The following is a 181,235-nucleotide window of genomic DNA, read 5'->3' as shown; positions in this document are numbered from 1 at the left end:
ACTATGTTTTGGAAATCGGCACAACCATATAACCGTCTGTGATGAAACTATTTTTGTTTCATCGATGACATTGTACCAGCAGGGCATTCGTCTATACAAATGCTATTTTGCTTTGCAAAAATGCTTGTTGGGCTATGCCCAAACCCCATTTGTTCTGCATCGTGCCGATGCAGGCGGCGCGTTTGTTCCAAACACTTTTATAACAAAAAAGATAGCCTAGGGCTCTTCCACGAGGGAAGAATTCTAGGCTACGATGCAAGAGTTTGTCATTTCAACATGGACACCGGATGCGTGGAGCTTCTGCTCCTGAACGGGAGAAAAATTTCCATCGACTGCACCGGGGTCGAGGATGCGTTGGATGCGACCATGGCGCAGAGGTCGGAGTTAGACTACCTCATCTACAATGATCCGCTGGGCTACGCGAATTTGATTCTGGATAGCGAGCCGGAAGAATATTTGAAGAATGCGGCCGGGAGCCATGGGTTAGAAATCTGAATGAATGCTGGATATTACTGTTTTTTTTAACTGGTGATGTCCAGCATTTGTTATTTGGTGTTGCCCGATCAATTTTAATGGAATCTTTATACTTCTACAATTTTCTTTACGACTCTTTTATCTATTCCATGCTAATCTTTATGCACACGGATAGGTAAAGGAGCTTTTATGATTCAATATCCTCGTTACAGGCAGCACCGTTTTTCTTCTTTTCAGGTCATTATTGCAGGGTTTGCGGCAGTTGATCTGGTGGGCGCATTGCTTCTGATGCTCCCGATCGCTGCACAGCAGCGGTGCGTTACACCGTTCCATGAGGCGCTGTTTACTTCCACCTCTGCCCTTTGTGTGACCGGACTGGTGGTACAGGATACCGGCAGCTACTGGTCGGCATTCGGGCAGAGTGTGATCCTTCTTCTGATCCAGATCGGAGGATTGGGCGTCATTACGGTGGGTGCTGCCTTTGCGCTGCTTTCCGGGCGAAAGATCTCCCTCAAGCAGCGTAGCACGATGCAGGAAGCCACCGCTGCCCCACAGATGGGCGGCATCGTGCGGCTGACAGGCTTTATTCTGCGGATCACCGCCCTGTTTGAATTGGCCGGTGCTGCACTGCTGCTGCCGACATTTTGCGCCGATTATGGTTTGCGCGGGATCTGGTATGCACTGTTTCATTCCATTTCGGCGTTCTGCAATGCCGGCTTTGACCTGCTGGGAACAGAGGATGCAAAATTTGTTTCGCTGACACGGTATGCAGGTGACCCATTGCTTACCACAGTGATCGCGGCCCTGATCGTCTTTGGCGGCCTTGGCTTTCTGACATGGGAGGACATTTGTACATACCGCCTTGATTTTCACCGTTATCGGATGCAGAGCAAGGTGATCCTTGTCACAACGGCGTTTCTTCTGGTACTGCCGTCGCTGTACTTTTATTGCTTCGAGTTCACGGCCGGCTCTGCCCGGCAGCGCATTTTATTGTCGATGTTCCAATCCGTTACCCCTCGTACTGCCGGCTTTAACACCGCCGATCTTGCTGCGATGGGCAGCACTTCACAGGCATTGATGGTGGTTCTGATGCTGTTGGGCGGTTCGCCCGGCTCCACGGCAGGCGGCATGAAAACCACAACATTTGCCGTTCTGCTGGCCAATATGTGGGCGACCTTCCGCCGCAGAGAAGATGCGGAATTTTTCGGGCGGCGCATAGATAGTTCTGCGGTCAAGAATGCTGCCACGATTGCAGGGATGTATTTGACGCTGTTTTTCCTCGGAGCCTTTGTCATTGCTACGGCAGAGCAGCTGCCGATGTCGGTCTGTTTGTATGAGACTGCTTCGGCTGTGGCAACGGTAGGTCTGACATTGGGCATCACGCCGCAGTTGGGCATCCTTTCGCAGGGGGTGCTGATCGCACTGATGTTTTTAGGACGTGTTGGCGGATTGACGTTGATCTATGCGGCATTTGGCAGCAGCCCTGCCCACTCTCGTCTGCCGCAGGAGAAAATCGCAATCGGATAAAGGAGACAAGTATGAAATCGATTCTTTTGATCGGGCTTGGCCGTTTTGGCCGCCATATTGCGCAGGAACTGAATGAGCTGGGTCATCAGGTCATGGCGATCGACAGCAACGAAGACCGTGTGAACGCTGTGCTTTCCTATGTGACGAATGCACAGATCGGTGACAGTACCAGCGAATACTTTCTGCGTTCCCTTGGCGTTGGCAATTTTGATGTGTGTATCGTAACCATCGGCGGCAATTTTCAGAGTTCGTTGGAAACAACATCACTGCTCAAGGAGCTGGGCGCAAAGCTTGTGGTCTCGCGTGCAGAGCGGGATGTACAAGCCAAGTTTCTGCTGCGCAACGGTGCGGATGAAGTGGTCTACCCGGAAAAGCAGCTGGCAAAGTGGGCAGCGATCCGATATAGCTCCGAACACATTCTGGATTATATCGAGCTGCAGGACGACCACGCCATCATGGAAGTGACTATTCCGCCGGAATGGATGAATCGCACGATCGGCGAGATCAATATTCGAAAAAAGTATAACATCAACATTCTTGCACTGAAAAAAGACGGAAAGCTCGATATGAGCATTACGCCGGATACGCAGCTGTGCCGGGATGAAAGTATGCTGGTTTTGGGGAAATACGCATCGATCCAGAAGTGTTTCCGGCTCTAAAAAGATAGGACGGATCGTATGGATGTCGCTTTGTTATTGATGGTTCTTGGAGTCATGTTGAGTGGTTTCCGGGCAGCAGATGCGCTGGATCACATACGACGGGAAATCCTTCGACAGGAAGGAAAAAGACGTGGCTGGTGGTCGTGACCATCAAATTGTGCTATACTGTGGGCAAGGCAGGTGATCTTTATGAATCAGAACGACCAACCCACTGAACATATTCTGGCGTGTCTGTCGTCCTCTCCCTCCAATGCAAAGATCGTGCGGACGGCAGCAACGATGGCAAAGGCGTTTGGCGGGACCTTTACAGCTCTGTATGTCCGGACGCCTGACTCGGATCAGATGGGAAAAGAAGACTGTCGGCGCTTGCAGCAGCACATTCGTATGGCAGAGCAGGCAGGTGCCGACATTTCTACGATCTACGGGGATGACATTCCGCAGCAGATCGCAGAGTTTGCCCGCATCTCCGGCATTACAAAAATCGTACTGGGGCGCTCCAGCGTACATCGCCGCCATTTCTGGAGTGGACCGTCACTGACTGAAAAATTGACGCTGACTGCGCCTAATCTGGATATTTATATCATCCCGGATGCTTCTGCAGAGAACGGCTACGGCTCAGGAAAAAAGCTGTTCACCCGTCCGCTTCTGCCGTCTGTCCGTGATCTGCTGATCACCGCAGGCATCCTGAGCTGCATCACGCTCATCGGCTTCATTTTCTTGCAACTGGACTTTGCGCGCTATAATATTATTATGCTCTATATGCTGGGGGTGCTGTTCACCGCATTGTCTACCAGCGGCTACACCTGCGGTGTGCTGGGGTCCGTTGCCAGTGTAGCATTGTACAATTTCTTCATGACCGAGCCATACCTGACATTCCATGCGTATGATCCCGGTTATCAGGTTACATTTGCCCTGATGCTGACCTCTGCAATCATTACCTGCGCCCTGACAACGCGGCTGAAGGATCATGCAAAAATGTCTGCGCAGGCAGCGTTCCGTACAAAAATACTGTTTGATACAAATCAGCTTTTACAGAGAGCAAAAAGCGAGGAAGAAATCCTCTCTCAGACAGCGTCCCAGTTGATGAAGCTGCTGAACCGGAGCTTGATCGTTTACCCGGAACAAAACGGAGATCTTGGGTCAGAACAGGTTTTTGAGATTGATGGGGAAGTGCCGTGTAACATCTTTTCTGCACCGGAAGAACGTGATGCAGCAAACTGGACGTTTGCCAACAAAAAGCGTTCCGGCGCAGGCACGGATAGCTACCCGGATGCAAAGGGGCTTTATCTTGCGCTTCGGACCGGAGGCGGCGTGTTTGGAGTGATCGGGATCGATCTGTCCGAAAAACCGCTGGATGCCTTTGAAAACAGTGTGCTGCTTTCCATTCTGGGCGAAGGTGCGCTGGCCATCGAAAACCGCAGAAACGCGCTGGAAAAAGAGCAAGCTGCATTGCAGGCAAGGAATGAAGAGCTGCGGGCAAACCTGCTGCGCACGATCTCCCATGACCTGCGCACCCCGCTGACCTCCATTTCCGGCAATGCCAGCAATCTGCTTTCCAACGGAGAAACGCTGGATACAGAGACCCGGAACAAGATCTGCACCGATATTTTTGACGATGCGCAATGGCTGATCGGTCTGGTGGAAAATCTGCTTTCCATCACCCGCATTGAGGATGGGCGGATGAATCTGCAGATCTCGCCGCAGCTGATGGACGAAATGATCGAAGAAGCTCTGCATCATGTCAACCGGAAAAGCTGCGAACATACCATCACAACACAGTATGGGGACGAGATCCTCCTGGTCAATGTGGATGCACGGCTGATCATGCAGGTCGTTGTCAATCTGGTGGATAACGCCATCAAATACACCCCCGTAGGCTCGGTTATTCAGATTTCGGCTTACCGGAAAGACCATCAGGTCGTAGTGGACGTTGCAGATAACGGTCCCGGCATTCCGAATCGCGCAAAAGCACAGGTGTTCGAGATGTTTTATACCGGGCAGAGCCGCATCGCAGACAGCCACCGTAGCCTTGGACTGGGCTTGCCCCTCTGCCGTGCGATCCTGACGGCTCACGGCGGAACATTGACCCTGCGTGACAACATTCCCAATGGCAGTGTCTTTTCCTTTGCATTGCCGCAAAGCGAGGTGAACATTCATGAATAAGCCGTCCATTCTGGTCGTAGAGGATGATGTTCCTGTACGGTGTCTGATCACAACGACCCTGAAAGCCCACGGCTATAAATATCTGACTGCTTCCAATGGGGAAACGGCGATCATGATGACTACCAGCCACAACCCGGACATCATGCTGCTGGATCTTGGGCTGCCCGATATAGACGGCATCGAGGTCATCCGCAGCGTCCGCACATGGTCGAACCTGCCCATCATCGTCCTGAGTGCCCGGAGCGAAGATTCTGATAAGATCGAGGCACTGGACAACGGCGCAGACGATTATCTGACAAAGCCGTTTTCCGTGGATGAGCTGCTGGCAAGACTGCGTGTAACGCAGCGCCGATTGAATCTGCTGGCTTCTGACGGCATAAATAGTCCGGTTTTTGTCAATGGTCCTTTGAAGATCGACTTCTCGGCAGGCTGCGTCTGGCTGAGCGAGAATGAATTGCATTTGACCCCCATCGAGTACAAGCTGCTGTGTGTGTTGGCGCATAATGTGGGCAAAGTGCTGACGCATACCTCCCTCACGCAGAAAGTATGGGGCAGTACGCAGGAAAATGACATTGCTTCCTTGCGAGTTTACATGGCATCCCTGCGCAAAAAATTGGAACGATACCCGGATGCGCCGCATCTGATCCAGACCCATGTTGGTGTCGGATACCGGATGCTGCGCGCAGAAAATGATGAAGCATAGTAAAAAAATAGGGTGCGCCCCTGAATAGGATGCACCCTGCCAAAAGCCACAGACAATAGCGATAAGCTGTAAAAAGAAGCATAGACGCCCCCGAAAAGGAGAGCGTCCATGCTTCTTGCTGTATCCGAATGGAGGAGATTGCGAAATCAGTGATTGTCCGGGCAGACGATTTCCAGCATCTGATCGAAAACCTCTTCCATCTGCCGCACCAGTGTGAACTGGGTGCGGGCACGGTCGAGGTTGTGATCCGGGCGAGCAATATGGAAATAATGGTCGCCCTCCAGATAGTCAGTCAGAAAACGGATGCCGCATTCCAGCGTCATGAGCCTTGCACCCCATGCAAGGCTCTTTTTTTCTGCCATGCTCATGGATGCCCCGGCAGTGGAGAGATACCCTTTGGCGAACACTTCGTACAGATGCAGGTCAAAATGGACTTTGCTCTGGTCAGGTTCGTCCTCAGCGCAGTCGTTGGCACCGGTGCGGATGGAATCGCCGAAGTCGTAGGCCGAAAGTCCCGGCATCACGGTGTCGAGGTCAATGACACAGATGCCTTTTCCGGTAGCGGCATCGATAAGGACATTGTTGATCTTGGTGTCATTGTGGGTGACGCGCAGAGGAATTTCGCCAGCTGCCAGCTGATCCAGCAGGACATGGCAGTCCTGCTCCCTCGCATGGATAAATTCGATTTCCGACGTGATATTTTTTGCCCGGCCCAGTGCATCAGCGGCGAGGGCTTTTTCAAAATTGGCATAGCGGTTGGGCGTGTCGTGGAAGCGGGCGATGGTTTCGTGGAGGGTGGAGGCCGGGTAATCCTCCAGCTGGTTCTGGAATTTGCCCAGTGTCTCGGCCACGGTGCGGAAGTCGGTTTCGCTGCCGACCTGCTGCAAACAGATGGTATCTTCTACAAAGTCGTAGGCACGCCATGCGCCGCCGTCTGCATCCAGATAGCAAGTCGACCCCGACAAAGTTGGGACGACATTCAGCGTTTCCCGTGCTGGGTCGCCGCCCTCGGCAAGAATTTTCGCCCGCAGATGCCGGGTCACGCCGCAGACATTCTCCATCAGGCCCACCGGGTTAGTAAAGGTATCTGTGTTGATGCGCTGCAAAATAAAGCGTTTGGAATGATCTTCCCGCCAGACCACAAAGGTGTCGTTGATATGCCCCTCACCATAGTGGTGAGCATCGCAGAGCACAGGCCCGCCAAAATCAAAGGCATTTGCAGCAGACTGGAGCAGAGAAAGGGTAACGGATTTCATCATAAATTCCTCGTTTTCGTTATACTTCATGCCGTTTTGTCGGGGCGGGGCGTTTTCCCTGCCGCGTCTGACGGCGGTATTCGTTGGGGGTCATGCCCTCCGCCTTGCGGAAGCACTGGGAGAAATAGCTGGGGGAGGAAAAGCCCATCAACTCGCTGATCTGCGCCAGACTGTAACCGGTGTTGCCCAGCATATGCTTGCTCTCCTCAATGCGGCGGCGGTTCAGGTAAGTAATGGGGGAAATGCCGTACTCCCGCTGGAAGGTGTGGGCCAGATAGTATTTGTTCAGGTGGGCAAGCTCTGCCAGCAGGTCCAGCGAGATATCCTCGCGGTAGTTGGTGTCCAGATACCGCTTGATCTCGGCGCACTCCCGGTTCTCGGTCGGGGCAGCCTCCTCCAGCTGCAGCGAAATGGTGGTGCAGCGCACCAGCCAGATCAGCAGTACCTCCAGCAGGTCCTGACAAACGGTCTCGCAGCCGTCTAAGCTGCGGTCGGCCTCGGCCAGCAGCATGTGCAGCAACGTGACCATCCGCTCCCGGTTCTCCCGGCAATTGAAGATGGCGTAGTTCGTATCCGCCTTGCTGAACAAAAACTCCATGCTGGCAACGCCCAGCACGATATACTCCAAGGGCGAGGCGTTCAGGCTAAGCTCGGTATGCTCCACCTGCGGGTTCACAATGACCATATCGTCCGGCTTTACCGGGAACAGCTGCCCGGCAAGGTAGAACTGTCCCTCGCCGCTGAGGCAGTAGAACAGCTCTGTGCAGGAGTGGGTGTGGGTGGTACTGTTCCAATCGCCGCCAAATTTGCTTTTGCTGATGTACAGCAGCCGGAAGGATTCCCGTGGAGCGGGAGCATGACGGATATCAAATCGCTCGGTACTCATAAATGGCTCCTTTTGAGGCGAAGAACAAAAAACATAAAAATAAAAACAAGATACTAAAAATACAAGCCTAAAAACGATGCGTTGCTTCGTATGTTTTTTCTTATTATAGAGGCAATGAAGAAAAAATGCAAGCCCTGATTTTAGGCTAATTTTTATATTTTTGTTTCTCAGGTCTCTTCGGAATATGTCAAAATAGTTACAGGTTGGGGATTATGCTGAAACTTTTAAAAGATATTTAGCACTTTTGCTGAAAGAATTTTTCAGAAAGCAATATCTATAAAAAATGAAACAACAAACCTCTTGAGCAAGGTAGCGAAAGAATTTATATTGGAGGCAGAAAAACACACAGTCCTTCGGGCAAAGCCTGTTTGCCCGGCTGTGTTTGAACGGAACAAAATGATGGAGGCAACACAGTATGAATCGTATTTCTCGTCGTAATTTCCTGAAGGCGGCCGGCGTTGGCGCCGCTGCACTGGGTCTGGCTGCCTGTGGCGGCTCTTCCAGCTCCACCGCATCCAGCGTGGCATCCTCCACCGCCGCTTCTTCCGCAGCGGCGGCTGCAGACGTTACCATCAAGGTAGCCGCCATCGAGACCGGCTACGGCGCTGATATGTGGAAGAAGGTCGCCGAGGCCTTTACCGCCCAGACCGGCATCAAGGTAGACCTGACCACTGACAAGAAGCTGGAGGACGTCATCGGCCCCTCCATGCAGGGCGGCGACTACCCCGACGTGGTCCATCTGGCCACCGGCCGTGAAGCTGCCCTGACCGAGCAGTTCATCAAGGGCAACCTGATCGCCGACATCACCGATGTGCTGAGCATGACCGTGCCCGGCGAGAGCAAGAAGGTGAGCGAGAAGATCGCCGGCGGCTTTACCGACACCTCCCTGACCAACCCCTACGGCGACGGCAAAACCTATCTGGCTCCCATGTTCTACAGCCCCTGCGGCCTGTTCTACAACGCCGGTTTCCTGAAGGAAAAGGGCTGGGACGTGCCCAAGACCTGGGACGAGATGTGGGCACTGGGCGACAAGGCTGCCGCTGAGGGCACCTACCTGTTCACCTACCCCACCACCGGCTACTTCGACGCCTTCTTCTATGCGCTGATGTACGCTGCCGGCGGCCCGGAGTTCTTCAACAAGGCTACCCACTACGAAGAAGGCATCTGGGACACCCCCGAGGCAAAGACCTGCTTTGATATCGTGACAAAGCTGGCTTCCTACACCAACCCCATCACCCCCGCACAGGCCAACGATCAGGACTTTACCCAGAACCAGCAGCTGGTGCTGGACAACAAGGCCCTGTTTATGCCCAACGGCACCTGGATCGTGGGCGAGATGGCCGAAGCACCCCGTGCAGACGGCTTTGAGTGGGGCATGACCGCCCTGCCCGCTGTCAAGGCTGGCGGCGACAGCTACAGCTACACCTGGTTCGAGCAGGCATGGATCCCGGCGGGTGCTGAGCATCTGGATGCAGCCAAGCAGTTCGTGGCGTACCTGTATAGTGACGAAGCCTGCAAGCTGTTCGCCGAGAGCGGTGCGATCCAGCCTGTGCTGGGCATTGCCGATGATCTGGACGGCGACAACAAGATGTTCTACTCCATCTATGATAACGGCGCAAAGGCAGCTATGGGCAACTTTGCAGCCTTCAGCGCCATCCCCGGCGTGGAAGTCCGCACCGTGTTCTTCGATCCCGTCAACTCGCTGGTCTCCGGCAGCATGACCGAGCAGCAGTGGATCGATGGCATCAAGTCCGCCAGCGACCAGATGCGCGCTAACATCATTGAGTAATTGAGCCCTGCCCAGCGGGGGCGGTTTTGACCGCCTCCGCTTTTTGTGGTTTCGGGATCCCAATAGAAAGGAGCGGTTTGTCTATGAAATCTGACAAGAGCCGCAAACGGTTTGTGTTTCTCTGCGTGGCACCGGCCACCATCCTGTTTTTCATCTTTATGATCCTGCCCACCCTCAATGTGTTCCGCATGAGCTTGTATGAGCGGGGTGCCTATTCTCCCAACGAGACCTTTGTGGGGCTTAAAAACTTCCAGCATCTGCTGCGGGACGCCCAGTTCATCCGCTCTATGCAGAATATGATCCTGCTGGTGGTAACGGTCACCCTGATCACCTTCGCCTTTGCACTGGTATTTGCCGCCATCCTCACCCGGGAGAAGATCAAAGGGCAGAACTTTTTCCGCATCATCTTCTACATCCCCAACATTCTTTCCGTGGTCGTCATCTCCGGTATTTTCTCGGCCATCTACAAGCCGGAAAATGGTATGCTGAACAGCATCATTGGTCTGTTCCGGGATATGACCGACCCCATCCTGTGGAAGGGTGAAAAACTGGTCATCCCCTCCATCATCATTGCGATGGTGTGGCAGGCTGTGGGCTATTACATGGTCATGTATATGGCCTCCATGTCTGCCGTGCCCATCAGCCTGTACGAGAGTGCCAATCTGGACGGTGCCGGGCGGCTGACCCAGTTCTTCCAGATCACCATCCCGCTCATCTGGACGAACATCCGCACCACCCTGACCTTCTTCATTATCTCCACCATCAACATGGCGTTCCTGTTTGTCAAGGCCATGACCAGCGGCGGGCCGAACGGCGCATCGGATGTGGCGCTGAGCTATATGTACAGCCAGAAGGACGCTGGCCTGTATGGCTATAGTATGGCCATCGGCGTCGTCATTTTCCTGTTCTCGTTTGCGCTGTCCGCCTGTGTCAACAAGGCCACCAGCCGTGACCCGCTGGAATTTTAAGGAGGGAAGAAGATGCAGAATACCACCGAAAAATCTTCCCGCTCTGCGGAAGGTCTGTACAAGTTTTTCATCTATTTTGTGCTGGTTCTGCTGGCCGTTACCATCATCGTGCCGGTGGCATGGGTGTTCATGGCCTCCATCAAGCAGAATGCAGAGTTCTACGGCAACCCGTGGGCACTGCCCGCCGGGTTCTACTGGCAGAACTTCGTCAACGCATGGAACGGTGCCAAAATGGGCGAATATATGCTCAACTCGGTCATCGTCACCGCGCTGGCGCTGGCACTGCTGCTGGTCGTTGCCCTGCCCGCCGCCTACTGCCTGTCCCGCTTCCACTTCAAGGGGTGCAAGGTACTGAACACCCTGTTCATGGCGGGCCTGTTCATCAACGTGAACTACATCGTGGTGCCCATCTTTTTGATGCTGCGAGACAGCGATGTGTGGCTGAAAGGCCATTTCGGCAGCGGCTTTCTGCTGAACAATCTGGTGGTGCTGGCGGTGGTATACGCCGCCACCGCGCTGCCCTTTACCATCTACCTGCTGTCGGGCTACTTTGCCACCCTGCCCCACGATTTTGAGGAGGCCGCCTATATCGACGGTGCAAGCTATTTTTCCACCATGACCCGCATCATCTTCCCCATGGCAAAGCCCTCCATCATCACCATTATCCTGTTCAACTTCCTGTCCTTCTGGAACGAGTATATCATCTCCATGACCCTGATGAGCTCCACCAAGGCACCCCGCACCCTGCCGGTAGGTCTTTTGAACCTGATGCAGGCGCAGCAGAGCGCCGCCCAGTACGGCACGATGTATGCAGGTCTTGTGCTGGTGATGCTGCCCACCCTGATTTTGTACATCTGCGTGCAGCGGCAGCTGACGCAGGGCATGACCGTGGGCGGCCTGAAAGGTTAAGGTGACAGACGATGAAAGCATACTGGAAAAACCATCCCGCCCTGCGCATGATCCTGATGCTGGTGCTGTTCGTACTGGCACTGGTGCTGGTGGTGTCCGGCTGGAAAATGACCGGGCAGCTGGCAGGGCTTGGCATCATGCTGGTGGGCGTAGCGCTGCTGCTGGCTGTGCTGGCCATCTACAATGCGACCTATCAGGATTGAGGATAAGAGAGAGGTAAAGGAGAATCCCTATGGATGAAACAAGAAAGTCCGGGCGCGTGACCATCCCCACCGACTTGGACGTGGTGCCCGAAACGCTGGAAATTCTGAAAAAGTGGGGTGCAGACGCCATCCGCGACTGCGACGGCACCGACTTCCCGCAGCAGCTCAAGGATGCGGACGCCAAGATCTACTCCACCTACTATACCACCCGCAAGGACAACGCATGGGCAAAGGCAAACCCGGATGAGGTACAGCAGTGCTACATCATGACCGGCTTTTACACCGCCCCCGGCGACACCGTGACCATCCCGCTGATGAAGGGCATCAGCCCGGAGCTGATGCAGGTGAACACCAACGACGACATCACCCGCTGGTGGGAGGTCATGGATCGAACTACCGGTCAGCCCGTGCCGCCGGAGCAGTGGAGCTACGCCGACGGCAGTGTGACCGTACAGGCCGTACCGTTCCATGAGTATACCGTCAGTTTTCTGGCTTACCTCATCTGGGACCCGGTGCATATGTACAACGCTACCACCAACGGCTGGACGAATTTTGAGCACCAGATCACCTTTGACGTGCGTCAGCCCAAGACCCACAAGTATTCCATGGAGCGCCTGCGCAAGTTCATCGCAGAGCACCCCTATGTCAACGTCATCCGCTACACCACCTTCTTCCACCAGTTCACCCTGATCTTCGACGAGCTGAAGCGGGAGAAGTTCGTGGACTGGTATGGATACTCTGCTTCGGTCAGCCCCTACATCCTCAACCAGTTTGAGCAGGAAGTGGGCTACAAGTTCCGCCCGGAGTACATCATCGATCAGGGCTACTATAACAACCAGTACCGGGTGCCCAGCAAGGAATTCCGGGATTTTCAGGCCTTCCAGCGCCGCGAGGTGGCAAAGCTTGCCAAGGAGATGGTGGACATCACCCATGCGTGCGGGTGCGAAGCCATGATGTTCCTCGGCGATCACTGGATCGGCACCGAACCTTTCATGCCGGAGTTCAAGACCATCGGACTGGATGCCGTAGTGGGCAGCGTGGGCAACGGCTCCACCCTGCGCCTGATCTCTGACATTGAGGGCGTGAAGTACACCGAGGGCCGTTTCCTGCCGTACTTCTTCCCCGACACCTTCCACGAGGGCGGCGACCCGGTGCGGGAAGCCAAGGAGAACTGGGTTACAGCCCGCCGCGCTATCCTGCGCAAGCCCATCGACCGCATCGGCTATGGCGGCTATCTGAAACTGGCCTTGCAGTTCCCGGAGTTCGTGGACTACGTGGAGAGCGTCTGCAACGAGTTCCGCGAACTGTACGAGAACATCAAGGGCACCACACCCTACTGTGTCAAGCGAGTGGCCGTGCTGAACTGTTGGGGTAAAATGCGGGCTTGGGGCTGTCACATGGTGCATCACGCCCTCTATTACAAGCAGAACTATAGCTATGCCGGTGTCATTGAGATGCTGTCCGGTGCGCCCTTTGATGTGAAGTTTATCAGCTTTGAGGATATCAAGAACGACCCGCATCTGCTGGATTCGTTGGATGTCATTATCAATGTCGGCGATGCCGACACCGCACACACCGGCGGCATCTGGTGGGAAGACCCGGAGATCTCCTCCGCTATCCGCAAGTTCGTCTGGAACGGCGGCGGCTTTATCGGCGTGGGTGAGCCTTCCGGTCACCCGTATCAGGGCCACATTCTCCAGCTTGCCAGCGTGCTGGGCGTGGAGGAAGAAAACGGCTTCACCCTCAACTACGACAAGTACAACTGGGAGGAGCACCCCGACCACTTTATCTTGCAGGACGCCGACCAACCCGTGGACTTTGGCGAGGGCAAAAAGAACATCTACGCCCTTGAGGGCACCGAGGTGCTGGTGCAGCGAAACAAAGAAGTGCAGATGGCGGCACACGACTTCGGAAAGGGTCGTGCCGTGTACATCAGCGGTGTGCCTTACAGTTTTGCCAACAGCCGCACCCTTTATCGCGCTATCCTGTGGAGTGCCCACAGCGAGGAGGAACTGCATACATGGTTCAGCTCCAATTATAATGTAGAAGTTCACGCCTACGTCAAGAACGGCAAGTATTGTGTAGTGAACAACACGTACGAGCCGCAGGACACCACCGTTTACACTACAGACGGCAGCAGCTTTGCTCTGCATCTGGATGCCAACGAGATCAAGTGGTATGAGATCTAAGTTCTCCTTTTCATAAACGAACACAACGGGCAGCTCTGTTACCAGAGCTGCCCGTTGTGTTTGCTGTATTTGCCGATAACTCAACCTGTGTCAATCGAACGCTGCAATGGAGATGGCTGGAAACGCAGAAATTCAGTAATGCGAGCGTAATAGACCTGCAGAAAAAAGAAACTGCCCGTGCGAGTATGCGTAAGATGGTGAAACACTTACTGAAAAATTTAAGTATCCACCGGTGGCATATGATAAAATTTGTATACTTCAATACGTTAAAGAAAGTTTGGAGAACCATTCAAAGAAATGCTCTAAACAAAAGCGGAATACGATTATTTTGACATAGCAACGCTACTTATATAGAGCGAAGCACTACTTATAAATAGTGGTGTCAGGAATTGAGATTTTGTGATACCAAAAAAGACACCCTCGCTTTTGATAGGAATCTCATGCAGGGATGTCCTTATCTCAACGCGAAGGTGTCTTAATAACGAGGGTCAGATGCCACGGAACGTAAAGGTGAACTCCACAGGCTTAGTCACATCAGGAATATACTCCGGGTGGACATTGGCACCCCAGCTGTCATCACCGCCGACGCCCATCTGCTCGCCGATGGCACGAATCACCGTGTAATGGACCGGGGGCAGCTCGTAGGGGTGCTTGGCACTCTCCATTTCATGGGGAGTGTAGGGCAGCGCAGAGAAGAACATGGGCTTTGCGGCATCTGCGGTAAACAGCAGCCCGCGACCCTTGCGGTCCACTACCTTTGCCCAGCGCACAGCGGTCTTTGCACCGCACTCCTGCGGCACAAGGTACTGCGCCATGTTGTCTGCGACCTTGTTCTGGTAAATGCCCAGCTTTGCACCATGCTGACGATCCCAGTAGGTCTCCGCAGGGCCGTTTCCGTACCACTCCACCGTGTCGTAGTCAGCGTCGATCTTGAACAGTACGCCGAACTCCGGCATTGCTGCAAGTCCTTCCACCGGGTCATAGTGCAGGGTGGTCTGGATGCGGCCATCACCGAACACACGGTACTGCAGGCTGCACTCTGCTGCGGGGCTGGTCTGGAGGTTATAGAGATAGGTCACGACCACGCTGTCGGCTTCCACCTCGCAGGTGGGGTTCTGGAGGATAGTGCCGCCATGAACAGACGGGATCTCCTTGCCGATGCCCTTGACGGTAGCGTACAGGCTTGCCAGCTTCCACTGACCGCGAACGCCGCCCATGTTGTTGCCGCAGTCGTTGTCGGTGGGAGCGCGCCAGAAGTTGGGACGGGGGATCTCCTGAATCATCTCTTTTCCGGCATAGCGGTAGGAAGTCAGGCCGCCTTCTTTCAGATCGGAGAACAAAACATCGAAATTCTCACCCCGGACGCCGATGTTGTGTGTACCGTGCGTAACGGTAAACGGCGTGACCTTCTTGCTGGGAATGGAACGGACCACAGCGATCACACCCTGTCCAAAGGCGACTTCATGGCCTTTCTTTGCCCAGCTGGTGTCCTCCTTCAAACGGAAGCTGATGGTCACTGCATATTCACCGGGGAGCGCAGGGACCATAAACGGCAGCGGGAAGCTGGAACGCTCTTCGGGAGCAACATCAATATTGGTCAGTTCCTGTTGCTGATACAACTTTCCATCACGATGCAGCAGAGCAACGCAGTCGAAAGCATCCGTAGAGGTGAACAGGTTCTTGTTCCAGACTTCAAAGCCAGTGTTGTCGATGGAAACGGCGATGTTCTGATAGCAGAACTTGACCTCCTGCATCTTGGGAGAAGGAGCACGGTCACCACCGTAGGCAATGCCGTTTCCGCTGAAATTATAGTCGGTAGGACGCTCACCGAAGTCGCCGCCGTAGGCTTGGAACCACTTGCCGTAGCGGTCTTTTTTCCAGATGGACTGGTCGATGTAATCCCAGATAAAGCCGCCCTGATAGCCGCAGTCCTTCTGGTCGGCAAGTTCCGTGTACTTGTGCAAAGCACCGTTGGAGTTGCCCATAGCATGAGAGTATTCGCACTCGATATAAGGCCGCTTATCGCCCTGTGCCAGATACTCTTTAATGTCCTTCACAGTGCTGTACATATGGCTCTCGATATCGGTGGTTTCGAGGAAGCGGGGATCATTGACCACACCTTCGTAATGCACCAGACGGGTGTCATCAAAGCGGCGGACCATCTCTGCCATCTGGAGCAGGGTCTCACCGCCAAACGATTCGTTGCCCAGAGACCAGATCAGAACAGCAGGATGGTTTTTGTCACGCTGGTAAGTGGAATTCATGCGGTCGAACAAGACAGCTTTCCACTCCGGCTTATCATTGGGCAAAACGCCCTCAATGCCGCGAATGCCAGCCTGATGAATGTCCCATGTGCCATGGGATTCCAGATTGTTCTCTGCGATCAGATACAGACCATACTCGTCGCACAGGTCGTACAGTGCATCCTGATTCTGGTAATGGCTGGTGCGGATGGCATTGATGTTGTTCTGCTTCATGGTGATAATATCCCGAAGCAGTTCCTCATGGGTGTGTACGCCCACAGCACGACCCGTAATGGAGCTGAAATCATGACGGTTGGCACCCTTGAACACGATGCGCTTGCCGTTGAGCAGCATCCGATTGTTCTTCAACTCGAACTTGCGGAAACCGATTTTCTGCCCGGTCACCTCTACCAGATGGCCTGCATCGTCCAGCAGCTCGATTTCCAGTTCATACAGAGCCGGGTCCTCTGCACTCCACAGGTGGGGGTTCTCCACCGCATGGCTGAACAGCGCAGAGCCGCCGTTCAGTGCGATTTTTTCGGAGAACACTTCCTGTTCACTGCGGCGCAGGGTCAGACGGGCTGCGCCCTTACCCTCCGCCTGCAATGCAACTTCCAGCGTGGAATGAGTAAAATCATCCCCGGCGAACAGCGTTTTGACGGATACATCTTCCAGATGCACGGTGGGGATGGCATACAGCCACACACTGCGGAAGATGCCGGAGAAGCGGAAGAAGTCCTGATCTTCGCACCAGCTGGAGGAAGTCCACTTGAACACCTGCACAGCAAGTTTGTTCACGCCCGGCTGGAGATAGGGAGTCAGATCGAATGCGTGTGCGGAGAAGCTGTCCTCGGTGTAACCCACATAAGACCCGTTCAGCCAAAGAGCCATGCCGCTTTCCACACCCTCGAACTCGATGTGGACGGGCTTGCCCTGCATGGATTCCGGCAGCTCGAAGTATTTTACATAGCTTGCCACCGGATTGAACCACTGCGGGATCTCGCCCGGCTGTACTTCTTCACGGCCATCCCACGGATACTGAACATTCGCGTACTGGGGAATGTCGTAGCCCTCCATCTGGATGTGTGCCGGAACATGAATGTCATCCCAGCCGCTGCAATCGTAATCCGTCTTTTCAAAGCCGGGGATGGCACTGGTGTAGTTCTTTGCGTAGGCGAATTTCCAGATACCGTCCAGCTTCAGCGCAAGCGAAGATTCTCCTGCCAGATATTCTTCGCGGGAAGCGTAAGTACGGAAACTTGCATGAGCATTCAGCACGTTTTCCTTGAAAAAAGTGGGGTCTTTTACTTTTGCAAAATCAAATGCAGCCATAGTATTTCCTCATTTACCTTTTATAATTTTATAATATTTCTCCAGCCTCCCCGGAGGAATCGCTGGATTCCTCCGGGGAACAGCAGATGAAGGAGAAATGATAATGGCTTGTTATCAGACTGCTGCACGCAGTTTTTCATTTGCTTCTTCGACCTTCATACGAGAGAGAAGGAAGGTGATGATGGCATCCAGAGCGAACGGGATCACAAGATACATGATCTTCAGCATATTGATGCAGGAATCCGGCTGAACGGTCAGAGCGCTGTCAAAATGGCTTGCTGCCAGCAGCCAGCCGGTGATGGCAGTACCCAGACCGCCGCCCAGCTTCACACCGAGAGAAGTGCAGGAGTACATCGTGCCATCCACGCGCTTATGCTTCGTCAGCCAAGTATATTCAGAGCAAGCAGCAATCGCAGCGTTCATATCGCCCTGCCAAGGACCCTGACCAAGAGCTGCGATTGCAGTAAAGAGCAGCATCAAGGTCACATTGCCGCTGCCCATGTAACCAGCTACAGCAACCAGTGCACGAGAAATCGTTGCCAGAGTATAGCTCATTACATTCAGCTTATACATTCCATTCCACTTTGCAACCAAGGTCGGGGTGAACACCAGTGCGATGATCAGAGGAATGTTGATTGCCCAAGAGAATACACCGAACAGATTCTGGTTGCCAAGGATGTAGGTTGCATAGTAGGTGCCCATGCTGATCATGGCACCGTAGATCTGCTGCAAAATGTAGGTGACGCAAATCATCATATAATATTTATTACCAGCCAGCAGCTTTGCAGCCTGAACCAGATTGTACTTTTCGTCCTGCTCGATTTCCTTTTTGTCGGTGGTATCCACCAATTCGCCTTCCGGCAGTTCCTTCACGGAGAAAACGGAGAGGGTGTTGACAAGCAGACCGATGATGGCGTAGATGATTGCAACAGTGCGCCAACCGGCAGCACCACCGCCTAATGCCGTAACAGCACCCAGCGTGATGGACTGGATGAGCAGGCTGGTGGCAAAGGCGAACATGAAACGCCAAGAACCCATCTCGACCTGTTCGGCACTGTTCTTCGTGATGAGAGCAGTCAGTGCAGAGTAAGCAATGTTGTTGGCAGTGTAGAATACAGCGTTCAGCAGAGTATATGCGATCAGAAACCATGCGTACTGTGCAAACTGTCCCAGATTGGTCGGGATGGCGAAAATTGCCACCAGCGTAATGGCACAGCCAATGTAGCCGTACAGCATCCAAGGACGGGCTTTGCCCATCTTAGAATGCGTTTTGTCAATCAAAGAACCAAAGAAAATGTCCGTCACACCGTCCAGAAGTTTGGAAACTGCAATCAGAGTGCCGACAATACCGGGGTTCAGGCCAACGGTGTTGGTCAGATAGATCATGACGAAGGAGGACAGGAATGCATACACCACGTTGCCTGCAATATCGCCTGAACCATAGCCGACTTTATTATACCACTTTAGATAACGTTTCTCAGTCATTGTGCTTTCTCCCATCTTGCTTGTTTTGTGTGGGCGTGACCAATCTGCTGCGCACTTCAGACTGGAATTCTCATTACGCAAGTTACCCAAATCTCTTGCGTTTCGTCTGAAAATATTATAGAATCTAATGGAACGAAAAGATATAGACAAGATGGAACAAAATATGCACAAAATCAAAGAGTTTGTAATTTTTTGATAGAACATTTCTCAAATCACTGTAAAATCTCTGAAGATGAGGAGGACGCAGGGATGTATTTTAACTCAGGATATTTGAACAACTCCCGTTTGGATTTCAAAGATTACTCAAAGCCGCTGGTCGTAGGCAGCTGCGGCACTTATCGCTTGAAAAAACGCCCTAAGCTACCTACTTTTTGGGCAAAGGGTCGCAGAGACTATCAAATCCTCTATGTGGCATCTGGTAAAGCACACTTCTGGTTCGATGGTGTTGAGGAAGTGGTGACTTCTGGACACATGGTGCTTTATCAGCCGACAGAAATCCAGAAGTATGTCTACTATGTAGAAGATCACCCAGAGGTGTTCTGGATTCACTTTACAGGATATGATGTCAAAAACATCCTGAACTATCACGGAATACCCTTGGACAAGCACGTTTTTTACAGCGGCACACTGCCGGACTACAAAATGCTGTTCCGAAAGATCATCCGGGAACTGCAACAATGTGAATATGGCTATGAAGACTATATTGCTTCTCTCTTCAACATCATTCTGCTTTTAGTAAGCAGGCAACAGCAGGAAAGCGAGAAAACAACTACAAGCATCCCCGAAGAAATCGAAGCCGCCGCTGCCTACTTTAACGAGAATTATAATACAAAGGTCAGTGTGGACGATTACGCAGAATCGCTGCATATCAGTACGAACTGGTTTATCCGTAATTTTAAGCTGTACATGAAAATAAGCCCTGCACAATACATCCTGTCCCTTCGGATGGTAAATGCACAAAGCTTATTGGAGAACACCGAATACAATATTGGAGAAATTGCAGAGATCGTAGGGTATGATAACCCACTCTATTTTAGCCGGGTATTCAAGAAAGAGTATGGTGTCAGTCCGGCACAGTACCGAAAGAATCTGGAAGAATCTACTGAAAAATGAGAAAGATTCCTTATAAATAAGGAGAGTAGAACCATGCCGATAAAAAATGCGATCCACAGCCAACAAGTCTACGACCCAACGGATGAATCCATCATGGCAGAGCAGGAACTTTGCATGGAGCGGCTGTATGCTTATAATCATACCCGCCCTTCCGAACACGCAAAACGGGCGAAGCTTTTGAAAGAAATGCTTGCAGAGTGCGGCGCAGGCTGCTGGATCGAGCCGCCGTTTCACGCCAATTGGGGCGGAAAGCACGTTCACTTGAGCGATTATGTCTATGCCAACTTCGGGTTGACCTGCGTGGATGATACCCATATCTACATCGGGGAGCATACCATGATCGGCCCGAACTGTGTCCTTGCGACCGCAAACCACCCGATCCTGCCGGAACTGCGTGAGAAAGCATACCAGTACAATCTGCCCATCCGCATTGGACGCAACTGCTGGCTGGGTGCTGGCGTGATCGTGGTGCCGGGTGTTACAATTGGGGATAATACGGTGATCGGTACGGGAAGCGTTGTGACAAAGGACATCCCTGCTAATGTAGTGGCGGTAGGAAACCCATGCCGTGTACTGCGCTCCATCAGCGAACGCGACAAAGAGTATTTCTATCGGGATCGAAAAATCAACTGGGGAAACTTGTGATTTTAACGAACGATTCATTTTAGGCTGCAATAAACCGCAAACTAAAAAGGTGTCGATGACTTTTATGAGATATAAAGTCATCGACATCTTTTTTGTGAGCTGACCTCATTTGGCTTTGACCACAATGCAGGCGATTTTATGTTGCGATAAAAAAGCGGGCAGCCGTTTTGTAGCTGCCCGCCGGGGGATATAGAATGCATTATTTGTCCTGAAACCAAGAAGCCGAGTTACAGAATATACTCCATCTGCCGTTCCTTGGTTTTCATGCCCATTTTTTCATAAAAGTGCTCTGCCGAAGTGTTCCCCGCCCAGACGTTCAGGGTCACCTCGTAGCAACCCAGCGCTTTTGCCTGCTGCTTTACATATTCAAACAGGCTTTCCCCGATGTGTTGCCCGCGCGCCTGCTTGTCAATGCAAAGGTCATCAATGAACAGTGACTTGAAGGGCACCATATTGGTGGAAAAAGGCTGCTCCTTCAGCTGACAGAAGGCATAGCCCATGCACACATCCTCCTCGTTCACGGCAACGTAGATGGGCTTGTCCTCCTGCTTCAAAAGCTCTGCTAACTCGCAGACAGTGTATTTTGTGGTACCGGGAATAAAAATATCCGGGCGTATCTCTGCGTGGATCTGCAGCACCTGTCCCAGCAGTGCAAGCAGTCTGGAAATGTCTTTTTCTTCGGCTTTACGAATGTTCATTTGTACTTTGCTCCTTTTCATTTTTGCCTCTACATTTCCAGTATACCACACCGGGCGGCACCGGAAAAGAGAAAATGCAACCCGTTGATTGCAAAAACGTGAGCGGTCGTTCTGGCCACTCGCGTTTTTATATGTTGGACAGGCTGCTTACACGAGATACGGGTCCAGCAGAGCGTCCACTTCTTTTTTGCGCTTAGGGGAGGGCTTTTTCACGGCACAGCCACGGCAGACCACCAGTTCCAGATGTTGCAAAGCCCGCAGATCCTCCAGCGGGTTTTCGCGCGTTACGATAAAGTCTGCGCTTTTGCCGGGCGCGATAGAGCCAGTCACATCGCCGATGCCCGCCAGCTGCGCGTTGCGCAGGGTGGCCGTGTAGAGGGCAAAACGGTTGCTCACACCGCAGTATTTGTGGAAGTAGCACAACTCCCGCCAGAAATCGTACTGAGTAATGTAGGGGCAGCCTACATCGTTGCCCAAGCCCACCGGGATGCCGTTTGCCAGCGCGGTCTTGGCGCTCTCGACTACGCCGTCAAAGACGATCTTTCCGTTGTACTGGTCTTTTTCTGATGCGCCCGAAACGGCGGTGTCAAACAGCGCATAGGGCAGTGCGGGGGAGATGGTCGTGCACAGAAATGCGCCCCGCTCCTTGTACAGACGAACCGTCTCCTCGTCCATTTTTGCGCCGTGCTCAATGGAGTCCACGCCGTTTTCCAGCGCAGCCTTCACGCCCGCAAGGGATTCGGTGTGGGCGGCAACAGTGTAGCCCAGCTTGTGGGCTGCATCGCAGACGGCTTTGATCATCTCCGGCGGCATCTTCATCTCGCCGGGTGTGCCCTTTTCGGTGGCGTCCAGCACGCCGCCGGTGATCATCAGCTTGACAAGGTCTACCTTCTGTTCGCTGGCCTTTTTCAGCTGTGCCAGAGCCTCGGCGTTGTTGTGTGCCGCTACCGCCACCGAGCCTGCCATGTGCCCGCCCGGCACCGAGATGCCCTCGTTGGCGGCCAGAATGCGGGGTGCCAGCACCTTTCCGGCGGCGCTGTCGTCCCGGCAGCGGGTGTCAAAGTCCGCAATGCCGCCCACGGTGCGCACGGTGGTCACGCCGCCCAGCAGTTCCAGCTTGGCATAGCTGCATACCAGCCGGTATGCGATGGCGCGGGTCAGCCTGTTGCTCAGGATCTTGCGTACCAGCGCCGCATTGTCCCGGGGCTTTGCGCTGGGTTTGCCGTTGCCCGCCAGATGGACGTGCAGGTTGATGAGTCCCGGGCACAGATACCCGCCGTGCAGGTCGATGACCTCGTAGCCGTCAAGGCTTACACTCGCATCTGCAATGGCGGTGATCTTATCGTTCTCGGTCAGCAGCACCTTGCCCCGTACCGGCTCCATCTGCTCGGTGCCGTCCAGAAGGATGCCGTTTGTGTATGCGCGCTTCATGTGTTCCATCCTCTTTCCGTTGTATTTTTAGAGTGCAGACTGCCTTATCCGTCCAATTTCTCCTGCGCCCGGTATTGCAGCGCCTCCAGCAGAGAATCCTCGTCCAGCAGGGTCTTGCCCGCAAGGTCAGCCACGGTGCGGGCGACCCGCAAAATGCGGTCATGCGCCCGAGCGGAAAGTCCCAGTGCATCGTAGGAACTGCGCAGCAGCTGCTCGGCACCGGGGGTCATGCGGCAGATGCGCCGCACCTGTCCGGCGTTCAGCTGGGCGTTGCAGTGCACTCCCTTAAAGCCCGGCGCAGCATAGCGCTTGGCCTGAATGGCGCGGGCGGCCAGCACCTGTTTGCGTAACTCGGCGCTGCTCTCGGAGGGCGCGGCGGTGTGCAGCTCGTCAAAGGCGATGGGGTCCATCTCCACGCACAGGTCGATGCGGTCCAAAAGCGGGCCGGACACCCGGCTGCGGTACTGCCGCACCGCACTGGGCGAGCAGGTGCAGGCGCGGGTGGGGTGGCCGTAGTAGCCGCATTTGCAGGGGTTCATGGCGGCTACCAACTGAAAGTGGCTGGGGTAGGTGGCGCTTCCGGCGGCGCGGCTCACGGTAATCTGGCCGTCCTCCAGCGGCTGGCGCAGCACCTCTAAGCTCTCGCGGGAAAACTCCGGCAGTTCGTCCAAAAACAGCACGCCGCAGTTGGCCAGACTGCACTCGCCCGGGCGGAATTGCGCTCCGCCGCCGGCAAGGGCGGCAGCGCTGGCCGAGTGGTGCGGGCTGCGGAAGGGGCGGGCAGAGATCAGCCCGCGTCCCTGCGGCAGCTGCCCGGCAATGGAGTAGATCTTGGTCGTCTCCACCGCCTCCTCCCGGGTCAGGGGCGGCAGGATGCCCGGCAGGCGCTTTGCCAGCATGGATTTGCCGGTGCCGGGCGCACCCGTTAAAAGTACGTTGTGCCCGCCTGCGGCTGCAATGACCATGGCACGCCGCGCCAGCGACTGCCCCATCACGTCCGCAAAATCCGGCACCTGCTGCCATGCGTCCTCCGGGTCAAAGGGGACGGCGGCGGCAGGGGAGAGGGGACGGATACCCTTCAGCGCCTCCACAACCTCCCGGGCGGTGTGGGCGGGATAGACGGTCATGGTGTCGGCACAGGCCTCGGCTGCCTCGGCGGCGTTCTCTGCCGGGACGTACAGCGCCCGGATGCCGTGCTCGGCAGCGGCAAGCGCCATGGGCAGCACGCCGGACACCGGGCGCAGACTGCCGTCCAGTGCAAGCTCGCCCAGAAAGGCAGCATCGGCAGGTACTTCTTCCAGCTGTCCGCTGGCGGTCAGCAGCGCCAGAAGCAGCGGCAGGTCGTACACCGGGCCGGTTTTGCGCACATCGGCGGGGGCAAGGTTGATGGTGATGCGCCGGTCCGGAAAGCGGAAGCCAAGGTTTTTGATGGCGGCGCGCACCCGGTCGGCGCTTTCCCGCACGGCAGAGTCCGGCAGGCCGACGATGGAAAACGCGGGCAGCCCGCCGGAAACATCGGCTTCCACCGCAACGGCAAAGCCGCGCAGCCCGTTCAGGCCAAAGCTGTTGGTCACAGAATACATGGTGTCCCTCCCTGCATGGCGCATGGTTTGTCAAAAATGCTAAAAGTGGAAAATAATGGATATATTTGCCATGTTTCGACAGTTTTTTCTGTTTGAAATCATTATAGTAAAGTACAGGAAAGTTGTCAATGCAGCAGAAAGGAGAACGAGAGATCATGACAAATGGGGAATGTTGCCGCTATATCCGTACCTATTCAGAACTGGAGGGCTTGCAGCACGCCTGTACGCTGGTGTACTGCGCCGCTGCCACCCCGCAGGGGGTGCTGGCACAGTTGCGCCGGGAGCAGGGCGGCAAGGTGCGCAGCAGCACGGTGCTTGCCCCGGCGGACAGCTTTGGCCGGGTGATGCGGCTGCTGCGCTACCTGTGTGAAAACGGCGTGGGGCCGGAGCAGTGGCTGGAGGTGCTGGAGGATGTACACCAGCCCTACCAGCTGCTGGATACTTCGAAAAACGCAATAAATATAGCAGAAGAACCGGTTTTTTGTGGCATTTGTCGGTTTTAAGGGCACAAACTTCGGCCATTTTACGCAATTGACATAAGCGGAGCAAGAGTTTATAGTATAAGTAGGTTTATACAAACCATTTCGATCCGGGGAAAAAGATTTTAAACAAAGGTAAGGTGTACAAGATGTATCTGGATGAATATAAGCGCTGGCTGGCAGCGGATCTGGAAGATGCAGACCTGAAGCCGGAGCTGGCAAAGGTCGAAGGCGATGACGATGAGATCAAGGATCGCTTTGCTGTGGCGCTGAAGTTTGGTACCGCAGGTCTGCGCGGCGTGCTGGGTGCCGGTACCAACCGCATGAACATCTACGTTGTCCGTCAGGCAACGCAGGGTCTGGCAAACTGGGTGCTGACCCAGGGCGGTACCCAGACCGTGGCGATTAGCTACGACAGCCGCCTGAAGAGCGATGTCTTTGCCAAGACCGCCGCAGGCGTTCTGGCAGCCAACGGCATCAAAGTGCGCATCTATGATGCCCTGATGCCTGTGCCTGCCCTGAGTTTTGCTACCCGTTACTATAACTGCAACGCCGGTATCATGGTCACCGCTTCCCACAACCCTGCCAAGTACAACGGCTACAAGGCCTACGGCCCGGACGGCTGCCAGATGACCGATGACGCCGCCGCCATCGTCTACGACGAGATCCAGAAGACCGATGTGCTCACCGGCGCAAAGTACATCTCCTTCGCCGAGGGCGTGGAGAACGGCATGATCCGCTTTGTGGGCGATGACTGCAAAAAGGCTCTGTACGATGCCATTGAAGCACGTCAGGTGCGCCCGGGTCTGTGCAAGACTGCCGGTCTGAAGCTGGTGTACAGCCCGCTGAACGGCTCCGGCCTTGTGCCCGTGACCCATGTGCTCAATGATATGGGCATCACTGATATCACCATCGTGCCCGAGCAGGAGTACCCCAACGGCTACTTCACCACCTGCTCCTACCCCAACCCCGAGATCTTCGAGGCTTTGAAGCTGGGTCTGGAGCTGGCCACCAAGACCGGTGCCGACCTGATGCTGGCTACCGACCCCGACGCCGACCGCGTGGGTATCGCCATGAAGTGCCCGGACGGCAGCTATGAGCTGGTGTCCGGCAACGAGATGGGCGTTCTGCTGCTGGATTACATCTGCGCAGGCCGTATCGAGAAGGGCACCATGCCCAAGAACCCCGTGGCAGTCAAGTCCATCGTGTCCACCCCGCTGGCAGACGCTGTGGCAAAGCATTACGGCGTGGAGATGCGCAATGTGCTGACCGGCTTCAAGTGGATCGGTGACCAGATTGCCAACCTCGAGGCTGCCGGTGAGGTCGACCGCTTCATCTTCGGCTTTGAGGAGAGCTACGGCTATCTGGCTGGCCCCTACGTCCGCGATAAGGACGCCGTCATCGGCTCCATGCTCATCTGCGAGATGGCTGCTTACTACCGCAGCATCGGTTCCTCCATCAAGCAGCGTCTGGAAGAGATCTACGCCCAGTACGGCCGCTACCTGAACAAGGTGGACAGCTTCGAGTTCCCCGGCCTGACCGGCATGGAGAAGATGGCTTCTATCATGCAGAAGCTGCGCGACCAGCCCCCTGTGGAGCTGGCTGGCCATAAGGTGGTCAAGGTGACCGACTACAAGAAGCCGGAAGAGACCGGCCTGCCCGCTGCCAACGTGCTGATCTACACGCTGGAAAACGGCGCTACCGTGGTGGTGCGTCCCTCCGGCACCGAGCCGAAAATCAAGACCTACTTCACCACGCTGGGCAAGGATCTGGCCGAGGCGCAGGCACAGAAGGATGCTCTGGCTGCCGCCATTGAGCCCATCCTGAAGTAAAAACATTTCAAAGCATCTGTGGGGCTGCTGCACGTTTTGTGCAGCAGCCCTTTTTTGCGTTCAGCAGATAGTTGACCGGAGCAAAAGCCTTATGGAGGTGTACCGTCACCGCGAAAAGCCGTCCCCTTGGGGAAGGTGGCTGCGAACGTAGTGAGCAGACGGAAGGGGTCAGCGCCTGAGGGGGCGAAAGCGCACACTCTGGGTGACTGTCCTTTCAGGACAGACCGCAGGGCTTTATGCAGCAAGGATGCACTTTTGCTGTGTAAAATCGGTTGAAGTTTGCGCTGTGATACGCTATAATAAAACATGGTTTATTATAAGCAGCTGTGGGCGTACAGCGCGGCACAGCGGCAGGGTAGGTGGAAGAGATGGAAAAAACTGTATCGGCAGTACTGGTGGCGGCGGGCAGCTCGACCCGCATGGGTTTTGATAAGCTCAGCTTTGATCTGGGAGGCGAAACGGTGCTGCACCGCAGTATTCGCGCCTTTGCCCAGTGTCCGCAGATCACCGAGCTTGTGCTGGTGGCGGGCAAAAATCGGGAGTTTGTGGCGCAGCAGGCGGCGGACTGCCCGAAGCCTGTGCTGATCGTAGCGGGCGGGGCTACCCGCGCCGAGAGCGCAAAAAACGGCGTGCTGGCTGCGCACGGAGAGCTGGTGGCAGTGCACGATGCTGCCCGCCCCTTTGTGAGTGCAGTGGTCATTACAGCGGCGCTGGAAGCTGCCGCCCGGTGCGGCGCAGCAGCCCCCGCGGTGCCGGTGAAGGATACCATCAAGGCCGCTGCCCGTGGCGATGGCAAAACCGTGCCCCCGGACTGCGCGGTATGCGCCACCCCGGACCGCAGCACCCTGTATGCGGTGCAGACCCCACAGTGTTTTGACCGTGCAGCGTACCTTGCAGCGCTGGAAGAACTGGACGAGACCCGCGCCCGCCTTGTTACCGATGATTGCAGCCTGTTTGAGCTGACCGGACGCCCGGTGCAGCTGACGCAGGGCGACTATGCAAACCTGAAGATCACCACCCGGGAGGATCTGCCCCGCCCGGCACAGAGGAAGGAAACGGAAATGCGTATTGGACACGGCTATGATGTACATCGTTTGGTAGAGCAGCGCAAGCTGATCCTTGGCGGGGTGGAGATCCCCTTTGAAAAAGGCCTGCTGGGGCATTCGGATGCAGACGTGCTGACCCATGCGGTGATGGATGCCGTGCTGGGCGCAGCGGCGCTGGGGGATATCGGCCAGCATTTCCCGGACAATGACCCGGAGTACGCCGGTGCCGACAGTCTGAAGCTGGCCCGCCGCGTGGCGCAAATCCTCAAGGAGCATGGCTGGCGCATTGAGAACATCGATGCCACCCTGCTGTGCCAGCGCCCCAAGCTTGCACCCCATATCCCGGCCATGCGTGCCAATCTGGCGGCGGCTTTCGGCCTGCCGGTAGAGGCGGTAAGCGTAAAGGCCACCACGGAGGAGCATCTGGGCTTTACCGGCGAGGGACTGGGCATTGCTGCCCACGCCGTCGCCCTGATCGAAGCTGTGTAAGGGGGCACACACGCATGACACTGAATGCGATCATCGCCAATTTTCAGACCTTCAAGATCGTTGATCTGCTGGATATCATCATCATCGCGTTCCTGATCTACCAGCTGCTGGGCATCATCAACCGCACCCGCGCCGGGCAGCTGGCCAAGGGTGCGCTGCTGGTCATGGTCGTGTATCTGGTAGCCAACACCCTGAATATGCGCACCGTTACCTGGCTGCTCAACTCTCTGCTGCAGGTCGGTCTGCTCACCCTTGTGGTGCTGTTCCAGCCCGAAATCCGCCGCGCACTGGAGCGCATGGGTCAGACCGACCAATGGGCTTCCAAGCTGTTCAACGTAAAGGGACGCTACAACGACCCCAGTCTCAAGGGCGCATGGCGCAGCGCCATCATTGCCATCTGCGATGCAGCCGAGCGCTTTTCTGAGACCAAGACCGGTGCCCTCATCGTGCTGGAGCGTCACACCAACCTTTCCGAGATCGTGCGCACCGGCACCCCGGTGAACAGCGCGGTCAATCTGGAGGTGCTGGGCACCATCTTCTACGAGGGCACCCCCCTGCATGACGGTGCCGCTATCATCGAAAACGGCCGCATCAAGGCGGCGGGCTGCGTGCTGCCCCTTTCCAACAATCTGGATCTGGGCAAGGATATGGGCACCCGCCACCGCGCCTGTCTTGGTATTGCGGAAAACTCCGACGCTATCGCCATTGTGGTCAGCGAGGAGACCGGCATCATCTCCATGGCCAAAAATGGTGTGCTGATCCGTCATTTTGATCGCCAGAGCCTGTATACCCGCCTCATCGACGAGATGATCCCCAAGGAGTCTACGGTGGAAAAGAACACCGCCGACAGCTGGGTGGAGCAGGCGAAAAAGCTGTGGAACTGGATCAGCCAGAAGGGGGAGGACGAGCAGCAATGAGCAACCAGCCGAACAAGACGAATGGCGCAAAGCCTGCCGTCCGCAAAAAGAAAAATCTTCTGGATGACCGCCGCGTCCGGCTGGCACTGTCCGTGCTGGGTGCCATCGTTGCATGGATGGTGGTCACCATCATCGTTCAACCCGGCACCACCAACACCATTTATAATGTGCCGGTGGATTACACCTACGATTCCGCCGCCTATACCTCTCGGGGCCTGAGCATCGTCAGCGCCGAGGACAAGACCGTGAACCTGAAGCTTTCCGGCGATGGCTACACCATTGGCGGGCTCAGCGCCTCGGACTTTGTGGTCTACCCGGACTGGTCTAGCGTGCGCGACAGTGGCGAAAAGACCCTGCGGCTGCTGGTGCGCGGTGCAAACGGCCTGCTCAACGGCGTGACCGTGACCATGGAAGGCAACGACAACACGGTGGATGTGGTGTTTGACGTGGTGGAGGAAAAGACCCTGCCCGTTACCGCTACCACCAACTATCTGCGCATTGCAGACGGCTATATCCTTTACAGCACCGAGGTCTCCAAGGAGACCGTCACCCTGTCCGGCCCCAGCAGCGAGCTGAGCAAGGTGGCTACCTGCACCGCCGAGGCATCTTACAGCAGCGAACTGACCGAGTCGGTCACGCTGAACACCCCTCTGCGCTTCTACACCAGCGGCGGCAAAGAGGTCAAGTTCCAGTACACCACGCTGGAAGAAAGCAATGTGGACGTGACGCTGCAAGTGTACAAGACGGCGACCCTGCCGGTGAAGGTGAATTTTATCAACGCGCCGCGCGGGTTCGATAACTCGGTGCTGAGCTATGCCCTCAGCTGCAAGCAGCTCAAGGTAGCGGGCCCGGCAGAAAAGATCGATGCACTATCCACCTTGTCCATCGGCACCATCGACCTTTCCACATTCAGTCTGAACAAGGTGTACGAGATGCCCATCGAGCTGCCGACAGATATCTATCTGCTGGACAATATCTCCACCATCACGGTCAGCTTTGACTGCTCCGGGCTGGAGACCAAGACCATGAACCTGCCCTCCAGCTGTGTGCAGGTGGTCAATCTGCCCGCCACCTATCAGCTGACGGTGGAGACCGAGCGGCTGATGAACGTGATCCTCTGCGGCCCCAAGGGTGCTATGGAGACTTTGACCCCCGAGCAGGTGGTCATTGAGATCGACGCCGAGGACTTTGCCGTGGCTACCGGCCAGCAGAACATTGCCTGCCGGCTGTATGTACCCTCCAACGGCAAGATCTTTGCACTGGGCAGCTATGTGCTGCAATGCCGCATTGAAAGCAACTAAATTTAAAGGAAAACACAACAAATGATTCTGGTTCGCAACATCCGTCTGCCCCTCTCTGCCGCAGAGCCGCAGGCATTTGAAAAGGCGCTGCACACCCTGCGGGTGCCCCGCAGCAAGGTAGAGCACACCGGCGTGGCAAAGCTTTCGGTGGATGCCCGCCACGGCCAGCCCAAGCTGGTATATACCGTGGCGGTCACCCTCAAGCAGCCCGGAGAAGAGGCCGCCCTTGCAGCCCGCTGCCCGGACGCTGTCCTGCACCGCCGGGTAGACTTTACCCTGCACGTTGGCACCCAGCCGCTTGTGCACCGCCCTGTGGTGTGCGGACTGGGCCCGGCGGGGCTGTTTGCGGCCCTGCTGCTGGCACGGCAGGGCTACCGCCCCATCGTGCTGGAGCGCGGCCCTGCGCTGGATGCCCGTGTGCAGGCGGTGGAGCACTTTTCCGCCACCGGTCAGCTGGACCCCAACGCCAACATCCAGTTCGGCGAGGGCGGCGCGGGCACCTTCTCGGATGGCAAGCTGACCACCCGCATCGGGGATGAACTGTGTGATTTTGTCACCGAGGTGTTTTTGCAGCACGGTGCCCCGGCAGAGATCGCATGGAAGCAAAAGCCCCATGTGGGCACCGACCTGCTGCGCGGCGTCATCACCTCCATCCGCAGGGAGATCGAGTCTCTGGGCGGCGAGGTGCACTTCAACACCGCGCTCACCGGGCTGGAGCGCAAAAACGGCCGGCTTGTGGGCATCACTACTACAAATGGCAGCTTTGCCTGCGAGACGCTGGTGTTTGCAGTGGGACACTCGGCACGGGATACCTTCAGTATGCTGATGGACAGCGGCCTTGTGCTGGAGTGCAAGCCTTTCAGCGTGGGTTTCCGCGCCGAGCACCTGCAAACCGAGATCGAAAAAAGCCTTTACCACGAAGCCGCCGGGCATCCGGCGCTGCCCCGGGGCGAGTACCAGCTCTCCCAGCACGTTGGCGAGAGGTGCGTATACACCTTCTGTATGTGCCCCGGCGGTCAGGTGGTGGCTTCCGCCAGTGAGGAAGAGCGCGTTGTGACCAACGGCATGAGCTACCATGCCCGCAGCGGCAAAAACGCCAACGCGGCGGTGGTAGTCAGCGTAGGCGGGGCGGATTTTGCCAACGACCCCCGCCGCGCCATCGCTTTTCAGCGGGAGCTGGAAGCAAAAGCCTACGCCGCTGGCCGTGCCGCCGGGGCTTACGCCGCCCCGGCAGAGAATGTGCAAAGCTTTCTGGAAGGGCGCGGGCAGCTGCGCATCGGCAGCGTGCAGCCTACCTACGACCGCGGCGTGACTGCCGCAGACCTGGGCGCACTGCTGCCCGGGGAGCTGGCGGACACCCTGCGGGCGGGTCTGCGCGCCTACGAGCGCAAGATCGCGGGCTACACCGCGCCGGACGCCATCCTCACCGGCCTTGAGACCCGCACCAGCAGCCCGGTACGGCTCAAGCGGGAAGAGGACTTTGTGTGCACCCAGCTGGCAGGGCTTTACCCCTGCGGCGAGGGTGCGGGATATGCGGGCGGCATTATGAGCGCCGCCGTGGATGGCCTGCGGGTGGCACGCGCCATCATCAGCCGGTATGCACCGGCAGAAGGGTGAGAAAATTTAAATGTACGATCGTGAAAACGATAACCGAAATAACGAAGGCCGGCAGGTACAGCAGGAGCTGGAAGACCAGCTGCGCGCCTTTGGCGACACCATGACCGATGCCTTTGCCCACGGCTTTGAGGGCAGGGGCATGGACATCGGCGACCGGGCGTGGGATGTGGGCAAGGCAGCCGTCCATGCAGCCAACTACGGCATCGGGGAGGCGGCAAAAGCTTTCCGGCAGGGACGCAGAGGCTATCCCTACGGGGATGCAAAACAGCCTTTCCGCGAAGGTGCTGCGGATGCCGACCCCGCCGGGATGCCCGGCTGGTTCCGGCAGATTTTTGCAAAGCCGGAGCCGACCCCGGTGGAAAGTATCCGTATCAGCGCAAAAAAACGCCATAGCGCAGGCTACACCCTGCTGGCTGTGGGCATCGCCTTTGCGGTGATCTTCGGGCTGGGGACGCTGGGCTGCCTCATCGGGCTGGGCACTATTTCGCCGGCTGCTTTGGGTGACGTTGTAGTGTCGGCTACTGAGGGCGGCGGCATCCTGATGACGGGCACGGACTACGTTATGAACACCGCCTACAACGTGCTGGGCATCGTCAGCAGCGTGCTGGGCCTTGCCACGGCGGGCTTTGGCTGGATGACGGCCTGTGGTGCAGCCCGGATGAAGGCGGGCAGACAGATGGGCCAGTTTGCCGACTACGCCGACAGCGTGGACTACCATAAGGGCCTGCCTGTTTCGATGCTGGCCGACCTGACCCACCAGAAACCGAAAAAAGTGCACAAGCGGCTGCAAAAATACATCCACAAAGGCTGGCTGAATGCATGGCTGGACGATGAGACCGAGACGCTCTACCTGACGGCAGAGGACTACCGCGCCGCCAAGGAGAAAGCCGCCGCTGCCGCCGTGCCGCCGCAGCCGGAACAGCCAGAGAGCGGCGCTGTTCCGCTCAGTCTGGATACCGCCCGCCGCTTTGCCGCTGTGCTGGAAAAAGAGCAGCAGCTCATGCAGGATGCGCAGGCACGGGAAGAGCTGGTGGCGATGCACAAGACCACTACCGCCATCTGCGACTGGCTGGAAGCACACCCGGAAAGCCAGCCCAAGACCCGCCGCTTTGCGGAATATTATATCCCCACCACCCTCAAGCTGCTGCACACCTATAACGACGTGCAGGGGCAGCAGGGCGAAAACGCCGAGACCATCCGCCGGGATATCGCAGGCATCCTGCATACCTTGAATCAGGCGTATGAGAACCTGTACAACAATCTGCTTTCGGACGTAGCCATGGATATTTCTTCCGAGATCGCCGCTTTGCAGGGAATGCTGGCCAACGACGGCCTGACCGGGAGGGAATTTGAATGACCTACCGCGCTTGGGAACAAAAACCGCTGGACCGCACCGCTGTGCGGGAACTGACCGCCGCCATTGCCGAGCAGGCAGCGGCACAGCTGGAAGAGCAGGCCATGGACGAAGCGCCGTGGTCAGACGAAAAATATAAGGCCGTGCTGGCTGCCCAGCAGAAGGAAAACGCCCTGCTGGCGGGCATCCTTGCCGCCCGGGGCATCACCGATCCCGCCGAAGCGCTGACCTTGCTGGCAGGGGAGGAGGAGCTTTCCGACCCCGCGCTGCTGACCGATATGGACGCCGCCTGTCAGCGCATCTGGCAGGCCATCGACAACGGCGAGACCATTGCAGTGTTCGGCGATTACGATGTGGACGGCGTGACCGCCACCGCCCTGCTGTACCAGCACCTCAAGGGCATGGGCGCAACTGTCAAGTGTATGCTGCCCAGCCGCGAGGGGGACGGCTACGGCCTTTCTAAAAACGCCATCCAGTCCATGCACAACAAGGGCTGCACCCTCATCGTGACGGTGGATAACGGCATCTCTGCCGTGGAGGAAGCCGACTTTGCGGCTTCGCTGGGCATGGATCTGATCATCACCGACCACCATCTGCCGCCGGAGACTTTGCCTAAGGCGGTGGCCGTGGTGGACCCCCGCCGGGAGGACGACCACAGCCCCTTCAAGGGTCTGTGCGGTGCGGGCGTAGCCTTCAAGCTCTGCGCCGCGCTGGACGGCTGTCCGCCGGAGGAAATGCTGGATTACTGCGGCGACCTTGCCGCTGTGGGCACGGTGGCGGACGTGATGCCGCTGGTAGGGGAGAACCGCACTCTAGTCAAAGCCGGTCTGCGGCAGCTGCAGCAGACCGACCGCCCCGGCTTTGGGGCACTTTTAGAGGAAGTCGGCCTTGCGGGCAAGCCCATCACCGCCGAGAACATCAGCTACGCCATCGCGCCCCGCATCAACGCGGCAGGCCGCATGGATAACGCCGTTACCGCTTTGCAGCTGGTGCTCTGCGAGGACCCGGACAGAGCCGAGGAGCTGGCGCACAAACTGAACGAGATCAATGCCCACCGGCAGGAGACCGAGCAGCAGATCTTCAAAGCTGCCGAAGAGCTGCTGGAACAGCAGCCCGAGCGGCTGGACGACCGCATCATGCTGCTGTGGGGACGGGACTGGCATCCCGGCGTCATCGGCATCGTGGCGTCCCGGCTGGTGGAACGCACCGGACGCCCGGTCATCGTGGTCACCATCGACGAGCACGGCGAGGGCAAGGGCAGCGGGCGCAGTGTGCAGGGCTTTAACCTGCACGCCTGCATCGGCTCCTGTGCCGACCTTCTGGTGCGCTACGGCGGTCACGCCATGGCGGCGGGACTTTCCGTCCGGGAAGAAAACCTGCCCCAGCTGCGCCGCCGCCTGAACGAGTGGGCTGCCCGGGAGTGCCCGGTGCTGCACACCCCGCCGCTTACCTGTGATGTGACCATCCATCTGGATCGTATCACGGTGGAATGCGTGCGGCATCTGGACCAGCTGGCACCCTACGGGGCGGAGAACCCCACCCCGGTGTTCCTGCTGCAAAGCGCCGTGGTGGACGGCGTATACCCGGTATCGGAGGGGCGGCACAGCCGCCTGCGGCTGCGGCAGGGCAATAGCTGCCTGTACGCCGTCTGGTTCGGGATGCCCGCCGAGCAGCTGCCCTACGCGCTGGGCGATGTGGTGGACGCAGCGCTGAACCTTTCGGTCTACGAGTCCGCCCGGGGCGCACAACTTTCCGGCCGCATCATCGACCTGCACCCGGCAGGGCTGGGCGCAGAGCTGGCGCGGCAGGCTGCACTGGTGCAGGCACTGCGCCGGGGCACCCCCCTGACCGATGAACAAAAGAAACAGATCGCCCCCGCACGCACGGATATCATTGCCGTGTACCGGGAATTGCAGTCCCGCCGCTGGCACGCCGAGGATCTGCAGCCCCTGTGCGCAAAGCTGGGCGAGGAGCAGACCGGCAAAACGCTGGTGGCAGTTGCCGCCTTGGAACAGGTGGGGCTGATCACCGCAGCGGAAAAAGGCGGGGCAAAGTTCTGGGAGCTGGTGCCGACAGCAGGCAAAAAGAACCTTGGCGATGCCCCCATCCTGAAATGTCTGGAGGAACTATAAATGCCTGAGGGAAAGAAAAATACTGCCCCGGTCCCGGCTCCGGTACGGGACGAGGACGGCTACTCTGCCAAGACCCATCTGCACCAGCCGGTGCAGGAGACCGCCACCGTAGCCGCTACGGCACTGCTGGCAGACGCACCGGAGGGGGCGCTGCCCTCTGAGGTGCGCCCGGAGATCGTAACGTGGAAAAAGCTGTGCGAGGCCATTCAGGCCAGCGGCAAAGCCTACAATATGGAGATGATCCAAAAGGCCTACGAACTGGCCAACAACGCCCACAACGGCGTGTGCCGCCGCAGCGGCGAGCCCTATATCTGCCATCCGCTGGCAGTCGCCCGGCTGGTGCTGGATCTGGGCATGGACTCCGAGAGCATCGCCGCCGCCCTACTGCATGACGTAGTGGAGGATACCCCCACCACGCTGGACGACCTGAAAGCCGCCTTTGGCGAGGAAGTGGCCCTGCTGGTGGACGGCGTGACCAAGCTGACCAAGATCCAGTTCTCCAATATTGAAGAATTGCAGGCCGAGAACCTGCGCAAGATGCTGCTGGCTATGAGCCGGGACGTGCGCGTGATGATCATCAAGCTGTGCGACCGGCTGCACAATATGCGCACCGGCGATGCATGGCCGGAGCAGAAGCGCCGCGATAAGGCTCGCGAAACCATGGAGGTGTACGCCCCCATCGCCAACCGCCTTGGCATTTTGAACGTCAAGGAGGAGCTGGAGGATCGCAGCCTGCATTATCTGGACCCTGTGGGCTATTCCGAGATCAGCCGAATGCTCAGCGAGCGCGCCGGTGAGGAGTTTTTGATCAAGGTGTCCGGCGTCATTGAGCGCCGTCTGGTGGAAAGCGGCATCGAGGGTGCCACCATCAAGCGCCGGGTCAAGAGCATTTACGGCATCTACCGCAAGACCATCATGCAGAATAAGTCCTTCGACGAGATCTACGATATCTATGCGGTCCGGGTCATTCTGGATTCTCTGGCCGAGTGTTACAGCACCCTTGGCCTCATCCATGATATGTACCACCCGCTGCCCAACCGCTTTAAGGACTATATCTCCACCCCCAAGCCCAACGGCTACCAGAGCCTGCACACCACCGTCATCGGGCACGAGGGCATTCCCTTTGAGGTGCAGATCCGCACCCGCAAAATGGACGAGCAGGCCGAGTACGGCGTTGCCGCCCACTGGAAGTACAAGGAGGGCCGCGAAGGCCACGATAAGCTGGACGACCGTCTGGCATGGGTCAGCCAGCTGCTGGAAAACCAGCGCCTGAGCGAGGATTCCGGCAACCTGCTCCACGATCTGAAGAGCGACCTTTTGCCGGAAGAGGTGTTCGCCTTTACCCCCAAGGGTGATGTCATCAACCTGCCCACCGGTGCTACCTGCATCGACTTTGCCTACGCCATCCATTCGGCGGTGGGTAACCGCATGGTGGGCTGCAAGGTGAATAACCGTATGGTGCCCATCGACCATGTGGTGGCTACCGGCGAGATCATTGAGGTGCTGCTGGGCCCGGCAGATAAGGGCCCAAGCCGCGACTGGCTCAAGATCGTGCGCACCAGCGAAGCCAAGAGCAAGATCCGCAACTGGTTCAAGAAGATGCGCCGGGAAGAGAATATCCAGCAGGGACGGGACGCCTTGTCCAAGGAGCTGCGCCGGGAGATGATCATCATCCCGGACGACCAGCTGGATGCCTTTATCGACGGTTGCTCCCGCCGGATGCGCCAGAACAACGCGGAGGAGCTGTACGCCGCCATCGGCTACGGCGGCATGACCATTGCCAACTGCCTGCCCAAACTCAAGGAAGAGTGGCAGAAGCTCAAGGCTGCCGAGGCCGAGGAGAATAAGTCGGTGGAGGATCTGCCCAAGGTAGACCTGAGCCGCGTGCACGCCACCGACGGCGTGGTGGTGGAGGGCTTTGATAACACCCCCATCAAGTTTGCCAAGTGCTGCAGCCCGCTGCCCGGCGACCCCATCGTGGGCTTTATCACCCGCGGCTTCGGCGTTTCCATCCACAAGCAGACCTGTGCCAACGTCGTTGCCAGCATGAAAGACCCCTCCAACGCTCCCCGCTGGGTCAAGGCCTACTGGGCAGACAGCGTCAAGGACAGCTACAAGGCCGGGCTGGAGATCATTGCCCTGAACCGCAACGAGCTGCTGCAGGACGTGCTCAGCGCACTGGCCGATATCCGGGTGCCCATCTATGCCATGAACGCCCGTCAGGTAGAAAACAACTGCGCCGTGGTCAGCCTGACCATCGGCATCAACAATACCGAGCACCTCAACCGTGTGGTGGCGCGCCTTTCCAAGGTGCGGGACGTGCTCAAGGTGACAAGGAGTTAACGCAATGCGAGCAGTTATTCAGGCCGTATCCTCCGCCAGTGTGCGGGTGGAAGGCGGCGAACCCCGCGCTATCGGGCCGGGAATCATGATCCTGCTGGGGGTCAAGGATACCGACACGCTGGACATCGTGCCAAAGCTTGCCGATAAATGCGCGGGTCTGCGCATTTTCCCGGATGCCGAGGGCAAGCTGAACCTGAGTGCCCGGGATCTGGGCTATTCCGCGCTGGTGGTCAGCCAGTTCACCCTTTACGGCGATACCAAAAAGGGCTACCGTCCCAGCTTTATCAAGGCAGCAAAACCGCCCCTCTCGGTGGATGCCTATGAGCTGTTCCTTGCCGAGATGGCGAAGCACGGCCTCAAGGACGTGCAGCACGGCGAGTTCGGTGCCCATATGCAGGTGTCGCTGGTGAACGAGGGCCCCTGCACCATCATCATTGATACCGACGAGTGGAAAAAGAAGGAGTAACGATGCAAGGTTTTCACATTCCTGCGGCACCGCCGCTGTATACCAACACCTTTCTGCTCATCTCCGATGCAGGCCATGCCGTGGTCATCGACCCGGCGGCAGAGGTGCACAGCTACGACGAAATTTTAAAGCAGCACAACGCCACCCTTACCACTATCCTGTGCACCCACGGCCACTACGACCATGTGGGCAGCGCTGCTGCGCTGAAGGCAGAGTGGAACGCCACCCTCTACTGTGAAAAGGCAGACCTTGCCGGCGACCGGATGTATCCGCTTTCCGCTGCGGACTGCAGCTATACAGAAGGGGAGCAGATCGCGGTGGACGAGCTGCGCTTTACCGCGTGGCACACCCCCGGCCACACCCCCGGCAGCGTGGTGCTGCTGTGCGGTGAGCATCTGTTCTGCGGCGATACGCTGTTTGCAGGCAGCATCGGCCGCACCGACCTTGAGGGCGGCAGCAGCGCACAGATGGCAGACAGCCTGCGCAAGCTGGCACAGCTGCCCATCCCCCGCGAAACACAGGTGCTGCCCGGCCACGGCGAATTTTCTACCTTTGGCGCGGAGCTGGACAACAACTACTATATCCGCAGCGCCCTGCGCGGCGGCAACGACATTTTTTAAAGAGAGAACGACATGAAGATCTATATCACTGGGCTGCCCTCCGGGTACGAGGTGGAGCATCTTGCCCGCCTGTTTTACCCCATGGCACCCTTGACCCTGACCCCGCCGGAGCCTGCTGAGGACTGCCTGTGGGCAGAAAAGACCAATACCGGTCTGCGGGTGCTGGTGCGGCAGGGCGAAAAGAGCAAAATGCTGGAAGCCCCGCTGCCGCTGCCGGTGGAGCAGGGCGGCGAAACCCCGGAGTTTGCCCTTGCCAGCCTGACTTATGACCTGCTGCGCCAGTGGACGGGCATCCGCCCGCCTTGGGGCAAGATGACCGGTGTGCGCCCGGTGCGGCTGATCCACGATAAACGCGCCGCCGGGTGGAGCGCAGAACAGATCGACCGCTTCTTCTTGCAGCGGTTCGACTGCTCGAAGCAAAAATACGAAATGGCAAAGGAAATTGCCGACTTGCAGGAGCCGATCCTGCGGCTGGGCAGCGCCCCCAAGACGTATAGCCTGTATATCGGCATCCCGTTCTGTCCCTCCCGGTGCAGCTATTGCAGCTTTGTCAGCTGCAATCTGGACCGCGACCGCAAGCTGGTGCAGCCCTATGTGGACTGCCTGTGCAAGGAGGTTGCAGAGATCCGGGCGCAGGCTGAGCGTGCAGGGCTGACCTTGTGCAGCATCTACATCGGCGGCGGCACCCCCACCAGCCTTTCCGCCGCCCAGCTGCGGCAGCTCATGGGCACTGTGCGGGAGAATTTTGACCTGGGCAAGGTCGTAGAATATACCGTGGAGGCAGGTCGCCCGGATTGCACCGACGCCGAAAAGCTGGCGGTCATCAAGGAATACGGCGCTACCCGCATCTCCATCAACCCCCAGACCTTCTCGGACGCGGTGCTGGCAAACATTGGCCGCAAGCACTCGGCACAGGACATTCTGGATTGCTATGCCGATGCCCGCCGCGCCGGACACGAGGACATCAACATGGACCTCATTGCCGGTCTGCCCGGGGATACGGTGGAGGGCTTTGAGCACAGCCTGCGGCAGGCCATTGCCTTGCAGCCGGAGAATATCACCGTCCACACCCTTACCCTCAAGCGGGCGTCCCGCATCGTCATCGAGGACCAGAAGGAAAACGACTACGCAGACGTAGCCGCCATGCTGGAAAAATGCCATCTGCTGGCCGAGGCGGGTTACCGCCCCTATTACCTCTACCGGCAGAAGAATACGCTGCAAAATCTGGAAAACGTGGGCTGGTGCAAGCCGGGTCACGAGGGTTACTATAATATCTATATCATGGAGGAAGTCCAGACCATCCTTTCGGCCGGTGCGGGCGGCAGCACCAAACTGGTGGCCGATGGAGGCAAACGGATGCAGCGCATCTTCAATTTTAAGTATCCGAACGAGTATATCCAGCGCTTTGCGGAGGTACTGGAACGGAAAAAAGGAGTGGCTGAGTTTTATGATCACAATCTGGGTACCGAAACGACTGGTTGAAGTAGACCTGTATAACGTAGCAGCCCGCAGTCCGCAGGCGCTGGCACAGCTGAGCGAGAACAGCTACGCCCGGCGGGTGCAGTATGCTGCCCAGAAGGTACGAGGCTCCGGGGCAAAGATCGTTATGCTGACCGGCCCCTCGGCCAGCGGTAAGACCACCAGCGCCCACTGTCTGGCAAAGGCGCTGGTGCAGCAGGGCACCCCGGCACAGGTAGTCAGTCTGGACAACTTTTTTAAAGGTGCTGCCTACTACCCCAAAATGCCGGACGGCACGCTGGACTACGAAAACCTTGAAACGCTGGATCTGCCCCTCATCAAGCAGTGTCTGCGCCAGCTCAGCGAGACCGGCAAGACCGAACTGCCCATCTACGATTTTGCCACCGAGCAGCGCTCTGCCGAGGTGGAGCCCATCGATCTGCAGGGCGGTGTGTGCATCGTGGAGGGTATCCATGCCCTCAACCCGGAGCTGACCGGCCTTGTGCCGGACGACCAGATCTACCGCATCTACGCCGGGCTGCGGGAGGAATACTGCATCGACGGGCGCCGGGTCATCAATACGCAGGATATCCGCCTGTGCCGCCGCACCCTGCGGGACGCCGCAGCCCGCGGCCGCAGCCCCGCCAAGACCCTTTCCATGTGGGACAGGGTGCTGGACGGCGAAACGCGGTATATCAAGGGCTTCAAGACCACCGCAGACTTTTTGCTGGACACCTCCTTTACCTACGAGCTGGGACTGATCTCCCGGCTGCTGGGCGAGGTGCGCCGTCAGTTCACGCTGGAGGGCCATAACGCTGAGCTGTGGGACGAGACCGCCCGCCGCTTTGAGCAGGTGGATCCGCTGCCGCTGGAACTGCTGCCCGCCGACAGTATGCTGCGCGAGTTCTACGGCAGCCGCACCTGACAAGTGAAAAATGCGTAAAATTTGTTTCCAAACCGGCACCAAACTGTAAAAATTGCGGTGCATTCGTTGCAATTGCCATAACGCTGCGCTATAATGGGAATACGACTCCGGTATGGCGCACTGTGCGCCGCAGTCTGCAGAGAATGCTGCCAGAATAAGAGAGGTGTCTTTTATGGATTTTAACAAGATCAAAGCGATAGGTCTGGAATATGCCGAAAAGGGCAAGAACGCTGCCATGGATCTGGCTGAAAAGGGCAAGACGCAGGCGCTGCTGGTCAACGAGCAGGGCAAGCTGCTCAAGGCACAGCGTCAGCTGGGTGCACTGGTGTACAGTCTTGCCAAGGGCAAGGAGGAGAACCAGCCGCTGGTAGATAAATACATCGAGATGATCGATACCATTGAGCAGGAGATCACCCGCCTGAAGGCTACTCTGACCCCGGCCGAGGCCGCCGAGGTGGACTACGAAGCCCCCATGGAGGAGGCAGAAGAAGCTGCCCCGGAACAGCCCGCCCAGCCTGCCCGCAAGACCTGCCCGCAGTGCGGCGCGCCCGTCTCGGACGATGCACTGTTCTGCAATAAGTGCGGCGCACAGCTGTAAGCCGGTAACCGGAAAAAGCTGCAACAGGGCGGTATCCCCCACAGGACACCGTCCTGTTTTTGTGAAAAGCGCAGAAAACCATGAAAAATGCTGGAAAATTGCGGATTTTTGCTTGAAAAACCGCAACAGCTGCGGTACAATTTACAGTATCTTTTCAAAAGGAGATGGAACGTGTGCTGGACTGGAACCCACAGCCGCCCTATACGGCGGAGCAGCTGCTGCAGGTGATTCGCATCCTGCGGGACCCGGAAAACGGCTGCCCGTGGGATAAGGTGCAGACCCATGCGTCCATCCGCAAAAACTTTCTGGAAGAGACCTGCGAGGCGCTGGAGGCCATTGATGCAGATGACGCCGTTCTGCTCCGGGAGGAACTGGGAGACGTGCTGATGCAGGTGGTGTTCCACGCCGCCATGGAGGAAGAGCGGGGACGCTTTACCTTTGAGGACGTGTGCCGCAACGTCTGCGAAAAGCTGGTGTTCCGGCACCCCAACATCTTTGCGTCCTCCGCAGCGGAAAACGCCGGTATAAATGGCTGGGATGCGCTCAAAAATAAGGAAAAGGGGCGCACTACCCTTGCGGACGAGCTGGCCACCGTGCCCGCTACGCTGCCCGCGCTCATGCGGGCGCAGAAGCTGCAAAAGCGCGCCGCCGGGCACGGCCTTGGGCAGCAGGATGCAGCCGCAGCGCAGCACCGGCTGGAGGCTGCCGTGCAGGCTTTTGGCAAGGCAGAGGACACTGCAAAGCAGGAAGCCGCAGGCCAGCTGCTGTTTGCAGCGGTGAACGCTGCCCGGCTTGCAGGGGTGGATGCAGAGGAAGCGCTGACCTTTGCATCCAAGCGCTTTGCACAGCAGTGTCTGGAACAGGAACAAAGCGGTACTCAGGTCGAATGACCTGCTCCGATAGAACGAGAGAATTTAAGACAAATCAGATGGAGGCAAATAATATGACCAAGACCGACTTGATCGCACAGGTTGCGGCAAACACCGAAATGAGCAAGAAGAGCGCAGAGCAGGCTGTCAGCGCTGTTTTTGAGGCACTGGGCAAGGCAATGACCGAGGGTGAAAAGATCACCATTTCCGGCTTCGGCACCTTTGAGGTGCGCGAGCGCGCCGAGCGTCAGGGCATCAACCCCCGCACTCGCGAGCCCATCACCATCGCTGCTTCCCGCAGCATCGTGTTCAAGCCCGGCAAGTCCCTGAAGGACACCCTGTAATCGGTTCTGTCACGCCGCCGCTGCCTGCACAAGGTGCGGCGGCTTTTTTGCTGAAAGGAAAGGAACGACTCTAAATGCGTCTGGATAAGTATCTCAAGGTCTCCCGCCTCATCAAACGCCGCACCGTGGCAAACGAGGTGGCGGATGCAGGCCGCATCCTCATCAACGGCAAGGTGGCCAAGGCCAGTCAGGCCGTCAACGCCGGGGACATCATCGAGGTCACCTTTGGCAACCGGCCCATCAAGGTGCGGGTGCTCTCGGATGTGGAGCCCCGCACGAAAGACGTTGCCCGCGAGATGTACGAGGTGATCGCGGAATAACAGCCCTGCCTGCCCGCATACACTGCTGGCAGAGGGGGACTGCCTATGGAAAAAGCTGCCGCAAAGCCGCCGCTGCCCCATGACCTAATCTTGGAGAGCCGCAGCAGGCTGACCGTCACCGGGGTGCAGCGGGTGCTGCATTGCAGCGCCGAAAGTGCCGCGTTAGAGACCGGCAAGGGCATTCTGCACCTGTCCGGCGCGCAGATCAGTATGCAGACACTGGATCTGGAAGCCGGGGAAGCAAAGCTGACCGGGCGGTTCGATGGGCTGGAATATACCGCCGCCCGCACAGCCGGCAGCTTCTGGCACCGGCTGTTGCGCTGATGGTGCAGGTGCTGCTGCCCGCCCGGCTCTTGCAGGAAGCCGCCGCCTGTGCTATGCTGGGCGCTGCCCTTGGCGCGGTGCGGGCGTTTCTGCCGGCGCGGGGCAGGGCGGCTTTTGTGCCGGACGTGCTGCTTTCCGGCGCGGTGCTGCTGGCGTGCCAGAGCTATGCCGCCGGGTACAGCAAAGCGGGCGTGCTGCGGTGGTACATGGTGCTGGCAGCCTTTGCAGCCGCCCTTTGCACCGCCGGGGTGCTGGGCATCCCGTTGCGGGCGCTGGGGCGGGGGATAGGCGCTGCTTTGCGCCTGCCTGGCCGTATTTTGCACCGTTTTGCGGTGCAGCCCCTGTGCCGCCGCCGCGCTGCGGCTAAAACTGCCCGCAAATTACGCCGGAACGCGGAAAGAACCGCAAAAAAATCCAAAAAGAACTTGCCAAACCAGCGGGCATTGTTGTATAATTCAAACGTATCAAAGTAAGAGAACAGACGCAGAAGGTCTGCTGTTCAGACAGGAGCGTAAGGCAATGACGAATACGGGACGCAAAAAGCGCAGAAAAAATGCAGTGGTCACCATGGCGTTCCGCCTGTTTTTCGTGCTGCTTTTGCTGAGTATGCTGGCGGCTTATATCTCCAATCAGGTCACCATCAGCTCCAAGCGGGCAGAACTGGAAACACTGAACGAACAGGTGGCGCAGCAACAGACGGAAAATCAGGAACTGCAGCGCGTACTGAGCGGCGATGCCGACCAGATCACCGAATGGGTCGCACGCGACTCTTACAACTACGCCGCACCCAATGAGCGCATCTTTGTGGATGTGACCGGTAACTGACCGCGCGGCAGGTCGAGAGTATTTGGAAAGCAAGGAGTATTGAGTTTTGGCAATTGAGGTAGGGAACGTATTCGAAGGCCGCGTGACCGGTGTAAAGCCCTTTGGCGCATTTGTTGCGCTGCCGGAGGGGCGTGTCGGCATGGTCCACATTTCCGAGGTATCCAACGAGTTCGTGCAGGATATCAACACCGTGCTGCACGATGGCGATGCAGTAAAGGTGCAGGTCATCAACATTGCACCGGACGGCAAGATCGCGCTGTCCATCAAGCGGCTGCTGCCCCCGGTTCCGCGTCAGCCCCGGGAGGGCCGCCCCGCAGGCCCCCGTCCGGGCGGCTTCCGCGGCGGGCAGGAGGGCGGACGCTCTGGCGGCCGCGGCGCAGGTCGTGCCCCCCGTGAGGGCGGCAGAGGCCCTGCCCGGGAGGCTGCGCCTCGTGTGTGGCAGCCCAAGGCACCCGCCCGCTCCGACAACCTGAGCTTTGAGGACATGATGAGCCGCTTCAAGAGCCAGAGCGAGGAAAAAATGGCGGACCTCGATCACGAGACCAACAACCGCCGGGGCGGCGGTTATGCGCCCCGCTGCCGCCGTGGCCGCTGAGCCATCGTATCAGCTGGGATCACAAGGAACACAGGCAGGCCTGTCCCCGGTCGGACAGGTCTGTTTTTTCGGTACAGAACAGAAAGGAACTACCATGCCCGCAAAATTTGAACTGATCGCCCCCTGCTTTTTTGGGTGCGAATCCACCGCTAAATTTGAGCTGACCCGCATCGGCGCAGAGAACATCCGGGTGGAGGATGGCCGTCTGAGCTTCTGCGGTGGGGCTGAGATGATCGCCGCCGCAAACCTCAACCTACGCACCGTGGAGCGCGTGATGCTGCTGCTGGCACGCTACAAGGCCACCACCTTCGACGAGCTGTTCGATGGCGTGTATTCCATCCCGTGGGAGGAGTTTCTGCCTGCGGACGCTGCTTTCCCGGTCACCGGTTCCTCCCTGAACAGCCAGCTGACCAGCATCCCCGCCTGCCAGAGCGTCATTAAAAAGGCGGTGGTCAAGCGCCTGATGAAGGGTCACCGCACCACCGTGTTGCCCGAGAGCGGCGTGGAGTACAAGGTGCGCTTTATGCTGCGCAAAAATGTGTGCGAGATCATGCTGGACACCACCGGCGAGGGTCTGCACAAGCGCGGCTACCGCCGCAACGCCATGGAAGCCCCCCTGCGCGAGACGCTGGCGGCTACTATCGCTGACCTTGGCCGTGTGCGCCGCGACAGCCTGGTGGAGGATCCCTTCTGCGGCAGCGGCACGTTGCTGATTGAGGCCGCACAGAAGGCCATGAACATCGCCCCGGGCCTGAAGCGCCGCTTTGCCGCCGAGCGTTACAGCTTTGTGCCCGCTGCCCTGTGGGCAGAGCAGCGCCAGAAGGCACTGGCAGAGTCCAAGCTGGACGTGGGCTTTGAGGCCTTCGGCTACGATATCGACCCCGCCGCCGTGGCACAGGCCAACGTCAACGCCAAGCTGGCCGGTGTGGAAAACCGCTGCCACTTTGAGGTGGCCGATGTTGCCACCTTTGCCGCAAAGCCGGAGGCCATCGTGCTGACGAACCCTCCGTATGGTGAGCGTCTGGGCACTATTGAGGGCGCTGCCAAGCTGGCGCGCACGCTGGGACAGCAGATGGAAGCCAGCCCCTGCGCCGGTCTGTACGCCATTACCGCCGATATGGACTTTGAACTGCACTATGGCAAGCGCGCCAACAAGCGCCGCAAGATGTACAACGGCATGATCCCCTGCCAGCTGTATATGTACTATAACGCCCCCAAGACCGAAAAGATGGCAAAGCCCATGCCCAAATCCGGCTTTGACGGCAAGCGCACCCATTTTGAAAAGAAGTAAGGGCATTTAAGCCCCGCTCCCGGCAGACATTGCACTGAAAAAGTGTGTCTTTTTTCGGGAAAATCCGGCACAAACACCCGCAGATCATCTTTTGCTGAAAAGAGACGGTCTGCGGGTGTTTTTAATAGAAAAATAGATTTCACAAAATTCGGCATAATGACAAATTACGGCAGTTTTTGCATCCGGTAGTTGCGCTGGCGCATAAAAAGGATTATACTAACCTTATTGACCGCAGGATGCAAAAACTGTACAGAAAGGATGGCTGGCTCTTATGAAGGGACGGATGCGGCCCTATCTGCCGGAACTGACGATCCGGGACTACAATACCTATATGCGTTACCTCCGCGGGGTGCGGCGGCAGATGTATAAGTCTTACGGCTTCTACGCCTGCCATCTGCTGCGCACCAACGGGGTACTGTTTGCCATCCTATCCGACAGTCTGGCAGGACGTATGCCTACCTGCAAACGGCAGCGGGTGCCCGGTACGCTTTTTCGGCGCAGCATGATGTGCCAGACGCTGGGCATCCGGCAGGCGGCGCAGACGGAGATCCTGATGGGCTGGCATAACCTACAGGACCGCAAGTACAGCGAGCTGCGCCCGGCGAAGCGTGTGCGCCGCGCAGTGGACAAGCTGCTGCTGCGCCGCGCCTACGACAAAGCACGGCAGGAGAACCCGGCACTGGAGCGGCTGTTTGCGCAGGAGCGGGAGCAGGCGGTGGTGCAGATGAACCTGAGCGCCAAAAACTACGCCCTTGCCGCCGAGCCTATGAGCAACGTTTACGGCGCTTTGTACTCCACGCTGGCTACGGATGACCCCAACCAGCGCAAGAGTATGCGGTACATCGGCAGCTGCATCGGCCGCATCTTCTATCTGCTGGACAAGGCCGAGCGCTTTGAAGCCGACCGCCGCAATGGCCAGTACAACGTGTTCGTGGTCAATGAGCTCAACGGACAGGCTGCCGCCATAGAGAACGCCCGGCGGCAGGCGCTGGCAGCGGTCAACGACCTGATGCGGGCGTACAAGATGCTGGATCTCAAGCTGAACGACACCCTGCTGAACAATATCATGATCCTGGGCCTGCAGCACGCGGTCTACCCGCTGGAGCAGGACGCCGATACCGAAAAATGGGAGATCCCATGAAGAAACGAAAAAGCAAAAGCTGGTCCATGGCCTACTGCGGCATGGCAGCGGCACTGTGCGTGGCACTGATGCTGCTGGGCACCATCATCCCCATTGCCATGTTCATCGCGCCTGCGGTGGCCAGCTTTCTCATTGCAACGGTGTGCATGGAGTGCGGCATCACCATGGCGTGGACGGCCTACGCCGCCGTCAGCCTGCTGGGGCTGCTCTTTGTGCCGGATAAAGAGATCGCCCTGATCTTCACCGTGCTGCTGGGCTATTACCCGCTGGTAAAGCCCCGGTTTGACCGCATCCGTCCCCGGGCATTGCAGCTGGTGTGTAAGCTGCTGCTGTGCAACGCGGCGGTGCTTGCCATGTACGGTCTGCTGCTTGTGCTGGTACCGGCGGGCAGCGTCTCGCAGGAGCTGCGCACCACCGCACTGGCAATGTCCCTGCTCACACTGGGCATGGGCAACGTGGCCTTTGTCCTGTACGACCGCGCACTGTGCAATATGCTGCTGCTGTACAAGCTGAAGTGGCAGCCCAAGCTGCATAAAATGCTGGGGATGCACTGAACCACAAAACATTGAAAGAAGGAATGTGTACCACAAGCTGACGTAAAGCGCCGGGCCACACGGGTGACAGCCGTGAGGGTGACGAGGAGAGGAATCATCGAAAGATTCGGCGGGTGTTTCTCCGGCTGAGGGCTATACCAGCCGCAGAACAGGGCAAAAACCGGCAGCAATACCGAAACAGAACCCTGCAAAGAAAGCCATACAAGAACATAGACTTTGATAGAGGAAACTGACTGTGCAGCAGCGCATTTCGGCGCGCCGCAGTCGGTCTGGAGGTATTTTGTATGTGTGGCATTGTAGGTTATGTCGGGATGCGCAGCGCCCAGCAGGTGCTGCTGGACGGTTTGGAAAAACTGGAGTACCGCGGGTACGATTCTGCCGGTGTGGCGCTTACCCAGAGGGACGGTATCCGCGTGGTCAAAAGCAAGGGGCGGCTTTCCACCCTGCGCAGTAAGCTGGAAGAGCTGGCGCTGCCCCAGAGCAGCTGTGGCATCGGTCATACCCGCTGGGCGACCCACGGCGAGCCCAGCGACGTGAACAGCCACCCGCACTCCACACCCCGGGTCAGCATCGTGCACAACGGCATTATTGAAAACTACGGCGCTTTAAAGGAGCGTCTGATTGCTAAAGGCTACACCTTTGCCAGCGAGACCGACACCGAGGTGCTGGTAAAGCTCATCGACAGCTGCTATCAGGGCGAGCCTTTACAGGCTTTGCAGGCTGCGCTTGCCAAGGTGCGGGGCAGCTATGCGCTGGCGGTGCTGTTCAAGGACTACCCGGACACCATCTTTGCGGTCAAGCGGGAAAGCCCGCTCATCGTGGGCTGGGGTGAGGGCGAAAACTTTGTGGCCTCGGATATCCCGGCGCTGCTCAAGTACACCCGCAGCTACAGCGTACTGGAGGAAGGGGACATGGCCGTGTGCACGGCACAGGGTATCCGCTTCTATAACGAGTTCGGCGAGGCAGTGGAGCGCGAAAAGCTGACCGCAGACTGGGATATGGAAGCCGCGGAAAAGGGCGGCTACCCCCACTTTATGCTCAAGGAGATCAACGAGCAGCCCGCCGCCATCACGGCAACGGTCAGCCCCCGGGTGGAGAATGGCCTGCCGGAGCTGCGCATCCCGGAATTGACGGATGAAAAGCTGCGCAGCATAGGCACAGTGCATCTGGTGGGCTGCGGCACGGCCATGCACGCCGGCATGGTGGGCAAGACCGCCATTGAGGCGCTGGCGCGGGTGCCCGCACAGGTGGATATCGCCAGCGAGTTCCGCTACCGCGACCCCATCTTGAAGCCGGAGGATCTGGTCATCATCATCAGCCAGTCCGGCGAGACCAGCGATACGCTGGCCGCCCTCAAGCTGGCCAAGAGCCGGGGCGTGCCGGTGCTGGCCATTGTAAACGTGGTGGGCAGCAGCATTGCCCGGGCAGCGGATTACGTCATGTACACCTACGCAGGGCCGGAGATCGCGGTAGCGTCCACCAAGGCCTATATGGTGCAGCTGTGCGTGCTGTACCTGTTTGCCCTGCGTCTGGCCTACGCGCGGGGGCAGCTGACCGAGGAAAAGACAAAGTATTACACCGCCCAGCTGCTGCACGCGCCAGAGGTCATCAAGCCCCGCCTTGCGGACTGCGAGCAGATCAAGTACCTTGCCAGCCGCTATGTGAACACCCAGAGCTGCTTTTTCATCGGGCGCGGGTTCGACTATGCCCTCTCGCTGGAGGGCAGCCTGAAGCTGAAGGAGATCAGCTATGTGCACTCGGATGCCTACGCAGCAGGGGAGTTGAAGCACGGTACCATCAGCCTGATCACGGACGGTGTGCCGGTGATTGCGCTGGCTACCCAGAAAAACGTCTACGAAAAGACCATCTCCAACGCCAAGGAGACCCGCAGCCGCGGGGCACGGGTGCTGCTGTTCACCACCAAGGACGCGGAGGTGCCGGAGGGCGTTGCCACCGAGGTCATCCGCTTGGACGAGTATGACGACATTCTGATGCCGTTGCAGCTCATCGTGCCGCTGCAATTGTTTGCTTACTATATGGCCGTTCTGCGCGGCTGCGATGTGGATAAGCCCCGCAACCTTGCCAAGAGTGTAACGGTGGAGTAACAGGGGAGAATAGAACACAAAACCGCCCGTTGCACGAAATGCTGTGCAGCGGGCGGTCGTATATGCAGGGGAAGAGGAGCTTACCAGAACCAGTAGCGCTTCTTGAGCACGATGTAGGCAATGGCGATGAGGATCACTACCACGCCGCCTGCGATGAAGAAGGTCCAGTTGATATCACCGAACCGCAGGTTCTGGTTGGTCAGCAGGTAGCGGCCGGCAGTGTCGGCGGTGATGACGCCGTCCTTGTAGCTGTTCAGGAACTGCCACTTGTTGCTGATGGTGTTGTACAGGTACAGGCGGGAGTAGGTGCTCACGTCCAGTTCCAGCTGCACCGCGCAGGGAAGGGTACGGCCGTTATCCAGCTCAAACTCCAGCCCCTCTTCGCTCTCGGTGAAGGTGATGGCGGTGTCGATCTCGCTGGTGGTACTCTTCACGTCCTTACCGGAAACATTCAGAGTGTAGCCATCGCCCACAACGCACAGGGTCTTGCCGGTGGTGCGCAGGGCGTTCAGGATCTCGCCGGTCACGATGGGAACCTCAGACTGGGCGAACACCACCTGATCCTCGGTGCTGTCCTGAATGGTCTGCACCACAGGGTCCAGCGGGATAGTGGTGTTGTCGTCCGGGGTGTTCGTGCCGTCATTGCTGCTGTCGCTGCCGGAGGCGGCATCTGCCGAGCGGTTCACGATGACGGTGACCATGGCAGTAGCCTTGCCGTTGGAGATGGTAATGGAGGTAGAACCGGTGCCTACCGCCGTGACCACGCCCGTGGGGCTGACCGTGGCAATGCTGCTGTTGCCGGACTTGAAGGTGAAGGACTGGGATGCACTGGCAGGGGTGGCCTTGGCCGTAATGGTGCGGGTGGCACCGGGCTTGAGCACGATGTAGTTGGTGTTGGGGGTGATCACCTGTCCGCTGTTGTTGGAGGTGGTGCCGCTTGTGCCGGTGGAGGAATCCGTGGGCAGGGCAAGCACCGTAACAGTGGTGGTGGCTACCACCGAGCCGCAGGTTGCGGTAATGGTGGCTTTGCCGGGAGCTACGCCGGTCACACGGCCAAAGCTGTTCACCGTAGCAATCTTCTCGTTAGAGGAGGTCAGGGTGACAGTGGCGTAGTTGGAAGCAGAGCTGGGGCGCACCTGCAGCGAAGCCGACACCGAGTTGCCCACATAGATGGTATTGGAGGAGAGGGAAAGATCCATCTCGGTCACGATCATGGAGGAGTCCATGGATACCACGATGGTGTAGGCGCAGATCTGGTTGCCGGCTGCTGCCGTAACGGTGGCAGTACCAACGCCCACAGCCTGTACCACGCCGCTGCTGCTTACGGTCAGCACGCTGCTGTCATCGGTCAAAAAGACCACAGAGTCGGTGCTGTAACTGGGGCTGACCACGGGGGACAGCTGCTGAGAAGCACCCAGCAGCATATTGGCAGAGTAGCTGCCGGTGGCAATGCTCTCGGCGGGCACGTCCTTGAGCCATGGCAGTGAAACGCCGTTCTGCTCTTCAACGGGCAGACTGGCTGCGGCAGCGCTCAGTGCGGTGCCGCATACCAGCACACCCAGCATCAGCACACAGGCGGCCAGTTTCTTTGCGGTTCGAATCATGTTGTTTGTACCTCTTTGGGGTGGTGTAGAAGGGGGCATCCTGCCGTGCTGCATAATCCGCTTTTAGCGGAACAGCACGCCCAGAGCCTCCATAGCATACTCAAAATAGGTGACCTGATCGTATTCCACGCGGGCGGTCACGCTCATACCGTTGGAAAGATCTACCTTGTCGCCGCTACGGCTCACCACATAGGTGGCGTCGGGCTTGATGGTCATCTTGTAGTAGGAGCCGTTGTTGCTGGAGGTCACATCGCTATCAATGGAGGTGACCGTGCCGGTCAGCGTGCCGTAGGAATACTCCGACAGGCCGGTGATGGCGATCTTGCAGGGGTCGCCGACATGCAGCAGGGGGCGGTCGTTCACCGTCACCATGGCCATGATCTCCAGATCATCGTTCTCGCTGGCAACGGTAGCCAGTGCGGAACCGGCGCTCAGCACCATGCCCTCCTTGTAGGGGGTGTCCATGTGGATCACGCCGGAGGTGGGCGCGTAGATGAAGTAATCGTTGGCACCAGTGTTCAAGGAATCCAGCTGCGCCTGCAGGTTATCCACGTTGACCTGTGCACTGGTAATGCTCTGGGAGATGGACTGCATGGTAGAGTAGTACAAAGACTCCAGCTCGCTCTGGTTCTGCTCCATCAAAGCCTTGATCTGGGTGTCGGAGTAACCGGCAGCCTGATAGGTGGTGGCGTCAAAGGTCTTTTGCGCTACCTGACTTTTGTAGGTCTGGTACTGGTAGTAGTAGGGCTGGTCCTCGGCATTCGTCTCGTCGAAGTAGTTGGTGTCGTCCTGAATGCACTTGAGCAGCTTGTTGTACTGATCCAGCTGCTTCTGGTAGATATCCAGCTGGCTTTGCAGGTTATCCTTCTGCATATCCAGATCGGTGCTCTTCAGCCGGGCGATTAGGTCGCCCTCATTCACATAGCTACCCTCAGAGACATACAGCTCGGTGATGGAGCCGGAGTAGCTGGACATGATGTAGGTCTTGTTGGCGGCCTGCACCACACCGCTGTTCTGGCTGACATAGATGCGGTTGGTCTGGGTGCTCCAGATCACCAGAAAAATCATGAACAGACCGGTCAGAATGACAAAGGCGTACCCGTAAGGGGGCAGCTTTTTGTCCATCATGATCCGGCGGTCCTGCAGATCCGAAAGGTTCTGAATGGTTGTCGTCATAATTATTTGGTCTCCATAAATACGTCGATCACGGCATCGTCATCGTCCTGATTGACATAGATGGTATAGTTGTCGCCGGTCAGCTTGATGTCGTTTTCAAAGGCCATGATCTGCAGCTTGGCGGTAGCCAGCTGGTTGTGGCTCATCGGACCAGTGTAGTGGGCGTACAGACAGTTCTTCACCCGCAGCACAGCGTCCATGTGGTAGCCGGGCTCCATCTGGGGGATCATCTGGGTAGCCTGCTGCATCATGTACAGTTCCGGCACATGATCCGGGCCGGTACCCATCTTTACCGCCTGCACCAGCGGGCCGATAGGCTGTGCGCCGTTGCTCTTCATAAAGTTCTGCATCTGGGTCAGGATGACCGGCAGATTGCCCAGTTCCTCAGGGCGCACGAGGCGGGAGAGGACATTGGTCAGCTTGAGGGTCTTGTTTTCAGCAACTTTGATCTCATTCATGATAAATTACCCCTAATCCTGTTATATTTTTAATGTGAACCGAAACAAAAAGGTGCCCGGAAGCGTCTGCCTCCGGGCACACCATAACGAGGCATTTTTTGGTTTCCCAGCGGGAAAGCGCTTATGCTGCATCCGGGCAAAGGCTGCGGATGCGGTGCGGTCAGTAGGTGATGGACTCGCCGTCGTCGTCCTCTTCCACCACAGCAGAAGGTACCTGCGGAGCGGGCTCGGACTTGCGCTTGCGGAAGATGCCCTGCTGCATATTCCACAGCTCGGCATAGCGACCATTCTTTGCCATCAGTTCCTCATGGTTGCCGCGCTCCACGATCTTGCCGTGATCCATCACAAGGATCAGGTCGCAGTCACGGATGGTAGAAAGGCGGTGCGCCACGATCAGCATGGAGCGGTCTGCCAGTTGCTCGTAGATCATGTTGAAGATCAGCGTCTCGGTGGCAAAGTCCAGATTACTGGTAGACTCGTCCAGAATGTAGAGGTTAGAGTCCTTCAGGAAGGCGCGTGCCAGTGCGATACGCTGCTTCTCACCGCCGGACAGGCCGTTGCCGGCTTCCTCCAGATAGGTGTTGTACTGCAGCGGCAGGTGACGGATAAACTCGTGGGCATCGGCCTTCTTGGCAGCTTCCTTCACCTCGTCCAGCGTGGCATCCATGCGGGAGATGCGGATGTTGTCGTAGATGGTCTTACTAAACAGCTCGATGTTCTGGGGCACATAGGCAATGGCACGGCGCACCGAACTGTTGGTGTACTCGGCCAGATTTGCGCCGTTTATGTCGATTTCGCCGTCCTCGGGGTCGTAGTACTTCAGCAGCAGTTTGGTGATGGTGGATTTGCCGCTGCCGCTGCCGCCCACCAGCGCCACCTTTTTACCGGCGGGAATGGTGAAGCTGATGTGATCCAGCGCGGGAGCGCGGTTGCCGTAGCGGAAGGTAACGTCCTTGAACTCGATGTCGCCCTCCACCTTGTCCAGCTCGCTCTGCTCCACACCCTCGGCGGTCTCGTACTCAGAGGGGTAATCCATGATCTCGGTCAGACGCTTCATGGAGATGCTGGCTTCCTGGATCTGCATCTGCAGACCGATCAGGTTGCTCAGGGGGGAGGTGAAGTAGCCGGACAGGGTGCTGAAGGCCATAAAGCCGCCCAGCGTCATCTCGCCGTTTAGCACCTGCGTGATGCCCACGTAGGTGGTAAGCATACTGAAACCGGTGGAGATGAAGGAAGAGATCAGGCCCTGCGTGGTGCTGATGCGGCTGGAGCGCAGGCTGATCTTCAGGCTCTTCATGTACTCGCGTTCCAGATTATCCAGCTCGGTCTGCTCGTTGGCATTGCACTTGACGGTCTCGATGCCGCGCAGGCTCTCGATCATCTGGCTGTTCAGCGCAGCAGACTGTGCCATGCTCTCTTCGTTGATCTTTTTATAAGGCTGTTTGTACACCAGCACCAGAAGGATGCTGACCAGCGCCATGAACAGCGAGATGGAGAACAGCATGGCGTTCATGCGGAACAGAATGATGCCGGTGATGACAGCCATGGAAATATCCATCACAAGGCTCAGCGCGATGCTGGTAAAGATAGATTTGATGGTGTTTGCGTCCGAGTAACGGGTGGTGATATCACCGGTCTTGCGGGTGGCAAAGAACTTCATGGGCAGGTTGAAGATGTGCCCGAAGTAACCCAGCATCAGCGGGATATCGATCTTGATGGACAGATGGATCAGCACCCATTGGCGCACAAAGCCGATCAGCGTGCTGGTAATGCTGACCACACTGAACACCAGGATCAATGTGACCAGCAGGCTGTTCAACCCGTAGGGCAGCACCTCGTCCATCAGGATCTTATTAAACATGGAGGACGCGATGCCCAGAATGGTGGTGATGATCGAACTGAGGATGGCGTAGAAGAACAGCTTTTTCTGGGGCAGCAGCAGGTTGATATACCGCTTCATCATGCCGCCCTTTTCAATCTTGCCGCCCTTGAACTCCGAGGTGGGGTTCAAAAGCAGCAGAACGCCGGTAAAGTTCTTGTAGAACTCGTCCAGACTGATCTTTTTCAGTTCCGTGCCGGGATCGCCGATGATAACGTAATCCTTGCACTTATGCTTTTTGCCCTTTTTCTCTTCTTCCTTGCGGGTCTCGGCGTCCTGCAGCATATGCTTGCGGCGTGCGCCATCATCCTTGATGGTGGTCTTTTTGAACACCACAACAAAGTGAGCCAGACCCTGATCGGTGATGACCTGTGCAATACAGGGAAGCGAGAAATCGCTCAGAAAGTTTTCGCGGTCCACGCGGACTGCGGCGGTGGTAAAACCAAGTTCATTGGCGGCTTTTTGCAGGCCTACAAGGTTGGTGCCTTTCAGGTCGGTGCCCATCATATCCCGCAGGCGGGTAATGGTAACTTCCTTTTTGTAGTGCAGGCACACCATGGCCAGACAGGCAGCCGCACAGTCGGTGGTATCGTGCTGCCGGACGTAGGTATAACGCATAGATGTTTCCTTTTACTCTCAAGATTTATTCAAACGACACCAAGCCGCCCTGCCGCCCTGCGTTTGCCGCACAAGACCACCGGCTTGCCTGCTGATTTGACCAACGAAAAAACTGCGCTCCTGCACGGCAGTCTTCTGACCGGGGAGCGCCTGTCTGTGGGTAGAAAAGACTGTGCAGCCTGCACAGTACCTTTTTCACGCCTATAAACTTATAAAAGTATACCACAACCACTAGGGTTCTTCAAGGCGATATTTTTTAAGAACCGTAAAGAAAGGGCGAAAAAGATGCAGATAAACAAAAAAGCGATGGAAGAATATCCATCGCTTGCTGGCGCCTCTTGCCTGACTCGAACAGGCGACACCCTGATTAACAGTCAGGTGCTCTAACCGACTGAGCTAAAGAGGCATATCAGTGACTGCGAAAAATATTATACCGCAGTCACCGCACTTTTGCAAGCCCTTTTTGCAAAAAATGCTGAGTAATTTGTCAGTTATGAAAAAAGCAGCGCAAAAACGCCCGTAGGTGCTTCTGCGCTGCTATAATAAGGATGCTTTTGTAAAATTACTTCAGCTTGCTCTTGGCCTTCATGCGCTGGTCGTGGTTCAGGATCTGCTTGCGGATGCGCAGATTCTCCGGGGTGACCTCCAGCAGCTCGTCCTGTGCCAAGAACTCCAGGCAGCCCTCCAGGCTCAGCTTGCTGATGGGAATCAGGCGCAGAGCGTCGTCGGAGCCGGAAGAACGGGTGTTGGTCAGGTGCTTGGTCTTGCAGACGTTCACGTCCACATCCTCGCCGGAAGCGGTGTAGCCGATGACCATGCCCTCGTACACCTTCTCGCCGGGGCCCACCAGCAGGGTGCCGCGCTGCTGAGCGTTGAACAGGCCGTAGGTGACGGCTTCGCCGGTCTCAAAGCTGACCAGAGAACCGGTGGAGCGGTTGGCGATCATGCCAGCCCAGACATCGTAGCCGTCAAAGATCTGGTTGATGATGCCCTCGCCGTGGGTATCGGTCAGGAACTGGTTGCGGTAGCCGAACAGGCCGCGGCTGGGCATCCGGAACTCCAGACGCACACGGTCAGAGCCCAGGGACTCCATCTGCTGCAGGATGGCCTTGCGCTGGCCCAGACCGGTCATGACGGCACCCTGATACTGGGTGGGCACGTCGATGACGACATGCTCCATGGGCTCGTAAGTCTTGCCATCGATCACCTTGGTCAGAACGTGCGGGGGAGAGACCTGCAGCTCATAGCCTTCACGGCGCATGGTCTCGATGAGGATGGACAGGTGCATCTCACCACGGCCCATGACACGGAAGGAATCAGTGGTGGCGGAGTCCTCCACCTTCAGGGCCACGTCCTTCAGCAGTTCCTTCTGCAGACGGTCGCGGATCTGACGGCTGGTGACGAACTTGCCCTCGCGGCCGGCCAGCGGGCTGTCGTTGACCGAGAAGGTCATCTCCACGGTGGGGTCGTTGATCTTGACGAAGGGCAGCGGCTCCACGTTGGAGGGGCTGCACAGGGTGTTGCCGATGGTCACGTCCGGCAGACCGGAGAATGCCACGATATCACCTGCGGTGATGTTGTCGCACGGCTGACGGCCGTTGGCCTGGAAGTCGTACAGCTTGGTCAGACGGCCGCGCATCTTCAGGTCGGGGTTGTGCCAGTCGCAAACGACCACTTCCTCGCCCACCTTGGCGACGCCGTTCTGGATGCGGCCGATGCCGATACGGCCCACGAACTCGTTGTAGTCCACAGAGGAGACCAGCATCTGGAAGGGAGCTTCAGGGTCGCCCTCGGGCGGCTTGATGGTGCTCAGCAGGGTGTCGAACAGGGGGATCAGGTCGGTGCCGGGCACATCCGGGTCCAGGCTGGCGGTGCCGTCACGGCCGCAGCAGAACAGGATGGGGCAGTCCAGCTGTTCGTCGGTAGCGCCCAGGTCCATCAGCAGGTACAGCACCTCGTCGATGACTTCCTTGATGCGGGCATCGGGACGGTCGATCTTGTTGATGGCAACCACCAGGCTCAGGTTCTGCTGCAAAGCCTTCTGCAGCACAAAGCGGGTCTGGGGCATGCAGCCCTCGGCAGCGTCCACCAGCAGCAGCACGCCGTTGACCATCTTCAGCACGCGCTCCACCTCGCCGCCAAAGTCGGCGTGGCCCGGGGTGTCGACGATGTTGATCTTGACGCCCTTGTAGGTGCAGGAGCAGTTCTTGGCCAGAATAGTGATGCCGCGCTCACGCTCGATATCGCCGCTGTCCATCACGCGCTCGGCCACGGCCTGATTGTCGCGGAAAGCGCCGCTCTGACGCAGCAGGGCATCCACCAGCGTGGTCTTGCCGTGGTCAACGTGAGCGATAATGGCAACGTTGCGCAAATCGTTACGAACCATAAATTTCTACCTCTCTATTTAAAAAGACTCATAAAATACGAACGAACGTCATACAATCCTAAGTTTATAACAGAACAGGGTGGTTTGTCAAGATTGTATAAAAATTTTTTCTGCAATTCAGCATTATGCCCGTAAACTTCCCGCAGATTTGTGCGGCGTGTACCTTAAAAATATGCTATACTAAAACCATAAAACGAACCGGAGGTGTTTTGCATTGAAGCTGACATTTTTAGGCGCGAACCACGAGGTGACCGGCAGCTGCACCATGCTGGAAGCGGCAGGGCAGCGTTTCCTCATCGACTACGGCATGGAGCAGGGCAAGAATGTGTACGAAAACCAGCCCTTGCCCGTAGCCCCCGGCGAGATCGACTTTGTGCTCATCACCCATGCCCATATCGACCATACCGGTCTTTTGCCGCTGCTGGCGCACAACGGCTTCCGGGGCAGGATCTACGCCACCATCCCCACCGTGGAGCTGTGCGGTATCATGCTGCGGGACTCGGCGCATATTCAGGAGTTTGAAGCCGAGTGGAAAAACCGCAAGGGCAAGCGCTCCGGCGCAGAGCCGGTGGAGCCCATGTACACTGTGCAGGATGCCGAGGCCGCCTGCCGCCTGTTCCGGGGTGTGGAGTACGGCAAGCGTATCGAGCTTGCCCCGGGCATCGAGGCACGGTTCGTGGACGTGGGGCACCTGCTGGGCTCTGCCAGCATCGAACTGTGGATCACCGAGGGCAGCACCACCACAAAGCTGGTGTTCTCCGGCGATATCGGCAATCTGGAGCAGCCCATCATAAAGGACCCTACCTACATCCAACAGGCAGACTATGTGTTCATGGAGTCCACCTACGGCGACCGCAACCACGACCCCCGGCCGGACTATGTGGCAGAGCTGGCAAAAATCTTGCAGCGCACCTTTGACCGGGGCGGCAACGTGGTGGTGCCCAGCTTTGCGGTTGGCCGCACACAGGAGATGCTGTATTTTTTGCGGGAGATCAAGGAAAAAGGGCTGGTCAAGGGGCATGGCAACTTCCCGGTCTACATTGACAGCCCGCTGGCCACCGAAGCCACCCGCATCTTCCGGGATACAGACCCCGACTGCTTTGACGCCCAGACCCGTGCGCTGCTGGAAAAGGGCATCGACCCCATCAACGTGCCGGGGCTGCGCATCAGCGTGACCAGCGATGACTCCCGCATGATCAACACCGACCGCACGCCCAAGGTCATTCTGTCCGCCAGCGGCATGTGCGAAGCCGGACGCATCCGCCACCACCTCAAGCACAACCTGTGGCGGCCGGAATGCACGATCCTGTTCGTGGGCTTTCAGGCCGTGGGCACCTTGGGGCGCACCCTCATCGAAGGGGTGGACTCGGTCAAGCTGTTCGGTGAGCCCATCGAGGTAAAGGCGGAGATCTGTCAGCTGACCGGCATGTCCGGCCACGCGGACAAGGACGGTCTGCTGCGCTGGGTGAACGCCTTTACGGAAAAGCCCCGGCGGGTGTTCGTGATCCACGGCGAGGACGAGGTGGAGAACCGCTTTGTGGACACCCTGACCGAGCAGGGCTTTACCGCCTGTGCACCCTACAATGGTGCGCAGTGGGCCATCGGTGCCGAGGGTGCAGTCTGCCTGCAGGAGGGCACAAAGGTCCGTGTGGAGCAGAGGACAGGCGAGGGTGCAAACCGCGCCGCTACCGTGTTCCAGCGGCTGCTCAGCGCCGGCAAGCGCCTGCTGCGGGTCATTGAGCACAACGAGGGCGGCGCCAACAAGGATCTGGCCAAATTTGCTGATCAGATCAACGCTCTGTGCGACAAATGGGACAGGTAATGCTGCGGCTTTCTGCAGCAGAGCAGCCCGGGAAAAACGCAGCAGCGTCAAAAGCTTCCGGGTACACTGCACCGCTGAAAAAAGAGGAGAGATTTTTGTAAAAAACCGTTGACAAGCGTCCCACCAGCTGGTATAATAACCCATGTCGTCAGGCATGAAGCCAAGCATCTGGGGGTTTAGCTCAGCTGGGAGAGCGCTTGCATGGCATGCAAGAGGTCACCGGTTCGATCCCGGTAATCTCCACCAGAAAGAAAAGCACTGCACAGGAATGTGCGGTGCTTTTTTGTTGTGTCTGCCCAGCTATGCAGCTGCTAAATTCATGCTGGACATTTGCGGAAAGTTATGGTATAATTCTTTCTGCAATTGCGGGTATAGTACATCGGCTAGTATATCAGCCTTCCAAGCTGAGGAGGTGGGTTCGATTCCCATTACCCGCTCCAAAAGACCTGAACCTTGAACGGTCCGGGTCTTTTCTTTTTGTCCTGCACTGGGCAGTCATCTTGCAAACCGGCGGCGGAAATGCTACAATAGAGCCATAAAAACGCTGAAAGGGGAACGCTACAATGGAATTCCGCGATAAACCGATGGAGAACCTCATGCGCCTGCAGGAGAAGGATATCTGCAAAAATGTTAACGCCCTGCTGTTGGAGGGCGAGCAGATCGTGGGCGCATACAAGACGGTGCGCGATCAGGTGGTGTTCACCAGCCACCGCATCATCATGGTGGATATGCAGGGGGTCACGGGCACGCGGCAGCAGCTTTTTGTGCTGCCCTACCGCAAGGTGCTGCACTATGGCATTCAGACGGCGGGTTTTGGCGATCCGCTGCAGGCGTCCCAGCTGACAGTCTGCTTTGCGGACGGCCACGAGGCCAAGTTTGGCTTTATTGGGCAGAAGGACCTGTTTCAGGTGGCAAACGCTATCAGCGCCCGCATCCTGTAAGAAAAATTATGAACCGAAGCCGCTGCACAAGGGTTTGTGCGGCGGCTTTTTTTACGCATTTTTGCGGCTGGTTGTATACAAAACGCATGAAAATTTGAAACAAAACGCAAAACAATGTGCCAAAATAGGCGAAAAACTGAGAAACGCAAAACTTTGTGCCACAAGATAAAAACATGATTGACATTTTGTTTCGTCTCGCGTACAATTCGGGGCACAAGGCAGTCCCGCTGCTGCGGGACAAAAAAGCACGAATACAGGTATATTGTCGCATTGCGGCAAAAAGAATGGGAGGACCTTACCATGTCAACCAAATTTTCCCGTAAAACGTTCCTGAAGGGCAGCGTTGCCGGTCTGGGCATGATGGCGCTCAACGTGTGCACCGCCGGGGCAGCCTCTGCTGCCGAGCCCGCAGCCGCCGCAGCGGAGGATACCAACTCCCTGAACCTCGTCCCTAAAAAGGCGGCCTCGGTCAAGGTGACCAGCCGCGGCAGCGTGAGCGGCGGCTGGCAGGGCGAGCCGGTGTTCCCCAACTGGAAGGGTCTGGACGATACGCTGGCCATGAACCACATGTACACCTTTGTGGGCTACGCAGGGCAGGGAACGCTGTGCGTGGAGCCCGAGGCGGGCGTGACCGGCTTTAACCTGTTCGTCAATAACCGCCAGATCAACACCGCTGCCATGGCGGCAGGCGGCGTGTGGAACGTGGACATTTCCGGCCAGACCATCAACGGCCGCAACACCATTCAGGTGGGCGGCATCCGTCCCCGCGGCAAAAAGGTGACCGTGCGGGTGGGCTACCCCACAGTGCAGGAGGGCAGCCTGCAGGACGTGGGCATCGACCGCGATGCACTGGAACTGCTGGAGCAGATCATTCAGGCAGACGTGAACAACGGCTTCCCCAGCGCACAGATGGCTGTTGTGAAAAACGGCAAGCTGGTGTATCAGAACGCATGGGGCAAGGTGAACTCCTATAATCCGGACGGCACCCCCAAGACCGACAGCCCGGCTGTGACCAACGATACCCTGTACGATCTGGCCTCCAACACCAAGATGTACACTGCAAACTACGCATTACAGTACCTCGTCACGCAGGGCAAGGCCAATTTGGACAGCCGTCTGGTAGACCTGCTGGGCAGCGCCTTTGTGGAGGACACCATCGACATTACCTACAACGGCTACGAGAACCCGGGCCTGAAGGTCAACAAGCAGTGGAAAGCAGAACTGACCCTGCGCGATATCCTGCGCCATCAGGCAGGCTTCCCTGCAGACCCCCAGTACCACAACGATTCCTTTGACCAGTGCGCTCAAAAGACCGTTCCCGGTGCCACCAACGTGCTCTTCTCCGGTTGGGACGGCAGCGCTGCAACCCGCGCCGCGACCCTCAAGTCCATCTTCAAGACCCCGCTGATGTATAAGCCGGGCACCAAGACCGTTTACTCCGACGTGGACTATATGCTGCTGGCCTTCGCCATTGAAGCCATCACCGGCAAGGGTTTGGACGCCTTCCTGAAGGAGACCTTCTGGGATCCTATGGGTCTGACCCATACCACCTACAACCCCCTGCTGAACGGCTTTGCCGCCAACGATTGCGCTGCTACCGAGCTGAACGGCAACACCCGTGATGGGGCCATCTCCTTCACCGGCGTGCGCACCGCTACCATTCAGGGCCAGGTGCACGACGAGAAGTGCTACTACGCGATGGGCGGTATTTCCGGCCATGCAGGCCTGTTCTCCAACGCTACCGAGTTGGCAAAACTGGCCTCTGTCATGCTCACCGGCGGCTACGGCGAGAACCGCTACTTCTCCCGCAACGTGATGGACGCCTTTACCGCACCCAAGAAGGAGGACGCTGCCAACTGGGGTCTGGGTTGGTGGCGTGAGGGCGACAACCAGCGCTGCTGGTATTTCGGTACGCAGGCACCCTCCAATACCATTGGCCATCAGGGCTGGACCGGTACGTTGACCATGATCGACCCCGTGGAGAATCTGGTGGTGGTGTACCTGACCAACAAGATCAACTCCCCGGTCACCGATAAGGCCGCGAACCCCAATAATTTCAATGGTAACTGGTATACGGCTTCTACGCTGGGTTTTGTGGCACAGCTGCTGTATCAGGGTCTGCAGAACCACGGCACCGACCCCAACAACGCTTACAGCGCCCTGCTGGAGGATATGGCGGAAAGCAAGTTTGCGCTGGTGGCCGAGGGCGGCAGCGTGCCTGCTACCCACCCGCTGGTGCGCTCCGGTTATGCCGTGCTGGAGGCTATGGCTGCCCACGCCAATGCCACCCACTCTTATCTGGACCGCAACTATTTCAACGATGCCCTCACCCTGCTGGATGATACCCGCGATGCAGAGGAACTGGCAAAGCTGAAAAAGATGCTCAATAAGTTCTGAGTGCAGTTCTTTACAAATAACTGAATAAATAGCAAAGGGACTGCCGCACCAAATGAGGTACGGCAGTCCCTTTAACTTTAGCGGGTTGGACCCTTTCAGGTGTGCGCCGTTTTGCGCACCAGCTGCCGGTGCATCAGCGCCATCAGCACCAGAAATACCAGCAGGTAGAAGGGGAACAGCGCCGGGGTGATGTTGTTGGCAAGCAGACCGAAGAGCGGCGGCATGGCAAGATTGCCCACATAGGCGCTGCTCATTTGGATGCCGATGACGGCCTGAGAATTCTGTACGCCGAAGTGCGCCGGGGTGGAGTGGATGACGCTGGGGTAGATGGGCGCACAGCCTAGCCCTACCAGCACAAGCCCTGCCAACGCAAAGACCTGCGCCCCGGGCAGCAGCAGGGCAGCAATGCCCACGCCCAGCACCGCAAACCCCAGACGGATCATCTGGTCATCGCTCAGCTTTAAGGTCAAAAAGCCGCAGACGCCCCGCCCCACCGTGATGCCGATATAGAACAGGCTGGCAAAGCTGGCAGCCGTCTGGGCGGGCACCTGCCGCACAAGGGTCAGGTAGCTGCTGGCCCAGAGCCCGGCGGTGGTCTCCAGTGCGCAGTAGCAGAAGAAGCAAAGCATCACTTCCTTCGCACCCGGCAGCGCGAACACCTGCGGCAGGGTCAGCGCCTTGGGTACGGTGCCGTCCGGGGTGGCATCGGGGCGTTTATGCCACAGGGGCAGGCTGCAAAAAAGCACGGCAGTCAGTGCGATCTGGAACAGGGCGATGTATCGGTAGCCGCTGTTCCAGCCCAGCCCGCCGGAAAGTGCCGCGCCCATCACCACAGGGCCGATGGTAGTGCCCACGCCCCACATACAGTGCAGCCAGCTCATGTGGCGGCTTTCGTAATGCAGGGCAACGTAGTTGTTCAGGGCGGCATCCACGCTGCCCGCGCCCAAGCCGTAGGGGACAGCCCACAGACAGAGCATCCAGAACCGGCCGGAGACCGAAAAACCGAACAGCGCCGCAGCGGTCATGCCCACGCTGAGGGCGGTCACCCTGCCCGTGCCCAGCGCCCGGGTGAGCCGGTCGCTGTTCAGGCTGGAAACGATGGTGCCCAGCGAGATGATCATGGACAGGACGCCCGCATAGGAAAAGGGGACGCCCAGCTGGGGGTACATGGTGGGCCATGCAGACCCCAGCAGGGAATCCGGCAGGCCAAGACTGATAAAAGCTAAGTAAATGATAGGCAGCAAAAGCTGTGTCATAGGAAGGAGCCCTCCAAAAAAGTTCAGTTGTTCTTTTCCAGATACACGGTGGTGGAGGGGAAGGCGAAATCCACGCCGTTTTTCTGCATCACGTCCATCAGGTCGAGATTCAAATCGTTCTGCATCTGCAAAAAGCGGGTCATGTCGGCGGTGCGCAGGTAGGCGGACACCAGCAGGTCGATGCTGGAAGCCCCAAAGCCGCTCAGCTTGACCAGCACCGAGTCCTCGTAGGTGTAGGGGCTGGCCTTGAGCATGGCAGTCAGGTCGGTCATCAGCTGTTCCAGCCGGGGACGGGTGGTATCGTAGGTGACCCCGAGGGTGAAGCGGTACAGCCGCTTGTTGCGCAAAGTACCATTGTTGATGGTGGCAGAGCTGACCGTGCTGTTGGTCAGGATGTACACTGAGTTGTCCAGTGCGCGGACCTTGGTGGAGCGGAAGTTGATGTCCACAACCTCGCCGGAAACGTCGCCCACGGTGATCCAGTCGCCGATGGAAAAGGGGCGGTCCAGCAGGATGACCAGCCCGCTGAACAGGTTTTTGGCGCTGTCCTGTGCGGCCAGAGAGATGGTCAGACCGACAAGACCCGCACTGGCTACGATGCTGCCCACCGGCAGGCCGCTCTCCTGTGCCATGGTCATAACGCCCAGCACCACGATGAGAACTTTGTACACCTTGTTCAGCAGGGTGGTCAGGGTGCGGTTAGTGCGCACCTCCTCGCCGCAGCTCGCCAGCAAAAGGTCGGTGAGATCGGCGGCGGCGTACAGTCCCTGACACACAAAAAAGGTGGCGGCCAGCTCAAAGGCTGTGAGCAGAAATTTATTTACGCCGGCAATTGCCCACGGCAGGCTGGCCGCTGCGGCATAGATGAACGCTGCAAGGGTGAGCCGCTGCAGCGGTACGGCAAAGCTGCGCAGCAGAATGGGCGTACCGGCCAGCCGCCAGTTGCGGCGCAGCAGGGCAGGGAACACCCTGCGGGACAAAAGCTGCCGCGCCAGCCAGCCAAGCGCCAGCAGCAGCGCCGCGCACACCACGCGGGCGGCAAAGGCTGCCCAGCCCTCCAGCAGAAGAGAGCCCAGTTCAAAACCAAGGCCACGGATCGAGAAAATCATGGAAAACCTCCTGTGTTTTTTCACAACGCATATTATGATAGCATACTCTGCCGCCCGGGGCAAGGAAAGAAAGGTGAAAACGCACTTTGACAAAAAATGTGCAAACTTTTTGGAAAGGGGGCTTGACAGCGCCGCAGTACCGCGCTATACTCTTGGTCAGAAAGTTCGTTTCAGGGCGGGGTGCAATTCCCCACTGGCGGTAAAGTCCGCGACCACCCGCAAGGGTGCTGACCCGGTGCAACTCCGGGACCAACGGTATAGTCCGGATGCAAGAAACGGCAGGCAAATTGCGTCTGTGCGCCCTGTTGCAGTTTTTGGTTGCAGCAGGGCGCTTTTTGGTTTGTCTTTCCGGTTCGATCCAGCGCGAAAAGGGCTTTCCGAACAAATTTGAACGGGGAGTACACCCCGGGGAGGACAACTACCATGAAAAAGAATACCACCCACAATCTGACCGTTGCCGCCATGCTCAGCGCGGTCGCCTTTATCCTGATGTTCATCGAGTTCCCGCTGCCGATGCTCATCCCGTCCTTTGTCAAGATGGACTTCTCCGACCTGCCCGCCCTGCTGGGTGCTTTTGCACTGGGTCCGGTGTACGGCGTGGTCATCAGCTTTATGAAGAACCTGCTGCACATCATCATCAAGGGCACCTCCACCGCCTGCGTGGGTGAGCTGTGCAACTTTATGCTGGGCGCGGTGTTCTCCGCTGTGGCGGGCTTTGTCTACAAGCGCCACAAGAGCCGCAAGACCGCCATTCTGGGTGCCATTGCCGGTGCAGCCGTCATGGCCGTGTTCAGCGTGCCCTCCAACTACTTCATCACCTACCCGGCCTATGTACAGTTCTACCACATGCCGCTGGAAGCCATTCTGGGGATGTATCAGGCCATTCTGCCCTCTGCCGACAGCCTGATCAAGTGCCTTGTGATCTTCAACATGCCCTTCACGCTGGTCAAGGGTCTGCTGGACGCCGTACTGTGCCTGCTGATCTATAAGCCCCTGTCTCCCATCCTGCACGGCCGCAAGTGATTTTTCTTAGTTCTTTAGGCATAGAAAAAGCCGAAGCAACTGCAAGGTTGTTTCGGCTTTTTTGATTGTATAGACAGCCGTTAGGCGGGAAGTTTCTCCGAGGACCGTCCGCTGGGGTGGGCCCCTGCCGCCGCAGGCGGTAGGGCGGGCGATGGAATGGCCCGAGTCGTGTCCGAGGAGGAAGCTTCCCGCCCAACGGTTGATTTACGCCAGCGCGCCCTTATCCAGCCATTTGCCTCGCGCCATGCGCAGCAAAAACAGTACGCCGCGGGTGCAAAGCTCGGCGCACATGGCCACCCATACGCCCACCAGCCCAAAGCGGGGAGCCAGCAGAACTGCCAAGGTCAGCCGCACGCCCCACATACTAACAAGGTTCAGGATAAAGCAGCCGGTGCTGTCGCCTGCGCCCTGCATGGAGCCGCTGGCTACGATGCTTGCCCCGAACATCGGCTCGGCAAAGGCTTCGATACGCAGCACCCGTGCGCCAAGCGCAATGACGGCGGCGTCGGCGGTGAAGATACCCATCAGATGCGGGGCAAACACATACAGCCCCACGCCGGTCAGTGCCATGATGCCCATGCCCATGGCGGTGCACAGCCATGCAAAGCGCTTTGCCATGTCCCGGCGGTTTGCGCCCACAGCCTGTCCCACCAGCGCAAGAGCGGCGTCCTGAATGCCGTAGCCTGCCATGTAGCACAGGCTCTCGGCGCTGACCCCCAGACTGTTGGCGGCAATGGCGGTAGTGCCCAGTCCGGACACGATGCGCACCAGAAGCACCTGTGCCGAGGAAAGGGCGGCGCGCTCTGCCGCCAGCGGTGCGCCCACCTTCCACACGTTGTGCAGGCAGGCGCGGGTAATGTGCCACGAGCCGGGCTTGCGGATGCACAGCGGGCCATCCCTCAGCAGCAGAACGCCCAGCGCCAGCGTACCGCCCACAGCGTTGGCAAGGGCTGTGCCCAGCGCCGCGCCCGGCACGCCCCAGCCCAGCCCCCAGACCGTGAGATTCTGGCTGAATACCGTCATTTCACGGGTGGGGTTGATGAGGAAAAAGTTGAAGATGATGTCCAGTACGCAGGTGAAGATGCTGATGAGACCCGGGGTAAGCGCATCACCCGTAGAGCGCAGCATGGCGGCGTAGGTGCCCATGGCCATGATGAAGGGCAGGGAAGCCGACCAGATGGCAAAATACGCCGAAGCGTTTGCCTGCAGTGCCGTGTCTGCGCCCAGCCACCCGGGCAGAAACCGGCTGATGCCCACGCCAAAGGCCGCTGCCGCCAGACCCACCGCCAGATTGAACAGCATGGACTGCCGCAGAACGCCACGGGCGTCCTGCTGGCGGTCTGCGCCCAGATACTGTGCCACCTGAATGGAAAACGCCATGCACAGCCCGGCCAGCATCCCGTGCAACAGCCATGTGCTGGAGCTGACGATGCCAATGGAGGCTGTTGCGGCGGCACCGATATGCCCCACCATGGCGGCATCGATGTACTCCATGGCGGTAACCACGATCTGCTGCAAAATGGAAGGGATACTCAGCGTCAGCGCCACCTGTGCGGTGTGGCGCAGCGGCACCTGCTCGCCCTGCCGCATCCGGGCAGAGAGCTGCTCAAGTGTAATGGACATGGAACCTCCTGCGTTGTGGGTGAAAATTACAGACTAATACATTATTATAGAGAGCCGCGGGAGAAAAGTCAATCCAAAGTGAATTTTGCCGCCGGGATTGATTTTTGGGCAAGGGCGTGATACACTCACAACGTACTATACAGAAAGAAAGAGGAATGTTATCTTATGATCCAAATGCTGACCTCTGTCATCGGGCAGCGGGGCGTGGATGCCATGGCGTTTTTGCTGGCATTTGTCCTGACCGCCCTGACGGATTCCATTTTCCGCGATAAACTGCCCCACGACCACGGCCGCGCCTTTGCGGTGAACGGCGAGCTTTCCAAGGGCAAGGCGCGAGGCTCCGGACTGATCTTTGTGCTGTGCATCGCACTGGTGTCGCTGGCGTTCCTGCCCTTCAACACAGAGTATGTGGTGTACAATGTGCTGCTCATCGCTTCCATGCTCTCCGGCTATCTGGACGATGCCGCCGAGACCGCATGGAACGAGTACAAAAAAGGCATCATCGATTTTGTCATCGCGGTGCTGGCGGGCGTCACCTACCTGAACTTCAATGGCTGCGGCGTACACTTTTTGCAGTGGAGCTTCACCCTGCCGTATGCGGTGTACCTGCTGCTCATCGTTATCCTTATCTGGGCAAGCATCAACGTGGTCAACTGCACCGATGGTGTGGACGGCCTTTCCGCCAGTCTGGCGGTGGTGACCATTGGCACCTACCTGCTGGCCTATAAGACCGAGTTGGGCACCTACGCCACCGCCGGTGTGGTGTTCATCGGTGCGCTGCTGGCTTACCTGTGGTTGAATGCCAAGCCCTCCAGCCTGCTGATGGGCGATGCGGGCAGCCGCGCTATGGGCTTTTTCATCGCCATGCTGTCGCTCAAGTGCGGTCATCCGTTCGCCTTCCTGCTGGCGGCTATCGTGTTCATCGCAGACGGCAGTTTGGGCATTCTGAAGATCAGCCTGAAGCGTTTTCTGCACATCTGGATCTTGAAAAACACCCTGACCCCTCTCCACGACCATGTGCGCAAGCGCAAGGGCTGGAGTGATGAGCAGGTGGTAGCCCGCTGGCTCATTCTGCAGTGTGTGGCCTCGGCCCTGCTGCTGCTCCTTGTGCGGGGCTGATACCCGTTACAATTCCGCCCGTAAAAATGCAAGCCCGGAAAGTCTGCGGACTTTCCGGGCTTGCTCTGTCTTAAAATGATCTTCTCAGCATTCTACTCCGGCTTTTTTGCACGCCGCCTGCACCACATGGCCTACCAGCACCGAGGTGGTCACGGTGCCCACGCCGCCGGGCACGGGAGTAATGGCGTCCACCACCGGCTCTGCGGCGGCAAACTGCACGTCACCGCAGAGTTTGCCCTCCTCGTTTACATGGATGCCTACGTCCACGACCGTCTGGCCTGCCCGCAGGCAGTCCGCGCCCACAGCCGCCATTTTGCCCATGGCCACCACCACGATGTCGGCCTGTCTGCACACTTCCGGCAGGTTCTGGGTGCGGGAGTTGCACAGGGTGACGGTGGCATTTTCCCGGTCCAGCATCATGGCGGCGGGCTTGCCCACCACAAGGCTGCGTCCCACCACCACGGCACGCTTGCCGGAAAGGGGGATCTTATAATACTTCAAAATTTCCATGCAGGCCTGCGCGGTGCAGGGGGCGTAGCCCAAATCGGTATTCGTGAACACCCCAGCCAGCGAACCGTCCGTGATGCCGTCGATATCCTTTTCCGGACGCAGGGCGGCGCGGACAGTGCGGTCATCGAACTGCTTGGGCAGAGGACGGAACAGCAGACAGCCGTGGATGCCGTCGTCAGTGTTCACCTCGTCCAATATCCGGAGCAGCTGCTCCTGCGTGGCATCGGCAGGCAGCACGAACTGCCGGACGGCGACTCCCACCTTGCCGCAGCGGGTCATCACGCCCCGCTCGTAGGAGAGGTCATCCTCCCTCTCGCCCACACGCACCACGGCCAGCGTGGGGGTGATGCCTTTTGCCTTCAGCTGTTCGCAGAGTGCCGCGTTGCGCTCGTTCATGGCGGCCACTACCGGCGCGCCCTTTAAAATCGTTGCCATATACTTTCCCTCATTTGTGATATTATTTATTGCAGAGTTTCCCGCTGACGGCGGTGAAGGTTTCGTCTGCCCGGGGCACAAACTCTGCCAGCAATGCGTCTGCCCGGGCGTCCAGTGCAGCGGCACGGGTGCGGTCTGCCATCAGCTTGGTGTTAATAAACACATTCAGGCTTGCGGCCTGCAAGGCGGCCTTGCACAGCACGGCGGCGCAGCCTGCGTCCGATACTGCCAGCACGCTGCCTTTGGCGGCGTACTGCCCCGCCAGCGCGATGCCCTCGGCGCACTTTTCCATAATTTGCAGCGGCACGGCGCTTGCACCGTCCAGTGCGGCTTCCAGCACAGCGGCTTTGTGCGCGGCCTGCTCCGGGGTATCCTTGGGCAGGCCGTAGGCCGCAGCCAGTGGCGCAAAGGCATCGGCATCGGCCTGTACCAGCGCTTCCAGCTCCAGCCGCAGGGCTTCAGCCCGGGCGTTCAGTGCCTGAATGTCCGCTTCCACGGCGACGTACTTCTTTTTGCCGGTGGTCAGACAGCCCACCATGTTGCCCAGTGCCACACCGGCAGCGCCTACCAGCGCGGCTGTGCCGCCGCCGCCCGGCGTGGGCGCTTTGCTGGCAAGCTGTGCCAGAAACTGCGCGCAGCTTAAATCGTTCATTTCCATGTGTAGATACCCCTCTCTGTTACAAAGGCGTCCAGCCGCTGGTCGTGGGCGTCCACGGCGGCGCGGGGGACGCGCTGAACCTCCAATGCAATGCCGATCTTCACCGCCCGGGTGCAGTAGGGCAGGTAGCGGTCGTAGTAGCCCTTGCCCATGCCTACCCGGTAGCAGCCTGCGTCAAAGGCGGTGCAGGGCACCAGCACCAGATCCAGCTGCTCCGGCTGCAAAAGGGCAGAGCGTTCCAGCACAGGCGTGCGGATACCGTACTGTCCCACCGTCCAGCCGTCCGCGCCCGGCACGGCTGCGGTAAGGGTAAAGCCCTCGTCGCACACCGGGTAGGCCACCGTCTTGCCCTGCCGTGCGGCTTCGGCAGCTACGGCGGCAAGGTCGGCTTCGCCCCCAAAGGCTGCGTAGAGCAAAAGGGTATGGGCAGTGCGGTAGGCATCCAGTTCCAGCACCCGGCGGCAAAGGGCTACATTGGCGGCGGCGCGCTGCGGCGCAGCCAGCGCCTTGCGGGCGGCACGGCCAGCGGTACGCTGCGCCTGTTTTTCCTCGGCAATGGTCATACAAAACACCTCGCTTCACCTGTGGGGGAAGAAACTTGAAAAATATACAAAATCGACAGCGCATTTTTATACAAACATAATAAACACTTCAGACAAAAAAAGCAAGCCTTTTGGCGAAAAGAGGATTGAAGCCGCCGCCGCTTTCTGCTATGATTATCTTACAGCAGCAAACGCCGCGCGGGTGCTGCGCTGAGAGAATCTACAACATTTTGTGGAGAGGGGCAAGTAAAATGTACAAGGATATGATGGACACCATCAGCATGGTCAACGCAGCCGACCCGGAACTGGGCGCAGCCATGGAGCGGGAGCTGACCCGTCAGCGCGAGAATATTGAGCTGATCGCCAGCGAGAATATCGTTTCGCCCGCCGTGATGGCAGCCATGGGCAGCGTGCTGACCAACAAGTACGCCGAGGGTCTGCCCGGCAAGCGCTACTACGGCGGCTGCGTCTATGTGGACGAGGTGGAGAATATTGCCATCCGGCGCGCCTGCCAGCTGTTCGGGGCAAAGTACGCCAACGTCCAGCCCCATTCCGGCGCACAGGCCAACCTTGCCGTGTATTTTGCCCTGCTGGAGTTGGGCGATACTGTTATGGGCATGGACCTTTCGCAGGGCGGTCACCTGACCCACGGTTCTCCGGTGAATATGTCCGGTAAAAACTACCACTTCATCTCCTACGGTGTCGGCGCAGACGGCGTCATCGACTACGCCGAGCTGGAAAAGCAGGTGCGCAAGGTGCGCCCCAAGATGCTGGTGGCGGGCGCTTCTGCCTACCCCCGCGCCATCGACTTTGAAAAGCTGGCCGAGATCGCCCACGGCTACGGCGCATATCTGATGGTGGATATGGCGCACATCGCCGGTCTAGTGGCGGGCGGCCAGCACCAGAGCCCCGTACCCTATGCCGACGTGGTGACCACCACCACCCACAAGACCCTGCGCGGACCCCGCGGCGGCCTGATTTTGACCAACAACCCCATCATTGCAAAGCGCATCAACTCGGCAGTGTTCCCCGGCACGCAGGGCGGCCCGCTGGAGCACGTGATTGCAGCAAAAGCTGTCTGCTTTGGCGAGGCACTGAAGCCGGAGTTCAAGGAATATGCCCGCAAGATCGTAGAAAATGCACAGGCACTGGCTGCGGCTTTGCAACAGCACGGAGTAAAGCTTGTATCCGGCGGCACCGACAACCACCTGATGCTCATTGACCTGCGGGACGAGGAGTGCACCGGCAAGGACTTGGAGCAGCGTCTGGACAGCGTACACATCACCGCCAACAAGAACACCGTCCCCGGCGAGACCCGCAGCCCCTTTGTGACCTCTGGCGTGCGTCTGGGCACCCCGGCTGTCACCACCCGCGGCATGGGCGCAGCCGAGATGCAGGTGATCGCGGACTGCATTGCAGACTGCATCTGGCACTATGAGGAAAAGAAGGACGAGATCAGCGAGCGCGTCCTGCGCCTGACCCGGGAGTTCCCACTGTACCAGTAAAAGCAACGTGTAAATAACAAGGCATCCGCAGCCGTTCTGTTAAGCATACAGGGCTGTGGATGCCTTTTGTTACAAAACCGGAAGAGCCGGAAAAAGGAGAAAAACGATGGAAAGCTTAGGCCTTTTGCATCTGTATTACGGCGACGGCAAGGGCAAGACCACAGCCGCCATGGGGCTTGCCCTGCGGGCACTGGGCAGCGGAAAACGTGTGGTCATCGTGCAGTTTTTAAAGGGCGGGCAGAGCGGTGAGATCCCGCTGCTGGAACAGCTGGGCGCCACCGTTTACCGGGGCAAGGCCGGGCAGAAATTTGTTTTTCAGATGAACGAAGCCGAAAAGGCCGCTACCCGCGCTTTGCAAAACAAAAACCTTGCGGCGGCGCTGGCGCAGCCCTGTGATATGCTGGTGCTGGACGAAGCCGGCAGCGCGTGGGAACTGGACATGGTGGACAAAGCCCTGTTGCAGCAGGCAGTGCTGCACCGCCCCGCCGGGCAGGAGTGCGTCCTGACCGCCCACGCAGCCCCCGCGTGGATGCTGGACGCCGCGGATTACCTCACAGAGATGTGCTGCCGCCGCCACCCTTACCAGAAGGGCATCGCTGCACGGAAAGGCGTGGAGTATTAAGGTTATAGCAAAAGGAGTTGTTGCGCATAATGCAACAGCTCCTTTTGTAGTTTTATACATCCCAGAACCCTTTTAGCGCCGCTTCCAGCGCGGCGGTACCGGGCAGATACTGGATGTGCTGCCAGTGCGGCGGGAACAGACGGGCGGTGTCGGGCTGCGCAAAGCGGTCGTCCAAAAGCAACACCACGCCTTTGTCCTGTGGGGTGCGCACCACCCGCCCGGCGGCTTGCAGTACCTTGTTCATGCCCGGGTAGCGGTAGGCATAGTCGAAGCCGCAGCCGGACTGCTGTTCGTAATAGCGGCGCAGCATCTCCTGCCGGGGGTTCACCTGCGGCAGGCCCACCCCCACGATGGCACAGCCGATGAGCCGGTCACCCACAAGGTCTACTCCCTCGCCGAAGATGCCGCCCATCACGGCAAAACCCAGCAGCGTTTTGGCGGGGTGGGGAGCGAACTGTGCCAGAAACTCCGCGCGCCCGGCATCGTCCAAGCTGCGCTGCTGCACAAGGGTGGGAATGTCCGGCCAGCGGGCGGCAAAGGCTTCGTACACCTGCTGCAAATAGGCGTAGCTGGGGAAAAATGCCAGATAGTTGCCGGTCTTGCCCTTTGCCAGCGCCGCCAGTGCATCCGCTACGGCGGGCACACTGGCTTCCCGTTGGCGGTAGCGGGTGGAGATGCCCGGCAGACAGAACAGCCCCAGATTTTCCGGCGGGAAGGGGCTGGGCAGCGCCACCGCCCGGGCATCGGCACTGCCCAGCACATTGCGGTAGAAAGCAGGCGGGGTCAATGTGGCACTGAACAGCGCCGCGCTGCGCCCTGCCGCCAGACTGGCGTCCACAAAAGGTGCGGGGTCTAAGCAGAGCAGATGCAGCTCCAGCTCGCTGCCTCGGGCGGTAAGCTGGGTGACAAAATGGCTGTCGTACCGGTCGGCGGCGCGGGCGATATCCTGCAAGGCAAAGTAGAGCTCCAGCAGCTGGGTGTGGGCGGGGTCCTCGGGGTTTTGTTCCAGCCAGTCTTGTAACGGGGTGTGCACCGCCCGCAGGGCAGCGGGCAAAGCGGCGGGCAGTTGCTGCAAAAAAACGGTGCCATCTCGGGCGTACAGCGGCTGCGACAGGGCAAAATCCGGGGCAGCTTCGGCGGGTAAAAGACTCACCTGTGCAGGCTCTGTCTCCCCGGCAGGTTCTGTGCCTGTGCGGGGCGTAGCCTGTGCGCAGGCCTTGCGCGCCGCCAGAAAGACTTTATCCGCCTTGGTCAGCGCGGTTTTCAGGCTGCTTCTGCCCTTGCCCAGCGCCCGCTTTGCCTCGGTCAGGCTGCTTTTGGCAAACTGCGCCGAGTACATGGCACGGGCTCTGTCCGGCAGGTTGTGCGCCTCGTCAATGAGGAATAGCCAGTCCCCGGCGGCATCAAAAAAGCGCTTGAGGTGCACCACAGGGTCAAACAGATAGTTGTAGTCCCCGATGACCACATCGCACCACTCGCTCAGATCAAGTCCCAGCTCAAAGGGGCACACCGAGAACTGCCGGGCGGTGTCCGCCAGCGCGGCGCGGCTGAAACTGCCGCTGCCGTCCAGCAGAGCCACCAGCGCGTCCTTGCGGCGGTCGTAGTAGCCGTTGGCAAAGGGACACACCTCCGGCAGGCAGGCGGGGTGGCCTTCGGCGTCCGGGTGCAGACAGGCCTTTTCCTTGGCGGTCAGGGTCACGCTGCGCAGGGCAAGACCGGGCTGGGCGGTACGCAGCCGCGCGATGGCGTCCTCGGCGGCGGCTTGGGTGGTGCTGCGGGCGGTCAGGTAGAACAGCTTTGCGCCGCAGCCCTCGCCCATGGCTTTTAAAGCAGGGAAGAGCGCGCTCATGGTCTTACCGATGCCGGTGGGTGCCTGACAAAAAACGCGGGTACCGCCCTTGCGGTCGGCGCTTTTTCCGGCGCGGCAGGCGCGGTACACCTCGCCCGCCAGCGCCCGCTGCCCGGGGCGGTATTCCGCAAAGGGGAATTGCAGCGCCGCAAGGCTCTGGCTGCGCAGGATGTCCCAGTCCAGCTGCCGCTGCGCCCACGGGGCATACTGCATTAAAAGCTGCCGCAAAAACTGCTCCAGCTGCTGCTGAGTGAACTGCCGGGTAAAGCGCTGAATCTGGTCGGTATCGACCTGATAATAGGTCAGCCGCACGGCAAGCGCATCCAGTCCCTGCTGGCTGCTGTAAATGGCGGCATATACCATGCCCTGCGCCCAGTGGCAGGGGTTCAGTTCCTCGGTGATCTCCTCGTAGGGAACAGTGGTGGTCTTGATCTCGTCAATGGTCACAGTGCCGTTTTCGTCGGTGAAAATGCCGTCTGCCCGGCCTTCCAGCGTAAAGGCGATGCCGCAGGCTTCCCGCTCCGCGCTGAGGAATACCTCGGCCTGATAGCCCTCCCCGGCGGCCTTTTGCAGCTTGCGGTGGATGCGTGCGCCCTCGTTGGCGCGGTCGAAGCCGGTGAAGCGGCTGTCGATGCTGCCGGTGCGCAGCAAAAACTCCACCAGCTGCCGGATGGGCAGATGGATGCTTGCCAAGGCGTTTCACCTCCGTTTTTTTGTTATCCTACCCCGAACAACTCCATGCACTGGGCGGCTGCGGCATCCACCTGTGCAAAGTCCACGGCGGTGCGGTAGTAGGTCTCCAGTTCATCGTGGCAGCTTTTTGCCTGCGCCATCAAGGCACAGGCCTGTTCCAGCAGTTCGGCGGCGGCGCGCTCGTTGAAGCGCAGCCGTGCCCGGCAGGCGGAAAGGTTCTCCCTATCCACAAAGCGGCTGCACCGCACGGTCTGCGCCGCAGACAGCCGCACCGGATGCCAGCGGTTGTCGGTCAGGAACGCCAGCCGCAGGGAGGGAATGATAATGTGGTCGATTTTATCCTCCGGGTGCATGGCGCAGGGGCAGGTGATGATGTGGTAGCCCCGCGCCAGCGCCTCGGCGCGGATGAGTTCCAGCAGCAGGCGGGAGACTGCCCCGTAGTCGTCCCGGAAGAGGATGCATTTGTCTGCCAGTGCCTGCACCGTACCCTGATAGAACACCTCGCCCTTGGGCGTGATGGCCGAGAGCAGCCGCAGCTCTTCAGAGCCCATCTCCTCGGTGCGGGGCAACAGGCGGATGCACAGCCGCTTGACGTAGCGGCGCACTTTTTCAAAGTTGGCGCTGCACGCTTCGGCGCGGCGGCTGTCCAGCAGCAGGCTGCCCGCCGAGGCCACATACCGCGCCGCCCGGCTGCGCAGCAGCTGGTTGCGGGCAAACAGGGCGGTCACCTCGTCCTTGTGGGGGTGCAGGGCATCGGCGTCAATGGTGTGGTACAAACTCAGCACCCGCTCGTCTGCGCCGGGGGCTTCCGGTTCCACCACATGGGGCGCGGTGGCGTCGATGATGGCGCGTTTCTGCCGCAGGAACACCACCCCGTCCAGACTGTCGGGGTCGCTGGCGCAGTGGATGCGCTGGATGGGCTCGCCTTTATCCTGTGCGGCGCGCGCCAGCCGCTTCATCAGGGTAGACTTGCCGCAGCCCGGCCCGCTTTTGAGCAGCACCAGCTGCATCCCGGGCTCCCGGCGCAGCGGCGCAAAGTAGCCCTTGAACCCGGCGGGCGTTGTAGCGCCCAAAAAGAAATCCACAGAAGGATGCACGGAACTTTCCATACAAAAACACCTCACTTTTGCTTTACAGTATGCAAAAGCGGCGCGGTTGGTTCCTGCCCTTATTTATGATAGGTATGCTCGCACACGGCGGCAATGGTGTCCCGCAGTACGGTAAAGTCCGCAAAGGCTTCAGGCTTGTTCTGGGGTTGGCGCAGCAGGGCGGCGGGGTGGAAGGTGCCCATGAACAAAATGCCACCCTTCTCAATGATCTGTCCGTGCTCCCGGGTGACGGAAAAATCCTGCCGGATCATCCGCTGGGCGGCAACACGCCCAAGGCAGACCACGATCTTGGGATGCAGCAGCCGGAACTGCTCCCGCAGCCACGGCATACAGGCTTCGCTCTCGGCGGGCAGCGGGTCGCGGTTCTGGGGCGGGCGGCACTTGACGATGTTGGCAATATAGCAGTTCTTTTTGCGGTCAAGGTCGATGGCAAACAGGTACTTGTCCAGCAGCTGGCCGCTGCGCCCCACAAAGGGCAGACCCTGCTCGTCCTCGCTTTGGCCGGGGCCCTCGCCCACAAACAACACCTCGGCGTCCGGCACGCCCTGCCCGAACACCACGTTCGTCCGGGTGGCGCACAGCTCGCACCGGGTGCAGGCAAGGCATTCGGCCTTTAAAGTATCCATATCCATGGAGAACATCTCCTTTAAAACCAGTATGATATTTTATTCACAAATCAAATGGCGGTTTCTCCCCTAAAATATAGCACAAAAACACAATTTTGTCTTGAACTTTTTGCCGTCTGTGCTAGAATAAAGAAGAAAGGCATCCTTGTGTCCAACAGACACGGAATGCAAATTTTGGAAAGCATTTTCGGAGGTAATCACAATGGCTGATATGTTTGCACCGCTGGTAGCACAGCTGAAGGCAAATCCCAAGACGATCGTGTTCACCGAGGGCAATGACCCCCGCATTCTGGAGGCCGCAAGCAAGCTGCTGGCCGAGGGCGTGCTGAAGGTCGTTATGGTGGGCAACGAGGCAGAGTGCAAGGCTGCTGCCGCCGCCGGTAACTTTGATATTTCCGCTGCCGAGATCATCGACCCGGAGAACTACGCCGGTTTTGATGAGATGGTCAGCACCATGGTGGAGCTGCGCAAGGGCAAGCAGTCCGCAGAGGAGTGCACCGCCCTGCTGAAGAAGTCCAACTACTTTGGCACCATGCTGGTGAAGATGGGCAAGGCAGACTGCCTGCTGGGCGGCGCTACCTACTCCACCGCCGACACCATCCGTCCCGCTCTGCAGCTGGTCAAGACCAAGAAGGGCGCACATCTGGTGAGCTCCTGCTTTATTCTGGACCGCGACTGCGGCGAAGAGGGTCTGAAGCGCATTGCCATGGGCGACTGCGCTGTCAACATTGATTACACCGATACCGTCGATAAGGCTACTGGCGAGGTCAAGATCTCTGCCGCTTCCAAGCTGGCAGAGGTTGCTGTGGAGACTGCCCGCACCGCAAAGCTGTTCGGCATCGACCCGAAGGTGGCTGTGCTGAGCTTCTCCACCAAGGGCTCCGGCAAGGGCGGCACCGTGGCACTGAGCCACGACGCTACCATCAAGGCACAGGAGATGGATCCCGAGCTGGCTGTGGACGGCGAGCTGCAGTTTGACGCAGCCGTTGCTCCCGAGGTCGCACAGGTCAAGTGCAAGGGCAGCAAGGTGGCTGGTCAGGCCAACACCTTCATCTTCCCCTGCATCGAGGCCGGCAACATCGGCTATAAGATCGCACAGCGTCTGGGCGGCTACGCTGCCTACGGCCCCATCCTGCAGGGTCTGAACGCACCCATCAACGATCTGTCCCGCGGCTGCAACGCAGACGAGGTGTACAAGATGAGCCTGATCACCGCTTGCCAGTCTTAAACAGTTTTAGCACAAACGAGGAGAAGCCTTCGGGCTTCTCCTTTTTGTTTTGCCCCCTCTTGCAATCCGGCGGGGTTTATGGTACAATATCTTAGCATCCACAAGGATGTGTCGGACAGCGCCTGCTGCGTGGTTCGGCATACGGATGCGGGTCCTGTACGATGGGCTCGCTGTGAACCAGGTCAGGTGGGGAACCAAGCAGCCTTAAGCAGAGCGTTCGTGCGTTTCAGTAAGCCTGCATCCGTATGCCGAGTTACGCAAGGCGGGGACAAAACCCCGTCGAGCGCTGTCCTTTTATTTTTGCCGCAAAGGCCGGGAAAGGGGAGAGATCGCCATGTATCGTGCACTTTACCGCAAATGGAGACCCCAGCGGTTTGAGGATGTGGTGGGCCAGCGTGCCATCGTGACCGCCCTGAAAAACCAGATCACCGCAGGGCGCGTGGGCCATGCGTATCTGTTTACCGGCGTGCGCGGCACCGGCAAGACCACCTGCGCCAAAATTTTTGCCAAGGCGGTCAACTGTCTGCACCCGGTAAATGGCGACCCCTGCGGGGAGTGCGAGATCTGCAAGGGCATCGACAACGGCAGCCTGCTGGACGTGGTGGAGATGGACGCAGCCTCCAACAACGGCGTGGACGATATCCGCGACCTGCGGGACGAGACCGCCTACACCCCCAGCGCCTGTCAGTATAAGGTGTATATCATCGACGAGGTGCACATGCTGTCCACAGCGGCCTTTAATGCGCTGCTGAAAACGCTGGAAGAGCCCCCCGCACACGTTATCTTCATTCTGGCGACCACCGAGATCCAGAAAGTGCCCGCCACCATCCTTTCCCGCTGCCAGCGGTACGATTTTACCCGCATCGGGCCGGAGGATATCGCCCGGCGGGTGGAGTATATCGCCGGTGAGGAAAAGCTGGAGCTGACCTCCGACGGCGCGGAGCTGATCGCCCGTCTGGCCGATGGTGCGCTGCGCGATGCACTGTCCATTCTGGACACCTGCGCCGGCGTCACCGCCAAAATTGACGCGGATGTGGTGCGCCGCATGGCGGGTGTGACCGACCGCAGCTACCTGTTCCAAATTTCGGACGCTCTGGAAGCACAGGATGCAGCCGCCGCGCTGGCACAGCTGGCGCAGCTGCGGCAGCAGTCGGTGGACGTGAAGCGCCTGACCGAGGAATTGATCGCTCACTACCGCGCCCTGATGCTGGCAGCGCTGCCCGGCGGGCAGGCGCTGCTGTCCGGTGTTTCGCCGGAGGAAGAGGCGCTGTACCTGCAAAAAGGCCCGGAGATGGGGCAGCGGGAAGCCATCCGCGCCATCCGCACGTTAGGCACGGCGCTGGAGCACATGACCCGCGGCAGCGACCAGCGCATCGAGCTGGAACTGGCACTGTTCAGCCTGTCCGAGCCGTCCCAGCAGATGCAGGCGGTAACGGTACAGGCAACCCCTGCCCGCACGGCACAGTCGGAAGCACCCCGTCCCTTTGCGGCAGCGGTGCAGCCCTTTGCCAGCGCCCCGGTGCAGCCCGCACCGGCAGCAACTGCACCCCAGACCCCGGCAGCAGTAGCAGAACCTGCCCCTGCCGTGCAGCAGACCCCTCCGCAGCTTGCCGCGCAGGAAGCAACGCCAGCCCCTGCGGAGGAGCTGCCGCCGATGCCGGACGAACCGCCGGTACAGCAGAGCGATGCCGCCCTGCCGTGGGACGAGCCTGCCCCGCAGGCACCGCCGCCGGAGGAGCCGGAGCCGGTCAGTCAGCCGGAGCAGCCCGCCCCTGCAGAGCCTGTGCAGCCTGCCCCGGCAGCAGAGAAATCGCCTGCCCCGGTGCAGGAGCACCCTGCCGACCCGGTGCTGACCAAGCCCCGCAGCGTGGCGCAGCAGGGCACGAACCCCTTTCCGTACTGGGGGCAGATCGTGCAGAAGCTGGAAGGCATCGACCCCATGCTGTATATGTATCTGCGCAAGTCCAAGGCTTACTTTGACGGTACCCGCGTGCTGATCGACGGCGGCAAGACTTTCCGGGATTTTATCCGGGTGAACAAGGACAGCCAGAAGCTGATCAAAAAGCTGATCGCCGAGGTATCCGGCGTTCCGGTGCCCATCGGCCCCTACGAGCCCAAAACGGCCGGAAAGACCGCCTCCAACGCGGAGCAGTCCCTTCTGGCGCTGGAAAAACTGGGGTTAGAGGTCAGCATTGAGGATACCGCCCGCAAAAAGCGATAAAAATTGTTTATAATAAAGGAGAATACCATTATGAAAGCAAGAATGCCCGCAGGCTACGGCCGCCCCGATATGAACGCCCTGATGCGTCAGGCTCAGAAGATGCAGGAGGACATGAAGAGCAAGCAGGCCGAGCTGGAAGCCGCCGAGTACACTGGCAGCGCCGCCGGTGAGATGGTGACCGTGAAGATGAACGGCAAGCACGAGGTGCTGTCCATCACCATCAAGCCCGAGGCTGTGGACCCGGACGACATCGAGATGCTGGAAGACATGGTGGCTGCTGCCATCAACGCCACCGTGAAGCAGGTGGACGAGACCGCCGAAGCCGAGATGGGCAAGCTGACCGGCGGCCTGAATATTCCGGGTCTCTGAGCCGGGAAGGGGAGATACCATGGACTACACTGCCGCACCGCTGGAAAAGCTGATCGAGGAGTTCGGCAAGTTTCAGGGCGTGGGCCGCAAGGGTGCTACCCGCATGGCCTATCAGGTGCTGAGTATGTCGGATAAGGACGCTGCGGCGCTGGCCGATGCCATCCGCGGTGCGCACACCCGGCTGCATCGGTGCCGCATCTGCCAGAACTTTACGGACGCTGACCTGTGCCCGGTGTGCGCCAGCGCCAAGCGGGACACCTCGGTGATCTGCGTGGTGGAAAAGCCCCGGGACGTGCAGGCCTTTGAGCGCACCCGGGAGTATAACGGCCTGTACCATGTGCTGCATGGTCTGCTGGACCCGCTGGCCGGTGTGGGCGCAGAGCAGCTCACCGTCAAGGAGCTGCTGGCGCGGCTGAAGGACGACACGGTGAAGGAGGTCATCATGGCCATGAACCCCACCGTGGAGGGCGAGGCTACCGCCATGTATCTGGCAAAGCTCATCAAGCCGCTGGGCATCCGGGTCACCCGGCTGGCCTCCGGTCTGCCGGTGGGCGCCAGCCTGGAATACGCGGACGAGACCACCCTGTACCGGGCACTTTCCGGCCGGGGAGAGCTGTGAGTGTGTAAAAATTTACAATTCTGTCAGAAACAGCCCTTGCATTACCCTGAAAAAATGGTATACTGAAACAACAAACGGAACGGAGAAAGGAGGCGCGCAGCATGGCACCCACAAAGGAGCGCCCGGCGACCAAGAGCATCGCCACCAACCGCGAAGCGCGCCACGAATATTTTGTTCTGGAAGCGCTGGAGACCGGTGTGGAGCTCAAAGGCACCGAGGTGAAAAGCCTGCGGGCCGGCGGGGTCAACCTGAAGGACAGCTGGGTAGATATTGAAAATGGCGAGCTGCTGGTAAAGGGGATGCACATCAGCCCTTACGACCACGGCAACCTGTTCAATCAGGATCCTATGCGTGTCCGGCGGCTTCTGGCGCACAAAAGTGAGATCCGGCGTCTGCACCAGCAGTGCAAACTGCAGGGCTATACGCTGGTGCCGCTCTCGCTTTATTTCAAGCATGGCCGCGTAAAAATGGAAGTGGGCCTGTGCAAAGGCAAAAAGCTGTACGACAAGCGTGCCGATGCCGCCCAGCGCGATGCAAAGCGCTCCATTGACCGGGCTGTGAAGTCCAACGGCAAGTATTATTAAGCATTCCAATTGCAGACTGCGGCTCACCGCAAAACCAAGCTTTTCGCACATCGCAAGATGTGCTTTATAGGGGGGCGTAAAGGTTTCGACGGGGGGAGCAAGGTCTGGGCAGCGGGTAGCAGCGGGGGAACTGCTCTATAACTCCTCCAAAAAAATTAACTGACAACAATAATTATCAGTTGCTCGCAGCCTGAGTGCTGCGCGTTCCGCCCACTCTTGTGTCGTGTGGGGTCGGGGCGTCCTTTAGACACAGCACCTGAACGGACCTAAGCTTTGCGGACCGGCAGGAACTCATGAAGCTACCAAAGCGCTAGCCTGACGATCGGCGTGGCGCGGCGGGAATGTTGTAGATCGCCTGCACCCGGAGATACCTACACTGAGCTCTTTTCGGACATGGGTTCGACTCCCATCGCCTCCACCAACATAAAAGCCACCTGAAAACTTACGTTTTTCAGGTGGCTTTTGCTATATCTGCTATTCTGTTACGCCAGATCCGGCAGGATGTCCGACCACAGAGCCTGCTCCTGCCGCAAGGCATCAAAGCAGCAGTCCAGATATATTTTGTTGACCGCTGCAAAAATGGTGCTGCGCAGCAGCAGACGCTCGTCGTTGAGCGTGGCCTCCGGCTGGGCTGTCTTGCCGCCGAACACCACGGAAAGACTAGTCTCTAACTCCTCGCAGAAGATATCGTAGGCTGTCCCGGCGGAGCAGTGCTCCCGCTGCATTTTGAACAGGGTGTCGATGTTTTCAATCGAGAGCACGGTCTTGGAAACTGCAATGTACATCAGGGATGCGATCTGGTCCCGGGTGTATTTTTTGCGGATGGGGTGATCCACCACCCCTTTTTTGACGTAGTTGCTTACCATAGATGGGGTCAGCTCCACCCCGCAGAAGCTGCGGAAGTAGCCGTTGACGAACTGCACCGTCTGGTCCAGATACAGCCCTACCGAGGGAAGATCGTTGTACCGGGGCAGGGCAAAGCCCGCAGCACACGCCGCAACGCGGAGTTTGGTTTCAGCTTTCATAGTATCTTGTTCCGTTCATGCTCCTGCACTTTTTGCAAGCAGGAACGTTGTTTTTGTGCAAAGGCAGGGCAATTGCTTTCCGCAAAAGCACTTCTGCCTGTAAAATAGTATACCGCATTTTGGAAAATTGGTCAACGGGCAACGAAAACTTTGTAAAAGAATTTGAAAAAACAGTTGACAGGTTTTTAAAAAACTGCTATGATGGTCACAAACAAAGGAATGACCGCGGCATTGCGCCGCTTGAAAATGGAGAAAAATATGAAAAGCAAAATCGTTGTAGATTCCTCTGCAAATGTGTACGAGCTCCCCGATGTAGGGTTTGCCTGCGTACCGCTGAAGATCCTGACCGACGAGCAGGAGTATGTGGACACCGCAGAGGTGGATGCCCCCGCGCTGGCTCAGATGATGCGCACCTATAAGGGCCGCACCAGCACCTCCTGCCCCAATATCTCGGACTGGATGGCTGCCTACGAGGGCGCAGACGAGGTGTATGTTGTAACCATTACCGGTACGCTGTCCGGCGCTTACAACGCCGCGCTGCTGGCGGGCGAGGAATACGAGCAGAGCCACGAGGGCGCGCGGGTCTTTGTGCTGGACAGCCTGTCTACTGGTGCGGAGTCCCGGCTGCTGGTGGAGCGTTTGGCGGCGCTGATCAAGGCCGGCAAGCCCTTTGACACCGTATGTGAGGAGATCCGGGCGTACCACGAGCACACCCATCTGCTGTTTGCGCTGGAATCTCTGGCAAACCTTGCCCGCAATGGCCGCGTGAAGCCGGCTGTGGCTGCTGTGGCGCGGATGCTGGGTATCCGGGTTATCGGGCAGGCCAGCGATGCCGGTGATCTGGAGGTTCTTTGCAAGACCCGCGGCGAGCACGGCGCACTGGAGCGCATGGTGCTGGAAATGAAGGCGCACGGCCTGACCAACGGCCGGGTGCACATCGACCACTGCTGCAATGCTGCCGCTGCGGAGCGGCTGAAGCACATGGTCCATGCGGTGTTCCCGGAGGCCAAGGTGGAGGTAGGCAGCTGCGGCGCGCTGTGCAGCTACTACGCGGAGTACGGCGGCCTGATGGTGGGCTACGAGGACAACGAAGCCCCCACCGTCTGAGCGGAAAATATATAATAGAATCTTGGTTCACCGGGGCATCTGCGGACGCTCCGGTGAACTTTTTTATAAGGAATAAAGGCGGCCGGCACGCCGGTGTACCCGACACCAAAAGCTTGCAAAGGGGGAAAAACCGCGTTATACTTAACCGTATTAGAAACATGGAAAGGGGAGATGGTATGCTGTTCCGGTTGCCGATCGTCAAGTTTTTCAACCGCATCCTCAACCGCATCACGGTCACGGTGGTGCTGGTGGCGCTGCAGCTTGCATGGCTGACGTGGGTGTTTTTTGCCCTCACCACCGGCACGGCGCGGGTGTGGGTCACCGGGGTGCTCAACGGGTTAAGCCTGCTGATCATTCTGTATCTGGTGCGCAAGGATGAAAACAGCGCCTATAAGGTGGGTTGGATCGCCCTCATCGGGCTGTTGCCGCTGCTGGGCGGGGCACTGTATCTGGCCTTTGGCAACAAGCGGCCCTCCCGCCGCCTGCGCAGCAAAATGCAGGCGGTGGAGCAGGCGCACCGGGCAGACCGCGCCCAGCAGTCCGGACAGACCGCCGGGCTGTGCGATGAAAACCGGGGCGTGAGCCGTTACCTGACCCAATACGGCTGCTACCCCGCATGGCAGAACACCACCGCCCGGTATTTCTCCTGCGGTGAAGCCATGTATCCGGCATTGCTGGCCGACCTTGAAAAGGCGGAAAAGAGCATCTTTCTGGAGTTTTTCATCGTCAGTCAGGGCAAGATGTGGCAGGGCGTGGAGGACATTCTGCGGCGCAAAGCGGCGCAGGGGGTGGACGTGCGGCTGATCTACGATGACTTCGGCAGCCTGTTGGGTCTGCCCAAGGACTTTGTGGTGCGCATGGAGCGGGCGCATATCCGCTGCATTCCCTTTAACCCGGTGGTGCCGCTGCTCTCGCTGGTGATGAACCACCGCGACCACCGCAAGATCGTGGTGATAGACGGCAAAGTAGCCTACACCGGCGGCATCAATCTGGCCGATGAATATATCAACGCGATCACCCGCTTCGGCTACTGGAAGGACGCGGGTCTGCGCATCGAGGGTGCTGCGGTGTGGAACTTTACCGTAATGTTTCTGGATTTCTGGAATGCCTTCCGGCCCTTTGAGCAGGATTACAGCACCTTCCGTCCGCAGCTTGCGGTGCTGCCCGCCAGCGATGGAGTAGTACAGCCCTACGCAGACAGCCCGCTGGACGAGGAGCCGGTGGCAGAAACGGTCTATCTGGACATTCTGGCACAAGCACAGCAATACGTCTATTTTTATACGCCCTACCTTGCCATCGGCGAGGAGATGCTGGACGCGCTGCGCAACGCCGCCAAGCGCGGGGTGGATGTGCGGCTGGTGCTGCCGGGCATCCCGGACAAAAAGCTGGTGTTCCGGCTGAGCCGCTCGTACTATCTGCCCCTGCTGCGGGCGGGGGTGCGCATCTACGAGTATACCCCGGGCTTCCTCCACGCCAAGTGCTGCGTCAGCGATGACCGCGCGGCGGTGGTGGGCAGCATCAATATGGACTACCGCAGTATGTTTCTGCACTTTGAGTGCGGGGTGTTGCTGCTGCAAAACAGCCAGGTGCTGACCCTGCGGGACGATGTGCGCCGCACCCTGCCCCAGTGCCGGGAGGTGCAGTGCGCGGACTGCCGCACCGGTCTGGTGGGTACGGTGCTGGACAGCGTGCTGCGGCTGTTAAGCCCGCTGATGTAAACATCTGCTCATAAAACCCGCGCGGCGGGGCACACTAGCTCCAAAGCCTGCGTCTGCAATGCAGGCACGGAAAGGGAGCGTATGTGACGATATGAAACAGGCATCGCGTTGGTTTTTGTGCTGCACGCTGGCGGCAGCACTGGCATTGACCGGCTGCGGCGGGGGAAACTCCGGCAGCAGCTCCGGTTCTGTGAGCGGCAGCACTTCTGCGGGCAGCAGCGCGGCGCAAAGCGCGGCGTGGCGCACCGGGCTGGGGGTCCTGACCGAGACGACCGGCACAGACCGTGCGGGCAACATCCACACCGTAGCGGCTGCCGTGCTGCTGGATGCAGACGGCAAGCTGGCTGGGGTGACACTGGATGAGCTGGAGCTTTCAGTCAGTGCGGACAGCACCGGCAAGGTGACCACCCCCACCGACACCCGCACCAAGCGCCAGAAAGGGAAAGACTACCCACTGGCAGAGGTGTCCGGTCTGAAAAAGGGCTGGGCAGAGCAGGCAGACGCCTTTGGCAGTTGGCTTGAGGGCAAGACTCCGGACGAAGTGAAGAAGCTGAAAACGGATGCGGACGGCAAGCCAACAGATGCAGACCTTCTCTCCGGCTGCACCATCGCGGTGGACCGTTACCGGGATGCTGTCGTCCGCGCCTGCGAGAATGCACAGGTGCTGGGTGCTGCCCGGGGCGATACGGTCAAGCTGGGTGTAGAGGTGGCCGAAATGCCACAGGGGCTTGCGGGCACAGACGACAAGGACGCGCAGGTGCAGGCTAAGATCACGCTGGCGGTGGTGACTATGGACGAGAACGCCCGGGTGACCAGCGCTATCGGCGATATGACCGAGCCGGAGCTGACCGTCAGCGCGGACGGCACCGTATCTGCCCCGCGGGAGCCGGTGTACACCAAAAACGAGCTGGGCGACCGCTACGGAATGCGCAGCGCAAGCGCGTTAGGCAAGGAATGGTACGAGCACAGCGCAGGCTGGTGCGGCTACCTGAAGGGCAAAAACGCCGTGGAGATCGGCAAGCTCTCCACAGACGGCACGGATGCCGACCTGAAGGCGCTGTGCACCATCTCGGTCACCGACCTGCAAAAGGCGGTGCTGAAGGCCATGGCGGAGCAGTAATCATAAAAACAGGATGTCCCTCTGCACAAAAAGTGCGGGGGGATTTTTTATGGATACCCCCTCAGGCGCAAAGCCGGAAGGGGTATGTGCACACTTTCCCACAAAAAGCGGGCTTACAGGCGGGGCAAAGCAGTGCATTGTGCAAAAAAATGGGTTTACCTCTTGCAAAACGGCGGCAAACGCGCTATTCTATAGCTACAGTTTACCACTTTAGCATGGTAAAATGGTAAATCGAGAGGGAAGCGGGACGCAGAACGTCCCCCATGGGAGGAAAAAGATATGAAACTCAAGCGTATTGCAAGTGCATTTCTGGCCGGTGCTCTGGCATTGAGCCTTGCAGCCTGTGGCGGCAGTGCATCCACCTCTGCTGCGGCATCTGCTTCCGGCAGCGCAGCCGGTTCGGCTTCTGCTGCAGCGGGCAGCGATCTGGATTACATCAAGGGCAAGGGCAAAATGGTCATCGGCTACACCGTGTACGAGCCCATGAACTACACCGACGTCGACGGCAACTTTACCGGCTTTGATACCGAACTTGCCACTGCGGTGTGTGCAAAGCTGGGCGTAGAGCCGGAGTTCGTAGAGATCAACTGGGACACCAAGGTGGTGGAGCTGGACGCCAAGAGCATCGACTGCATCTGGAACGGCATGACCCTGACCGAGGATATCATGGCCAACACCGCCACCACCAAGGCTTACGCCAAGAACGCACAGGTCGTGGTGGTAAAGGAGGGCACAGCCTATACCTCCACCGCCGACCTTGCCGGTAAGACCGTGGTGGCCGAGGCTGGTTCTGCCGGCGAAGCCGCCATTCAGGGCGATGAGAACCTTGCAAAGGCTGACTACATTTCCAAGAGCGTGCAGACCGACTGCCTGATGGAAGTGGCTGCCGGTACGGCAGACGCCGCTGTGCTGGACCTGACCCTTGCCAACGCCATGATCGGTGAAGGCACCGACTATGCAAGCCTGAAAATTGTGGACGAGCTGAACGCCGAGGAGTACGGCGTGGCCTTCCGCAAGGGCAGCGATGCCGCCGCCGCAATGGACGCCGCCTTTGACGAGCTGAAGGCTGACGGCACCATGCACTGGCCGAGAAGTACGAGCTGGCGCTGGCCGACTGAGCCGGGCGTAAAACAAAACGATAGATGGGTGTGTTTTTGTGTCTGTGATCCTTGGGCGCCTTTCCGGCGCGTTCCTGCTCAACTGTGAGCTGTTTGCCCTTACGCTGCTGTTTGCGCTGCCGCTGGGGCTGGTGGTGGCCTTTGGCTCCATGAGCCGGTGCAGGCTGCTTTCCGGTGCGGTAAAGACCTTTGTCTGGGTCATCCGCGGTACGCCGCTGATGCTGCAGATCATCGTCATTTATCTGGGCCCCGGTCTGCTGGGCATGAATAATCCGTGGCCCTCCGGCTCCGGCGGACGCATGGTGGCGGCGGTGGTGGCCTTTGCCATCAACTACGCCTGCTATTTTTCCGAGATCTACCGCGGCGGCATCGAGGCCGTGCCCAAAGGGCAGACCGAAGCCGGGCAGGTGCTGGGCATGACCCGCACGCAGATCTTTTTCAAGGTCACCCTTTTGCAGGTGGTCAAGCGCATCCTGCCGCCCATGGGCAACGAGATCATCACCCTTGTCAAGGACACCTCGCTGGCAAACACCATCGCCAACAAGGAGATCATCATGATGGCCAAGGAGTACAGCGCAAAGGGCTTGATCTGGCCGCTGTTCTCCACGGCGCTGTTCTTCCTTGTGTTTGTAGGCGCGCTCACCCTGTTGTTCAACTGGGCTGAAAAGAAACTGGATTATTTCCGCTGCTGAGGAGGGTTTTAAGAATATGGCATTACTGGAAGCCTCCGGCATTGGCAAAAATTTCGGAGATACAAAGGTCTTAAAGGATATTTCTCTTACTTTGGAGCAGGGCGAGGCGCTGGCCATCATCGGCTCGTCCGGCTCCGGCAAGACCACCCTGCTGCGCTGCCTGAACTTTCTGGAGCGGCCGGACACCGGCTGCATCCGGGTGAACGGCGAGACCATGTGGGACGCCGCCGACCCCGCCACCCAGCGGGAAAGCGAGATCCGCAAAAAGCGGCTGCACTTCGGGCTGGTGTTCCAGAACTTTAACCTCTTCCCGCAGTATACGGCGCTGCAGAACGTGATGCTGGCAGGGGAGCTGCTGGCAAAGGAGCGCCCGGACTACCGCGCCAACAAAAAGGCGGTGCACGCCCAGCTGGAACAGCAGGCGCGGGAACTGCTGGCGCAGATGGGGCTTTCGGAGCGGGCAGACCACTACCCGCACCAGCTTTCCGGCGGGCAGCAGCAGCGGGTGGCCATTGCCCGGGCGCTGGCGCTGCACCCGGACATCCTCTGCTTCGACGAGCCCACCAGCGCCCTTGACCCGGAACTGACCGGCGAGGTGCTGCGGGTGCTGCGGGAGCTGGCCGACCGCAAGACCACCATGATCATCGTGACCCACGAGATGCACTTTGCCCGGGATGTGGCCGACCGCATCCTGTTTATGGACGGCGGTGTGGTGGTGGAAGAAGGTCCTGCAAAGCAGCTGATCGACCACCCGCGCGAACAGCGCACCAAACAGTTTCTGGCACACTACGCGGAATGAGCAAAATCACCAATTCTTTGGGCAAAAAAATGGAAATGTTGATGCAAACCAAGTCTTGTAAAACCGGCGCTGCTCCGCTATAATACCACTCATGAATCCTTACAACGTCCTGCCGCTTTTCCGGCAGGGCGTTTTTCACGGCAAAAATGCGAACATCCATCTTTTTTGTGTGGGCAGGAGGTATATTTCCATGACCAAAGATATGACGCAGGGCAGTCCGCTGAAGCTGCTGCTTGCCTTTGCTGTGCCGCTGATGCTGGGCAGCCTGTTCCAGCAGTTCTACAATCTGGCCGATACCATCATCGTGGGGCGGTTCGTGGGCGTGGAAGCACTGGCGGCGGTAGGCAGCGTGGGCGGTTTGAACTATCTGGTGCTGGGCTTTGTCAACGGCATTGCCTGTGGCTTTTCCATCCCCATCTCATGGACCTTCGGCGCCCACGACCACCACGAGATGCGCCGCTACACCGCCAATACCGTGTGGCTGTCCATCGCTTTTGCCACGGTGCTCACCATCGTTACGGTGGCTATGACCCGTCTGGTGCTGGTGTGGACGAACACCCCGGCCGATATCATCGACCTTGCGGATATCTATATCCGCACCATCTTTGCTGGCATCCCCTTCACCCTGCTTTATAATGTGACCAGCGCTTTGATGCGTGCACTGGGCGACAGCAAGCGCCCGCTGTATTTCCTGCTGGTGGCCAGCGTGCTGAACATCGGGCTGGACCTTGCCTGCATCATCCTGTTCAACATGGGCGTGTTCGGCGCGGCTTTTGCCACCGTGTTCAGTCAGGCTGTGGCAGGCATCGGCAGCCTTATTTACATCATGCGCCACTACCCGGAACTGCGCTGGAATAAGGAAGAAGGGCGCATCAGCGCTCCGCACTGCGCAAAGCTTTGCGCCATGGGCCTCCCCATGGGTCTGCAGTGCAGTATTACTGCCATCGGCAGCGTGGTGCTGCAGGGCGCGGTGAACGGTCTGGGCAGCGATATCGTAGCCGCGCAGACCGCCGGCGGCAAGGCTGCGCAGTTCCTCAGCGTGCCGCTGGAGAGCATCGGCACCGCCATGACCACCTACACCAGCCAGAATATGGGCGCGAAGGATCTGGGCCGCGTGAACCGCGGCGTGAACACCGCACTGGGCATCGGCTGCGTGTACAGCGTGGCCTCCTTCCTCATCCTGCGCGTGCTGGACAAGCCCCTGATCGGCCTGTTCCTGGACGCAGGCGAGACCGCCATTATGGCCAATGCGCAGGACTTCATCTTCTGGAACAGTGTGTTCTACATCCCGCTGGCAGTGCTTATCATCTACCGCTACACCATTCAGGGTCTGGGGCACTCCGGCCTTGCCATGTTTGCCGGTGTGGCTGAGATGATCGCCCGCGCCATGGTGGGCTTCTGGTTCGTGCCGCTGTGGGGCTACTTTGCCGCCTGCATCGCAAGCCCGGTGGCATGGCTCTTTGCCTGCTTTTTCCTGATCCCGGCCTATTTTGTGGTGTTCCGTAAACTGCAAAAGGAAAAGCAGCAGGAAGCCGCCGCAAAGGTGCAGTAAGGGTTCATAAAAAATGCTTTTTCTTTTCGCCCTTTCATGCTATAATAAAAGTTAAATACGGCTTTTGCCGTAACAGGGCAGGGGTTATAAGTCTTTGAAAAGCTGTCGCCGCAGGCGACTGATGAGGGTGCTGTTGCCAAGAAATACCCCTCATCCGGTGCTGTGCGCCACCTTCCCCCAAGGGGTGAAGGCTAAGGGGACGGCTGTTTTCGGGATGAATAGCCGCACTGCCGGGGCAATGCCCGCAATTGCGGCGGGCGGGAAAATACAAAAAGAGAGGCGAATCGAGATGTTGGATATGATCAAATGCAGCACTGGCGGTGCGTACTATGCGCGCGGAGAGTGGGTGCCCGCAGATGGCAATGCACCCGCAGCGCTGGCAGCAAAGGGCTTTGATGCCGCTGCCGTTGCCGCGGCTAAGACCGGTACCATGGCCTACAATATTATGCAGGCACACAACACCAGCGGCGATGCCGAGAACCTGAAGATCAAGTTTGATGCCATGGCAAGCCATGACATCACCTTTGTGGGCATCATCCAGACCGCCCGTGCTTCCGGGCTGGAAAAGTTCCCCATTCCTTATGTGCTTACCAACTGCCACAACAGCCTGTGCGCTGTGGGCGGCACCATCAACGAGGACGACCACCGCTTTGGCCTGTCCGCTGCCAAAAAGTACGGCGGTATCTTTGTGCCCCCGCACATGGCAGTCATCCACCAGTATATGCGCGAGCGCTTTGCCGGCTGCGGCAAAATGATCCTTGGCTCGGACTCCCACACACGCTACGGCGCACTGGGCACCATGGCTATCGGCGAGGGCGGCGGCGAGCTGGCAAAGCAGCTGCTGGGCCGCACCTATGATGTTGCCCGCCCGGGTGTGGTGGCCATCTACCTGACCGGCAGTCTGCCGGCGGGCTGCGGCCCCCACGATGTAGCCATTGCCCTTGTGGGCAAGCTGTTCAAGAGCGGCTACGTCAAAAACAAGGTCATGGAGTTCGTGGGCCCCGGCATTGCTTCCCTGCGGCAGGATACCCGCAACGCCATTGATGCCATGACCACCGAGACCACCTGTCTGTCCTCCATCTGGGAGACCGACGAAGTCACCCAGCGTTTTCTGGCGGTGCACGGCCGTGCAGCAGACTACAAAAAGCTTGCACCGGCAGACCTTGCCTACTACGATGGCGTGGTGGAAGTGGATCTTTCTGCCATCCGTCCCATGATCGCCCTGCCCATGCACCCCTCCAACGCCTTTACCATTGAGGAGCTGAACGCAAATCTGGAGGACATCCTCCACGCCTGCGAGCAGGATGTGCAGAAGCTGATCGGCCGCAAGGATGTGCAGCTGGATCTGTGCAGCAAGATCGAGAACGGCAAGCTGCGTGTGGATCAGGGTGTCATTGCAGGCTGCGCAGGCGGTCTGTACGACAGCATCTACGAGGCTGCTTCCATCCTCAAGGGTCATACCGGCGGCTGCGGCGACTACGCCTTGAGCGTTTACCCCGGCAGTCAGCCCATCATGATGGAACTGGTGCGCACCGGCGTCATCGGCGAGTTGATGGCTAGCGGCGCTACCATCCGCACCGCCTTCTGCGGCCCCTGCTTCGGCGCAGGCGATGTGCCCGCCAACGGTGCACTGTCCATCCGTCATACCACCCGCAACTTCCCCAGCCGCGAGGGCTCCAAGCCCGGCAGCGGCCAGCTGGCCGGTGTGGCACTGATGGATGCCCGCAGCATTGCAGCCACCACCGCAAACGGCGGCATCCTGACCCCCGCCACCGACATTGACTATGATCCCACCGTGCCGGAGTACCAGTACGATGCTTCCAGCTACGACACCCGCGTGTATCAGGGCTTTGGCAAGGGCGATTACGATGCCCTGCTCAAATTTGGCCCCAACATCAAGGACTGGCCGGAGATCGCACCGCTGGGCGACAATCTGCTGCTAAAGGTGGCTTCTTATATCACCGATCCCGTCACCACCACCGATGAGCTGATCCCCTCCGGTGAGACCTCTTCTTACCGCTCTAATCCCCTGGGTCTGGCCGAGTTCACCCTCAGCCGCAAGGACCCGGAGTATGTGGGCCGCGCCAAGGCTGTGCAGGCCGAAGAAAACGCCCGCCGCGCCGGTGCAGGGGACGCTGCTCTGCTGGCAAAGGTGAACGCCGTGCCCGGTTGCGAGAAGCTGAGCTGGAACGATATCCAGATCGCCTCTACCATCTTTGCGGTCAAGCCCGGCGACGGCTCTGCCCGCGAGCAGGCCGCCAGCTGCCAGCGTGTGCTGGGTGCCGGTGCCAATATCGTAACCGAGTACGCCACCAAGCGTTACCGCTCCAACCTGATCAACTGGGGCATGCTGCCCCTGCAGCTGGCAGGCGCCACCCCCTTTGGTCTGGGGGACTATGTGCTCATCCCCAATGTGCGGGAAGCACTCAAGGGCGACCTGCAGAACATCAAGGCCTATGTTCTGGGCGATACCGTCAAGGAGTTTGAGCTGTACATGGCTCCGCTCACCACCGACGAGCGCCAGATCCTGGCCGACGGCTGCCTGATCAATTTCTATAAGCACTAAGGAAGTAACCCGCTATGTCCTGTGACCTGCATATCCATTCCACCTGCTCCGACGGTGCTGTGCCCATCGAGCGGCTGGCGTCCATCGCCGCCCGCACCGGGCTGCACGCCATCGCCCTTTCGGACCACGACACCCTGCTCAGCGCTCAGTACGCCTACGCCCACACCGGGCAGGACGGGGTAGAGCTGATCCCCGCCGTGGAGCTGACCGGCTACGACTTTGAGCGCCAGCACCGGGTGCACCTGCTGTGCTACTACCCGGACGTGGACTGCCCGGCGCTGCGGGAGCACTGCGCCATCATGAAGGAGCGCCGCAACGCCTGCGCTTTGCAGAGCGCAAAGGAGCTGGAGCAGCTGTACCCGCAGTTTACCACCGACCTTGCATGGGAGACCACAAAGGCCAGCGGGGTGCTGTTCAAAAGCGGACTGATGCAGGCACTGGAACTGCTGGGTCTGACCGATGGCAGCATCTACGGCGAGACCTACCACAAGCTGTTCGGGTGGAACCCCCGGGGCATCGTGCTGCACTCGCCGGAGTATCTGCCGGTGCGGCAGGTGCTGGCTACCGCCAAGGCAAGCGGCGGCGCGGTGGTGTTTGCCCACCCCACGGTGTATAAAAGTATGCCCCTGCTGCGGGAGCTGGCAGCAGAGGGCGCAGTGGACGGCATTGAAGTGTACCATCCCAGCAACAGTGCGGAGGACAGCACCGAGTGCCTTGCACTGTGCAAGCAGTACGGCCTTGTGGCTACTGCGGGCACGGACTTCCATGGCCGCAACCACAAGCACCCGCACCCCATCGGCACCTGTACCGCACCGGACGAAGCCGCAGCGCAGCTGCGCGCCATCGCCGAAAAACGTAAAAGAGAGAGGACGTAAAGACTATGAGCAAGGAATTTTCCTTCCCGAACAAGGGCACCTGCTCCAAGCAGACCAACTTTGTGCTGAACGATGACCACACCATTGCTTCCATCGAGGTCGTCGGCGGCTGCAACGGCAACCTGAAGGGCATCTGCCAGCTGCTTACCGGCATGAAGGCAGAGGACGCCATTGCCCGTCTGGACGGCACGCTGTGCGGCTTCCGCAGCACCAGCTGCCCGGACCAGATCGCAAAGAACCTGAAAAAGGCTCTGGAAGAGATGAACTAAAATCCACCGGAGAGCCGCTGCACAGAACCTTGTGCGGCGGCTCTCTTTTTGTATGGGAAGATTTGCTTAGAGAAACCCTCTCAGTCAAAGCCTTGCGGCTTTGCCAGATTCCCCCTTTTGTTACCTACGGTGACATCTTCCCCCGGTGCGGGGAAAGTCTGCCCTCTCAGGGGGAGCTTTTAAGTATCTCTTACGGTCAGCGCTGATAAAGCTCTCCCTTCGGGAGAGCTGGCGCGAAGCGCCTGAGAGGGTTTGCTTTATGTCACAATTTGTACGCAATTCCAGCAAATGAAGGAGGATGTAAAAAATCTATACACAGGGCAAAGTTTGTTTGTTGTTCCTGTTCACTTTGCGGGGTATACTGTTGCCATAGAGAACAGCACGATGAAGGCTGTGAAACGAAAATATGGAAGCAGGGAGGCTTTTTTATGTACTATTCCAGTGGCAATTATGAAGCTTTTGCACACCCCAAAAAGCCGGAGGGCGTGGATCATAAATCCGCTTATATCATCGGCTCCGGTCTGGCAGCCCTGACCGCTGCCTGCTATCTGGTGCGCGATGGCCAGATGAAGGGCGAGCACGTCCATGTGTTTGAAAAGAACGCACTGGCCGGCGGCGCCTGCGATGGCTACAAGTACGATATCGGCTATGTGATGCGCGGCGGCCGCGAGATGGATAACCACTTCGAAGTTATGTGGGATCTGCTGCACTCCATCCCGTCTCTGGAGACCGAGGGTGCCAGTGTGCTGGACGAGTACTACTGGCTGAACAAGGAGGATCCCAACTTTTCCTTGTGCCGTGCCACCGTCAACCGCGGCGAGGATGCTCACACCGATGGCAAATTCGGCCTGTCCGATAAGGGTGCCATGGAGATCATGAAGCTGTTCTTTACCCCGGACGAGCAGCTGCAGGATAAAAAGATCACCGATTTCTTCGATGACGAGGTGCTCAACTCCAACTTCTGGATGTACTGGCGCACCATGTTCGCCTTCGAGAACTGGCACAGCGCTCTGGAGATGAAGCTGTACCTCAAGCGCTATATCCACCACATCGGCGGTCTGCCGGACTTTACCGCCCTGCGCTTTACCCGCTATAATCAGTACGAATCCATCATCCTGCCCATGGTGCGCTATCTGGAAGGCTTTGGCGTGCAGTTCCACTACAACACCAAGGTCACGGATGTGAAGTTCGACATCCAGAAGGGCCGCAAGCTGGCAAGCTCTGTTACCGTGGAGCACGCGGGCGAGACTTCTAACATCGACCTGACCGAGAACGATCTGCTGTTCATCACCAACGGCGGCTGTGTGGAAAGCTGCACCGTGGGTGCACAGGATAAGGCCACCGGCTTTGACCCCACCATCCAGCCCGGCAACGGCTGGGATCTGTGGAAGAAGATCGCCGCACAGGATCCCTCCTTCGGTCACCCGGAAAAGTTCTGCTCCGAGCCGGAGCTGAGCAACTGGGAGAGTGCCACCATCACCACGCTGGACGACAAGATCCCTCAGTATATCCGCAAGATCTGCAAGCGCGATCCCTTCAGCGGCCATACCGTCACCGGCGGCATCGTCACCGTCAAGGACTCCAGCTGGTTGCTCAGCTGGACGCTGAACCGTCAGCAGCAGTTCAAGGATCAGCCCAAGAACCAGCTGTGCGTCTGGGTGTACGGCCTGTTCAGCGATAAGCCCGGCGATTACGTCAAGAAGCCCATGCGCGACTGCACCGGCCGCGAGATCTGCATGGAGTGGCTGTACCACATCGGCGTGCCCGAGGATCAGATCGCGGAGCTGGCAGAGCACAGTGCCAACACCGTGCCTGTGATGATGCCTTATATCGACGCCTTCTTCATGCCCCGTGCCATGGGCGACCGTCCCGATGTTGTGCCCGAGGGTGCTGTGAACTTCGCCTTCCTTGGTCAGTTTGCCGAGACCGCCCGCGATACCATCTTCACCACCGAGTACTCCATGCGCACCGGTATGGAGGCCGTGTACACCCTGCTGAACATTGACCGCGGCGTGCCCGAGGTCTGGGGCAGCACCTATGATGTGCGCGCCCTGATCGATGCCACCGTGAAGCTGCGCGACGGCAAGAAGATCACCGACATGGATCTGCCGCTGATCCCGCGTCTGGCTCTGAAGGAAGCTTTGAAGAAGATCGAGGGCACCGACCTTGAGAAGTTCCTCAAGGAGTATAACGCTATCTGATATTTCCCTCTCCTCCGATAGATCCGGCAACGGGTCAACACCCCCCTAAAAAAGACCTCTCCGCTGCTCTGCGACAGGGCACGGGAAGGTCTTTTTTGCATAGAATTTGTGTAAAAATGGTACAATATATGTTAAAATAAAGCGGAACGTGAAAATAATTTGTGCCAAAAGAATGATTTTGGCTTGTTTGCGGCGGCGTTCTGTGCTATGCTAGAGCTATTGAAAGGGCAGGAGGGAAGAGCCTGCCTCAAATGCGATACGCCAAAAATAAAAGGAGGTCGTTTTCCTGTGAAACAACTTATTTCCCGTCGCAGCTTTTTAAAGGCTGCTGGTGTGACCGCTGCCGCTGCATCCATGGCCATCGGTGCGCCTGCCGCATCGGCCTGCTGGTATGGTGACAAGTCTGACGTTACCATCCTGTACACCAACGATGTCCATACCTACATCGACAAGCAGAGCCCCAAGCTGACCTACGCTGCCATTGCCGACCTGAAGCAGAGCTATCAGAATGCCGGCAAGGATGTGCTGCTGGTGGATGCAGGCGACCATGTGCAGGGCACCGCCTACGGCTCCATGGACGAGGGTGCCTCCATCATCAAGCTGATGAACGCTGCCGGTTACGATGTCGCCACCCCCGGCAACCACGAGTTTGACTACGGCATGGACCGCGCCAAGGCCATCATGAAGGAAGCCGACTTTCCGTACCTGTCCTGTAACTGGGTAGACCTGCGCACTACGCTGCGTGTGCTGCCCTCCGTCAAGGTGTTCGTGCGCGGCGGCAGACGCATTGCCTTTGTGGGCGTGACCACCCCCGAGACCTTTACCAAGTCCACCCCGGCCTACTTTATGGATAAGGCACAGCGCAAGTACATCTACGATATTCAGGGCGGCGAGGACGGCAAAAAGCTCTATGACGCCGTGCAGAAGGCCATTGATAAGGCAAAGCTTCTGGCGGATGTGGTCATCGGTCTGGGCCATCTGGGCGTAGACCCCTCTTCCTCTCCGTGGACCAGTGAGGAAGTCATTGCCCACACCAGCGGCTTTGACGCCTTTATCGACGGCCACTCCCATACCGTAATGGAGAACAAGCAGGTGCAGGATGCCTCCGGCAAGGCTGTCACCCTGACCCAGACCGGCTCTTACTTTGCAAACGTTGGCGAGATGACCATCGCTGCGGACGGCACCATTACCACCAAGCTCATCCCCACCCACGAGGGCATGGATGCCACTATTGCCGCCATGCAGACCGGCTGGGTGAACACCGTGGACGATATGCTGGGCGAGAAGATCGCTGTGGGCGACAGCGATTTCTACGTCTCTGACCCCGCCACCGGCAAGCGCCGCATCCGCTCTGCCGAGACCAACCTCGGCGACTTTGTGGCTGACGGCATCTACACCTACTTCAACGAGGTGGAAAAGCTGCACTGTGATGTGGCCATCATGAATGGCGGCGGCATCCGCGCCGATGTGCCTGCAGGCGACTGGACCTTCAAGACCTGCAAGCAGATCAGCCCCTTTGGCAACGTGGCCTGCCTGATGTCGGTCACCGGCAAGCAGATCCAAGACGCACTGGAGTTTGCAGCCCGCTTTGCAGGCGAGGATGGCAAGGAGAACGGCGGCTTCCTGCAGGTGGCCGGTGCTACCTACGAGATCCACACCGATATCCCCAACACTGTGCAGACCGACGAGAAGAATGTCTGGATCGGCAGCGCCACCGGCACCCCGCGCGTGCAGAACGTGAAGATCTACGATAAGGCCTCCGGCAGCTATCTGCCGCTGGACCCGGGCACTACCTACGCACTGGCCGGCATGAACTACACCCTGCGTAATCTGGGCGATGGCTTTGCCATGTTTGACGGCGCAGAGCTGATCAAGGACTATGTGTCCGAGGATTATCTGGTGATGTCTACCTACGCCATGACCTTTGACGGCGCAGATGCTGCGGGTCTGCCGCACCTGTCCAGCGCCAACAGCCCGCTGGCCGCATACCCCGGCTACCTGCTCAACTACGAGCAGCCTTACGGCGCAGGCCGCATCACCATTCTGTAAAAGAAAGCCCTATCAGGGCAGGTCAACTGTATAGCAAAAACCGGGCAGTCTGCGGGCTGCCCGGTTTTTTGTGCAGTACGAACGATTGGAAATGCGCTCCGCTATCCCATTTTCACGGGGAGGGCTGCAATGGTTAAATGGTGGTCTGAATTGCAAATGCAGTTGACCGTTACGACCCCACTGGTGAAAAGGAGATTCAGAAAAGCCCGCAGGCTTTTCTGAATCTCGAGTAAAAAACTAATTCCGCTAATTATGCGCAGAGCAAACGCGGAGCGCATTCTAAATCGTCCCGCCCCGGCAGGGGTGACTCTTCAAAAGTTCCCTATGACCCACAGGGATTTTGAAGAGTCATGAACAAAAAGCAAAGAAAACTGCGTTTTCAGGCCATGACTCTTCATCTTGAAGAGTGAACTTTTAAACGCTGATGTGCTTCTTTTTCGTCACTCTTCAAAAATCCAAAGTGGTAATAGAGTTATGACTCTTCAAGTTTTGAAGAGTCATGGCCTCACGGCTGCAGTTTGGAATGATATAAACAGAAAAGCCACCTGAACTTCCTCAGATGGCTTTAGTCTGGTTGGGGATGAGAGAATCGAACTCCCACAAGTAGAGTCAGAGTCTACCGCACTACCACTATGCAAATCCCCAATATTCTGTTGTGTTTTGCGGGGTGAGCCGCTCAACGTGTGCTATTATACGGGAAAAGCCCGGAGTTGTCAAGCATATTTTTGAAAAAAGTTGTACTTTTTTGGAAAATGCCGCAGCAGCGCCGGATAATCTATGCCGGAGCGCTGCCACACTTCGGCAGGTTCTGCGCACCGCACCGCCTATACTGGAAGGTACAAAACCTTGCAAAGTACCAGAAGGAGGATGCCTATGCCGGAACGAACCACACAAAACGCCCAGACCCTGCTTTCGCCCCGCGTCCCGCGGGATACCGAGCACGAGCGCTACCACCCGGAACTGGAAGAAGAACTGAAAGAATGCCTGTTCTGTTTGAAGCGCAACGAGATGATGTTTGATATGGAGGTGGATACGGACCTGATCGAGCAGCGTATTTACGAGCGGCAGGCGCTGCTGTGCCGTTACCGGTACTTACTGGCACGCGCCCGAGAGCTGGGGCTGCATACGGTGCTTACCCGCTACCAGCCCATGGGCGGGTAAAAAGGCTTAGCGAAAAAATCTTGACAAAAGGCGCGCTGCGTGATATCCTATTACAAGATAAAAGCGTACCGGAACTATGTCCGGCGCGATAAAATTTTGAGAGTTAGAGAGGTTTCTATCATGGAGCGTATTAAGACTATTGCTACTCGTGACCTGACCAAGAGCGTTAAGACCGGTGGCTGCGGCGAGTGCCAGACTTCCTGCCAGTCCGCCTGCAAGACCTCCTGCGGCGTGGCTAACCAGCAGTGCGAGAACAGCAACAAGTAATTTTTGCAAACCCTATGCCGCCTTTGCCGGGCGGCATTTTTTTGTGTAATCTGGAATGGAGTGTAAAATGGTACATCAGTATCAATTGAACGGTTATAACATCGTGCTGGACACCTGCAGCGGCTCGGTGCACGTTGTGGACGAGGTGGCCTACGATGTCATCGCCATGTACCCGGAGCATACCGCAGACGAGATCGTTGCCGCCATGCTGGCAAAATACGGCAGCCGCCCGGACGTGACCGAGGAGGATCTGCGCCAGTGCATCGATGACGTGACCAGCCTGAAGGAAAACGGCAAGCTGTGGAGCCCGGATGTCTATAAGGACATGGCTTTCGACTTTAAAAACCGCAACACTGTGGTAAAGGCACTGTGCCTGCACGTTGCCCATAGCTGCAACCTGAGCTGCTCTTACTGCTTTGCCTCGCAGGGACGCTACCACGGCGACCGCGCCCTGATGAGCTTTGAAGTGGGCAAGCGCGCCATGGACTTCCTCATCGAGAACAGCGGCACCCGCCGCAATCTGGAAGTGGACTTCTTTGGCGGTGAGCCGCTGATGAACTTTGAGATGGTCAAAAAGCTGGTGGCCTACTGCCGCGAGCAGGAGAAGATCCATAACAAGAACTTCCGCTTTACCATGACCACCAACGGTGTACTCATTGATGACGACGTCATCGACTTCTGCAATAAGGAGTGCCACAACGTGGTGCTGAGTCTGGATGGCCGCAAGGAGGTCAACGACCGTTTCCGCGTGGACTGCGCAGGCAATGGCAGCTACGACCGCATCGTGCCCAAGTTCCAGGAGTTCGTCAAGAAGCGCGGCGACAAAAACTACTATATGCGCGGCACCTATACCCACTTTAACACCGACTTTACCAACGATATCTTCCACATGGCAGACCTTGGCTTTACCGAGCTGAGCATGGAGCCGGTGGTCTGCGACCCCAGCGACCCCAGCGCCCTGACCGAGGCCGACCTGCCCATCCTGAAGGAGCAGTACGAGATCCTTGCCAAGGAGATGATCAAGCGCGACCGCGAGGGCAGAGGCTTTACCTTCTACCACTACATGATCGACCTGACCGGCGGCCCCTGCATCTATAAGCGCATCTCCGGCTGCGGCTCCGGCACCGAGTACATGGCTGTTACCCCCTGGGGCGATCTGTACCCCTGCCACCAGTTCGTGGGCGACCCCAAGTACCTGCTGGGCGATATCTGGAAGGGCGTTACCAACACCGCTGTGCGGGATGAGTTCAAGCACTGCAACGCCTACGCCCGCAAGGAGTGTCAGGACTGCTGGGCAAAGCTGTACTGCTCCGGCGGCTGCGCTGCCAACTCCTACCACGCCACCGGCAGCATTACCGGCGTGTACGAGTACGGCTGCGAGCTGTTCAAAAAGCGCATGGAGTGCGCTATCATGATCAAGGTAGCCGAGAATCAGGAACTGGCAGCCAAGGGCATCGAGGTGCCTATTGAGCTGGGCTCTACCTGCAACGCCTGCGCCGATGGCGAAGCCTGCGAATGAGCATGACCACCCCCATCGTGGATTTTGTGCGCAGCTATGCAAAGTCCGGCACCGCCCGGCTGCACATGCCCGGCCACAAGGGGCAGAGCCTTTTAGGCTTTGAGCCGCTGGATATCACCGAGATCTGCGGCGCAGACGAGCTTTACGCGCCGGAGGGCATTATTGCCGAAAGCGAAGCCAACGCCACCCGGCTGTTTGGCACGGCACACAGCTATTACAGCACCGAGGGCTCGTCTCAGTGCATCCGTGCCATGCTGTTTCTGGCGCTGCAAGGCGCACCGCAAAACGGTAAGCGCCCGGTGCTGCTGGCCGCCCGCAACGCCCACAAGGCGCTGCTGTATGCGGCGGCGCTGCTGGATTTTGATATCCGCTGGCTCTGGCCGTCTGCGCAGGCAGAGGGTGCACTGTGCAGCTGCCCCGTCACAGCCGAAGCACTGACAGGGGCTTTGCACGCGATGGCACAGCAGGACAACACCCCCTTTGGCGTGTACGTCACCAGCCCGGATTATCTGGGCGGAGTACAGGATATCCCGGCGCTGGCGGCGGTCTGCCGGGCGCAGGGCGTGCCTTTGCTGGTGGATAACGCCCACGGCGCCTACCTGCGCTTTCTGCCGCAAAACTGCCACCCCATCGCACAGGGCGCGGCCATGTGCTGCGACTCTGCCCACAAGACCCTGCCGGTGGTCACCGGCGGTGCGTATCTGCATCTGGCGCACGATGCCCCTGTGCAGGACGAAGCGGCTGTGCGGGGGGCGCTGGCGCTGTTCGGCTCTACCAGCCCCTCTTACCTCATTTTGCAGTCGCTGGATGCCTGCAACGCGGTGCTGGCAGGGGACTACCCCCGGCAGCTGGCGCAGTGCTGCGCTGCGCTGGAGAATCTGCGCCGCAGCCTGAATAAGGCCGCAGCGGCGCGGCAGTGTCCGGTGCCGCTGGCAGTTGCCGGGGCACAGCAGGAGCCGATGAAGCTCACGCTGGACGCCGCTGCCCTTGGCTGCACCGGCATAGCGCTGGCAGAGGCTTTACGCCGCGCACAGATGGAGTGCGAGTACGCCGACCCCCGCTATGTGGTGCTGATGTTCACCCCGGAAAACCCGCCGCAGGACTTTGAACGCCTGCAAACGGCGCTGGAACAGCTTCTGGCGGCTGTGCCTGCCGGGCTGCCCCGCCCCGAGAACCGGGCAGGGGAGTTTGCCGCCTTGCAGCAGCAGGCGGTGCAGCGCTGTACCATCCGGCAGGCGGTGCTGGGCGCACAGGTACGCATCCCGGTGCACAAGGCGCTGGGACGGGTGTGTGCCATGCCTACGGTGTCCTGCCCGCCCGCCATCCCTGTGGCGGTCAGCGGCGAGGAGATCACCCCGGCGGCCATCGCCCTGATGCAGCGCTACGGCATCGAGGAACTCTCGGTGCTGCGATAAAGATTTTATAAGAAGAGAACCCGGAAGGTCTGCGGACCTTCCGGGTTCTCTATATTTATTCTTAAATATCCGTCCGGGGCGTGGCGCACATCTCCCAGAAGTGCAGCTCGTGCTCCGAGCAGGCGCGGAAGATCGCGCGGCAACGGGCGGCACGCTCCGGCGAAAGGCCGGTGCAGGCTGCTTCAGCGCGTTCTGCCCATGCGCGGCAGGCGGCATCGTAGCCGGGACCGGCGTAGTCCAGCACCAGCGCGCCGTAGTAGGTGTCCTTTACGGCGGGGGAGCGCTGCAAAAGCATCTGGAACAGCCATCCGTAACTCAGCATACAGGGCAGGCAGGCCATCAGGCACTCAGCTTCCCCCTCGCCGGTGCGGGCAGCGTCGATCATGCAGTCCAGATAGGCGCGGCTTTCCGGGCGCAGGGGCAAGGCTTGGATATCCGCCTCGCGCAGACCGTACTGCTCCAGATACCGCAGTCGGGTCAGGTCCTCATTCTCCTGCACAAAGGACAGCAGGGAATAGTAGGTGCGCATGGCAGCCATGGTGGTGGCCTTGGTCATGCCCCACGCAAAAATTTTGGCGTACTCCCGCAGATACAGGCTGTCCTCTACGAGGTAGCTTTTAAAGCAGTCCTCGCTCAGGGCGCCGTTTTCCATCTTTTGCAGAAACTCGGTCTGCAAACACTGCTCCCACACAGGCAGGTCGGCCTGCACCAGCGCCGAGACAAAGGGCAGGTCAGTCACGGACAAAATCTCCCTTCAGGTTGAAGGTGTGATCCATGGGCCCGGAGCCGTGCCCTAAGTCCAGCATGGCAGACAGACAGCCGGAAATGTAGGCCTTGGCGCGCTCCACGGCGGTGTCAAGGTCGTAGCCCTTGGCCAGATTGGAGGCAATGGCGCTGGACAGGGTGCAGCCGGTGCCGTGGGTGTTGGGGTTTGCGATGCGCTTGCCCTTGAACCACTTGCCGGTGCCATTGCGCCACAAAAGGTCGTCAGCATCGTTGATCTGGTGGCCGCCCTTGCACAGCACGGCACAGCCGTAGCGCTCGCTGATGGTGCGGGCAGCGGCCTCCATGTCGGCAGCGTTTGCAATGCTCATGCCGGACAAAATCTCAGCCTCCGGGATGTTGGGGGTAAGCACCTCAGCCAGCGGCAGCAGCTTTTCGGTCAGCGCCTGCACAGCATCGTCCTGCAGCAGCTTTGCACCGGAGGTGGCCACCATCACAGGGTCCACCACAATGTGCTTTGCGCCGTAAAAATGCAGCCGCTCGGCGATGGTGTCGATGAGCGGGGCAGAGGATACCATGCCGATCTTCACCGCATCCGGGTAAATGTCGGTGAACACGGCATCGAGCTGCTGTGCCAGAAACTGCGGCGTGGTGTCAAAAATGGCGGTCACGCCGGTGGTGTTCTGTGCCGTCAGGGCGGTAATGGCGCTCATGGCAAACACGCCGTTGGCGGTCATGGTCTTGATATCGGCCTGAATTCCGGCGCCGCCGCTGGAATCACTGCCGGCAATGGTCAATGCAGTTTTCATGGGTAAAATGCTCCTTTGCAGCAAAAATGCGGATATGCCCGCAAAGACATATCCGCAGATAAAAGCGCTATCTCCCTACGTTGGCATGATCCAAATCAGGTCACAGGTCAGGGCAATGCAGCCCACTCTCAGTCCGCTTTGCGCGGGCTCCCTTTTTATAATAGAAAGCATACCACAATCGGGGAAAAGATGCAAGAACAACAGGCCGCGCAAAATGCACCGCTTATTCGCCCAGTGCGGTGCGGATGTTGTCCAGCACCTTTTTGCTCAGCAGCACAAAAGCCTGCTTGGTGCGGCCTGCGGATACATTGGCGCAGCGCACGTTTTCCCGGGCAAAGAAGTCCTCGGCCACGGGACCTGCGGCGGCGCGGGTGTCGCAGAAGAAATGGGTGCCGGGCAGATCGAGCCACTTTTCCAGCGCAGCGGAGTCAAAGCCGGGGCCGATGGAAGTGTTGAACAGTACCTTGCCTGCACCCAGCTGGGTAAACTCGTTTTCGCCTAGCAGCAGCACGTTCTTGTTCAGGCAGGTGAACACCACCTCGCTCTCAGCCAGCAGCTGAGCCAGCGGCTTAAAGGTCATACCGGCAGCCTCGGCGTCCGGCTTTGCGCTGCGGGCAAAGTAACTGATCTCTGCGCCCATAAATTGCAGCGCATCGGCGATCATCCGGCCGGAAACACCCAGCCCCACGATGCCCACCTTCAGGCCGGTGATCTCCACCGGCTCGTCCCGCAGCATAGGCATCCCAAAGCCGTGCAGCAGGCCGGTCAGCTCGTGCAGAACGTACTCCACAACGCCGCGGTCGCCGTAATCCCGGATGCCCAGCACCTGAATGCCCCGGGTGCGTGCGTAGGCAATATCCACGTTGGCGCTTTCCTCAGAGTACAGGCTGCAGCACATGCCGATATAGCGGATGTTGGGGCACTGCGCAATGACTTCCTTGCCCATGCGGGAGGTGTAGCTCAGCAGCACGGCGTCGGCGTCCCCGATGCGGCGCACCATCTCGTCGTCGCTGGCAGGCACGTCCCGGTACAGCACCACCTCTTTGGCGTAGCGGTGCAGCTCCTCCTCGGCAGAGGGGATCAGGCTGACAGGCTCAATGGCAACAAGCTTTTCAAACATGACGGACTCCTCCTTATATTAGTAGAAGCAGACGGGCGAGGCCAGATTGCGCAGCAGAGAGACGGCGCTCCAGCCCGCAATGGCGCTGGTGGAAGAGCAGATATCCACCACAGCCTTCACGCCCTCGATCTCGGCAGTGATGCAGTGGTCATCGCCCACCCAGCCGGGCACGGAGTGCATGGTCACACCGGTGCTCTCGGGGCCGGTGGTGGCCAGAGAGGTAGCCACAGCCACGTTCACCCGGCGGGGGAAGGTGGCAATGGCCTGCTTGGCGTTGCCGGTGAACACGGTGGTCTTTTCGGTGTCGGTCAGCAGATGCTCTGCCCACACCGGGGTGTTGCGGAAGCCCTTTGCACCGGTATGGGTCTCGATGCCGGCGGTCTCCGGCAGGCCCTGCGCCTGTGCCATCAGGGTGACAGTCTGCAGCACGTCGAAGCCGCCGATAGCACCGCTGGCCAGGTGCACCTTGGCACCGCCCTCCACAGCAGCTGCCTTGACCTGTGCGTAGAAATCCAGATCCGCAAAGGCACCGATGGACAGAATGACCAGATTCACGCCCCGTTTCAGCACCGGGATGGCCATGGCGCGCACCGACTCCACCGAGGCCGCCTCCACGATGTACTCCGGCTCAAGTGCCAGCAGTGCGTCCACGTCCTCACAGACGGCGCAGCCGACATTGGCGGCGGTCTTTTCAGCCGAAGCGCGGGTGCGGCTGGTCACGCCCACCAGCTCGTAGTCCGGCAGCAGACCCTTCTTCCACGCGTCAGCCACGATGTTGCCCAGAAATCCGCAGCCCACAATACCCAATTTTGTTTTCATACCGTATCCTAAACTCCTTTTTTCTGCCTGTGGCAGCATATTCATAGCCAGTATACCATACCGGGTACAAAAAGGGAAATAATCTTTGCGACAGCCCGGCGGGGCAGGACATAAAAAGTTAACAAAATAAATTACAAAAAAATTACAAAACCCTATTGCAAAATGGTTTCAAAAGAGTTACAATATGGTTACAGCAAGGGCAAAGCCCCAAGGCTGTGTGTGAAATCTTTTTCTTCTTGTTTTTTGGGATACTGGGCGCGGGTCCTCCTCCTCCGGCTGTTCTCCTTCACAGCTATGACCCATGCGCCGCACAGGCAGTGTCCCGCTTCGTGTGCAAAAGGGCTCGTCCGATGTTCCGGACGAGCTTTTTTGCATTCTGTAAGCTCTGATTTGCCTGCAAAAGTGATACTTCAAAAATCAAAGTATGACCAATGCCTAAAAACGCTTGGCAATTTGTCTGTTTTTCCGCAAAGGACAATTATAAAGTTTGGCGCGGCAGGGGTTTGTATTCTTGCGGGCTTTGTGGTAAAGTATATACAATCAATTTATAGGCAGCAAACATGAAGGATTTTGATGCTGATCTTTATCGGATGCGTTAAAGGTGTATCTGGAAACAAAGAAAATGACGAATATTTCGCAAGCACAAGCGGGATTTAAGGCAAATAGCCGCAGGAATCCTTTGTGGATTTCAAGGCTGTTTAACGCAAAATCCAGCTGTGCTTGTAGAAATAGGCTAAATTTTCGACTTTTCAGATACACCCTAAGAGAAAAGGAGTTTGATTATGGCTTATTTCTACGAAGAACCCTCCCGCACCTTTGGCGAGTACCTGCTGGTCCCCGGCTATTCCTCTGCGGAGAATGTGCCTACGGCGGTCAGCCTGAAGACCCCGCTGGTCAAGTACCGCAAGGGACAGGAGGAGTGCCCGCTGCAGATGAATATCCCCATGATCAGCGCCATCATGCAGTCGGTCTCCGGCGATAAGCTGGCCATTGCACTGGCTCGTCAGGGCGGCGTTTCCTTTATCTATGGCTCTCAGAGCATCGAGAACGAGGCCGCTATGGTGCGCCGCGTCAAGAGCTTCAAGGCCGGCTATGTGGTGTCCGATTCCAATCTGGCTCCCACTGCCACCCTGCATGACGTGCTGGAGCTGAAGGCACGCACCGGCCACTCCACCATTGCCATCACTGCCGACGGTACTCCCAATGGCAAGCTGCTGGGCATCGTGGCTTCCCGCGATTACCGCATCAACCACACCCCGGACGACGCCTGCGTCACCACCTTTATGACCCCCGTTGAAAAGCTGGTCACTGCTCCGGCCAACACCTCCCTGCACGACTGCAACAACATCATCTGGGACAACAAGATCAACACCCTGCCGCTGGTGGATGCCGAGGGCAATCTGGTGTATATGGTATTCCGCAAGGACTACGACTCCCACAAGGCAAACGTCAACGAGCTGCTGGATAAGAACAAGAGCTACGTTGTGGGTGCCGGCATCAACACCCGCGACTACGCTCAGCGCGTGCCCGCACTGGTAGAGGCCGGTGTGGATGTGCTGTGCATCGACTCCTCCGAGGGCTACTCCGAGTGGCAGAGCCGCACCATCGGCTGGATCCGCGAGCACTACGGCGACACCGTCAAGGTGGGTGCCGGCAACGTGGTGGACGCCGAGGGTTTCCGCTTCCTCGCTGAGGCTGGTGCAGACTTCGTGAAGATCGGCATCGGCGGCGGCTCCATCTGCATCACCCGCGAGACCAAGGGCATCGGCCGTGGTCAGGCTACCGCTGTTATCGAGGTTGCCAAGGCACGCGATGAGTACTACAAGGAGACCGGCATCTATGTGCCCATCTGCTCCGACGGCGGCATCGTCCATGACTACCACATCACCCTCGCGCTGGCTATGGGCGCAGACTTCGTGATGCTGGGCCGCTACTTTGCCCGCTTTGACGAGAGCCCCACGAACAAGGTGCGCATCAACGGCCAGTATATGAAGGAGTACTGGGGCGAAGGCTCCAACCGTGCCCGCAACTGGCAGCGCTATGACCTGGGCGGCTCCACCAAGCTGAGCTTTGAGGAGGGCGTGGACAGCTATGTGCCTTACGCCGGTCCTCTGGCAGACGGCGTGCAGACCACCCTGTACAAGGTGAAGAGCACCATGTGCAACTGCGGCGCTCTGTCCATCCCCGAGCTGCAGCAGAAGGCCAAGCTGACCGTTGTTTCTTCCACCTCCATCGTGGAGGGCGGCAGCCACGACGTTGTGCTGAAAAATGCCACCCCCAGCATCATGAACGGCTAAGCCTGTTCTGAAGAGAATCTATTGATTTAAGCGCAGAGACCGCTGCACAGCGTTTGTGCAGCGGTCTTTTTGCGCGAAAATACTTGCACCGGCAGGGGAATCGTGCTATCATGATAGAAACGCTCTGTCATGACAGGGCGGAGGATCCCCCTGCCGGGCAAGCGGCAGGCGGCGCGCAGTAGGGAAGAGCTGACGCCGGGTATAAATAGAGAGGAAAACATTCATGAACGAGATCAAGGTTGAGCCTTATATCCCCGATGAGGACTACGATAACCCCGCGATGGTGGTGGATTTTTATGAATTCACCATGGCAAACTGCCTGTTCCTGCATGGCTTTAAGAATACCACGCTGGTGTTTGATATGTTCTTCCGCAAAAACCCGGATAATCAGGGCTATTCCATCAGTGCAGGCCAGCGCAAACTGACCCGCTTTTTGCTGGAATATCACTTCAATGAGCAGGATATCCACTGGCTGCGCACCAAGGGCATGAGCGAGGAGTTCTGCGAGTATCTGCGCACCTACAAGTGGAAGGGCGACATGTACGCACTGCCCGAGGGCACGGTCTGCTACCCCCATGTGCAGATGGTGCGCATCGAGTGCGATCTGGTAGGCGCGATTCTGATCGAGACCTACCTGCTGCAGACCATGAATTTCCATAGCCTGATCGCCACCAAGGCCACCCGCGTCACCGGCCTGAACACCCACACCCCCCGCAACGTCATGGAGTTCGGCACCCGCCGCGCACAGGGCGAGAGCGCCGGTAACGATGGCGCTTACGCCGCAGTGCTGGGCGGCTGCATCGGTACGGCCAACTGTCTGGCCGAGATGAAGTTCGGCGCAGAGGTCAAGGCCGTGGGCACCGTGGCGCACAGCTTTATCGAGTTTTTCCCCACCGAGTTCGATGCGTTCAAGGCCTTTGCTGATACCTACCCGGATTCGGTCAGCCTGCTGCTGGATACCTATAATATTATGGAAAGCGGCCTGCCCAACCTGATCAAGCTGGACGATTATCTCATTGAGAAATATCCCAACGATCCCAACCGCCGTGTTAAGAGCGCCCGCATCGACTCTGGTGACCTTGCCCGCGGCTCCAAGCGGCTGCGCAAGGCACTGGATGCCGCCGGCAAGCCCTACATCAAGCTGGTGGCCTCCAACGGTCTGGACGAGAAAAAGATCGCCAATATGGAGCTGTACGAGCACGCACACTTCGACTCCTACGGCGTGGGCGAAAACCTCATCACCTCTGCCTCCGACCCTGTGTTCGGTGGCGTGTACAAGCTGGTGGCGGTGAAGAAGCCGGACGGCAGCTACACCCCCAAGATGAAGTGCTCGGACTCCGCCAGCAAGGCCATCATCCCGGGCAAAAAGATGCCGTGGCGCCTGTACGACGAAAACGGTCAGGCGCAGTGTGACCTGATCGCCATGGACGGCGAGGTCATCGAGGCCGGTAAGCCGGTCACCATGGTCAATCTGGATTCGGACGCCATCGAGCGCACCATCACCTTTACCCCCACCGCTGTGCGTCCGCTGCTGGTGCCGCATATTCTGGGCGGTAAGCTGGCCATTGAACTGCCCTCTATTGCGGAGAAGAAGGCCTATATTGCAAAGCAGCTCACCGAGGAAACTTGGGAGAGCGAGCTGCGTCTGGAGTGCCCCCACAAGCACTACGTCAATATGACCCCCGCAGTGGCCGAGTGCCGCTCCCGGATGTACGCCGAGCTGCACGGCGGCAAGGTGTAAGCAGCACCGAATAAGCGGTTTTTCTTGACAAAATACGGAAACTATTGTATCATAAATATCGCTGAATTTCATGTTACTTCAAGTGACGGCAAGTCATTTGGATGACATTTTACCTCACACCTGTTATTCCCGGTTCCCTCCCAAGCCAGAGGGCAGCAGGGCTTTGTAAGCCGGGTTTGCGCCGCTGTGGTGAAATTGGCAGACACGAGGGACTTAAAATCCCTTTCTGGAGACAGAGTACGGGTTCGACCCCCGTCGGCGGCATGTAGAAGCTCGGAATTGTTCGTTGATTCGAATGATTCTGGGCTTTTTCTTTTTGTTCCATTTTCTGGAAACGTTGAGCGGGCGAGAGGGATTTTTCGCGAAAAAAGGAGGAGTCTCTCTCGTGCGTAACCGTGATTTAAGACCCGCTGCCAAGGCAAATCCCACTATCCAACAGGCATTTGAAAGGTTCCAAAAGTACAATCGGCTCAAGAACCTCTCCCAAGGCTCGCTCGACTTCTACGCCGCAAAGGGCAGAAGTTTCTTTCGGTTTCTGGGGGATACAGAGCAGCCCATTCATACCATCACAGAGGAAACGGTAGAGGACTATATCTTCTATATGAAGGACCAGCAGCTTCACGATACGACCATCAATACGAACCTCCGTATGGTGCGTGCGTTCTTGTACTGGTGCATGGAAAAGGGCTATCTGGAAAAGTATCCGATCAGACTGGTGCGTGCCGATGATCCGATCAAGGAACCCTACACCACTGACGAGCTACAGAAGCTATTGAAGGAACCGGACTGCAAGACCTGCTCCTTTGCCGAATACCGCAACTGGGTCATTGTCAACTTCCTGCTTGGTACCGGCTGCCGTGCGTCCACGCTGCTCAACCTGCAGATCGGAGATTTGGACCTTTCCGCCGGGACAGTGTTTTTTCGCCACATGAAGGCACGTAATCAGCAAATCGTACCGCTCTCCAAGGCATTGGTCAAGATCATGGAGGAGTATCTGGAGCATCGCAGCGGCGACCCTACAGCCCCGTTGTTTGTCTCGGAGTATGGCAACCAGATGACCCTGAATTCGCTCGGCAATGCGATTTGGAATTATAATCATAGCAGAGGCGTGGAGAAGACCTCTATGCATCTGTTCCGGCACACCTACGCCAAACTGTATATCCAAGCTGGCGGCGACCCGTTCCGTCTGCAAAAGCTTCTGGGACACGCTGACCTTACCATGACCCGGCGGTATGTGGCACTGTATGCGGACGACCTGAGAGCCAACTATGACGCCCTGAATCCCCTAGAGCAGCTGACCCGCAAAAATCGCCACGGAGATAAGATCAAGATGGGGAAGGGGGAGGGAAAGTAAAAATGGGTCAATGTCCCTTGAGCAAAACGAAATGATATGGTATAGTGAAATCAAAAAAGGAGACGCGGATCAATATGAGTGATGAAGAGAAGCGCTGGCCATTCGATGGTTTCTACCTGAAGCTGGCTGAGGCACAACGGGAGTATGAGCAGGAGCAGCACATTGACCCTGCCTCGTTGACGGAAGAAGAACGACAGCAAAAACTGCAGGAGATTCTGGATTGTATTAAGGCCTCTCGCAAAAAGAAAAAGGAGGCCGATGAACAGCTTGATCCCATTGTGCCGGAGGAAAAACCGGAAAACGCCGGGGCAACTCCACAGCCTGCAAAACAGTACATCACAGATCTTGTTGGTGAGGATTACAAGAACTGGCATGGAATCGTGGTGCTTGATGCGGGCACGAACTCCGGCAAGACCTATTTTATTCTGAAGACATTGCTGCCGTGGGCATATGAACATCGTAAGCGTATCCTGATTCTGTGCAATCGCGAAGCTCTGCGCAACCAGATCGAGCGCGATGTGAACCGTTTGGGGAGTATAGAGGTATCCTACGAGGACTATGATCCCGCGCTTGGAGGAATTGTCAACAAACCCGCCATAGATAACAAGTATGAGCACACCATCTGTGTTGAAACATACCAGTGGCTGGAAACCTTCCTGCAAAGGAATGAAGATGCCGCCAAAACTTATCTGAGATCGTTTGATTATATCGTGTCAGACGAGTATCACTACATGGTGACCGATGCCAGCTTCAACGATCATGTGGATGCAAGCTATGAGGCTATTAAAGAGCTGTGGACAACGAAGACCTGCATCTTTATGAGCGCAACCGCCCGCCCCTTCTTTGATTATTGGAAGCTGCGGAAAATGATTCCAGAGGGGCAGCATTATCGTCTGCCGATGGATTATCGGTTTGTGTCAAGCGTGAAGTTCTTCTACCGTGACGATGACGAGCGGGATATCATCCGCCGGGTACAGCCGGGAGAAAAGATCCTCGTTTTTGTGAATACCATCGCCAAGCTGCGAAAACTGCGGGACACTCTGAAGGCAGAAGGCATAGAGGATGTGGCGTGCCTGTGCTCCAAATACCGTCAGGAAGCGGAGGAGTTTGACAAACTGGATGATGTGCTTGTGGGCAATGTTCTGCAGCATCAGGTCACACTGACCACAACGACCCTCTATAATGGTGTGGATATGAAAGACCGTGCGCTGAAATATATTGTCAGTGAACTGTGGAACCCGCTCGTTAATGCACAGATCCTTGGCCGCAAACGTCCCTTGGATGAGGGGGATACCTGCGCGGTGTATTTGCTGCATTACCCCAAAGAACGTCTGGAAGGGGAACTTAAAAAAATCGAGAAGTATCAGCTGGAACCGGTCGAGGCATATCGGAAATGGTTTGATGATAGGAAGGCATGGAAGACATACCTGCATCAGCCTGAAACAGTGGAAATACTGAAAAAAAGCCATACAGTCGTTCTGGATCCACGGGAAGGTGAATACTGCTGGCGGAAACGTGCGACCTTGCAGGCTCGTGTAGAACGTGTTTTCCTGCTGCAAATGCTCGAACAGGGGTATCAGACAGAGCTGCTGAAAAAGATCGATGAAAGCCTGCTTGCGAAAGTTGAACGCCTTGAACCGCCGCCACTGCTTGAGTATCTGGATGACCATCTGAATGAGGAACGCTACTATCAAGACTGGCAGAAGATCTTCTTTGAGCTGGGGCACATCTACAACAAGGCAGATGGACACGCTGAAAAATCGTTGCCAAGCTATACCTTTGCGCGTCAATGGTTGCAGCAATATGGATACGATCTACAGAAAAAGCGCGCAACAAGTGGAGAACTGCGAAATAAGAACGTTTGGTGGGTCACAAAGCAGTAAAATGCGCACAAAATTCACTAAACTGTATAACAAAGTGAAAAATATGCGCACAGGTACCGCTCTGTATTCGACTTCTTTATTTGATTTTTTGCGTGGTTGTGTTAGCCGAGTGCTTCTTGAACGGCCGAAGCATGAGGACGGGACAGAAACGCTCGGTTAACATGATCACGCCAACGGAAATCTTGACTAAGCGAACCTGTGAGCTTTTTCAAGATTGGAGTTGATCTAAATGGTATGAGCGCCAGCGAATACCTTCCTCTTTATCAATCCTTCACCAATAGGACGTATATCAGAAATGGGCGACGATTTGATCAGAGTGAAATATCTCAAATAGTTGAGAAAAACATCTGCTGCAGTGTGATTCTATCTGGATTGATACAATTAAAAAGTACACCTCGAACGGAATATATCGTGTTACCGTATAATACAAGGGCGTCTACACTGTGGACACCGTTTCGTGGCTGAATTTTAAGCTGCCAAAAGGGAGTCGCATTCCACGACCACCCTGAAACATGACTCAAGGAGGCGGTTTCAATTTGAAATCCCCTTGAAGACTTATCAAGACTGTCTTTGTTGCGCTCGTGACAGATGGCAGATTTCCATGACGCCACGCATATTGTACACCGTTGTTTTACGTACCTTCGTGATTCCTCCCTCAACAGTGGTCAGTTTGACCAAAGTTGAAAGCGGATCAAGGCGGTCTGCGTGTGGTTTCCGACCTCAACTTTCAAATTGAAAGTCGAGCTCAATGGATCAAGATATGCTTTGTTCGCTGATGGGATTGCCGTATGAGACCCTGTGCCAAACAGTACGCACCGGCAACGGTCTAAATTGGAGTGAGGTCACTTAGACTGACCCAATCAAGAGAGGTGTCCCCAATTTTGGGGAGATGTAGACGGTGCTCAAAAATGTGCGCCGTGGTTCAATTCTGGACTTTCGCCACAAGTGGAGATGTGTTTGACAGACCTTATGACTGGAATCAAAGTCCGCTCATAATTCCGTCGCATTTCACGACACAAATAGGGTATGCTCAAAAGTGGTGAAAATAATAATCGAGCCGCAAATCCGCCGGGATATCTGCTGTCTGATATTAAACGCCGCTCTTTAAGTTTACTTCTTGACCGAATACCACAAAAAAGAGCCTTGCTACTCGTGTCTGAGCGGCAGAGCTCTGTTGCTGCATGATGTGCTATAGGAAATGGTGGTTGGTGTCAGCGCTCAATGATCTCGGTGGTGATTCTGGTTTGACCTTCACCAAGAAGCTTGCCATATGCGCGGTCTGAGATCCGCTTGAACTTCTCTGCTTTTTCTCTTGATGCAAAGTAGTCTTGTCCTAGCACGGAATCTCCGTTCTCATGATCGATAATTTGCACCAAGATTTTATTTTCAGCCATAAGCTTACCTCCTGCTGATAGAAGTGGTGACGATGGGCGCGATGTCTATTACCGCAGCTTTCTCATATAGGCTTGGGACGTCCTTTTCTGGCTCTCGTAGAAGGTAACGCCGGTAACATCATCCACGACCAGATCATCATAAGGGATGCCCTTTTTGTTCAGATGATCAATGAACCAACGTTTTTTCAGATAGCACCACGGGGTTCTGCTGAGGTCGCCGTAACTCGATGCAGGCCGTTCACATGCGTTGTAGGTTTTGCCGCAGATGCTCCACCATTCTTTACGCACTCGCTCCCGCATTTGCAGGACCTCAGAGGTGCCGTGAAGGCCATGCTCCTCGCCATACTGATAATCTGCCTTTTTGATTTTTGCGTTCTGTCCCGCGCTGACTGCACCAAGACCCAACATGCCTAAAAATAACGAAAAAGCGCCTGCCATAATATTATCCTCCTGATATTTTGAAGTGTGTTTGTTTTGATGTATCTAAAGTTTACCAAACGATGCGTCCGATAAGATGGACTTACAAGTGTGCTGTTAAAAATATGGAGCGTTGTGGCTGCCGTCGCGCGGACTGATGGTTGACCGCACTATAGCAGGCAAAAAGTATCCGGTAAGGCCTCCGGTGGCGGGGAGCACCTCACTCCGTCAGCCCCAACAGATAATCGGTCGACACCTGATAGAATTGGGCAAGCTGGATCAGATGGAGAATCTCGGGGCATTTGTCGTGCTCCCATGCGTAGACTGCCCGGCGGGTCACACCCATAGTTCGGGCAAGGTCGGTCTGGGTATAGCCGTGCGTCAGGCGCAGGTGCTGCAAACGTTCTGATATAATGGTCATGGCTGCTCTCCTTTAAATAATGGGCGTCCTCTCACAGCCCGGCGAATCTCTGTCTTTACGGGTGCATTTTTAAACAACGTCAAGGGTAATGGTGCCGCCTTCTTTGGTGATGATCTCATACTCGATGGACTGGATATCCCGCAATACCAGCTTTTCGATACTCAGGATGCTGGCAAGGGGGATGGAAAGCATGGTGTGTCCGGCCATGAAATGCAGCTCTGACTTGTTCCGGTGCGTGTGCAGCTGGATGTCTTGAAATGCGATGTCTGCCCCGAAAAAAACGGCGCACCCACTGGCTTTGCACTCGGATGTCTCGGCAAGAAAGGTGTCAATAGCGATTTTATAAGTATCCATGAGGAGCCTCCTGTAATTTTATATATAGCACTACTCTCACTCGTGCCCTCGCTCTCTGTCTTGCTGTGATTAGTCAGCCTTCACGAACAGCTCCATGCAGTCCGCACAGATGACCCGCACTTCCTTGGTGCTCCGGATGATGGTACCGCACTTGGGACATACCCACCGCCGGGTGCTGCTCTTTGCCTTGGGAGGCTTGGGTGCGCCGGTCTGACTGCTGCCAGGTGCCTTGCTGCCTGCTCCGGTGCCTGCCATATCCGACCACGCCAGCCGCTCACCCATCTGGATGTCCTGCCAGCCCTGAAAGATGATGAAGTCCAACAGCTCCTCGGACGGGCTCGTGATGGTCCAGCCGTATTTCTCGTGGTGGTCGACAGTCAGCCCGTGTGCCTCGGCCTGCTCTTTAAAGCGCCGGTTGTGATAGACCCCGTTGTTGCTGGTATCCTTGATACCGGTCTCCATGCAGTACTCATGCACCATCTCATGCAGCAGGGTGGAAGCGGTCTCCTCGATAGGACGGTCAAGGGTAGCCGACGAAATATTGATCTCGTACTTGTTTTCACCGCCTGCCTGCCAGACCTTGGAACAGGTGATATGACCATAGGCGGACGGGGGCTTTTTCAGGCTGATGATGGGCTCGGGCAGTTTGCCTGCAAAGTAGTGCTTGTTGAGCTCGCGGAACATCTTTTCCAGCTGACCGGCAGCGCGGGAGGTTTTGACAGTCTGTTTCATGATTTTTCGAACCTTTCTCTTGATAAAAAAGGCCGGGACAGGTATAATATTGGTGTAGCCCGCCCCAGCGGGTGTACGGCAGCTCTATACAACGCAAACTTTGGTCAGGGAGCGCTGTATGGGGCTTTTCTTTTTCAGGTGATGCTCAGGCGGGTGCCGGTGACCGTTTTGCTGTACTGGTCGTACAGGTCGGGCGCTACGGCCTTGATGGCTTTGCTGTCCAGTCGGGTGCTGGAGAAATCAGACAGGCGGACTTTATGGCAGCCTACTTCCAGATAGTTGGTGGAGCGCTCAGCCAGTGCCTCGCGGATCTGGATCTTCAGCTGCTCCTGTTCAGCCTGTGCGGCCTCGATCAGTTGGGCGGCCTCCTTGTACTGCTCGACAAGGGTCAGTAAAACGTTGATACTCATGCGTGTACCTCTCTTCAAATCGTTGGGTGAATGGTCGGATGTGAGAACCGGTGTTCCCGATGGCATGAGTATACCAGTTAACTGGACTTGCGTCTATTGACATAATAAACAACGTTAACTGGTTTATCTCTGCGGAAAATGTACAATGATACCAATTAACTGGTATTGCAAAAATTTACTATAATAGGTGTATTTATGGCAACAAAAGAAGCGCACAGCAGGGCAAATATAGAATATAATCGGCGCCAGGACAACATCATGATTCGACCCTCCAAGGAGATGGGGGCAATAATCCGCCAGTCTGCTGCAGCCGAAAACATGAGTGTGCAGGGGTATGTTTTGCAGACCCTCTACGCAAGAACCGGCGCAACAGGGGGCGGGGTGATTAAAAACCCGGAGACGGGCTCCCTTTCCTTAGAACAGCGGAGTTGTCTTATCTCCCCAGACCGGGAAAAAATCTTGCGGGACATTCTGCAGGATATCGTGCTGAACACCGCTCCGGGCGAACGAACTGCGCTTTCGGAGATGCTGGTGCAGATTATAAATGAGAGCGTAGAGCAAAATGCGGACAGCGTTTATCAGACGATGACGGATTCATTGCTGTAAAATCGGCCTCTGTCTTTCACAGAAATGTGATCGGCAGGGGCTTTTTTGCGCGAACAAATAGCCCGATTTAGAGCGGGTGGTAGCTGCAGTGACGGGATGCTGATTGTACCTATATATAAATAGGGGCAGCAGGGGAGAGGATAAAAATTGTGTAGTACTGTGCGATATACCTCGTCAGAACTCCTGACTGATGTGACGGCATGAACTGGCTTTTCCGCGCGAGGGGCGCGTTCTATTTAACGGCTGTCATTACATCGGAGCGGCTATCACACCTGACTGCACTCTCCAGCGCCTTGGACAACTATATGACCACACATTTTGTCCATCGATGATTTCATCTGGAGCTTTCATGCGAAACTGGGCAATGTGCAAAAAAGTTCTGGCTGAATCGCATTTTTTTCTAAAACATGGATGGATACATTTCCTCGGATTTCTATTGATTCCCAGATATAACCATGATAGAATAATAAAAGAATTCAGACGGCCACGTAGAAGAACTGGTATCTTCCGTTTTGAGATGGAAGGATACGCCTTGATTGCGGTAAGGAGGTGAATCCTGTGGGCTTATGTCTGTTTGCGAATAATCATGTGATAGATCATAAGGAAACCCGAATGATAGACCAAAATAAAAAGCCCACTGCTGTTTCCCTTGCTGGCGTGATGCGCAAAGGTGAAAATGAAGTGGGCTTGTTGAGGTTCTACAAAAATGTGAAATATTGCATACTGGAAGCAATGTGCATGCGGCGCTTGAGCTGCAGCATGACGTTCTGGCTTTCATTACGGCCACATTGCAGTTGAAATGACCTTGGGCGAAGCTGTCGTCCGAGGGCTTTTGCTTACCCGGAGATCAGGAATAACGGTCTGCCGGTTTTAGGAAAAGAGGAACGGTTATCTAAAAGGAAGGTGCTTGCGGGAACGGTGTGAGTTAAAGGGATTACTTTATAGCAGTTTGTGTTTTTAAGGCGCAAGCAGCATCCGCAAACTGCATATCGCAAATATGCCGTGTTGATAGGGCACTATTTCTGAAAATTGCGATAAAACGAATGACGATAAGAAGTGCATAGACAAGGATTTATGTGAGGAGAAAAAATGGCTACGAATACTGTTGGAATCGATAAGGAAGTTGAAGTTAACCGCAAGGAAAATCTGCGCGACCATCGCCTGTACTGGATTGGGCGTCGGACGCAGGATATTATTTTATCTTCTGTGGCACTGGTGGTGCTGTCGCCTGTCATGCTGGCTACGGCCATCGCCATTGTGGTGGATGACCCGTCCGCAGGGCCTGTTTTTAGTCAGGAGCGCATCGGACGTAACGGAAAGCCCTTTAAGTTCTATAAGTTCCGCTCCATGTGCCCCAACGCAGAGGCAAAGCTGGACGATCTGCTGGATCAGAACGAGATGGATGGTCCTGTGTTCAAGATCAAGGACGACCCCCGCATTACCCGTGTGGGTAAATTTATCCGCAAGACCAGTATCGATGAGCTGCCGCAGCTGTGGAACATCCTGAAGGGCGATATGAGCATCGTTGGCCCCCGCCCGGCACTTCCCCGCGAAGTGGAACAGTACGGCGACTATGAAAAGCAGCGGTTGTATGTGACCCCCGGCCTGAGCTGCTACTGGCAGATCGCCCCGCACCGCAACGACCTCTCCTTTGAGGAGTGGATGGATCTGGATGTGAAGTATGTCAAGGAGCGCAGCTTCTGGGTGGACTGGAAAATTATTTTTAAGACGTTTAAGGTGTGCCTGCTGGGGCGTGGGGAGTAAAAGGCTTACATAGACTTGTGGAAAAGTGACGAGGAATGTTTGAGGGATGAGGAAGAATAAAATCAGAATACTGCATGTGGCGCAGGCTGCAGGCGGCGTGGACCGTTACATCCGAATGCTTCTCAAGTATTTGGATAAAGAAAAGTTCGAGAATATACTAGTTTGCTCACAGGATTTCCATGAGGAAGATTACAAAGGACTGCTTGATTCTTTTGAACAAATTGAGATGACCAGAGCTATTAGAAGGACTGACTTAAAGGCCATAAAAGAGGTAAGAGCACTGATAAAGAAGTATAACCCTGATATTGTTTATGCTCACTCTAGTAAAGCTGGAGCCATTGCTCGTGTTGCTGATATCGGTATAAAAAATTGTTGTGTATATAACCCACATGGATGGGCGTTTAACATGCGATGCTCTGCGAAGAAAAAGGCAATGTACACAGCTATTGAAAAGATTGCCGCTCCATTCTGTGATAAGATTATCTGCATTTCAGAAGCGGAAAAGCAGTCTGCATTGGATAAAAAGATTTGCAGAGAGGAAAAGCTGCAAGTTATCTTTAACGGTGTGGATATCGAGGCCTATGAAAATGGTGTGCATGGTACAGTTAAAAGGGGAGACCTGAACATTCCAGAAAACGCATTTGTTGTTGGTATGGTTGGACGAATAAGTCCTCAAAAGGCACCGGATGTCTTTGTTAAGATGGCAAAACAGGTGAAGGAAAAAGTTCCCAATGCACACTTTATTATTGTCGGTAACGGAGATCAGGAATCCGATATTAGAAAGTATGCGGCAGACAATGGATTCTCGGACAGCTTACATATTACCGGCTGGGTTGATAACCCAATGAGTTATGTAGAGCTTTTTGATGTTGCATGTTTGTTGAGCCGATGGGAGGGCTTCGGACTAGCACTTCCTGAATATATGATGGCAGGTAAACCCATTGTAGCGAGCAGAGTGGATGCCATTCCCAATATAATCAAGGATGGAGAAAACGGTCTGCTGGTTGAAGTGGATGATGCCGCTGGAGCGAGTAAAGCTGTGCTACGAATCTATAAAGAAAAAGATCTAAAGGAAAAGATAATAGCACAAGGTCTGGAAGATGTGCATAATAGGTTCAATGCGCGAAGGGTTTCTGAAGAACATAGCAAATTATTCGATAAAGAAATGGATTAAAATAATGAAAATAGCAATATTGACCTGGCTGTATAACGGAAATTATGGAACCCTCCTACAGGCCTATGCATTACAGAGTTTTTTAAAGAGAGAAGGATATGATGTTAGTAATATTAACTATAAACCTTCTGCGATAGAAAAAGCGAAGAATCTAATCAAATGTCATAATTCTTTTTCTTTGTTTAAGGAAAAGTTTGATGGGTATTTGAGCAAAAAACAGGGACAGCCAGAATTGTTATGCCAAAGGAATAAAGCCTTTGAACAGTTTCTGAGTAAAAACTTTAATCTAACCAAACAATATTCAAAACCAAATGAATTGACGGAATTATCAGGAAAATATGATGCTTATATATGCGGATCGGATCAAATTTGGTCCCCAATGCTTCTAAACCCAGTTTACTATTTCAACTTTTTGTCTGAGAATGAACGCAGATATGCGTATGCCTGTAGTTTTGGTGTCAGTGAAATTCCTAGTAAAAAGATGAAAATTATTCGGGAGTATCTGGAGAAATTTGTTGAGATCTCCGTCCGTGAAAAGACAGGCGTAAAAATCGTCAAAACATTGACAGGAAAAAATGTGCCCATGAATGTGGATCCAACGCTTCTATTAGAATATGAGGAATGGAATGAGCTTGCTGTTGGTCCTCGCATAAATGGGCGATATGTTTTTGCTTATTTTTTGTCAAGCAAGAAATCTTATGAAGAAATCGCAAATAGAGTTGCTCAGAAATATAATTGTGAACTTGTTTTGGTTCCAACTCAAAAAGAACACTATAAATTTAACGGCACAATTATTCAGAATGCTGGTCCGTGTGAATGGCTTGGACTGGTTAAGAATTCATGTGCAGTAGTTACTGATTCTTTTCATGGCAGCATTTTTTCGCTTATTTTCAAAAAGGATTTTTATGTAACGAAAAGATTCGATGATGCGAGTGTTAAATCCCAAAATTCCAGAATTTACACTTTACTGGAAACATATGGGTGTGAAGATTGTATGGTGTCTGAAATTCAGGATATTGATAAAAAGCATGATTTTAACTGGGAAGCCTTGCATAGGAGAATGAAAATAAATGCATCTGCGTCTAGAGAATGGTTAAATACATGCTTAAAAGGTGTGAGTGATGAAGCATAGTTTAGAAAATATAAGTGAAGAATCCTGCAATGGTTGTGGTGCTTGTTATCAGAAATGTCCAAAAAAATGTATCCGGATGGTCGAAAATGATCGAGGCTTTCTGATTCCTCAGATTGGCGGCGGGTGTGTGTCATGTGGTCTGTGTGTAGCTGTATGTCCAGAAAAAAAGAAGTCTTACTCTCAAAACAAAGTAATTGAAGTTTGGGCAGCGACAGATATTAAAAAAGAAAACTTGATAGAAAGTACATCAGGTGGTGTGTTTGCGCTACTAGCAGGACAAATCCTATCTCAAAATGGTGTTGTATTTGGTTGTACATGGAATGAGGATTTCCATATAAAACATATTAAGGTAACTCAGAAAGATGCTCTGATCAGCATTCAAAAATCAAAATATATTCAATCGAACACAGCAGATACATTTAAAGAGGTACAAGATTTATTGAAGAATAATGTGCCTGTTTTATATAGTGGAACAGGATGCCAAATAGCAGGACTTAAATCTTATTTGGGGAAGGGTTTCGATTCTTTATATACTGTAGAAGTGGCATGCCACGGTGTTCCAGCTCCCGGACTATTTATAAGATATATTGATTGGCTTGAAAAAAAAATATAATACTAAAATTGTAAACTATACATTCAGAAATAAAGTGAAGCATAAAAAAGGAGAGCATTATACTTTTGCATTTGAAGATATGACTGGAAGAAAGTATTATAAGTATTCCAATGAAGACCCGTTTTATGCTGCTTTTTTGAAAGGAAAAACACTAAGAGATACATGCTATCACTGCAAATATAAAGGTGCTGGTCACACAGGAGATATACTGCTGTGTGATTTTTGGGGAATTGAAAAAGCACATCCTGACTTTAATGCGAAGTATGGTGCATCTGCTGTTTTGATATATAGTGATAAAGGCAAGCATTTATTTGAAGATATTCCAGACACAGCAATTCGAAAGAAGAAATCTCAATATGAAACCGTTGTTGCGTGCAATTCCAGTATTATTAAAAGTACAGATGCTAACTGTAAGATGAAATATAGCTTGAATGAGAGTGATCTTGTTGAAAGGATGATTCCTCAAAAAACTATAAAGAGCATTGTTAAAAATCATATTCCAGAATGGCTGAAATATCGTATCATAAAAAAACTGTAGAACAACGAGAGAAGATATGAAAAAAACAATTGTAATGGTTTATGACAAGGCAGTTATCAGCGGAGGTGCTGCAAAAATTGCTATTCAAAGCGCAGTTGAATTGGCAAAGAATCCAGATAATAAAGTGATTTATTTTGCCGCAAATGCAGAAGTTGATGAATGTCTGCAATCTAACGAAGCTATCAAGGTGGTTTGCATTGATACACCACACATTGCTAGTAATAAAAATAAAATTAAAGCAAGTCTGTATGGCATTTGGAATGGACAGGCAAAAACAGAATTCGCAAAATTGTTATCGGATTTAGATCCAAAGCATACGGTTATTCATATCCATGGGTGGAGCAAAGCTTTATCAGTATCTGTTGTTGCTGTTGCTCAGAATATGCATTTTCCGGTTCTCATTACATTACATGACTACTTTGCGGTATGTCCAAATGGAGGCTTTTTTAATTATCAGAAGAAAGAGCTTTGTCATTTAGAGCCGTTGAGTTGGAAATGTATATCCTGTAATTGTGACAAACGTTCCTATTTTCAAAAAATTTGGCGCTGTATGAGACAGTCAGTTCAAAATCGATATGTAAAAAACGCTAAGGACATTCATTTTGCATATATCTCTAATAGAATTTTAACTTTGTCACAGCCATATTTGAAGTCGACAAAATTTCATTACTTGAGAAATCCCATCGACTTATCAGATCAGATGGTAATGAATCATCATTGTAGCAATATTTATCTTTGTGCGGGAAGAGTATCAGAAGAAAAGGGTGTAGAGGATTTTTGTAAAGCTATTACAGAAGTACAGAAAAACGTCGACATTCGCGGACAAGTTGTGGGAGTGGGTCCGTTGGTTGATACATTAAAGCAGAAATATCCTAAAATAGAGTTTGTCGGCTGGGTTAATAGTGTGCAGCTGACAAAATACTATCAGACAGCCAGAGCTCTGGTGTTCCCATCTATCTGTAACGAGGGATCACCATTGACCATCCCAGAAGCCTTGTCAGCAGGGTTGCCGTGTATTGTTACAGATTGTACTTCCGCTACGGAAACTATTACGGATGGCATAAATGGTTTAATTTATGATACAGGTAATGTAGAGGCTCTGAAACAAAAAATTCGGATTTCATTGGAAGATACGGTTATAGATAGGTTCCAAAAAAACATAAGAGACTCTTTCAAATGTGCGGATTATAGTTATGCAACATATGTTGTACAGGTTAATCGCTTGTATGATAGTATTCTTATGGAGGAGCAGGAAAGATGAAAAAGAAAATAAAGAAGTTTTTGCATAATTTCTATAAAGGAGCTTATGCAGTTGGCTATCGGCATGTTAATGATAAGGCTACACATTTTGATAATACTCAGCCGTTTGAAGTGTTGGAGCCAACATTACATCGTTGGTATGCGGATTCCTTTCCTTTTGTTGAAAAGGGTCGGGAATATATTTTTGTAGAAATAATGGATGATGCTAACGGTGAAAAAGGAACGATCGGTGTAATTGACCTTCAGGATAATAAAGGATTTGTAGAAATTATTAATGAACCATTCCATATGTCGTTTCCTAATACTTTTAAATTTAAAAACGATATTTATATGATGCCGGAAACCAGCGAAGCTAATCAGCTGCGACTTTATAAAGCAGTAGATTTCCCTTATAAATGGGAACTGCAGTCTGTTCTGTATGATGATATTGCGGTTGTGGATACCGTCTTTGTTAAGACAGAGGACAATATTATGTACGCTGTTGGACAGAAACTTCCGGAAAAAAAGAATGTGTTGTTCAAAATTGATACAAATACATGGAAGGCAGAACTTGCTGCACTTAAGGGAAACTATGTGGATAAGCGACCGGCTGGTAATTTTATTCAATATGATAATGGAATCTATCATGCTTTGCAGGAATGCGGCAGAGTATATGGTGAGTATTTACATTTGTGCAAATTAGATTCCTTTGATGGCGAGACGTTGCAGGAAAAAGAAATTGGTACTTATTCCGTCTCTGACATGACCATAAATAGTAAAAGAAACTATCGACGTGTACATACACTCAATAAAATGGGTAGTCTTGAAGTAATTGATTTGCTGTATTATCAGTTTAATCCTACGATTTTGTTGGAGAAAGCGAAGCGTGTAATAAAGAAATAGGAGAGAGATAGAGGGTCATATATGAGTAAAGAAAAAGTTGGAATCATTACATATCATTTCGCCAGAAACTATGGAGCAGTTCTACAGTGCTATGCCCTCAGAAAATATTTGGAGAAAGTGGGTTGCGAGGCAACGGTACTGAATGCAATTTCCAGAGTTCAGGAGAAAAACAATTCTGTTTTTCATAAAAAAGACGGAATCAAGAATGTCATTGTGAATGTTGTATTGCTGCCATTTGTAAAGCAGAGGCTCAGGAAAGAAAAAGGGTTTGCAGATTTTGTAGAAAATTATATTCCGCATACAGAAAAAGTTGTAAATGTGGAGCAGCTAAAAGCATTGGTGGACCGGGAACAGTATCGGGCCATTATCACCGGCAGCGATCAGGTGTGGAATCCGCATATCTTTGATTTTGACGAGATGTTCTTTTTCCCATTTGAGACGAAGGCGATAAAGATTGGCTATTCAGTAAGTATCGGAGAGTCATCTTTGGAGGATATTCGTGGATATTCTAAATATGCAAAGGATTTTCCGTATGTTGGTTTGAGAGAAAAGGGCGCGAAAGAAAAAGTAGAAGCAATTTGCGGGCACAGTGTTGTGGACACAGTTGATCCTGTCCTTTTACTGACAAGAGAAGATTGGGAAACATTTGTGGATAAGAGCAGTCCACTTGCTAAGGAAAAATACCTGCTTTGCTATCTCATTGATAAGAAACCTATCAAGCGGAACATGGCAATTGCAGAGCAGATTGCAAAAGAGCGCGGACTGAAAATTAAGTATATTTGGATGCATTTGGAAAAAGAATCCTTCCGTGGCAATTTTATCAATGATGCAAGTCCGGTAGAATTTTTGAATTATATGTATCATGCTTCGGCTGTCATGACAGATGGATATCATGGTACGGTTTTCTCTACAATATTTAACAAGCCCATGTATTCCGTGATCAATAACAGGCAAAGCACTGATTCCAGAATTCGGGATTATCTGACCTTGATTGGCCTTGAGAGTAGAATTTTTTATGGTGATGCACCAGTTATTCCAAAAGAAGAGATTGATTACACAGAAGTAGACCCCAAAATTCGATCGGCTGCAGATGCATCAAAGGCATTTCTTCAAAGTGCAATCGATAATGAGAGGGTAGTGAAATGAAAAAAGTTATCTATATAGTGAAATCTGAGTTACATATTTATCCCCCTTGCATTGCACAAATTCGTATGTTGAAGAAGAACGGTGTGGATGTTGAAGTATGGTATGGCTCTTGCGCTAAGCAGCTGCTGGCAATTTTTGATGCAGAAAATATTCCTTGTGTTGATCTTCACGAACAGCGTGGAAAACTGCCCGGAAAACTGGATAGACTCAATAACTGGTATCAGTTTGCTTCTGCAGTGAAAAAGAAAATGAAAACTGTAAAGGATGCTTCACAAACGCTGTTTTGGTTTGGAACCGCAGAGACTGCCATGCCGATGGTGGGCAAGTTGAAGGAATATAATTACGCGCTGACATCCTTGGAACTCTTGGATGACAATAAGACTAAGAATAGGCTTTTTAGTATGCTCACAGGAGATGCAAAGTTCATTGTTTGTTGCGAGACAACGAGAGCTTTTATTATGAGAAACTGGTATGGTCTGAAGAAGTTGCCTTATGTTATGCCCAATAAACCATACGATTTTCAAGACGCAAGACGCAAGACTCCATCTATTGAAGCAACCAAGAAAGCAATTGAACTGGTTCAGGATAAGAAATTTATTATCTATCAGGGAATCTTGAAAAGCCGGGATTATATGTTGGAGATGGCAAGGGCAATTCGCGATTCCGGTACTGGCTATTACTTTGTATTGATGGGTCTGGATCCGGAAAATATTTTTGTAGATATTAAAAAAGAATACGATAAGAGTATTTTTATTAAGAACATTCCTGCACCATATCATCTGGAAGTGACTAGCTATGCTGCCATTGGTTTTGTTTTTTATGACGATCGGAATAGTCTGAACCGTGCATTTTGTGCGCCCAATAAGATTTATGAATACTCCGGTCTGCGCATTCCTGCAATCGGAAATGAAGTTCCTGGTCTGGTTAATACAATCGGGGCTGCCAAGGCTGGCGTTTGTGTACCCATGAAAAAAGATGCTTTGATGCGTGCAATTCGTGATATTGAAGAAAACTATGATTTGTATGCTAAAAACGCCTATGATTTTTATCAGGGAACAGATAACGAAGCATTGATGAAACGGATTATTAAAGAAAACATATAAGCAACATATTCTTATGCTTGGATGACTGTTTCTGATATAAAGGGAGGCGAAAAAATGAAGGGCAAAATTCGATTGACCACATTATGCTATATATTGGGTATATTTTGGATTTATAAGTTCGAGTGCCTATTGTATGTTGACAGACTTTTTGCAGTGTTCTATTTGGGACTTTCGCTACTTCAGTTGTTTATAGCAATATATCTACTGCAAGGAAATGAATATAAAATTGGTGGATATGATAAGTTGATTATTGCTTTTTGTGTATTAATGACAGCAATAAATATAATAAATAAGACTTCATATACACATTGTTTAAAGGAAGTAATTAGAATATTGCTCATGTGGAGTACAGTAAAGATTGGAGTTACATCCGATGGGGGAAAATTTTTTAAGTGGGCATATAAAATTAGTTTGGCTTGTACTGTATTAAATACTATTTCTGCAATTATATTTCCAAATTCCATGTATGTTGATGCGATGGGAGCGGCTTCAGTTTTTTTGCTAGGTGGAGATAATGCTACAATTAGACTATATATTTTATCCATAATGTTTGGCGTACTATATAATTTTTATCATAGGAAAAAATATAAAATTCCAGTATTTGCAATATTTAATCTAATTCTGTTTGCTTTTTTACGTGATATTGCAACTGCAAAGCTTATGGCTGTAATTATTGTTGCATTTTTGCTTATATTAGAAGTAAAAGATATTAAGTTTCTTACTCCGACATTTTCAATAATATTTAATGCATTTATCTTTTTTACCGTAGTAATTATGCAGTCAATATCCAATTTTTATGTAAATATTTTTGAAGCATTGGGTAGAAACGCCACATTAACTTATAGAACGACGCTTTGGTCAATTTCGTTTAAGTGGATATTAGAGCGACCTTGGTTTGGTTATGGATATCTGGATGATGACAGTTTTAATTTTATGGTCAAAGAAAGAACAACTACTGGATTGTTTAATACTGGAAACCCACATAACACTTATTTGACACTCTTGTTGGCCGGAGGTATAGTTCTACTTGCTTTTTTTATTTTTATTCTTATAAGAACAAGTAGAATGTCGAGGGAGTGCCCTATACTTATCACTAATGTTCTAAGCGGTTTTCTGACTACGCTGATGTTACATGCTCAGGTCGAAGGAAGGGATCAGGCTTTTATTCTTTTGATTTGCTGTGTGATTTATTATGTTTCGAAGATAAAAGACGAGTTACCGATAATCAATAAAAAAAGGCTAAAACTGTTCGAATAAAACAAGAAGTGATATTAGAGAAAGCAAGTTGCGGTGAGGAGAAAGAGAATGGAACTAGCAAGTAAAGATGTCTGTACTGGTTGCGGAAATTGTAGATTGGCATGCAAGAAAAAAGCTGTTACGTTTACACGAGATGCGTTGAACAATATTTATCCGGTGATCGACAGCAGTAAATGTGTAGAGTGTGGCTTATGCCAAAAAGCGTGTCCCGCAATTAATCAAATAGAAAAGATTACACCAAAGCGGTGTTACTCCTGTTATGCTACAAACAAGGCAATTCGGAAATCTAGCGCTTCTGGCGGTGTTGCGCAAGCAGTTTATAGATGGTGCCTGAAAAACGATATCCCATTTGCGGGTGTGTATTTTGATAACAAAGAATTGACGGCCAAGTATAAACTGGGATTTTCAGAAGAAGATATTCATCAATTTGTGAATTCTAAGTATACATTTTCTTTTATGGGAAATATTAGTGAAGATATCGCTGATATCTTAAAAAATGGAAAGCCGCTTGTCTTTATTGGTTTGCCTTGCCAGGTAGCGGCAGTAAAAAAATACGCAGAAATAAAAAGAGTCAACACGGAGAACCTGTTTACAATCGATATCATTTGTCATGGTGTGCCTTCTGATAGTTACATTAAGGAGCATGTTAAAACCATATGCAATGGTGGAGCTGAAATTGACAGACTATCATTCAGAGATGAACGTTTCATGACATCCAAATTCGTATTTAGTGTGGATTATAATGGAAAGAACTATCATAAATATGTAGAAAGTAATGATAATTTCCAGATTGGATATCACAACGCAACAATTTACAGACCCAATTGTTATAGTTGTATGTATGCGGGACCTAACAGATGTGGCGATTTAACCATTGGAGACTTTACCGGACTCGGTAGAGCGGCTTCTGTTGACGGAAATCTTGCAGAAATGAAATATCAAGGCGTTTCTTGTGTGCTTTGTAATTCAGAGAAGGGACAGAAGTTTCTTGCACAGCTAGGGAATGAAAAATATCTTTCTATTGATTCAAGGCCCATTGAAGAAGCACTGAAGTTTGAAAATCAGCTTGCTAATCCATCCACTCCATCCGCATACCGTAATCGCTTTGTGGAATTGTATCCGGAGAAAGGATTCGACAAAGCGTGTGATTCTGTGTTTAGAAAGGAAAAACTGAAACGGCCAATTATTCATGCGGCGAAAATGTGTGTGAAGAAAGTATTGGGAAGAAGATAAATGGATAAAATTAAAAAAATGTTGGGCACCAAACTCTTCCAAAATGGAATGTGGTTGTTCATTCTTCAGATTTTTAACACGGTTGTACCATTGCTGACACTTCCGTACATTACAAGAGTTTTGGGCACATCCAACTATGGTGTTTTTTCATTATCTCTGAACTGGGTGACTTATTTTCAGGTTATTGTAGAATATGGTTTTGGTTTTACGGGAGCAAGAAAGGTATCTATCGAAGGAGATAATAATTTACAAAACTTATATAGTAGAATAATAAGCGCAAGACTTTTATTGCTGGCAGTTTCCTATTTGGGAATGAATGTTCTTGCTTATGTAACACATGTTGGTGTGCAACAGTTTGTAAGTATGAATATTCTGTTTCTTGTGATTATTGGCGTTGCATTCCAGTTGACCTGGCTTTTTCAAGGAAAACAGGACATGAAGCTGATTACCATAATCAATGCAGTGTCTCGCTTGATTTCAGTGATTCTGGTTTTCTTGGTTGTTAAAACAGAAGCTCATTTATATTTGTATTGCTTTTGCTATTCGGTAACATTTATTTTTTCTGCTGTTTTAGGTTTGGCATTGTCAAGAAAAAAGTATGGATTGAAGGTAAGGCTTTGCAAATTTAAGGAAGCTATTGATGAAATAAAAGATGGTTGGTATTTGTTTATTTCTCAGGCAATGTCTAAAATTTTTAGTAGTGTAGGAGTCACTGTTCTTGGGACGGTTGCTGTTTCAAGCATTGTGGGCATTTATTCTGCAATATATAAGATTCCCTATATTATGATTTTGTTTTTCAGTCCGGTTAGCCAAGCACTTTATCCACATATCAGTGTGAAATTCTCGGAATCGTTCCAAAAGGGATGTCAAACGGTTAAGCAGGCAGCAATATGTATCGTAGGTCTTTTTGCAATAGGTGGATTTCTGATTATTTTGCTGCGTGACTTTTTGATTTCTATTGCCTTTGGTGCAGCTTACACAGAGTATTCTAATATAATTATCCCTTTGGTCATTTGGATGATATTGTCAATTACAAACAACTTTCTGGGAATTCAATTTCTTGTGGCAAGTGGACATCAAAAAGAGTATAGCCAGGCATTCTCTTTGAGTGCAGTTGTCACGGTGCTTCTGAATGTTACATTAGGCTTCGCCTTTGGTGTCTATGGTGTTTCCAGTGCAGCTGCTATCGGTGAAGCAGGTTTGACGTTGATGCTAATACTTAAAATAAAAAAATTAAAAACCAAGGAAGAAGAGAAGATATGAAAAAAGTAATGTTGGTCTTTGGTACAAGACCGGAAGCAATTAAAATGTGTCCGCTTGTCAATGAACTGAAGAAACGCAAAGAACTGGAAACTGTTGTTTGCGTGACCGGACAGCATCGTCAGATGCTGGATATGGTTCTTGAGGCATTTGATGTTACCCCAGATTATGATCTGTCCATTATGAAGGATAAGCAGACTCTGTTTGATGTAACTACCAATATTCTGAATAGCATCAAGGCTGTTCTGGAAAAGGAAAAACCTGATGTAGTATTGGTACACGGCGATACCTCCACGACCTTCGTGACTGCATTAGCTTGCTTCTATATGCAGATTCCTGTAGGCCATGTAGAAGCTGGTCTGCGAACCTACAATATCTACAGCCCGTATCCGGAAGAGTTCAACCGTCAGGCGGTTTCCATTATCAGTAAATTCAACTTTGCTCCCACAGAGCTTTCTAAGCAGAATCTGCTGAAAGAGGGCAAAGATCCTGCCAGCATCTATGTTACCGGAAACACGGCTATTGATGCTTTGAAGACCACTGTGCGGGAAAACTATACGCACCCTGAACTGGAATGGGCAAAGGACAGCCGTTTGATCATGATTACTGCACATCGCCGTGAGAATCTCGGTGAGCCGATGTGTCACATGTTTAAGGCAATCCGCCGTGTGATGGATGAGCATCCTGATGTTAAGGCAATCTATCCCATTCACATGAATCCTGCTGTGCGCGAAACCGCAAATGAGTATCTGGGAAATGACGATCGCATTCACATTATTGAACCGCTGGATGTTCTGGATTTCCACAACTTCCTGAGCCGTAGCTATCTGATTCTGACGGATTCGGGTGGAATTCAGGAGGAGGCTCCTTCTTTGGGTAAACCGGTTCTGGTTATGCGTGATACCACGGAGCGTCCGGAAGGTATTGCAGCGGGTACGCTGAAGTTGGTTGGCACGGAAGAAGAAACGATTTATAAAGAGTTCAGCCGTCTGCTGTCTGATAAGGATGAGTACGAGGCAATGAGCAAGGCAAGCAATCCGTATGGCGATGGACATGCTTGTGAGCGAATTGCGGATATTTTGGCAGAAAAACTCTAAGATTGCGGCCATGCGTCAGCATGGCTGTGCTGCTTAAGTGTGCTACCTCTTCGTGGTGAGCAGCAGGCAACGAGAACTTTTCTCGGCTAAAGCATATACTCATTAATTCACTCTTTGGATGAGGAAAAAACTATAATGGGAAAGTATTTTGGGACCGATGGCTTCCGTGGTGAAGCTGGTATTGATCTGACCGCCGACCATGCCTACAAGGTTGGCCGTTTTCTGGGCTGGTACTACAACGCACTGCGTGAGCGCAACGGCAACAACGAGCCCGCCCGCATCGTCATTGGCAAGGATACCCGTCGCAGCTCCTATATGTTCGAGTACAGTTTGGTCGCAGGCCTGACTGCTTCCGGCGCAGACGCCTACCTGCTGCACGTCACGACCACCCCTTCCGTGGCTTATATCGCCCGCGTGGATGACTTTGACTGCGGTATCATGATCTCTGCCAGCCACAATCCATACTACGATAACGGCATCAAGCTGATCGACTGCTACGGCGAAAAGATGCCGGAGGAAATCTTACTGTTAGTCGAGGATTACATCGACGGAAAACTCCATGTGTTCGACAAGGACTGGCCGGAGCTGCCCTTCGCTCACCGTGAGCATATCGGCTGCACCGTGGACTATGTGGCAGGCCGTAACCGCTACATGGGCTACCTGATCAGCCTGGGCATCTACTCCTTCAAGGGCGTGAAGGTTGGTCTGGACTGCGCCAACGGTGCAAGCTGGAATATCGCTAAGTCTGTTTTTGATGCTCTGGGTGCGGATACCTACGTCATCAACAACAAGCCGAATGGTCTGAACATCAACAACAATGCTGGCTCTACTCATATTGAGGGTCTGCAGAAGTTCGTGGTAGAGAACGGTCTGGATGTCGGCTTTGCCTTCGATGGCGACGCTGACCGCTGCCTGTGCGTGGACGAGAAGGGCAATGTCATCACTGGTGACCATATCCTGTACATCTATGGTTGCTACATGAAGGAGCGTGGAAAACTCCTGACCAATACCGTGGTCACCACGGTTATGTCCAACTTTGGTCTGTACAAGGCTTTTGATGAGCAGGGGATCGGCTACGCTAAAACTGCTGTGGGCGATAAGTACGTCTATGAGTACATGGCGAAAAACGGCTGCCGTATTGGCGGTGAGCAGAGCGGTCATATTATCTTCAGCAAGTACGCAAGCACCGGCGATGGCATCCTGACCAGCCTGAAGATGATGGAGGTCATGCTGGCAAAAAAACTGCCCATGAGCAAGCTGGCTGAGCCGCTGAAGATCTATCCGCAGGTTCTGGAGAATGTCCGCGTCACCGATAAAAAGGCTGCGCAGAACGACCCGGCAGTGCAGGAGGCCGTCAAGGCAGTGGCCGAGGCTTTGGGCGATACCGGCCGCATTCTGGTGCGTGAGTCTGGCACCGAGCCTGTCGTTCGCGTGATGGTGGAAGCCCCTGACCATGATACCTGCCAGAAGTATGTCTCTCAGGTCGTGGAGGTCATCAAGAACAAGGGCTACGCTGACTGAACGCAACCTTGATACAATATATAGGTTGATGTATATTTCACTTGCGCCCTTGAAAACTAATTTTTAAAGGATTATATTTGAGCCGTGGGAAAACTCTCACGGCTTTAATATTTGAAACTTTTCGTGCCCTTACGTAGTGACTGCATGCAATGTTTGATATAGTAGCTGGATGTAAGAAGCGAAAGAGCGTAAAAACGATATTCTGAGGGCTATAAAGGCGGGAGTGTTTTGGACAAAAGTATATAAAGATTACAAAATGAGGAAGTTAAAAATGTTTCTTTATAGATTGTAGGCAATAACATATGAGTTGATTTAACGGAGAATTATCCATGAAAATAAATAATAAAAATTTTCAAGACTGGACAGAAGAAGACCTGAAAGTACTCCTTCATAATGATGCGTATCGGGAAAACAATTTTATTGACTATAAGGTTGATTTTGCACCGTTTAAATGTGAAGATAAAAACAAAAAGAAGGAAAAACAAGCCGAATTTAGAAGCGATGTGTGTTCTTTTGCAAACGCAGACGGTGGATATATCTTCTATGGTATCGGAGAAGATGCTGGTATGGCAGGGGCATTGGTAGGGATTGCGCTATCTAATCCAGATCGTTTTGAACTGGATCGAAGAAACGAATTGCAGGCTATACGACCTGTGATGCCGGAAGTGGAATTTACCTTTGTAAGGCTGAATGACGAAAAATATGTAGTAATTCTGCATATCCAACGTGGATTATATAAGCCGTACATTACGGAAGAACCGGAAGGAGATTTCCACTTCTATATAAGGCATGGGAATAAAAAACAGGCGATGAGTTATACAGAAATGCAAAGTGCTTTTTTAAATGCAGCAATGTTGGCAGAGGATATTAAATCTTTTAGAAAATCGCGATTAAATGATTATAAGGGAGAAACAGCGCACCCATTTGCTCTTGTGCATTTGATTCCGGCTACTTTCAAAAATCAAAGCGATGCTCTTTCAATGTATGATCTTGCCAGAAACCGGAAACTGATATTTGAAAGTCTATTTAATGGAATCGTACAAGATCGACCAGTTCCCAATGTGGACGGCGTATATTTTCCAAATTATAAATACGAAGAATATGATGATGAGCATCTTCAGATATTCAACAATGGTACAGTTGAATTGAGAATGAATCTGTATGTGTTTGAAACAAATAAAAATGATTCACATTTAAAAATAGAACGCTGGTTGAATACACTTGAATTTTGGGAGGAATTACAAAAACTGCTTGATGATACTGCTGAAATGTATAAGAAGCTGAATCGTGCGGTTCCGATGTATGTTTGCGTTTCAATCTACGGGTGCAAGGGTCTATGGAATGATGAGATGAATCGGTTTGGAATGAATGCGCCGACCAAGGTTGATAGAAACGAAATTGTGTGTGCACCAATTGAAATCCGTAATATTTTGGATGATGAGCAGCTTGCAAGGGGAAAAGAAGACAGCGTTAGAATGACGAAGTACGCGCTGGGAATACGGAAGTAAAAGTAATTGGTGAATATAAGAGGATTGTGAAGTGAATGTCTGAATGAAAATGATGAAATTAGAAGGAGTTGTGTTGACTACGGACAAGAGGCTGTTATTTCGTCAAGTCGACAGGTGTACCTAAAAATCGTGAATGGGTACTACCTAAAAGATGTAGGGATTGCAAAAAAAGAAACAGCCTATTGTGTTTGGGCTATAATGTATAGGAAATATAGTCTTTTTAAAGCTTTATACCTCGTCTTAATGGTCAGTAGACTGTGATTGCACTTGTAGGCATAATTCGTAGAAATGCGAAAAAGAGCGGAGGTTAATACTTTTGGAAAAGAAATACCAATTTTTTGTTTCATCGACATATGAGGATTTAAAGGAAGAACGTGATGTTGCAATTCACGCGATTTTAACAATGAATCAGTTTCCAATTGGGATGGAGATGTTTAGTGCAGCAGATGATGATCAATGGCAAATAATTAAAGAAGCTATTGATTCTTCTGATTACTATATTTTGATAATTGGAAATAGATATGGCTCAATTGAGGAAACGACAGGGGGGAGTTATACAGAAAAAGAGTTTGATTATGCTGTATCACAAGGCATTCCAGTTTTAGCCTTTATTATTGAAAAAAGTGTGAGTATGGCACCGGACAAGTATGAAAGTGATCCGTTAAAGAAAGAAAAGTTGGATGTTTTCAAGGAAAAAGTTAAGAATTCAGGTCGCTATGTGAAATTCTGGAAAAACAAAGATAATTTAGAGTCGTTGATTTCGCAATCAATATCCAAATCTGTTACAAGAGGTAGAAGACCTGGCTGGGTTAGAACTACAGATTTTGATATTGATAAGAGCCATGCGGAGATATTGCGATTGACGGAGCGTGTACATACACTTGAAGCACTAAATGCAGATTTGAAAAAGGAAAACTTTAGAAAACCCAATTTGTGGGTCGATATCCAACCGGGGCGTGACGAAGACGGAAAAATATATGACGAAGGAACAAGGCTGACATCAAATGGAATACATTTTACAGTTGTACCGATTATTACAACAGATGTAAAAAATGGTCTCGATTATAAGGACTGGGCAGGACGATGGGTTCATGAAAGCAAGGATGAAGTGAGGCTGTTGCGTTATGTCTATGAGAATAGCTTTGTTGTATATTTTCGGGTTCATAATGATGGAGATGCTCGTGCCACTGGAGTACGAGTTAAACTATCATTTCCAAATGACTTGATGGTCCTGTCGGAAAGGGAACTCCTTGAATATCGTGATGAAGAGGCAATTCACTTTGAAAAAGATGCTTATAGAAATTGGAGAAAAAGATTTGAAAATCCAAAGAATATTGCAAGTGTTAAAGAAAATGACAATAAATTTATCTCATTAGATGAACTCATTACAGTAGAAGATATAGCTGATTTGATGGATCCTGCGGATATGAATGAGGTGGTGTCCATTTTGCCGGGTGAGATTCTGTTTGACAAAAATGAAGTAAGGCATAAAGATACTGATTGCATTTATGGCGTGTGTGTTTTACCAACACGGGCGGGGCAGTTTACTGTTAAATGTGAAATAATCTGTAATGAATATGCTGAGGTAATTAAGCAGGATATTACTGTAGAAGTTGAATGAGAAGAACTGGTATTCATAACTATACAATAATATAATCAACGAACTATAAAGAGAAAAGAGGCTACCGTCTATGCCAAGAACGAAAGACAATACATGGTGGGCTAATCCGACAAACACGATACAATAAACTATCAGGAAAACAAAAACTTGATCATTTTATTAAATATTTTGGATTTGACCCTGTGTTTTTTTGGAAAAGGATAAGAATGAAACGCAGTTAAGAAAGAAGTGAATGAGATGATTTTTAGAAAAAAGAAAAAACCTACTAAAAAACTTCCTACACCCACAATAGATACAATTATAATTATTGGAAACGGGTTTGACAGGTGGCAAGGACTGAATACATCTTATGCGGATTTTCAGACGTATTACCATGAACACTTGAATGAGATTTTAAAAAAACTTCATATCAGAAAGCGCAAGTATATCAGTTCAGACGGTACGGTCAAAGAATGCTCGGATGTAGAATTGATTTACGGAGATCCATTTGATCCGGGCGAACTCGATAATGAATTTTGGAATAACTTTGAAAGCTCATTGGCTAATATCGATACAGAACGAATCAATCTTTTCTTTGGAAAAGAGAGAAGGAATCTAAAAGATATGCGGAGGTCGATTCGCAATGCAAAAAGAATTTTAACAGAGGCTTTTTGTGGATGGATTGCAACAATTTCTATTACAGAGGAGGATGCAGGATATTGCTTTGGAGATAATTGCGTGTTCATTAATTTTAATTATACCGATACTCTTCAGAAACGCTTTGGCGTCAATGAAATGAGAGAAATCCATATACATGGGGAGGCAACAGACAAGAAATCCATTGTTTTTGGACATAATCGGCATCCGCAAGAACCTGAGCCGATGCTTGCGAAAATAGGCGGACGCTTTTTTGGATTACACCTTGTAGATAAAATTCTATATGAAACAGATAAGCACTGTCAGAACAATATTCAGATTCTGTGCTGTTTCTTAGCAATGAATGGCGTAATATGTGAGGAAATTAAAAATATCTATGTCTTGGGACAGTCGATGAGTCCTGTGGATATTGAGTATTTTGATTTTCTGATGAGAAGCAGTAAAGTTCCGTCTGTAGACAATGCTGAAGAAAAATCAAATGTACTTGAGACAGGGGACGAACTATATGAACTGACGCAGAGAATGCAGTTCGTAATTGATGAGATTGGATATCACAATACAGCGAGTGAAAGCGCTAAAGATGCCATGGAAAGAAGGCTTCAAAGAGAACAATGTGTGAGAAACGAGCGATATAGAAAAGAATTTCTGAAGATGCTTGGTAAACCTACAAAGAAGGAATTAGATTCTGTAAAGGTTGCTCCCAGAACAGAAGATGCAAAGTGGCATATTTCTTATTTTGGAGATATGGATAAGAAGTGGAAAGAAATCGTGATGAAAGAACTGGGCTGTAGTAACTACGAATTATATCCAAGTATAGACGACTGTATCTCTAAATGGAAAAAGTAATCACATTCGAAAAAAGCCAAAGCAGAGGACGTGCTGAAAAAGCTACTAGCTAGCGGCGTGAGCACGGACGTGACCCGTACAAACCTAAAATAATCATTCAAAACCTTAAACCGTGTGTGTGTAGTTACAAAATCTCATCCATGCGGTTTTATAATAGAATAATTGTTTTGTATCGAACAATAATATACCTGTTTTTATTCCATAGTCCAAAATCACATCCGGTGAAATTATAGTAAAAGAAGGGCAGGGGAGAGCACAGGCAAAGTAGGGACTGAGCAAATAAACAGCAATGAACATCACAGATAAGAAGTAATCAAATCTGTCAGCACATCAAAACAACCCCAATCGCTTCAAAAGTCCTCTTCAAAAAATTAGCAATAACACATCATTCAATTCCGTCCATCAATACACCTATCAACCCCTCATCCAACCCCTCATCACACCCACCCTGAGGAGCGCATCTGGGCAGGGCGAACGCTCCCGGCGGAAGCCCCGGGTCCCGGACGCTCCGAAGATCAAGCATGACAAGATGAAACAATTTTACATGATTGACATAGGGCGGAAAATGTGATACTATCATCTTATCAAAAAAGTGCGAATCCCTCTCGCTCGCGAAGGAAAAATCTCTCTCGCAATGAGAAATCAAACGATACAACGAACGAAAATCGACTTTGCCGAAGGCTGGCAGACACGAGGGACTTAAAATCCCTTTCTGAAGGCAGAGTATGGGGTTGCCCCGCCGGAGACATTGAAAATCTCAGAATTGTTCGTTGACTCGAATGATTGTTGGACTTTCTTTTTGCTCTGCTTTCTGGAAGCTTTGGAGAGACGAGAGAAATCATTCTTGCACAGATAATCCCGTATGGACGCGTTTACAAGAACCTTTCTATGCGGGGCTATGGTGAAATATTTTTATATCAAACAGACTGCCCCCAAAGTAGCTCGCATCAAATCGCGCTGTTTTGGGGGCAGTTTTACGCTTTACGGGGAATGGAAGGGGCGCTGTCGTCCGTAAGGCCGAGAATATAATCGGTACTGGTATGGTAGAGACCGGCAAGCTGGATCAGCACCTCGGTGGGGATATCCCGCTTGCCGGTCTCGTAATTGGAGTAGCAGACCTGTGTGCATTTCAGATACGCCGCAACATCCTTTTGCAGCAGATCACGATCCTCCCGCAGATCCCGGATACGTTGATACATGGTATTTACCTCAAAGGCTTTATTTAAGGTAAAGTATAGGCACAACGAAATGTTATATTGACATATAAAACAAAATGTTATATCATAGTATCGCGCCGGGAACAGCTGTGAATCTCCGGCGCAAAAGGGGAGAGCATCATGAAACTGGAATTCCGGCAGACGGTGACCTGCAACCACCTTACGCTTGCAAGGGTCTGCAAAACTATCGACTGGCAGCAGCCACTGCCCCGGTGCGGAGAATATGTGGCCGGGCTGGATACGCTGGACGGCGAACCGGAACTGCCGGTGCGCAAACTGCTGCACCGGGCACAGGACGGCGGCTGCCTTGCGGAGCTGCCGGGCTTCAACATTGCGCAGCTGAGGCTTTCTTACCGGGAGCTGGAGCAACTGGCAGCAAAAAAAGGCTGGACGCTGCAAAAGCTGTAAAAAACTTAAATTTCCCTCTTGCATTCTGGCCGATTCGTGCTATAATAGTAAGGCAATCGTTTCCAAGGCCGCTCGACGGGGTAGCCGATATTGAAGGTTGTGATGGGCACATACATTAAATATGGCCCCAATACGTCAGAACCAGAATTGAGGTGAAAAGAATGAAACAGGGTATCCATCCGAACTACGTTGACTGCACTATTACCTGCGCTTGCGGTAATGTCATCAAGACTCGTTCCACCAAGCCCGAGATCCACGTCGAAGTTTGCTCCAAGTGCCATCCTTTCTACACTGGCAAGCAGAAGCTGGTTGACACCGGCGGACGTGTTGAGCGCTTCAACAAGCGTTTCGGCCGTAAGTAATTATAGGCTATCTCATGCCGCTTCCTTCGGGAGGCGGCATTTTTGCGTTTTGCGGTGGCAAATATTTCGTTTTCCCACACAGGATTGTCTTAATTTAAACACATTTTCCATCTAAACTAAAGCAGTTCCAAACCGGAAAGCGCTGGTTCTACGCCGCTTTCCACAAAACAGCTTCTGAAATAAAAGGAGAGTTTGCTGTGATCGAAGTTTCTCACCTGAGCAAGTCCTACGGCAGCCGCCCTGCCGTGCAGGATCTCTCGTTTACGGTGCCGGACGGCCAGATCTACGGCCTGCTGGGGCCAAACGGCGCGGGCAAATCCACCATTATGAATATCCTCACCGGCTATCTGGCGCCCACCGAGGGCGAGGTAAAGGTAGCCGGCTTCCGTCTGCCTGAGCAGGCGCAGCAGGCTAAGGCCTGTGTAGGCTATCTGCCGGAGCAGCCGCCGCTCTACCCGGAAATGACTGTGCAGGAGTATCTGGACTTTGTGGCAGAGCTCAAGGGAGTCAAGCGTGCACAGCGCAAACAGCAGGTGCTGGCCGCTGCCCACCGCACCGGGCTGGAAGAAGTGCTGCCCCGGGTCATCCGCAGCCTGTCCAAGGGCTATCGTCAGCGGGTGGGCATCGCGCAGGCGCTGCTGGGCAGCCCGCAGCTTATCATTCTGGATGAACCCACCGTAGGGCTGGACCCCGCGCAGGTCATCGAGATCCGCAACCTCATCCGGGAGCTGGGCAAGGCGCACACGGTCATCCTGTCCAGCCACATCCTCAGCGAGGTGCAGGCGGTATGCCAGCAGGTGCTTATCCTCTCTAAAGGCCGTCTAGTGGCGGTAGGCAGCCCGGAGGAGCTGGGCGAGACCCTGAACCCGGGCAGCCGCCTGCGTGCCACCGCGCAGGGCGAGCCCGACACCGTGCTGGCCGCTGTGCGCAGCGTGCCGGGCATCTGCAAGGTAGAACTGGAAAGCGCCGCGGACGGTCAGGTCACCTTTACCGCCGAGAGCGAGGACGCCGCTGACCGCCGCGCCGCTGTGTCCCGGGCACTGACCGAGGCCGGGTGCACCGTGCTGGCGCTTGCCGCCGAGAACCGCAGCCTTGAGGAGGTATTCCTAGCGCTGACCGAAAAAACGCCGGAGCAGAACACCCCGGCAGAAGGGGAGGAGAATTGAGATGCTGGCCATCTTTAAACGAGAACTCCGCAGCTGCTTTCACGGCATGATCGGTGCGGTGCTTACCGCCTTTATGCTGGCGGCTACGGCTATCTATTTTGTGGCGCTGAATCTGGGCTATGGTCTGCCGGATTTTGGCTACTACACGCTGTACCGCACCATTTTTGTGCTGCTGCTCTACATCCCGGTGCTCACCATGCGTTCCTTTGCGGAGGAGCGTCACAGCCGCACCGACCAGCTGCTGCTCACAAGCCCGGTGTCGGTGGGCGGCATCGTGCTGGGCAAATATTTTGCCCTTTGCGTCATTTTTGCGCTGCCCTGCCTTATGGATGCGGGCATGATCCTTGTGCTGAAGGCGCTGGGCGCTACCGGCACCAGCACGCTGGCCAATTTTTCCGCCCTGCTGTGCTATTACCTCATGGGCTGCGCCGCCATTGCCATCGGGGTGTTCCTTTCCAGCCTGACCGAAAACCAGATTATCGCCGCCGTGTCCGGCGTGGCGGCGCTGCTGCTGGCTTATATGATGCCCAGCCTGCGCACCATGTTCACCACCGGCAGTGCAGTAGCGCTGGCACTGTTCACGGCCATTGCCGCTGTGCTCAGCGTGGTGGCAGGGCTGCGCAGCAAAAGCTTCACGCTGGGCTGCCTTTCCTTTGCGGGGTGCTGCGTGGCGCTTACGGCACTGTTTCTGCTCAAGAGCAGCTGGCTGACCGAGGCTTTCAGCGCAGTGCTCAGCGCACTGTGCCTGTTTACCCCCTTTGAAGAATTTGTCAACAGCAGCTTTTCCATTCCCACACTGGTCTACTACCTGACCGTGGCGGCGGTGTTCCTGTTTTTCACCGCACAGGGCTTGGAAAAGCGCCGCTGGAACTGAGAGGAGGCCACAACGATGAAATGGAACAAGAACGCAGCCTCCCAAAAGGGCAGGGTGTTCCGCAGCGGGCTGCTGTCCACCGCCATGCTGGCGGCATTGCTGGTGCTGGCGGTGCTGCTCAACCTGCTGGTGCGGGCCATCCCTGCAAAATATACCGAGTTCGACCTCTCCGAGGCCAAAATGTACACCCTGAGCGACAGCACCAAAGCGCTGGTGGAGGGGCTGGAAAAGGATGTGCACATCTATTACCTCTGTGAAACCGGCAGCGAGGATACCATCATCACAAAGCTGCTGGATCACTACGCCGCCGAGAGCGGGCACCTGAGCTGGGAACAGAAGGACCCCACCCTGTACCCAACCTTTGCCGCAAAGTATGGCGCAGAGAATGTTTCCACCGGCAGTCTGATCGTCACCTGCGGGGAGAACAGCACCGTACTGGATGCCGCCGACCTGTACGAGTACGATTATACCGACTACTACACCACCGGCTCTGCCAGCGTGACCTTTGGCGGCGAAAAGCAGATCACCTCTGCCATTTATAAGCTTACCGCAGCCGGGCAGAGCCACGCCTACTATACCACCAACCACGGCGAGCAGACCCTGACCGACTCCCTGACCGATGCGCTGGACGCCCAGAATATCGACGCCCAGCCGCTGGATCTGCTCACAAGCACCATCCCGGAGGACTGCGATCTGCTCATCATCAACGCACCCACCACCGATTTTTCCGCAGGGGACAGCCTTGTGGATGAGATCAGCCAGCTGCAAGATTATCTGGCGGCGGGCGGCAAGCTGCTGCTGACCAGCAGCGTCTACGCCCAGACCCCACAGCTAGACGCCGTGCTGGCGCAGTTCGGCCTTGCCCGCGCAGAGGGCATGGTGGTGGAGGGCGACAGCAGCAAGGCACTGTATAACTCTGCATGGTCGCTGCTGCCGGACTACGGCACGCCCACCGAGAGCACCGCGCTGAACGGTGTGAATACCAGCACCCATGTCATGCTGTCGGTGGCGCAGGGCATCACAGTCACTGAGACCGAGGATGTCACCGCCGAGCCGCTGCTGAACAGCTCCTCCGCTGCCTATGCCAAAACCGACATCAACGACCTTACCACCATGGAGCGGGAGGACGGGAACGCAGATGGCCCCTTTGCGCTGGCCGTCTGGGCGCGGAACGAGGACACCGGCGCCGAGGTCCTCTGGATCGGCTGCCCCAATATGGATAACGAGCAGCTTTATCAGTCCATGCCCGGCAATCTGACCTTTTTGCAGGGCTGCGCCGCTTCTCTGGTGGGGCAGGATATCCTTGTGGACACCAAGGCACTGGAAGCCGAGCCCATCACGGTGGCAGGCTCTACCGCCGCTGCACTGGGGCTGACCTTTGTGTTCGTGCTCCCGGCGGCGGTGCTCATTGCCGGGGCAGTGGTGGTGCTGCTGCGCCGCCGCAGATAAGGAGACCGCCATGAAAACAAAACAGCGTGTCCTGCTGGCGTTGCTGGCAGCGGCAGTGCTGCTGGGCGCGGCACTGTGGGCGGTGATCCGCAGCAACGCCAAGGCCGAGCAGGCCGCCAGTGCCGCCGCCGAGGGCAGCATCCCGCTTTCCAGCTTTGCCGCTGAGGACTTAGAGCAGATCGAATACACCTTCGACGGCCAGACCTACACCCTGCAATATTCCGGCGGCAGCTGGCAGCTGGCACAGGACCCCGCCTATCATCTGGACGAGAGCGCCTGCAACACCATGCGCACCGCCCTGATGGCGCTGAATGCCAAGCGCAGCCTGACACCGCAGGCAGGGGAGGACTACGGGCTGGACAGCCCGCAGCTCACGGTCACGGTCACGGCGGCAGGGCAGAGCACTACCCTGACCTTCGGGGCAGAAAACCCGGTCACCGGGGATCTCTATGTGCAAAAAGCCGGGGACGATGCCATCTACACCGTCAGCGGCAACAAAGCCGCCTGCTTCCAGCTGGATAAGGCCGGGCTCTTCGGCAGCTTCTGCCCCACCGGACTCACCGCTTCGGCCATTACGCAGGTAGCCTATACGCTGGCAGATGGCACCTCCGTCACCCTGAACGCCGTCAGTGAGACGACCGAAAGCGCTGACAGCGCTTCTTCCACTGCCTACGAGACGGTGTGGCGGCTGGCCTCTGACCCCGCCGCAGGCCTTGCACAGGATAAGGTGCAAGGCCTGCTGTCTGCTCTGTGCACCTATGCCACCGCTCAGACTACGGACGCAGACCTTGCCGCCTGCGGTTTTGATGCACCGGTATTCACCGCCGTAGTCACCAGCGAGGACGGCTCCACCGTGCAGCTGGCCTACGCCTGCGGTACGGACGGGTGGTATCTGCAGGTGGAAGGGGATACCTCGGTATACACAGTGGATACAAGCACTGTGCAGGCGCTTCTGCTGACGGAAAACGACCTGAAAACGCAGGAATGATTGTTTTTGTACGCTGCACCGAAACCAAGGTGCAGCGTATATTTTTTTGCAGCTTTTTATAAAGTTGCGGCAAACATCGGCAGAGTGATTGACAATCCGACTGTGATTGTTTATTATAAACCGTGACAGGGTAAGTCCGCCGCGCAAGATCATGCTTCTGTGCGGGGCGGAGCACCCCTTATACGCAAAAAAGATGGGGCAGGTTCCCTGTCTTTTTTCGTATCTGAGAACAAGGAGGATAACATATAAAATGGACAACTCGGTGGTCGTTTCACTGCGGGATATCGTAGTGGAATTTGATGGACAGCGCATTCTGGATGGGCTGAATCTGGATATCCATGATAAGGAGTTCGTGACGCTGCTCGGTTCCTCCGGCTGCGGCAAAACCACCACCCTGCGCCTGATCGCAGGCTTTCTGGAGCCAAACGCCGGCAAGGTGCTGCTGAAAGGGGAGGACATTACCGGTGTGCCGCCCTACAAGCGCCCGGTGAATACCGTGTTCCAGAAATACGCGCTGTTCCCGCACCTGAACGTGTTCGAGAACGTGGCCTTTGGTCTGCGGCTCAAAAAACTGGACGAGGACACCATCCGTCGCAAGGTGCGCGATATGCTGGAGGTCGTGGGCTTAAAGGGCTTCGAGCGCCGCAGCATCAGCCAGATGTCCGGCGGTCAGCAGCAGCGCGTGGCCATTGCCCGCAGTCTGGTCAACGAGCCGGAGATCCTGCTGCTGGACGAGCCGCTGGGTGCGCTGGACCTGAAGCTGCGCAAGGAGATGCAGCTGGAGCTCAAGCGGTTGCAGCGCGAGATGAACATCACCTTTATCTATGTCACCCACGATCAGGAGGAAGCGCTTACCATGTCCGATACCGTCGTGGTTATGAACGGCGGCAAGGTGCAGCAGATCGGCACCCCGGAGGATATCTACAACGAGCCGAAAAATGCCTTTGTGGCAGACTTTATCGGCGATTCCAACATCGTGGACGGCGTGATGCACAAGGACTTTCTGGTGTCCTTCTCCGGCGTGGATTTCCCCTGCGTGGACCGCGGCTTTGCCCGGGAGCAGAGCGTGCAGGTGGTGGTGCGCCCGGAGGATATCGAGGTGGTATCCCCTGTGGAGGGTCAGCTTGTGGGCGTGGTGAATGATGTCATCTTCAAGGGCGTGCACTTTGAGATGCACGTGGAGTGCGAAGGCCGCGAGTGGCTGATCCACTCCACCCGTGCCTGCACCCCCGGCGAGACCATCGGTATGCGCATCGGCCCCAACGAGATCCATATCATGGCGCGGAGCGAGGGGTGATGTGCCATGAAGATCTATGATAAAAAGCTGGCCTATCCGTACTTTGTATGGATGGTGCTGTTTACCGTTGTGCCTCTGTTCATTGTGGTGTACTATGCCATGACCGATGCCGAGGGCAACTTTACCCTGAATAACCTCACCTCCATCAGCGGCTACGGCTCGGTGTTTGCCCGCAGTCTGCTGCTGGCGCTTATTGCCACGGTTATCTGCCTTGTCATCGCCTTCCCGGTGGGCTATTTTCTGTCCCGGTTGCGGGTGAACAAGCAGCACATCATGCTTATGCTGGTCATGCTGCCCATGTGGATGAACTTTTTGCTGCGTACCTACGCATGGATGGGTCTGCTCAGCGTCAATGGCCCGGTGAACACCCTGCTGGGCTTTATCGGCCTTGGCCCCTATACCATGCTCAACACCTCCGGTGCGGTAGTGCTGGGCATGGTGTATAACTATGTGCCCTACATGATCCTGCCGCTGTACACCAGCATGACCAAGATCGACCAGAGCCTTGTGGAAGCTGCGCAGGATCTTGGTGCCAACACCACCAAGACCCTTGTGCGGGTGCTCATCCCCATGAGCGTGCCGGGCATCAGCACCGGCATCACCATGGTGTTCGTGCCTGCAGTGTCTACCTTTGTCATCAGCCGTATGCTGGGCGGCGGCTCTAATCTGCTGATCGGTGACTTGATCGAGATGCAGTTCTTGGGCAACAGCTACAACCTGAACGTCGGCTCTGCCATGAGCCTTGTGCTGATGATCATCGTACTGCTGTGCATGAGCTTTACATCCAGCTTTGACGAGGATGAAATGGAGGGCGTATCCTGATGAAAACAAAACATCTGCGCCTGATGCAGCGGGTCTACATCATCCTGTTCTTCTGCTTCATGTACCTGCCCATTGCCTACATGATCGTGTTCAGCTTCAACCAGAGCAAGGGCTATTCGCTGTTTACAGGCTTTACCTTTAAATGGTACCGCAGCCTGTTCACGAATGCGTCCATCCTCCACGCGCTGTGGGTGTCCGTTGAGGTGGCCATCCTGTCTGCCATCATCGCCACGGTGCTGGGCACGGCAGCCAGCCTTGGCATTGCCTCCATGAGCCGCAAAAGCCGCCTGCTGGTGACCAACATCACTTATATCCCGGTGGTCAACCCGGAGATCATCACCGGCATCTCCCTGATGCTGCTGTTCGTGGCCTACCAGCGCTTTGCCACGCAGTCCGCATGGCTGCCGGACAACATCATGGGTCTGCCCACGCTGCTCATTGCGCATATCGCGTTCAACGTGCCTTACGTTATCTTTAACGTAAGCCCCAAGCTCAAGCAGCTGGATATCAAGCTGTACGAGGCAGCGCTGGATCTTGGCTGCGACCCCCGGCAGGCCTTCTTCAAGGTCATTCTGCCGGAGATCAGCCCCGCCATCCTTTCTGCCTTCCTCATCTGCCTGACCTATTCCATCGACGATTTCATGATCTCCTACTTCAACTGCGGCACCGTGGAGACCCTGCCCATTGCCATCTACTCCATGACCCGTAAAAAGGTCAGCCCGGAGATCTACGCGTTGTCCACCATCATGTTCGTGGTCATCCTCAGCGTCATTCTGGTGTCCAATGCCATGGAGAGCCGCAGCTACCGCCGGGATCAGAAAACGCTGCGAAAGGAGGGCGCACGATGAAACGCATTGCTGCATTGCTGCTGACGCTGGCTGTGGCGCTGTGCGCCGCACTGCCGGTGCTTGCCGCCGGTACTATTGAGGTGACCGAGGACGTCTCGGTGTCGGACGCTTACGACTGGACCCGCTTCAAGGGGCAGAACGTCACCCTGAATGTCTATAACTGGGGCGAGTACATCTCCAACGGCTCGGACGACAGTGTGGACGTGGTTGCTGCCTTTGAAAAGCTGACCGGCATCAAGGTGAACTACACCACCTTCGACTCCAACGAGTCCCTGTACGCCAAGCTCAAGTCCGGCGCAGCCAACTACGATGTGATCATCCCCTCCGACTACATGGTGGCAAAGATGATCAACGAGGGGATGCTTGCACCCCTTGACTACGAGAATATCCCCAATTTCCAGAAGATCGATATGGGCTATCGCAACCCGGATTACGACCCGCAGAACGCCTACACCGTACCCTATATGCTGTGCACCACCGGCATCATCTACAACACCACTATGGTGGACGAAGCCCCTACCTGCTGGGCAGACCTGTGGGATGAGCAGTATGCGGGCAACATTCTGATGTTCAACAACAGCCGCGATGCCTACGCCATCGCCGCGTTCAAGAGCGGCCACAGCATCAACCCCGCCACCCCGGAAGAGGTGGACGAGGTGGTAGAGGAGCTCAAGGCACAGAAGCCGCTGGTGCAGGCCTACGTCATGGACGAGATCTTTGATAAGATGATCGGCGGCGAGGCGGCCATCGGCGTGTACTACTCCGGCGATGCCATTACCATGATCGACGATAACCCGGATCTGGCTTGGGTGTTCCCGGAGGAGGGCAGTGTGCTTTCGGTGGACTGCATGGCTGTGCCTGCTGCCAGCGAGCACAAAGAGGCCGCCGAGATGTTCATCAACTTCATGTGCGAGACCGATATCGGCAAGGCCAACAGCGAGTACATCGGCTACACCACCCCCATGCACGATGTTTGGGAGGTGCTGGACGAGGATCTGAAGACCAGTGAGATCGCCTATCCGTCTGAGGAGGACGCCGCCCGCGAGAAGGTGTTCACCGCCCTGAGCGATGAGGTGAACAGCGAACTGGATCTGAAGTGGAGCGAGATGAAGAGCTACGACGAGGGCGGCGGCAGCTACCTGTTTTTGCTGCTGCTGCTGGCCATGCTGGCGCTGGCCTGCTTCAATATCTGGCGCAAAGTGCGCAGAAAGACCCGCAATCAGTATTGATCGTTTCAACCAAGGCTGCCGTCCCGGACGTGGTGCGGCGGCCTTTTTCCGATAGGAGGGAAAGACTATGGAACAATTTTATTATCAAGGTACTGCCGTGGTAGAAAATGCCGACGCAGACTGCCACAGCCTGCTCAAGGCCAGCGCCCTGCTGCGCTATGTGGAGCAGATCTCTTCCATGCATGCCCGCCACTTTGGCATGGACGATAAGTTTTTTGAGGATCACGGCGTAGCGTTTCTGGTGGGCAAGCAGGCGCTGCGGTTTAACCGTGTGCCCCGCCGGGGCGAGACTTTGACCCTTTGCTCCCGCTCAGAAAAGGCTCTCCGCGGCTCCATCAAGCGCGTCACCACCCTTACGGACGAAGCCGGGCAGGAAGTAGCCATGGTGGACAGCCGCTGGATCATGTCCAGCCTTGAGGATGGGCACATCCTGCGCCAGCCGGGCTGGACGGTAGAGGGATACTGGAACGAGACGGTGGAAGAGAAACTGCCCCTTTTGCTGCATAAGCGCCGGGACAGCCTGACCAGCGCCGGCCTGTTTACGGCGCGCTACTCCCAGTGCGACCTGCACTACCACATCAATAACGCTTTTTATCTGGATATCGTCTGTGACGCGCTGCCGCTGGAGATCATGCGCGATCATGTTGTGAAGTTCGCCTCCATCAATTACCACCGCGAAGTCCCCATGGGGCAGCAGGTGGAGGTTTTCTACACCCCCTCGGATGATGGCTGGTACTTTATTGCCAAGCACGCGGACAAAACGGCTTTCGAGTGCTATCTGGAACTGGAGCCGGTCAAACAGTAAGTGCCCGGAGGAAAAATGCCTATGTCCAAGACGAGGGAACTGTTCGGCACCTTTTTCAAGATCGGTGCCTTTACTTTTGGCGGCGGCTACGCCATGGTGGCGCTGCTGGAACACGAATTTGTAGAAAAAAAGCGCTGGCTCACCCGGGAGGAGTTTCTGGATATGGTCGCTATTGCCGAGTCCACCCCCGGCCCTGTGGCGGTGAACAGCGCCACCTACATCGGCTATAAGCTGGCTGGTGTTGCCGGTGCGGCGGCTTCCACTCTGGCAGTGTGCCTGCCGTCCTTTGCAGTCATCTACCTTATTTCGCTCTTCTTCGACCGCTTTTTGCAGCTGACGGTGGTAGCGAATGCCTTCAAGGGCATTCAGGCCTGTGTCATCTACCTGATCTTATCCGCAGGGGTCAAGATGCTCAAAAACTTGCAGCGCACCCCCTTCAACACGGCAGTGGTGGCGGTGGTGCTGGCGGCCATGGTGGGCTGCTCTATGCTGGCGGTAAAATTTTCCTCCATCTGCTGCATTTTGCTTTGCGGCGCAGCCGGGGTGCTGGCCTACGCGATAGGGCGGGGGAAGAAAGGCGGCACAAAATGATCTTGTTGGAGCTGTTCTGGAATTTCCTTGTCATCGGTGCAGTGTCCTTTGGCGGCGGCTACGGCATGATCTCGCTGGTACGGGAAACGGTGCTGGGGCACTGCTGGCTGACCGAGAGCGAATTTCTCAGCTTTATCGCAGTGTCAGAGTCTACGCCCGGCCCGCTGGCGGTGAACATGGCCACCTTTATCGGCGCTTCGCAGGCGGGGCTGGCAGGCTCCTTTGTGGCAACGGTGGGGGTGGTGTTGCCCTCTTTTGTCATCATTCTGCTCATTGCAGCGGCGCTGCACAGCCTGATGAAGTACGCCGGGGTCAACGCCTTTTTGGCTGGGGTACGTCCCTGCGTGGTGGCTATGATCCTGGCCACCGCCTGCACCATGGGGCTTTCCACGCTGGGCGGCTTTACCACCCTTGTCGGCGGCTTTGCTCCGGATATGCGTGCACTGGCGGTGTTTGCCCTGCTGGGCATTCTGCATTTTGCCTATAAAAAGAAAACGCAGAAAGCGCCGTCCCCCATCGGGATGATCTTACTTTCTGCGGTGCTGGGCGCGGTGCTGTGGAGCATCTGACCCGGAAGGAGAGGTTGACAAAATGAACATTACCGTGTATCTGGGGGCAAACCTTGGTACCGACCCTGCACTGCCGCAGGCTGTGCAGCAGCTGGGGCGCTGGATCGGCGAAAGCGGCAACGCGCTGGTGTACGGCGGCAGCAAAAGCGGCCTGATGGGGCTTTTGGCCGACAGTGTGCTGGCCGCAGGCGGCCGGGTGACCGGCGTAGAACCCAAGTGCTTTCTGGACGCAGAGCTGCAGCATGAGGGACTGACCGAGTTGATCGTGACCGAGGACATCCCCTCCCGCAAGACCAAAATGATCGAGCTGGGGGATGCCTTTATCGCGTTTCCAGGCGGCACCGGTACGCTGGAGGAGATCACCGAGGTCATCAGCAAGCTGTCGCTGGGGCAGCTGGACGCGCCCTGCATCCTCTACGACCTGAACGGCTACTACCAGCCCCTGCATCAGCTTTTGCAGCAGATGATCACCATGGGGCTTTCTACTCCGGCGCGGCAGCGGAATATCACCTTTGCCGCCGACCTTGCTCAAATCCGCGCGATCCTTGAAAAATGATATTGGAAAGCTTACTTCTCAAACGTAAGGAGACTGCTGTACATGGCTTTGTGCGGCGGTCTTTTTTCATAAAATGGGATACCGGGGCGTCCGCAGACGACCCGGTTTCCCGAAAAAAATCATTCCGCTGGTTATGCCCATAGCGCACGCGGAGGGCATTTAAAATCTTTCTGCGCAACCAAAAAGGCCGCTGCACGAAATCAATGTGCAGCGGCCTTTTGCTATCCTGTTATGTACGCTGTGCGCGTTAAACTTAGGCGGCAGTGGTGGAAGCAGCCTCAGAAGAAGCAGCCTCGCTGACAGCAGCCTCAGAGGAAGCAGCCTCGGAAGATGCAGCCTCAGAGGAAGCGGCCTCGCTGGAAGCAGCCTCAGAAGAAGCAGCCTCGGAAACAGCGGTGGTGCTTGCGGAAGCAGCCTCAGAGGTGGAGGAAGCAGCAGCGCTAGAAGCAGAACCACCGCAAGCGGTCATGCCAGCAGCCAGAGCCAGAGCAACAACAGCGATGCAAATATTCTTGAGTTTCATATCAATGATCTCCTTAGTCTTCTTGTAAATGTTTGGCAGCGGGCTTTCGGTAGCGCCTCACTGCGATGCTATATTCTAATCCGTTTTTGAAAAAAATCAAGAGGATTTTGGTCGAAAGTTATAATCCATGTAAAGAATCTACATAGTTGTCATAAAGTTTCGCCAAAAGTAAAAGACTTTTTGGCAAAAATAAAGCGCGGGATAGAGCCTGTACCGCCGGGCGGGAAGCACAAAAACAGAAAAATTTGAAAAATACTCATAAAATCCTTTTTATTGTACTGTAAATGTGGATAATAGAGACACAACGAGGGACGGACATCCCCCGGAAGGCTGAACGACAAGAAAATTTATGGAGGGTACTACAATGAAAGACTTTGATTTTGGCTACTTTGGCACCGGCGACGAGGGCTATGCCCAGTACATGACCGCGTTCGAGCGCAATTTCAACGCGGACAGCACTGACAGCTTTGCGTCCGATGACGCAGACTGCGATGCAGGCAGCTGCGACAGCACTGAGGACGATTTCTGAGCCTGCACCCTTTTGCCCGTTTGTGCATACAAAGGGCAAAGGGGGAATGCGGCTTGAACCGGATCGTTTTCACACTTTGTGTCTGGCTGTTCCCGGCGGCGTGTACCGCGCTGGGAGCAGCAGGGGTGTTTTTGCTGCGCAGGCAGACAAGGCCGGCTACCCGGCGCATTTTGTGCGGAATGGCGGCGGGTATCATGCTGGCGGCCAGCGTGTGGAGCCTGCTGCTGCCGGCCATTGCCCGGTCGCAGGGCAGGGCGGCATGGGTGCCCCCGGCACTGGGGCTTATTTTAGGCGCTGTGGGGCTTTTACGGCTGGAGGATGCCGCCGGGCAGCTGCTGGCTGGCGGCCCCGGGCATTGCGGGCGCATGGTGCTGGCGGTCACCCTGCATAACCTGCCGGAAGGCATGGTGGTGGGGCTGGCTGCGGCGCTGGCGCTGCACGGGGACGCGGACGCTGTAAGCGGCGCGCTGGCACTGAGCCTAGGTATCGGCTTGCAGAATATCCCGGAGGGGGCGGCGGTCAGTCTGCCGCTGACCCAGAGCGGGCGCACCCGGGGGCAGTCCTTTGCCGCCGGGGCGGCCTCCGGACTGGTGGAGCCCCTGGGCGCGGTGCTGGCCTTTGTGCTGGCCGAGTGGGTAGGCGCAGCGCTGCCGTGGCTCATGAGCGCGGCGGCGGGCTGTATGGTGTGTGTGACCGCACAGGAGATGATCCCTGAGGCGGTGGAACCGGATGAAGTGGCCGGTGTCATCAGCATCGTGCTGGGGTTTGCGCTGATGATGGCACTGGATGTGGCCCTGTGATATAGTAAAAGCAGCGCCGGACAGACCAAAAAAGTCTGTCCGGCGCTGCTTTTATGCAAAAAGGATTTATACCGTCTGCTGCTGCTTCTGGCGCAGATGCCGCCGCACCACAAGCAGGCAGGCCAGATGCACCAGTGCGGTCAGTGCCCAGCTGATGGGGTAGCTGATGTACAGCATAAAAGGGGTGCGGTTCAGCTGGAAAATAGTGGCGATCCACACCAGCCGCAGCACGCACACACCCACAAGGCTTACCACCATGGGCAGCACGCTGTAGCCCAGCCCGCGCAGGCTGCTGGCCAGCACGTCCATGATGCCGCACAGCAGATAGAAGCCGCAAATCAGGCGCAGCCGCTCGGCACCGGTGGCGATGACCGCAGTGTCCGAGGAGTAGAAGCGCAGCAGCTGGTGCCCCGCCAGTGCTGCGCCGCCGCCCAGCACAAGGCCGGTGACCACCGCACACAGCAGACAGTTGCGGATCACCCGGTCAAGGTTGTGGTACTTACGCGCGCCGATATTCTGGCTGGTAAAGGTGACAGCGGCCTGTGCAAAGGCGTTCATGGCGGTGTACACAAAGCCCTCCAGATTGGAGGAGGCAGAGTTGCCCGCCACAACCATGGAGCCGAAGGAGTTGATGGAGGACTGGATGACCACATTGGAAAGGCTGAACACCGTGCTCTGCAGCCCGGCAGGCAGGCCGATGAGCAAAATCTGCTTCAGCGTCCCGGCGTGGAAGGCCAGCCGCCGCAGGTCCAGCCGCAGCGCGCCCTTCTCCCGGACAAGCATCCCGGTCACCAGTAGTGCAGACACGGTCTGGCTGATGATGGTGGCCAGTGCCACGCCCGCCACGCTCATGGAAAAGCCGATGACAAAGACCAGATTCAGCACCACGTTGATGATACCGGCAGCGGCCAGACAGTACAGCGGGCGCTTGGTGTCGCCCACGGCCCGCAGCAGCGCACTGCTGAAGTTGTACAGCATGGTCATGGGCATGCCGATAAAATAAATCTTCAGGTACAGGGCAGAAAGGCCGATCACATCCTCCGGGCAGCTCATCAGCTCCAGCAGGCCGCGCGCGGCGCAAAAGCCCACCACTGCCAGCAATACGCCGCTGACTAAACCCAGCGCTACGGCAGTGTGTACCGTGTCCTGCACGCCTTTTTCGTCCCGGGCGCCAAAGCACCGGGCTGCCACCACATTGGCACCCAGCGAAAGCCCGACGAACAGGTTGACCAGCAGGTTGATCAACGCGCCGTTGGAGCCAACAGCGGCCAGCGCCGTGCTGCCCGCAAAGCGCCCCACCACCACAACGTCGGCGGCGTTGAACAGCAATTGCAGAATGCTGGATGCCGCCAGCGGCACGGAAAACAAAATGATCTTTTGCAGCATGGGCCCGCTGGTCAGGTCTGCGGAACGGCTGGTCGTAGCCATGAGTTATCTACCTCCTATAATAAACCTGAATTGACATAGCAATTGCCTATTATAGCGCGATATTAGGTAAAAAACAAGAGGTAAAGCGTCCACTTCCTCCAAAATCGCCAAATATCAGCCGCCGGGCACAGCCTGCAATTGAAAAATGCTGCCCATACTGCTATAATAAAGCGGTACACCCGTAGAAAACGGAGGAAGTTTTATTTATGTATCGAAATCGGATCAAACGGCTGCTGGATATTTTGCTGTCGGCCTGCGGCATCCTGTGCCTTTCGTGGCTGTTGCTGCTTTTGGCTGTTGCCATCAAGCTGGACTCGCCCGGGCCGGTGTTTTTTCGGCAGAAGCGGGTAGGCATCGGCAAGCGGCATTTCCAGATCCTCAAGTTCCGCACCATGCGCATCGACACCCCGCACGATATGCCTACCCATCTGCTGCACGACCCGGAGCAGTATATCACCCGCATGGGGCGCTTTCTGCGCAAGACCAGTCTGGACGAGCTGCCGCAGCTGTGGAACATCCTTGTGGGGGATATGGCAGTCATCGGGCCGCGCCCGGCGCTGTGGAACCAGTACGACCTGTTGGCTGAGCGGGACAAGTACGGCGCAAACGATGTGCGCCCGGGGCTGACCGGATGGGCGCAGATCCACGGCCGGGACGAACTGGAAATTGCCGAAAAGGCAAAGCTGGACGGCTGGTATGTGGAGCACATCAGCTTTGGGCTGGATGTGAAGTGCTTCTTTGGCACCATTACCGCCGTGCTCAAGCATGACGGCGTGGTGGAGGGCGGCACCGGCACCCTGCATGACGAAAAATGATCTATTATATGGAGACACCGGAGCCTTGGCTGACGCTCCGGTGTCTCCATTTTTACAGAAAGCACAGCACAGACCGGCTGAAATTGGCATATCTCTTGATTTATCCCCTGAAAAGCGTATAATAAAACAGTACACAAGACGTTAAAGGAGGATTCCTGTATTATGGAACGCACCTATATCAATGAGGCTCAAAAGGCCATCGGCGGCACGGTGAAGGTGCAGGGCTTTATCGAGAACCTGCGCAACAGCAAGTATATGGCATTTATCGTGCTGAAGGATATTACCGGCAAGCTGCAGATCACGGTGGAGAAGGCCGACCACCCCGAGCTGGTGGATACCATCGACCAGCTCACACCGGACTCTGTCATCACCGTTACCGGCAAGGTGATGGAGAACGACTACGTCAAGATGGGCGGCGTGGAGATGATCCCCGAGAGCATCGAGGTGGAGAGCACCGCCAATGCACTGCCCATCGTCCGCAAGGAAATCGCAGCCACTAAGAAAAAGAAGGCTGTGGAGCGCTCCAGCATCGACCAGCGCATCGACTACCGCTGGATCGACCTGCGCACCGACGAGAACCAGCTGATGTTCAAGGCACAGAGCTGCTTCGTCAACGCCATGCGCAAGTTCCTGCTGGACCGCAACTTCATCGAGATCCACACCCCCAAGCTGATCGCTGCTGCCAGCGAGAGCGGCTCTGAGGTGTTCAAGGTGGACTACTTCGACCGCAACGCTTATCTGGCACAGAGCCCCCAGTTCTATAAGCAGATGGCCATGGCTGCCGGCTTTGAGCGTATCTTCGAGACCGGTCCTGTGTTCCGCGCTGAGAAGAGCTACACCAACAAGCACGCTACTGAGTTCTCCGGCTTCGATCTGGAGTTCAGCTACATCACCTCCTTCAAAGACGTGATGAAGATGGAAGAGGAACTGCTGACCGCCGGTCTGCAGGCCGTTAAGGACAGCTACGGCGACCAGATCAAGGAGTTGTTCGGACTGGAAGTCATCGTGCCCACCACGCCGTTCCCGGTGGTCAAGCTGGCAGACCTGTATAAGGCTCTGGAGGAAGAGTTCGGCTACACCGTGGACGAGAGCGAGAAGGGTGATCTGACCACCGAGGCCGAGCGCCTGAGCTACGACTGGGTCAAGAAGCACTACGGCCACGAGTTCCTGTTCATCACCGATTACTCTGCCGAGAAGCGCGCTTTCTACCATATGCGCGACGAGAACGGCGTGCCGCAGGGCTACGACCTGATCTGGCGCGGTGTGGAGATCACCACCGGTGCCCAGCGCGAGCATCGCTACGAGGTGCTGAAGAAGCAGGCTGAGGAGAAGGGTCTGGCCGAGGACGTCAAGTTCTATCTGGAGTTCTTCCAGTACGGCTGCCCGCCCCACGGCGGCTTTGGTCTGGGCATCGACCGCCTGACCATGCTGCTGTGCGGCCTGAGCATCAAGGACGCCGAGTTCCTGTTCCGCGGCCCCAACCGCCTGACCCCGTGATTTTATAAAACCTTTCTGAGAGCTGCTGTGTGTTTGCATGGCAGCTCTTTTTTTGAGTCCCGTGAAAAGGCAATTGAGGAAAGTCTGCGGATTTTCCTCAATTGCAATTATATAAAATAATTTTTCCGCAGATTATGCCCAGAGCAAAGCGGAGGGCATTTAAGATCGTCCCGGCATAATAAGCGCTCCCTTTTCATACGATACAACGAGCACACCCACCCCTACGGGCGCGGTGCGCAGCGCAACAGGAAGGGGAGAAGGACCTTGGAGAAACAGGAACAGAACAGCATCTGTCGCGAGATCGGCGCACGCACCGGCGGGGATATCTACATCGGTGTGGTGGGGCCGGTGCGCAGCGGCAAATCCACCTTTATCAAGCGGTTCATGGAGCAGCTGGTGCTGCCCGCCATGTCCGGCTCTGCCGCTGCCCGGGAACGTGCCCGGGACGAGCTGCCGCAGTCGGCAGCGGGGCGCACCATCATGACCACCGAGCCGAAATTCATCCCGGAGACCGCCGTGCCCTTGCAGCTGGAGGGCGGCGGGGCGTGCCGGGTGCGGCTGATCGACTGTGTGGGCTACATGGTGGAGGGCGCTATGGGGCACGAGGAGGACGCAAAGCCCCGCATGGTCAAAAGCCCGTGGTTTGAGCAGGAGGTGCCCTTTGATCTTGCCGCAGAGACCGGCACCCGCAAGGTGATCTGTGAGCACTCCACCATCGGGGTGGTGGTCACTACGGACGGTTCGGTCAGCGATATCCCCCGGGCAGGCTACGCAGAGGCAGAAAAGCGGGTCGTCACCGAGTTGGAAGCGCTGGGCAAGCCCTATATCATCCTGCTCAACAGCACCCACCCGGACGCGCCGGAGACCCGGCAGCTGGCCGAGGGAATGGCGCGGGACTACCACCGCACCGTGCTGCCGGTAAGCTGTGTGGACTTGGATGCCGCCATGCTGGGGGAGATTTTACGGCGGGTGCTGTATGAATTTCCGGTGCAGGAGCTGGATTTTGCCCTGCCCCGCTGGGTGACCATGCTGGAGCCCGGGCATTGGCTGCAAACGCAGGTATACGCAGCCGCCATGCAGCTGGCAGAGCGGGTGTCCCGCATGAAGGATCTGCCCACTGGAACGGACGCCCCTGCGCTGGAATGCGATGCCGTGCAGCGCTCGGCAGTGGCGGGGGCAGACCTTGCCGCCGGCAGTGTGCGGGTGAGTGTGGAGCTGAAGCCGGAGATCTTTTATCAGGTGCTCAGCGAGCAGACCGGGCTGGACATCGGGGACGAGGCCGGGTTGATGCCCTGCATCATGGAGCTGGCCCGGGCAAAGCGCGCCTACGAGAAGGTGCGCAGCGCCTTGGAGCAGGTGGAAGCCACCGGCTACGGCATCGTGATGCCCTCCATCGATGAGCTGCATCTGGAGCCGCCGGAGATCGTGCATCAGGATGGGCGCTGCGGGGTGCGGCTGCAAGCCTGTGCGCCCTCTATCCAGATGATGAAGGCCACTATCCATACAGAACTGAGCCCCATCGTGGGCACCGAGAAGCAGAGCGAGGACTTGGTGCAGAGCCTGCTGGCCGACTTTGCGGACGACCCGGTGCAGCTGTGGGAGTCCAACATTTTCGGCAAAAGCCTGCACGAGCTGGTGAACGACGGTTTGCAGAACAAGCTGCTGCACATCCCGCAGGAAGCCCGCACCCGCCTGCAGGAAACGCTGGAGCGGGTCATCAACGAGGGCTGCACTGGACTGATCTGTATCCTGATCTAGGGCGTATCTGAAAAAAATCCCCGCCCGTCGTAAGTTCTACTTACAGCGGGCGGGGATCATTCTGTCTTATTTTTCTTCCTCGGTCAGCTTGTTGATCAGCAGCTGATAGATCTCGTTGCCCTTCAGGATGAACTGCTTTTTCACCAGCTCGGCGCTCAGCCGGTCGGGCGCACCCAGTTCCAGACAGAACAGTTCGCTGTCCAGCCCCTTTACGGTGCAGCGCACGGTGCAGTGGCCGTCGGCCTTTTCGGTGATGCGGGCGCTGTACTTGGCCTCCTTGCGGGCCCATGTTTGGCAGCGCAGTACAGCAGCCACTGCCCGCTCCCGCACGCTGCGGGGCAGGTCGTAGGCCAGCTCCTGCGCCACCTTGCGACCTTTATCGGTAATGGTGTAGCTGTCGCCGGTCAGGGTGACCAGCGCCTGTTTTGTGATATCGTCCAGACAGGAGCCAATCTCAAAATAATTGACAAGGGCTTCCTCCATCAGGGCGTTCTCGATCTCCTGCCGGGTAATGGGACCGGCGTTTTTCACCAGATAGCACAGCAGCAGCCGGATCTCGGTGCTGCTGGTCAGGCCGCCGGGACGGACACCGGCGGTAAAAGCATCATTGGCGCTCATCGTTCCTTACATCCCCCTTGCGCTTTCACATGGTATCAAAGGTCTGCGCCGCTGCCAAAAGGGCGGGCAGCGGGCAGACAAAAACTCTTTCTATTAGTATAAAGGCTTTCAGCCCGGATTGCAAGCCGCAACGGCAAAATCTGTCTCAATGCGCTTGGGACATTCCGGTGTGGAGTACACCCACCTGTCCAGATGTCCCTCGGTGATGAAGTACCGCAGCTCAAACCGGTGGGGCTGGCTCAGGGCGTGGTTCACGATGACCAGCTTGATCTTCATCTTTTCCGGCAGAATGTTTTTGATGTAGACACTTACCGCCTGCCCGGGCGTAAGGCCGGTGCAGCTCTCCGCAAGCCCGGCAAGGTTCGGCGCAATCTCCACAAAGGTGCCGTATTCCTCCACGCTGCGCACGATGCCCACCACCGTTTCGCCTACGGTGAACCGGGCGGCGTTCTCTGCCCATGTGCCCAGCAGCTCCCGGATAGTCAGCACAAAGCGCCCCTGCGCGTCCCGGTTCTTGATGGCACACAAAATCTGCTGCCCTACGCTGACCCGGTCGGCAGGGGAGGAGATGCGGCTTACCGACATACAGTCGATGGGCAGCAGGGCACTGATGCCGCAGCCCACGTCACAAAACGCACCAAACGGCTCGATGTGGGTCACGGTACAGGGCAGGATATCCCCGGGCGAAAGGGTGTCCAGATACTCTGCCTTGCACAGCCGCTGCGCCTCGGCGCGGGAAAGCCGGTAGCAGGGCGCGCCGTCCTCGTCCGTGTCCAGCCCCTCGATGACAAAACAGGTGGGGCGTCCCACCCGGGTCAGCACCGCAATATCCCGCACGGTACCTGCCTCGGCACCGTCTGCGCACTGGGCAAAGGGCATCACTGCCTTTACGCCGCCCAGCTCAAACCGCAGCTGCCGCCGGGTGTCAAAGGCAAGGGCAGTGGCCTGTAAAATCTCGCCGCTGGCCATGGCAGCCCGCAGCTCGGCAGGGGACAGACGGGCGGCAGAACGGTAACTGTTTTCGGTACGATAAGCTTGCATCATGTTTCATTCCTCTTTCTATATGGTTTTCGGGTCTCTGTGCGATGCTACAACGATATGCAGCAGTGTGCGCAGATATTTGCATTTTGTGCGGCTTTGCATTATACTATATCTGTATGCGCAGCACCCGCTCAGCGGGCGGCGGCACACACTGGCTCTGCCGGGCATCTGCGCGGCAGAAAAGAAGGGAGAGGTCGGATAAATATGGACGTCGCTGTGGGAGATACCATCCTCACCCGCAAAAAGCACCCCTGCGGAGCATCCAGCTTCGAGGTGCTGCGGGTGGGCATGGATTTTAAGATCCGCTGCACCGGCTGCGGACGCGAGGTCATGCTGCCCCGCGCCAAAATTGAAAAGAACATCAAAAAGGTGGTAAAGCCCGGCAGTGCGCAGTAGCGCAGCCAACGCACCCGAACCGGAACGAATTTGTAAGGAGAACTGCAAGGATGCAAGATATTTCTTCCCGGATGGATGCGGTCTGCCGCCGCTTTGAGGAACTTTCCATGCGGCTGAACCAGCCCGATACCGCCGCCGACCCGGCGCTGTTCCGCAAGCTGATGCGGGAGTACCACGATACAGAGCCGGTGGTGGAGGCTTACCGGGACTGGCAGACCGCGCTGGATCATCTGGCGCAGGCCAAAGCCCTGCTGGAGGAGCCCGGTTCACTGGACCCGGACTTCAAGCAGATGATACAGCAGGAAATCGGCGAAAAAAGTCAAGATGTGGCAAAGCTGGAAAATAATCTCAAAATTTTGCTGCTGCCCAAGGACGTGAACGACGGCAAAAACGTCATCATGGAGATCCGCAGCGGTGCCGGCGGCGAGGAAGCCGCCCTGTTTGCCCACAGCCTGCTGCGCATGTACACCATGTACGCCCAGAACCGTGGTTGGACGCTGGAACTGCTCAACCTGAACGAGACCGAACTTGGCGGCGTAAAGGAAGCCATCGTCTCAGTGGATGGCGTAGGTGCATATAACCGTCTCAAGTATGAGAGCGGGGTGCACCGGGTGCAGCGGGTGCCGGAGACCGAGACCCAAGGCCGCATCCACACCTCCACCGCCACCGTGGCGGTAATGCCGCAGGCAGAGGAGGTGGACTTTGCGCTGGATATGAAGGACCTGCGCATTGATACCTTCCGCTCCTCCGGTGCGGGCGGTCAGCACATCAACAAGACCTCCAGTGCCATCCGCGTGACCCATATCCCCACAGGTACGGTGGTGGAGTGCCAGAACGAGCGCAGCCAGTTCCAGAACAAGGATAAAGCGCTGGAAATCCTGCGCAGCCGCCTCCTTGCACAAAAGCAGAAGGAGCAGCAGGATGCCATCAACGCCCAGCGTCAGGGGCAGGTGGGCACCGGAGACCGCAGTGAGAAGATTCGCACCTACAACTTCCCGCAGGACCGCTGCACCGACCACCGCATCGGCCTGACCGTCCACAATCTGGAAAAGATCATGGACGGCAATCTGGACGAGGTCATTGACGCTCTTGCCACCCGCGAGCAGACTGAAAAGCTGCAAAGGCTGGGCGGGTAAAACCCGGTTTTGCGGGTGCAAAACCATCCAAACGACTGCCAAGCAAATATACTTTACAGATAGAAAGAACGATGATTCGTATGGAAATCAAAACCAGAGTTTTGCCTGCCGATGAAGCAGGCGTAGCCGAGGCCGCGCAGCTGCTGCGGCAGGGTCAGCTTGTGGCCCTGCCAACAGAAACGGTCTACGGCATTGCCGCCGATGCCCGCAACGGTGCGGCGGTGCGCGATATCTTTGTGGCCAAGGGGCGCCCGCAGGATAACCCCCTTATCGTCCACGTCACCGGGCCGGAGATGCTGCCGGGTCTTGTCAGCGAGGTGCCGGAGCGTGCCCAGCTGCTGATGGCAGCCTTCTGCCCCGGCCCACTGACTATCATCATGCCGCGCGGGCCGGAGGTGGCGGATGAGTGCTGCGCCGGACTGGATACTGTGGGCATTCGTATGCCCAGCCACCCGGTAGCGCGGGCGGTCATCCAGCAGAGCGGCTGCGCCTTTGCCGCCCCCAGCGCCAACCTTTCCGGCAAGCCCAGCCCCACCAACGCACAGGATGTGTTCACCGATATGGATGGCCGCCTGCCGCTGATTTTGGACGGCGGCGAGTGCGATGTGGGTGTGGAAAGCACCGTGGTGTCGGTGGTGGGGGAGAAGCCCACCCTGTTCCGCCCCGGCCACATCACGCTGGAGGACTTGGAACGCGCCCTCGGCGAAGAGGTAGAGGTGTCCAAGGCCATTCTGGAAAAGCTGCCGGAGGGTGCTGTGGTGCGCAGCCCGGGCATGAAGTATAAGCACTACGCCCCCAAGGCCGATGTGACCTTGCTCAACGGTACCTTTGCGCAGTTCAAGGCCTATGTGGACGCCCATAAAGACGAGAACCCCAGCTGCCTGTGCTTTACCGGCGAAAGCGCAAAGCTGGATGTGCCCTGCGTGGAATACGGCCGCGAGGGGGACGGTGCTGATCAGGCAAAGCACATCTTCCGCTCCCTGCGGGCGCTGGATGAGCAGGGCGATGGCGTAGTCTACGCCCGCTGCCCGCAGAAGGACGGCCTGTCCATGGCAGTGTACAACCGCCTGATCCGCGCCGCCGCCTTCCGGGTGATCGATCTATGATCACCTTAGGCATCACAGGGCGCAGCGGCTGCGGCAAGTCCACGGTCACAGCGGTATTTGCCGCCCATGGCGTGCCGCTGGCCGACGCCGATCAGCTCAGCCGGGAAATTTTACTGCCCGGCTCGCCGCTGCTGCCGCAGCTGGCGGCGCGGTTCGGCGGGGATATTTTAAAGCCGGACGGCACGCTGGACCGCCGTCTGCTGGCTGACCGCGCCTTTGCCACCCCGGAGGGCAAGGCCGCGCTGGACAGTCTGACCCACCCCGCCATCGTGGCACGCATCCGCGCCGCAAAGCAGGCGGCGCAGGTCGCCGGAGCACCTCTTTTTGTGCTGGACGGTGCGGTCATCGTGGGTACTGCGGCACAGGCTGAATGTGACCGCCTGTGCGTGGTCACTGCGCCCTTTGAGACCAGTGTGGCGCGCATCGTGGCGCGGGACGGTATCTCGCCGGAGATGGCTGCCCGCCGCCTGAACGCTCAGACCCCGGAACAAACCCTGACCGCACAGGCAGACTACACCCTGCACAACGACGCCGGGTTGGAGGCGCTGCAAGCCGCAGCCGCCCGCCTGTGTGAGCGGCTGCAGGCAGAAGGGGGCGTGACGGCAGCGCTTTGAACGAACAAAATTATGAAAAAGCCTACGACCCCATCGCCGCCCGGGAGCGCCGCGCCGCGCGGGAAAAACTGCGTCACCGCAAACAGCAGCGCCGCCGCCGGATGGTGCTGCGGCTGGTCGCTTTGTGCTTGGCAGTGGTGCTTACGGTGTGCGTGGTGCCGCCTTTGTGCAACCGGGCAGAGCAGCTTTTGTACCCCCGCAAGTACGAGCAGCTGGTGGAAAAATGGGCAGCAGCCTATGAGTTGGATCCGCTGCTGGTCTACGCCTTTATCCGCACCGAAAGCGGCTTCGACCCGCAGGCTACCTCCAGTGTGGATGCCCGGGGCTTGATGCAGATGACTGAGGAGACCTTTCTCTGGATGCGCAGCAAAATTGCCCCGGAGGAGCCGCTGACCTTTGCCGACCTGTACGACCCCGATACCGCCATTCGCTTTGGGTGTTACTACCTGCACCTTTGCATGGTGCGCTACAAAGGGGATGTATCCACGGCGGCGGCGGCCTACCACAGCGGCTGGGGCACAGTGGATCAGCTGCTGCAAATAGAGGAACACTCGGCAGATGGGGAAACGCTGCAGGGCTTCCCTTATAACCAGATGCACCACTACGTCAACAAGATCACCGCCTGCTACCAGGCCTATCAGCGTCTGTACGCAGGTCAATGATAAAAAGTTAAGGAGCAAAAAAATCATGAGTGAGAAACTTACTGCAAAAGAGTACGCTGAAAAGCTGCTCTACACCCCCGAATACGCTGCCGACAAGCAGGCAGACGTAAAGGAAAAGGCTGCTGCCTTTGCCGAGGGCTACAAGAAATTTATGGACAGCGCCAAGACCGAGCGCGAGGCTGCCGTTGTCAGCGAGCAGATGCTGCTGGCTGCCGGCTACAAGGCCTTTGAGCCTAAAAAGGCCTACGCCCCCGGCGAGAAGGTCTACTTCATTCAGGAGAACAAGGCTGTTGTGGCGGCTACCATCGGTCAGAAGCCCTATGAAGAGGGCTTCCGTCTGGTCATCGCCCACATCGACTGCCCCCGTCTGGACCTGCGTCCCAACCCCCTGTACGAGTCTGACCACATGAGCTACTTCCGCACCCACTACTACGGCGGTATACGCAAGTACCAGTGGGCTACCATCCCGCTGGCCATCCACGGCGTGTTCACCCGCGCCGACGGCTCCAGCGTCAACTTTGCCATCGGTGAGGACGAAAACGATCCCGTGTTCTGCATCACCGACCTGCTGCCCCATCTGGGTGCTGAGCAGAACGAGCGCAAGCTCAGCGAGGGCATCAAGGGCGAGGAGCTGAACGTGCTCATCGGCTCTGACACCGTGGAGGAAGAGGACGTCAAGGAGGCTGTCAAGCTGAACACCCTCATCCTGCTGAACCAGAAGTACGGCATCACTGAGCGCGACTTCACCCGCGCCGAGATTGAGGTGGTGCCCGCTGCCAAGGCACGCGATGTGGGCTTTGACCGCTCCATGATCGGTGCCTACGGCCACGATGACCGCGTGGATGCTTACCCCGCACTGCTGGCCGAGATCGAAACCAAGGACCCCGTGCACACCACCATCTGCGTGCTGACCGATAAGGAAGAGATCGGTTCCGACGGTGTGACCGGTATGCAGAGTATGTATGTGTTCCACTTTATGCAGCTGCTCTGCCGTGCTGCCGGTCAGGACGACATTCTCGCCTTCCGCAACAGCGTGTGCCTGTCTGCGGACGTGACCGCCGCCTACGACCCCTCTTGGGCAAGCGCCTTTGAGAAGCAGAACGGCACCTACGCCGGCCGCGGCATTGCCATCTTCAAGTACACCGGCAGCCGCGGCAAGAGCTCTGCCAGCGACGCCAACGCCGAGCTGCTGGGCGACATCACCCGGATGCTGGATGCCAACAACGTGGCATGGCAGATCGGCGAGATGGGTCGTCTGGATTTGGGCGGCGGCGGCACCATTGCCAAGTATGTGGCAAACCGCGGCATCAAGGTGCTGGATATGGGTGTGCCTGTGCTGTCCATGCACTCTCCCTTCGAGGTCATCCATAAGACCGACCTGTACATGGCTTACCGCACCTTCTCTGTGTTCTGCCAGTCTGCGGACTGATCCCCCGCGCTGACGGATATTTTGCATTGAAAAACCGAGCTGCCTGCACATTTTTGTGCGGCGGCTCGGTTTTTTGCGCAAAACCCTTGACCTTCAACCGGCTTTAAGGTGTAATGTAAGGGCGGAGGTGAAGCAAATGAACATCAAACAGGCTTCCGAACAAAGCGGCGTGTCCGCCCCGAACATTCGCTTTTATGAAAAAGAAGGGCTTCTCACACCGGCACGTAGGCAGGGCAATGACTACCGCGATTACACCGCCGGGGATGTCCGCACGCTTAAACTTATCCGTATGCTGCGGATGCTGGATGTGCCGCTGCCTACCATCAAGGCGGTACTGCGCGGGGAACAGCCCCTGCAACAGGCGCTGCAAGCCCAGCAGACCGTGCTGGAGCAGCAGGCGGCGCAGCTGGCGGCAGCCATGCAGTTTTGCGCCGACCTTGCCCGGCAGGCTCCGCAGACGGACACGCTGGACGTGGACGCCTGCCTGACCCGCATGGAAAGCCCCGCCCCGCAGCAGGGCTTCTTCTTCGGCTGGCTGCAGGATTACTGCACGCTGGCGCAGGTGCAGCACCAGAAGCACTTTTTCTTTATCCCGCAGGGCAGCATCAACACCCCGCAGGAGTTTACGGCGGCTTTGCAGGCCTATGCAGAGGAAAAGGGGATGCAGTTCACCCTGACCAAAGAGGGAATGTATCCGGAGTTTTTGCTGGACGACATCGCGTATAAGGCCTACCGCAACCCGGGCAAGTACCGGGACGAGATCTGCTGCGATGCTGTGCATCCCGAGCAGCTGGACACCGGACTGCCGCCACAGCGGGAGAAGCTGCTGCATATCCTGCGCCTCGCTGTGCCGCCGGTATGTACCTTTGCCGCCATTCTGGCGGCGGGGTGGGTGGTGACCGGCGGCGCAGGCTGGCTCTGGCTGGCGGTGCTGGCCTCTGCCGGGGTACTGCTGGGACGCTGCTTTGAAAAATGGCTGTAAGGTGCACTACCCCAGCGGCAGCGCCTCGGCTACGGTCAAAAAGGTGTAGCCGTTGTCTGTATACCACCGGATGATGTCCGGCAGCGCTTCGGCGGTGGTGCGGGTGGTGGCAGAATCGTGCATCAGCACCACGCAATGGGTCTGCTCGCCGGTCTCCCGCACCACGTTGCGGTAGATGGTATCCGCACTGGGGTGCCCGCCCACGGCGTCCTCGGCGCAGACGTTCCAGTCCACCCACTGCCAGCCGCGCTGCTCTACCTCGGCCTTCAGCTGCGGCATCAGCCCCTTGCCGCCGTAGCGGCGGCTCACGGTATTGGTGCTGCCGCCGGGAAAGCGCAGGTACCGGATGCTCTCAGCGTCCACATAGGGCGCAATGCGCTGTTTCAGCAGGGCAATGTCCTTCCAGTAGGCGGCGCTGCTGCGGTAGATGTCGCTGTATTCGTGGGAGGCAGAGTGCAGCGCGATCTGATGCCCGGCGGCAGCAGCCTGTGTGAGCAGGGGCAGATATTTCTCGTTGTAGCCGGTGGCCACTACAAAAAAGGTGCCGTGCACCCCGGCGGCATCCAGCGCCGCCAGCACCTCCGGGGTAGTCTTGCTGGGGCCGTCGTCAAAGGTCAGGCAGACCCATTTTTCCGGCAGGGAAGGGGCAGCGGGCGTACCGGCATCGGATGCAGCCACCGCCGGTGCGGCAGGGGAAAAGGGCGAAAAGTCCGGCGCGGCGGTCAGCTCGTTCAGCTTGCAGCCCACCGGCGCGCGTGCCGGCACCAGCCACCCCGCCGCAAACGCTGCCAACGCAGCCGCCAGCAGCCCGCCCCATAGCCCGATGCGCCCGCCGGCGCGCTGCACAAATTGCTTCATATACAAACCCCTCCTTTGCTCTGGGCGCAGCGCCGCAGGCACACTTTCCGCGTACAAATGACCTGTGCAATTGCCCGCAAGGCTGCTTTTGCGCGCGCTGCGCTGCTATTATAGATATGAAGCATAAAAAAACTTATGAGAAACAAAGAAACCACTTGACGAATGGCCGGAAATATGTTACTATATCCAAGCAGTCCGCACCAACGGTTTTCTACCTCAAAAACCGGAGAACTGTATAACAGGTATGCGAGGGTGGCGGAACTGGCAGACGCGCACGTTTGAGGTGCGTGTGGTTTATCCTTGGGGGTTCGAGTCCCCTCCCTCGCACCAGAAGGCAAGTCGGTTTTTGACTTGCCTTTTTTCTATGAGCAGAAGTGGTGGAATGGCAGACACGCTGGTTTTAGGCACCAGTTCCCAGTGAGTGAGGGTTCAAGTCCCTTCTTCTGCACCAGCAAAAAAGACCCGCAGCGGCCCTGAAGCTTCAGGCGCGGCCTGCGGGTCTTTTTTTTGCCTTTTTGAGCGGCAAAAGCAGGGCAACTCTGCGTGAATCGCCTTTGAAATGACACGAATCGCCCCATGGATGTGTTGACAGGCTTTTTTGCGGAATGATATAATGTTATTAGAGATCGTGTCGGTTTATACGGGCGCTGACACGCGGCACTTGTGCACTTTTGCGGAACTTTGTGCACAGCGCTTTGGCATAAAGCCTTTGGAAGAACGTATTGTGAAGGGGTTTGGCTGCGGGGCAGTCGGGGGGAATTGACCTTATGAAGAACAAACGAAAAAATATACTGCTCATAGCAGGGATGCTGCTGGCGCTGCTGGTTGGCATCCTTGCTTACAGTGCCTATACCCAGAAGCAGATCTATCAGGAAAGCACGGCAAACCTGCTTTCCACCTATGGGCAGTCTGCCAAGACCTTTACCATGTTTGCGCAGCGCAACTGGAACATCCTGAACGACTGGGACAGCTACCTGGGCACCCTTGCGGAGCTGGGAGAGCAGGAGGGGCAGTGGCAGGAGTATATCGCCCAAAAGGCTACCTGGCAATATACGGATTTTTATCTGTTCAACGAGCAGTGCGAGTTCTGGACCACCGCCGGGCGGCAGGGCACAGCTATGTACATGAAGGCGACTTTTGAAAAGCTGTATACCGAAAACAAGCCAGTGATCTCCAGCTATATCTCCAGTCAGGGCATCCGCAAGATCCTGTTTGCCATCCCAATGGAGCAGCCGCTGCAGTTGGACGGCACTACCTATACGGCGCTGGTGGTCAGCTACGACAACGCCGTGCTGGAAAAGCTGCTGGGCAGCATGGTCTATGAGGGACAGAGCGATTGCTATATCGTGCGCTCAAACGGCGATGTGGTGCTTTCCACCGAGACAAAGACCGAGATCACCGAGCAGATGACCAACCTGTTTGATTACTTACAGCAGAACGCCAGCGTGGATCAGCCTTACTTTGACACCATGGTGCAGACCCTGCCGCAGGGCGGCGAGGGCTGTGTGCTGTTCACCATGAACGGGCAGAAATATTACCTGATCTATCAGCCGCTGGGGCTCATGGATTGGAGCATCATCGGTATCGTGCCCACCGGGGTGGTGGATGCCGGGATGCGCCGGGTGCAGGTGGCTACCATTCTGGTCATTGCACTGCTGGGGCTTCTGATCATGGCAGGCGTGATAAAGATCCAGCGTGACGCAGAGCGCAACCGCCGCCGGGAGCTGGAGCGCTGCCGGGAAAAGAGCGATATGATGTTCGAGGGCATGGTGCGCGTTGTGGAGCGTTTTGCAGTGTGCGATCTGGACCGCGACCGCTACCAGTATCACGAGCGGCGCGGAGAGCCGCTGTACCAACCGGAGGGCTCTTACCAGCAGATGCTGGAGCAAATATCGCGCAAGTATGTAGTTCTGACCGACAGCGAAAACGCCAAGATCCCCCAGATGCTGGCCCCGGAAAACCTGCGCAGGCTCATCAAAACGGACAACGACTCCCTCAAGCTGGAATATGCCGCCCGCGATAAAAGCGCATTTTTCATGATGACGGTCGTTCCCATGGCGTGGAAGGAAAATCGCCTGACCCGTGTGATGATGATCGTGCAGGATATGGGCAAGCAGCACCTGCTGCAAAGCCTTGCCAACACCGATGGCCTGACCGGTCTGCTGAACAAGCGCTACTTCGACCGGGTACTGACGGTGCTGGAGCAGCACAGCCAGCCTTTTGCGCTATTTTATATGGACTTGGATCGCTTCAAGCCGGTCAACGATACCTACGGCCATGATGTGGGCGATAAGCTGCTGAAGGGCGTTTCCCAGCGGCTTCAGGGCTGCATCCGCAGCCGGGACTACGCCTTCCGTCTGGGCGGTGACGAGTTCGCGCTGCTGCTGCTCGGCCCGATGGAGTCGGAGGCCTGCGCCAGCAAGATGAACCTGATCTGTGAGATGGTCGCTGTGCCCTACGAGATTGACGGCAATACCGTGAGCGTGGGTGCCAGCTGCGGCTACGCCCTGTACCCCGCCGAAAGCGTGGACGTGCAGCAGGTGCGCTATATCGCCGACCAGCGGATGTACGAGAATAAGCAGGCAAACCACGCCAGACAGGACGGCGCGGAAGGCATTTAAAATCGTCTTACATAAAGCAAGGCCGCAGCACGGTATTTTGTGCTGCGGCCTTGCCGTTATATTATGCTATTACAGATGCAGCATATCCCGCTGGGCGGCAGCGCGGTAGCGCAGCGCAGCGGCGATAAAGCCCTTGAACAGGGGATGTGCGCGGTTGGGACGGCTCTTGAACTCCGGGTGGAACTGTGCACCCAGATGGAAGTCGCGGCCGGGCAGCTCCACAGTCTCCACCAGATGGCCGTCCGGGCTAGTGCCGGAGATGACCAGCCCGGCGTCCTGCATCTCCTGCCGGAAGTCGTTGTTGAACTCATAGCGGTGGCGGTGGCGCTCCCAGATCTCGCTCTCGCCGTAGCACTCGGCCATCTTGGTGCCGGGCGCCACCGTGCAGGGGTACTTGCCCAGACGCATGGTGCCGCCCTTGGGGATATTGCCCTGCTGGTCCGGCATCAGGGAGATGACGTTGTGGGCACCGTCCGGGGTGAACTCGCTGGAATTAGCGTCCTTGTAGCCCAGCACATTGCGGGCAAATTCAATGACCATGATTTGCATACCAAGGCAGATGCCAAAGCAGGGAACACGGTTCTCGCGGGCGTACTGGGCTGCCTGGATCATACCCTCAATGCCGCGGTCGCCAAAGCCGCCGGGCACGATGATGCCGTCCACATCCGCAAAGGCTTCTTTGCAGGCGGCCTGATCGGTCAGATCCTCGCTTTCCACCCAGCGGATTTCCACCTGACTGTCATTCTCAAACCCGGCATGATATAGGCTTTCCATCACCGAGAGATATGCGTCGTGCAGCTTGACATACTTGCCCACCAGTGCAATGGTGCAGGTCTTGCTGCGGGTGGCAATGCGGGAGACCACCTGCTTCCACTCGGTCAGGTCGGCAGGGGGAACATCCAAGTGCAGCTGATGCACCACAACATCGTCCAGACCGTTGGTGTGCAGCATCAGCGGGCACTGGTACAGGCTCGGCATGGTCAGGTTCTCAATGACGCACTCGGGCTTGACATTGCAGAAGGTGCTGATCTTGCGGCGGATATCGCTGCCCACGCTGCCGTCTGCGCGCAGAATGATGATGTCGGGGCTTACGCCCATGCCCTGCAGCTCCTTGACCGAGTGCTGCGCGGGCTTGGATTTGTATTCGTCCGAGCCGGAGATGTAGGGCACCAGCACCACATGGATGTAGCAGCAGTTCTCCCGTCCCTGCTCCAGACCTACCTGACGGATGGCCTCCAGGAAGGGCTGGCTCTCGATATCGCCGGTGGTGCCGCCGATCTCGGTAATGACCACATCGGCTTCGGTAGAGGAGGCCAGATTATAAATGTAGCTCTTGATCTCGTTGGTGATGTGAGGGATAATCTGCACCGTCTGTCCCAGATAAGCGCCCTGACGCTCCTTGTTCAGCACGTTCCAGTACACCTTGCCGGTGGTCAGGTTGGAGTACTTGTTCAGATTTTCGTCAATGAAGCGCTCGTAGTGTCCCAGATCCAGATCGGTCTCGGTGCCGTCATCGGTCACGAACACCTCGCCGTGCTGCAGCGGGCTCATGGTGCCCGGGTCCACGTTCACATAGGGGTCCAGCTTCTGGCTGGCCACCTTTAGGCCGCGGCACTTCAAAAGCCGACCCAGAGATGCAGCGGTAATGCCCTTGCCCAGACCGGAGACCACGCCGCCGGTCACAAAAATAAATTTTGCCATAAAAATATACCTTCCTTTGTTGTAGAATAAAACTTTCCCATAAAAGGCACGCTCCCGGCGCACCCCTTTCCCTGCGGGTGCGGGGCGAAGCCCTGCTTTTTATTCGCTTCTGTCAGCGTATTCCTCCAGCACCTCCTGCGCCACCTCGGCGCGGTCGCGGCGGGTGTCCATAGCCTGTTTTTCAAGGTAGCGGTGCGCTTCGGCCTCGGTCATGTGGGCGTGCTCTACCAGACAGCACTTTGCCCGGCTGACCAGCCGCAGCTGCCCGATCTTGTCCTGCAGGCGGGCGTTCTCCTGCCGCAGACGCTGCAAGCGGTGGTTGCCGGCAGCCGCCATGTGCATGGCCTGCAAAAACAACGGGGTGGTGAAGGGTTTGCTCAGCAGCAGCACCCCCTGCTCGTTCAGGGGGGCAAGCAATTGCTCAGCCTGTGCGGCCTTTACCAGAAAGACCACACCGGCATCAGTCTGCTCCACAGCGGTGATGCACAATTCGTGCCCGAACTCATCGGGCAGGGGAGCGTTGACCACGATCAACTCAAAATCAGATTCCGACATTCTGCGCCGTGCCTCGGCTCCGCTGGGAATGATCACCGGGCGGCTGTAACCCATCTCGGACAGCCGCGCGGCAATATATTCGTTGGAGTTGGCACCGGCGCTTACGATCAGTGCGCGTCCCATTCCGCACTCCTTTCTCCTGCGCTGGCAGGGATCAGATGGCGTTAAAATAGTAGACGCGCTCGTGCTCGGCCCGGTCAGGCGCACTCCGCAGTGCGGCGCAGCGCTTGAGCTCCTCCGAGAAATAGCGTTTAGAAAGCCCCTCTGGCAGCACCCGGCGCAAGAACTCGCTCTCCTCGGCCACCTGCACCGCCTCCTCAAGGGTGGCGGGCAGGGTCTCAAGCCCCAGTCCCTTGGCTTCGGCGGCATCGAACAGGTTGCGGTTCACCGGCGGCTGCAAGACCATGTGCTGCTCAATGCCGTCCAATCCGGCGGCAAGGATCAGGCCAATGGCCAGATACGGATTGCAGGCGGGGTCCGGGCTGCGCAGCTCCATGCGGCAGTTGTCGCCCTTGACCATGGGAATGCGCACCAGCTGGCTGCGGTTCTGACGGCTCCAGCTCACATAGCGGGGCGCTTCGTCACAGCCAAAGCGCTGGTAGCTGTTGGGCAGGGGATTGGTGAACGCGGTCAGTTCTCGGCTGTGGGCCAGCACACCGGCCATAAAGCTGCCTGCTACGCTGTCCGGGGCAATATCGCCCTCAAACAGGTTTTTGCCGTCCATGTAAAGCGAGAGGTTGATGTGCAGCCCGCTGCCGGCCTGCTGGGGCAGGGGTTTGGGCAGAAAGCTGGCGTGCAGACCATTGCGCATGGCAATGGCACGGACGATCTGCTTAAAGGTCATCACGTTGTCGGCGGTTTTCAGCGGCCCAGCGTAGCGGCAGTCGATCTCGTTCTGGCCGTTGCCGCTTTCGTGGTGGCTGTGCTGGGGTGCCATACCCATCTGCTCCATGGTCAGGCAGATATCCCGGCGCAGATTTTCACCCGCATCCAGCGGCGCAACGTCAAAATATCCGCCGAAGTCAATGGGAATGCAGGTAGGGTGGCCACGGTCGTCCTTTTCAAACAGATAAAACTCGCACTCGGTACCCACGTTGCAGGTAAGCCCCAGCTTTTTGAATTTGCGGTTCACATCCCGCAAAAAGCCACGGCAGTTGCCGCTAAAGGCTGCGCCGTCCGGCTTTTCCACATCGCAGAAGAACTGCATCACTCGGCCCTCGGTGGGACGCCACGGCAGGATGGTCACGGTGGAAAGATCCGGCCGCAGTACAAGGTCGCTTTCCTCAACGTGCATAAAGCCCGCAATGGAACTGCCGTCAAAGCACACGCCCTCTTCCAGCGCCTTGGACAGATTGCTAGCCAGCACGGCAATGTTCTTCTGGGTGCCAAAAATATCACAGAAGGCAAAGCGCACAAATTTGACGTTGTTGTCCTCCACGAAATCCAGAATATCCTGTTGGGTGGAATAGCTCATAAATAACCCCCTTACAAAAACTGCATTTCAAATAAAACGCCCAAAGGCCTGCCCTCAAAAAGGGAGCAGGTCTTTGGGCTGGTGTAAGAAATAGGAAAAGGAGAATGGCTAATTGATCCGGCAGCCGGCGGATGCTTATTTTTTTACGCTGTCAGGAGATTATCAGACGTAGTAAAGCATCTTGCTGTAGCTGGGCAGAGGCCAGTAATCCTCGCCGCAGATAGTCTCGGCATCGTCGGCAGCGGCGCGCAGGGCGTCCATCACCGGGAGAACGTTATCGTGGAAGGCAACGGCCTTCTCGCTCTCGGTGGGCAGTGCCTTGGCGGCATTCACGGCATCCTGCAGGGTGTCGATGGCATCGCTCATGGCATCGGCGTCAGAAGAAAGCTTTTCCAAAGTCTTGGTCTCGCTGCGCACGCTGATGTGCTCGCTGACAGCCAGCTTGGAGGCGGCGGTATTGGCAACCTCGCTCATGTAGGCGTTGATGGCGGGCAGCAGCTGCTTGCGGGCCATCTCCAGCATGGTCAGAGCCTCAATGTTGATAATCTTGGAGTAGTGCTCCATCTCGACCTCGTAGCGGCTTTCCATCTCCACCTTGGTCAGCACGCCGAACTCCTCCATCAGCTGGATGTTCTTGGGCTCGACCAGTGCGGGCAGAGCAGCGGGGGTATTCTTCTTGTTGGGCAGACCGCGCTTGGCTGCCTCGGCCTCCCACTCGGCGGTATAGCCGTTGCCGTTGAAGATGACGCGGCGATGGTCGCGGATGGTGCGCTTGATCAGAGCGATGGCTGCACTGGTAAAGTCCTCAGCACCTTCCAGTTCGTCGGCGTAGCCCTTCAGCTCCTTGGCGACAGCGGTGTTCAGGATGGTGTTGCAGTCGCTCAGGTTCTCGGCAGAGCCGGGCATACGGAACTCGAACTTGTTGCCGGTGAAGGCGAAGGGGGAGGTACGGTTGCGGTCGGTGGTGTCCTTGCTGAACTTGGGCAGAACGTCCACGCCCAGATCCATCTTCATCTTAACGGGGCCGGCATAGGGAGAATCGGATGCGATCGCATCAATGACAGCTTCCAGCTCCTCGCCCACGAAGATAGAGATGATGGCCGGAGGTGCCTCGTTGGCGCCCAGACGGTGATCGTTGCCCGGGGTGGCCACAGAGGTGCGCAGCAGGTCAGCGTACTCATCCACAGCCTTGATAACAGCGGCCAGGAAGATCAGGAACTGCAGGTTCTCCATGGGGGTGTCGCCGGGGTCCAGCAGGTTCTCGTGGGTGGTGCTCATGGACCAGTTGTTGTGCTTGCCGCTGCCGTTCACGCCTTCAAAGGGCTTTTCGTGCTGCAGGCAGACCAGACCGTACTTGGGGGCGATCTTGCGCATCATCTCCATGGTCAGCAGGTTGTGGTCGATGGCTACGTTGGTGGTATCGAAGATGGGAGCAAGCTCGTGCTGGCAGGGAGCCACCTCGTTGTGCTTGGTCTTGGCGGGCACGCCCAGCTTCCACAGCTCCTCGTCCAGCTCCTTCATGAACGCAGAAACCTCGGGACGGATGACACCGAAGTAGTGCTCCTCCAGCTCCTGACCCTTGGCAGAGGGAGCACCGAACAGGGTGCGGCCGGTAAGGATCAGATCCTGACGTGCCTCGTAGTCCTCCTTTTTGACCAGGAAGTACTCCTGCTCGGGGCCGACGGTGGTGGAAACGTAGTCCACATCCTTGCCGAACAGCTTCAGGATACGGACGGCCTGACCGGACAGTGCGTTCATGGAACGCAGCAGGGGAGTCTTTTTATCCAGAGCCTCGCCGGTGTAGCTGACGAATGCGGTGGGGATGCACAGCACGTCATCCTTCACAAAGGCATAGCTGGTGGGGTCCCATGCGGTGTAGCCGCGTGCCTCACAGGTAGCGCGCAGACCGCCGGAGGGGAAGGAGGAAGCATCGGGCTCGCCGCGTACCAGCTCCTTACCGGAGAACTCCATGATGGCGGTACCGTCGCCCACAGGGCTGACGAAGCCATCGTGCTTCTCGCTGGTGATGCCGGTCAGGGGCTGGAACCAGTGGGTGTAGTGGGTAGCACCCAGCTCCATAGCCCAGCGCTTCATCACGCTGGCAACGACGTTTGCCACTTCGATGTCCAGCGGAGCACCCTTGTGCAGGGTGTTCTTCAGGCTCTTGTAGGTAGCGCTGGGCAGGCGCTCCTTCATAACGTGCTCATTAAAGACCTTGCTGCCGTAGATCTCCATAACATTTGCTGCCATAAATCCTACTCCTTACTTGATCTTACTTTTTTCTTTCGCTTTGGGTCTGCCGCAATGCAGAAACCCAAAGCTTGCTTACATCTTAACAAAAACGGCGCTGCGAGTCAGGAGGTGACCCACAGCGCCGTTGCTGTCTATGGCTAAGATTATAGTCTTTGCGGGCAAAAAAGGCAATTGACAAAACTGACGATTCTGTACAAACACGATCTCGGATTTTTGGAATAACCGCGATTGGTATGACTTTTGCATCGGAAAAGCCCCCTTCAGGACGGCCTTCTCCGGCTGAAAGGTGCGCAGCGCGCGGCAATTGTTCTTATTGTAAAAGCATCAGATGACCTGAAACAGGAAAAACTTGAGGTAGTTCGTCTCCGGCACGCCCCACAGAATGGGATGATCCGGTGCCTGCTGCTTTACCTCGATCTGCCGCAGCTGCCGGTGAGCGTCCTTGGCGGCAGCGCGCAGCATCTTGATGAACAACTCCTCGGTAGCAAAGTGGGAGCAGCTGGCAGTGGCCAGATACCCGCCCCGGGGCAACAGCTTCATGGCGCGGTAGTTGATCTCCTTGTAGCCGCGCATGGCATTCTCCACCGTGCGGCGCGCCTTGGTAAAGGCAGGGGGATCCAGAATGATAAAGTCGTAGGGGCTGCCCTCTTTTTCCAGCCGGGGCAGCAGGGCAAAGGTGTCCTCGCAGAGGAAATCCATGTTGTCGAGGCCGTTGCGTTCGGCGTTGCGCTTTGCCATGGCAATGGCCTCGGCGCTGATGTCGGCAGCAGTCACCCGGGCAGCCCCGCCCTTGGCAGCGTTCAACGCAAAGCTGCCGGTATGGGTAAAGCAGTCCAGCACGGTGTGCCCGGCGGCAAGGCGTGCCACAGCCCGGCGGTTATATTTCTGGTCAAGGAAAAATCCGGTCTTTTGCCCGTTTTCAAAGTCCACATGGTAGTACACGCCGTTTTCACAGATCTCGGTCTGGGTGGTTTCCGGGTGGCTCTCGCCGGGCAGGGCGAACCAGCCCTTGTTTTGTTCCAGCCCCTCCTTGGCGCGCAGGGCTTCGTCGTTGCGCTCATAGATGCCGTCAATGGTCTGTCCGTCCGCCCGCAGCACCTCAGCCAAAAGCGGGAAGAGCACCGGCTTCAGCTTTTCCATGCCTACGCTCAGGGTCTGGGTGACCAGAACATTGTTGAACCGGTCTACCGTCAGACCGGGGAACTGGTCTGCTTCGCCAAAGATGAAGCGGCAGGCAGAGAGGTCGGCAGGCTCCAGCACCGTTTTGCGGTACGCCCATGCGTACTCCACCCGGCGGCGCCAGAAGGCGGCGTCAAAGGTGTCGTTGGCGTTGCGGGAAATAAGGCGTACCCGGATCTTGCTTTGCAGAGAGAGAAAACCGGTGCCGAGATAGGCGCCCTTGGGGCTGACCACATCCACCAGCGTGCCGTTTTCCGGCGCGGTGCCGGGGGCTTCCAGAATATCGTTTTCGTACACCCAGGGGTGCCCGCCCACCAAAAGACCCTCGGCGTGCTTGTTGACTTTATATACAGGATAAGTGCGTTCGCTTTTCATAAAATGCTCCTTCAACTGAGAATGCGCAAAATGATGCTTGTTCTGCTCTTTATCATAACATAAAAATATGGTAGAATAAATACAAAATTTTGCGGAAGGAAGAGAACGCTATGGAGATCGAACGCAAATGGATGGTGACCGGCTGGCCGGAGGGGCTGCCCCTTGAGGAAGAATTTACCATGCGGCAGGGCTATATCAGCGTGCAGCCCACGGTGCGCATCCGGGAGGAAGCACTGACCGGCGGCAGCACCGACTATATCCTCTGCTTCAAGTCCGCAGGGGGCTTGGCACGGGAGGAGATCGAGCGCAGCATCGATAAAGAACTGTTTGCTCAGCTGGAAGAGAAGATCATTGGTAAACCTCTGATCAAAAAGGTGCGCCGGAGCTACCGCCTGCCGGACGGCGCGGTGCTGGAGGTGAACCATGTGGACGAGGGCTTGCCCACAGCGTTCTGGTACGCCGAGGTGGAGTACCCCACGGTGGAAGCCGCGCTCAGCTGGCAGCCTGCGGCCTGCGGCCTTGCGGCGTACCTCAACGATGAGGTAACAAACCAGCCCGGCCAGAGCATGGGCGCATACTGGGTGCAAACCAGAGGATAACGCCAATAATACTGTGAAGGGAATGACTGTTTACGAAAAAGATCAAGCTGAAGCTGGAGCTCCAGTATAACTCGCCGGTGATCCTTACCTTTTTTCTGCTGTCCATGCTGGTGCTGCTGGCAGACGGCTGGACGAACGGCTGGAGCACCATGAACCTGTTCTGCGTGTACCGCTCTTCGTGGCGGGACCCACTGGGCTACGTCCGGCTGTTCGGTCATGTGCTGGGCCATGCAAACTGGGAGCATTTTCTCAATAATATGCTGCTGCTGTTGGTAGTGGGCCCGCCCATGGAGGAAAAATACGGCAGCATCCCGCTGCTCAAGGGCATTTTGTTTACCGCGCTGGTCACCGGCGTGCTGCAATGCATCCTGTTCCCCCACACGGGGCTGCTGGGTGCGTCCGGCATCGTGTTCATGCTTATCATGTTGTCCTCGTTGGCGGGCTTTTCCGGCGGCATCCCGGTCACTATGCTGCTGGTAGCGGCGCTGTATTTCGGCCAGCAGGTGTATGATATCATCTTTGTGCACGATAACGTGGCAAACTTTATGCACATCGTGGGCGGCTTGTGCGGCACCGCCTTCGGCTATTACTGTGCCCTCCACCGCCGCCCTGCGCGCAGCCGTAAATAAAAAGAGAAGAATTATAGATAAAAACGGGATACCGGAGCGTCTGTGGACGCTCCGGTATCCCGTTTATACAAGAAAGAAAAATAATGAGTGCAGCAAACTGGAAGCTGCGAAACTAACGAGTCATTCTGATTTATTCAGGAAATTTTACAGACGGTTGGTCCTCATGATGT

At 56.0% G+C, this 181,235-nt stretch carries 160 protein-coding genes, 7 tRNA genes, 2 other RNA genes, 2 pseudogenes and 1 riboswitch; of the genes and pseudogenes, 126 read left to right on the top strand and 45 right to left on the bottom strand.

The genetic code is table 11. From position 1 onward, the window contains the following. From C7J97_RS15180 to C7J97_RS04525, 6 genes and pseudogenes are all read left to right on the top strand, one after another. Nucleotides 1–220 (top strand): annotated as a pseudogene (locus C7J97_RS15180) (hypothetical protein); the annotation flags it as partial. 20 nt (nucleotides 221–240) lie between these two features. Then, entirely contained in the window at nucleotides 241–495 is a 255-nt protein-coding gene (locus tag C7J97_RS04545) for a DUF6061 family protein (RefSeq protein ID WP_278320569.1), read from the top strand. Nucleotides 496–663: 168 nt separating this feature from the next. Beyond that, nucleotides 664–2,001, top strand: a complete 1,338-nt coding sequence (locus tag C7J97_RS04540) for a TrkH family potassium uptake protein (RefSeq protein WP_113992158.1) — start codon at nucleotides 664–666, stop codon at nucleotides 1,999–2,001. A gap of 11 nt (nucleotides 2,002–2,012) precedes the next feature. Next, nucleotides 2,013–2,660, top strand: a complete 648-nt coding sequence (locus C7J97_RS04535) for a potassium channel family protein (protein WP_005926948.1) — start codon at nucleotides 2,013–2,015, stop codon at nucleotides 2,658–2,660. A 384-nt stretch (nucleotides 2,661–3,044) separates the two neighbouring features. After that, nucleotides 3,045–4,823, top strand: a complete 1,779-nt coding sequence (locus C7J97_RS04530) for an ATP-binding protein (protein ID WP_242983434.1) — start codon at nucleotides 3,045–3,047, stop codon at nucleotides 4,821–4,823. Continuing rightward, nucleotides 4,816–5,526 carry a response regulator gene (locus tag C7J97_RS04525; protein WP_097779998.1) on the top strand — a complete coding sequence of 237 codons (711 nt, stop codon included), beginning with the start codon at nucleotides 4,816–4,818 and terminating at the stop codon, nucleotides 5,524–5,526. Before C7J97_RS04530 ends, C7J97_RS04525 begins: the two co-directional genes overlap by 8 nt. 146 nt (nucleotides 5,527–5,672) lie before the next feature. Here C7J97_RS04525 and C7J97_RS04520 read toward each other — a convergent pair whose 3' ends face one another. Both C7J97_RS04520 and C7J97_RS04515 read right to left on the bottom strand, forming a co-directional pair. Then, on the bottom strand, nucleotides 5,673–6,782 hold the full coding sequence (locus tag C7J97_RS04520; protein ID WP_015538306.1) for a phosphotransferase enzyme family protein: 1,110 nt from the start codon (nucleotides 6,780–6,782) through the stop codon (nucleotides 5,673–5,675). Between the two features lie 19 nt (nucleotides 6,783–6,801). Further along, nucleotides 6,802–7,668 (bottom strand): helix-turn-helix domain-containing protein, encoded by an 867-nt coding sequence (locus C7J97_RS04515; protein WP_015538307.1) that lies wholly within the window; start codon nucleotides 7,666–7,668, stop codon nucleotides 6,802–6,804. Nucleotides 7,669–8,083: 415 nt separating this feature from the next. Between C7J97_RS04515 and C7J97_RS04510 the strand changes: the two genes are divergently transcribed. The 6 genes and pseudogenes from C7J97_RS04510 to C7J97_RS15610 all read left to right on the top strand — a co-directional run. Beyond that, nucleotides 8,084–9,457 carry a carbohydrate ABC transporter substrate-binding protein gene (locus C7J97_RS04510; RefSeq protein WP_015538308.1) on the top strand — a complete coding sequence of 458 codons (1,374 nt, stop codon included), beginning with the start codon at nucleotides 8,084–8,086 and terminating at the stop codon, nucleotides 9,455–9,457. Between the two features lie 83 nt (nucleotides 9,458–9,540). After that, the gene (locus C7J97_RS04505) at nucleotides 9,541–10,425 is read left to right on the top strand and encodes a carbohydrate ABC transporter permease (RefSeq protein WP_015538309.1); all 885 of its coding nucleotides are present in this window, start codon (nucleotides 9,541–9,543) and stop codon (nucleotides 10,423–10,425) included. Nucleotides 10,426–10,437: 12 nt separating this feature from the next. Further along, entirely contained in the window at nucleotides 10,438–11,334 is an 897-nt protein-coding gene (locus tag C7J97_RS04500; RefSeq protein ID WP_005926924.1) for a carbohydrate ABC transporter permease, read from the top strand. A gap of 11 nt (nucleotides 11,335–11,345) precedes the next feature. Continuing rightward, a complete protein-coding gene (locus C7J97_RS04495) occupies nucleotides 11,346–11,537 on the top strand; it encodes a DUF6903 family protein (protein ID WP_097793535.1) in 192 nt (63 codons plus the stop codon). 29 nt (nucleotides 11,538–11,566) lie between these two features. After that, a complete protein-coding gene (gnpA, locus tag C7J97_RS04490) occupies nucleotides 11,567–13,726 on the top strand; it encodes a 1,3-beta-galactosyl-N-acetylhexosamine phosphorylase (protein ID WP_113992155.1) in 2,160 nt (719 codons plus the stop codon). A 149-nt stretch (nucleotides 13,727–13,875) separates the two neighbouring features. Beyond that, nucleotides 13,876–14,063: pseudogene (locus C7J97_RS15610) on the top strand (type I restriction enzyme endonuclease domain-containing protein); the annotation flags it as partial. A 151-nt stretch (nucleotides 14,064–14,214) separates the two neighbouring features. Here C7J97_RS15610 and lacZ read toward each other — a convergent pair. Together lacZ and C7J97_RS04480 are read right to left on the bottom strand one after the other, a co-directional pair. Next, nucleotides 14,215–17,301 carry a beta-galactosidase, LacZ type gene (gene lacZ, locus C7J97_RS04485; protein ID WP_113992154.1) on the bottom strand — a complete coding sequence of 1,029 codons (3,087 nt, stop codon included), beginning with the start codon at nucleotides 17,299–17,301 and terminating at the stop codon, nucleotides 14,215–14,217. A 114-nt stretch (nucleotides 17,302–17,415) separates the two neighbouring features. Further along, entirely contained in the window at nucleotides 17,416–18,786 is a 1,371-nt protein-coding gene (locus C7J97_RS04480; protein WP_113992153.1) for an MFS transporter, read from the bottom strand. A gap of 249 nt (nucleotides 18,787–19,035) precedes the next feature. Between C7J97_RS04480 and C7J97_RS04475 the strand changes: the two genes are divergently transcribed. Together C7J97_RS04475 and C7J97_RS04470 are read left to right on the top strand one after the other, a co-directional pair. Further along, a complete protein-coding gene (locus C7J97_RS04475; protein ID WP_113992152.1) occupies nucleotides 19,036–19,899 on the top strand; it encodes a helix-turn-helix domain-containing protein in 864 nt (287 codons plus the stop codon). Between the two features lie 33 nt (nucleotides 19,900–19,932). Next, nucleotides 19,933–20,544 carry a sugar O-acetyltransferase gene (locus tag C7J97_RS04470; protein WP_113992151.1) on the top strand — a complete coding sequence of 204 codons (612 nt, stop codon included), beginning with the start codon at nucleotides 19,933–19,935 and terminating at the stop codon, nucleotides 20,542–20,544. Between the two features lie 227 nt (nucleotides 20,545–20,771). On the opposite strand, the gene C7J97_RS04465 is transcribed toward C7J97_RS04470, so the two are convergent. The 3 genes from C7J97_RS04465 to C7J97_RS04455 all read right to left on the bottom strand — a co-directional run bounded on the left by C7J97_RS04465 (nucleotide 20,772) and on the right by C7J97_RS04455 (nucleotide 24,256). Then, complete coding sequence (locus C7J97_RS04465; RefSeq protein WP_181823388.1) at nucleotides 20,772–21,242, bottom strand: GNAT family N-acetyltransferase; 471 nt, start codon at nucleotides 21,240–21,242, stop codon at nucleotides 20,772–20,774. A gap of 147 nt (nucleotides 21,243–21,389) precedes the next feature. Continuing rightward, complete coding sequence (locus C7J97_RS04460) at nucleotides 21,390–22,673, bottom strand: amidohydrolase family protein (RefSeq protein WP_113992149.1); 1,284 nt, start codon at nucleotides 22,671–22,673, stop codon at nucleotides 21,390–21,392. A gap of 44 nt (nucleotides 22,674–22,717) precedes the next feature. Further along, a complete protein-coding gene (locus C7J97_RS04455; protein WP_113992148.1) occupies nucleotides 22,718–24,256 on the bottom strand; it encodes a YifB family Mg chelatase-like AAA ATPase in 1,539 nt (512 codons plus the stop codon). Between the two features lie 155 nt (nucleotides 24,257–24,411). Between C7J97_RS04455 and C7J97_RS04450 the strand changes: the two genes are divergently transcribed. The 25 genes from C7J97_RS04450 (at nucleotide 24,412) to glmS (ending at nucleotide 50,201) form a co-directional block, all read left to right on the top strand. After that, nucleotides 24,412–24,759: a hypothetical protein gene (locus C7J97_RS04450; protein WP_242983433.1), complete on the top strand. Its 348-nt coding sequence runs from the start codon at nucleotides 24,412–24,414 to the stop codon at nucleotides 24,757–24,759. Between the two features lie 125 nt (nucleotides 24,760–24,884). Continuing rightward, nucleotides 24,885–26,567: a phospho-sugar mutase gene (locus C7J97_RS04445; RefSeq protein WP_113992146.1), complete on the top strand. Its 1,683-nt coding sequence runs from the start codon at nucleotides 24,885–24,887 to the stop codon at nucleotides 26,565–26,567. A 368-nt stretch (nucleotides 26,568–26,935) separates the two neighbouring features. Continuing rightward, nucleotides 26,936–28,102 (top strand): 2-C-methyl-D-erythritol 2,4-cyclodiphosphate synthase, encoded by a 1,167-nt coding sequence (ispF, locus tag C7J97_RS04440; protein WP_113992145.1) that lies wholly within the window; start codon nucleotides 26,936–26,938, stop codon nucleotides 28,100–28,102. A gap of 14 nt (nucleotides 28,103–28,116) precedes the next feature. Continuing rightward, nucleotides 28,117–29,019, top strand: coding sequence for a diadenylate cyclase CdaA (cdaA, locus tag C7J97_RS04435; RefSeq protein WP_005926885.1), 903 nt, complete (start codon nucleotides 28,117–28,119; stop codon nucleotides 29,017–29,019). Next, entirely contained in the window at nucleotides 29,016–30,320 is a 1,305-nt protein-coding gene (locus tag C7J97_RS04430; protein ID WP_113992144.1) for a CdaR family protein, read from the top strand. The genes cdaA and C7J97_RS04430 overlap by 4 nt, the downstream gene beginning before the upstream one ends. Nucleotides 30,321–30,341: 21 nt before the next feature. Further along, nucleotides 30,342–31,937 carry an NAD(P)/FAD-dependent oxidoreductase gene (locus tag C7J97_RS04425; protein ID WP_113992143.1) on the top strand — a complete coding sequence of 532 codons (1,596 nt, stop codon included), beginning with the start codon at nucleotides 30,342–30,344 and terminating at the stop codon, nucleotides 31,935–31,937. Nucleotides 31,938–31,947: 10 nt separating this feature from the next. Continuing rightward, nucleotides 31,948–33,294: a 5-bromo-4-chloroindolyl phosphate hydrolysis family protein gene (locus tag C7J97_RS04420; protein WP_170126632.1), complete on the top strand. Its 1,347-nt coding sequence runs from the start codon at nucleotides 31,948–31,950 to the stop codon at nucleotides 33,292–33,294. Then, nucleotides 33,291–35,423, top strand: a complete 2,133-nt coding sequence (gene recJ, locus C7J97_RS04415) for a single-stranded-DNA-specific exonuclease RecJ (protein ID WP_113992142.1) — start codon at nucleotides 33,291–33,293, stop codon at nucleotides 35,421–35,423. The genes C7J97_RS04420 and recJ overlap by 4 nt, the downstream gene beginning before the upstream one ends. Beyond that, the gene (locus C7J97_RS04410) at nucleotides 35,424–37,766 is read left to right on the top strand and encodes a RelA/SpoT family protein (RefSeq protein WP_113992141.1); all 2,343 of its coding nucleotides are present in this window, start codon (nucleotides 35,424–35,426) and stop codon (nucleotides 37,764–37,766) included. A 4-nt stretch (nucleotides 37,767–37,770) separates the two neighbouring features. Continuing rightward, nucleotides 37,771–38,232 carry a D-aminoacyl-tRNA deacylase gene (gene dtd / locus C7J97_RS04405; RefSeq protein ID WP_113992140.1) on the top strand — a complete coding sequence of 154 codons (462 nt, stop codon included), beginning with the start codon at nucleotides 37,771–37,773 and terminating at the stop codon, nucleotides 38,230–38,232. 2 nt (nucleotides 38,233–38,234) lie between these two features. Continuing rightward, nucleotides 38,235–38,852: an MBL fold metallo-hydrolase gene (locus C7J97_RS04400; protein ID WP_113992139.1), complete on the top strand. Its 618-nt coding sequence runs from the start codon at nucleotides 38,235–38,237 to the stop codon at nucleotides 38,850–38,852. Nucleotides 38,853–38,864: 12 nt separating this feature from the next. Continuing rightward, nucleotides 38,865–40,334, top strand: a complete 1,470-nt coding sequence (gene hemZ, locus C7J97_RS04395; RefSeq protein ID WP_113992138.1) for a coproporphyrinogen dehydrogenase HemZ — start codon at nucleotides 38,865–38,867, stop codon at nucleotides 40,332–40,334. Then, the gene (locus C7J97_RS04390; RefSeq protein ID WP_113992137.1) at nucleotides 40,300–41,235 is read left to right on the top strand and encodes a uridine kinase family protein; all 936 of its coding nucleotides are present in this window, start codon (nucleotides 40,300–40,302) and stop codon (nucleotides 41,233–41,235) included. Before hemZ ends, C7J97_RS04390 begins: the two co-directional genes overlap by 35 nt. A 172-nt stretch (nucleotides 41,236–41,407) precedes the next feature. Beyond that, nucleotides 41,408–41,833 carry a zinc ribbon domain-containing protein gene (locus tag C7J97_RS04385; RefSeq protein ID WP_015538328.1) on the top strand — a complete coding sequence of 142 codons (426 nt, stop codon included), beginning with the start codon at nucleotides 41,408–41,410 and terminating at the stop codon, nucleotides 41,831–41,833. A 164-nt stretch (nucleotides 41,834–41,997) separates the two neighbouring features. Then, entirely contained in the window at nucleotides 41,998–42,723 is a 726-nt protein-coding gene (gene mazG / locus C7J97_RS04380) for a nucleoside triphosphate pyrophosphohydrolase (RefSeq protein ID WP_113992136.1), read from the top strand. 53 nt (nucleotides 42,724–42,776) lie between these two features. Further along, entirely contained in the window at nucleotides 42,777–43,046 is a 270-nt protein-coding gene (locus C7J97_RS04375; RefSeq protein ID WP_015538329.1) for an HU family DNA-binding protein, read from the top strand. 74 nt (nucleotides 43,047–43,120) lie between these two features. Further along, a complete protein-coding gene (locus C7J97_RS04370; RefSeq protein WP_005926856.1) occupies nucleotides 43,121–43,366 on the top strand; it encodes an RNA-binding S4 domain-containing protein in 246 nt (81 codons plus the stop codon). Between the two features lie 45 nt (nucleotides 43,367–43,411). Next, the gene (locus C7J97_RS04365) at nucleotides 43,412–43,690 is read left to right on the top strand and encodes a YabP/YqfC family sporulation protein (RefSeq protein WP_097786086.1); all 279 of its coding nucleotides are present in this window, start codon (nucleotides 43,412–43,414) and stop codon (nucleotides 43,688–43,690) included. Further along, on the top strand, nucleotides 43,690–44,163 hold the full coding sequence (locus tag C7J97_RS04360; RefSeq protein WP_113992135.1) for a hypothetical protein: 474 nt from the start codon (nucleotides 43,690–43,692) through the stop codon (nucleotides 44,161–44,163). The genes C7J97_RS04365 and C7J97_RS04360 overlap by 1 nt, the downstream gene beginning before the upstream one ends. 46 nt (nucleotides 44,164–44,209) lie before the next feature. Then, nucleotides 44,210–44,515, top strand: a complete 306-nt coding sequence (locus tag C7J97_RS04355; protein ID WP_005926847.1) for a septum formation initiator family protein — start codon at nucleotides 44,210–44,212, stop codon at nucleotides 44,513–44,515. A 46-nt stretch (nucleotides 44,516–44,561) separates the two neighbouring features. Next, a complete protein-coding gene (locus C7J97_RS04350) occupies nucleotides 44,562–45,110 on the top strand; it encodes a S1 RNA-binding domain-containing protein (RefSeq protein ID WP_113992134.1) in 549 nt (182 codons plus the stop codon). A 94-nt stretch (nucleotides 45,111–45,204) separates the two neighbouring features. After that, nucleotides 45,205–46,401 carry a THUMP domain-containing class I SAM-dependent RNA methyltransferase gene (locus C7J97_RS04345; RefSeq protein WP_044960680.1) on the top strand — a complete coding sequence of 399 codons (1,197 nt, stop codon included), beginning with the start codon at nucleotides 45,205–45,207 and terminating at the stop codon, nucleotides 46,399–46,401. A gap of 271 nt (nucleotides 46,402–46,672) precedes the next feature. Beyond that, nucleotides 46,673–47,542 (top strand): DUF5685 family protein, encoded by an 870-nt coding sequence (locus tag C7J97_RS04340; RefSeq protein WP_015538334.1) that lies wholly within the window; start codon nucleotides 46,673–46,675, stop codon nucleotides 47,540–47,542. Beyond that, nucleotides 47,539–48,096, top strand: a complete 558-nt coding sequence (locus tag C7J97_RS04335) for a hypothetical protein (protein WP_113992133.1) — start codon at nucleotides 47,539–47,541, stop codon at nucleotides 48,094–48,096. Before C7J97_RS04340 ends, C7J97_RS04335 begins: the two co-directional genes overlap by 4 nt. Before the next feature lie 284 nt (nucleotides 48,097–48,380). Beyond that, nucleotides 48,381–50,201 (top strand): glutamine--fructose-6-phosphate transaminase (isomerizing), encoded by a 1,821-nt coding sequence (glmS, locus tag C7J97_RS04330; protein ID WP_113992132.1) that lies wholly within the window; start codon nucleotides 48,381–48,383, stop codon nucleotides 50,199–50,201. Between the two features lie 80 nt (nucleotides 50,202–50,281). Here glmS and C7J97_RS04325 read toward each other — a convergent pair whose 3' ends face one another. The 6 genes from C7J97_RS04325 to typA form a co-directional block, all read right to left on the bottom strand. Further along, nucleotides 50,282–51,805 carry an Ig-like domain-containing protein gene (locus tag C7J97_RS04325; protein WP_113992131.1) on the bottom strand — a complete coding sequence of 508 codons (1,524 nt, stop codon included), beginning with the start codon at nucleotides 51,803–51,805 and terminating at the stop codon, nucleotides 50,282–50,284. Nucleotides 51,806–51,868: 63 nt separating this feature from the next. Beyond that, nucleotides 51,869–52,981, bottom strand: a complete 1,113-nt coding sequence (locus tag C7J97_RS04320; protein WP_113992130.1) for an HlyD family secretion protein — start codon at nucleotides 52,979–52,981, stop codon at nucleotides 51,869–51,871. A 2-nt stretch (nucleotides 52,982–52,983) separates the two neighbouring features. After that, nucleotides 52,984–53,439 (bottom strand): hypothetical protein, encoded by a 456-nt coding sequence (locus C7J97_RS04315; protein WP_113992129.1) that lies wholly within the window; start codon nucleotides 53,437–53,439, stop codon nucleotides 52,984–52,986. A gap of 160 nt (nucleotides 53,440–53,599) precedes the next feature. Continuing rightward, nucleotides 53,600–55,936, bottom strand: coding sequence for a peptidase domain-containing ABC transporter (locus C7J97_RS04310; RefSeq protein WP_113620954.1), 2,337 nt, complete (start codon nucleotides 55,934–55,936; stop codon nucleotides 53,600–53,602). 329 nt (nucleotides 55,937–56,265) lie between these two features. Then, nucleotides 56,266–56,342 (bottom strand) — tRNA-Asn (locus C7J97_RS04305). Nucleotides 56,343–56,498: 156 nt separating this feature from the next. After that, nucleotides 56,499–58,322 carry a translational GTPase TypA gene (gene typA / locus C7J97_RS04300; protein WP_005926815.1) on the bottom strand — a complete coding sequence of 608 codons (1,824 nt, stop codon included), beginning with the start codon at nucleotides 58,320–58,322 and terminating at the stop codon, nucleotides 56,499–56,501. Between the two features lie 214 nt (nucleotides 58,323–58,536). Here typA and C7J97_RS04295 point away from each other — a divergent pair, with 214 nt between their 5' ends. From C7J97_RS04295 to pbp4b, 5 genes are all read left to right on the top strand, one after another. Continuing rightward, nucleotides 58,537–60,144: an MBL fold metallo-hydrolase RNA specificity domain-containing protein gene (locus C7J97_RS04295; protein WP_113992128.1), complete on the top strand. Its 1,608-nt coding sequence runs from the start codon at nucleotides 58,537–58,539 to the stop codon at nucleotides 60,142–60,144. A gap of 170 nt (nucleotides 60,145–60,314) precedes the next feature. Next, nucleotides 60,315–60,390 (top strand) — tRNA-Ala (locus C7J97_RS04290). 119 nt (nucleotides 60,391–60,509) lie between these two features. Continuing rightward, nucleotides 60,510–60,584, top strand: a tRNA-Gly gene (locus C7J97_RS04285). 123 nt (nucleotides 60,585–60,707) lie between these two features. Further along, complete coding sequence (locus tag C7J97_RS04280; protein ID WP_005926807.1) at nucleotides 60,708–61,085, top strand: PH domain-containing protein; 378 nt, start codon at nucleotides 60,708–60,710, stop codon at nucleotides 61,083–61,085. A 300-nt stretch (nucleotides 61,086–61,385) separates the two neighbouring features. Further along, complete coding sequence (pbp4b, locus tag C7J97_RS04275) at nucleotides 61,386–63,482, top strand: penicillin binding protein PBP4B (RefSeq protein WP_113992127.1); 2,097 nt, start codon at nucleotides 61,386–61,388, stop codon at nucleotides 63,480–63,482. Between the two features lie 95 nt (nucleotides 63,483–63,577). Here pbp4b and C7J97_RS04270 read toward each other — a convergent pair whose 3' ends face one another. Next, a complete protein-coding gene (locus C7J97_RS04270) occupies nucleotides 63,578–64,738 on the bottom strand; it encodes an MFS transporter (RefSeq protein WP_113992126.1) in 1,161 nt (386 codons plus the stop codon). Between the two features lie 23 nt (nucleotides 64,739–64,761). Next, nucleotides 64,762–65,847 (bottom strand): mechanosensitive ion channel family protein, encoded by a 1,086-nt coding sequence (locus C7J97_RS04265; RefSeq protein WP_113992125.1) that lies wholly within the window; start codon nucleotides 65,845–65,847, stop codon nucleotides 64,762–64,764. A gap of 162 nt (nucleotides 65,848–66,009) precedes the next feature. Further along, nucleotides 66,010–66,129, top strand: a riboswitch (FMN riboswitch). Nucleotides 66,130–66,270: 141 nt separating this feature from the next. Between C7J97_RS04265 and C7J97_RS04260 the strand changes: the two genes are divergently transcribed. Next, entirely contained in the window at nucleotides 66,271–66,870 is a 600-nt protein-coding gene (locus C7J97_RS04260; protein WP_005926789.1) for an ECF transporter S component, read from the top strand. 204 nt (nucleotides 66,871–67,074) lie between these two features. On the opposite strand, the gene C7J97_RS04255 is transcribed toward C7J97_RS04260, so the two are convergent. Next, the gene (locus C7J97_RS04255) at nucleotides 67,075–68,493 is read right to left on the bottom strand and encodes an MATE family efflux transporter (protein WP_113992124.1); all 1,419 of its coding nucleotides are present in this window, start codon (nucleotides 68,491–68,493) and stop codon (nucleotides 67,075–67,077) included. Nucleotides 68,494–68,658: 165 nt separating this feature from the next. Between C7J97_RS04255 and C7J97_RS04250 the strand changes: the two genes are divergently transcribed. Then, the gene (locus tag C7J97_RS04250) at nucleotides 68,659–69,612 is read left to right on the top strand and encodes a phospho-N-acetylmuramoyl-pentapeptide-transferase (protein ID WP_113992123.1); all 954 of its coding nucleotides are present in this window, start codon (nucleotides 68,659–68,661) and stop codon (nucleotides 69,610–69,612) included. Between the two features lie 84 nt (nucleotides 69,613–69,696). On the opposite strand, the gene C7J97_RS04245 is transcribed toward C7J97_RS04250, so the two are convergent. From C7J97_RS04245 to C7J97_RS04235, 3 genes are read right to left on the bottom strand one after another with little or no spacing between them, the layout of a single operon-like run. Beyond that, complete coding sequence (locus C7J97_RS04245) at nucleotides 69,697–70,557, bottom strand: bifunctional 5,10-methylenetetrahydrofolate dehydrogenase/5,10-methenyltetrahydrofolate cyclohydrolase (RefSeq protein ID WP_113992122.1); 861 nt, start codon at nucleotides 70,555–70,557, stop codon at nucleotides 69,697–69,699. Nucleotides 70,558–70,579: 22 nt separating this feature from the next. Then, a complete protein-coding gene (locus C7J97_RS04240; RefSeq protein ID WP_341458709.1) occupies nucleotides 70,580–71,209 on the bottom strand; it encodes a cyclodeaminase/cyclohydrolase family protein in 630 nt (209 codons plus the stop codon). Beyond that, entirely contained in the window at nucleotides 71,206–71,778 is a 573-nt protein-coding gene (locus tag C7J97_RS04235) for a 5-formyltetrahydrofolate cyclo-ligase (RefSeq protein WP_113992120.1), read from the bottom strand. The genes C7J97_RS04240 and C7J97_RS04235 overlap by 4 nt, the downstream gene beginning before the upstream one ends. Between C7J97_RS04235 and C7J97_RS15175 the strand changes: the two genes are divergently transcribed. The 3 genes from C7J97_RS15175 to C7J97_RS04225 all read left to right on the top strand — a co-directional run bounded on the left by C7J97_RS15175 (nucleotide 71,771) and on the right by C7J97_RS04225 (nucleotide 73,884). Then, a complete protein-coding gene (locus C7J97_RS15175) occupies nucleotides 71,771–71,971 on the top strand; it encodes a hypothetical protein (RefSeq protein WP_005926766.1) in 201 nt (66 codons plus the stop codon). The genes C7J97_RS04235 and C7J97_RS15175 overlap by 8 nt on opposite strands. Before the next feature lie 37 nt (nucleotides 71,972–72,008). Further along, complete coding sequence (gene glyA, locus C7J97_RS04230) at nucleotides 72,009–73,262, top strand: serine hydroxymethyltransferase (RefSeq protein ID WP_113992119.1); 1,254 nt, start codon at nucleotides 72,009–72,011, stop codon at nucleotides 73,260–73,262. 106 nt (nucleotides 73,263–73,368) lie between these two features. Next, complete coding sequence (locus tag C7J97_RS04225; RefSeq protein WP_113992118.1) at nucleotides 73,369–73,884, top strand: cob(I)yrinic acid a,c-diamide adenosyltransferase; 516 nt, start codon at nucleotides 73,369–73,371, stop codon at nucleotides 73,882–73,884. Between the two features lie 52 nt (nucleotides 73,885–73,936). On the opposite strand, the gene C7J97_RS04220 is transcribed toward C7J97_RS04225, so the two are convergent. Genes C7J97_RS04220 through C7J97_RS04210 form a run of 3 tightly spaced genes read right to left on the bottom strand, consistent with a single transcriptional unit; the run spans nucleotide 73,937 to nucleotide 78,167 of the window. After that, entirely contained in the window at nucleotides 73,937–76,426 is a 2,490-nt protein-coding gene (locus tag C7J97_RS04220; protein WP_113992117.1) for an ATP-dependent DNA helicase, read from the bottom strand. A 23-nt stretch (nucleotides 76,427–76,449) separates the two neighbouring features. After that, entirely contained in the window at nucleotides 76,450–77,535 is a 1,086-nt protein-coding gene (locus C7J97_RS04215) for a hypothetical protein (RefSeq protein WP_005926754.1), read from the bottom strand. Nucleotides 77,536–77,594: 59 nt separating this feature from the next. Beyond that, nucleotides 77,595–78,167: a uracil-DNA glycosylase gene (locus tag C7J97_RS04210; RefSeq protein ID WP_015538347.1), complete on the bottom strand. Its 573-nt coding sequence runs from the start codon at nucleotides 78,165–78,167 to the stop codon at nucleotides 77,595–77,597. Between the two features lie 196 nt (nucleotides 78,168–78,363). On the opposite strand from C7J97_RS04210, the gene pta reads away from it, so the two are divergent. The 7 genes from pta (at nucleotide 78,364) to ssrA (ending at nucleotide 83,603) form a co-directional block, all read left to right on the top strand. After that, nucleotides 78,364–79,389, top strand: a complete 1,026-nt coding sequence (gene pta, locus C7J97_RS04205; RefSeq protein WP_055184761.1) for a phosphate acetyltransferase — start codon at nucleotides 78,364–78,366, stop codon at nucleotides 79,387–79,389. A gap of 145 nt (nucleotides 79,390–79,534) precedes the next feature. Beyond that, nucleotides 79,535–79,633, top strand: an RNA gene (gene ffs / locus C7J97_RS04200) — signal recognition particle sRNA small type. 90 nt (nucleotides 79,634–79,723) lie between these two features. Continuing rightward, nucleotides 79,724–81,610: a DNA polymerase III subunit gamma/tau gene (dnaX, locus tag C7J97_RS04195; RefSeq protein WP_113992116.1), complete on the top strand. Its 1,887-nt coding sequence runs from the start codon at nucleotides 79,724–79,726 to the stop codon at nucleotides 81,608–81,610. 30 nt (nucleotides 81,611–81,640) lie between these two features. After that, nucleotides 81,641–81,979 (top strand): YbaB/EbfC family nucleoid-associated protein, encoded by a 339-nt coding sequence (locus C7J97_RS04190; protein ID WP_015538350.1) that lies wholly within the window; start codon nucleotides 81,641–81,643, stop codon nucleotides 81,977–81,979. Between the two features lie 19 nt (nucleotides 81,980–81,998). After that, nucleotides 81,999–82,598 carry a recombination mediator RecR gene (gene recR / locus C7J97_RS04185; protein ID WP_112120842.1) on the top strand — a complete coding sequence of 200 codons (600 nt, stop codon included), beginning with the start codon at nucleotides 81,999–82,001 and terminating at the stop codon, nucleotides 82,596–82,598. 101 nt (nucleotides 82,599–82,699) lie between these two features. Continuing rightward, nucleotides 82,700–83,182 carry an SsrA-binding protein SmpB gene (smpB, locus tag C7J97_RS04180; RefSeq protein WP_005926732.1) on the top strand — a complete coding sequence of 161 codons (483 nt, stop codon included), beginning with the start codon at nucleotides 82,700–82,702 and terminating at the stop codon, nucleotides 83,180–83,182. A gap of 70 nt (nucleotides 83,183–83,252) precedes the next feature. Then, nucleotides 83,253–83,603, top strand: a transfer-messenger RNA (tmRNA) gene (ssrA, locus tag C7J97_RS04175). A gap of 61 nt (nucleotides 83,604–83,664) precedes the next feature. Here the strand turns inward: ssrA and C7J97_RS04170 are convergent. Then, on the bottom strand, nucleotides 83,665–84,207 hold the full coding sequence (locus C7J97_RS04170) for a DUF1836 domain-containing protein (RefSeq protein ID WP_113992115.1): 543 nt from the start codon (nucleotides 84,205–84,207) through the stop codon (nucleotides 83,665–83,667). Nucleotides 84,208–84,465: 258 nt separating this feature from the next. Here C7J97_RS04170 and C7J97_RS04165 point away from each other — a divergent pair, with 258 nt between their 5' ends. The 12 genes from C7J97_RS04165 (at nucleotide 84,466) to C7J97_RS04110 (ending at nucleotide 100,273) form a co-directional block, all read left to right on the top strand. After that, the gene (locus C7J97_RS04165) at nucleotides 84,466–85,314 is read left to right on the top strand and encodes a DegV family protein (RefSeq protein WP_097783978.1); all 849 of its coding nucleotides are present in this window, start codon (nucleotides 84,466–84,468) and stop codon (nucleotides 85,312–85,314) included. 176 nt (nucleotides 85,315–85,490) lie between these two features. After that, nucleotides 85,491–87,032 carry a cardiolipin synthase gene (gene cls / locus C7J97_RS04160; RefSeq protein ID WP_113992114.1) on the top strand — a complete coding sequence of 514 codons (1,542 nt, stop codon included), beginning with the start codon at nucleotides 85,491–85,493 and terminating at the stop codon, nucleotides 87,030–87,032. A gap of 91 nt (nucleotides 87,033–87,123) precedes the next feature. After that, the gene (locus C7J97_RS04155) at nucleotides 87,124–88,152 is read left to right on the top strand and encodes a hypothetical protein (RefSeq protein WP_113992113.1); all 1,029 of its coding nucleotides are present in this window, start codon (nucleotides 87,124–87,126) and stop codon (nucleotides 88,150–88,152) included. A gap of 279 nt (nucleotides 88,153–88,431) precedes the next feature. After that, nucleotides 88,432–89,358, top strand: a complete 927-nt coding sequence (locus C7J97_RS04150; RefSeq protein WP_113992112.1) for a transporter substrate-binding domain-containing protein — start codon at nucleotides 88,432–88,434, stop codon at nucleotides 89,356–89,358. Beyond that, nucleotides 89,315–89,962 carry an amino acid ABC transporter permease gene (locus C7J97_RS04145; protein WP_005926715.1) on the top strand — a complete coding sequence of 216 codons (648 nt, stop codon included), beginning with the start codon at nucleotides 89,315–89,317 and terminating at the stop codon, nucleotides 89,960–89,962. The genes C7J97_RS04150 and C7J97_RS04145 overlap by 44 nt, the downstream gene beginning before the upstream one ends. A gap of 16 nt (nucleotides 89,963–89,978) precedes the next feature. Continuing rightward, nucleotides 89,979–90,761, top strand: coding sequence for an amino acid ABC transporter ATP-binding protein (locus C7J97_RS04140; protein ID WP_005926712.1), 783 nt, complete (start codon nucleotides 89,979–89,981; stop codon nucleotides 90,759–90,761). Nucleotides 90,762–90,951: 190 nt separating this feature from the next. Further along, the gene (locus tag C7J97_RS04135) at nucleotides 90,952–92,313 is read left to right on the top strand and encodes an MATE family efflux transporter (RefSeq protein WP_112120838.1); all 1,362 of its coding nucleotides are present in this window, start codon (nucleotides 90,952–90,954) and stop codon (nucleotides 92,311–92,313) included. 298 nt (nucleotides 92,314–92,611) lie between these two features. Continuing rightward, on the top strand, nucleotides 92,612–94,879 hold the full coding sequence (locus C7J97_RS04130) for a hydratase (protein WP_394371841.1): 2,268 nt from the start codon (nucleotides 92,612–92,614) through the stop codon (nucleotides 94,877–94,879). Nucleotides 94,880–94,893: 14 nt separating this feature from the next. Continuing rightward, nucleotides 94,894–95,754 (top strand): PHP domain-containing protein, encoded by an 861-nt coding sequence (locus C7J97_RS04125; protein ID WP_113992110.1) that lies wholly within the window; start codon nucleotides 94,894–94,896, stop codon nucleotides 95,752–95,754. 5 nt (nucleotides 95,755–95,759) lie between these two features. Next, a complete protein-coding gene (locus tag C7J97_RS04120; RefSeq protein WP_113992109.1) occupies nucleotides 95,760–96,023 on the top strand; it encodes a TIGR03905 family TSCPD domain-containing protein in 264 nt (87 codons plus the stop codon). A gap of 428 nt (nucleotides 96,024–96,451) precedes the next feature. After that, nucleotides 96,452–98,224, top strand: a complete 1,773-nt coding sequence (locus tag C7J97_RS04115; RefSeq protein ID WP_113992108.1) for an oleate hydratase — start codon at nucleotides 96,452–96,454, stop codon at nucleotides 98,222–98,224. Nucleotides 98,225–98,512: 288 nt separating this feature from the next. Next, a complete protein-coding gene (locus C7J97_RS04110; RefSeq protein ID WP_113992107.1) occupies nucleotides 98,513–100,273 on the top strand; it encodes a bifunctional metallophosphatase/5'-nucleotidase in 1,761 nt (586 codons plus the stop codon). Nucleotides 100,274–100,844: 571 nt separating this feature from the next. Here C7J97_RS04110 and C7J97_RS04105 read toward each other — a convergent pair. After that, nucleotides 100,845–100,918, bottom strand: a tRNA-Gln gene (locus C7J97_RS04105). A gap of 228 nt (nucleotides 100,919–101,146) precedes the next feature. Between C7J97_RS04105 and C7J97_RS04100 the strand changes: the two genes are divergently transcribed. From C7J97_RS04100 to C7J97_RS04085, 4 genes are all read left to right on the top strand, one after another. Further along, nucleotides 101,147–101,434 carry a hypothetical protein gene (locus tag C7J97_RS04100; RefSeq protein WP_015538363.1) on the top strand — a complete coding sequence of 96 codons (288 nt, stop codon included), beginning with the start codon at nucleotides 101,147–101,149 and terminating at the stop codon, nucleotides 101,432–101,434. 120 nt (nucleotides 101,435–101,554) lie between these two features. Beyond that, complete coding sequence (scfA, locus tag C7J97_RS04095; protein ID WP_005926683.1) at nucleotides 101,555–101,701, top strand: six-cysteine ranthipeptide SCIFF; 147 nt, start codon at nucleotides 101,555–101,557, stop codon at nucleotides 101,699–101,701. 67 nt (nucleotides 101,702–101,768) lie between these two features. After that, entirely contained in the window at nucleotides 101,769–103,220 is a 1,452-nt protein-coding gene (gene scfB, locus C7J97_RS04090) for a thioether cross-link-forming SCIFF peptide maturase (RefSeq protein ID WP_170126631.1), read from the top strand. Further along, the gene (locus C7J97_RS04085; protein WP_113992106.1) at nucleotides 103,217–104,635 is read left to right on the top strand and encodes an aminotransferase class I/II-fold pyridoxal phosphate-dependent enzyme; all 1,419 of its coding nucleotides are present in this window, start codon (nucleotides 103,217–103,219) and stop codon (nucleotides 104,633–104,635) included. Before scfB ends, C7J97_RS04085 begins: the two co-directional genes overlap by 4 nt. 61 nt (nucleotides 104,636–104,696) lie before the next feature. Here the strand turns inward: C7J97_RS04085 and C7J97_RS04080 are convergent, their stop codons facing one another. From C7J97_RS04080 to C7J97_RS04065, 4 genes are all read right to left on the bottom strand, one after another. Further along, entirely contained in the window at nucleotides 104,697–105,374 is a 678-nt protein-coding gene (locus tag C7J97_RS04080) for a thiaminase II/PqqC family protein (RefSeq protein WP_113992105.1), read from the bottom strand. Next, complete coding sequence (gene thiD / locus C7J97_RS04075) at nucleotides 105,367–106,167, bottom strand: bifunctional hydroxymethylpyrimidine kinase/phosphomethylpyrimidine kinase (RefSeq protein WP_005926669.1); 801 nt, start codon at nucleotides 106,165–106,167, stop codon at nucleotides 105,367–105,369. Before thiD ends, C7J97_RS04080 begins: the two co-directional genes overlap by 8 nt. Nucleotides 106,168–106,390: 223 nt before the next feature. Next, the gene (locus C7J97_RS04070; protein WP_113992104.1) at nucleotides 106,391–107,287 is read right to left on the bottom strand and encodes an NAD(P)-dependent oxidoreductase; all 897 of its coding nucleotides are present in this window, start codon (nucleotides 107,285–107,287) and stop codon (nucleotides 106,391–106,393) included. A gap of 18 nt (nucleotides 107,288–107,305) precedes the next feature. Further along, complete coding sequence (locus C7J97_RS04065) at nucleotides 107,306–108,106, bottom strand: aspartate dehydrogenase domain-containing protein (protein WP_055184721.1); 801 nt, start codon at nucleotides 108,104–108,106, stop codon at nucleotides 107,306–107,308. Nucleotides 108,107–108,888: 782 nt separating this feature from the next. On the opposite strand from C7J97_RS04065, the gene C7J97_RS04060 reads away from it, so the two are divergent. From C7J97_RS04060 to C7J97_RS04040, 5 genes are all read left to right on the top strand, one after another. Further along, on the top strand, nucleotides 108,889–110,403 hold the full coding sequence (locus tag C7J97_RS04060) for an IMP dehydrogenase (RefSeq protein ID WP_005926656.1): 1,515 nt from the start codon (nucleotides 108,889–108,891) through the stop codon (nucleotides 110,401–110,403). A gap of 223 nt (nucleotides 110,404–110,626) precedes the next feature. Then, nucleotides 110,627–112,144 carry a nicotinate phosphoribosyltransferase gene (locus tag C7J97_RS04055; RefSeq protein WP_113992103.1) on the top strand — a complete coding sequence of 506 codons (1,518 nt, stop codon included), beginning with the start codon at nucleotides 110,627–110,629 and terminating at the stop codon, nucleotides 112,142–112,144. 180 nt (nucleotides 112,145–112,324) lie between these two features. Continuing rightward, nucleotides 112,325–112,408 (top strand) — tRNA-Leu (locus tag C7J97_RS04050). A 121-nt stretch (nucleotides 112,409–112,529) separates the two neighbouring features. Beyond that, nucleotides 112,530–113,498 carry a tyrosine-type recombinase/integrase gene (locus C7J97_RS04045; RefSeq protein ID WP_170126630.1) on the top strand — a complete coding sequence of 323 codons (969 nt, stop codon included), beginning with the start codon at nucleotides 112,530–112,532 and terminating at the stop codon, nucleotides 113,496–113,498. 74 nt (nucleotides 113,499–113,572) lie between these two features. Continuing rightward, a complete protein-coding gene (locus tag C7J97_RS04040) occupies nucleotides 113,573–115,381 on the top strand; it encodes a DEAD/DEAH box helicase family protein (RefSeq protein ID WP_113992101.1) in 1,809 nt (602 codons plus the stop codon). A 1,211-nt stretch (nucleotides 115,382–116,592) separates the two neighbouring features. Here the strand turns inward: C7J97_RS04040 and C7J97_RS04035 are convergent. The 6 genes from C7J97_RS04035 to C7J97_RS04010 all read right to left on the bottom strand — a co-directional run bounded on the left by C7J97_RS04035 (nucleotide 116,593) and on the right by C7J97_RS04010 (nucleotide 119,109). Next, the gene (locus C7J97_RS04035) at nucleotides 116,593–116,775 is read right to left on the bottom strand and encodes a hypothetical protein (RefSeq protein WP_015538374.1); all 183 of its coding nucleotides are present in this window, start codon (nucleotides 116,773–116,775) and stop codon (nucleotides 116,593–116,595) included. Nucleotides 116,776–116,823: 48 nt separating this feature from the next. Continuing rightward, nucleotides 116,824–117,213 carry a hypothetical protein gene (locus tag C7J97_RS04030; RefSeq protein WP_005926629.1) on the bottom strand — a complete coding sequence of 130 codons (390 nt, stop codon included), beginning with the start codon at nucleotides 117,211–117,213 and terminating at the stop codon, nucleotides 116,824–116,826. 199 nt (nucleotides 117,214–117,412) lie between these two features. Then, nucleotides 117,413–117,613, bottom strand: a complete 201-nt coding sequence (locus C7J97_RS04025) for a helix-turn-helix domain-containing protein (RefSeq protein ID WP_005926626.1) — start codon at nucleotides 117,611–117,613, stop codon at nucleotides 117,413–117,415. A 69-nt stretch (nucleotides 117,614–117,682) separates the two neighbouring features. After that, entirely contained in the window at nucleotides 117,683–117,967 is a 285-nt protein-coding gene (locus tag C7J97_RS04020; RefSeq protein WP_005926623.1) for a hypothetical protein, read from the bottom strand. Between the two features lie 69 nt (nucleotides 117,968–118,036). Beyond that, nucleotides 118,037–118,699: a SprT-like domain-containing protein gene (locus tag C7J97_RS04015; RefSeq protein ID WP_113992100.1), complete on the bottom strand. Its 663-nt coding sequence runs from the start codon at nucleotides 118,697–118,699 to the stop codon at nucleotides 118,037–118,039. A gap of 134 nt (nucleotides 118,700–118,833) precedes the next feature. Further along, nucleotides 118,834–119,109 (bottom strand): hypothetical protein, encoded by a 276-nt coding sequence (locus C7J97_RS04010; protein ID WP_005926617.1) that lies wholly within the window; start codon nucleotides 119,107–119,109, stop codon nucleotides 118,834–118,836. A 195-nt stretch (nucleotides 119,110–119,304) separates the two neighbouring features. Here C7J97_RS04010 and C7J97_RS04005 point away from each other — a divergent pair, with 195 nt between their 5' ends. From C7J97_RS04005 to C7J97_RS03920, 18 genes are all read left to right on the top strand, one after another. Then, nucleotides 119,305–119,715: a hypothetical protein gene (locus C7J97_RS04005; protein ID WP_005926614.1), complete on the top strand. Its 411-nt coding sequence runs from the start codon at nucleotides 119,305–119,307 to the stop codon at nucleotides 119,713–119,715. A 1,089-nt stretch (nucleotides 119,716–120,804) separates the two neighbouring features. Then, nucleotides 120,805–121,479, top strand: coding sequence for a sugar transferase (locus tag C7J97_RS04000; protein WP_113992099.1), 675 nt, complete (start codon nucleotides 120,805–120,807; stop codon nucleotides 121,477–121,479). A 46-nt stretch (nucleotides 121,480–121,525) separates the two neighbouring features. After that, nucleotides 121,526–122,653, top strand: a complete 1,128-nt coding sequence (locus tag C7J97_RS03995; protein ID WP_113992098.1) for a glycosyltransferase family 4 protein — start codon at nucleotides 121,526–121,528, stop codon at nucleotides 122,651–122,653. Then, entirely contained in the window at nucleotides 122,598–123,785 is a 1,188-nt protein-coding gene (locus C7J97_RS03990) for a polysaccharide pyruvyl transferase family protein (protein ID WP_207657558.1), read from the top strand. The genes C7J97_RS03995 and C7J97_RS03990 overlap by 56 nt, the downstream gene beginning before the upstream one ends. Further along, the gene (locus C7J97_RS15470; protein ID WP_113992096.1) at nucleotides 123,775–124,398 is read left to right on the top strand and encodes a 4Fe-4S dicluster-binding protein; all 624 of its coding nucleotides are present in this window, start codon (nucleotides 123,775–123,777) and stop codon (nucleotides 124,396–124,398) included. The genes C7J97_RS03990 and C7J97_RS15470 overlap by 11 nt, the downstream gene beginning before the upstream one ends. 34 nt (nucleotides 124,399–124,432) lie before the next feature. Continuing rightward, on the top strand, nucleotides 124,433–124,936 hold the full coding sequence (locus tag C7J97_RS15465; RefSeq protein WP_278320568.1) for a Coenzyme F420 hydrogenase/dehydrogenase, beta subunit C-terminal domain: 504 nt from the start codon (nucleotides 124,433–124,435) through the stop codon (nucleotides 124,934–124,936). 16 nt (nucleotides 124,937–124,952) lie between these two features. Beyond that, nucleotides 124,953–126,197: a glycosyltransferase family 4 protein gene (locus tag C7J97_RS03975; RefSeq protein ID WP_113992094.1), complete on the top strand. Its 1,245-nt coding sequence runs from the start codon at nucleotides 124,953–124,955 to the stop codon at nucleotides 126,195–126,197. Continuing rightward, the gene (locus C7J97_RS03970; RefSeq protein WP_113992093.1) at nucleotides 126,194–127,078 is read left to right on the top strand and encodes a glucosamine inositolphosphorylceramide transferase family protein; all 885 of its coding nucleotides are present in this window, start codon (nucleotides 126,194–126,196) and stop codon (nucleotides 127,076–127,078) included. The genes C7J97_RS03975 and C7J97_RS03970 overlap by 4 nt, the downstream gene beginning before the upstream one ends. 21 nt (nucleotides 127,079–127,099) lie before the next feature. Continuing rightward, a complete protein-coding gene (locus C7J97_RS03965; RefSeq protein WP_113992092.1) occupies nucleotides 127,100–128,224 on the top strand; it encodes a polysaccharide pyruvyl transferase family protein in 1,125 nt (374 codons plus the stop codon). After that, complete coding sequence (locus tag C7J97_RS03960; RefSeq protein WP_113992091.1) at nucleotides 128,221–129,327, top strand: glycosyltransferase family protein; 1,107 nt, start codon at nucleotides 128,221–128,223, stop codon at nucleotides 129,325–129,327. Before C7J97_RS03965 ends, C7J97_RS03960 begins: the two co-directional genes overlap by 4 nt. Nucleotides 129,328–129,348: 21 nt before the next feature. Next, nucleotides 129,349–130,584: an O-antigen ligase family protein gene (locus tag C7J97_RS03955; protein ID WP_113992090.1), complete on the top strand. Its 1,236-nt coding sequence runs from the start codon at nucleotides 129,349–129,351 to the stop codon at nucleotides 130,582–130,584. Between the two features lie 48 nt (nucleotides 130,585–130,632). Continuing rightward, the gene (locus C7J97_RS03950; protein ID WP_113992089.1) at nucleotides 130,633–131,817 is read left to right on the top strand and encodes a Coenzyme F420 hydrogenase/dehydrogenase, beta subunit C-terminal domain; all 1,185 of its coding nucleotides are present in this window, start codon (nucleotides 130,633–130,635) and stop codon (nucleotides 131,815–131,817) included. Then, entirely contained in the window at nucleotides 131,818–133,080 is a 1,263-nt protein-coding gene (locus C7J97_RS03945; protein WP_113992088.1) for a flippase, read from the top strand. It begins immediately after the preceding gene. Next, entirely contained in the window at nucleotides 133,077–134,174 is a 1,098-nt protein-coding gene (gene wecB / locus C7J97_RS03940; protein WP_113992087.1) for a non-hydrolyzing UDP-N-acetylglucosamine 2-epimerase, read from the top strand. The genes C7J97_RS03945 and wecB overlap by 4 nt, the downstream gene beginning before the upstream one ends. Before the next feature lie 135 nt (nucleotides 134,175–134,309). Beyond that, nucleotides 134,310–135,695 carry a phosphoglucosamine mutase gene (gene glmM / locus C7J97_RS03935; RefSeq protein WP_113992086.1) on the top strand — a complete coding sequence of 462 codons (1,386 nt, stop codon included), beginning with the start codon at nucleotides 134,310–134,312 and terminating at the stop codon, nucleotides 135,693–135,695. A 329-nt stretch (nucleotides 135,696–136,024) separates the two neighbouring features. Beyond that, nucleotides 136,025–137,203, top strand: a complete 1,179-nt coding sequence (locus C7J97_RS03930) for an ATP-binding protein (RefSeq protein WP_113992085.1) — start codon at nucleotides 136,025–136,027, stop codon at nucleotides 137,201–137,203. 316 nt (nucleotides 137,204–137,519) lie between these two features. Further along, on the top strand, nucleotides 137,520–138,824 hold the full coding sequence (locus C7J97_RS03925; protein WP_170126626.1) for a DUF4062 domain-containing protein: 1,305 nt from the start codon (nucleotides 137,520–137,522) through the stop codon (nucleotides 138,822–138,824). Nucleotides 138,825–139,061: 237 nt separating this feature from the next. Beyond that, a complete protein-coding gene (locus tag C7J97_RS03920; protein WP_113992083.1) occupies nucleotides 139,062–140,306 on the top strand; it encodes an AbiH family protein in 1,245 nt (414 codons plus the stop codon). Nucleotides 140,307–141,280: 974 nt separating this feature from the next. Here C7J97_RS03920 and C7J97_RS03915 read toward each other — a convergent pair. Further along, nucleotides 141,281–141,505 carry a helix-turn-helix domain-containing protein gene (locus C7J97_RS03915; protein WP_112120809.1) on the bottom strand — a complete coding sequence of 75 codons (225 nt, stop codon included), beginning with the start codon at nucleotides 141,503–141,505 and terminating at the stop codon, nucleotides 141,281–141,283. A 138-nt stretch (nucleotides 141,506–141,643) separates the two neighbouring features. Between C7J97_RS03915 and C7J97_RS03910 the strand changes: the two genes are divergently transcribed. From C7J97_RS03910 to C7J97_RS03845, 14 genes are all read left to right on the top strand, one after another. Next, nucleotides 141,644–141,931, top strand: coding sequence for a hypothetical protein (locus tag C7J97_RS03910; RefSeq protein WP_005926536.1), 288 nt, complete (start codon nucleotides 141,644–141,646; stop codon nucleotides 141,929–141,931). 161 nt (nucleotides 141,932–142,092) lie between these two features. Then, nucleotides 142,093–142,293 (top strand): 50S ribosomal protein L31, encoded by a 201-nt coding sequence (rpmE, locus tag C7J97_RS03905; RefSeq protein ID WP_005926533.1) that lies wholly within the window; start codon nucleotides 142,093–142,095, stop codon nucleotides 142,291–142,293. 197 nt (nucleotides 142,294–142,490) lie between these two features. Next, complete coding sequence (locus C7J97_RS03900; protein ID WP_113992082.1) at nucleotides 142,491–143,459, top strand: ABC transporter ATP-binding protein; 969 nt, start codon at nucleotides 142,491–142,493, stop codon at nucleotides 143,457–143,459. Nucleotide 143,460: 1 nt separating this feature from the next. Beyond that, entirely contained in the window at nucleotides 143,461–144,333 is an 873-nt protein-coding gene (locus C7J97_RS03895) for an ABC transporter permease (protein WP_113992081.1), read from the top strand. A gap of 15 nt (nucleotides 144,334–144,348) precedes the next feature. Beyond that, the gene (locus tag C7J97_RS03890; protein WP_113992080.1) at nucleotides 144,349–145,782 is read left to right on the top strand and encodes a DUF7088 domain-containing protein; all 1,434 of its coding nucleotides are present in this window, start codon (nucleotides 144,349–144,351) and stop codon (nucleotides 145,780–145,782) included. 10 nt (nucleotides 145,783–145,792) lie between these two features. Further along, complete coding sequence (locus C7J97_RS03885; RefSeq protein WP_113992079.1) at nucleotides 145,793–146,770, top strand: DUF4340 domain-containing protein; 978 nt, start codon at nucleotides 145,793–145,795, stop codon at nucleotides 146,768–146,770. 250 nt (nucleotides 146,771–147,020) lie between these two features. Continuing rightward, a complete protein-coding gene (gene potA, locus C7J97_RS03880; RefSeq protein ID WP_015538395.1) occupies nucleotides 147,021–148,067 on the top strand; it encodes a spermidine/putrescine ABC transporter ATP-binding protein in 1,047 nt (348 codons plus the stop codon). A 6-nt stretch (nucleotides 148,068–148,073) separates the two neighbouring features. Next, nucleotides 148,074–148,889 carry an ABC transporter permease gene (locus C7J97_RS03875; RefSeq protein ID WP_005926516.1) on the top strand — a complete coding sequence of 272 codons (816 nt, stop codon included), beginning with the start codon at nucleotides 148,074–148,076 and terminating at the stop codon, nucleotides 148,887–148,889. Next, nucleotides 148,889–149,737 carry an ABC transporter permease gene (locus tag C7J97_RS03870; RefSeq protein WP_113992078.1) on the top strand — a complete coding sequence of 283 codons (849 nt, stop codon included), beginning with the start codon at nucleotides 148,889–148,891 and terminating at the stop codon, nucleotides 149,735–149,737. The genes C7J97_RS03875 and C7J97_RS03870 overlap by 1 nt, the downstream gene beginning before the upstream one ends. Then, entirely contained in the window at nucleotides 149,734–150,966 is a 1,233-nt protein-coding gene (locus C7J97_RS03865) for an ABC transporter substrate-binding protein (protein ID WP_113992077.1), read from the top strand. The genes C7J97_RS03870 and C7J97_RS03865 overlap by 4 nt, the downstream gene beginning before the upstream one ends. A gap of 67 nt (nucleotides 150,967–151,033) precedes the next feature. Continuing rightward, entirely contained in the window at nucleotides 151,034–151,771 is a 738-nt protein-coding gene (locus C7J97_RS03860; RefSeq protein ID WP_113992076.1) for an acyl-[acyl-carrier-protein] thioesterase, read from the top strand. Nucleotides 151,772–151,792: 21 nt separating this feature from the next. Next, nucleotides 151,793–152,362: a chromate transporter gene (locus tag C7J97_RS03855; protein ID WP_113992075.1), complete on the top strand. Its 570-nt coding sequence runs from the start codon at nucleotides 151,793–151,795 to the stop codon at nucleotides 152,360–152,362. Further along, nucleotides 152,359–152,931 carry a chromate transporter gene (locus C7J97_RS03850; RefSeq protein WP_113992074.1) on the top strand — a complete coding sequence of 191 codons (573 nt, stop codon included), beginning with the start codon at nucleotides 152,359–152,361 and terminating at the stop codon, nucleotides 152,929–152,931. Before C7J97_RS03855 ends, C7J97_RS03850 begins: the two co-directional genes overlap by 4 nt. A gap of 22 nt (nucleotides 152,932–152,953) precedes the next feature. Next, nucleotides 152,954–153,487, top strand: coding sequence for an LOG family protein (locus C7J97_RS03845; protein ID WP_113992073.1), 534 nt, complete (start codon nucleotides 152,954–152,956; stop codon nucleotides 153,485–153,487). A gap of 253 nt (nucleotides 153,488–153,740) precedes the next feature. On the opposite strand, the gene C7J97_RS03840 is transcribed toward C7J97_RS03845, so the two are convergent. Then, complete coding sequence (locus C7J97_RS03840; RefSeq protein ID WP_097786226.1) at nucleotides 153,741–154,010, bottom strand: hypothetical protein; 270 nt, start codon at nucleotides 154,008–154,010, stop codon at nucleotides 153,741–153,743. 364 nt (nucleotides 154,011–154,374) lie between these two features. On the opposite strand from C7J97_RS03840, the gene C7J97_RS14965 reads away from it, so the two are divergent. Continuing rightward, nucleotides 154,375–154,539, top strand: a complete 165-nt coding sequence (locus tag C7J97_RS14965; RefSeq protein ID WP_170126625.1) for a hypothetical protein — start codon at nucleotides 154,375–154,377, stop codon at nucleotides 154,537–154,539. Between the two features lie 179 nt (nucleotides 154,540–154,718). Then, nucleotides 154,719–155,339 carry a ZIP family metal transporter gene (locus tag C7J97_RS03835; protein ID WP_005926489.1) on the top strand — a complete coding sequence of 207 codons (621 nt, stop codon included), beginning with the start codon at nucleotides 154,719–154,721 and terminating at the stop codon, nucleotides 155,337–155,339. 66 nt (nucleotides 155,340–155,405) lie between these two features. Here C7J97_RS03835 and C7J97_RS03830 read toward each other — a convergent pair whose 3' ends face one another. After that, the gene (locus C7J97_RS03830) at nucleotides 155,406–156,767 is read right to left on the bottom strand and encodes an MATE family efflux transporter (protein WP_113992071.1); all 1,362 of its coding nucleotides are present in this window, start codon (nucleotides 156,765–156,767) and stop codon (nucleotides 155,406–155,408) included. A 206-nt stretch (nucleotides 156,768–156,973) separates the two neighbouring features. Between C7J97_RS03830 and C7J97_RS03825 the strand changes: the two genes are divergently transcribed. The 3 genes from C7J97_RS03825 (at nucleotide 156,974) to spoIVA (ending at nucleotide 160,837) form a co-directional block, all read left to right on the top strand. Further along, entirely contained in the window at nucleotides 156,974–157,582 is a 609-nt protein-coding gene (locus C7J97_RS03825) for a sugar transferase (protein ID WP_112091104.1), read from the top strand. A 162-nt stretch (nucleotides 157,583–157,744) separates the two neighbouring features. Beyond that, complete coding sequence (aspS, locus tag C7J97_RS03820; protein WP_113992070.1) at nucleotides 157,745–159,079, top strand: aspartate--tRNA(Asn) ligase; 1,335 nt, start codon at nucleotides 157,745–157,747, stop codon at nucleotides 159,077–159,079. A gap of 264 nt (nucleotides 159,080–159,343) precedes the next feature. Continuing rightward, a complete protein-coding gene (gene spoIVA, locus C7J97_RS03815) occupies nucleotides 159,344–160,837 on the top strand; it encodes a stage IV sporulation protein A (RefSeq protein WP_113992069.1) in 1,494 nt (497 codons plus the stop codon). A 66-nt stretch (nucleotides 160,838–160,903) separates the two neighbouring features. Here the strand turns inward: spoIVA and C7J97_RS03810 are convergent, their stop codons facing one another. After that, nucleotides 160,904–161,455, bottom strand: a complete 552-nt coding sequence (locus C7J97_RS03810) for a DUF4364 family protein (protein WP_005926470.1) — start codon at nucleotides 161,453–161,455, stop codon at nucleotides 160,904–160,906. 108 nt (nucleotides 161,456–161,563) lie between these two features. Beyond that, on the bottom strand, nucleotides 161,564–162,499 hold the full coding sequence (locus C7J97_RS03805) for a S1 RNA-binding domain-containing protein (protein WP_113992068.1): 936 nt from the start codon (nucleotides 162,497–162,499) through the stop codon (nucleotides 161,564–161,566). 201 nt (nucleotides 162,500–162,700) lie between these two features. On the opposite strand from C7J97_RS03805, the gene C7J97_RS03800 reads away from it, so the two are divergent. From C7J97_RS03800 to C7J97_RS03770, 7 genes are all read left to right on the top strand, one after another. Next, nucleotides 162,701–162,892: a DUF951 domain-containing protein gene (locus tag C7J97_RS03800; protein WP_113992067.1), complete on the top strand. Its 192-nt coding sequence runs from the start codon at nucleotides 162,701–162,703 to the stop codon at nucleotides 162,890–162,892. Nucleotides 162,893–162,942: 50 nt separating this feature from the next. Then, nucleotides 162,943–164,028, top strand: a complete 1,086-nt coding sequence (gene prfA, locus C7J97_RS03795; protein ID WP_113992066.1) for a peptide chain release factor 1 — start codon at nucleotides 162,943–162,945, stop codon at nucleotides 164,026–164,028. A gap of 80 nt (nucleotides 164,029–164,108) precedes the next feature. Next, nucleotides 164,109–165,134, top strand: coding sequence for an L-threonylcarbamoyladenylate synthase (locus tag C7J97_RS03790; RefSeq protein WP_113992065.1), 1,026 nt, complete (start codon nucleotides 164,109–164,111; stop codon nucleotides 165,132–165,134). Then, nucleotides 165,131–165,748 carry a dephospho-CoA kinase gene (coaE, locus tag C7J97_RS03785; protein ID WP_113992064.1) on the top strand — a complete coding sequence of 206 codons (618 nt, stop codon included), beginning with the start codon at nucleotides 165,131–165,133 and terminating at the stop codon, nucleotides 165,746–165,748. Before C7J97_RS03790 ends, coaE begins: the two co-directional genes overlap by 4 nt. After that, nucleotides 165,745–166,410, top strand: a complete 666-nt coding sequence (locus C7J97_RS03780) for a lytic transglycosylase domain-containing protein (RefSeq protein WP_113992063.1) — start codon at nucleotides 165,745–165,747, stop codon at nucleotides 166,408–166,410. The genes coaE and C7J97_RS03780 overlap by 4 nt, the downstream gene beginning before the upstream one ends. Nucleotides 166,411–166,435: 25 nt before the next feature. Next, nucleotides 166,436–167,839 carry an aminopeptidase gene (locus tag C7J97_RS03775; RefSeq protein ID WP_005926443.1) on the top strand — a complete coding sequence of 468 codons (1,404 nt, stop codon included), beginning with the start codon at nucleotides 166,436–166,438 and terminating at the stop codon, nucleotides 167,837–167,839. Nucleotides 167,840–167,975: 136 nt separating this feature from the next. After that, entirely contained in the window at nucleotides 167,976–168,821 is an 846-nt protein-coding gene (locus tag C7J97_RS03770) for a MerR family transcriptional regulator (RefSeq protein ID WP_113992062.1), read from the top strand. A 6-nt stretch (nucleotides 168,822–168,827) separates the two neighbouring features. Here C7J97_RS03770 and C7J97_RS03765 read toward each other — a convergent pair whose 3' ends face one another. Next, nucleotides 168,828–169,679 carry a polysaccharide deacetylase family protein gene (locus tag C7J97_RS03765; protein WP_113992061.1) on the bottom strand — a complete coding sequence of 284 codons (852 nt, stop codon included), beginning with the start codon at nucleotides 169,677–169,679 and terminating at the stop codon, nucleotides 168,828–168,830. Between the two features lie 246 nt (nucleotides 169,680–169,925). On the opposite strand from C7J97_RS03765, the gene C7J97_RS03760 reads away from it, so the two are divergent. The 3 genes from C7J97_RS03760 (at nucleotide 169,926) to C7J97_RS03750 (ending at nucleotide 172,300) form a co-directional block, all read left to right on the top strand. Then, nucleotides 169,926–170,009: transfer RNA gene (locus C7J97_RS03760), tRNA-Leu, on the top strand. Between the two features lie 38 nt (nucleotides 170,010–170,047). Further along, nucleotides 170,048–170,130 (top strand) — tRNA-Leu (locus C7J97_RS03755). Between the two features lie 316 nt (nucleotides 170,131–170,446). Further along, nucleotides 170,447–172,300, top strand: coding sequence for a sensor domain-containing diguanylate cyclase (locus C7J97_RS03750; RefSeq protein ID WP_242983432.1), 1,854 nt, complete (start codon nucleotides 170,447–170,449; stop codon nucleotides 172,298–172,300). Between the two features lie 69 nt (nucleotides 172,301–172,369). Here the strand turns inward: C7J97_RS03750 and C7J97_RS03745 are convergent, their stop codons facing one another. From C7J97_RS03745 to C7J97_RS03725, 5 genes are all read right to left on the bottom strand, one after another. Then, nucleotides 172,370–174,001 (bottom strand): CTP synthase, encoded by a 1,632-nt coding sequence (locus tag C7J97_RS03745; RefSeq protein WP_005926426.1) that lies wholly within the window; start codon nucleotides 173,999–174,001, stop codon nucleotides 172,370–172,372. A 99-nt stretch (nucleotides 174,002–174,100) separates the two neighbouring features. Beyond that, the gene (locus C7J97_RS03740; RefSeq protein ID WP_055184655.1) at nucleotides 174,101–174,679 is read right to left on the bottom strand and encodes an ANTAR domain-containing response regulator; all 579 of its coding nucleotides are present in this window, start codon (nucleotides 174,677–174,679) and stop codon (nucleotides 174,101–174,103) included. Between the two features lie 31 nt (nucleotides 174,680–174,710). Further along, nucleotides 174,711–176,030 (bottom strand): glutamine synthetase family protein, encoded by a 1,320-nt coding sequence (locus tag C7J97_RS03735; protein ID WP_005926419.1) that lies wholly within the window; start codon nucleotides 176,028–176,030, stop codon nucleotides 174,711–174,713. Nucleotides 176,031–176,192: 162 nt separating this feature from the next. Continuing rightward, the gene (locus C7J97_RS03730) at nucleotides 176,193–178,280 is read right to left on the bottom strand and encodes a glutamine synthetase III family protein (RefSeq protein WP_005926416.1); all 2,088 of its coding nucleotides are present in this window, start codon (nucleotides 178,278–178,280) and stop codon (nucleotides 176,193–176,195) included. 327 nt (nucleotides 178,281–178,607) lie between these two features. Next, on the bottom strand, nucleotides 178,608–179,837 hold the full coding sequence (locus C7J97_RS03725) for a class I SAM-dependent rRNA methyltransferase (protein ID WP_113992059.1): 1,230 nt from the start codon (nucleotides 179,835–179,837) through the stop codon (nucleotides 178,608–178,610). Nucleotides 179,838–179,947: 110 nt separating this feature from the next. Between C7J97_RS03725 and C7J97_RS03720 the strand changes: the two genes are divergently transcribed. Both C7J97_RS03720 and C7J97_RS03715 read left to right on the top strand, forming a co-directional pair. Beyond that, nucleotides 179,948–180,436, top strand: coding sequence for a CYTH domain-containing protein (locus C7J97_RS03720; RefSeq protein ID WP_113992058.1), 489 nt, complete (start codon nucleotides 179,948–179,950; stop codon nucleotides 180,434–180,436). A gap of 77 nt (nucleotides 180,437–180,513) precedes the next feature. Beyond that, the gene (locus C7J97_RS03715; RefSeq protein ID WP_242983431.1) at nucleotides 180,514–181,065 is read left to right on the top strand and encodes a rhomboid family intramembrane serine protease; all 552 of its coding nucleotides are present in this window, start codon (nucleotides 180,514–180,516) and stop codon (nucleotides 181,063–181,065) included. Nucleotides 181,066–181,235 lie beyond the last annotated feature (170 nt).

The organism is Faecalibacterium prausnitzii (genome assembly GCF_003324185.1).
GTDB classification, from domain to species: Bacteria; Bacillota; Clostridia; order Oscillospirales; family Ruminococcaceae; genus Faecalibacterium; species Faecalibacterium prausnitzii.
Note: the sequence above shows the minus strand (reverse complement) of the source record. Positions and strands in the feature narration are given on the sequence as shown.

What these genes read in the sequence shown, in the direction of transcription:
- C7J97_RS04540 (WP_113992158.1), top strand. Translation starts at nt 664, where the DNA reads ATGATTCAATATCCTCGTTACAGGCAGCACCGTTTTTCTTCTTTTCAG.
- C7J97_RS04535 (WP_005926948.1), top strand. Translation starts at nt 2,013, where the DNA reads ATGAAATCGATTCTTTTGATCGGGCTTGGCCGTTTTGGCCGCCATATT.
- C7J97_RS04530 (WP_242983434.1), top strand. Translation starts at nt 3,045, where the DNA reads ATGGCAGAGCAGGCAGGTGCCGACATTTCTACGATCTACGGGGATGAC.
- C7J97_RS04525 (WP_097779998.1), top strand. Translation starts at nt 4,816, where the DNA reads ATGAATAAGCCGTCCATTCTGGTCGTAGAGGATGATGTTCCTGTACGG.
- C7J97_RS04520 (WP_015538306.1), bottom strand. Translation starts at nt 6,782, where the DNA reads ATGAAATCCGTTACCCTTTCTCTGCTCCAGTCTGCTGCAAATGCCTTT.
- C7J97_RS04515 (WP_015538307.1), bottom strand. Translation starts at nt 7,668, where the DNA reads ATGAGTACCGAGCGATTTGATATCCGTCATGCTCCCGCTCCACGGGAA.
- C7J97_RS04510 (WP_015538308.1), top strand. Translation starts at nt 8,084, where the DNA reads ATGAATCGTATTTCTCGTCGTAATTTCCTGAAGGCGGCCGGCGTTGGC.
- C7J97_RS04505 (WP_015538309.1), top strand. Translation starts at nt 9,541, where the DNA reads ATGAAATCTGACAAGAGCCGCAAACGGTTTGTGTTTCTCTGCGTGGCA.
- C7J97_RS04500 (WP_005926924.1), top strand. Translation starts at nt 10,438, where the DNA reads ATGCAGAATACCACCGAAAAATCTTCCCGCTCTGCGGAAGGTCTGTAC.
- C7J97_RS04495 (WP_097793535.1), top strand. Translation starts at nt 11,346, where the DNA reads ATGAAAGCATACTGGAAAAACCATCCCGCCCTGCGCATGATCCTGATG.
- gnpA (WP_113992155.1), top strand. Translation starts at nt 11,567, where the DNA reads ATGGATGAAACAAGAAAGTCCGGGCGCGTGACCATCCCCACCGACTTG.
- lacZ (WP_113992154.1), bottom strand. Translation starts at nt 17,301, where the DNA reads ATGGCTGCATTTGATTTTGCAAAAGTAAAAGACCCCACTTTTTTCAAG.
- C7J97_RS04480 (WP_113992153.1), bottom strand. Translation starts at nt 18,786, where the DNA reads ATGACTGAGAAACGTTATCTAAAGTGGTATAATAAAGTCGGCTATGGT.
- C7J97_RS04475 (WP_113992152.1), top strand. Translation starts at nt 19,036, where the DNA reads ATGTATTTTAACTCAGGATATTTGAACAACTCCCGTTTGGATTTCAAA.
- C7J97_RS04470 (WP_113992151.1), top strand. Translation starts at nt 19,933, where the DNA reads ATGCCGATAAAAAATGCGATCCACAGCCAACAAGTCTACGACCCAACG.
- C7J97_RS04465 (WP_181823388.1), bottom strand. Translation starts at nt 21,242, where the DNA reads ATGAACATTCGTAAAGCCGAAGAAAAAGACATTTCCAGACTGCTTGCA.
- C7J97_RS04460 (WP_113992149.1), bottom strand. Translation starts at nt 22,673, where the DNA reads ATGAAGCGCGCATACACAAACGGCATCCTTCTGGACGGCACCGAGCAG.
- C7J97_RS04455 (WP_113992148.1), bottom strand. Translation starts at nt 24,256, where the DNA reads ATGTATTCTGTGACCAACAGCTTTGGCCTGAACGGGCTGCGCGGCTTT.
- C7J97_RS04450 (WP_242983433.1), top strand. Translation starts at nt 24,412, where the DNA reads ATGACAAATGGGGAATGTTGCCGCTATATCCGTACCTATTCAGAACTG.
- C7J97_RS04445 (WP_113992146.1), top strand. Translation starts at nt 24,885, where the DNA reads ATGTATCTGGATGAATATAAGCGCTGGCTGGCAGCGGATCTGGAAGAT.
- ispF (WP_113992145.1), top strand. Translation starts at nt 26,936, where the DNA reads ATGGAAAAAACTGTATCGGCAGTACTGGTGGCGGCGGGCAGCTCGACC.
- cdaA (WP_005926885.1), top strand. Translation starts at nt 28,117, where the DNA reads ATGACACTGAATGCGATCATCGCCAATTTTCAGACCTTCAAGATCGTT.
- C7J97_RS04430 (WP_113992144.1), top strand. Translation starts at nt 29,016, where the DNA reads ATGAGCAACCAGCCGAACAAGACGAATGGCGCAAAGCCTGCCGTCCGC.
- C7J97_RS04425 (WP_113992143.1), top strand. Translation starts at nt 30,342, where the DNA reads ATGATTCTGGTTCGCAACATCCGTCTGCCCCTCTCTGCCGCAGAGCCG.
- C7J97_RS04420 (WP_170126632.1), top strand. Translation starts at nt 31,948, where the DNA reads ATGTACGATCGTGAAAACGATAACCGAAATAACGAAGGCCGGCAGGTA.
- recJ (WP_113992142.1), top strand. Translation starts at nt 33,291, where the DNA reads ATGACCTACCGCGCTTGGGAACAAAAACCGCTGGACCGCACCGCTGTG.
- C7J97_RS04410 (WP_113992141.1), top strand. Translation starts at nt 35,424, where the DNA reads ATGCCTGAGGGAAAGAAAAATACTGCCCCGGTCCCGGCTCCGGTACGG.
- dtd (WP_113992140.1), top strand. Translation starts at nt 37,771, where the DNA reads ATGCGAGCAGTTATTCAGGCCGTATCCTCCGCCAGTGTGCGGGTGGAA.
- C7J97_RS04400 (WP_113992139.1), top strand. Translation starts at nt 38,235, where the DNA reads ATGCAAGGTTTTCACATTCCTGCGGCACCGCCGCTGTATACCAACACC.
- hemZ (WP_113992138.1), top strand. Translation starts at nt 38,865, where the DNA reads ATGAAGATCTATATCACTGGGCTGCCCTCCGGGTACGAGGTGGAGCAT.
- C7J97_RS04390 (WP_113992137.1), top strand. Translation starts at nt 40,300, where the DNA reads ATGATCACAATCTGGGTACCGAAACGACTGGTTGAAGTAGACCTGTAT.
- C7J97_RS04385 (WP_015538328.1), top strand. Translation starts at nt 41,408, where the DNA reads ATGGATTTTAACAAGATCAAAGCGATAGGTCTGGAATATGCCGAAAAG.
- mazG (WP_113992136.1), top strand. Translation starts at nt 41,998, where the DNA reads ATGGAACGTGTGCTGGACTGGAACCCACAGCCGCCCTATACGGCGGAG.
- C7J97_RS04375 (WP_015538329.1), top strand. Translation starts at nt 42,777, where the DNA reads ATGACCAAGACCGACTTGATCGCACAGGTTGCGGCAAACACCGAAATG.
- C7J97_RS04370 (WP_005926856.1), top strand. Translation starts at nt 43,121, where the DNA reads ATGCGTCTGGATAAGTATCTCAAGGTCTCCCGCCTCATCAAACGCCGC.
- C7J97_RS04365 (WP_097786086.1), top strand. Translation starts at nt 43,412, where the DNA reads ATGGAAAAAGCTGCCGCAAAGCCGCCGCTGCCCCATGACCTAATCTTG.
- C7J97_RS04360 (WP_113992135.1), top strand. Translation starts at nt 43,690, where the DNA reads ATGGTGCAGGTGCTGCTGCCCGCCCGGCTCTTGCAGGAAGCCGCCGCC.
- C7J97_RS04355 (WP_005926847.1), top strand. Translation starts at nt 44,210, where the DNA reads ATGACGAATACGGGACGCAAAAAGCGCAGAAAAAATGCAGTGGTCACC.
- C7J97_RS04345 (WP_044960680.1), top strand. Translation starts at nt 45,205, where the DNA reads ATGCCCGCAAAATTTGAACTGATCGCCCCCTGCTTTTTTGGGTGCGAA.
- C7J97_RS04340 (WP_015538334.1), top strand. Translation starts at nt 46,673, where the DNA reads ATGAAGGGACGGATGCGGCCCTATCTGCCGGAACTGACGATCCGGGAC.
- C7J97_RS04335 (WP_113992133.1), top strand. Translation starts at nt 47,539, where the DNA reads ATGAAGAAACGAAAAAGCAAAAGCTGGTCCATGGCCTACTGCGGCATG.
- glmS (WP_113992132.1), top strand. Translation starts at nt 48,381, where the DNA reads ATGTGTGGCATTGTAGGTTATGTCGGGATGCGCAGCGCCCAGCAGGTG.
- C7J97_RS04325 (WP_113992131.1), bottom strand. Translation starts at nt 51,805, where the DNA reads ATGATTCGAACCGCAAAGAAACTGGCCGCCTGTGTGCTGATGCTGGGT.
- C7J97_RS04320 (WP_113992130.1), bottom strand. Translation starts at nt 52,981, where the DNA reads ATGACGACAACCATTCAGAACCTTTCGGATCTGCAGGACCGCCGGATC.
- C7J97_RS04315 (WP_113992129.1), bottom strand. Translation starts at nt 53,439, where the DNA reads ATGAATGAGATCAAAGTTGCTGAAAACAAGACCCTCAAGCTGACCAAT.
- C7J97_RS04310 (WP_113620954.1), bottom strand. Translation starts at nt 55,936, where the DNA reads ATGCGTTATACCTACGTCCGGCAGCACGATACCACCGACTGTGCGGCT.
- typA (WP_005926815.1), bottom strand. Translation starts at nt 58,322, where the DNA reads ATGGTTCGTAACGATTTGCGCAACGTTGCCATTATCGCTCACGTTGAC.
- C7J97_RS04280 (WP_005926807.1), top strand. Translation starts at nt 60,708, where the DNA reads ATGGAATTCCGCGATAAACCGATGGAGAACCTCATGCGCCTGCAGGAG.
- pbp4b (WP_113992127.1), top strand. Translation starts at nt 61,386, where the DNA reads ATGTCAACCAAATTTTCCCGTAAAACGTTCCTGAAGGGCAGCGTTGCC.
- C7J97_RS04270 (WP_113992126.1), bottom strand. Translation starts at nt 64,738, where the DNA reads ATGACACAGCTTTTGCTGCCTATCATTTACTTAGCTTTTATCAGTCTT.
- C7J97_RS04265 (WP_113992125.1), bottom strand. Translation starts at nt 65,847, where the DNA reads ATGATTTTCTCGATCCGTGGCCTTGGTTTTGAACTGGGCTCTCTTCTG.
- C7J97_RS04260 (WP_005926789.1), top strand. Translation starts at nt 66,271, where the DNA reads ATGAAAAAGAATACCACCCACAATCTGACCGTTGCCGCCATGCTCAGC.
- C7J97_RS04255 (WP_113992124.1), bottom strand. Translation starts at nt 68,493, where the DNA reads ATGTCCATTACACTTGAGCAGCTCTCTGCCCGGATGCGGCAGGGCGAG.
- C7J97_RS04250 (WP_113992123.1), top strand. Translation starts at nt 68,659, where the DNA reads ATGATCCAAATGCTGACCTCTGTCATCGGGCAGCGGGGCGTGGATGCC.
- C7J97_RS04245 (WP_113992122.1), bottom strand. Translation starts at nt 70,557, where the DNA reads ATGGCAACGATTTTAAAGGGCGCGCCGGTAGTGGCCGCCATGAACGAG.
- C7J97_RS04240 (WP_341458709.1), bottom strand. Translation starts at nt 71,209, where the DNA reads ATGAACGATTTAAGCTGCGCGCAGTTTCTGGCACAGCTTGCCAGCAAA.
- C7J97_RS15175 (WP_005926766.1), top strand. Translation starts at nt 71,771, where the DNA reads ATGGTCATACAAAACACCTCGCTTCACCTGTGGGGGAAGAAACTTGAA.
- C7J97_RS04235 (WP_113992120.1), bottom strand. Translation starts at nt 71,778, where the DNA reads ATGACCATTGCCGAGGAAAAACAGGCGCAGCGTACCGCTGGCCGTGCC.
- glyA (WP_113992119.1), top strand. Translation starts at nt 72,009, where the DNA reads ATGTACAAGGATATGATGGACACCATCAGCATGGTCAACGCAGCCGAC.
- C7J97_RS04225 (WP_113992118.1), top strand. Translation starts at nt 73,369, where the DNA reads ATGGAAAGCTTAGGCCTTTTGCATCTGTATTACGGCGACGGCAAGGGC.
- C7J97_RS04215 (WP_005926754.1), bottom strand. Translation starts at nt 77,535, where the DNA reads ATGGAAAGTTCCGTGCATCCTTCTGTGGATTTCTTTTTGGGCGCTACA.
- C7J97_RS04210 (WP_015538347.1), bottom strand. Translation starts at nt 78,167, where the DNA reads ATGGATATGGATACTTTAAAGGCCGAATGCCTTGCCTGCACCCGGTGC.
- pta (WP_055184761.1), top strand. Translation starts at nt 78,364, where the DNA reads ATGGCTGATATGTTTGCACCGCTGGTAGCACAGCTGAAGGCAAATCCC.
- dnaX (WP_113992116.1), top strand. Translation starts at nt 79,724, where the DNA reads ATGTATCGTGCACTTTACCGCAAATGGAGACCCCAGCGGTTTGAGGAT.
- C7J97_RS04190 (WP_015538350.1), top strand. Translation starts at nt 81,641, where the DNA reads ATGAAAGCAAGAATGCCCGCAGGCTACGGCCGCCCCGATATGAACGCC.
- recR (WP_112120842.1), top strand. Translation starts at nt 81,999, where the DNA reads ATGGACTACACTGCCGCACCGCTGGAAAAGCTGATCGAGGAGTTCGGC.
- smpB (WP_005926732.1), top strand. Translation starts at nt 82,700, where the DNA reads ATGGCACCCACAAAGGAGCGCCCGGCGACCAAGAGCATCGCCACCAAC.
- C7J97_RS04170 (WP_113992115.1), bottom strand. Translation starts at nt 84,207, where the DNA reads ATGAAAGCTGAAACCAAACTCCGCGTTGCGGCGTGTGCTGCGGGCTTT.
- C7J97_RS04165 (WP_097783978.1), top strand. Translation starts at nt 84,466, where the DNA reads ATGAAAAGCAAAATCGTTGTAGATTCCTCTGCAAATGTGTACGAGCTC.
- cls (WP_113992114.1), top strand. Translation starts at nt 85,491, where the DNA reads ATGCTGTTCCGGTTGCCGATCGTCAAGTTTTTCAACCGCATCCTCAAC.
- C7J97_RS04155 (WP_113992113.1), top strand. Translation starts at nt 87,124, where the DNA reads ATGAAACAGGCATCGCGTTGGTTTTTGTGCTGCACGCTGGCGGCAGCA.
- C7J97_RS04150 (WP_113992112.1), top strand. Translation starts at nt 88,432, where the DNA reads ATGAAACTCAAGCGTATTGCAAGTGCATTTCTGGCCGGTGCTCTGGCA.
- C7J97_RS04140 (WP_005926712.1), top strand. Translation starts at nt 89,979, where the DNA reads ATGGCATTACTGGAAGCCTCCGGCATTGGCAAAAATTTCGGAGATACA.
- C7J97_RS04135 (WP_112120838.1), top strand. Translation starts at nt 90,952, where the DNA reads ATGACCAAAGATATGACGCAGGGCAGTCCGCTGAAGCTGCTGCTTGCC.
- C7J97_RS04130 (WP_394371841.1), top strand. Translation starts at nt 92,612, where the DNA reads ATGATCAAATGCAGCACTGGCGGTGCGTACTATGCGCGCGGAGAGTGG.
- C7J97_RS04125 (WP_113992110.1), top strand. Translation starts at nt 94,894, where the DNA reads ATGTCCTGTGACCTGCATATCCATTCCACCTGCTCCGACGGTGCTGTG.
- C7J97_RS04120 (WP_113992109.1), top strand. Translation starts at nt 95,760, where the DNA reads ATGAGCAAGGAATTTTCCTTCCCGAACAAGGGCACCTGCTCCAAGCAG.
- C7J97_RS04115 (WP_113992108.1), top strand. Translation starts at nt 96,452, where the DNA reads ATGTACTATTCCAGTGGCAATTATGAAGCTTTTGCACACCCCAAAAAG.
- C7J97_RS04100 (WP_015538363.1), top strand. Translation starts at nt 101,147, where the DNA reads ATGCCGGAACGAACCACACAAAACGCCCAGACCCTGCTTTCGCCCCGC.
- scfA (WP_005926683.1), top strand. Translation starts at nt 101,555, where the DNA reads ATGGAGCGTATTAAGACTATTGCTACTCGTGACCTGACCAAGAGCGTT.
- scfB (WP_170126631.1), top strand. Translation starts at nt 101,769, where the DNA reads ATGGTACATCAGTATCAATTGAACGGTTATAACATCGTGCTGGACACC.
- C7J97_RS04085 (WP_113992106.1), top strand. Translation starts at nt 103,217, where the DNA reads ATGAGCATGACCACCCCCATCGTGGATTTTGTGCGCAGCTATGCAAAG.
- thiD (WP_005926669.1), bottom strand. Translation starts at nt 106,167, where the DNA reads ATGAAAACTGCATTGACCATTGCCGGCAGTGATTCCAGCGGCGGCGCC.
- C7J97_RS04070 (WP_113992104.1), bottom strand. Translation starts at nt 107,287, where the DNA reads ATGTTTGAAAAGCTTGTTGCCATTGAGCCTGTCAGCCTGATCCCCTCT.
- C7J97_RS04065 (WP_055184721.1), bottom strand. Translation starts at nt 108,106, where the DNA reads ATGAAAACAAAATTGGGTATTGTGGGCTGCGGATTTCTGGGCAACATC.
- C7J97_RS04060 (WP_005926656.1), top strand. Translation starts at nt 108,889, where the DNA reads ATGGCTTATTTCTACGAAGAACCCTCCCGCACCTTTGGCGAGTACCTG.
- C7J97_RS04055 (WP_113992103.1), top strand. Translation starts at nt 110,627, where the DNA reads ATGAACGAGATCAAGGTTGAGCCTTATATCCCCGATGAGGACTACGAT.
- C7J97_RS04040 (WP_113992101.1), top strand. Translation starts at nt 113,573, where the DNA reads ATGAGTGATGAAGAGAAGCGCTGGCCATTCGATGGTTTCTACCTGAAG.
- C7J97_RS04035 (WP_015538374.1), bottom strand. Translation starts at nt 116,775, where the DNA reads ATGGCTGAAAATAAAATCTTGGTGCAAATTATCGATCATGAGAACGGA.
- C7J97_RS04030 (WP_005926629.1), bottom strand. Translation starts at nt 117,213, where the DNA reads ATGGCAGGCGCTTTTTCGTTATTTTTAGGCATGTTGGGTCTTGGTGCA.
- C7J97_RS04025 (WP_005926626.1), bottom strand. Translation starts at nt 117,613, where the DNA reads ATGACCATTATATCAGAACGTTTGCAGCACCTGCGCCTGACGCACGGC.
- C7J97_RS04020 (WP_005926623.1), bottom strand. Translation starts at nt 117,967, where the DNA reads ATGGATACTTATAAAATCGCTATTGACACCTTTCTTGCCGAGACATCC.
- C7J97_RS04015 (WP_113992100.1), bottom strand. Translation starts at nt 118,699, where the DNA reads ATGAAACAGACTGTCAAAACCTCCCGCGCTGCCGGTCAGCTGGAAAAG.
- C7J97_RS04010 (WP_005926617.1), bottom strand. Translation starts at nt 119,109, where the DNA reads ATGAGTATCAACGTTTTACTGACCCTTGTCGAGCAGTACAAGGAGGCC.
- C7J97_RS04005 (WP_005926614.1), top strand. Translation starts at nt 119,305, where the DNA reads ATGGCAACAAAAGAAGCGCACAGCAGGGCAAATATAGAATATAATCGG.
- C7J97_RS04000 (WP_113992099.1), top strand. Translation starts at nt 120,805, where the DNA reads ATGGCTACGAATACTGTTGGAATCGATAAGGAAGTTGAAGTTAACCGC.
- C7J97_RS03995 (WP_113992098.1), top strand. Translation starts at nt 121,526, where the DNA reads ATGAGGAAGAATAAAATCAGAATACTGCATGTGGCGCAGGCTGCAGGC.
- C7J97_RS03990 (WP_207657558.1), top strand. Translation starts at nt 122,598, where the DNA reads ATGCGCGAAGGGTTTCTGAAGAACATAGCAAATTATTCGATAAAGAAA.
- C7J97_RS15470 (WP_113992096.1), top strand. Translation starts at nt 123,775, where the DNA reads ATGAAGCATAGTTTAGAAAATATAAGTGAAGAATCCTGCAATGGTTGT.
- C7J97_RS03975 (WP_113992094.1), top strand. Translation starts at nt 124,953, where the DNA reads ATGAAAAAAACAATTGTAATGGTTTATGACAAGGCAGTTATCAGCGGA.
- C7J97_RS03970 (WP_113992093.1), top strand. Translation starts at nt 126,194, where the DNA reads ATGAAAAAGAAAATAAAGAAGTTTTTGCATAATTTCTATAAAGGAGCT.
- C7J97_RS03965 (WP_113992092.1), top strand. Translation starts at nt 127,100, where the DNA reads ATGAGTAAAGAAAAAGTTGGAATCATTACATATCATTTCGCCAGAAAC.
- C7J97_RS03960 (WP_113992091.1), top strand. Translation starts at nt 128,221, where the DNA reads ATGAAAAAAGTTATCTATATAGTGAAATCTGAGTTACATATTTATCCC.
- C7J97_RS03955 (WP_113992090.1), top strand. Translation starts at nt 129,349, where the DNA reads ATGACTGTTTCTGATATAAAGGGAGGCGAAAAAATGAAGGGCAAAATT.
- C7J97_RS03950 (WP_113992089.1), top strand. Translation starts at nt 130,633, where the DNA reads ATGGAACTAGCAAGTAAAGATGTCTGTACTGGTTGCGGAAATTGTAGA.
- C7J97_RS03945 (WP_113992088.1), top strand. Translation starts at nt 131,818, where the DNA reads ATGGATAAAATTAAAAAAATGTTGGGCACCAAACTCTTCCAAAATGGA.
- wecB (WP_113992087.1), top strand. Translation starts at nt 133,077, where the DNA reads ATGAAAAAAGTAATGTTGGTCTTTGGTACAAGACCGGAAGCAATTAAA.
- glmM (WP_113992086.1), top strand. Translation starts at nt 134,310, where the DNA reads ATGGGAAAGTATTTTGGGACCGATGGCTTCCGTGGTGAAGCTGGTATT.
- C7J97_RS03930 (WP_113992085.1), top strand. Translation starts at nt 136,025, where the DNA reads ATGAAAATAAATAATAAAAATTTTCAAGACTGGACAGAAGAAGACCTG.
- C7J97_RS03920 (WP_113992083.1), top strand. Translation starts at nt 139,062, where the DNA reads ATGATTTTTAGAAAAAAGAAAAAACCTACTAAAAAACTTCCTACACCC.
- C7J97_RS03915 (WP_112120809.1), bottom strand. Translation starts at nt 141,505, where the DNA reads ATGTATCAACGTATCCGGGATCTGCGGGAGGATCGTGATCTGCTGCAA.
- C7J97_RS03910 (WP_005926536.1), top strand. Translation starts at nt 141,644, where the DNA reads ATGAAACTGGAATTCCGGCAGACGGTGACCTGCAACCACCTTACGCTT.
- rpmE (WP_005926533.1), top strand. Translation starts at nt 142,093, where the DNA reads ATGAAACAGGGTATCCATCCGAACTACGTTGACTGCACTATTACCTGC.
- C7J97_RS03895 (WP_113992081.1), top strand. Translation starts at nt 143,461, where the DNA reads ATGCTGGCCATCTTTAAACGAGAACTCCGCAGCTGCTTTCACGGCATG.
- C7J97_RS03890 (WP_113992080.1), top strand. Translation starts at nt 144,349, where the DNA reads ATGAAATGGAACAAGAACGCAGCCTCCCAAAAGGGCAGGGTGTTCCGC.
- C7J97_RS03885 (WP_113992079.1), top strand. Translation starts at nt 145,793, where the DNA reads ATGAAAACAAAACAGCGTGTCCTGCTGGCGTTGCTGGCAGCGGCAGTG.
- potA (WP_015538395.1), top strand. Translation starts at nt 147,021, where the DNA reads ATGGACAACTCGGTGGTCGTTTCACTGCGGGATATCGTAGTGGAATTT.
- C7J97_RS03875 (WP_005926516.1), top strand. Translation starts at nt 148,074, where the DNA reads ATGAAGATCTATGATAAAAAGCTGGCCTATCCGTACTTTGTATGGATG.
- C7J97_RS03870 (WP_113992078.1), top strand. Translation starts at nt 148,889, where the DNA reads ATGAAAACAAAACATCTGCGCCTGATGCAGCGGGTCTACATCATCCTG.
- C7J97_RS03865 (WP_113992077.1), top strand. Translation starts at nt 149,734, where the DNA reads ATGAAACGCATTGCTGCATTGCTGCTGACGCTGGCTGTGGCGCTGTGC.
- C7J97_RS03860 (WP_113992076.1), top strand. Translation starts at nt 151,034, where the DNA reads ATGGAACAATTTTATTATCAAGGTACTGCCGTGGTAGAAAATGCCGAC.
- C7J97_RS03855 (WP_113992075.1), top strand. Translation starts at nt 151,793, where the DNA reads ATGTCCAAGACGAGGGAACTGTTCGGCACCTTTTTCAAGATCGGTGCC.
- C7J97_RS03850 (WP_113992074.1), top strand. Translation starts at nt 152,359, where the DNA reads ATGATCTTGTTGGAGCTGTTCTGGAATTTCCTTGTCATCGGTGCAGTG.
- C7J97_RS03845 (WP_113992073.1), top strand. Translation starts at nt 152,954, where the DNA reads ATGAACATTACCGTGTATCTGGGGGCAAACCTTGGTACCGACCCTGCA.
- C7J97_RS03840 (WP_097786226.1), bottom strand. Translation starts at nt 154,010, where the DNA reads ATGAAACTCAAGAATATTTGCATCGCTGTTGTTGCTCTGGCTCTGGCT.
- C7J97_RS14965 (WP_170126625.1), top strand. Translation starts at nt 154,375, where the DNA reads ATGAAAGACTTTGATTTTGGCTACTTTGGCACCGGCGACGAGGGCTAT.
- C7J97_RS03835 (WP_005926489.1), top strand. Translation starts at nt 154,719, where the DNA reads ATGGCGGCGGGTATCATGCTGGCGGCCAGCGTGTGGAGCCTGCTGCTG.
- C7J97_RS03830 (WP_113992071.1), bottom strand. Translation starts at nt 156,767, where the DNA reads ATGGCTACGACCAGCCGTTCCGCAGACCTGACCAGCGGGCCCATGCTG.
- C7J97_RS03825 (WP_112091104.1), top strand. Translation starts at nt 156,974, where the DNA reads ATGTATCGAAATCGGATCAAACGGCTGCTGGATATTTTGCTGTCGGCC.
- aspS (WP_113992070.1), top strand. Translation starts at nt 157,745, where the DNA reads ATGGAACGCACCTATATCAATGAGGCTCAAAAGGCCATCGGCGGCACG.
- C7J97_RS03810 (WP_005926470.1), bottom strand. Translation starts at nt 161,455, where the DNA reads ATGAGCGCCAATGATGCTTTTACCGCCGGTGTCCGTCCCGGCGGCCTG.
- C7J97_RS03805 (WP_113992068.1), bottom strand. Translation starts at nt 162,499, where the DNA reads ATGATGCAAGCTTATCGTACCGAAAACAGTTACCGTTCTGCCGCCCGT.
- C7J97_RS03800 (WP_113992067.1), top strand. Translation starts at nt 162,701, where the DNA reads ATGGACGTCGCTGTGGGAGATACCATCCTCACCCGCAAAAAGCACCCC.
- prfA (WP_113992066.1), top strand. Translation starts at nt 162,943, where the DNA reads ATGCAAGATATTTCTTCCCGGATGGATGCGGTCTGCCGCCGCTTTGAG.
- C7J97_RS03790 (WP_113992065.1), top strand. Translation starts at nt 164,109, where the DNA reads ATGGAAATCAAAACCAGAGTTTTGCCTGCCGATGAAGCAGGCGTAGCC.
- coaE (WP_113992064.1), top strand. Translation starts at nt 165,131, where the DNA reads ATGATCACCTTAGGCATCACAGGGCGCAGCGGCTGCGGCAAGTCCACG.
- C7J97_RS03775 (WP_005926443.1), top strand. Translation starts at nt 166,436, where the DNA reads ATGAGTGAGAAACTTACTGCAAAAGAGTACGCTGAAAAGCTGCTCTAC.
- C7J97_RS03770 (WP_113992062.1), top strand. Translation starts at nt 167,976, where the DNA reads ATGAACATCAAACAGGCTTCCGAACAAAGCGGCGTGTCCGCCCCGAAC.
- C7J97_RS03765 (WP_113992061.1), bottom strand. Translation starts at nt 169,679, where the DNA reads ATGAAGCAATTTGTGCAGCGCGCCGGCGGGCGCATCGGGCTATGGGGC.
- C7J97_RS03750 (WP_242983432.1), top strand. Translation starts at nt 170,447, where the DNA reads ATGAAGAACAAACGAAAAAATATACTGCTCATAGCAGGGATGCTGCTG.
- C7J97_RS03745 (WP_005926426.1), bottom strand. Translation starts at nt 174,001, where the DNA reads ATGGCAAAATTTATTTTTGTGACCGGCGGCGTGGTCTCCGGTCTGGGC.
- C7J97_RS03740 (WP_055184655.1), bottom strand. Translation starts at nt 174,679, where the DNA reads ATGGGACGCGCACTGATCGTAAGCGCCGGTGCCAACTCCAACGAATAT.
- C7J97_RS03735 (WP_005926419.1), bottom strand. Translation starts at nt 176,030, where the DNA reads ATGAGCTATTCCACCCAACAGGATATTCTGGATTTCGTGGAGGACAAC.
- C7J97_RS03730 (WP_005926416.1), bottom strand. Translation starts at nt 178,280, where the DNA reads ATGGCAGCAAATGTTATGGAGATCTACGGCAGCAAGGTCTTTAATGAG.
- C7J97_RS03725 (WP_113992059.1), bottom strand. Translation starts at nt 179,837, where the DNA reads ATGAAAAGCGAACGCACTTATCCTGTATATAAAGTCAACAAGCACGCC.
- C7J97_RS03720 (WP_113992058.1), top strand. Translation starts at nt 179,948, where the DNA reads ATGGAGATCGAACGCAAATGGATGGTGACCGGCTGGCCGGAGGGGCTG.